Origin of the sequence: Neopusillimonas maritima, from assembly GCF_003576595.1 — a bacterium.
Taxonomy (GTDB): domain Bacteria; phylum Pseudomonadota; class Gammaproteobacteria; order Burkholderiales; family Burkholderiaceae_B; genus Neopusillimonas; species Neopusillimonas maritima.
Genome location: NZ_NQOU01000002.1, coordinates 346,030 through 573,646, shown reverse-complemented (window position 1 = coordinate 573,646; position 227,617 = coordinate 346,030). Strand labels below are relative to the sequence as shown.

Sequence of the window (227,617 nt, the reverse complement as noted above, 5' to 3'; positions counted from 1 at the left end):
TGTGCCGGCCTCTTCGGCGCTGGCCGCAAGGTTAATGGTTGAAGCCATAACGTCGTCGTCTTTGCGTGTCATGAATAAGTTGAAAGTTTAAGCCTGAAGGACCTAGTTTACAGCGTGAATCAACGTAATGAAAAAATATTTTGCCATGTTACGGCTATTCGGTATATGATTCATTTATGTAGTGAACACTAAATAAATAAACCAGCACTCACCGGAGATGCATCATGGCTGAATACGTATTGAACACCTGGTATCCCATTGCATGGTCACGCGACATTACCAATAGCCTTACCCAACGCCGTATTGTTGAAAAAGATGTGGTTATGTACCGCAATAGTCACGGCAAAGTGGTGGCGCAACTCGACATCTGCCCGCACCGTATGATGCCGCTTTCCATGGGCCGCCTGAAAGGCGATGCCATTCAATGCGGATACCATGGCATGGAGTTCGACTGCTCCGGTAAATGCGTGCGTATTCCGGGTCAGGAAAAGATTCCCGCCGGCGCCAAGGTCACCACCTACCCCGTGCACGAGCATATGGGTTTGGTGTGGATCTGGATGGGCGATGCTGAAAAGGCTGATACCTCGAAGGTATACAACCTCGAGCAATATCACGACCCGGCATGGGATGTGGTGGAAGGTGACGCCTTGCAGATCGACTGCAACTACCTGAATCTGTGCGACAACCTGTGCGACCCGTCGCACGTAAGCTTTGTGCACCTCACTACTTTGGGTAACGCCGCCAGCGAAGATGTGCCGGTGAACTCCGAACGCACTGAAGACGGCGTGCTGACCTGGCGCTGGGTGATCGACGCGCCGGCTATCCCTATTTTTCAGAAGTTCGGCGGTTTCACCACCAACGTAGACCGCTGGCACTACTACCACTACACCGCCCCCAGCATCGCGGTCATTGATTTCGGTACCGCTAAAACCGGCACCGGTGCGCCCGAAGGTAACCGCGACGACTGCGTGCAAATTTACGCCTGTCACTTCATGACCCCGGTCGACGAAAACACCACTATCGACCATTGGATGCACATTAAAAACTTCAAGGCCGACGCTAAAACCAATGCGGAAATGTCGGCATCGTTCCGCGAAGCGTTCAATGAAGATAAGGTGATTCTGGAAGCCATTCATAAGAACGAACGCGCCTACCCCGACTTCAAAACCACGATGCTGAATCTGGACGCATCGGTTGTACGCATGCGCCGCAAAGTAGACAGCATGATTGAAGAAGAAAAAGTCGGGCGTCAGACAGTGAAAGCAGCTTAAACACAGGGCAAATGAATGAAACCGATTGATGCCGATTTTCCTTTTCTGTTGGGCTGTAACGGCCGCGGCGCGCAACCCTCTTCCCTGAACAACCCTGTTTCGCTGGAAGAGGTCAGCATCGACGAACAATTCCGGTTGGTGAAAGAATCAGGCGTTTTCGATTATTTCGATCGGATTCCCTTGCGCAGCAATATCAATGAATACCGTCAGGCCATTGAAAAGCATCAGTTGCCCGTGCACACCGCCAGTTGGTTCTACATGCTGGGTCGCGACGAGGCGCTGCTTTCCGACAACCTGAAAATTTGCGCGGAAATTGGCGCCAAAGCGCACAACATCATGACCTTCACGCATCATGCCGACGGCCATGTGATTACCGACGCGGAAATTATTGATCATTACCTGCAGGTATACGACGAAGGCATGAGGCTGGGCGTTGAGCCGGTGTTTGAATTGCATGTGAACATGTGGACGGAAAGCTTCGCCCGCGTGACCCCCATTGCCAAAGCTATTCAGGCGCGCGGCGTACCGTTTCATTACAACATCGATTACAGCCACGTAGCCTTCAAAATCGGTAACCCTGAAGAGCTGGACATTTCTGAGTGCCGTGAAGCAGTGGAATCCGGCAAAATGAAGCTGGACCCCTTTGAACCCGGTTCGCTTCTGGAAGAGTGGTTAAACCTGAATATGGTGAAGTGGACGCAACTGCGCACGGTGGGGCCGAATCAGCCCAAAAACCTGTGGTGGAAAAACGAAGACGGCTCCTACGCGCGTGGCATTCAATACCCCATTACACGCCCGGCACCCGGTGAGTGGCACTCGCAATGGCATGCCTATTTGCTGGAGCCTTCCAAGGAAGCCATTCGCATGGCCATGCGCTATCACATTACCCATGAGAGCAGCCCGCTGCGCTATATCACCACCGAAATGATCAATCTGCCCGATTACGGTTTAGGTGCCAAGTACAACTTGTTTGAACAGAACGTGGAATGCGCCAAGTTTATTCGCCGCGCATGGAAAGAAGTGAAAGCCCTGCATGAGGCAGGGTTGGTGCAGTGGCCGTATTACGGTGAGTAGAGTAATAGGCTGCGGGTGTGCTTTACGTATTAAAGCACCGCATCCAGGCCCTTTCGCTCAAGCAGATTCAGCAGCTTAAGCGAAGGGCCGCTAGGGCGCTTTTCGCCAATTTCCCATTTCCGGACAGTTGAAGCGCTGGTGTTCAGAACCGAAGCAAGTACGGTTTGTGAAAGTTTCAGTTGTTCTCGTAGAGCGCGTATTTGTTCACTATTGTATTCCGGCACGGGCGTTAAACACAAAGCTTGAAACTTCTGTAGTTTGCGTTTGTCGATAAAGCCCAGGCGATGCAGGTCAGACGTAGTTTCATGAACGGCATCAAGAATGGCGCTTTTTGTTTTCCGCGTCATACATGATCTCCTGGATAGCGCCGTCTTCGACGGCGTCAATAATTTGGTGTTCGGTTAAAGACAATAGTTCAATAGCTAATGCTTGAAGCGCTTGAAGCTCTGTCGTAGTGACGTTGCTTCGTTTGTTCTTTTCAAAACCAAATACAAAAAAATAATATTGTTCAGATCGTGTTGCGATAAGAGTGCGAAAACCACCGCGTTTTCCTCTTCCAGGGGCGGGTAGTCTTTTCTTGAAAACACTCCCGCCAAGGTTCGCATCTGATAGTCCCAATATCATCTCGTCTATTGCCTGGGTAAGCGCTTTATCGTGAATACCCGCTTTCAGCGCCCAGCGGGAAAAGTGGCGGGTTTTGAATATTCGGACCATAAAATTATGTCACTTAGTGGCATATATATCAACTGATCCAATGTAGTTAAATTGAAATAGTTAGTGTTTGTTTAGGGCACTTTTTGTCCACTCGTAGAAACGCAAGATAGGAAAAATATTGCGTGAAATGGGGCTGAACGCGGTGCAAATTGTTGTCCCGCTTTAAAGTTTTCAGGCGTCATTTCTGTAGCTTGCCGCTGGTATATTCGAACGCCTCGTTTATCCTGTGCCACTTCACATAAGCTGATGAAATGACAACTCCCCCCATTCGCGCGCACCTGAACACGCAATACCGTCAGGCCGACAAAATCATGCTGCCGGTGTTATGGCTGCTGTTCATTATGGCGTTGGCACTGACGCCTTGGTACGCCACTTACATGCCGGCGTTATTGGTGGGCTTGCCGGCCGCCGCTATTCCCTCGCTGTTCATTTTTCTGCGCCCGGGCGCGCGCATTACGCGCTCGTTGCAGTCGGCCGAATTGCGGGCCATGGTGGACGGCCTGGCGGGCAATGAAGGGCAAATTAATTTGGCGCCTGCAAAACAGGCTCCGCGGTCTGCGGCCGCGCTGGCATTGCATAACGCGCTGAGCTGGGCTTGAACAAGGCGAGAAGGCTGTGATGAGCCGTTATACTTTCATCATCTAAACGGTTCTGATCACTATGTCTACAATTCTGGTTACCGGCGGCGCCGGTTTTATTGGCTCGGCTTTGGTGCGCTTCTTAATCAACCACACCGAACACCACGTGGTGAATGTCGATAAGCTAACTTACGCCGGTAACTTGGAGTCGCTGGAGTCGGTGTCGCACAGCCCGCGTTATACGTTTGAACAAGTCGATATTTGCAACCGCGCTGCCCTGGATCGTGTGTTTCAAACCCATCAGCCCGCTGCGGTCATGCACCTGGCGGCAGAATCGCATGTAGACCGCTCCATCGACGGCCCGGCAGCGTTTATTGAAACCAATATCGTGGGCACCTACACCTTGCTGGAAGCGGCCCGGGCCCATTGGTTGAGCCTGAACGATACCCAACGCACCACCTTTCGCTTTCACCACGTTTCCACCGACGAAGTGTATGGCGACCTGCCGGAAGATCCTTCGGTGTTGTTTACCGAAGCCACGCCCTATGCGCCCAGCTCGCCGTATTCGGCCGGCAAAGCCAGCTCCGACCACTTGGTGCGCGCCTGGATGCGTACTTATGGTTTGCCGGTAGTGGTGACCAACTGCTCCAACAACTACGGGCCGTATCACTTCCCGGAAAAGCTTATTCCTTTGGTGATACTGAATGCCCTGGAAGGCAAGCCTTTACCCGTGTACGGCCAAGGCCAACAGATACGCGATTGGCTTTATGTGGAAGACCACGCACGGGCCTTATACAAAGTGGTGTCTGAAGGCAAAGTAGGTGAAACCTACAACATTGGCGGCCACAATGAAAAGCGCAATTTGGATGTTGTACACACCATTTGCGACTTGCTCGATGAACTCAGCCCCAACACACGCCCGCAAACCGATAACGGTGAAACCCAATCGCACCGCAGCCTGATTACGTTTGTGGCCGACCGCCCGGGGCACGACATGCGTTATGCCATTGATGCCGGCAAGATTCAGCGCGAACTGGGCTGGGTGCCGCAGGAAACGTTTGAGACGGGCCTGCGCAAAACCGTGCAATGGTATTTGCAGAACCGGGTGTGGTGTGAACACGTGCAAGATGGCTCGTACCAAAGGCAGCGGCTGGGACAGGTTTAGAATTTACAGTCGTTGTGTCACGATTTCCGTGGTTTGACGAAGCCACGGCACAATTTCCGCTACCCGTTCTTCGGTCATGCGTGATGACGTTGCGGCAATTGTAATAGCCGCAATAGGCGCGCCCTTTTCGTTGATCACGGGCAGGCCTACAGCAGTGACACCGGGAACTGCGCGGTTGCCGATGAGCGCATAGCCCGAGGTTTGGGCGCGTGCCCAGTGCTCCATAATTTGTTCCGGCGTCAGGTTTCCGTATACGGCCAGTCGGGGTGCAACCGTTTGTGTAATTTCATACGCTTCGCGTTCCGATAATGCGCTTAACAACGCCAGCCCCCCGGCATTCACGCCCAAAGGTTGCCGCGCGCCTACCGGCACGGCGGGCGTTTGAATAGGGTACGGGCCCTGAACCCGCGATAAGCAAATGGCATCATTGCCGCTTCGAACAAACAGAAAAGTGGTGTCGCCCGTTTGCTCGGCCAGGCTATGCAACTGCGGTCGACATAAATCAATCAGGTTGAATTGATGCGTGGCATTCAGGCCCAACTCAAAAACCAACGAGCCCAGGAAGTAGCGCCGATTGCCGGGGTGTTGCGACAGCATGCCTTCCGCTGCCAGTGCCTTCAACAAACGGTGCGTTGTCGGACGCTCAAGGTCAAGGGCCTGTGCAACGTCGGCCAATCGCATGCCGTCTCCGGTTTTCGAAGCAATTAATTTCAATGCCTGGATGGCGCGTCGCACGGTTTGCGCGCCTGCGTTTGAAGGGGAAGAAGGTTGGGCACTCATGTCCGTTGAAACCCTTAGTAAGTCCAATTAATGGAATTAAATTTTAATGCATTGACGCTAATAACGTTGATATATAGGATTTATCCAGAAATAAGTGCTTCTATAAATTCTTTTATTTGAAATTTATTGCCATGAAATCTCGCACCCCAGCTCAGCGTTTGCCCTATCAGTCCATTGTCGACCGACCCAAACTCACCTTGCCCGATAACGCGCGTGTTGTTGTTTGGCCGGTGGTGAACGTGGAAGATTGGGACATCTCAAGACCCATGGCGCGACAGGTATTACCCGCGCCTACCGCGGCGCCTGTTTTACCCGATATTGCCAATTGGGCCTGGCATGAATACGGTATGAGGGTGGGGTTTTGGCGCATTAAAAATGCGCTCGACAACGTGGGGGCCAAAGCCACGCTATCCATTAACGGGCGCGTGTGCGAAACCTACCCGGGGGTGGCCGGTGCGGCGCGCGATGCGGGTTGGGAGTTCATGGGTCATGGCTATATTCAAATGCCCACGCATCAGGTCGACGACCAACCCGCCATGATCAAGCGTACGGTCGACACCATTCGCAACTTCACGGGCAAGGCGCCGGTGGGCTGGCTTGGCCCAGGGCTAACGCAAACATTCGATACGGTCGATCATCTTGCGAAAGCCGGCATTCGTTATATCGGCGACTGGGCTATTGATGACCAACCCATGCGCTTTGAAACACAAGCCGGTCCCATGGTGGCGATGCCCTATACGGTTGAACTGAATGACATTCCCATGATGGCGGTGCAGCAGCACCAGTCGGATGTATTTTTAAAGCGGGTTCAAGATACTTTTGATCGCCTGTATGAAGAAGGTGCCGATCAACCGCGGGTGATGTGTATGGCGGTGCATCCGTTTTTGTCGGGGGTGCCGCATCGCATTCGATATCTTGAAGAGGCCCTCAGCTATGTGAATCGTCCGGGGGTGTTGTTCTGGACAGGCGAGCAGCTGCTGGAATGGTACGACGGCCAAATGCGCACGGAGGCACAAGCATGATTGGCAACCTCATCCAGATTGCAAATGCGTTGTCGTTTTCTGCCTTGCTGTTCATCGTGGCCAGTGGGTTTACGCTGATTTTCGGCTTATTGCGCGTGGTGAACTTGTCACATGGTTCGCTGTATCTGGTGGGGGGGTATGTTGGCATGATGGTGGCGGTTGCCACCGGTTCATTTCTGCTTGCATTCATCGCTTCGGCGCTGGTCATTGCGGTTATGGGTTACTGCCTCGACCGCTGGTTGCTGAACAGGGTGAAAGATGCGGAACTGAAACAAGTGTTGTTAACGCTTGGTGTAGCCATGGTCTTGAATGATCTTGCGCTGGTTGCCTGGGGCGGCGATACCCGAACCATTCCGATTCCCGAGCTTCTGGTCGGGGCAATCAAAATCGGCAATTTCTTTTATCCGAAATATCGCATGTTGGTGATTATTGCGGGTATTGCGATTTTTGTGGTGCTTTGGTTTGTTTACAACCGAACCAAACTGGGCGCGCTTATACGGGCAGGCGTCGATGACCGCGAAATGGTTCAGGCCATGGGCATCAATATTCGACGTTTGTTCGTTTTCACGTTTATGTTGGGCTCTGCATTGGCAGGCATGGCCGGCACGCTGGGCGGTGCGTTTCTTACCTTGTATCCCGGTGCCGACGTTGAAATTCTGGTGTTTGCGCTGGCGATCGTCATTATTGGGGGGCGCGGCAGCCTGGTGGGTGCTGCTGTTGGAAGTTTGCTGGTGGGCTTCCTGGCCAACTTTGGTCAAGTTTGGGTGCCGGAATTGTCGTACTTCATTATTTTCGGGCCAATGGCGCTTTTGCTGGCATTCCGCCCCTTGGGTCTTTTTGGAAAGGCGTAAAACATGATTCTGACTCCTGCCATACGCTATACGCTCATTGGGGTTTTGGTGTTGTTCCTGCTAAGCGTGCCTCACATTTTTGGCGATTATCCGAAAACCTTGGCAACCGAGATCCTGATCTACGGCTTGTTCGCCATGTCAATCGACATTCTGGCGGGTTTTGCGGGCCGCACCTCTTTAGGCCACGGTGCTATTTTCGGCACCGCCGGCTACGTGGTGGCTTATTACGTGGCCACCATGAATGGTGACCCCTGGTTGGCCATCGTGTTCGGTCTGCTCGCTGCTGTCTTGGTTTCGGCCATCTTCGGTGCCTTGGCGGTGCGCACAAGCGGGGTTTATTTCTTGCTGCTTACGCTGGCGCTCGGCATGGTGGTGTGGGGTGTTGCCTACCGATGGACATCGGTAACCGGCGCGGAAAATGGCTTGTTGGGCGTGGCGCGCCCTCAGGTGCTAACTGACCTTGATACTTACTACTACTTTGTGTTGGGTGTCGTTGCCGTCATGGCGCTCATTGTTCGCCGGTTTGTTTACTCTCCTTTTGGCCAGGCTATGCAAGGTATTAAGGAAAGCGATTCGCGCATGCGCACACTGGGCTACAACGTGCCCCTCGTTCTTACCATCGGCTTCATGGTGTCGGGTTTTTTTGCGGGTGTGGCCGGTATCTTGATTGTGTACCTGAATAACTTTGTCAGCCCGAATAGTGTGGCGTTGGCGCTGTCAACGCAGGGTTTGCTCATGGCGATCCTGGGTGGGGTCGGCACTTTGTGGGGCAGTTTCATAGGCTCGGCCGTCATTATTCTTCTGCAGAACGTCGTCAGTTTCTACACCGAACGTTGGATGACTATTTTAGGTTTGTTGTTTGTCTTAACCATGCTTTTTGCACCGGAAGGTCTTCTGGGCAAGGGGCGTGCGCTGTCCCGGCGTTGGCTCAAAAGTCAATCGTCGAAATCCTGATTTGAAACGCAGCTCTTACCTACTATGACCAAACGGAGGTCCATAATGAATCGTCGTCATTTTCTTCAAACGGCCGGTGCTGCCGGCGCATTGACTCTTGTTTCCGGCAATCTGCGTATGGCGCTTGCGCAAACATCCGGCCCCATTCGTATTGGCTTTCTGGCGCCGCTCACCGGTACGGCGGCATCAGCCGGGCGGGAATTGGTTGATGGCTGGAATCTGTATTGGCAACAGGCCGGGATGGAGCTGGCCGGCCGCAAGGTTGAGGTCATTGTGGAAGACGATGCGTCCAGCCCGGATACGGCCTTGCAGAAAGCCCGGCGCTTAGTGCAGCAGCAAAAGGTACATATGCTGGTGGGCGATATTCTGGCCAACACCGGCCTGGCGGTGGCGGAATATGCCAAAGGCACCGGAACCCCTTATTTCATGCCGGTGGTGGCGGCCGACGATCTTACACAGCGTACGCGTATTCCCAACGTATTGCGTGTGGCCGGCTTTGCGGCCAGCCAAATGACGCGGCCGCTGGCCGATTGGTGCCTGAAGCAAGGTTATAAGCGGGTGGTGACGATTGGCCAGGATTACACATTCGGGCATGAGCAAGCCGGCGGCTTTATTCAAAACTTTACACAAGGTGGCGGCACCTTGGCCGGGCAGCTTTGGCATCCCTTGAATACGGCGGACTTCAGCCCTTACCTCGGTCAAATTCCGTCGTTCTCTCCCGATGTTGTATTGGCCATTGAAACCGGTGCCGACGCCGCACGTTTGCTCAAGCAATGGTACAGCTTCGGCATGAAGCAGCAGTTCCCGTTGGTGACATCACAAAACACGACCGACCAATCCATTATTCGCAATCTGTTGCCGGCCGAGGCCCTGGGTATTGTTTCTTCGGCCCACTACGCCGAAGGGGCCGATGACCCTGCAGTGAAGCAGTTCGTTGACGCGTATGAGAAAGAATTCAAGATTCTCCCGGCTATTTTTGCGGCGGAAGGCTTTACCGCCGGGCTGTGGATTGCCGATGCCATCAAGAAGGTGCAAGGTAATGTGGAAGACATTCCGGCATTCCTCGACGCAGTCAAAAGCACCACCATTCCCGACAGCCCACTTGGTCAGAATCTGCATATGGATGATTACGGCAACCCCATTTACAACATCTACATTCGGGAAGTGGTTGAGCGACCCGATGGCAAGTTGGTGAATGCGGTAATCGATTCTTATGCTGAAGTTTCGCAATTTGGTAACTTGTCGCCTGAAGAGTATTTGAAGCAGCCACCCTTTAGTCGCGACTTCCAGGGCGTAGCCAAATGACGCAAGGCGTTTCTTCCGTGCCGGCCCTGACGTTAGATGGTGTGGGGCGCAGCTTTGGTGGGTTGCGCGCCGTTAACGATGTCAATCTAAAGGTCACGGCCGGCTCGACACATGTGGTCATCGGCCCGAACGGGGCCGGTAAAACAACACTGTTTGCACTGATTTCAGGTGAACTGGCGTTGTCGTCCGGCACCATCAGTTTGTTCGGTAACGACATTTCCAAATGGTCGGCGACACGCCGGGCGCTGGCCGGTATTGGGCGAACGTATCAAATTACCAATGTGTTGGGTGGCTTAACCGTTGAGCAAAACATATTGTTGGCGTTGCGGGGAAAGCAGAAAATCAAGTATTCCATGTTTGGAAGCGCAAAACCCACTTCCACCGAAGCGGCGCGTCTTGAGGAGTTGTTGACCCGCTGCAATATCCACGAGTTTCGCTATACAAAAGCATCCGCCATGTCGTATGGTCAGCAGCGCCAGCTTGAATTGGCGATTGCGCTTGCATGTGATCCCTCGGTGTTGTTGCTCGATGAGCCGGCGGCGGGGTTGTCGCCGGCCGAACGCGGCCCCATGGCCGATATCGTGCGTCAGTTGCCCGACGAGTTAACTGTTCTGCTTATCGAACACGATATGGAGTTGGCACTAGGCTTGGCCGATCGGGTCACATGCCTTCATTTCGGGGAGGTGTTGGCCGAAGGCACTCCCGATGAAATCAGGCGCAACGAGAAGGTGCAGGCGGTTTACTTTGGGGCCTCGGAACACCATGCTTGAAATAAAAGACTTACACAGCAACTACGGTGAAGCCAGCGTATTGCGCGGCGTGAATTTATCCATTCCGGAAGGGAAGATCACAGGTTTGCTGGGCCGTAACGGCATGGGTAAAACAACGTTGATTCGTTCAGTCATGGGGTTAACCCCGCCGCGCGTGATTTCGGGCTCCATTCGTTTTCATGATCATGAGCTTGTCGGGCGCGAGCCCGATCAGGTGGCGGGCCTGGGTATTGGGCTGGTGCCGCAGGGGCGGCGCCTGTTCGCTTCGCTTACGGTCATGGAACATCTTGAAATTTGTCCGCGCCGGGATGCACCGTCGGGTCGCAGTGCGTGGTCGATCGACCGGGCATTTGAATTGTTCCCGCGTTTGGGTGAACGGCGCAAGCACCGAGGCAATCAGCTCTCTGGCGGCGAGCGACAAATGCTGGCAATTGTGCGTGCACTCATGAGCAACCCCGACTTGTTGTTAATGGATGAGCCCACAGAAGGCCTGGCGCCTGTTATGGTCCAACACGTTGAAGCTGCGGTGCGTGTTCTTCGGGATGAAGGCTTAACGGTGTTATTGGTTGAGCAAAACCTGCGCAGTGCGCTGTCGCTCATTGATAGCGCACACATCATGGAAACGGGCGTGCTCGTATACTCCGGTACCGCGTTGGAACTGAAAAACAGTCCCGACATTCTGCAACGACATTTAGGTGTTTAGAAATGACGCTTCCCACCGTTCACGTTTATGTTTTGGGCGGCACCATTACCATGGCGGGGGGTGCCGGCACCGGCATTGCCCCTAAGCTTTCGGGCGAAGACCTAATGGCGCAGGTGCCGGGTTTGCGCGATGTGGCCAACGTGGTCGTGAAAACGCCGTTTCTGAAGCCGGGGGCGTCGCTCACGTTTGCTGAATTATCTAACGTGGCAGCCATGATTCAAGATGATCCTGCCCAGGGTCATGTTGTGGTTCAGGGCACCGACACCATCGATGAAACCGCATTTTTTCTTGGGTTATTGCACAACGCACAAGCGCCGGTTGTGGTGACAGGCGCCATGCGGGGCGCGTCGGCGTTAAGTGCCGACGGCCCGGCTAACCTGCTTGCCGCTATTCACACGGCAGGCCATCCCGAGGCCGCAAATCGGGGTGCGCTGGTGGTGTTGAATGATGAAATCCATCAAGCCCTGTACGTTGAAAAAATGCACAAGGGTCTGGTTCAAGCGTTTCAATCGATAAATGGTGGCGCGGTGGGGTATTACCTTGAAGGTCGGCCCCGGTTCCTGCACCCGGCGCCGCAACATCGTGCCGCTCTATTCAGCAATCGTGTCGCGCCCGAGCGTGTGGCCGTGGTGAAAGCAGTTCTGGATGGCGATGACGCCTTGCTTCGCGCCACGCTCGATCTGGGTTATCACGGTGTAGTGGTGGAAGCGATGGGGGCCGGGCATTTGCCGGCCCAATATCTGGATGCGCTTGACGCGTTGCTTGAGCGTGTTCCCGTGGTGCTGGCTTCGCGTGTGCCCGCCGGCCCGGTTTTTCAGAATACCTATGGCTTCCCCGGATCGGAAATTGACCTGATTCGCAGGGGTGTGATTCCCGCCGGCTGGCTTTCGCCGCATAAAGCTCGGATACTGTTGGCTGCGGGGTTAGGTGCGGGGCAGAGTATGCAAGAAATACGGGATACGTTTGCACGGTTTGCTTAACCACAACTCTCGCTCAGGGACGCAAAATAGTAAGAATCCTGGGTAAAGTTTTATTAGGATCATTCTTAAAGCGCGTGTCCTGGCTAAGCTGTTCACTCACGAGATCTATTGCACGTTCAATTCGATTAGTTGCTTCCCAGGCAAACTCTTGTTGAACGCCAAATTTTTCTGCAAATTTGATCAAGTTGTCGGTCGATGGGAATGTGTGGGCTTTATTCATCTTAAGCGCCAGTTCGCGATCAAGATCGGGGTAAATTGCGGTACAAACCACATCGTATACAGGGCTTGGCAAAATCTCGCTGCCCGGGTCTTCATACACCAAGCCGAAGTTCTTTAAATGCGCGTCCCCGTCTTTTAGTAAAGCGGAAAGGGCGATTCGCTCAAACATTGCTTGGTTGGCCGCTTCATTCGCACAATAGGTGTTCACAATGCGCATGATGGATTCGTACGAGCCCAGGTATTTCTGACTTGCGTTCAAACCGGCCAGTACGGCCATATCTTCAAAGCCCAGGGGTTTGCCGGACGGGTCTCGGTCGAAGCGCTCAACAATAAAGCGTGTGGCGTCATCAGAAAGCCAAAACCGCGGCACATTCAGGTTGGCCTCGCGGGCTACTGACATACAAAAATACTCATTAAGACTTAACCCGGGGAACTCCTTTCCGGCTTCCTTGACAATGACGCTGGGGGTGAGAAGCGAGGTTTTGTTCGTTCGTTCCGTTGTAATATGGGTTGGAACGATAATTTTTGGCTGCGCGCCCGACAGGCTCGAGCGAAGGGCGTACTTTGCCATCAGGCGGCCAAAATACGATTGGTCCTGCTCATGTAATAGTTGTTCGATTGTTTCAGGAGAGGGGGGAGCCAAATCAAGTTCGGGATGTTCATACGAGACTCGGCCGACTTGAAGCCCCTGCGAGAGCGCCAAAAAAAGCAGCTTGTTCGGAATGCCTGCGCGACTCATGGCATCTTCGATATACAAGCGCAAATAACCCTCCGGCTCATTCATAGAGAAGACCCCAAACAGATCGCCATTGGCGTAGCTGCGGGTTCGAAAAGGCAGTCCAAGCGAAACTTCGCGTGCTTTGTTCGACTGCGCGTTTACATCGTAGGTGAACGCGTACACGCTTTCCTTAGCCAACACACCGGCGTAATCAACCGTTGTGTACACATTTAATTGCGGGCGTCTCTTAATAAGGCCGCTAACATGCGAATACCACTTGGTGAAGCTCGTCTCAGTCATCGTCGTCACTCAAGAAAATTTCACGGGCATTTTCCCAGGTTGGACGTATCGTTTCGGACAAGGTCAATGTAAACCCAAGGGCATGGGCGAGTTTATGCACCTCGTCGATGCCGACGTTTTCGCCTTTCTCGATCCGAATGATCAGTTTTCGATTGATGCCTGCTCGCGAAGCGGCTTGCGCCTGAGTTAAGGCGCGCTCCACACGTGCTTGTTTAAGCTTGCGCCCGAAATGAGCAGATAATTCCAACATTAATGTCCTAAATAAGTCACTTATTCATATTATTAACTTTAAAAGTGACAAATACAAGACTTTTTGGTTTGGACAGCTTAATAACCCGCTTCAAGTTTTTCCAGCCATGCGTCGGCCTCATCGGATGTTAAGTGTTGTCCATTTTCTTGATAGTTTTGCCAGGCACGCAAGGCATCTTGTTTGAAGGCTTCACGTTTTTCCTCTTGATCGACATAATGTCGAATTGCCTCGCGCATGATCCAGTGGGCAGAGCGATGCCGTGCTTTTGCAAGATTTTGAATGCGATCCTTTAGGTCGTCATCCAACTTTACTGTCGTGGCCATGATATTTATATATTAGTTAAAAGTACTACCTTTAACTAATATAGTTGTCATGCCGGTTGGGCGCAAGTGTCGTGAGGAAAAAGGGCTACGTTTTCGCGATTTGCTTAACCGGCTAATCAGCCCCGCTTAACCGCTTTTACGTCTAACCGTTTTTCCAGCAAGTTCAGGTCTTCGCGCAATTGACGCATCGTTTCGTCGATGCTGTCGTTGCGCAGTCGTCGCTCCTCGCCCCTTACCACGGCGTTCAGGGCCAGGTTGGCAATGCCGTTTACCACTTGCTCAAGGGAAATGGCCCCTTTCGGGTTGAACCACCAGGCCCCCCAGTTGCACATGCCCAAAAGCGCAAACGCGGTCACTTTGGGCTCAACGTCGCGAAACTGTCCGGCTTTAATGCCCGCTTCAATGGCCGTTACGAAACGGTCCAGTACCAGACGCCGCGAGGCTTCCGCCTTCTTGCGCAACGTGGGAGTTAGGTGTTCTTCGTTGCGTTCGACAACCCGAAACTGTAAAGGGTGGCTCAGCACCAGCCTGGCGTGGCCACGAACCAGTTCAGCCAATGCGTCGCTGGGGTCGCGTTGCTGTTCAAGTGTGTTGGCGGCAATTTTTCCCGCCATTTCCGTGATTTCCGAGGTAAGCGCGCGAAGAATATCGCCTTTGTTACGAAAGTAGTAATAAATGGCTGTGCGTGTGACCCCCATTGCTTCCGCAATATCACCCATGCTGGTGCCTTGGAAACCACGTTGAATAAACAACGTAGATGCGGCTTCCAGTATCGACTCTTGCAACAGCTCCCTGCGGGAGGATTTTGCACTGACACGAGGGGGTTTGGGCATAAGTTAATCGCAGTTTTAGATCAATAAGAAGTTTGATTATAGAAGTCGAGCCGAGTGCTTCATCTAAGTGTTTTCCACTATAAAGACAATTATTTCACACATATGTCAAATTTTTTGATTAGAATTTAATCAGAAGGAGACAAGGTATGGACTCGAACAAAGATCGCGATGCATCAAAAGCGCCTGTGCATGGGGCGGGGCAGGTGACAGCAGGGTTTCTGAATACGGACTGGACCCCGCGTGACTTGCCTGCCGATGCAAGCACGCGCAATGTAGTGTTGCGCACGCAAGACCAAGCCGCTACAGGCGGCGCGTTGTATTGCCCGCCAAACGGTGCTGATACCGTGGTGTGCATCATGCATCCGCGTGAATTCATGGCGTGTCATTATCTGGTTCCCGACATTGTTTCGGCAGGCTATGCCGCGTGGTCGCAGTGGCCGCGTTCCGTGGGTAACGACTTGCGCCTTGAGCACGAAATTGCGCTTTTCGATGTGGCGGCCTCCATGGCTTATCTGCGCGAAGCCGGTTTTCGCAATGTCGTGTTCCTGGGCAACTCGGGCGGAAGTGGTCTTTACAGTCTTTACATTCAACAAGCTGCCTTGCCGCCTTCGGAACGCATCGCCGGAACACCGGCAGGCCGACCCACGGGCCTAGCTGAATTGGAAATGCCGCAAGCCCAGGGCATGATTTTCGTTGCGCCGCATCCGGGCCAAGGTGCGTTGCTGATGCAGTGCATCGACCCATCGGTTACCGATGAGAAAGACCCTTTTTCCGTTGATTCTGCGCTTGACCCTTTTAGCGATAAAAACGGTTACCGCTCACCCAAGGAAGGCGCCACGTATGCGCCTGAATTCATAGAACGATATCGCCAGGCGCAGTATGAGCGAGTGCAGCGGCTTGATGCCATTGCACACGAACTTGTAGCGCAGCGGATGGCGGCCAGAAAGAGAGTTAAGTCAGCGGGCGCGACGCAGCATGACAAGAAAATGGCTGCTCATACGCCCGTTATGACTGTATGGCGCACCGATGCCGACCTTAACTGCTTCGATTTGTCGCTTGATCCATCCGACAGAAAGCCGGGCTCTCTATGGGGTAACAATCCTTTGGCGTCCAATTACGGTTCGGTGGGGTTCGCCCGTTTGTGCTCACCGGAAAGCTGGCTATCGACCTGGTCGGGTATCTCTTCGAACGCATTACTGGAAAAAACCTTACCGGCCTTGACTCAGCCAACGTTGTTAATTGAGTACACGGGCGACCAGGCTTGTTTCCCGTCAACTATCAGGAAAATTTTCAATGACATCGCGGCAACTGATAAACAGCATGAGCGTGTTAAAGGCGACCATCACGGCCGCGCGTTGAGCTCAGAAGATGAAGCGGGCCGCTATATTGCCGGCCGCTTAATTCAGGATTGGTTGAAAGCACGCTTTCCCCGAAAAGCGTAAAGCCCAATCGCAAACATGAGTCTTCGTTGAAGTGATTCACGATTCAAGTAAGGAATAGATCAATGAGCACAGCATTAAACCGTCTGGTTCTCAAAGGCGTTGACCACACGGCACGACCCACCTGGAAACTAAAGGAAACGGTCGAGTTCTATCGCGACAAGTTGGGTTTGCCTTTAATTCACACAATCTCGGCCCGAGGGTGGGGTCCCAGCACGCACCCCGATTTTCTGCATTTCTTTTTCGATAGCGGACAAGGCAGCACCATCGCCTTTTTCTACTACCTCGGCACGCGGGCCCCTGAAACCATGCAAGGCCGTGAGCATGCCAAGCCGTGGCCGGAGGACTTTGTGACCGATGCCACACACACTGCCTGGTTGGTTGAAACCGAAGAAGAGTTACATGCGTGGAAAGAGCAACTGCAAGAAAAGGGTGTTGAGGTGTCGGTGGAAACGCGACATGAGGTGATTGAGTCTATTTACTTTCGTGACCCCAACGGCTACTTCCTGGAAATCAGTCGCAAATTGCGTCCCCTGGACTCAGGCGATTACAACGATGCAGCACGTACCCTGGAAGCCGCTATTGAACTGGAAACCGAGCGCCAGGGTGGGGTTGCGGACATTGCCTCTATTGATGAGGTTTGGCATCGTAAGGCGAGGAATTTACTAAAGACTGCGCCGGACAACAGCGTTTGTCTGCCCGTGCTTAAAGTGCCGGAGTTCGAGCCGTTGGTTCAGGCGGCAAAAGAAAATCCCGATTGTGAGCTTACGGATTTCAGCGAGGAATATTGGTTAATCAAATCGAGTGGCCCCATCGAGTTCGGACGCAAAGCATTGGGTTTGAAGCCGGCTCTTTGGTACGGCCTTTTTACAAGTGGGATTCACGGCAACATTACCGTTTTTGATCGCGACATTGTGCGCATTGAGCCTTAAAAAATGTAAGGAAGAGACACGTGCAAGAGATACGTAATCCTATTGCCGGGGTGGTTTATCAGAGCGATGAGAAAGCGGCTTATTACCTGGACAATGGCGCCTGGATGAACAGTACAGTGGGTGACGCATTACGCGCCACTGCGGCGCGTTACCCGAATCGGCCCGCTTTCATCAGCGATGAGCAAACCATTACCTTTCAGGAGTTGGATGAAAAAACCGACCTGATTGGGGCGGCACTACTGGACATGGGGCTAACGCCGGGAGACCGGGCCATGTTCCAGTTGGGCACGAATATTGAAACGGTTTTAGTGGCCCATGCCTGCCATAAAGCGGGGATCATCCCCGTTTGTACTATTCCACAATATCGTGAAGTGGAAATAGGTGCACTGGGCCGAAAAAGCGGGGCCAAAGCGCATTTTGTGCAGGCGGATTTCAGTCAGTTCGATCTGGTTGAGTTTGCCCTAAGGATGCGCGAAGAGAATCCGGCAATCGAGCACATAGTGGTGGTTCGGGGCAAGGCGCCTCAGGGTACAACCGCATTCGATACGCTGCTCGGTCGAATGCCGTTAAGCGACGCTCGCGAGCGATTAAAGGCCGTTAATCTGGGCTCCCGAGACGTGCTGACTTTCCAGTTGTCCGGCGGGTCCACCGGTTTGCCAAAAATTATTCCCCGGTTTCACGGTGAGTATTTGGGCCATAGTGCAGCTTTTTCTCATTGCTACAAAATAAGCAGTGACTCGCGCATTATCTGGTCGCTTCCGATTATTCATAACGCAGGCCAGTTATATGCGCTCATGCCCCCTGTTGTGTTGGGCCTGACGTCGGTATTGATGCCTAAAGTCGATATCGAGCGTATGTTGCAGCTGATCGAGGAACACAAGGTAACGCATGGGCTGTCTATTGGTCCTATTGCACCGCAGCTGATTGCCTATAAAAACATCCGGCAACACAACATTTCATCGTTACAGTTGTTCGTCACGATGAGTCGTTCAGGCAAACTGGAAGAGCATTTGGGTATACCGTGCTCAAACCTTTTTGGTATTACGGAAGGTTTATTGATGGGCTGCGCGCCAGACGAGCCCGAGTTTGCGCGCCATCACACCCAAGGCGCCTCCGGCTGCCCGTTCGATGAAGTTCGTGTGCTGGATCCTGAAAGTGAAAAACCGATCGAGCCCGGCACGATGGGTGAGCTTTGCTTTCGTGGGCCGTCCAGCTTGCTTGCTTATTATGGCGACGACGAGGCAACTGCGAAATCACTGACCTCCGATGGATTCTTCCGTACCGGCGACATGGTGATTGAGCATGTTGTAGATGGTAAATCCTACTTCGCGTTCCAGGGTCGCTTGCGCGACAACATTAATCGTGGCGGTGAAAAAATTGGCTGCGAAGAAGTGGAAGGGTTCATTAGTCGCCATCCTTCGGTGTCCGACGCAAAACTGGTGGCCATGCCCGATCCTTTCTACGGAGAAAAAGCCTGTGCGTATCTGATTCTGCATGAGGGGTACGATGCGCCAAGCGTGAAATCGCTGGCCGAATTTCTTACCGGGCAAGGCCTGGCAAAGTTCAAGTGTCCCGAGCGTATTGAAATTGTTGATTCTTACCCCGTCACGCGCGTAGGCAAGGTCGACAAAGTCGCCATGCGCAAAGACATTGCCGACAAGCTGGCCGCAGAACAAACAGCAAACGACGGGGTGCAAAGTGATTAGCACTGAGTACGTTGTTTCAGAGCAGCCTTTCACGGTGCGTCGAACGGTGAAGTGGGGCCAGTGTGATCCCGCCGGGGTGGTGTATACGGTGGTCTTCGCCGAATACGTTATTTCAACAGCCGAGCTTTTTTATGGCTGTTTGTTCGGGCAAGGGCCGCAACAGGCAAAAGACAAATATCAGTTCGGTACGCCCACACGCGGCCTGACATTTGATTTTCGCAAATCGCTGCGCCCCGATCAGCAGTTCGATACCGAGGTGCGTGTAGGGCGAATCGGCACCAGTACTTATCAGCTATTAATGCATGCCCGCGATATGGAGGGCGACACCGTCTTCACCGCGTGTTTAACCCCTATTTGCATTGTAAGAGGGCAGCGCGAGTCGATACCCATACCCGAATACTTCAAAGAAAAACTGAAGGCGCATCAAACTTCCGATGCACCGTAATCCTTGCAGTTGATATTCCCTATATGAGGAGACAAACCATGAAAAGAAATTTAAAAGCCGTATTGGCTGTGTCGCTGGCCGCTCTGGCCTTTCAGGCACATGCTGAAGACAAGATCAAACTTGGATTCATCGCTGCGCTAAGCGGGCCGTTGGGCGTGTTGGGTGCGGAACAACAACGAGGCCTCGACCTGGCGCTTGAGCATTTGAATAATCGGTTGGGTGGTCGTGAGGTGGAGCTCTATACGGCCGATTCTCGCGCCGTACCCGGCGTGGCGGTGCAGGAAATCTCCAAACTGGTTGATAAAGAAAATGTCGACGTTATTACCGGCGGCACCGCGTCGAATGAAATTATGGCAATGGTCAAACCTATTGAAGCTGCCGGGCTGACGTTGTTGGGCACGAATGGGGGGCCTTCCCCTTTAGCGGGCAAAGACTGCACGCCTAACTACTACAGCATTGCGTTTCAGAACGATCAGTGGAGCGAAGCCATGGGTCGTTACATGAATGAGCAGGGAATCAAGCGCGCCTACTTTATCGGCATGGATTACCAGGCAGGCTGGGATCACGTTGGCGGTGCCGAACGCACCTTTAAAGGTGAAAACCTCGGGAAGATTTTCACACCCCAGTCGCAACTTGATTTCTCGGCCGAGTTGGCACAAATTCGTGCGGCCAAACCTGAAGCTGTATTCGCGTTCTATCCCGGTAGCGCGGCCGTTGCATTTGTAAAGCAGTACGCACAGTCGGGCCTGGATATTCCTTTGTTCTCCAGCGCGGGGGTTGATACCTTATTCTTGCCTGCGTTCGATGATGCAGCCATAGGTTCGGTGTTCTCAAGTCACTACAACGCGGGAATTGAAAATGAAGCCAACAAGCAATTTGTAGCGGATTTCACCAAAGAGTTCGGTCGTAAGCCTTCTTTGTATGCCGCTTCACAGTACGACGCAATCATGCTGCTGGATAAGGTCGTTGCCCAGCTCCCAGCCGGAGAAATCGATCGCAAAAAGCTGCAGGAACTAATCGGCTCTACGCCGTTTACCAGCGTTCGCGGCGATTTCAAATTCAACCACAATCATATGCCTATTCAGAACATCTACGCCCAGAGGATCGAAAAGGGTGAAGATGGAAAACTCGCTCTGAACTTGATTGGCGTGGCATCCGAGAATGTGGAAGATCGCTACGCCGCCGAATGCCCAATGGGCAAATAACGGCGGCTTAGGGGATCGGCAATGAGTTTCTCGATACTGCTCGAGCAGTTATTTAATGGCTTTCAGTATGGCATGTTGCTGTTCTTGATGGCTATTGGGGTCACGCTGGTGTTTGGTGTGATGCGGCTGGTGAACCTGGCCCACGGTTCCATGTTCATGGTGGGGGGGTACCTTGCCGGCGCTGCTGCGCAAGCCACCGGTTCATTTTGGCTGGCCGCCTTGTGTGCCCTGGTAGGGGCGGCCATTATGGCGGCCGTTATCGAGATATTGATTGTTCGTCCCCTATACCGGCGCGGACATCTGGATCAACTGTTGGCAACGTTCGGCGTGACGTTAACGCTGAACGAACTCATTGTCGTGATTTGGGGGCGTGCGCCGGTATTTGTGAGCATTCCCGACATACTGGACGGGCATACTGAAATGCTCGGTTTTCCTTACCCGGTTTATCGACTGGCGATTACCGGGGTGGCGATTTTGGCTGGGCTGATCCTGATGTGGCTGGTTGCCAAAACCCGTTTTGGCATGTTGGTTCGTGCAGGCGCCGACAACCGTACGATGGTGGCAGGCCTGGGTGTAAACGTAACGGTGCTGTACACGCTTGTGTTTGCGCTGGCAGCGCTTCTGGCCGCCTTGGCCGGCATGATGTCGGGCCCGCTTATCGCCATGCAGCCGGGGGTGGGCGACCCCATCCTTATCTTAACGTTAACCGTTGTGTGCATTGGTGGCTTTGGGTCGTTGAAAGGGGCTTTGGTGGCGTCGTTGCTGGTGGGCTTGCTTGACACGTTTGGCCGCATTTTCGCACCACAATGGTTTGGCGCTGCAGGCAATGCCTTGGCCAACATGCTGGTGTATGTATTGATGGCGGCCGTTTTGTATTACCGCCCTGCGGGGCTTTTCACCACGCGGGGAGGCCACTCATGAGCAAAATATTCAATACTGCATTCAGGCGAAGCTGGATTCTTTGGTTGCTATTGGCGCTGGTGGTGTTGTTGCCTTTTTCGGGTGAAACGTACTACATCAAGCTCGTGACCCGGATGTTGATTTTTGCCATTGCGGCATTAAGCCTCGACCTTCTGGTGGGTTATTTGGGCCTGGTCAGTTTCGGGCATGCGGCGTTCATGGCTATTGGTGCCTATACCGTGGGCATCATGGCTTCAATGGGCTATGCATCGGTCTGGATCGTATGGCCTTTAGCCATGCTGCTAGGCGCTTTGTTCGCCTTGTTCGTGGGCTTTATTTCTTTGCGTTGCAGCGGTTTGTACTTTATTTTCATTACGCTGGCTTTTGCGCAAATGGTGTTCTACGGCGCGCAAAGCCTGCGTGCTTACGGCGGCGACGACGGCTTTCCCCTTGAGACCGCAAGTACGCTTCTTCCCAGTGTGGCACTATCGAACCCCATTACGTTGTTTTATGCCAGCTTGGTCATTTTGCTGGCATGTCTTTACCTTAGTCGACGTTTGGTGAATTCGCCTTTTGGGCGTATCGCGGTGGCCACGCGCGATAACGAAACGCGTGTTCACGCGGTGGGGGTCGACCCTTATCCCTACAAGCTGGTGATGTTCGTTGTGTCGGGCGCGGTGGCAACTCTGGCCGGGGCGCTCATGGCGAATTTAACGTCATACATTGCTCCGGGTTATGTGAATTGGCTGGTATCCGGTGAGTTGCTGGTAATGGTGATTCTGGGTTCAGTGGGTACGTTGGTGGGGCCTATTCTGGGTGCGGCTGTCTTTGTGGGCTTTGAACATATGCTGTCCGACCTTACCGAGCATTGGATGCTGATTTTCGGACCCTTGATTGTGTTTCGGGTGTTGTTCCTGAAGAACGGAATCTATGGTTTGTTTTCCCGCACGCGAAGTGCCGAGCTGTCGGCAGATCGAGCGGCTTCGGGAGGCCACTGATGAATACGACACCATTGCTTGAAATTAAGAACCTGAAGAAATCTTATGGTGCTTTGAGTGTTACCGATGATGTTTCGTTAACCGTTGAAAAAGGTGAAATTCACGCCTTGATTGGGCCTAACGGTGCAGGGAAAACCACCCTGGTTGGACAGTTGTCAGGTCTGGTGCCGTCAGATTCCGGGCGCATCTATTTCGAAGGCAAGGATATTACAGGCCTGACGACTGCTGAACGTGCCCAATTGGGTTTGGGACGCTCGTTTCAGATTACCAGCGTATTCCCCACATTAAGCGCGCTTGAAAATGTTGCGCTAGTGGTTCGCGCACATGCCGGGCTTGGCTTTCATTTCTGGAAGGCTGCGCATCGGTACGAAGCGGCGCAGAAAAAAGCATCTGAGTGGTTGGCCAAAGTAGGCTTGGCACAAGCCGGTGACGGCCCCTGTGCTGAGCTTGCGCACGGTGAGTTAAGGCAACTTGAACTGGCCATGGCATTGGCGGCCAACCCGCAACTGCTCGTCCTTGATGAGCCAATGGCGGGCTTGGGGCCGACCGAGTCTCAGCAAATGGTTCAACTATTAGCCGAGCTAAAGCAGCATTATGGGGTGTTGCTGATTGAGCACGATATGGATGCCGTGTTTTCCCTGGCGGACCGCATTTCCGTTTTGGTATCCGGCCGCGTTGTATTTAGTGGTTCGGTTGATGAAGTACGCGAAAGCGAGGTGGTGCAGCGTGCTTACCTGGGGGATAACGATGAATAATCCGCAAACGCGAGCAAAAGCGATGTTGTCTGTCAAGGAGGTTGACAGCGGGTATGGTCGCGGACAAGTGCTGTTCGATGTGTCGTTAACGATTGGTGAAGGTGAAGTTGTTTCGCTCATGGGTAAAAACGGCATGGGGAAAACAACATTGATTCGCACCATTATGGGCATGCTCACGGTGCGCAAGGGCGAGATCCATTTTAATTCGCGCTTAACGCGTGGTATGGCCATGCATCGTATTGCCGCCATGGGTTTAGGTTGGGTGCCTGAAGGGCGGTTGATCTTTCCCAGTTTGAGTGTTGAAGAAAATCTGGTTGCCACGGCGGTTAAGCGCAAAGGCTTAAACCATAGTTGGACGCTGGATTCGGTGTATGAGTTGTTCCCGCGACTGCGTGAACGACGCTTTAACGGCGGTGGCCAATTGTCGGGCGGCGAACAGCAAATGCTGGCGATTGGGCGCGCACTCATGACGAATCCCAGGTTGTTGATTCTTGACGAGGCGACGGAAGGGTTGGCGCCCAAGATTCGACAGGAAATTTGGCAGACGCTGGCGCAGGTAAAGAACACCGGGCAATCGATTCTGGTGGTCGATAAAGATGTAAAGGCGTTATCGAAATTGGCTGACAGGCATTACATGATTGAAAAGGGCCGTATTGCCTGGCAAGGAGATACAGAAATGCTAATGGCCGATACGCAACGCGTTCAGCGTTATGTGGGTGTTTGATTGAGAGGGCTTTTATGAAGATTGCAGTTGTGGGCGGCGGACCCGCTGGTATGTATTTTTCGTTGTTGATGAAAAAGCGCGATGCAAGTCACGACATTACCGTATATGAACAGAATCCGGCAGGTGCAACGTACGGTTGGGGCGTTGTCTTTTCCGATGTTGCTTTAAGTTTTCTGAAGCAAGCCGACGCAGAGTTTTATCAAAAATTTACGGCAAGCCACGAGCGTTGTGATTATATGGAAGTAGTGCATAAAGACGTGCACGTGCAGCTGCGCAACAACCATTTTTCGCGCGCCTCCCGTATCGACTTGCTTAAGGTCTTGCAAGACGAATGCAAGTCGGTTGGGGTTAATTTCAAATTCGATACGCGGGTGGATGATATTGGCGTACTGGACGAGGCCGATTTAATTGTGGGTGCCGACGGCGCAAACAGCGGCGTTCGAACCCAGTTCGCTGAGCATTTCAAACCGCATTTTGAAAAGCGGCGCAACAAATTTGCATGGTATGGCACACGCCAGCTTTTCCATGCGGTTTCATTAATCTTTCGGGAAACGGAGCATGGGGTCTTCATTGCGCATTGTTATCAGTACAGTAAAGACTTAAGCACCTTCCTGATTGAGGTGGATCCTGACACCTGGAAGCGGGCCGGGCTCGATGCCATGTCGGATGAAGATAGCCGGCGTTTTTGCGAGCAGGTATTTGCCAGGGATTTAGGAAGTAACGGCTTACTATCCAATCGTTCGACTTGGTTCTCTGCCAATATCGTCAGCAACGAAAATTGGTCTTACAAGAATATTGTGCTGTTGGGCGATGCCTTGCGAACCGTGCATTTTTCTTTGGGGTCGGGTACTCGCATGGCCATGCAGGATGCCATTGCGTTGTATGAAGCCGTGAATTTACACGGGAAAGATTTGCCGTCCGCCTTCACCCACTTCGAAAAACTGCGTCGTACTTCGTCAGCCAATTTTCAAACGGCAGCGGCAAGAAGTCTGGATTGGTATGAGTCGGTTGATCGGAAAATGCATCTGGATCCGGTGGTGTTTGCCTACGACTATATGCGCCGAACCGGGCGTGTTAGCCATGAAGACTTGAAAGAGCGCGATCCAGGCTTTATAGCCCGCTATGAAGCATTAACGGGGGAGGCGGTAGCCTAACCGCGCCCCTCAATCATGCAACCCGCACTCCCGCTTTAATCCAAAGAACCGCGTTTCCTCTTCGGTCATGTCGCCCGTAAGGGGAACGCTGGTGTGCCAGTCGCCTACCGACACATAGCCTTGTTCCCACAACGGGTGGTAGGGCAAGTCGTGTTCAGTCAGGTAGCGATGAATATCGCGGTTGGTCCAGTCGATTAACGGGTACACCTTGTAGCGGCCGTCTTTGCGCTGTTCCACCACCGGCCGGTCGGCGCGTGATTTGGCTTGCTCACGGCGCAGGCCGGCGAACCAGGTGCCCACGTTTAGGTCGTTCAAGGCCCGTTCCATGGGTTCTACTTTCATCAGGCGGTTGTAGTGGTCCAGCCCTTCCACACCGTTTTCCCATAGCTTGCCGTGAACGCTTTCCAGGCGGGCCGGCGTCCAGGCCGGCGCCACCACTTTCAGGTTCAGTTTCAGGCGTTCGGTTAAGGTTTTGGCGAACTGGTAGGTTTCGGGGAAAAGGTAACCGGTGTCGATAAACAGTACGGGCATTTCGGGCCGAATCTGTTTAACCAAATGCAGCAGAACGGCCGATTGAATACCGAAGCTGGAGGTCAGGATGAACTGGCCGGGCAGGTTTTCCAGGGCCCAGTGAACACGCTCCGCGGCGGACCAGGATTCAAGTTGTTCTGGAGAGTCAAGGGTCATGGTGTCGTACATGAAAGGTGCTCCAATTTAATTAAGTTTAGCGCTTGTGTGTTCAGGCTGAAGCGAGGCGGTGCGGTGCAGGGGAGCGTGAAGCGGGTGCTCGGGGGTTGACGGCGAAGCATACGGTGCATTGGTATCTTGGTTCATAACCGATTTAAACCATGCCAGGTCTTTTCCAAGCGCAACGACATCACCCACCACAATCAGTGCGGGCGATTGCAGGTTGTATTCGCCGGCCTGTTCCGCCATGTTTGCAACGCGTGCATGTATGACGCGTTGTGTTTTCATCGTGGCGTTTTCAATAAAAGCGACGGCGGTGTCGGGCGACTGCCCGTGATGCAGCAATTGCGTTTGCAGTGCTGCAATTTGCTTCACCCCCATGTAGAACACCAGCGTTTGACCCGGTTGGGTCAAAGCGGGCCAGTTTTCTATATCGTGCCCAGGGCGACGGTGGGCGGTTAGCAGCCGAACCGACTGTGCGTGATCGCGGTGAGTTAAGGGAATGCCGGCGTATGCGGCACCGGCCAGCGCAGCCGTTAAACCTGGTACGACCCGGTAGGCAATACCGTGCTCGCGCAGGAATTGCAGTTCTTCCCCGCCGCGACCGAATATAAAGGGGTCGCCGCCTTTCAGGCGCACCACGTGCAGGCCTTGTTCGGCGTAGTGTTTCATTAGGGTGTGAATACGATCCTGCGTCGCATTCTGGTTCTCACCCGCCTTCTTTCCGACGGAAATGCACTGCGCGTCGCGGCGGGCCAACGCCAGAACATCGGCACCCACCAACCGGTCGTGCAGAATGACATCGGCTTCATTTAGCGCGCGTTGGGCGTTCAGGGTGAGTAATCCGGGGTCGCCGGGGCCGGCGCCCACCAGGGTTACCAGGCCTTGGGCCGACTCTTCCGCTTGTTTCAACGCCGACAGCAACATAAATTCGGCTTGCGCCAGGTTGCCCGAACGCAACTCGTGGCTTACCGGGCCGTCGAGCAACCAGTTATAAAACTGCCGCCTTTGCGGCAATGATGGGCGCGCGCGGCGAATGGCCGGGCGATAGCGTTCAGTCATGGCCATCAGTGTGCCCAGGCTTGGGTCGAGCAAGGTTTCAATACGTTCGCGTATGCGTCGGGCAATGACGGGGGCATGGCCGCCCGACGATATCGCGACCCTTAAATCACCTCGCTCAACCATGGCCGGTACCTGAAAGGCGCAGAGTTCACGGGTGTCCACGACGTTGACTGGAATACGCTGTTGCTCAGCCTCGCGGGCAATGCGTTCATTCAGCTCGCGGTCTTGCGTGGCAGCGATCACCAACCAGGCGTCATTCAGCCATTCCGTTTGATAAGGTCCGTGATGCAACGTGAATGTCGTTTGCGTTAATGCCAGCACCGTTTCGCTGAAATGAATCGCCCCAATATGAATCTCGGCATCCGTTCCAAGCAGCAGGCGTATCTTGCGTGCGGCCACTTCACCCGCACCCACGACCAATACCTTCTTGCCGGCCAGATTCATGAAGACCGGAAATAATTTCGGGTTATCGCTCATGCCGTCACCTCTTGAGTCCGCGCGATAAAGTCACCGAAACCTTCGTTAGATGCGCGTTCAGCAGCATAGCGACCCAGCAGCTCATCCAGCGTCGCCAGAATTTGAGGCTCGTCGATGTTTTCAGCATAAATGCGGTTCAGTCGGCTGCCTTGGGCATTGGCCCCCAGGCGCAAATCGTAGCGGCCGGGCGCGCGACCCACTAAAGCAATTTCAGCCAAATATGGCCGGGAGCAACCATTTGGGCACCCCGACAGGCGCAGCGTAATGGGCGTGTTGCGCAGGCCATGCTTGTCTAGCAAAGCCTCCATCTTGGGCAACAATTCTGGCAGATAGCGTTCGCTTTCCGCCATGGCCAGGCCGCATGTGGGCAAGGCTACGCAGGCAATACTGTGTTGGCGCAGGGCACTGAATGTTTCGCCGGTGTTCAGGCCGTGTTTTTTAATCAAGGCGTTAATGCGTTTGCGGTCGGCGTTTTTCACGTTGGCAATGACTACGTTCTGGTTGCACGTGAGCAGAAACTCTCCTGTATGAATTTTGGCTATTTCCCGCAAGCCGGTTTGCCACAGTCGCTGCGTATTTTGTGCTTGCGTATCGGCATCCCACAACCGTCCTGACTCCACATGCAAACCCAGATGCCACAAATCGTTGTCACCCTTGAACCAGCCGTAGTGATCGTGATTGCTTTGAAACGTGAATTCGCGCGCAGGGGCCAGAGTGAACCCCGCCAGGGCCTGCAGCTTTTCCACAAACGCCGTCAGGCCAATGCGGTCAATGGTGTACTTCAGGCGCGCGTAGCGGCGCTCATCGCGATTACCCAAGTCGCGTTGCAGAATCATTACCGACTCCACGGCGGCAATGACCTGTTCCGGCGTCACAAACCCTACGACGCTACCCACGCGCGGGTAGGTGGTGGCGTCGCCGTGTGAGGCGCCCATGCCGCCGCCGATACTTAAATTGAAGCCTTCCAGCTTGCCGTTGTTCACAATGGCAATCAGGCCGACGTCTTGCGCGAAGACGTCGACGTCGTTGAAGGGCGGCACGGCAATACCGATTTTGAATTTGCGAGGCAAGTAAGTGGGGCCGTAAAGCGGCTCCGCCTCGGGTTCGGCGGCATTAAATTCCACCTTTTCGCCGTCCAGCCATATCTCGTGGTAGGCCCGGGTTTTCGGTAGAAAATAGTCCGATAGCTTTTGCGCCCATTGCGCAATTTCAGCATGCGTGTTTGATAGCCATGGATTAACCGAGCACACCACTTGCCGGTTGACGTCGCCGCAGGCCGCTATGGTGGTGGCCAACGCATCGTTAATCGCACGCAAAGTGGGCTTCAAGTTGCGCTTTATGACGCCATGCCATTGAAAGGTTTGCCGGGTCGTAATGCGCAAGCCGCGGCCGGCATACTGGCGCGCCAGGTCGTCGAAAGCCAGCCATTGCGCGGGTGACACCACGCCGCCCGCCAGACGCGCACGAATCATGAACGAATACGCCGGCTCCAGTTTTTGTTTACGGCGCTCGTCGCGCAAATCGCGGTCGTCTTGCTGATAGCTACCGTGAAATTTCAACAATTTGTTGTCGTCTTCCGAAATGGCGCCCGTTAATGGGTCGGCCAGTCCTTCTTGAATAGTGCCACGCAGGAGCCGGCTATCGGCCTTCAGTTGTTCCAGCGGTGATAAAGGGGCGGTCATGATTCTTGAGTCCAATCTGTATTTACGTTGACGTTGCGAACGCTGCACGGTTAATTAATAAACATCGCGTGCGTAGCGGCCCTGGGCGGCCAGGTTGTTCAGCCATTCGGATGCCTGCTCTTGCGTGCGACCGCCCTGCTCGCGGGCAATGTCCAGCAATGTTTGATGTACATCTTTGGCCATCCGCGTGGCGTCGCCGCACACATAGACATGGGCGCCGTTTTCAATCCAGTCATACACATCGGCAGCGTGTTCGCGCAAGCGGTCTTGTACATAGATGCGCTGGGCCTGGTCGCGGGAAAAGGCCAGGTCAAGCCGGTGCAGTTCGCCCTTGGCCACGGCCTGCTGCCATTCCGTTTGGTACAGGAAGTCGGTTTGAAAATGCGGGTTCCCGAAGAACAGCCAGTTGCGCCCGGCGGCACCCGCCTCGGTGCGGGCCTGTACAAACGCGCGGAAGGGCGCCACACCGGTGCCCGGCCCAATCATGATGATGTCGCGTTGCGAGTCAGCCGGCAGGCGAAAGCGCTCGTTCTTTTCTATAAACAACGGCACCGATTCACCTTCCTCAAGCTGGCTCAGGAAACGGGTGGTGACGCCCCAGCGCGGCTCTCCGTTCGTGTCGTACGCGATATTGGCAACGGTTAAATGCACTTCTTCGTCCACTACTGATTGCGCCGAGGCAATGGAATACAAGCGGGGAGTAAGTGGCCGAAGGGCCTGAATGAAATCCTGTGCCGTCCATTGCGCCGGGAATTGTTGCAACACATCCAATAGTTGATTGGAGGTGAGCCAGGCGCGCAGGTCGGCACTGTTTTCCGGAGCCAGCAGAGTGCTTAAACCAAGACCCTCGGGGGTGCTTTGCTGTATGCGTGCGCGTGGTTTACGTGGGCTTGTTCCATTTTCAACAACACGCGCTGCATGCGCTTCCAGAAACGGGCGTGTTAATACGGTTAGTTCACGGTGTTGACGCAACCAGTCGTACACAGAGCGGGTGTCGCCCCCAAATGTGACGGTTTCCTCGCCTTTCAGGCCTGTAGCCTGCAACACCGCCTGAACCAATGCGGGATCCTGCTTGGGCCAGATGCCCAGTGCATCGCCGGGTTCGTAGTGCAGCCCGCTGCCTTCCAGCGACAACTCAATATGGCGAATGTCTTTCACACTGCCACGCCCGATAATCGGCTGATTCAACAACAGCTCTGCCTGGAATGGATGATTGCGGGAATAGGCGAGAGTGCGTGGAACCGGATGCAGCGGTGTCACAGTGGCGCCCGTAGGGCGTTCATTCGGCGCCAAATCGTTGCCGGCCTGTTCCCGCGCATGTGTTACCGCGCTTTCACGCCATGGGTCGCTAACGGTTTCAATGTCCAGGTCGGCCGTGCCTACGGCTTGCAAACGCTGCGCACCCAATTCCGCGAAGCGGGCATCAAGGGTTTTGGCAATGCCGCAGAACTCGGGGTAGCTGGAGTCACCCAGCCCCAGTACGGCATACTGCAGTTCGGGCAGCTTCGGTGCACGGCGACCACTTAGAAATTCAACAAATCCCATTGAGTCGTCCGGCGGATCGCCGTCGCCCTGTGTACTGATGACCACGTACAGCAAGCGTTCATTTTTCAGATCGCGCACGTTGTATTGATCGGCCCGAACCAGGTTGACCGCAAACCCGGCTGTTTGCAGGTCGGCGGCCAGCTGCTCGGCCTGACGTTGTGCATTACCCGTTTGGCTGCCGTACAGCACGGTGACGGTAAGCGACGTTTGCGGCTCGGGTTGCGCCACGGCAGATGCGATAAGCGGGGCGACGACGGCGGCACCTGCTGTTTCAACCGCATTACCATTGCCCTCCAGGCGTGCGTGCCCCTGCCGGTCGCGTTCCTGTGCTATGCCGGCAAAGTAGCCGGAAAGCCAGGTCAGCGCATTGGGGTCCAGTTCGGTTGTTAAGTCGTCCACCTGGCTGCGTTGTGCGGTGGAAAGCAAAGAGGTCGATAACATAAGTTGGGCTGATTCCATGAAAGTGCTTTCATTCTAGGAACCGTTGGCGCCCAACCAAACAACTGAATCGTTATGTTTATATTTTTGTGCTGGTTATATTCTTATTCCTGCGCAGGTTATTTGTTTATGTGTTTTTGAAACAATGCAAAATGTAGAAATTAAATGGCAATTTGCTTCGTTTATTTCATTTATTTCACTTAGTGTATTATTGAGTTTGGGGTCAGATTTCTTTCTGGCCTGTGGGTTATGGATAAGTATGCAAGGAGAAACATATGCGTGCTATTGACAGGGTTCGTGAGGTTTCGCCGCCGCTGAGCCCTAAAGACAAAGAAATGGTGCGAGTTGCTCAGCGGTGCATTATGGCCGCGCTTGATCATTCAAGAGCGGCGTCGATTACATTAACGACGGATAAGGGGGAACACCCAACGGTTGATGTACCGCCTGCTGCATTAAAATTGATTGGTCAACTGTTAGGGGTAATGAGCGAGGGTCGTCCGGTTGTTTTGATGCCAACAGATCAAGAATTCACAACGGTTGAAGCAGCGAATTTTTTGAATGTTTCGCGGCCTTTCGTTATTAAAGAAATAGAGGCCGGCAGGTTGCCGTATAGGAAGGTTGGTTCGCATCGACGAATTGCGTTGGACGATTTGGTTGAGTACGGTCGAAATATGCGTGCCCGACAAGCAAATGCTCTAAAGAGAATGGCAGAAAATGCCCGTGAGCTTGGTTTAGATTACTAATGGCGGGCCACGTTCGTTACACCGCATTGTTAGATGCTTGTGTTTTGTATCCATTAGCAATGGCTGATTCCTTAATGAGTCTGGCGACGGCTGGGTTCTTCGCAGCGAAGTGGACAACAAGAATTGAGGATGAATGGATTAGAGCTATCGAACGAAATCGACCTGATCTGGTCGGAAAACTGAATGTTCGCCGCGATGCCATGCGTGAATCAGTGGGATTTAGACCCGGTAAATGCAATCGCCGCTTTTAAACGTATGCGCCAGCGACGCAGAAAGCCGGGGTCTACGCCGGCCGAATTTGCCGATGCTCTGGAAAGGGGCGGCTTGCCAACAACTGCGGGACGATTAAGAGACGCATCGGAGTTAATTTAGTGTCTCTTTAAGAGCGATTAACTCAAGCCAGCAACTTAACCGCAGTAACCAGCAACACCACCGCCAGCGCAATTTGTATCGCCCGCCCCGGCAACTTTCCGGCCAGCAAGCTGCCCAGCACAATGGCGGGCACCGAGCCGATTAACAGGCTATGCAGCATGGGCCAGTTCACCATCCCCGCGAACAAATAGCCCAACCCGGCTGCAATTGCCAGCGGAATGGCGTGCACAATGTCGGTGGCCACCAGTTTATGCGGGGTCATGCGCAAGGGGTATAAATACAACAGCATAATGCTGCCCAAAGCACCCGCGCCCACCGACGTTAAGGCCACACACAAACCCAATATTGCACCCCCTGTTATGGTCAGGCCGGGTTGCCAGGCTTTGAATTTCAAAGGATGATCCAGGCGGCGATGGAGGGCTGCGGCTTGTAGTTTCGGTGCCGCCAGCATGCCCAGGGCGGTAATGCCCACTACAACGCCAATGGCGGCGGTCAGCCAATCGAACTTGTGTATTTTGGCGCCCAAGCTTACCCATGCGACGACGGCCAATGCTACCGGTAGGCTGCCCCACCATAAGCGCCGCACGACTTGCCAGTCGACCTTGCCGGATCGTTGGTGAATGCGGGCACCCACCAGTTTGGTAATGGCGGCAAACCATAAGTCGGTGGCAATGGCGGTAGTGGGCGCAACGCCAAAAAACAAAACCAGAATAGGGGTCATCAACGCGCCGCCGCCCACGCCGGTAATACCCACCACAAAACCGGTTAACGCCCCGGCGACGGTGTAACTTAGGTCAATCATGGTCGGGCTTCTTTGCTGCCGGCTGGGGTAAGGGTAAGTTTGCCGCGTTCAACCGTAACGCCGAACGGGCATTTTCAGCACGGGCGGCCGCGACGAACCATGGGTTCAGTACATTTGCCTTCCCGTAATGTAAAGGTTGGCCGTGTATGTCCAGTACCACGCCACCGGCGCCTTCCAGTACCGCGTGGGCGGCAGCCGTATCCCATTCGCAGGTGGGTCCCAGGCGTGGGTAAAGGTCGGCCTGGCCGCGCACAATAGTGCAAAATTTCAGTGAACTACCGGCTTGCACCAGCTCAGCGTCGCCCAACTGCTGAATGAACGTTTGAGTTTCTTCGTTCAGATGGCTTTTGCTGGCCACCACGCGCAAGCGGCCCAAGTGTGCCGCTCCCCCCTCGTTGAGGCTACGGCTTTCATTGGCGTCGGCGCTTTCGCCCGAGGGGTAGCTGCCTTCGTCTTCCTCGTCTTCACTACGTAGGCCCAGCAAAACCGTTACCACGCCTTTTTCACGCATAGCCGCCCCTAGTCTCGCTCCACCCCAATAGAACGTATCGTGTGCCGGGGCATACACCATGCCGAACGTGGTCTGACCGTTTTCAATTAATGCAATGTTGACCGTGAAGTCGCCGTTGCGGTTCAGAAATTCTTTTGTGCCGTCCAGCGGGTCCACCAGCCAATAGCAACCCGTGGGTAAGCGCCACGCCAGCGACGCTTCGTCTTCCTCGGAAACCACCGGTACGCCGGGAAATGTAGCGTTCAAACCACGCACTATGCTTTCATGAGCCAGCAAATCGGCCGCTGTTACCGGGCTCTTGTCAGCTTTGCTGTCGGCATTAATGTTTGCCTGCGCATACACACGCAGAATTTGTTTACCTGCGTCGTAGGCGATTTTTTCTAGTAATGGGGCCAATTCCAGCCCGGCGTTAATGTGTCGCATTATTTGCTTATAGCGAATTAGGGAGTTGAAATGCTAGCAGTGTGCCTTGATAATCACAATACTAAGCTAATAACTGCAAATTACGACAATGCCTGAATCAACTGTTGCCTCTAAAACCCATCCGGCCACTTCTGTGCAAGGGCTCGATCAACCCCAGGTGTGGGATATCGACCTGGCCCATGCCCATTTGGCCGGCGACAACGCCGCGCATACCCGGCGCACCACTGAACGGCGCTTGCATGAACTTAAACTGCTGCCGGCGGAACTGAACGCTGATAATTTGCGTGACGAGCAAGGCCGCGTACCTCGCACCGTGGTGCTGAACTGGGCGCTGGAAAAAATGCGCAGCCAGCGTAAACGCATTCTGTTCGCGCAACTGGCCAATTTACCCAACGGCCTGCCTTGCCTGCACGCCAACGACCCGCGCGGCGCCCGTTTCTGGGTGCCGTTAGGTGCCGCCGCGCCCGGTAGGGCATGTGAGGCCGATCAGGGTGAGGTTGATGTAGAGGCAACCCTAAGTGTAATACTCGCCGCTCTGGCGCAACTGCAACAGCATATTGGCAAAGACATTGCCGTATTTCCGCACGGTGAACTGGTGGGCCTATTGCGCAACGTATCATCCTCTCAAACAGACACCGGCATTGCCCCTGGCGCCACGCCCACCCTCATACCCAACGGCGTAACCCTGCTTCTTCAAGCCTATCAACCCGTGTTGAACCTGCGTCCGCGCCGCAAGGCCCAGGGCATTGGTGTGTCGCCTCACTTAAAGCGCCTGGAAGCGGAAAGCATTCATATTATTCGTGAAGCGGTGGCCGAAGCACAGAACCCCGCCATGTTGTATTCCGTGGGCAAAGACAGCGGGGTCATGTTACACCTGGCGCGCAAGGCCTTCTACCCTGCACCGCCGCCGTTTCCGCTGCTCCATGTGGACACCCGCTGGAAGTTTCAGGAAATGTACCTGTTTCGCGACTACATGGCGGCTGAATCGGGCATGGATTTGCTGGTACACATTAATCCGGAGGCCATTGAAAAAGACATTAACCCGTTCGATCACGGTTCCGCTCTGCATACCGACATCACCAAAACCGAAGGCCTGAAGCAAGCGCTGGATAAATACAAATTCGACGTGGTGTTCGGCGGTGCCCGGCGCGATGAAGAAAAGTCGCGCGCCAAGGAACGCGTGTTTTCGTTCCGCACCGCCACCCACCGTTGGGACCCAAAAAACCAGCGCCCTGAACTTTGGAACTTGTACAACACCAAGAAAAACCCCGGCGAGAGTATTCGCGTCTTTCCGTTGTCGAACTGGACCGAGCTGGACATTTGGCAATACATATACCAGGAAGACATTCCCGTGGTGCCCTTGTATTTTTCCGAGCCGCGTCCGGTGGTGGTGCGCGACGACATGATCATGATGGTTGACGACGACCGCTGCCGCCTGTTGCCCGGTGAAGACATTCAAATGAAACCGGTGCGTTTCCGTACCCTGGGCTGCTACCCCCTTACCGGTGCGGTCGAGTCTCAGGCCGACTCGCTCGACGACATTTTGCTGGAACTCATTAACGCGCGCACATCCGAACGTCAGGGTCGCAAAATTGACACCGACAGCGCCGGCAGCATGGAAAAGAAAAAACAGGAAGGATATTTCTAATGGCTCGCTCGAATACAAATTCCGCTCAACAGAAAGTGTCCGACGGTGCATCTGAAACGGCAAAAGCGCGAAAGCAAACAACGACACATACGCCGGTGGAATACACCAGCGCCGCCGATTGGATCGCCCAGCAATCGGGCCACGACCTGTTGCGCTTTATTACCTGCGGCAGTGTCGATGACGGTAAAAGCACCCTGATCGGTCGCCTGCTGTGGGAGTCCAAGCAACTGTTTGATGACCAGCTTGCCACGCTGGAAGCCGATTCACGCCGCCACGGCACGCAAGGCGAAGAGATCGACTTCGCGCTGTTGGTGGATGGCCTGGCGGCCGAGCGCGAACAGGGTATTACGATTGACGTGGCCTATCGTTTCTTTGCCACGCAGCATCGCAAATTCATTGTGGCCGACACCCCCGGTCACGAGCAGTACACTCGCAATATGGTCACGGGTGCCTCAACAGCCGACGTGGCCGTGTTGCTGGCCGATGCGCGCCAGGGCGTGTTAACCCAAACCCGGCGTCACGCCTTCTTAACGTCGCTGGTGGGCATTCGCCACGTGGTGCTGGCAGTGAACAAAATGGATCTGGTCAACTACAACCAGGCCACATTCAATGAAATAGAAGAAACCTTCAAAACCTTTGCTCAAGCGTTGGGGTTTGAAAGCATCACCGCGATTCCCGTGTCGGCGCTGAAGGGCGACAACATGGTGGAGCGCTCCGCCCATACGGGCTGGTATACCGGCCCCACTTTATTGGGCTATCTGGAAACCGTACCGGTTACGCGCCGAAACGACCAACAGTTTGTGCTGCCGGTGCAATGGGTGAACCGGCCCGACGCCGACTTCCGTGGTTTCAGCGGTACCGTCGTGGCCGGGCATATTGAACCCGGCGAAACCGTGCGCGTCACCGCCTCGGGCCAAACCGCCAATGTCGCGCGCATCGTCACCATGGACGGCGATCTGAACAAGGCCCAGGCCGGCGATGCCATTACGCTCACGCTGGACACCGAAATCGATGCCTCGCGGGGCGACATTCTTACGCGCGCCGACACGCCGTTAAACACAACCGACCAATTCGAAGCCACCATTGTCTGGATGCACGACGACCCCGGCCTGGTGGGGCGCAGCTATGAAATGAAGCTGGCCAATCAGTGGGCCGGCGCCACGCTAACGACTATTAAACATCGCATTAACGTGAACACCCTGGCCCATGAGGCCGCAAGGCAGTTGGGCCTGAATGACATTAGCGTGTGTAATGTGGCGCTGAGCCGTCCGGTGGCGTTCGATACGTATGCCAATCTGCCCGCGCTGGGCGGCTTTATTCTGGTCGACCGCTTCACCCATGCCACCGTTGCGGCGGGCATGATTACCCACAGCCTGCGACGCGCCCAGAACGTGCATCGCCAGGCGCTAAGCATTACGCGTGAAGACCGCGAACGCCTGAACGGCCACCCCGGTAAAGTCATTTGGTTCACCGGCCTGTCGGGCTCGGGTAAATCCACTATTGCCAATGTCCTGGAAAAGCAATTGCACGAACAGGGCCGCCGCACCTACATTCTGGACGGCGACAATATTCGCCAGGGCCTGAACAAAGACCTGGGCTTTACCGAAGCCGACCGAGTGGAAAATATCCGCCGCATTGCTGAAGTGGCCAAGCTCATGATGGACGCCGGTTTAATCGTCATGACCGCGTTTATTTCGCCCTACCGTCGCGAGCGTGACATGGCGCGCGAACTCATTGGCGAAGAGCGTTTTATGGAAGTGTTCGTGGATACGCCGCTGGAAGTGTGTGAAGCCCGCGATCCCAAAGGCTTGTACAAACGTGCCCGTAAAGGTGAAATTCCCAACATGACCGGTATCAACAGTGCGTACGAAGCGCCGGAACGACCCGATGTATTGGTGAAAACCGAAAGCGAAGAAATGGGTGCGATTGTGACTAGGTTGGCGGGGCTGTTGTAAGCGGTGCGTTGCGCAAGTTCCATTCCAATATTAATATAGGGCTATGATTTATGCGCATATTAAGTGCGCAAAAGGAATGGAAATGATAACTACGCACTCCGCCAAGCGTGCGACCAATTTAAGCCTCAGTGTCGACGTTTTAAAGCAAGCAAAGCAATTGGGGATCAATATTTCGCAAGTGTGCGATGCACATTTGCGGGAAATTGTTCGTCTTGAGCAAGCGCGTCGTTGGCGTAACGAGCATGCGGGCTTTATAAACGCCTATAACGAAACCATTGAAAATGAAGGATTACCGCTCGATGAGTGGAAAAGTTTCTAATGGCGCGTTTCGATGTTTATGCCAACCCAGGCAAGCACGCCACAACCACGCCTTATTTGCTTAATGTGCAAAGCGATCTTCTGGACGACTTAGGCAGTTGCGTTGTGATACCGTTGCGCCGTTTAAGCGACTTTCCGAATGTGAAGTTGTCAACGCATCTTACGCCCGTATTTGAAATTAACGGTGAAAGCTATTTACTGGAAACGCCTAAGATGGGTGCCATACCACGGCGTGTTTTGAAGCGTGCTGTTGCTTCATTAACGCATGAGCACGCAAGAATTACGGCTGCGCTCGATTTTTTGTTTCACGGTTATTGATGCGGTGCGTTGCGCACGTGATAGTAAAAGGGCGACGAATTCCTTCGCCGCCCTTTTTACTTGGCCTGTCATGCCGGGGTTCAGGTTTCTTAAATTGTTTTTTTTAGATCAGGCCTGCACCTTGGCTGCGGCGGCAAGCACTTCTTCCGCAGTTTTACCTACTTGCTTCAGATAATCGGTGGGCGCGGTGGCCCCTTCGGTATTAATCAACAATATTTTGGATGTTTCGTTGATGCCGGCTTCTTTACCTTGCGCGGCGTTTTCGGTGAGTTCAACAAGGGCCGCCAGGCCTGCCGCACCGGAGCCGCCGCTCACAATCGGTACATCGCCGTATTGTCCTTCCGCCAATATCTTCATGGCTTCAACGGCTTTCGTATCGGATACGGTAATGAAATAATCGCAGGCGGGTTGCAGGAAACGCCACGCCAGCGGAGACGCTTCGCCGCACGCCAGGCCGGCCATTAAAGAGTCGATATCACCGGTTGCGCTGGCCGCATGCCCGGCAAGCGCACTTTGGTAAAGGCAATCGGCCTGGTTCGGTTCCACCACAATCAGGGTGGGGCGTTTTTTACCGTAGCGCTCCCACAAGTATGCGGTAATACCGGCTGCCATGCCGCCCACGCCGCCTTGCAAAAACACGTGGGTAAACGGGGGAGTATCGGCGTTCTTTGCATCCAGCTGGTCGATGACTTCCGACGGAATCGTGGCGTAACCTTGCATCACGTCGCGGGGGATCTCTTCATAGCCTTCGTAAGAAGTGTCCGACACCACCAGCCAGCCTTCTGTTTTCGATAAAGACTCGGCATGTTCAACCGAGTCATCGTAGTCGCCCGCAACGCGCACAATTTCCGCGCCGTTCGAGGCAATGGCGTTTTCGCGGTCGGCACTCACCTGGCTGCTTAAAACAATCACACAGCGGCATCCAATATCCCGCGCGGCCGCAGCCAATGAAGAACCGTGGTTCCCGGCAGTGGCGCTGACAACCGTGAAGTCTTTAAGTGTTTGCGCGTGTTCGCCTTTGAAAAGCGATTGGGCGGTGAAGCCTGCGTCGGGGAATTTACGCAAGATGAGTCTGACCAGTGCAATTGACGCACCTAACGCTTTGAAACTGCCTAAAGGAGAGCGTTTCGATTCGTCTTTCAGGAAAACGGCACCCACCCCCAGTTTTTGGGCCAGGTGTTTCATGGAGACAAGGGGGGTGGGTTCCACGCTTAGCATGCGCCAGCTTGAAAGCCATTCGCGCGATTCATTTGCTCGCTCAAGATTCATGATGTGCTGCAACTCGGCGGGGTAGTCGGAACGGGTTGCGTTTTTGTTGTGGGTGAACATGACGTCTCCTGTAATGCGTTGTAATTAAGAAAATTATTGGGACGTGGCATGGGGTGCCTCGTCGAGATAAACGACAACATCTTGTATCGGCTTGCGAACAAAAGGCTTGCCTGTATTTGCCGGATATCCCACTGTAAGCATGCCTTGCGGAACCCAGTCTTCAGGCAGGTTCAGCGTTGTTTGAACCAGTGTCGGGCAAAACATGGGGGCGCACATCCAGCACGATGAAAGCCCGGATGCTTGCGCAGCCAGCATGATGTTCTGGCCCGCCATGGCAACACTTTGCGTTGCCATGCAGAATTCATGTCGGCTTCGGTCGGCGTCGCGGTAGCTGTCCATCTCCGCCATCGTGACGCACAGCAGAATGAGCGTGGGCGCGCCGGTAATGCGGGCGAAAGAACGCGCAACGTCGTTCTTGATGTCGACGGGGTCGTCGTTGTCGGCCATGCGGTCGCGTTCAAGCTTGTCGCCCATGGCTTTGGCCAGCCTGGCTTTTTCCTGGTAGCTGCGAATCACCACAAATCGCCAGGGTTGCCGATTATGCGCCGACGGCGCGGTAACAGCCATTTCCAGCAGCCGGTTAATTGCTGCCAAAGGGGGCTGCTCGGGCAGGTAGCGCCGCACCGATCGCCGGTTCAATACAACGTCGGTGAAGCGAGCATCGGGCGATGCTTCACCGACGTCGGCAGGGTCTTGCCACGGCCGTTCGAGGGTGTCCGTTCTATACATGAGCCACTTCCCGGGGGCGTTTGGCATGTTTGCGCATAAGCGGCACGATGGCCTGAATGGGGGGCTTGGCTTCCCGCGCCCGTTGTTGCAAATGCTCGGGAACGGAGCCGTAGGCAGTGGAACGTTGGCGCGGCGTACGCCCCATTGAAATCAACAGCGACTCTAACGTGGGCGCCGTCATTTCCTGGCCGTGCGACGCGCCGGCCGAGCGTGAAATGGTTTCGTTCATCAGCGTGCCGCCCAGGTCGTTGGCGCCGGCGTTCAGGCACAGCTCAACACCGGTTACGCCCATTTTCACCCACGAAGCCTGAATGTTCGGTATGTGCGGGTGCAGCGCCAAACGCCCCACCGCGTGCATCAGAATCGCCTCGCGGAAAGTGGGGCCTTTGCGTGCGCGCCCTTTTCTGTAAATGGGCGACTCCATATGAACGAACGGCAGCGGCACGAACTCGGTAATGCCGCCGGTTTCCATTTGCAGTTCGCGCAGCAGCAGCAAGTGGCGCGCCCAATGTTTGTAGCCTTCAATGTGGCCAAACATAATCGTTGACGTGCTTTTCAGGCCAACCTGATGGGCCGAGCGCATTACCTGCATCCATTGGTCTGTGGTGACCTTATCGACACAAATAATCTTGCGGATTTCGTCGTCGAGAATTTCAGCCGCCGTGCCCGGCAGTGTCGACAGTCCGCTTTCCTTCAGCATCAACAGGTAGTCTTTCAGCGGCATGTTCAAGGTTTCGGCGCCTTGCCAGATCTCCAGCGGCGAAAACGCATGAATATGCATTTCCGGCACCACCGCTTTCACGGTCTCGCAAATTTCCTTATAGGTTTCACCGGTGTACGAGGGGTGAATGCCGCCTTGCATGCACACTTCGGTAGCGCCACGCTCCCACGCTTCCAGCACACGCCGTTGAATTTCCTCTAACGGCAAGTCATAAGGCTTGCCGCGCAAATCTTCCGCGCCCTTGCCTTTTGCGAATGCACAAAACTGGCAGCGGTAACCGCAGATGTTGGTGTAGTTGATATTGCGATTCACCACAAACGTGACGTCGTTGCCGTTCACGTGACGGCGTACCTCATCGGCGGCCTGACAAATGGTGGAAAAGGCGCTGCCATGGGCCTGAAACAGGCGTTCAATGTGACGCTCGGTTAAGGTTCTTCCCGCTTGTGCGCGGCTCAGAATGGCGCTGACTTCGCTGTGCACGGCCGGGCCGCTGCAAGGGGCCTGTTTGGCTTGCCGAACGATTTTTTCAGGGGGCGGAGTTTGGCTGCCGGCCGTCCAGGCGTCGGTGTAAGCCAGGCCATGGCCGTCGCTTAATTGCAGAATACGGGTATGGAAACCGGGGTCGACCCAGTCGGCCAGTTCGCGTACGTATTTGGGATAAACAGTTAAACGTTCGGCCAGAACCTTGCCGGCTTTTTCCGTTGCCACCGACAGCGCCTCAAGGTGCGGCCAGGGCGCTTCCGGGTTCACGTGGTCGGGCGTAATGGGCGAGACGCCGCCCCAGTCGTTAATGCCGGCATCGATTAATTGCTTCAGGCCTTCAGGCTGAAGGTTGGGCGGGGCCTGAATGTTGGCGTCCGGCCCGAAAATCAAACGTGCTGCGGCGATTGTCCATAGGTGCTCTTCAAGCGACGGCGCTTCGGCGTTGGCCATGAGGGTGCCGGGCTTGGGGCGGAAATTCTGAACAATGATTTCCTGAATGTGCCCGAATTCCTGATCCAGCTTGCGCAAAGCCAGCAGTGAGTCGATGCGCTCGCGCCGGGTTTCGCCGATGCCAATCAGAATGCCCGACGTGAACGGAACCCGGGTTTCACCGGCCAGTCGAAGGGTTTCCAGGCGTGCCTCGGGGTGCTTGTCGGGCGAGCCGTAATGGGCTTGGCCCGGTTCGCACAAACGGGGCGAAACGTTCTCGAGCATAATGCCCTGCGACGCAGAAACCGTGCGCAATTGCAGTAAATCGTCGCGCGTGAGCAGGCCCGGGTTCACATGCGGAATAAGCCCGGTTTCCTCGTACACCGCCTTGCAGGCCGCAATCAGGTAACTGATGGTGCTGTCGTAACCCATTTCGTCGAGCGCTTCGCGCGCAGCGCGGTAGCGTAACTCGGGTTTGTCACCCAGAGTGAACAAAGCTTCCTTGCACTGCGTTTTGGCGCCCTGGCGGGCGATATCAACAACCTGTTGAATGCTTAAGTAGGGCGCGGGCATTTTGCGCGGTGTTTGCGCAAAGGTGCAGTAATGGCACACATCGCGGCACAACTGGGTAAGCGGAATAAAAACCTTACGAGAATAGGAAACAACTTCGCCGTGGCCGGCGTCGCGCAATTGGGCCGCTGTCTTGCACAGCGACGAAATCGGTTGGTTAATCAGGTCGTAGGCCGCGCTTTCAGAAAGAGGCGTGTGCATGCGGGAGTTTGAGTTTTGCATAGCAATAATCATCCTTTGTGAATGCTCGAAATGGCCGGCGTTTGTTCGGCATACGGAAAAAACGTACTCGCCAATGAAAAAACGGAGCGCGAAGTTTGGTGTAAACGGTCGGCAATGCCGCTTTGAATTAAAAAGCGGTACGTGCGGGTCGGGCTTTCCTGTTGCAGGAAGGAAAGCAAATCAAGGGGCCGGTCGATGTCGTATTGAAGTTGGGGCAGGCTTAACGTGTTCAATTGCGCGCCCGACGAGGCCGCCAACTGGCAGTGCGCCCGGAAACTGTTGTGGCCGAAACAGTTCGGAATAACATCGGGTGGCGAACACAGCATGGCGTTGGTGCCACCGTCTCGCAAGGCCGGCACCAGGGTGACTGATCGCGGTGCGCCATGCTGGTTGATAATGCGGTCAACACTTCGTGTGTCGATACCCGGTACGTCTGCCGGCACCACCAGCATGCCTTCAAAACCAACGCTTTTAAGGGTTTGCGCAGCGCTAGCCACGGCGCCTGAAAGCCCGCCGATAATCGGGTCGTGAAGTGTGTTTACTCCTCTATCGGCGGCAAGCTGCACCGCCTCGGGGTCGCTGGTCATCACATAGACGCCGCTTAGTGCCCGGCACTGCGTGAGCGTGTCCATGACATCTTCAAACATGGCTTGGGCAAGAAGCCGCCGCTCGCTGCCCGACAATACCGGCTGCAGCCGTTGTTTGGCATAGCTGAAACTTTTAACGGGTATAACTGCCGCCAGGCGGTGAGCTGTCATACATCCTCGCTCTACTTTGTTTGAGTGGCCTCAAGACGCAATTTGTCAGCAAATTCAAGTGTTGCTTGCGCAAGACTCAAGGCGTCTTCCGGGCTTTTCATCAACGTTTGTGTCACTACAGTGGGAACCGATACGTATGCTGCGTCGAGCTCATCGGCCTGATCGATGACCAAGCCCTTGATGAAGTCGAGATAAACCTGTGCGATACCGGTGGAGTCAACCGGGATTTCGAGCTCTTGCATTATTTTTGCGGCCGGCCCTTTCACTGCTTTGCCGCCAATGAGCGGGGACACCGCCACAACCGGTACTTTTGAAAGACGCAATGCCTCGCGCACACCGTTCAAGGCCAGTATGGGTTCGATACTGAGCTGCGGGTTCGACGGGCAAATAACAATGGCGTCCAGTTCGGGGTCGGCCAGACGCGCCATTAAATCGGCTTGCGGCTGCGCGATGTCGGCCCCGGTATAAGAGAGGCTTTCCACTTTGGGCTTACCCATTTTGCGGACAAAGTAATCCTGAAAAGCCAGGGCACCCTCGTTGGTGTGAAGCACCGTACGCACCGGGTTGTTGCTCATGGGGATGACTTGGGCGCGAATGCCCAGTTGCCGGCAGATATGCGCGGTAACGTCAGACAACGTTTGCCCCGAGCGCAAGCGGTGGCTGCGTTCAAGGTGCATGGCCAGGTCGCGGTCGCCCAGCGCAAACCAGCTTTCTGCGCCCAGTTCTTTGAGTGACTCAAGGCAATGCCAGGTTTCGTCGGCCCGCCCCCAGCCGCGCTCGCGGTCGTTCTTGTCGGCCAAGGCGTATACAACCGAGTCCAGATCCGGGCATATGTTGAGGCCCAGGTGCTCAAAGTCGTCGCCGGTGTTGACCGTAATAGTGAGGTTGCCGGGTTGCGTAATAAGATCGTTCAGGCCACGGGCAAGTTTGGCGCCGCCGACACCGCCACACAGGGCCAGCACACGTTTGGATGAGTGAAGGGAAGGTGGGCGGTGATCGGTCATTGCGCTGGGCCTCATTCCTAACGAAATAAATCTTGATGTCTGGGGCGTAATAAGGTTTGGGCGGAATTGCTTGGCTCTTCCCACTGAAGCCCGCGCACGTGAACCACGGGTTGCCCGGCGCTGGTTTGCCCCATAATTAAAGAGGCAGCGGCGGCAATTTCATCGGCAAAAGCAATTTCCGATACGCGCATTGCACGGCCATAGAGGTCGGGCTTTCCAATTAAGCTCAGCAAGCTGGGCAAGCCCGCCGACCCAAGCGCGACGCCCGTCACACCCATTCTCCATGGGCGCCCGAAACTGTCGTTAATAATGACCCCCACATCGGCATTGAAGTGGCGGTCGAGTGCACTTTTAAGTTGGGCGCATGTTTGATCCGGGTTTTCCGGCAGCAGCAGGGCGTATTCTTCATCGTTGGGGTGATCGATATTCGACTGATCGATACCCGCATTGGCCATGATGTAGCCCAGGCGGTGCTCAACAATTAATACACCGGGGCGCTGCGCAACGATCTCCCGACTTTCAGACAAAATCAGCTCAATCATGCGGCTGTCTTTGTTGATTTCTTCGGCAACCTCAAGCGCCCGGGCAGACGGTTGCACATCGGCCAGGCGCACAAGCCGCCCCTCTGCCTTCGAGACGATTTTCTGCGCCAGCACGACCACATCCCGCGTTTCCAATGCAATGCCGTTGTGCTGCAGGCTTTGAATCAGAACCGTGGCCAAATCATTGTTTGGCTCAATCATGGGGAAGTCGGCCAGCGCGTTCAGGTGAATCGACGTATGAGGCAGGTGGGGCATAACGCGTGCCTTAGCCGTTAATGCCGGTAATTTGAATGCCCGCGCAATCGACCTTGTAACGTTTGTTGATGCCGATCAGCAATGAGGTCATGGCTTCCGCCGCGGCGGCGTTGGCAATGGCCCCGGCATCAATGCCGCGCATACCAATGGGCTCAATTAAAGAAATAACGGTTTTGCGCGATTCAACGTCGTTGCCGGTAACCAGAATATCGCAGGCAATCGGGCCTTCGGCTTGCAGCTTGTTGGCACCCACGTTTTGAAAAGCGGAAACGACACGGGCTTTATCGCCAATTTTGTTATGCGCAATCATGCCGGCCGAGCCTTCAGGCGGCAGTTGCACAACCGCTACTTTGGGTGGTACCAGCGGCACGACCGCATCAACAACAATTTTGCCTTCAACAACGTCTTTGATTTCGTCGAGAATGGCATCGTGATTTGAAAACGGTACGGTAAGCACGACAACGTCGGCCGCTTTGGCGGCGTCGTAGTTGCTCATGCCGGTGGGAGCGGGGCCGCCTGCAGCAGGCGTTAAGGCGTTGGCTGCTTCTTGTGCCTTTTCCGCCGTTCTTGAACCGACAATAACCGGAAAGCCGGCTTGCACCCAACGTTTTGCAAGCCCGGAACCCAAGGCTCCCGTGCCGCCAAGAATCGCAATTTTAGGTTGGTTTTCCATTTGGAGCTCCTGGATAGGTTAGTTAAGCTTCATTTCAGTCAGCGGCAGAATTTTGACTCCGGCAGCTTCCAAACCTTCGCGCACCATGGCGGCCAACGCAACTGCCGTGGGCTCGTCGCCATGCACACATAAAGAATCAACCCGACGTTTTACGCGCTTGCCCGACATCGAAATAATTTCACCTTCGGTCACCATGCGCACCACCTGTTCGGTGGCCACTTTCGGATCTTTAATCACCGACCCGGCCACTGCGCGTGACACCAGGTTGCCGTTGTCGTCGTACAAGCGGTCACAGAAACCTTCGCGTGCCAGCGGCAAATTCAAACGCTCTGCGGCTTTTTCCATTTCGGAACCCGATAGCGCAACGTAAATAAGGTTAGGGTCTACCGTTTTAAGCGCACGACCAATGGCCATGGCGTAGTCTTCGTCTTCGGCGGCCATGTTATTCAGTGCGCCGTGGGGTTTCACGTGGGTGACTTTCTCACCGGCATACGCGGCCATGGCTTGCAATGCGCCAATTTGGTAGGCGATCATGTTTTCCAGGTCGCTCGCTTTCATTTGAATGCGGCGGCGGCCAAAGCCCCACAGGTCGTTAAAGCCCGTATGTGCACCGATGCTGACGCCTTCTTTTTTGGCATTTTCCACAACGCGCCGCATGGTGTTGGCGTCGCCCGCGTGGAAGCCGCAAGCAATGTTTGCAGAGCGGATGATTTTCAGAATGGCGTTGTCGTCTCCGATGTCGTATGCACCAAACCCCTCGCCCATATCTGCATTAAGATTTACCGATAAAGTCATTTTGTTTTCCTTCGGGTTGAATGGATAAAACTTTTTTTGATCTTTCTGTTGCGACCAGTATATTGTACTATAGATAGAAAGACAATATGATTCCATCAATCGAAAACCCTAATTCGAATCAAGCCGTTTTCTGAGCGTCTGTAAGGGCGGCAACCTTTGGAGAAGACTGATGACAGTGCAGTTTCTAAGTGCCGGCGACACCGCAATGGTGGTGCAGTTTGGCGAGGTGATTGATCGTGTATTAAGCGATCAGGTGCTGGCTTTAAGTCGGCGGATTCGCGCGCTGAACGTGCCCGGCGTGGTCGATTTGGTGCCCACGTTTCGTTCCCTGCTTATTAATTATGATCCCACGCAAGTACGTGGTGCGCAGTTGCAGGAAACCCTTAAGGACTTGCTGGAAAGTGAAGACACGGAACCGCAGGCGGTGCGCCAGTGGTCGGTGCCGGTATGCTACGACGGCGAGTACGCGCCCGATTTGCAGGAAGTGGCGCAAACTGCGGGCTTAACGACGGAACAGGTGGTTCAACTGCACGCCGACACGCAGTTTCACGTATACATGATTGGTTTCGTGCCGGGCTACCCCTATATGGGAGATTTGCCCAAGCAACTGGTGCTGCCTCGGCGCAGCAATCCCCGTACGCGCGTGCCGCCGGGTTCTGTCGCCATTGCGTCAAGCATGACGGCCGTCTACCCCATTGAAAGTCCGGGGGGGTGGCATCTTATCGGCGCAACACCTATTCGTTTGTTCGATATACGTCATGAGGCGCCCGCTTTGTTCAAGCCGGGCGACAAGGTGCGTTTCAAGCCGGTGGATTCAAATGAATATCAACGCATTCGCGACGCGGTTGCAGCCGACGAATACGAGGTTAAGTGTGAAGAGGTGACGGTATGAGTAACGGGTTGAAGGTGCTGGACGCCGGGCCTTATTCCACGATTCAGGATATGGGGCGCATGGGTTATCAAGACGTCGGCGTGCCGGTGTCGGGGGCGCTGGACAAGATCAGCGCAGGCGTCGCCAACATGCTGGTGGGTAATGACCGCCATTGCCCGGTGTTGGAGATGTTGCTGCAGGGCGTGGCCCTGGAGGTGCAGGCCGATTCCGTGCGTGTTGCGCTGTTCGGTTGCGAGGCCGATCTTACTGTGGAAGGCGCACGCAAGTTCACCGTGCCGGCGGGGCGCAGCGTTCGGCTGATGAAAGGCGATAAGGTGAAGGTGGGTGCGCTGGGTCAATCGCTGAGTGCCTACTTGGCGGTTGAGGGCGGCTTCAACCTGCCGGTGCAGCTGGGCAGTGTGTCCACGTATGTACGGGGCGCAATCGGGGGGCTGGAAGGACGTACCCTAAAGCGCGGCGATGGCCTTCCGTTGGTGCAATCCAGTGTCGACATTCGAGATGAAAAGGCGTTGCTGGAGCCTTTCGATTACGGCTATGAACAACCGGTTCGTGTGGTGCTTGGGCCGCAACATAATTATTTCACCGACAGCGCCATAGAAGGCTTTCTCACGCAGCCGTATGTCGTGTCGGGACAGGCCGATCGCATGGGGTTTCGTCTTGACGGCCCGGTCATTCAGCATGCAGAAGGTTATGATCTGGTTTCCGATGGCATTGTAAGCGGGGCCATTCAGGTGCCCGGTTCGGGGCTGCCTATTGTATTGTTGGCCGATGCACAAACAACCGGGGGGTATCCCAAAATCGCCACCGTGATTTCCACCGATATCCCCATTTTGGGGCGTCGTCGTCCCGGAGCGCAGGTGCATTTCAAACAGGTCACGCTTGACCAGGCCGAAAGTATCGCGTGTGAAACTCAAGCGTGGCTGGAGCAGCTGGAAAGCCACGGCATGCGCAGCTTTGCGCCCGGCGGGGTGATTGATCTTGAGGCGTTAAGGCTGGAAAATTTAAGCAGCGGTGTGAACTAATGCCCCGGCATGCGTTATAAAAATAGGGGTGGTCGCTTGCTTGCGTTGCTGAAATTGGACGAAGTTTGCCCTAATATGGGGCAGCAAAGTAAATTTGTTAGTTAATTTGACTTAAAGAGAACAGGGCATGCAAAAAGGACAAGCAGAGAGTTTGAGTGGCCATATCCCGGCTTATATTCAAGTGGCCTCGGCGCTAAGACGGCGTATTGAAACGGGCGAGTGGTTGCCGGGGGAAAAAATCTCTACGCTTGAGGAGCTTGAAGAAGAGTTCCAGCGTGCGCGCGTCACGGTTCGCCAGGCGGTGGGTCTGCTGGAAAAAGAAGGGTTGCTGAAACGCCAGCAGGGGCGCGGTACGTTTGTGGCCGAGCAAGTTAACGATCGACGTTGGCTCACACTGGAAACGTCGTGGTCGGCGATTATTCGTTCCATTAAACGAAACGTCCCGCGTTTTATTGAAGTGGCCAACCCGCCCTCGCACCCCAGGCTTGCGCCCGATGAAGGCAAGCTGGCCGAAGAGTACGGTTTCCTGCGCAGCCTTCAGTTGCGCGACGGCCTGCCCTATGCCGTTGTGAACGTGCATATTGAAAAAGGCATTTTCGACAAGTACTACGACGAATTCATGGAGCACACCGCGCTGGCGGTGTTCGATACATTGCGTGGAACGGTTGTTAAGCGAGCGCACCAAACCATGACAATCGGCACGGCCGATCCTGAAGTGGCCAATTTATTGGGGGTTTCACTAAGCGCACCTATCGCAGAGTGCCGCTGTGTCGTAACATCGAAAGACGATGTGGTGATTTACGTCGGTGAAATTACCTACCCCAGTGATTGCATCCGTTTGCATATGGATCTTCTGGAAGACGAAACCTCCGCTTCAAGCGAGGTTGAGTTGAGTTCACCCAAGCCGCGTCGTCGTAGCAAAAAAGCGGCCTGACTCAATACGGGTCGATATCTTTTGGCGTAATTAGTTTCTTTTTTTCTGGTCTACGCGTAAACCAGAATATCCTCACCATCATTCTATATTTAGAATGATGGAAAGAACGAACCTTGAGCCATCCTGAAAAGGGGTTCATGACGTTTATTAACAGGAGATTGAAATGTCGAGTCAAGGTGTCGGTAAACGTGTGCTTCGCAAAGAAGACGATCGTTATATGCGGGGCAAAGGCCAGTATGTCGCAGACATAAAACTGGCCAACATGCAAGATGTGGCTTTTGTGCGCAGCCCGGTTGCACATGCCAAGCTGCTCGATATTCATATCCCCGAACCATTGCGTGAACAGGTTTTCACGGCGGCCGACCTTAGAAACGCCGGCGTGAAACCCATTGTGGCCGACACCGCCCTGGAAGGCTTTCGCTCATCCGAACAGCCTGCGCTGGCCGAAGGCAAGGTGCGTTATGTGGGTGAACTGGTGGCGATGTGCGTTGCCCCCACCCGCGCCGGCGCCGAAGATATCGCCGCTGCCGTTCAGTTGGACTACGAAGAGCAAGACGTGGTTCATGAAATGCTGCAAGGCCGTCAGGCCGATGCGCCCAGGGTGCACGACCATTGGCCCGACAACCTGTTTTTGAAGACCAACATTACGGTGAACTTCGACGGCGTGAAAGACGCCCCGGTGAAAGTCAGCCGTAAAATCCGTACCTCCCGACAAGTGATGGCGCCCATGGAAGGGCGAGGCGTGCTGGCCTACTGGGATTCACGGGTTGAGCAACTCATTGTTTACACCGCCACGCAAATTCCGCACATTGTGCGCACGGGCCTGGCCGAGTGTCTGGGTTTGCCCGAGGGGCAGGTACGTGTGATTACCCCCGACGTGGGCGGCGGGTTTGGCTACAAAGGTATCTTTTTGCCCGAGGAACTGGCCGTTGCCTGGCTGTGCATGAAGCTGGGTCGCCCGGTACGCTGGCTTGAGGATCGTCGCGAACACATTGCCGCCACGGCCAATTGTCGCGAACACTATTACGAGATTACCGGTTACGCCTCGAAGGAAGGCCGGTTGTTGGGCATTGAGTGCGAAGCCACCATCGACTCGGGTGCCTATTCCTCATACCCTTTCTCGGCGTGCCTTGAGGCCGGCCAGGTAGGCAGTATTTTGCCCGGCCCTTACGACTTCCCGTCGTACCACTGCAAAACGTATTCGGTAGCCACCAACAAATGCCCCATTCTGCCTTACCGGGGCGTGGCGCGAACCGGTGTGTGTTTTGCGCTTGAACTGTTGCTCGACGACTTGGCGCACGCCGCCGGTGTTGAACCCTACGAATTGCGCATGCAGTCGTTGGTTCGCCCCGAGCAAATGCCGTTCGACAACATTACCAACAAACACTTCGACAGCGGCGACTATCCCGAGGCACTGCGCCAGGCGGTCGAGGCTATAGACCTGCCCGCCATTCGTGAACGCCAGAAAAAGGGTGAGCCCGACGGCCGCCTTATTGGGGTGGGCATGGCGGTGTATTGCGAGCAAGCCGCGCACGGTACCTCGGTGTACGCCGGTTGGGGTATCCCCATGGTGCCGGGTCATGAGTTGGCCACCATGCGCATCACGCCCGACGGCGGTTTGGAAATTCGCATCGGCGCACACTCGCATGGCCAAAGTATGGAAACCACGTTGGCTCAGGTGGCAAATGAAAAGCTGGGCATCGATATCGACCGCATCAAACTCATTCACGGCGACACCGAGTACACCCCTTATTCCACCGGTACCTGGGGCTCGCGCAGCATGGTGATGTCGGGCGGCGCCGTGGCGCGCGGCGGCGATGAGCTGGTGAAACGGCTGGGGCATATTGGTGCGTTCATGCTGGGCACCGAGCCCGACAAAGTCACTGTTTCCGACGGCATGGTGCATGCGGGCGACAAGAGTGTGTCCATTAGCCAGGTGGCGCACGTGTGGTATCGCCGTCCGCAAGATTTACCGCCCGAAGCCAATTCAGGCGGTCTTGAAGTTACCGTGGGCTATAAGCCCGGCCGCGATACAGGCACATTCGGTTACGGCGCCCACGTTGCCCTGGTGGCGGTCGATCCCGAATGCGGCAACGTTGAAATTCTTGATTACGTGATTGTGGAAGACGGCGGCAAACTGGTGAACCCCATGGTGGTCGACGGCCAGATCTATGGCGGCACCGCCCAGGGTATCGGTACGGCGCTATATGAGGAAATGCCGTTCGACGCCTCGGGCCAGCCTTTGGCCTCCACCTTTGCCGACTACCTGCTGCCCGGGCCAACCGAGGTGCCCGAGCCGCGCCTAATACACATGGAAACGCTATCGCCTTACACCGAGTTTGGTGTCAAGGGAATTGGTGAAAGCGGGGCCATTGCGCCGCCCGCCACCATTGTGAACGCGGTAAACGATGCGTTACGCCCATTAGGGGCAACGCTGTATGTGTCGCCCGTGACGCCGCATCGCGTTCTTGAAGCAATCATGAATGCCCGTGGTGGTGACGGCACCGGCACGGGTTCAGGTTCCAAGATGGCTATGGAGGAAGTATGAAGCCGGCACCCTTAGCGTACGAGCGTGCATCCGATGTTCAGTCGGCGGTTAAGCTGGCGCAGCAAGACGATGTGGTTGTGAAGTTTCTGGCAGGCAGTCAATCGCTGGGCCCCATGTTGAATTTGCGTTTGGTACAGCCCGATTTGCTGGTCGATATCACGCACATTCCCGAGCTGACTCAGGTTGATGAAAACGATGAAGGCATTACGTTCGGCGCCTGTGTGACTCACGCCGACATAGAAGACCTGCGTGTGCCCGACGTGACGCGCGGCGCACTGCCCGCCGTGGCCCGGGGGATTGCCTACCGCGCGGTGCGCAATCGCGGCACGGTGGGTGGAAGTTTGGTGCATGCCGACCCGGCCGCCGATTGGGTGAGCACCCTGGCCGCCGTAGGCGCAACGGTTACCATTGCCGGCCCTTCAGGCACGCGCCGGGTACCGGTGGAAGACCTCATGGTCAGTGTCTTTGAAACCTCGCTCGAGCCGGGCGAAATACTGGCTTCGGTGCACATTCCGCGTTTTTCGGCGGATGCGCGTTGGGGGCATTACAAGATCACACGTAAAACCGGCGAGTTCGCCCACGCGATGGCTGTCTTGTTAAAAGATCCGGCCAGAAATGTGTGCCGTCTTGTGATTGGCGCGATTGAAGCCAAACCCATCGTCATTGCCGACGCCTCGGCTTATTTCGATTCGGCAGGTCATTTGAATACCGACAAAATTGAAACGTTATTTGCCGAGTCGGGGCTGAAAGACCCCATCGCCAACAAAATTCATATGACTGCGCTTACGCGTGCAGTTCAGCGAGCTCAACTATGAATACGATTTCTCTTACGGTTAACGGAAAAAAGTACGACAACGTTCAAATCGAACCCAGAACGCATTTGGGTGACGTTTTGCGTGAATCGTTAAGCCTGACGGGCACCCATTTGGGTTGCGAGCATGGCGTGTGCGGTGCGTGCACGGTGTTTGTCGACGGCGTGCCCACACGTTCCTGCATTTCGCTGGCGGCCGCTTGCGACAACGCCGAAGTGGTCACCATCGAAGGCATGAACGATGATGTTATGGAAGCATTGCGTACGGCTTTTTCCCAAGAGCACGGCTTGCAATGCGGCTTTTGCACGCCGGGCATGCTGGCTTCCGCGCACGATGTCGTGATGCGTATGCCCCATGCCACCGAGCAAGACATTCGTTACGCCATGAGCGGCAACCTGTGTCGTTGTACGGGTTATGTAGGCATTACCAAAGCCATTCAAAGCGTTATTGAGAAACGTCGCGCCGAAGGCATTACCGAGCCGGTTAACGTTCGTACGAGTCTGGGGCCTGCGGGCGCCGGGCATGCGCAAACGCAATCGGCGTCTGCGGGGCCGGCTGCAGTACCCGCTGGTATGGCGGCGGAAGTAAAACGGGTGCGTGCACCTGCCGGGGCCGTTAAGGCGCCCGACAGCAGCAAACCCATGACCCGCATGCAGCAATCATTTACCGTCGATTTTCCACGCGACGAAGTGTGGGCGTTCTTTGGCCGGTTAGACCAGGTCACCACCTGCTTGCCGGGGGCGTCGCTGTTGTCTGAGCCCACCGCCACGCACGTGGAACCCCGGTTGCGCGTCAAGGTCGGCCCCATTGTGGCCGATTTTGAAGGCGCCGCCGATGTTGAGCGCGACGACGCCAACTATAAGGGCATGATTTACGGTTCTGCGCGCGACACCAAATCGCCCTCGGCCACGCGCGGCGAAGTGGAGTACGTCTTGTCGGAAATCAACCAGGGTGCGGGCACCCGGGTTGATGTGGAAATTGGCTTTGCGTTAACCGGCCCGCTGGCGCAATTCAGCCGCTCGGGCATTGTTCAGGATATTGCCAAACGCATGACCGACGCCTTCGCCCAGAATCTGCACGCCCGCCTATCGAACGGCGGCCAATCGGGGGCAACGGCCAACGAAGTAACGGAACTGAACGCCGGTGCGCTGGTTTTTTCTGTATTGCGCAACCGCGTAACTGCATTTTTCAAGCGCCTGTTTGGGGGGCGTTGATTCACCAGGAAGCATTGCGCAATAAGGCGCCCAATCGCCTTATTGCCTGTGGTTCAGTCTGCAATGGCGCGTTGCTGTCGTGATTGCAGGTTGCATGACTAGTAGTAAGACTTTCAGCGGTATATAGCGGTTTATTCAGATATTAGTAAGAACCACTATATACGGCCTAAAAAAGTTTAGGTACTGTCTTACTATTAGTAGATAGACGGGAAGATAAACCTTCCGCTATATAGCTGTTCTAGCATCACACACACATACACACATGTCTAAGGAGTCGTGCAATGAAACGAAGAAGTCAAATATTTGCTTCTGGTCTTGCAGCAGTTGCAATGTCCTTTTCTATGCTGGGAGCCGCTAACGCGGACACCGTAAAAATCGGTGTGAACCAGCCTCTAACCGGCCCCATCGCCGCATCCGGTAACTATGTTCTTGAAGGGGCAAAAATTGCCGCCGACGAAATCAATGCCGCCGGGGGCGTAAATGGCAACAAAATCGAATTGGTTGTTGAAGACAACAAAGGCAACCCCACCGAGTCAGCCAACGTAACGGAAAAGCTGATCGTGCGCGACAAGGTACCCGTCATTTTGGGTGCCTGGGGCTCCACGTTAACTTTGGCCGCCATGCCCAAGCTCATGGAATATAAAGTTCCCATGGTCGTGGAAACCTCCAGCTCGGTGAAAATTACCAAATCGGGTAACCCCTATGTTTTCCGTATTGCACCCACCAGTGCCATTGAGGCCGACAACTTCGTTGAAATGATCAAGCCGCTGGGCATTAAAAAAGCCGACATGCTGGTGGTGAACAACGACTGGGGCCGTGGTGCTGCAGCCGAGTTTCGCCGTGTTCTGGAAGCGAACGGTGTTGAAGTGGGCAAAGAGCTCATTATGGACGCCGCCGCACAAGACATGACCTCGCAGTTGTCGGAAATTAAAGGCACCGATGCCGACACGCTCTTCGTAACGACGGCAGTGGAACAGTTAACACTGTTGCTCAAGCAGGCGCAATCTTTGGGTATGGATCGCCAAATCATTACCACGGGCGGTTCGCAAAACCCCGATCAGCTGATCGACCATGCGGGTTCCGCTGCTGAAGGTTCCAAGCACTTGCTGTTCTTTACGCCTTGGGTACCCGAAGAAACGGCTAATCCTGAAATGGCAAAAGCGTTTATTGCCGAATGGGAAAAGCGTGGCTTGAACAAGGCCGGCCTAACCGAAAGCTTCCGTGGATACGATGGTATTAAAACCATTGCCGCTGCGCTTAAGAAAGTAGAAGGCGAGCCCACTGCTGAAAAAATCACCAAAGCACTTTGGGAAGTGGACCTGCCTGCATTGAACGGCGACATCACGTTCCGCAAAGACGGCGTAGAAACAGGTAAACCCAGTGCCCAATACGATGCCAATACGTATTTGGTTGAAATTAAAGACGGCAAAGTCGTCATGGTTCAGTAAGCCAATGTAGTCGCAAACAGTGTAGGCCACGGCCTGCACTGTTTGTATGTAACGGCAAATGAGGGTCATGCGCCTCCTTGTTTGCTTCCGGTCAGGCGCGCAGGTGGGGAAGATAGTGGATCAGTTTCTTCAGCACATAGCCAATGCGCTGATACTTGGGGGCACGTATGCGCTTCTGGGTATTGGGCTAACGCTGATTCTTGGCGTTATGAAGGTTGTGAACTTTACCCATGGAGAGCTCTACGCCTTTGGCGGCTTCATGGCTTATTATTTCGTGTCTCATCTTGGCTGGAACTTCTTTATAGCGTTACCGACCGCCATTATGCTGGGCATTTTGTTGGGTGCGCTTATCGAGCGACTTGTCTTGCGCAGTATGCGGGGGGCAGACATCGACTCAACCATGGTGGCCATGATTGGTTGCTGGATTGCGTTGCAGAACATCTCGTTGCTTATTTGGGGCGGGGTCGCCAAGTCGGTTAGTACACCTTTCCCAACTGAGCCGCTCATGATCGGATCGGTTGCCGTTTCGTGGTTGCGCCTGTTCGTGCTGGTAGCCGCCATCGGGCTCATTATTGCCTCGTATGTGCTGTTGCAGCGCACGTCGCTGGGCAAAGCCATGCGTGCCACCTTCCAGGACTCTTCCACTGCCTCCTTAATGGGCATCAATATTAATTTTATTTACACCGCTACCTTTGCGTTGGGCTCCGGTCTGGCTGCGGCGGCGGGTGCGTTGTTGGGTCCCGTCTTTGTGGTAACGACAACCATGGGCAACCTGGCTGCGCTGAAGGCGTTCTCGATTGTGATTCTGGGTGGCCTGGGTAGTGTGCCCGGCGCCATGATCGGCGGCTTCATTCTTGCCTTCGCGGAAGAACTGGGCTCCGGCTACATATCGTCGGGATACCGGGATGCCGTTGGTTTTATCTTGATTATTCTGGTGCTGATGTTTAGGCCCACAGGTCTGTTCAAGCCACGTGGGGAGAGGATTGGATGAAAAAGCTCGCACTTACACTTGTTGTACTACTGGTTTTAGTGACCCTGCCTTATTGGCTTGCAGACCAGTACTACTTGCACATTGTCATCACCACGGGCTTGTTCATCGTGGGTGCCATGAGCCTGAACCTGTTGCTGGGTTACACGGGGCAGCTGAACCTGGGGCATATTGCCTTCTTCGGTATCGGGGCTTACGTTAGCGCGCTCACGTCGCTGGGTTTCGAAATTGCCGCACCGTTCGGTGACGGAACCATTGTGGTTGAGCCCAGCTCACCGTTCCTGGGGTTTGTGCTGGCCACGATTATTGCCGGGTTGTTCGGCTTCATTATCGGAAAGCTGTCGTTCAAGATTCGCGGCGCCTACTTCGTGATCGTGACAATCAGCTTTGCCGAGGTTACTCGCCTTGTGTCGCTGAACTGGGTTGATCTGACGCAAGGGCCGCTGGCGTTGAACAACATCCCCCCGATGGCCTACAACCTGCCATTTTTAGGCGAGGGTGAGCTTTGGTCTAAAACGCCGAACTACTACCTGGTACTGGCCCTGGCGATTGTGTGCTACATCATTATCCGGCGCATTGTTCAGTCGCGCGTTGGGCGCGCCATGATCGCGTTGCGTGAAAATGAACCGCTTGCCGTATCGGCCGGTATTAACGTTACCCGTTACCTGAACTTCGCGGCCACCACCTCGGCGGCCATGGCGGGGGCGGCCGGCAGCCTGTATGCACACTACATCCGCATTATTGACCCCGACGTCTTCCTGTTCATCTATACCGTGACGATGGTCATTATGGTGATCACGGGTGGCAAGGGCACGTTAATCGGCCCCATTATCGGCGGCATTATCTTCGGCATCCTGCCGGTTGGCTTGCGCGAAGTGGCCGGTCCGGAAGTGCAGTGGATTGTTTACGGCGTGGCCATGGTGTTAATTGTGATGTTCTTGCCACAAGGTATTGTTCCGGCTATTCAAAAGTGGTGGACACGTAGAACCGGGAGTGAAACATGACTCAGCAGAATCAAGAACCCTTATTGAAAGTCAGCAACGTGGCCGTGCATTTCGGCGGCCTGGTCGCCATTGCCGACATGTCTTTCGATTTGTATCCCGGGGAATTGTTAAGCCTGATCGGGCCCAACGGCGCCGGGAAAACCACGGCGTTCAACGTGGTCACCGGCTTTTTCCCGCCCACCAAAGGTACGGTGCATTTCCAGGGCGTGAACCTGGGTGACCATAAAACGCATGAAATTGCGGCGATGGGTTTGGTGAGAACCTTTCAGCGCACCAGTTTGTTCTCGAATGAAACCGCCTTCGACAACGTGCTAACAGGCTTGCATTTGCAAGGCAAGGCATCGTTTCTGGGAACGATTCTGTCGTTGCCGTCGATGCGACGCGAAGAGAAGGCATTGCGCGAGCAAGCCTGGGAATTGCTGGAGTTCGTGGGGCTGGCGCACCGGGCAAACGAGCAAAGTGTTTCCCTGGCTTACGGTGAACAGCGGCTGCTGGGAGTGGCCATTGCATTAGCGGCCAAGGCCAAGCTGTTGTTGCTTGATGAACCGGCTGCAGGCATGAACTCGGCGGAAACCCATGTGTTCATGGAGATTCTCGCCAAGATCCGCAAGCGGGGCATTTCCATTTTGCTGGTCGAGCATGACATGCCGCTGGTCATGGGCGTTTCCGATCGCGTTATTGTGCTGAACTACGGCAAAATCATTGCCAACGGCACACCGCAAGAAGTTCAGAATAATCCTGACGTGATCGAGGCCTATCTAGGACAAGGGGTTAAACAACATGCTTGAGCTTAAAAATGTGGTTTGCCGATACGGCAAAGTGAATGCGTTGGTCGATGTCTCGTTGTCGGTACAGCAGAATGAACTGGTCACCATTATTGGGGCCAACGGTGCCGGCAAGTCAACCACCTTGAAGGCCATTTCGGGGTTGTTGCATCCGGTTGAAGGCACCATTCATTTCATGGGTGAAGACATTACCAATGCGTCGGCCCAGCAGATTATTTCCATGGGTATTTCGCACTGCCCCGAAGGGCGGCGTGTGTTCCCTGAAATGACGGTGCATGAGAACCTGGAAATCGGTGCCTATACCCGTAAAGATCGTAACGGTGTAAGCGATGATTACGAAAAAATGTACGACATGTTTCCGCGCCTGAAAGAGCGTCATCTGCAAGCGGCGGGGACGCTTTCCGGGGGCGAGCAACAAATGTTGGCGATTGCCCGTTCGCTTATGTCGCGCCCCAAGCTGATTATGTTCGATGAACCTTCACTGGGTTTGGCGCCCAATATTGTTGAAAAAGTCTTTGAAAATATTCTGCAGGTAAAAGAAAGCGGCACAACCGTTTTAATGGTTGAGCAGAACGCGTTCGCCGCGCTCGATATGTGTGACCGTGCCTACTTGTATGAGTCAGGTCATATGACGCTTACCGGCACGGGTAAGGAAATGATTAACGATCCGCACGTACGCCACGCGTACCTGGGTGGTTAAAGCCGCAAGCCCTGCTTCACGGCGGGGCTTGCAGTATGTTTTTTTAGGTATTATCATACTATCATTAGTACGATAATATTAACAAAGCCGGAATACGCTATTTGCCCGACCATTCACCGTGGTTGGCTCGGAGGAAAAAATGGAAACGTCACCTTATTTGCAACTGCGCGAGCGTCTCCAGAAAAGAGACCGCAGTCTGCGCGAAAAAGTTATGTCTCTTGAAGAGGCCTCGGCGCTGGTGGCCGACGGCAGTCGGGTGGGGGTTGGCGGCAGTACCTTGTCGCGTACGCCCATGGCCATGATCTGGCAACTGATTCGCGACCAGAAAAAAGATTTGTCGGTGTCGCGCTGCATTGTGTCCAGCGAAGGCGACTGGCTTTTCGGCTCGGGTATCTGCAAGGAAATTGAAACCAGTTGGTTCAGCCAGGGCATTGTATGGGGCATTTCCAAAGTCATGCGCCATTACGCTGAAACCAAAAAAGCCGGCTTTCAGGAATGGTCTCATTTGGGCATGGGCATGCGTTTTCGCGCCGGTGCCATGGGGGTGCCGTTCCTGCCCATGCGTGCCATGCTGGGTTCCGACGTACTGGCGCTTCGCCCCGAGCCCAAGCAAATTAATTGCCCCTTCACCGATGAGCCCATTTTGCTGGTGCCGGCGTTGAATCCCGACGTAGCGCTTATCCACGTTCAGCGTGCCGATGCCTACGGTAATGCGCAAATCGACGGTTTACCCTTTATGGACGTCGACCTGGCCATGGCGGCCGACAGCGTCATCCTAACCACCGAACGCATTGTGTCGAACGACCAAATCCGCCGTGCGCCTGATCAAACCAAAATTGGTTTCTTCAATGTCGATGCCGTGGTTGAAGTGCCTTTCGGCTCCGCGCCGCACGAGTGCACCAACGTGTATGAACCCTTCTTGTCGCACATGGATTACTACACCGACCTGGTGAACAAAGATCCGGTGGAAGGCATGAACGCCTACATTGAAAAATACATTCGCGAACCGAAGTCGTGGAATGAATACTTGAAGCTGCTCGGTTTGGAAGAGTTGCTCGACGCGGCCAAACGAGGAAGGAGCCTGTTAAATGACTAATACAACCGCTACCCAATCGCCCCAAGGCAGCCAGGCGGGCAAACGCGATTTCACCGACGCCGAAATCCTTACCGTCATGAGCTCGCGTGTGCTCGACGACGGCAAAGTGGTGTTTGCCGGCGTGGGCATTCCGCTGCTGGCGGCCACACTGGCCCAAATTCTGCGCTGCCCCGGCTTGACGATTTTGTTTGAAGGCGGCGTGGTGGGCCCCTTTGTTGAGCCCGGTAAGTTGCCGCCGTCTACCAACGAACAACGCTGCACCAAACGCGCCAACATGGTTATTAGCAGCACGGAAGTGCTTCTGTTGCTGCAACGCGGCCATGTGGATATCGGCTTCATGGGCGGTGCGCAAATCGATAAATACGGCAACTTGAACTCTTCGTTCCTGGGCGATGACCCACGCAACCCGAAGGTACGTTTGCCCGGCACCGGCGGCGGCAATGATATCGCCAGCCTTACCAACATGATTGTGGCCATGCGCCATGAGTCACGCCGCTTTGTTGAAGAGGTCGATTTCATCACCAGCCCCGGCTTCCTGAAAGGCGGCACCTCGCGTTACGACAGCGGCCTGCGTGCCGGCGGCATGTTCCGGGTCATTACCAACCTGGGTGTGTTCGGGTTCGATGAAAAAACCCGCGCCATGAAAGTGCTGGCGTTGCACGACGGCGTGACGCTGGAAGAGGTTCAAGACAATACCGGTTTTGATTTGCTTTACGACAAAAACGAATTGGGTGTGACCGCGGCCCCAACAGAACGCGAGTTGCAGGCCCTACGAGAGCTGGACCCCGACAGACGTTACATCGCTTAACCCCGGTCACACCAACAGATTATTCAAGGAGAATACCTATGGCTACGCTTCACGGCACTTTTGGCATTGCAGCCCGAAACTTCACCGCTTACCCCACCATTCCCGATGCGCAGGAACTGGTTGAATACGGCGTGCGGATGGAAGAACTGGGTTTTGATTCCCTCTGGGTGTGGGACCACATTCTTTTGGGTGTCGACCCGCACTTCCCGATTCTGGACTCGCTGACCCTGCTGACCGCCATTGCGGCGCGCACCAAGAAAATTAAACTTTCCACCGGCATTCTGGTTTTGCCGCTGCGTAACCCCGTTACGCTGGCCAAGCAGTTGTCTACCATGGATCAAATTTCCGGCGGCCGCATGCTGCCGGCCATGGCTGCCGGCTGGTACAAGCGCGAGTTCGACGCGGTCGGCGTACCGTTCGAAAAACGCGGCCGCATCATGGACGACAACCTCGACATTATGCGTCGTTTCTTTAACGAAGACCTGGTCTCGGGCGATTGGCCCAACCACCGTATTCCTGCCGGCGTGATGTTCCCCAAGCCCGTGCAAAAGCCCTTCCCCATTCTGATTGGCGGTTATGCCGATCGCGTACTGAAGCGCGCGGCCACCAACGGCGATGGCTGGCTCACCTACTTCTACAAGCCCGACGCGTTCATTGAGTCCTGGCAGAAAGTGCGTAACTACGCCGAAGAAGACGGCCGGGATCCCGACACCGTACTGAACGGCAACCAGTTGCCGATTATGGTGGGCGAGTCGCGTGCCGCCGTAGAAAAAACCATGATGGATTGGTTGAATGTGGACTTCGACATTGCCCAAGGCAGTATGTCAACCATGGACAGCGCCATTATGGGGAATGTCGACGAGTGTATCGAGCAGCTTAAAGAACACATCGACGCCGGCGTGCAAAAACTGATCTTCGTACCTTACAAGTACCAAATGGATCAGGTTGAAGTCATTGCCAAAGAAATCGTTCCCAAACTGCGTGCTTACGCAGCAGAAAAGCAAAAAGGCTAAGTCGGCCTTACCTGGGCCCGGCGCAACCCCTTCAAGCGCCGGGCGTTAACGATAGGTTCCAAGGAATGGATCATGATCGACAAGAATAACGAGGAAGACAACGTTGCAGTCGCCGCATCCGGGGCGAATTCCGGTAGCCGGAATGCACTACAGGCCGAGCGCAATTTAACAATGCGTGAGCGGTTGTCACTTCTTTTCGATCACGAGCCGTCCTTTATCGGCGAAAACACCGACTATTTACTGGCCGCCACCGGTATGGCGGGCGGCCGGCGTATTTGTGCCGTGTCGCAAGACACCCAACACCTGGGTAATGGCATGGATGCCGCAGCCTGGCAGCAGGTTGAGCAGGCCACGCAACATGTACAAAATGAAAACGCGCCTTTGGTTATGGTGTTCGACGGCACCCAAACCCGCCTCGACGGCGGCATTGCAGCCTGGTCGTCGTTAGGCCGATTGGCCGGCACGCTGGCGGCGCATCGCGCGCTGAAAGTGGCGCTGGTGGTAGGGCATAACAGTGGCCCCAACGCCTTTCTGGCAGGCTTGTTCGATGTGGTCGTTATGGTGCGAAGCGGGTCGTCGCTAACGTTAACCAACGCAGACATTACCAACCGGGTCACTCACACTTCCTTGAATGACGATGACTTGGGCGGCTGGAAGGTGCATGCCGATGAAAGCGGCGTGGCCGACCTGGTGTTCAACAACGAAGTACTGGCCCTGCGAGCTATTAAACGATTATTGCGTGTGGGCACAGCGGCCACAAGCAGCGCCACCCCTCAGGTAGCGTCATTGGGGTATTGCGTGGGGCTGGACACCTTGATTCCCGATGACCCGGCACAAAGTTACGATGTCACCGAGGCCTTGCGCCAGGTGAGCGATACCCGGGCCTTTTACGAAGTGGGCGCCGGGGTGGCCCACAATATGGTCACCGCCTTTGTACCTATCGGCGGCCACTGGGCAGGGGTGATTGCCAACCAGAACAAAACCCTGGCCGGCGCGCTGGATAACGCCGCTTGCCGCAAAGCCGCCCGTTTTGTGCGCTTATGCAATGCCATGAACGTGCCTATCGTGACGCTGGTTGACACGCCGGGGTTTGTACCCGGTTTCGAACAGGAGTCCGGCGGGCTGGCCCATACCGTGGCCGACCTGCTGCGACGGTATGCCAAAAGTCATGTGCCGAAAATTACCGTCGTCATCGGCAAAGCCTATGGCGCGGCGGGCATGGCTTTAAGTTCCGCCGCCACGGCCGCCGCCCGTGTGGTGGCTTGGGATAGCGCATCCATGGGGTTGGCGGGCCCGAAGGGCATTGAAGACCTTGCCCCGGCGCAGGCGCAAACCTTGCTGCCAACCCTGGCCGCACCCCATTTGCTTCAACACGGTGCCCTCGACGCCGTATTGCGTCCCGGCGATACCCGACGTTGGTTGGGGCAAGAGCTGGCGGCTCTTGGCCACGCTTCTGATCGTTGAAACTGACACACGGGGACGCTATGTTTTCAAAAATTCTTATTGCAAATCGCGGCGAGATCGCGTGCAGAATTATTAAAACCGCCCGTCGGATGGGTATTGCAACGGTTGCCGTGTATTCCGATGCCGATCGTCGGGCCTTGCATGTACAAATGGCCGACGAGGCCGTACACATTGGGCCCGCACCGGCCATTGAGTCGTATCTGGTGGTCGATAAAATTATTGATGCCTGCCTGAAAACCGGTGCTCAGGCGGTTCACCCCGGCTATGGCTTTTTATCGGAACGCGCCTCGTTTGTAAAAGCATTGTCGCAGGCGGGCATTGTCTTCATTGGCCCGAACGAAAACGCCATTGAAGTCATGGGCGACAAAATCGCCTCGAAGAAATTTGCCAATCTGGCCAAAGTCTCCACCATTCCCGGTTACCTCGGCGTGATTAACGACGGCGATCACGCGGTTCAGGTGGCGCAGGAAATCGGTCTGCCGGTCATGATTAAAGCCTCGGCGGGCGGCGGCGGCAAAGGCATGCGCATTGCGCGCGCCATCGGCGAGGTGGCGCAAGGGTTTGAGCGTGCCCGTTCGGAAGCCGCCGCGTCGTTCGGCGACGACCGCGTCTTTATTGAAAAGTTTATTGAAAACCCCCGCCATATTGAAATTCAGGTGCTGGGCGACAAGCACGACAATGTGGTGTATCTGGTGGAACGCGAATGCTCTATTCAGCGCCGCAACCAGAAAGTGCTGGAAGAAGCACCGTCCGCCCTGCTCGACGACAATACGCGCCGTGAAATGGGCGAGCAGGCAGTGGCCCTGGCGCGTGCGGTGAACTACGACTCGGCCGGTACGGTGGAGTTTGTATGCGGGCAAGACAAGTCATTCTATTTTCTGGAAATGAACACCCGCCTGCAGGTTGAGCACCCGGTTACCGAACTGATTACCGGGGTTGACCTGGTGGAACAAATGATTCGCGTGGCCGCCGGTGAAACGCTGTCGATTCAGCAAGACGACATCAAGATTAACGGCTGGGCGGTGGAAAGCCGGGTGTATGCCGAAGACCCGGCCAACAACTTCATGCCCGCGGCAGGGCGTTTGCGCACCTATCGCCCGCCGGCAGAAGGGAATACAAACGGTATTACCGTGCGTAACGATACCGGTGTGTACGAAGGCGGCGAAATCGCCCGCTTCTACGACCCCATGATCGCCAAACTGGTAACACATGCCCCCACGCGGGCGCAGGCCATTCACGCCCAATGTGAAGCGCTGGACGCTTTTGCCCTGGAAGGGATTGCCAACAACCTGTCGTTCCTGTCCGCGTTAATGCACCACCCACGCTGGCAAAGCGGCGCGTTATCCACCAACTTTATTGCTGAAGAATATCCCAACGGCTATAAGCCCGTTGCGCCCCAGGGCGATACGGCGCGCCGCGTGGCGATGGCGGCTGCGATTATGGAATGCGGCATTCACCCCGGCGAGCAGGAAGCAAACGTGGCCCAAGCAAACGAGCCCGCGCCTTTCCCCTCCACGCTATCGCGCGTGGTGCGTTTGGGAGACGAAGCATTCTCATTAACGCTCACCCCGGTGTCGCCTGACTCGTGGCAGATTCAATTCGACGGCGACCCTACCGTGCACACGGTGGCGTCGGGCTGGAAAACCGACGAACCGGTTTGGCGGGGTACCATTAACGAGCAAGCGGTGGTCATTGGTGTCGACATCGGCCAGGAGCCGTACTTGCTGTCGCATGCCGGTACGCAGGCCACCGCCTTGGTGTTAACACCCACGGAAAATGCGCTGTTGGCGGTGATGCCGGCAGTGAATGAAGAGCAGGAAAAGCGGTGCCTTGTTTGTCCGATGTCTGCATTGGTGGTTTCCATTGCGGTGAAAGTCGGCGATCAAGTTTCGGCGGGAAGCCCTCTGTGCATATTGGAGGCCATGAAAATGGAGGTCAGTATGGACGCGGAAGAAGACGTTGTTATTTCCCGGATTGAAGTTAAACCAGGTGATCAACTCGCCAGTGGCGATATCATCATGGAGTTTGCCTGAGGCTATTATGCAAATTGGAGTTCCATTAGAAACGGTAGTGGGCGAGCGGCGGGTTGCCGCCACCCCCGAAACGGTAAAGAAGTACGTTAAAGCCGGCCACAGCGTGATTGTTCAGCAGGGGGCCGGCCGCGAAGCCAGCTATACCGACGAAGCCTATACCGAGGCGGGTGCCACATTGGGTTCGGCCCAAGACGCATTTGCGGCCGAACTCATTCTGAAAGTTCGGGCGCCGCAAAGCGAAGAACTGAAAAGCATGGGTGCCGGCAAAGTGGTGTTGGGCATGCTCGACCCCTTCAACGCCGAACACCTTCAAACTATGGCGCAGGCCGGTATCACGGGCTTTGCCCTGGAAGCCGCGCCGCGTATTACACGCGCCCAAAGTCTGGATGTGTTGTCGTCCCAGGCCAACCTGGCGGGCTACAAATCGGTGTTGCTGGCCACACAATTCTACGATCGCATTTTCCCCATGATGATGACGGCGGCCGGTACCTTGAAGGCCACCCAGGTTGTGATTATGGGGGCCGGCGTGGCCGGTTTGCAGGCCATTGCCACCGCCCGCAGGCTCGGCGCCGTGGTGTGGGCCTCCGATGTGCGGCCGTCTGCCAAAGAGCAAGTGGAATCGCTGGGCGGCAAGTTTATCGACGTGCCCTTCGAAACCGATGAAGAACGCGAGATTGCCGAAGGCGTGGGCGGTTACGCCCGGCCCATGCCGCAAGCGTGGATGGAACGCCAGGCGGCCTTAACGGCACAGCGCTGCGCACAAGCCAATATCGTCATTACCACCGCTTTAATTCCCGGTCGCCCTGCGCCCACCCTCATTACCGAAGACACCGTGCGTGCCATGGCACCCGGTTCGGTGATTGTGGATCTGGCCATTGAACGCGGCGGCAACTGCCCCCTTACCGTGGCAGGCGAAGTGGTGGAAAAGCACGGCGTGAAAATTGTGGGTTTAACCAACCTGCCTTCCATGCTGGCCACCGATGCCTCGGCGTTATATGCCCGCAACCTGCTCGACTTCATGAAGCTGATTGTGGACGAAAACGGCAAGCTCGCCATTCAAAAAGACGACGACATCGTCAAAGCCTGCCTGATATGTGAAAACGGGCAAATTTTGTGGGGGAAGGAATAAATGGAAGCGATTAACCCAACCATTATCAACCTGGTCATTTTTGTGCTGGCCATTTATGTGGGTTACCACGTGGTGTGGAACGTGACACCTGCACTGCACACCCCGCTCATGGCGGTTACCAATGCCATTTCCGCCATTGTGATTGTGGGCGCCATGCTGGCCAGCGCTTTAACGGTTGACCCCCTGGCCAAAGGCATGGGCGTTTTCGCGGTGGCGCTGGCTTCCGTGAATGTCTTCGGCGGTTTCCTGGTTACCAAGCGCATGCTGGCCATGTTCAAGAAGAAAGAGAAAAAAGCCAAAGGGGGCCAATCATGATTTCAATGGATATTGTGGTACTGCTGTATCTCATTGCCTCGGTGTGCTTTATTCAATCGCTGAAAGGCTTATCGCACCCCACCACTTCAATTATCGGCAACACATTCGGCATGGCGGGTATGGCCATTGCCGTGCTTACCACCGGCGCCTTAATCTGGTCGCAAGCGCAGGAAAACGCCGTGGGCGGTTTGGCGTGGGTACTGCTTGGGCTGGTGATTGGCGGCTTCGTGGGCGCCACCATGGCGCGCCGGGTGGAAATGACCAAAATGCCGGAACTCGTCGCCTTCATGCACAGCATGATCGGTTTGGCGGCCGTGGCCATTGCCGGCGCCATTGTGGTTGAACCCATTGCCTTCGGTATTGTGGATGCCGCCGGCGCCATTCCCACCGGCAACCGTGTTGAACTGTTCCTGGGTGCGGCCATTGGTGCCATTACGTTTTCCGGTTCCGTGATTGCGTTCGGGAAACTGTCGGGGCGGTATAAGTTCCGCCTGTTCCAGGGCGCCCCGGTGGTGTTCCCCGGCCAGCACTATTTCAACCTGCTTATGGCCCTGGTCACCATTGGTTTGGGTGTCTGGTTCGTCATGACGGAAGCCTGGACCCCGTTCGTGCTACTAACGCTGCTGTCGTTCCTGCTGGGTGTGCTTATTATCATTCCCATCGGCGGGGCCGATATGCCGGTGGTGGTGTCGATGCTGAACAGCTATTCGGGTTGGGCTGCAGCAGGTATTGGTTTCTCGTTAGGGAACCCCATGCTGATTGTGGCCGGTTCATTGGTGGGCTCTTCCGGCGCCATTCTGTCGTACATCATGTGCAAGGCCATGAATCGTTCATTCTTCAACGTGATTCTGGGCGGCTTTGGTAATGATTCCTCGGCCGCGGCTGCGGGCAGTGGTGAGCAGCGCAACGTGAAGTCGGGCAGCCCCGACGACGCCGCGTTCATGCTCAGCAATGCGGAAACGGTTATTATTGTTCCCGGTTATGGTTTGGCCGTTGCCCGTGCCCAGCATGCCTTGAAAGAACTGACCGACAAGCTCACCGAACAGGGCGTCACCGTGAAATATGCCATTCACCCTGTAGCGGGCCGCATGCCGGGCCACATGAATGTGTTGCTGGCCGAAGCGGAAGTGTCGTACGAACAGGTGTTTGAAATGGACGACATTAACGGCGAGTTCAGCCAGGCCGATGTGGTACTGGTACTGGGCGCGAACGACGTCGTAAACCCGGCGGCCAAGAACGACCCGGCCTCGCCGATTGCCGGCATGCCGATTCTGGAAGCCTACAAGGCGCGTACGGTCATTGTGAACAAGCGCTCCATGGCTTCCGGTTATGCCGGGCTCGACAACGAGCTGTTCTACATGGATAAAACAATGATGGTGTTTGGCGATGCCAAGAAAGTCATTGAAGACATGTTGAAAGCCACCTGACCGATCTTTTAAAAATAAACGACTTGGGCTTTTATGTTTCCACAACGACTCACCGAAGGGTATCAACAGTTTCTCGACGGCCGCTTTCAAACCGAAAGCAACCGCTACCACCAACTGGCTGAAAAAGGGCAGCGCCCGGAAATCATGCTCATTGGGTGTTGCGATTCACGCGTATCGCCGGAAGCCATTTTCGACGCGGGGCCGGGAGAAATGTTTGTGGTGCGTAACGTGGCCAACCTGGTGCCCCCGTTCGACCCCGACACCGAGTCGTCGTATCACGGCACCAGCGCCGCCATCGAGTTCGGTGTGAACGGCCTGAACGTGAAGCACATTGTGATTCTGGGCCATGCCTCGTGTGGGGGCGTAAAAGCCTTTCACGACCAGACGGCCCCCTTAAGCCAGGGCGAATTCATTCGTAAATGGATGTCGCAAATCGAGCCGGTGGCCCAGCGCCTGGGGCCGTCAACCGGCGACTACGCCCAAGACCTGAAGCGCCTGGAATTGGCGGTGGCCGAAGAAAGCATGAACAACCTGCTGACCTTTCCGTTTATTCGCCGCCGTGTGGAAAGCGGTGAACTCATGCTGCACGCCGCATACTTCGGCGTGGCCACCGGTGTGCTGTTTGTACGCAACCCGCACACCGGCAAATTCGAACCCTGCGTGAATGAATAACCAACGCCGCCATTAAGGCTGGGGCGCTTCGTGCTGGTCGTTAATGTAGGCTTTCAGGTAGCGGTTTTCCGCTTCCTGGCTTTCATGAACGGCTTTGGCCACATCGTAGAACGACAGCACGCCAATCACCACGTCTTTTTCCACCACCGGCATAAAGCGCTGGCGCAAACTCACCATCAGGCCGCGCAACGTATGCAGGTCCATTTGTGGGTCAATTACCACAGGCTGTGTGTTCATGACGTCTTTCACCTTAAGCGATTGCAGGTCAATGGCCGCCTCGCTACCTTGCGGGGCAAGCTGAAGCGCCAGCATATTGATAATTTCGCGGAACGACAACAAGCCCACCAGGCGGTTGTCTTTCATCACAATCAGCGAACCGGCGTCGTGGTTGGCGATATTCAGCAGGGCTTTGCTAATAGGGGTGTCGGGGGAAGTTGTGTAAAGCACGCCCGGTTTGGTGCGAAGTATGTCGATGACGCGCATGATGCCTCCTGTTGTGAGTCGTATGACTCCTGTGTAAAATAAGCGCACTGTCTTACTACAAATAGTATCTTATCAGCGGCCTTGCATTCCGTAAATAGTAGCCGCCACGCGCCCAGGAATCCAATTTTCAATGAATACCTTATTAACGATGCACAACCCGCGTCAGACACGCGCATACTATGCCAGTGGTGTGTGGCAAAACGACACGTTCTACACGCTGCTGGAAGGTAACGCCAAACGGTATCCTGAAGGGTATGCCGTGCGCGACAAGCATCGGCGCCTAACCTGGCCGCAATTTCAGGAAGAAGTCACCCGTGTGGCCGGTGCCCTGCACCAGTTGGGCCTGCGGCGCGGTGACCGCGTGGCCGTGTGGTTGCCCAGTTGCGTTGAAAGCGTGGTGATCTTTCTGGCCTGTTCCAGAAACGGCTACGTATGCTGCCCATCGTTGCATAAAAACCATACGGTGCAGGATATTGTGAACCTGCTGAACCAGGTGCGCTGTAAAGTTTTGTTTACCCAGCCGGGTTACGCGGCGGACCTCACCGGCAAATCCATTCTCGATCGCATCGCCGATATTCCATCGCTGAAGCAAATTATGCTGGTGGGTGAAGACGGCGCCCAGGCCAACGTACCCGGCCCGGCCGCCGGTTCGGCCGAGCCGGCGCCCGTGTCCGGCTACCCCGCGCCCGAGGCTCCCCTTATTGAAAGCCCCGTGGATGACGACCCCGACAAGGTGCTGTACCTGGCCTTTACCTCGGGTACTACCGGCAACCCCAAGGGGGTGATGCACAGCGACAACACCTTGCTGGCCAACGGCCGCGCCATGGTGGCCGACTGGGGCCACACCGCCGACACCATTATGCTCACCCTAAGCGCCATGAGCCACCACATTGGCACCGTGGCGCTGGAGCAATCGATTGTGACCGGCGCCGAACTGGTGGTGAGCGACTCGTCGGACCCGGCCAAATGGATGGACTGGATCCTGGTGTCTAAAGCCACGTACTTGCTGGGCGTGCCCACCCACGGTATCGACCTCTTGAAAGAAGCCCGCACGCGCAATTTGAAATCACTGGGCGACGTGGAAGTGTTTTATTTGTCGGGCTCCGTTATTCCCCCCTGGGTGGCGCAGGAATTCTTCAACCTGGGCGTGAAACCACAAAACACCTTCGGCATGAGCGAAAACGGCTCGCACCACTACACCCAACCGGCCGACTCCGAACCCATTATTGTAGGCACCTGCGGGCGTTGCTGCCAGGGCTATGAAACCCGCATCTGGCGCCAGGACAACCCCGACGTTGAAGCCGAAACCGGCGAAATCGGCGAACTGGGCGGCCGCGGCGGCCTGCTAATGCTGGGTTACTTTGACAACCAAACCGCCACCGAAACCTCATTCAACAACCAGGGCTGGTTCCTAACCGGCGACCTGGGCACCATTGATGAATCGGGCTGCCTGCGCATTGTGGGCCGCAAAAAAGAAATGGTTATTCGCGGCGGGCGCAATATTTACCCCGGCCTGATTGAAGACCTGGCCCACAGCTACCCGCTGATTCGCAAAGCCGCCGTATTCCCCGTGCCCGACCCCCGCCTGGGGGAAAAAGCCTGCCTGGCCTTAATCTGGGAAGGCACAGCCGCGCCCGATTACGTTTCGATTCTGCAGTATCTGTATGAAAACGGGCTGTCGAAATACGATATGCCGGAATACATTCTGGTGGTGGATGCCTTCCCCATGACCGCCAGCGGCAAGATTCTGAAGCGCGAACTCACCCGTGCAGTGGTGGCCGGCGAGTTCAAGCCTGAACCGGTACACTGGCGGGCTAATCGGCCGCGAACCGAGGTCAGTTAAAAGGCTTAGCGCGTTCCTCGATGAGGTGTTTTTGTTTTTATTTGGCAATGCATTTGCATTGCCAAATAAATGCAAATGCATTATTATGAAGCATATTCATCTTTCATCGTGAGCACACCATGTCTGCAACTCTTGAAGTCGACTCCACGCTTACTGAACGTTATCAAACCACCGTTCCGCAAACAGTGCGCCGTGCGCTTAAGCTTGGCAAGGGAGACAAAATTCATTACACCATTCGCTCAAACGGTGAAGTGGTGCTTACACGTCATACAACATCCAGTGATAGCGACCCGGCGCTTGGCGCTTTCTTAACCTTTCTGGCCGCTGACATTGCCAACCACCCGGAAAGGCTGAAAGCGATGGATGCAAGCTTTGTTCAAAAGCTGCAAACGTTAACCGAGGGTGTTGAGCTAGACCTTAACTGCGCCCTGACGGATGACGATGAATGACCGACAAACAGGCAGTGCCTTTGGTCATTCATGGCTGGACGGTTTTTGCGCACCCTTTGTTTCTTGCACAAGTTGAGGCACTGGCGCAGCAGGTTGAAACCTTGAGGCAGAAAGATCCTGTTGCGTTTATAGAAAAAAATGCCACAAAGCGGCTTGCTGCAATCACGCGACTGGCATTCGATATTATTCCGCAGGATCCAACGCGCCCTGAATATCGCCAGGGTAATACACTTGGCGATGACCATAAGCATTGGTTTCGAGCCAAATTTTTTCAGCAGTATCGTTTGTTCTTTCGCTATCATGCAGCGGGCAAAGTGCTTGTGTTCGTTTGGGTAAACGATGAAAACACCAAGCGTGCCTACGAAAGCGGCGATGACGCATACAGGGTGTTTCGCAAGATGTTGGAAAGCGGCCGCCCGCCCGATAACTGGGATCAGTTACTTGCCGAGGCACGTGATGAAATGCGACGCCTGCAAAGGTTTGCCGGTAATGTTTAAGGTCAATTGATAAGTGGATTGGCTGACCACTCAATGCTTAACGTGTTTCGCTAAAGAAAATATCCCTAACCACGTCTTCAATGGCGTCCATTACCGCAGTATCAACAACCAAAGCGTATTGTTTGCGTCGACGTTTTGAAAGCGTGCCATTTTCGCTGATTGCCATCCGAATCAGGTTGTTTAAATCCTTGCCGGGCACATCAAACTCGTTGTTAATAATCTTGTACGCCTGGTCAAATTTTTCCAGGAAATTGAACTCATCAATTAAAGTATGGTCTAGCGCGTAATGCGCCATGCGCAGGCCAAACTCGGCAATCAAGGTGCCGTCCCAGTAACGGTACGGGTCGCCCGATGCAATCATGTGTGCATCAATCGTGTCGACCGACAAATTGTGAATATGCCAAAGTTTCCGTATGGGTTTTGACACTGATTCCAGCGCAGTTAAATAGTCGGCCTCATGCCGGTGAAATGCCACCGATATCGGCAAAATCATGCCTTGTTCCAGCAAGTGGGCTCGACACAGGCCATGATGAATCAGAAAACGTGAAATTCGGCCGTTACCGTCGTTAAACGGGTGGTTGAACACGAACTGGAAGGAAACCAGCAGGCTTTTAAGCAACGACTCGCGAGAATTTTCAGGGTAGGGCGCGTTGGCGAATTGCAGCAGGTCGGCCATTAACGTACCCAGCATGGCAGGTGCAGGCGGCAAGTAAGTTACGTCGGTCGCGCGCAACTGCCGGGATCCGCGTTGCAGCCAGTTCTGATTTCGGCGATACGACTGCTCTTGCGCGTAAGGGTTGTTAACCAGCGCACTTTGTATTCCGGCCAGGTAGTCTTCTGTAAGGTCTTGTGCATTATGGGCCTGGTGTAACAATTGCACGAACCGTTGCGCCTTATCTTCGGAAGGGGCTTCCCCTTCAATGTCGAAAGAGCTGCGTGTTTCAGACAAATAAGCCCAACCCAAGGCGCGATCAAGATTTTGGGTGCCGCCCACTTTTTCGATAAAAGCCTGTAAATCCGCAAACAGATCGCGTTTAAGGAGTGACTCAAGCGCAGCAGTGCGTCGCACAACCGGACAAAAGCTTAAATCGCCCAGCCCGTTCTGATCAATTCGATACTTTCCGTTCAGGCGAGAAGGGCCGGTAACATACGCGTTGTCATCAAACAGTTTCACGTAGCGGGCCGATATGGCTGGTATCTGGATCTCGTGACCGCTGAAATACTCGTACAGAAAGCCAATTTGGCGCAGGTATTTGCCGTTGGGCCGAGCGCCCAACGCCGCCTGGATTAACTCCGGCCCAATCTGTTTGCAGGCCGCCTGAATAATTTCCAGTTGTATGCCCTGATGCTTAAGTGCGAACTCAAGATGATCAACGGGGTTGTTGGTGCGAACAGCCATACTAAGTGGAATGCGTAATTGCGCATTGTCTTGTACAGATGCGTTGACCCGTCGGTCGACCCGGCAGGGGCGCAGTACGCCCGTAACGCGCAAATCGTACAGGTCAATCAGGTATTCATAGCCGATATGCATTCCAAGTACTCGAAAAATTGTCGCTGTTACTGTTTTTTGTTCGTAATTTACGAATTTACTCGAAAAACATTCTTGTGTCGTACATAAACTTAAACTGCTGATCGACTTGTATGCGCTCCACCGCCGGGTGGGCGGGGTTGATGACGATATTGTTTTCCAGCGGCATGACGGCGGAAGGGACGATAAGCCCAAGTTGCCGATTCGCTTTCAGCCACGCCGACCCGTAGGCCATACTGGCCTGATCCGCAGGAAGGGCGGCCCAGTTTTCAGGCAGTTCATTCGGGTTGGGCTGAAAATACAGGTTTTTGTTTGCGGGCAAAACAAACCGCGTAATGATGAGCGGTAGCGTGGGGTAGTGCGTAGTGTGCACAAAGGTTTCCAGGCAACAAATGGCCGGGCTGAGGCCCATGTATATTGCCGGTATATCAATATTGTTCCATCGCCCCCCCTCAAGGGCCGCCCCCTTGCCCGATAAATCGGTAGCCCGTTTTGCCTTTGTAATTCTGTAGGCAATCATTACACCACGCCGCCCCATTCCAGCGCATTCAGTATGCGGCGAACCTGACGCGCGCCGATTTCCGTATCGCAATGCATAATGGGTGAAACGCCCCCTAACGCTGCGTTAGGCGTGGACATCCACTGCGTGGCGGCGGTTTTGTCTTCGAATACGTTTTCCGCCAGCAGGGCCAGCCCTACAACGCGGTCGAGCCGTTCCGACGCGACGGCATCAAGCTGCTTGTTGCCGCTACGCAGGCGGGCATACGTTGAGGGAGACACATTCAGCAACGACACCATGCCGGGTGTGGTGAGGTTAAACGCCACTTTTGTGGCCTCGGCCCAATTAACCTGGAAGCCGGCTTTGATTTTATAAACGCGTTCGGTTTCGCCCAGTTTGCTTAACTGGTGTGCCATTTTCCAGAAAGCGGGTGCCGGATGCGATGAGCTGCTTTTTGCACTACGCACATAATCTATATGGGGCTCGCTCATGTCTTTTCCTTTCAAATGACATTTTTAATTTTATCATTTGACTGAATTGTGCGCTAGCTAGCGCCACCGCTCTGCACGATTACTTGTTTTCTGGAGACTGTGTGGTGGCTTTTTGCTTTAGTCGCACTTCAGAATCCTTATAAACGTAAGGATTTTTGTAAAAATAACGGCTCGCCATCAAGAAATCCGCACAATCAAAAGGATTTCTTGCCTTAAAGCCTTTTTTGGATCAAAATCCTTATAAACGTAAGGATTAATCATGAAGATCGCCATTGATAACGCTGCGGAACTAGGCAGGCTTGTTCGGGCCGTGCGCAAAGCCCAGAACATTCGCCAGGACGACGCCGCCGGCAGTATCGGCGTTAGCGAGAACTTCCTGGGCAAGGTCGAACGGGGGAGCGACACCGTTCAATGGGGCAAATTGTTCCAGGTGCTTGAGGGGCTGGGGGTGCGTTTAGAGGCCGATGTGCCGGAAGACGTGGGCGCCTGGTTACGCGAGCGCGGGTTTAGTGCGTATGGGTCAGGTGCGCGTAAAGACCATGAGTGACCGTGTCCTGCAAGCTTATATTAATGATGTGCCAGTGGGCACGCTACACGAAACCAATGGTTTATGGGGGTTTCAGTATAGTTGCGCCTGGCTTGAAAGCCCCAATCGTTATGCCTTAAGCCCGCAGTTGCCGTTAACACCTAATCTTTTGCTGGATGGTGCAACACAGCGCCCGGTTCAATGGTATTTCGACAACCTGTTGCCCGAAGAAGGGCAGCGCAGTTTATTGGCGGCAGATGCAACAATTGACACGGCCGATGCTTTTGGCCTGCTGGCCTATTCTGGGCGTGCAACGGTTTTCGGAAATTAACAAGCCGGTACCGCTTGAAGCAGGCGCATTGGCTGTACGAACATATCCAAGCTGAAAACCAAGGGTTGCTTGTGCACCGCCCTGAACTGGCCGCCACCCTGGCCGGCGAATTACGCTGCCTGCGCGCCATTTTGCATTTGATTATTCAGGAAATGGCCCGGCGTTACGGAGAATAATCGACTCGCAACCTTCGAATTCCCTCATTAAGCCTTGCACCCATCAATGATCGTAAACCTTCAGTAAACATAGATTCAACGACCTCATATCCGGCTTCTATATCGTTCAGCAGCGTTTCCAGATGTTGTTTAGCATGATCTTGAGATTCGAACCCAAAAGACTGAGCGTCACGGAGGATGTTCTGGGTACTGATGGATCGATCACCAAAACAGACCTGTAATGCAAGATGGGAAGGAGTGAAATCCGGATTGGGGACAACATCGAACGCCGGCGTAAGGCGCCAGCGACGCTGTTCATGGCTGTAGTGAATCGCGTGATTACGCGGATGATCATCATCATTTCCGATCACCGCGTTAAAAACCATCCGACTAAAGAGCTCGATTGAATCCTCAAGGGGAGCGCCGATCTGGCGTAGTACGGTAGCCAGCACGGGATAACTCCAGGACGCACTGCCGGCCGCTCCGGGGTATTCTGTTTGCAAAAGTGAAGCACCGCTTACCGCCATAATGCGTTGATCGCCGCTGCGGTCAAATCGCAACGAGCGAACAACACTAAGCCCTGATCCAGACCCCGCAGATTCGTGCTCTGTATGGGCAAAGTTCAATCCTGCAGCTTTCCCCCAGCGCTGCACCACATGTTCAAGTAACGGAATATCTACCGTGTCTGAAGGCAAAACAGGTTTGACCAGCCAATACGCGTTGCCATCTTGAACAGTTACTTTGGGCCTGGCCCCACCCATACTGGGCGTCGCCATGAGGCGCCGGCGCAATTGCGGGTTTACAGCGGGCCGTCGTTCATACATGGCGAGCAATTCCTCTGAAAGCTCGGGCAGTTGTGCAAGCTTAGGCGTGGACAGCTTTGCAATCGAGGGCTTGGGTGATTTGCCAATGGCCAGCGCTCCCCATCTATCCGCATTGCTTGCAAGCAAAAGATAGGCGCTCGAATGCGCAGTATCGCCCAAACCATGTTCACGTTGAATCAGTAAGCGCCCCCAGGAATCCGGACAGGCATCGCGTAACACGTCATGTAAACCACCATAGCGCGTAGCATTAATTGGATTTCCTGCGATTAAGGGCAGGTTAACGGGATCGATGCTCCAGCCGAAGCCTGCCTCCAGATAGCTGGGTGCGTAGAGAAAGCGGCCCAACTGGCCCGAAGCGTCTAGGCTATAGCGGCCGACCGTTACCCATTGCCCAGTGTCGGGACGCTGCAGGTATACATAAAGGGGGCTAGAAGTAATCATTATCTTCTTTGGGCGCATAAACGCGAGCGTTCACGTTGCCCTCGAACCATTGAGGCTTTGGCATAGGAGTAACCAAATCCATTAAGCCAAGCGCATTTAGCGCAGTAAGGTAGCTTCCTACGTTTACAGATGGATCACCGGCCTCGATCCGCCGTAAAGTGCTCTCGGACACCTCAATCCTTGGGCAAAAGTCGGCGGCTTTGATTTTTTGCTGCACTCGCTGGAGTCGTATGCAGCGCCCCCAGACCTTAAGTCTGGCCAGGACGTTGGGATGAAGAACAGGTGATATCTGAAGTTTCTTGGGCATCAAGAACCATAATAATAACTGTCATAGATTACGCATTGTATCGCATAAAACGTAATCTATGAAGGTAAAAAATACCGTTCCCCGGCCTACCCTTTCACCCCCGAAACACCTCCACCCAATACCGTGTCGACGCGTCGTGCCCGCCGTTCAAGGGCGCTTGCCCCTTCAGTTCCTGCGTGATGCCCTTGGCCAGCACCTTGCCGTATTCCACGCCCCATTGGTCGAACGGGTTAATGCCCCAGATTACCGCTTGGGTGAACACCTTATGCTCATATAGCGCCAGCAGCGCCCCCAAGGTATAGGGCGAGAGCCGGGGCAAGACAATTAAGTTCGACGACCGGCCGCCGGTGTGCATGCGGTGTTTGGCCAGCCATTGGGCGTGCTCCTCGGCATGGCCCTCGGCGCGGCATTCCTGCAGGGCCTGTTCATAGCTTTTGCCCGTTAGCATGGCCTGGCGCTGGGCCAGGCAATTGGCCAGCAGGTGGGTGTGGTGGGCCTCGCGCCAGCCGTGGTTGGCTTCCTGGCACACAATAAAGTCTACTGGCGCACCGTCGCTGCCCTGGTGCAGCCATTGAAAGAAGGTGTGTTGGGCGTCGGTACCGGGCATACCCCATACGGCTGGGCCGGTGGGTACATTAACCGCATTGCCGTTCAAGTCCACCGACTTGCCCAACGACTCCATTTCCAGTTGCTGCAGGTAGGGCACCAAATACCCCAACCGGAAATCATAGGGTGCAATATTCAGCGAGCCATAGCCCAGCACGCTGCGGTTCACCACGCCCGACACCGCTAACTGCACGGGGGCGTTTTCCGCTACGGGAGCGGTGGCAAAGTGTTGGTCCATGGCATGGGCGCCGGCCTGCATGCCGGCCAGCGTGTCAATACCCACCGCCAATGCAGTGGTTAGCGCCACCGACGACCATATTGAAAACCGGCCCCCCACCCATTCCCAGAACAGGAAGGTTTGTGAGGGCAGGGCACCCCATTCGCGCGCGGCTTGGGCGTTGGCGGTAATGGCCACCACATGGTTGTAAGGGTTCTGAATGCCTGCGCCCTTTAGCCACTCCAGCGCACGATGTGCATTTTGCATCGTTTCCGACGTGGTGAACGACTTGGACGATACGACAACCAGCGTTTCGTGCGGATCCAGGCCCGCCAGCCCCCCTTCAATGGCGTGGCCGTCGATATTCGACACGAACCGTACATTGCGCCAGGTACCCGCATAGCCAAACGCGGCAATACACAAGCGCACGCCCCAGTCACTACCGCCTATACCTATGTGTACGACATTGCGCCACTTGCGTTCGGCGTCGGCCAGGCGTACAAAATCCAGCATGCGTTCGCGCTCGCCTGCCACCTGTTGCGAGGGTGCGGGTACGCGTAATGCGCTGTGCCAGGCTGCCCGATTTTCTGTGAGGTTGACCACTTGGCCTGTTAAAAGGTGCTCGCGCCAGGTTTCGAACTGTCTGGCCTGAAGCAGGGCCTCGGTGGCCTGGGCTAGTTCGGGCGAGGCGCGTTGGGCGCTGGTGTCTACTAGTAGGCCCCCAGCCTTCAGAACACATAAACGCTGCGGATTAACAGGCGTATTTTGCGCCGCTTGCGCAAAACTGCGCCAGCACGCCAGCGAGTCTAGTGGGGCTACTTCAGGAAAAGAAGACATCATTCAAAGATACCGGGTTGTTTCGTAAGAAAATAAACCGCCGCAAAGCGTACAGCTTAATCGAAAACCGGTGCCATCTGAAGGCTTAAACCCTGCTGATCTTTTCCAGAAAGCCTAGGCGTACCCTGTAGGGGCCAATGAATGCCCAGAGCAGGGTCATTCCATGCCAAAGTGTGTTCGTTTTCAGGTGCATAATGCGCTGTCACCCGATATAGAACCGTGGCGGAACCAGACAGTACCAGAAAGCCATGGGCAAACCCTTCGGGTACCCACAACAATTGTTGGGGGCTTTTCAGTATTTGCCCCACCCACTGGCCAAATGTGGGTGACTTGCGGCGCAAATCCACCGCCACATCAAATACCTCGCCATTCAATATCTGAATAAGCTTCCCTTGTGATTGGGGGCGTTGGTAGTGCAGGCCCCTAAGCACATTGCGTTCGGAGTACGACACATTATCTTGCACAAAAGACACCTTCCGGCCAAGCGCCGTGCCGAGTTTTTGCTGATGAAAACTTTCCATAAAATAACCGCGAGCGTCCTGGAACACGGGCGGTTCTATTAGCATGACTTCGGGAATGGCTAACGGTGTAATTTGCATTAGGTAAGCTGGATATACCGTGGTTATCTTTTGTGTAATTTGGCATAGGCCCGTACAAACTGTGCAACCCCTTCTTGCCAATGGGGTAGCGTAAGGCCAAACGTTTCGGAAAACTTTGTGGTGTTCAGGCGCGAGTTGCTTGGCCGCGCGGCCGGCGCAGACCATTGCGCACTTGAAACCGGTATCAAATCTTCCGGTTTAACGCGCAATGTTAATCCTTCCCGTAGGGCTTGCTCTAATAGAAACTGGGCATAGGTGTACCACGAGGCCTCGCCCTGTGCGGCCACATGATACAGCCCCCCTAGCTTTGGGTTCTTCATGGCCGGCAACAAAGTTTGCGTGGTTAATGAAGCCAGAAGCTCGGCACTGGTGGGGGCACCAAACTGATCATTGACCACCTTCAAGCTGTCTTGTGTTTGCGCTTTCTCCAAAATAGTTTTAGCGAAATTATTACCATGCAGGCCGTAAACCCAACTGGTTCGCAGAATTAAATGCTTGCAACCCGAGGCAAGAATTGCTTGGTCACCTTCCAGCTTGGTGCGACCGTATGCGTTCAAGGGGTCGCCGGGGTCGGTTTCGGTCCAAGGTCGTGTACCTTGACCATTAAAAACGTAATCGGTAGAAAAGTGAACCAGCCATGCATTCATTGCCAGCGCTTCGTTTGCCAACATCTTGGGTGCCAGCGTATTAGCCCGACGCGCTAAGCCGGGGTCTTTTTCGGCTAAGTCTACTGCGGTGAATGCGGCTGCATTCACAATAAGGTTGGGTTTGATGCGTTGCACTGTATCTTGCAACGTAGACAGATCAAGCAGATTACCCGGGAGTGCTGTGTCAAACCGTTGGGGGGCGATCACCTCACCAAGATTGGTCAGAATAGATGTCAGCTCAAAACCTAATTGGCCGGAGCTACCTAATAGAAGGACTTTCATAATGCGGCACCATTTTGGATTCTAGGGACTCTAGCCATCACAAGTTAATTAAGGTTGGTCAAGCTTAGCTAATGAGTTAATTATATTTAGTTAGTTTAAAACTATCGGGTATAACTATTTAATTAATAATTTGCGTCGTCTGCTCACGGTTCGTATTCAGTCAACTGAACGCGTTGCGGCCTACTTTAAGTAGCGTAAAACGTTATACTTTGCTGTTACCCATTTTCCAGGTGTGCAAATGACGGTCTCAATTCACGCTTCTGCAATCGTTGACGAGGGCGCCTCTATAGGTGAAGGCAGCCGAGTTTGGCATTTTGCGCATATTTGCGGTGGCGCACGAATTGGAAACGGGTGTTCTTTTGGCCAGAATGTGTTCGTTGGAAATGACGTTGTTATCGGCAACAACGTGAAAGTTCAGAATAATGTATCAATATACGATGCAGTTCGGCTTGAGGACGACGTATTTTGCGGGCCCAGCATGGTGTTCACCAACGTTTATAACCCACGCGCGGCGGTCTTGCGAAAGAACGAATACCGGACAACTACTGTTAAAAAAGGGGCGACCCTTGGTGCGAACTGCACCATTGTGTGCGGCGTAACGATTGGCGAACACGCTTTCGTTGCCGCAGGTGCGGTGGTGAATCGCGATGTTAAGCCTTACGCACTTATTGCTGGTGTGCCGGGTAAACAAATTGGCTGGATGAGCGAGCATGGCGAGCGGTTACCGCTGCCTGTTGAAGGCAGTGGCAAGGCGGTTTGCCCCGTAAGTGGCAAAACCTATGTGTTGCAGGAATCATCACTAAGTGTTGAGCAATAAAAATGGGCGTAAGCGATTAAAAAGGTAACGAGGGGATATGGCAATTCAGTTCATTGATTTAAAAGCGCAGTATCAGGCGCTTAAGCAGGATATTGACGCGCGCATTCAGCGGGTTTTGGATCACGGCCAATACATTATGGGGCCCGAGGTAACCGAACTTGAAACCCGGTTAGCCGACTACACTGGGGCATCCCATTGCATAACAGTTGCCTCGGGTACAGAAGCCTTGTTGATTTCTTTAATGGCCATTGACCTCAAGCCGGGCGATGAGGTTATCACCACCCCGTTTACCTTCGTTGCTACGGCAGAGGTGATTGCTTTATTAGGCGCCGTGCCTGTTTTCGTAGACATTGAGCCCGATACCTGTAATATCGACGCCTCGAAAATCGAGGCGGCCATTACGGCGAAAACGCGAGCCATTATGCCTGTAAGCCTGTACGGGCAGCCGGCCGATATGGACGAAATTAATGAAATAGCGGCGCGCCATAATTTAGTGGTGATAGAAGATGCAGCGCAAAGCTTTGGTTCGGAATATAAGGGCCGCAAAAGCTGTAACCTTTCTACCATAGGTTGCACGAGCTTCTTTCCCAGCAAACCGCTCGGTTGTTACGGAGACGGTGGGGCTATTTTCACAAGCGACCCTAATCTAGCAAAAGCCTGCAAAGAAATAAGAGTTCACGGCCAGGAAAAGCGCTACGTTCATAGCCGAATTGGGGTGGGCGGGCGTATGGACACTATTCAATGTGCCGTAGTGCTTGGCAAGTTGGAACGCTTCAACTGGGAAATAGAGCAACGCTTGAAAATTGGTGCGCGTTATAACGCCTTATTGAAAGACAAGGTGCAAATTGTTACCCAGCGTAATGATCGCACCAGCGTGTTTGCCCAGTACACCGTTATTATTGAAAACCGTGCGGCGGTTCAAGAGGCGCTAAAAGGGCAAGGCGTGCCTACGGCGGTGCATTACCCTGTTCCTTTGAATCGTCAATCAGCCTATGCCGGGTTAAGCCGTGTGTCGGGTGCCGTGACGCATTCGGAATGGATGGCCGACCGCGTGATGAGTTTGCCGATGTCTGCTGATCTTGATGAATCACAGCAAGAAGAAATTGTGCATCGCATAATTGAAACTTTGTCTAAAGACTAGTATGCGCACAAGTGTGGCGGGTATGAAACATCCTATTGCTTTAGATAACTATTAATATGAAATTATTCGAATGAAAATACTACAACTGTTTTGGCTGCATAGGCGTTTACTCTGGGCTACAGCGTTGAATGATATCAGAGCGAAGAGTAGGGGGACCATAATTGGAATGGGTTGGAGTATTATTTATCCCCTAATATTTTTATCTTTATATGCTGTTGTCTATATTTTAATTCTAAGAATTAAGCTCCAACTTTTCACTCCTTTCGAGTATGTGCTTTTGATTTTTTCAGGATTAATTCCCTTCTTGGGATTTTCTGAGGCACTTTCAACGGGGGTTGGTTCTGTAATTTCAAATAGAGGACTAATAAAAAACACTCTATTCCCTATAGAGCTGATTCCGGTTAAAGCGGTGTTGGCATCCAGCGTCACTATGATGGTAGGGCTTGTTACATTGTTGGCTATATTGTTCTTAAGAGGTCATTTTCATTTAACTCAATTAATGATTCCGATAATAATAATCCTACAATTAATATTCACAATTGGTATTGTTTGGCTGCTTTCTGCATTAAATGTTTTCTTTCAGGATTTAGGCCAGTTAATCGGCATTATTGTTTTATTTTTGATGCTGGTTTCCCCGATTGCGTACACCTTGGATATGGTCCCAGAGTCACTGCTACCCCTGATGTATCCTAATCCTCTTTTTTATATGATTATGCTTTATAGAGGTAGCATTATTGTCAACGAAATACCCTGGGATCTCTTCTTTATGTTTTCAATTATATCGGCAACTACATTTGCGGTTGGTTATTACGTTTTTAGTCGATTAAAACCTTTGTTTGCAGATTATGTTTGAAGAAGCCATAAAAATATCTGATGTTTCTAAGATGTATCGCATGTTTAGTTCTAAACGTCATCAGATAATGGATTTATTGGGGTTGCCGGTTCCAAGGTCAGTGGCTAATGAGTTTTGGGCGCTCAGAGATATCAGTTTATCTATCAAGAAAGGTGAGAAGGTAGGCTTGATAGGCCACAACGGAGCAGGAAAAAGCACTTTACTAAAGATAATTGCGGGACAGGTCAGAGCTACTTCAGGCGTGGTAAAGGTGTCTGGAAAAGTTCAGGCATTGATGGAGCTTGGGACTGGTTTTCATCCCGAGTTCACGGGTAGAGAGAATGTGTTGTCCGCATTAAGTTATCAGGGAATAGTTGGCAAGTTTGCAAAAACAAAATTAGACGAAATCATTGAGTTTTCTGAACTCGAGGAGTTTATAGATAATCCAGTGAAAACTTATTCGGCAGGTATGTATGCGCGCTTAGCATTTTCTGTTGCGACATCTATCGAGCCTGAAATTCTAATTGTGGATGAGGTTCTCGGGGCGGGGGATGCCTATTTTGCTGGTAAATGTGTCGATAGAATGAATACGATTACCAATGATTCAGGTGCAACTGTTTTATTTGTCAGTCATGATACATCTTCGATACTTCGCTTATGCTCCAGAGTTATTTGGATGAAAAGAGGAAGGCCAATAATGGACGGTCCCGCTCACGATGTTGTTAAGGAATATGTTGACGCTATGCGATACGAAACAGAGCTTCGGCATCGCGCGAGAGAAATGCAAGTAGACAAAGGAGTTGTGCGCTCAATATTGAACGCCAGCGATGTTTATAAAAAATTAGTTTTTCGTTTTGTAGTGCCGCAACCAACACCTGAATCCTTACACTTCATAAAATCGATTGAGTTGGAGAGGGATAATCAGACACTAGCAAGCATAGCGGTCGGTGACGTAATGGATAATTCTGACAAAGAGAATAATTATCTGATTGTAAATCCAACGTCAACTTGCTGGTCTGAGCCAGAGTATGATAAAGGAGAGCATGGCAGATATATTGCTAGGGCGACGGCTAATGGTCAAAATTACGCGCCTTTTGTATTGTCTTTTCCTTTGTATTTGGAAGATGAGCTAAAGAATTCAAAACTTATTATAAAAGGCGATATTGCTTTTCAGAGTGGTGTGCATATTGAATTGTGGGATGAGCGCAGTGGGTATAAGGGAATTGGAGCGTTAGCAAAGGTTGGAGATGGTTTGTATTCAGCCTCATTGGGAATTGAGGTTCCAGAGGTTGATTTAGAACTCGAAAAGCAGGTCGAAGTATACCCATCACATAATAATAATGAAGATGAGTTTTCAACTGAACGTGTCGTAAGAATTGATAAAGTAGACTTTATCAATAATCAAGGAGCATCCAGTAGGGTGTTCCCCCAAAGGTCTAAACTAGAGGTTGTTGTAGATTTTGAGGCGACACAAAAAGTTAAAGATCCGGTTTTTGCGCTGACTTTTCATCGTTTAGATGGCGTGCAGATGGACCATCAGAACAGTAAATTGCTAGAAAAGTCGATTGGTGAAATTTTTGGACATGGTAAGGTTAAATTTGTTTTTAATCCGATCAGGTTTGGGCCCGGCGAATATCTAGTAACCATAGCTATTCTGAAGTTCCTTGATTTAGATAATTGGGTTGATCAGCCCCCAAGTTATGACCGGCATGACCGTCGATATAGTTTATCGATATACTCGACTATGCCAAGTTCAAAAAATTTGGGAGCAGTAATACAAGAGTGCGAATTTGACGCGCAACAGTCACAATGATGAAAAAAAAGTTTAGTCTTCCAGTGTTAGTTGGTGGTCCGCCAAGCAGTGGTACTACTTTATTTAGTGTTTTGTTGGATTCTATACCTGGCGTATTTTGCGGCCCAGAACTAGGTATTTTTTCGCATGCATGTTTGTACTCAAGTAATTTTCATAGAAGTGCTGAGAATTATTTGGCTAAACTATCACGTTGCGAATGGCAGAAAAATAATGCGATAGAAAATCTGAAAGAAGGTTATTGTCCGTACTCTTTAATCGATGAAGGTAATTTGTCGTATTACAACCAAAACTCGGAGAAAATTAAGAATATTTTAAAACATTCAAGCTCGATCGAGTGTTTATTTGAGCATGTATTTTCCGCGGAAATTGTTAAAGATTCTTGTTTGGTAGCGGAAAAAACTCCTTCTAACTTGTATGCTTTTAAGTCTTATTTGGATTACAACGACCAGGCTAAGGTAATTGTTTTGATTCGGGACCCACGTGCGACTATATCTAGTTTAGTGCGTCGTGGGTTTAGCCTGCGGCGTGCTACAGCTATTTGGTTGGTGGAGGCTTCTGTGTGCGCGGAGTTACTCCCCCATCCGCGAGCGTTGTGTATCCGTTACGAGGATTTGGTTGGGGATACAAGAGCCGTTTTGAGTAATTTGAAAAGATTTTTGAAAATTAAGGTCCCGCTACTTGATCGAGATAAGATTAGTTTGAATTCAAAGAGAGTTAATCTGGACCCCAGCATTAAGAGTCTCTCTACGTGGAACTTAAATCCAGCTGATGAAATTTCTACGAAGGCAGTTGAAGATTGGAAGAGCCGTCTAAATGATGTGCAGTTGGGTTTTATTCGGGATGCCAAGATGTTAAGAAGATTTTCGGAAGACTTTTCATTACCGTTAAAGTCTCTTAAAGATATTGCGCACATTTACGGTTACGATTTACCGGAGGTTTCCTGCTCTCAGGAGTCGATGCTTGAGTTGCTGATTGAGCAAGATATGATTTGTTCTGAAGACCAGGTTCATGACGATCAAATTTTTCATGAACGCTATTTGGGTTTTGATTTGACCAATTATGACCCGAAAATAGTCGGTTTATTGCGACGGATTAATTTTAAGAATAGCGAAAATAATAATAATCGCTTAAATGAGTTGCGTTCCCTTCGCGAGGCTTGTTGCTATTGGTATGCAGAGCATCAGAAATTGAATATAAAACATAATGATTTAGCTGCCAGCATAGAACGCATGTCGCGCTGAAATTTATTAACTCACGGGTGTATAAATGTTGATAATGAGAGTTCTGGGAGCGAGGCCCCAGTTTATGCAAGAAGTCGTTTTTAGACGTGCGGTTGATGCAAGAGGTCATCGTGAGCTGATGGTGCATACGGGACAGCATTACGATGACAAAATGAGCCGTATATTTTTTGAAGAGTTGGGTATTCCTCAGGCAGATATAAATTTGGAAATTGGATCGAATTCGCATGGGATACAAACTGGGCTTATGTTGTCTAAGCTTGATGGCTTGATCTCTGAGTACAGGCCTGATGTTGTGGTTGTAGATGGTGACACTAACTCAACATTAGCGGGGGCGTTGTGCGCGGCGAAATTGAATGTGCCTGTCGTGCATGTCGAGGCCGGTTTAAGAAGTTATGACCGAAGAATGCCTGAAGAAATTAATAGGGTCGTTGCTGATCATTTGTCGACGTTATTATGCGCTCCAACTAGAACAGCTATTGGAAATTTAGAAAAGGAGGGGATATCAGAGAATGTGCATCTGACCGGCGATCTAATGTTCGATTGTTTTAAGTATTTCGTTCGTAATGCCGACGAGTCTATTATGTCTGCATTATCTTTGGCTAAGTCGGAATACGCGTTGGCTACGGTGCATCGCGCTGAAAATACTAATGATATCTCTCGTTTCGAGCAAATCCTAAAGGGATTATCGCTTCTTCCCCTTCCAGTTATTTTGCCCGCACATCCGAGAATATTGTCTAACTTAAATTTAGTTATAGATAGATTATCTGCAAAAAACATACGAGTTATTGAGCCAGTAAGTTATTTGGAAATGTTGGCGTTAGAGTTGAACGCAAAATGTATTTTGACAGACTCTGGAGGCGTTCAGCGGGAGGCGTATTTTGCTTGCGTTCCCTCAGTGGTATTGCGAGACACAACGGAATGGATTGAGCAAGTAGATTTAGGTTGGTCAGTGTTGAGCGGTGCTCGTTCACAAGCAATTCTGGAGGCCTACAGTGCGTGCATGAACTCTAGCAAGCAGTATGTTGAAAATGTGTATGGTGATGGTGACGCCGCTAGTAAAGTAGTCTCATTGATGGAAGCGATGGCGCTATGAGAGTGCTCCATGGTCCACAGAACATTGGGGGCATGGCTGGTGTGCTGGCGTCCGCACAGAGACGACTGGGTGTTGATGCCAAGTCCATATGTCATATAAATAATGTATTTCAATATTCGGCCGACCAGGTAATACCTGATTCGAAAAGTGGTGTTCTGTCATCTCTTTCATTTTTCTTTAAAGAGGCACTACCTTTTGATATTTTTCAGTTTTATTTTGACTCGTCATGGGCAGGTCAAGCTCTTGTCGATATACCGCTACTGAAAAAGTTGGGTAAGAAGGTTTATTTCTATTTTTGTGGTTGTGAGATAAGAGATAGTAAAGCAACGATCCGTAAATATAAATACAGTGCTTGCAAGCAATGTTGGCCGATGTTGTGCAGTGCCAATAGAGAGCGTCTGCTTGAGATAGCAACTAAGTATGCAGACGGTGTTTTTGTTAGCACGCCGGATCTTTTGGAGTTTGTTCCGAATTCAGTTTTGCTTCCGCAGCCGATTGACGTAAAACGCCTAAATGATATTAAGCGTTACACGCTAAATGAGGATTTTGAGCGTAAGGCGAATGCGCCAATTAAGATTGGCCATGCACCCTCTAACCAAAATATAAAAGGCACCAAATATCTTGTTCGTGCGGTCGCGGCATTAGCTGCTAAGGGATACCCAGTGGAGCTGGTGCTGGTCGAGGGGAAGTCTTACGCGGAAGCCATGCAAACTTGTGCTCGCGTCGACATAATAGTTGATCAGTTATTGGTTGGGGCCTATGGACAGTTCGCTGTCGAGATGATGGCGATGGGTAAGCCTGTAGTATGCTTTTTGCGAGCAGATTTATTACAAGAATATCCCACAGCCTTACCTATAATTTCAGCAGATATAGAGAGTATAGAGGGCTGCCTAGCGAATTTAATAAAGAGCCGGGATAGCTGGCCAACTATAGGGGCTAGAGGTCGGGAGTATGTTGATGCTGTTCACGCCAGTGAGGCGGTGGCAAGAAAGATGTTAGACACTTACTTGGAGTCAAGCTGTGCGAATTCTAATGTTGACAGATGACGTGCAAATTGACCGTCGAATATTACTGGAAGCTGAGTCCTTGATATCTCAAGGTAATGAGGTTATTTTATTAGCGATGTCGGGTAGTGGAGATCGGGCGTTTGAAACGATCGGTAACGTTAAGGTGGAAAGAGTATCTGGGAGTGAGCTTCCTTATTCTGAGAGGGTTATTCTCAAAGTATTTAATTTTTATTTTAAGTTTATAGCTTTTGCGTTTTCATTTGTTAATGCTGCCTCCCAAATTATCGCAAATAGATTTTCAAGCAAAATAGGCAGAATACTTTTCTTTTTGAGCAGAAAAACAAACTCTGTATTTGTCCTTTTGGGGTATAAACTTCAGACTGCCTCAATCCTTTTGCACAAACGTCTGCGTAAATTATCTACTCATGAAAGATTCATTCTTCAGAGGGCGTTATTTTATAGGCCAGATGCTATTCATGCTCACGACTTACCTCAGTTAAAAGTGGCTGCCTACGCTAGTAATAAACTGAAGATTCCATTGGTTTATGACGCACATGAACTCTATCCTGAGATAGCCTCTTTACTCCCGGACCAGAAGAGAAAGTTAGCTTCGTTAGAGCGAAAATATATAAAACGGGCTAATGCTGTAATTACTGTTAATTCCTATATTGCCGAAGAGATGCGTCGGCGCTACAAAATAGCTAAACCTACAGTTATTTTGAACGCTACCAACAGGCCAGAATATTTCGATAATTCACATAAATATGATTTATTTCGCAATGAATTAAATATTAAATCTCATAATAAAATAATACTTTTTCAAGGTTGGATGTCAAAACAACGAGGGTTGCAAAATTTGGTTAGGGCGTTGGCCGCGATGCCAAATGAGATTGTTTTGGTATTTATGGGATACGGAGAAGCGAAGCCTGAATTGCTGGAAATAGCCATAGATCTTGGCTGCGTTGACCGCGTTTATTTCAAAGATGCAGTTCCCCAAGCGGAACTTTTATATTGGACAGCGTCGGCTGATGTCGGTGTGATTCCCTATCAAGCAATAGATTTAAATAATTATTTTTGTTCTCCAAATAAATTGTTTGAATTCATTCAAGCGAGTTTGCCAATTCTAGCTAATGACTTACCGTATTTGCGAGAGGTGGTTTTTGGCGAAGGCTTTGGAGTAGTTTCGTCTCTCGACAGTCCGGAAGAGTATTCTGAGAGTCTACTCACTTTATTGGATGAGTCTTGCTACCAAGAATGTAAAGAACAGTTACTGTTAAAACGGGAAAAGTACTCTTGGCTTGAACAAGAGCATACTTTGTTCAAGGTGTATGATTCGCTAACGCATAGGACCTAGTTATATAGGTGGCAGCATTGTGACTGAGTAGTGTGTAATTTATTTTATAAATAAGGCTAGATTTTTTATGTGTGGGTTCGCCGGTTTCATTGATTTTTCCAATAACACTGATCGACAGGCTAGTCTTAGTCGTATGTTGGACACTATTGGTCATAGAGGGCCCGACGATCGAGGCGTGGCAATTGACTCGGAGCGGGGAGTGTTTTTAGGACACCAGCGCCTGGCAATTATTGATCCCGAAAATGGACGACAGCCGATGAGTGTTGTGGATAACTCAGTTAGCGTCGTGTTTAACGGGGTAATTTACAACTATCTGGAATTACGCCGAGAGCTTCTGGCTAAGGGGCACCCTATTAAATCTTATTCAGACACTGAAGTGTTGCTATACGCGTACATTGAATGGGGGGAAAATTGCGTCGCCCGCTTTATAGGGATGTTTGCGTTTGCTATCTGGGACAAGAATAAAAATAAAGTTTTTTGTGCTCGAGATCGGATAGGTATTAAGCCGTTTTACTATGCCATCCATCAGAACACATTTGTTTTCGGCTCAGAAATTAAGTCTATTCTTGCTTCCGGCTATGTTGATAGGAGGGCTAATACGGCAGGACTTAAAGACTATATAACATTTCAGTTTTGTTTGGATGACAAAACTATGTTTGAGGGTGTGTCAAAACTGGAGCCTGGGCAGGCTGTAACTGTCGACTTAAGTAATCGACAACTCTCGGTTCACAGAACACAATACTGGGATCTTCAGTACGAAATTGACACATCGCATGACGAATCTTGGTTTGTCGATCATTTGTCCGGCTTAGTGGAGGACTCTGTCCGTATGCATTTGCGTTCCGATGTGCCCCTTGGAGCACATTTGTCGGGGGGGTTGGACTCAAGTGCTGTAGTTTGCCTAGCTAGCGAGCTTTTAGTAGGGGAAAAGGTGTCTACATTTACTGGCGCGTTTCGTGACGGGCCTCAATATGATGAAACAGCTTATGCAAAGAAGGTTTCGTCCTTTTGTGGCACTGAATATAACGAGGTCTATATTCCGGGTAGTGAGCTATCAACAACGTTGCCTAACTTGATGTATTACATGGATGAACCGGTGGCTGGCCCAGGCTCAATTCCGCAGTACTACGTATCAAAACTGGCGGCGGATAAAGTAAAAGTTGTGTTGGGTGGACAAGGTGGCGATGAGTTGTTTATCGGGTACGCACGATATCTAGTGGCCTATTTGGAACAGTGCCTGTCTGGCGCAATCTATGAAACAGCGCATACACAACCGTATGCTGTGACACTTGAGTCGATTGTACCGAACTTACCGCTGTTAAAAACTTATAAACCAATGTTGCAAAATCTTTGGGGTGATGGTCTATTTGAAAGCGCCGATAAGCGATACTTTAAGTTGATAGATCGTAGCTCAAGTGTGACACATCTCTTTAACGATGACTTGCTGTCTAGTAATTATCAACCATTTGAGTCATTTCAAAAGATATTCAACCGTGATGGGCTGCACTCTTTAATTAACAGTATGACTTATTTTGATTTGAAAGGGTCATTGCCAGCATTGTTGCATGTTGAAGATAGAACGAGTATGGCGGCCTCTATAGAGTCGCGAGTTCCCTTGTTAGACCATCGAATTGTTGAGTTCATGGCGCGGATACCTCCGAATATCAAGTTCGCGAATGGAAGAATGAAACACCTTTTTAAAGAATCCGTTCGTAATATGGTACCTAAAGAAATATTTGAACGTAAAGACAAAATGGGCTTTCCGACGCCACTAAACAATTGGGCGCGAGGAGTAGCTAATGACTTTGTCAAAGATATTTTGTTGTCTCCACAAGCTAGACAACGAGGCGTATATGATGTTCGAAGTGTTGAAAAGGCCATCAACAATGAACAAGAATTTGGCCGCGCTGTATGGGGGATGTTGTGCATGGAGTTATGGCATCGTATACATATAGATCAAGATACCTCAGTTTTAAATATTAGAAGCTAAATGGTTTCGCGTAACAAAGTAGCAGTGATGTTGACCACAGACTCTTTGGTTGATCGGAGAATTTTGCTCCAAGCTGAAGCTTTGCGGTCGATAGGATGGACGGTAAAGGTTATTGCACCAAGAAAGGGTACAACAAGAAAGTTACAAAAAATGCCGCTTAACGTTAGTTTGCCTGATGATATGAGGAGATATGGAGCTGGCGCTAATAATCTGCAGCTGGTTTTTCAAGCTATAGCTTTTCTCAGGAGTTCAGGCATTGGATTATTAAAAGGTCTTCTATGGAAGTACTGCGTAAATCAGCCGCGTTACTTTAAAAAGCTTTTTATTCCAAAGATTATAAAGGAGAAAGCGGATGTGTTTGTTGCGCATGACCTATCGACCCTCGAGTCAGCGGCCCTCGCGGCTCAGGCTCATGGAGCAAAATTAATTTATGACAGCCACGAGTTATATTGTGAGCAAGAGCTTTCGAGTCGCGTTAAAAGATTATGGGAAAAAGTAGAGGCGACTTATATTAAGCAGTGCTCTTTCGTTATAACTATTAACCAATCAATCGCTGAAGAGCTTCAGCGAAGATACGATTTAACTTCGGTGAAGGTAATACTGAACGCTGAAGTTTCTGATGCTACCTTAACTTATGAAAAATATTTTCATTCGCTATATGGCTTAGCTTTTAATAAAAAAATAGTTTTGTATCAAGGGACTATAGATGAAAGCCGTAACGTAAGGGTATTGATCGATGCATTTAGATTATTGTGTAACTCAAATCTCGTTTTGATATTCTTAGGTGCTGGGAAGCACGTGCCACGACTTCGCCGCTTGGTTAGGGAGTACAGGATTAATAGTAAAATTTATTTTCATGATGCAGTCCCGCAGGAACAATTATTGGCTCTAACGAAAAGTGCTGATGTAGGCATTATTCCTTACTTACCCACATGCTTAAATAACTATTATTGTACGCCGAACAAGCTATTCGAATACATCGCTACAGGTGTACCAATAATTGCTAGTGATTTGCCGGAATTGAGGCGTTTCGTTAGCGGCTATCAGATAGGGGATGTATGCGAGATGGCGTGTCCAAAAACTGTAGCGGCGACGTTAGAACGTTTTTTTTCAGATCCAAAGGCGTATGAGTATTTTAAAAGTAATGTTCGAGAGGTGTCTAAACTATTGTCTTGGGATATTGAGAAAATAAAACTTATTTCGATATATCGAAATATTTAAGGTCTATTTAAAATTTTATTTAAAAATACTCTAAAAATGGTTAACGGATGAAAAAAATATTAACGGTTTTAGGGGCTCGCCCACAATTCATTAAAGCAAGTGTTGTGTCGACTCAAATTGCTGATAGCTCGAGTTTGGATGAAGTAATCGTCCATACGGGCCAGCACTTTGATGCAAATATGTCTGACGTATTTTTCGAAGAATTAGGTATGAGGACGCCAAAGTACCAATTAAATATTAATGGTGGTGCGCATGGTGAAATGACAGGCCGGATGCTTATAGAGGTTGAAAAAGTGGTTCTTAGCGAACGCCCTGATATCGTTCTTGTTTACGGTGATACTAACTCTACTCTAGCAGGCGCTTTAGTGGCGAGTAAGTTACATATACCTGTCGCTCATGTAGAAGCTGGTCTTCGCTCTAGGAACCTTAAGATGCCTGAAGAAATAAATCGCATTTTGACCGACAGGATTTCAACCTGGCTATTTACTCCAACTGAAAGTGCCACAAAAAATTTGTTGCAAGAAGGTGTTAGCGAAACCGCGATATACCAAGTCGGTGATGTTATGTACGATGTGGCGCTGCAGCACGGTGCCAAAGTGTCTCCGCACGGCGGGATTCTCGAGCAGCTTCGCCTAAATCCAAAACAGTACATCTTAGTCACGATCCATCGGGCGGAGAATACTGATAATGACACGGTCTTGCGAAGGATCGTAGAGGCTTTGAGTTCAACTGCTAACAGTATTATGCCTATCGTATGGCCGGTGCATCCGCGCACGAAAGGACGTCTTGAGAGTCTTGGTTTGTTAGAAAGCATTTCCGCTGACGTTCTTTTGGTGGACCCTGTTGGGTATCTGGATATGGTACAACTTGAAAAGCACAGCTCTCTAGTTGTTACGGATTCTGGCGGCGTGCAGAAGGAGGCGTTTTTCCATGGAGTGCCTTGCGTAACACTCAGGGAAGAAACTGAATGGGTCGAATTGGTTGAAGCTGGATGGAATCAGCTAATGCCACCAACAAGCGATGTGGAAACTATTCGAACAGCAATGCGGCATGCTATCAAGAAGTCTCCGATTGTTGTTTTTCCATACGGCAATGGCTCCGCCGCTCATGAAATAATTAAGGAGTTGGAAGCTTAGCGTCGGGGAGGTGAATTGATATTGAGTTTTATTAAGTTTTCAGTTTTATTCAACCACCGAGAGAAATTTAAATATCTCCATGCTTGCCACTTATGTAACTGGTTTTCTTTCAAATCAGCATTAAATTTATTTTCAACTGCTGCTGGCTGAATAAATTCTGGGGCGCTTTTGTATTTTGTGTTTTGTTTCATTTTATTGTTAATTGTGTTAAGCCACTGCTTTTCAGGAGTAGCGAAACCTATCTTATCGTGTCTATTAAGAATTAGGTCAGGCACAATACCACTCATCGCCGCCCGAAATACCCTTTTTGTTTCTGCCTCAGGAGAAATCAAATAATCTTCAGGTAGGTTGAGGCACAAGTTAGCAATCGGCACCGTTAAAAAAGGAACTCGACTCTCTATCGAAAAATGCATGGCATTCCTGTCACCGTGTCTTAGTAAATGCGGCAACCCATAACTTTGCAATGAATGAGCCAGTTTTTCTATAAGCCGTTGGCCTTTGAAGTCGGTACTTAAGGAGGGGCGATAGTCACATAAGTTAACGCCCGCCTCTTTCAGCAAATCAATATTCAACCAGTCAGGCTCAAAAGGTCGCCCAGTTAACTGTCGGGCCAGTGCATATACTTTGGGTGGCAGGGTAATATGCGCCAGGTGCATTAACGCGTGGCGATAACTTAACCCGTTTAATTTGGCCCAGTGCTTGGCAAAGTCGTGGGCGGCGCCGTAGCGGTGCTGCTCAAGCAGGCTTAGTAGCCTGTGACCCGGGTAGCCGGAATATCCCCCCAGTAATTCGTCACCGCCTTGGCCTTCCAGCATTACCGTTATATTCTGTTCTCGAGCCAGTTTAAATACACGGAACTGTGCATAAATACTGGTACTGCCGAAGGGTTCACCTTGGGCTTGCACCAGGGTGTCCAGGTCTTCTGCCAGCTCCTGGGGTTGAATGTGTACCTTGTGTGCAATTGCGTCGGTGTGCTGGTTGATAAGGTCAATCCACTTTTCTTCGCTTGTGGCGGGGTCCGATGATACATAGCTGAAGGTGTGGATGGGTAGGTCTTTATATAGGTAGCGCATACCACACACAATGGCCGACGAGTCAATGCCTCCCGATAATGCTGCCCCCACGGGAACGTCGCTACGTAAATGCGTGCGAATATTATGTAAAAACTGTTCGCGAACTGCCTCTACTGCTTGGTCAAATGTAAGTTTCTCTTTTTTTAGCAGGGTGGGCGCCCACCACTGATGGGGTTCGGCGTTAGCGGGCTGCTGTAACGAAATGCGAAGCAGATGCCCAGGCAACAAATGCCGTATACCGGCCAGAAAAGTGTCTTCTTGGTTGTCGTATTGCCCATGAACTAAATAGTCGTAGCAGCGCTGCCAGTTCAGCTCCGGCTTTTGGGGTACTAATGCCAACATGGCTGTTTGTTCCGACCCGAATAACAGCTGATTATCGTGGTGGTAATAGAACAAAGGCTTGATACCGAATGGGTCGCGCACCAGGGTAAGGCTATGGTCTTGCTTGTCGTATAGCGCAAAAGCAAACATGCCTTCCAGTTTGGGCAGGCAGGCGGGGCCCCAACATAGCCAGGCATTAAGTAACACCTCGGTATCGGTTTGGGTGGTGAACCGGAAGCCCTGTTGCTGCAGTTCTGCTCGTATTTCTTTGTAGTTGTATATTTCGCCGTTGTACACAATGCTTAGGCGGCCATCGTAGCTTGCCATGGGTTGGTGCCCTGCGGGGCTTAAATCCAGAATGGAAAGCCGGGTGTGGCCCAGGTGCAACTCCCCAAAACCCAATGGGTAAATTTCATGCCCGCGGTCGTTAGGGCCGCGATGTCTCAGCCGATCAAGTGCTGTGCTTACGCGTAAGGCACTATCAGGGCTCCCCTGCGGCCACCACCCGCCGGTTATGCCGCACATACGGAATCCTTGTTGGTGAGCACTTGTTTGTAAAACTGAACAAGGTTGGTGGCTTCCGTCGCCCAGTTAAAGTGTTCCCGCATCGCCCTATAACCATTCTGGCCCATGCGTTGGGCCTCGTTTGGGTGGCTAAGCAGGTAGTCTATAGCTTGGGCAATTTCAGCAGGGTTCAGCGGATTTACGCATATACCGCATTTGTGGGTCTTGATAATGCTTTCCCACAAGGGGAAATTCGAGGCCAGTACAGGAATGCCGGCGGCCATATATTCGAACAGCTTAATGGGTAGAGCCTCTACATAGTTCACTGTGGGGTGTAAAAGCACTAGCCCTAAACGAGCTTTTTCCAGCGTTGTGTGAATTTCTTCACGGCTTAAATAGCCTAAATAATCTACTTTTTCCCAGCCCGGTAGCCTGTGTAGTTGCTGTTCAAAATCGCTGTTGCTGAAATCGCCGGCCAGAAGCAATCGGCAATCATGTTGTGACAGCCCTACTGCAGTTACGAGTTCCGTAATACCTCGCAGCTTAGTGAGGCCTCCTACGTATACGGCAAATGGGGGGCGGTTTTCGTAAGGTGTTGGGGTGTCGTTAAACGCCTCGGGTGTGGGGTAGTTGTGAATCGTGGTGCTGTGCGTGCAGAACTGGCTGAATTTTTGGGTAATGTTCGGGGTGGCACTTACAACGCCCGTAAGGTGGCGTGAAAAGTGTTGTTCCAGCTTGGCGCTAAGCGCTGAAGCCGCGCCTTTTATCCAAAACGGTAAATAAGGTTTGCTGCGTACTTGCTTTGGCAAGTCTTCATGCGCGTCGAAAATAACTGCTGCCCCTTGGCGGCTCAATGATTTTGCATGGGGCAGCAACTCTGGGTCGTGCAAATGGTAAATATCCGCTTTTAAGGAAAGTGCTTTGCTTGCCACATGCCGAGCGGTGGATGTCATTCTTTTCCAGCGACTGCCCGCGGGCCCCACCGAAGCAATATCGACCCCGTGTAATGTTTCGTTGGGCAAGCCGTCTGCAACAACAAGGGTTACATTGAAGCCGGCTTGCGCCAACGAACGGCATTCTTTCTCGAAGATTCTGATGTCATATCGAGGGTGTGCAGACGTAAGGTGCACGACCTTGATCATAGTTAATCTTTTTTCAAGAATGGGTGGAAATCGCCGCTTAAGGGGGCAATGGCTGCGTGGCGAATAGACGCGACGGTTTCAATGGCGGTGCGGTTGTCTTCCAGGCCATAGCCACGCCCCGCCAGAATCTCTTCGTAGCTACGCGTGTGCAGGTCGGTAAAGCCGCCGGAAAATTCAATTTCTTCACCGTCAACGGTAATCGACCTGAAGGTGCGTTGGCCTTTGTCGCGCTGCGCGGCGGGCACGTCTTCAATGTTAATCGACAAGAACCAGCGTACGCGTGCGTGTTCGTATTCCAGATAGCCGGCGGCTTTCGTGTCGGACGAGTGGTGAACAATGTTGGCTTGTAGCTTGCCAAAAATGAAGTGCAACATATCGAAAAAGTGCACCCCAATATTGGTGGCAATGCCGCCCGATTTTTTCTCATCGCCTTTCCACGACTGCAGGTACCAATGCCCGCGAGACGTGATGTAGGTAAGGTCTACCTCGTGCTTGGTGTCTTTCGATTCATTTTGTACTTTTTCGCGCAGGGCCATAATGGCCGGGTGAACACGCAATTGCAAAATGGTGTTTACCTTGCGCCCGGTATCTTTTTCTATATCTAGCAGGCCGTCGATATTCCAGGGGTTCAACACCAACGGCTTTTCACAGATGGCATCGGCCTCAGAGCGCAACGCGAAGCGCATGTGCGAATCGTGCAGATAGTTGGGTGAGCAAATGGAAACGAAATCCACCTTTTGGTTAGATTTTGTTCGGCGTAGTTTGTCGATATGGCGGTCGAAGCGTTCAAATTCAGTGAAAAACTCCGCATCAGGAAAGTGGCTGTCGATAATGCCAACGGAGTCGTTCATATCAAGGGCGGCCACCAGGTCGTTGCCGGTTGCCTTGATAGCCTGCATGTGCCGGGGGGCAATATAGCCGGCGGCACCAATAAGTGCGAAGTTTTTCATAGTTAAAGGGTTTTGTGTTTAAGAAACGAGTCGATAAAGTTATAGATTATAGAGGTTTAGCCACCAGCGAGGCTAGGTGTTATGACTTAGCGGGTGATTATAATGCGGTAGGCATACAGTTTACAGGGCTGCTTTGAGCCCGGCTTTTAATTGGATTGGAACGCAAGAATTATGTGCGGAATTTTTGGCATTGTCTCATCGTCTACTCTCTTGCGTGATGATTTGAATCGTCTTATACGGCGCGCTGAACAACGTGGGCGCGACTCCAGCGGTTTGTTGTTCTTCCAGGGTGACCATTATGAAGTGAGCCGGGCCGACTACGCCATTACCCGTTTGGTTCACGAGGTCTCGCCATATCATTCCCAAGTAGTAATGGGGCATAGTCGCTTAATTACCAACGGGCTAACGGATAATCAACCGGTTGTTCGCGACAATGTTGCCGTCATTCACAATGGCATTATTGTGAATCATGAAGAGATATGGCCTCATATTCAGCAAAGTCCGGCGCTGCAAATAGACACCGAGGTGATAAACGCGATTGCGGCACAACATTTGTCGCGCGGCGGGGAAGTAGACGGGATTGCCGAAGCGGTGTTGCAACTTTGTCGCGGTGTTGTCGCCTGTGCATTGGTGCTGCCCAAGCTGGGGAAGTTGTGCTTGTTTTCGAATAATGGCAGCCTGTACACAGGCCATAAGGCAGGGTGCATCTATTTTGCCTCGGAAAGCTTCCCGCTGGAAGAGGTAGGGTGTGACACCATCGTTCAGGTTCGGGATTCTGTCGTGCTTGATATTCCGGCCACGGAAAAGCCCATGCAGGTGTCCGATCGCGCTGGGCGCGCGGGCAATTTGATTCCACCGCTGACCTTTTCTGCTTCGGAAGAGCGTTTGCTGGAATACCATCCCCATAATTTGCAACGTTGCACGCGCTGCATTTTGCCGTCAACCATGCCGTTTATTTCATTCGATTCGCAAGGGGTCTGTAATTATTGCCGCCATTACAAGCCTCGCAATCGTCCTCGGCCGAAAGAAGAATTATTTGAAGTGGTTGAGCAGTATCGAAGAACAGAAGGAAACGACTGTATTGTGCCGTTTTCCGGGGGGCGCGACAGTTGCTATGGTTTGCATCTTGTCGTGAAAGAACTGAAGATGAAGCCGGTAACGTACACCTATGATTGGGGCATGGTAACTGACTTGGGTCGGCGTAATATTAGTCGCATGTGCGCCGAGCTAGGAGTGGAGAATATTATTGTGGCCGACGACATTGCCAAAAAGCGGCGCAATATTCGAATGAATTTACAAGCATGGTTAAAGTCGCCCCATTTAGGCATGATCAGTATTTTAACGGCGGGCGATAAGCACTTCTTTCGACATATTGAAACCATTAAACAGCAAACCGGTATTAGCTTGAACTTGTGGGGTATCAACCCTTTAGAGGTCACGCATTTCAAAGCAGGGTTTCTGGGTATTCCACCCAATTTTGAAGAGAAACGCGTATACAGCCATGGCGCGATGAAACAACTTCGATACCAATATTTACGCTTGAAAGCCATGTTGCAAAGTCCTGGCTACTTCAACAGTTCCTTATGGGATACCTTATCGGGCGAGTATTACCGAAGCTTCACGAAGAAAACCGACTACTACCATATATTCGATTACTGGCGTTGGGATGAGCGGTTAATTGAAGATACCTTAGACCAGTACGATTGGGAGCGTGCGCCTGATACCCAAACCACTTGGCGTATTGGTGACGGCACCGCCGCGTTCTACAACTATATTTACTACACCGTTGCGGGCTTTACCGAGCACGACACGTTCCGCAGTAACCAAATTCGTGAAGGCGATATCAGTCGCGACGAAGCGCTGGCGTTGGTTCAAGAGGAAAACACCCCACGTTATCCTAATATCAAATGGTATCTGGATGCCGTAGGTTTGGATTTTCAAGAGGTCATTAAGGTAGTGAACCGCATTCCGCGCTTGTACTAATTGGCAGGACTCAGGCTTTTTATGAAACCTTGTATTTGGTATGTATCGAAGTATGTGTCGCCTCCTGCCAAGGCGAGTGCAGGCGGGCGGGGCTATTTAATTATGCGTGAATTGGCGAAGTTGGGATACAACTGCGTCATTATTACGTCAGACTCGAACAAACTGGCCGAGGTTCCCAGGCTTGACTCCCCCTACAAAATAGAGAAAGTGGATGGCCTGCAGCTTTGCTGGTTGCGCACGATGAAATACGACGTTGCGAAGTCGATGCGGCGCGTACTAAGTTGGTTTGATTTTGAATGGCGTTTATTGCGTTTTCCCAAGAGTTCGTTGCCCCGGCCCGATGTGGTGGTTGTTTCCAGCCTTTCGTTACTAACCGTACTGAATGGGTTTTGGTGGCGCAAGTGGCTCGGTTGCCGTCTTGTTGTGGAGATTCGCGATATCTGGCCGCTAACGCTTGTGGAAGAGGGGGGGGTTAGTCGCTGGAACCCGTTTGTACTGGCGTTGGGGTTTATTGAAAAACTGGCCTACAAGCATGCAGACGAGGTTGTGGGCACCATGCCAAATTTGCAGGCGCATGTTACTAAAGTGCTGGGTTACCCTCGGCTCGTGCATTGTGTTCCTATGGGGGTGGACGAAACGGCACTTGCTGTGCCGCCGCCATTACCTGAAGATTACCGATTGAAATGGATACCACAAGGAAAGTTTGTCGTCGCGCATGTGGGTAGCATGGGCATCGCGAACGCCTTGGATACGTTTTTGCTGTGCGCCAGATCGTTGCAAGATCAACCGCATATTCATTTTTTGCTGGTGGGGGATGGTGACTTACGTAAGGCTTACGAGGCCGAGTATGGTTCCTTGCCTAACATTACTTTTGCGCCCAAGGTTCCGAAAGATCAGGTTTCGTCGGTGCTTGGCTATTGTGATGTTGTGTACTTCTCGGTGCATGTGTCCGAGGTTTGGGTTTATGGGCAATCGCTGAACAAGGTTATCGACTACATGCTGGCAGGAAAGCCGGTGGTTGCATCCTATACGGGGTATCCGTCCATGATTAACGAAGCCCAGTGTGGGTCGTTCGTGCCGGCTGGTAATGTAGGTGCATTGGCTGATGAGATAAAACGCTATGCAGACATGGGGGCGCCCGAACGCGAAGCGATGGGAAACAAAGGTCGCGAATGGCTTCTGGCTAATCGGCAATATCGAACGCTGGCGCAGCAATATGCGGATATTCTATTTCCCGAGGATACATGAAGCGCGGATTTGACATTGTTGCAGCGTTGATACTCTTGTTGTTGCTGGCATTGCCCGGTGCGGTGCTGGCGGTTTGGGTGCGCTTGGCTTTGGGCAAGCCGGTATTGTTCAGCCAGGTTCGGCCTGGCTTGGGCGGCAAGCCTTTTACCATGTATAAGTTCAGAACCATGACGAATGCCCGAGATGCAAAAGGTGAGCTTTTGCCCGACGCGCTTCGCTTGACGCGGTTTGGGCGTTTCTTGCGCGCGTCTAGTTTGGATGAGTTACCAGAGTTATGGAATGTGCTGAAAGGTGATATGAGCCTGGTTGGGCCGCGCCCCCTACTAATGGAGTATTTGCCTTTGTATTCTTCTTTTCAGGCGCGTCGCCACGAAGTACGCCCCGGTATTACAGGGTGGGCACAGGTAAATGGCCGTAATACTTTAAATTGGGAAGAGCGGTTTGAGTTGGATGTTTGGTACGTTGATCATCATTCGCTTTGGCTGGACTTGCGTATTTTGTGGTTAACGGTTCGTAAAGTAATACAGCGTGAAGGAATAACGGCAAAAGGTGAGGCCACGATGTCCAAATTTAAAGGGAACTCTCGATGAAGCGCTTGGCACTGCTGGGGGCCAGTGGCCATGGAAAGGTAGTGGCCGATTTGGCCGGTCAGTGTGGCTGGGAACGCATTGAATTTTTCGACGATTGTTGGCCGGCAAGAGCCGGTCACGGGGCTTGGCCGATAGTGGGCAATTCCGAGTCCCTGTTGTCACGTAGTTCTGAGTACGATGGCGTATTGGTGTCAATTGGTGATTGCCGCACCCGTTGGGAGTTTCATGAAAAGCTCTTGGCTGGTAATGCGCCTTTGGTTAGCATTGTGCATCCCTCAGCGCAAATAAGTGGTTACGCGAGTCTTGGCGTGGGATCAGTAGTAATGCCTTGCGCGGCAATCAATATCGATGCGTCGGTAGGGCACGCGTGTATTGTGAATACCGGAGCCACCGTTGACCACGATTGCGCGTTGGCCGATGCGGTGCACGTTAGCCCCGGTGCGCATCTGTCTGGTGCCGTAACCGTAGGTCAAGGTGTCTGGATAGGCGCGGGCGCGGTCGTGAAGCAAAATATTGTGATTGGCGCCTGGGCTGTGGTGGGGGCCGGTGCGGTTGTATTAAAACCTGTAGCCGAGAAGACAACGGTGGTGGGTAACCCCGCTCGTTCACTCGTTTAGACATTAAGAGAAACAATGTGTTGAGTACAAATTTTCCTCCGTGGCCAAGCTTTACTGAAGAGGAAGCGCTGGCGGTTCAACAGGTTTTGTTGTCGAATCGTGTTAACTACTGGACAGGCCAGGAGGGTCGCAATTTTGAGCGCGAGTTTGCCCACTGGGTGGGTGTTAAGCATGCGGTCGCAGTTGCGAATGGCACGGTGGCCTTGGATTTGGCTTTGAAGGGGTTGGGGGTCGGCCCTGGTGACGAGGTCGTAGTTACACCGCGAACATTTCTGGCTTCGGTATCTTCAGTTGTGAATGCGGGTGCAGTGCCGGTTTTTGCCGATATTGATCCCGACTCTCAGAACCTAACTGCTGAGACGATACAAAGGGTGCTGAGCCCGCGAACTAAAGCGATCATTTGTGTGCATTTGGCCGGTTGGCCTTGCGAGATGGACCCTATTATGGCGCTGGCACAAAAGGCTGGGTTATGGGTCATTGAAGATTGCGCTCAAGCGCATGGCGCAAAATATAAAGGTCAATCTGTTGGGTCGATTGGTCATGTGGGGGCGTGGTCTTTTTGCCAAGACAAGATCATGACAACGGGCGGAGAGGGCGGCATGGTGACCACTTCCGATACTGCTTTGTGGAAACGAATGTGGGCTTACAAAGACCATGGAAAGTCTTGGGATGCCGTTTATGAACGGGAGCATCCTCCGGGGTTTCGTTGGTTGCATGAATCGTTTGGCACCAATTGGCGTATGACTGAAATGCAAGCGACAATTGGACGGATTCAGTTAAAACGCATGGCAGGCTGGAATGAAAAGCGGCTCGCGTATGCGCAAAAAATTTGGGCTGTGGCAAAAGGTTTGCCTGGGTTGCGCGTACCGTCTGTGCCTGTGTATGTACATCATGCGGCGTACAAGTGTTATGTGTTCGTGCAGCCCGATAACCTAGCCGAAGGTTGGTCGCGTGACCGCATCTTGCAAGAGTTGATTGAGGTGGGTGTACCTGCTTACTCCGGCTCGTGCTCTGAGGTGTATTTGGAGAGAGCCTTTGATAATACGACATTTCGGCCCCAAGAACGATTACCTGTTGCCAAGGCATTGGGGGAGACAAGCTTGATGTTTTTGGTTCACCCCACGTTACGTTTGGAGCATGTTCAGCAAACATGCGATTCGTTGGCGTTGGTGATGGCGCGGGCTACAGGCCGGCAAGGGTAATGTAGTCGCTCAGTGCCAAGGACTTAATGGGTATTATGGCTCCGGCCGCCTAAACCTTTGCTGTATCGATACGACAATGCCAGGTACACCACATACAAAGTACCGTACCCTGCAACGTAAAAATCAATGCTCTGTTCGAACGAAGCCGAGAAGGTAAAACTGGCAACGGTCGTCATGAGCAAAATACATTGCCAGATCAGCTCAACCCCTTGTTTGTTCGCTATATAGAAAACATAGCTCAGTGGACTTGCAAGGAAGCGCATAGCGAATAGCGGCATTAGCCAAACTGCAATTGTGCCGGCATCTTTCCAGGCAAGGCCAAACAACCAGCCAAACGCCGGCTCGGCTAGCCATATAACCCCGATTGCCAATGCAAGCGCACATAGTCCCAAAATTAGAAATGTTTCCCGGTAGGTCTTACGGCAATGCCCTTGCTCTCTAAATTCTTTTGAAGCTGTGCGTTTAAAAACATCCAGAACGGCTTTGCCCATTAAACCGATCGGTGCGCCCAGTACCCGGGTAGCCAAGGCATAAAGGCCGCTCGCTTCAACCCCAAATTTACTTGCAATGAAAATTAAAGGTAATTGGGACGAGGCCGAATTAATAACCCCGGCAGGCAGCGCCAATTTGGGGAAACTTTTTTGGCTGCGAAGAAACGATAAGACCTGAGGGATCAGTTGTCGTATTGAAGGGTTTCCCTCAAAATGTAACGGCAATAGTTTGATACTTATTAAACAGCCAACACATGTACCCACTACGTATGTGAGGGCAAGGGCAAGAGCGGTTGGTAAAAAATACCCTACCACAATCTGTAGCGCTGTTACGCACAGTGCCAGCGATACACGCATTTTCGAAAGTATTTTGTAGGCGCCATTGGCCGCAGCCCAATTTTGCCAAATGTGTGAAATGGCAATTGAGAGTGAAGCGGGTATAAAGAGCCAGATTAGCGAGGTGGGTATGCTGGGAAACAAGTTGGGCCAGCCAGTCACTAACACTGCCACGACCATAAAAAGTAGTGTGGAGGATACGAGCGCGGTAAGAGTAGTGGCAAGTACGCCATAGCGGCGTTTTGCACCATCGGGCACGATAGCCAGCGCCATTTCAAGGCGGCCCGTTAGTAATATGGCTGCGACATAGGTCATGCCTACCCATGCAGCGAAAATGCCAAAGGCATCTGGCAGATAGAGCCGCGTAATAAGAAGAGAGCCAAGAATTGGTATGGCTTGGGAGGTAGCCATACCTACTAATACAATGCGTGTGGAACGAAGCAATTCCTGCATTCAGAGACTCTTTATTGGTTTATGGCACGCCACAAAAGCGAATACCAGCATAACGGGTAAAGTCGTTATGCTGACCAGAGAGCCGCTTTTTAGAGAGAGAATGAATAAGTACAACGCAAAGTAGAAAATGAAGCTTTCTTTGCCCTGTTCACTGCGATAAGCCTTCCAAATACCTTTCAGCGTTAAAAAAGCCAAGCCAGTTCCAATGGTGGCACCATAACTGATAATAAGTTCAATAATTGAGTTATGCGGATACAGGCCAAAAGTATTGCCATAGTGGTTTTGAAAATAATTCAACCCGCAACCACTCAGCAGACAAATGGGTTGTTCTTTTAATAAGTTTACTGATTCGTAAATAAAGCGGTCTCTTTCCCCGAAGCTTTGTGTTTCTATCAGGTAGAAAAAACGCTCCAGAATTGAAATTTCTTGCCATAAACCTGTTTGAATAAGGTAAATACCGATAGCGCATAAAAACAATACGATAAGGCTGTAATGTGTTAACAAGGGTTTTCTTATCGCAACAAGCAGTAAAACCAAAACGGTAGCACCAAACTCACCTCGGGCTCCGGCCGCCATAGATAAATAAAGACAAAAAAACGCGGCAAGTAACCAAAAAAGCTGAAGCCAAAAAGCACGTTGATAAGATTGCAGAAAAAACAAAATGCTAGCTAAGCCAAATAGCGCGGTAGTAGGTTGACTATAGGTGCGGGGGTCACCTTCGCCAAAAGTATCGAAATGAAATTCGGGAAGGGGAGCAAACGAAATTGCTTGCGTTAGCACCAAGAATACAAATGCCAGAAAAATATATGAAGTAATTGTTATGTTCAGGTATGACCTGTTTTTAGCGCTGTCTTGGGCTGTCATTGCATGAAGCAGCGCCACCCCGAAAGCCATTGATATCAGCAGATAGGAAAGTAATACGGGGTGTGCCAGAAAATATTGCCAGCCACCAAAGTAGTAGGAAAGGCTTAGCCCGTATAGAAGAAGAGCTGTATGTGTTGAAACGAAAATGACGCTTGTTGTTATGGTGGGTCTGTCGGTTGCCAGCAAGCGCGTGCTGAAGAATAACGTTAATAAGCACAAACAGAGAATGACGTATCGTATTGAGGATAAGACTAGGTAATGGGCCTTGTGTATGTACAGTGCGTCGAATGTAATTAATATAAAAAACGCTGCAACGACTGTAGCGGGGTTCAAAAGCTTTTCTATTTCGATTCGCTGCAGTCGATTATTCATTTCAGTGTGGTTATGTGGTGGCGAAGGCCCGCTGGCTCATCACATTTCCTTCTGGTTCATACTTGTGAGCAGTTCAGTGCAAGGAGGCTCGACATTGTGGCCTGTGCTCTGCCACGTGGGTTGGTATTCTGGGACCCAAGCTTTGAGTTGTGTGCGTACTTCTTGATCATTTTTGTAAGCAGAGTCTGAAATCCATTCTTGAATGTTTTGAAATGTGACATGACCTGGTTGGCGGCTTTGCATTATTCGAAGTTTTTCATGCGGTGTTTCCAATGTGGCTTCAGTATCAGCCAGTAATTCTTCATAAAGCTTTTCCCCAGGTCTCAGCCCTGTGAACGTAATAGGAATTTCTTCTTCCGTAAAGCCAGACAGCCGAATCATATTGCGGGCAAGGTCGACTATCTTTACAGGCTCACCCATATCGAGCACAAAGACTTCCCCGCCTTTACCCATGGCTGATGCTTGCAGTACTAACTGGGCAGCTTCGGGAATAGACATGAAATAGCGAGTGATGTCGGGGTGGGTTACGGTGACCGGCCCGCCACGTTCAATTTGTTTTTGAAATTTCGGAATAACGCTGCCAGTGCTCCCCAGAACATTGCCAAACCGAACGACCTGGAAAAGTGTTTTTGGGTTTTGTTTATATAGTGACTCACACACTATTTCGGCGACGCGTTTAGTGGCACCCATGACATTTGTCGGGTTTACTGCTTTGTCTGTTGAGATAAGAATAAAGCGTTCGGCATTCGATGCTTGGGCGCACTGGGCCACGACTAATGTGCCAAGAGCATTGTTGCGCACAGCCTCCCATGCGTTGTCGACCTCCATAAGCGGCACGTGTTTATATGCAGCGGCGTGATAAATGATATGTGGATTCCAGTTATGGAAAATATTTTCCATGCGTGTGCGATCTTTTACGTCGCCAGCCAACGGTACCGTGTGTGTATTCGGATAGTAGGTTTTGAACCACTGCTCGATGCGGTAAAGCGCATATTCGTTTGACTCTACCAGCACGACTACTGCCGGGTTGAACCTGGCTAATTGTCGACAGAGCTCACTGCCGATAGAGCCGCCAGCGCCTGTGACGAGCAAACGTTTTCCCGCCAGTAGTGTGGCGACGTGGTCGTCTTCAATTTTTACGGTTTCCCTGCCCAATAAGTCTTGAATTCGGACTGGCCTGATGCTGTTGATGGAAACGCGCCCGCTCATTAATTCAGATAACCCTGGCACCGTGAATACATTAGCGCCCGCCTGAGTAGCGTTGGTGGTGGCTCGTTGAAGAACGGGGGGAGGGGCTGACGGCATTGCCAAAATAACGTGTTGTGCTTGCCATCGAGCAAGCACGTCTGCCAAAGAGTCGATACCACCCTCTACACGTCTCCCGGAAAGCTCAAGACCCCATTTGCTTCGATCATCGTCCACTAGGGCAACAACATTCCATTCTGGGCTGCGTTCAAGTTCTCGAACCAGCATTGCACCGGCGGTGCCCGCGCCAATAACAATAATGGGCTTGCCTTGCCCCTTTTCGTTGCGATAGAGGTAGTGCTCTTTGAGCATGCGCCAACTAATACGGCCACCGCCCATAATGAGTAAGAGCAGAATCGGGTACAGAATAACGATGGAGCGCGGTATGGGTAAATAACTACGAGCAAGTGCGGCTAGCATTAGCAGCACAAGCGCCGATGCCAACACAGCTTTTAATACACGTCGTAAATCGGGAATGCTTGCGAACGTCCACATGCCACGATAAAGCCCTGCCCATCGCGATGCAATAATTTGAGTGATAACAAGCGGTATAAGGCCCAGTGCAATGGTGCTTTCGTAATAAAAAGGCCAGTCGAAGTTAAACCGGAACAAGAAGGCGCCGACCCAGGCAACAACAACACTGCCTAAATCGAATAAGAAAACCAGAAGAAGACGCATATGCATCATTGAGTAATTCCGACGAATAAAGGAGAACGGCTCATGGCGACTGTTGTCAATTATAGGTTAGCTGTGTCGTTGTCAAGGCTGTTAAGTGCGCCATTTCAATTTCTATTGTTGTCAGCTTCTGAATAGCCCTATCTTCATTTCGGCGCGTGGAGGCTTTGGGTGTTATCACTAGTGTTATGCCTGTCTGACAAGACGATAAATAAGGCCACAAACATTGCATAGAATCCCATTGTGTTCATTCGCCTGAACATGGTTTCTGAAAGCCCGAAGAAAGCAAACCCCAGGCACAGCGCCAAGCCCATTGCTGCCGCAGCACGAATTTGTGAAGCGTGCTGCGGTGTTAATCGCATCGCGAAATAGATGGCTGGCACAATGTAGATCAGTAGTAGTCCTAAGGCGCCTGGAACGCCGAAAGCGGCAAACATCATTAATACGTCGTTATGAGGTTCGCCGAAATGGATATCAACGACAAACGGTGCCGCCAACCCTTTTGGTACCGCTACATTTTCAACGTAGTCGTCAAAATGGCTGCCGTTCCCAAGTCCTACCCAGGGGTTGTTTTTTCCCGCGTCGATTGCGGCGCGCCAAAGCTGCAGGCGAACGCAGGTTGAGGTGCGCACGTTCTCTGTTTGGCAGGTGATGGCTTCATCATAGACCTTAATCACTCTTGAGCGAATGCCGTCGTTCGATAGTAGTAAACCGCCAACAACGGCAAAGAGGATCAGAATTACCCCTACGAGTTTTAAAGGTTTCTTCAGGCTAACAAACAATAAAACACCAACAACAAGAAGAATGGGTAAGCCTAGAAGGCCGGTGCGCGTTTGGGCTACCACAAAGCCGGCAAAAGCCACACAAGCTACGCCTATTTTTAGTGTGCGCTCAATGCCAGGCTTGTTGGTAAGAGGGTACTTCAAGGCGTAAATAGTAATGGCTGCGCACAGCAAGGTAATAGAGCTATATGTGGTTAGAATCAGGGCAGGCGTATCGGGGCGCATGCGAATTGTCCAGGACAGCCAAAGAATAATGCCCCCTGATATGAGTCCGGCCAAAAAGATACCCCATAAGGTGTGCCGTAATAGGTTCTTGTCGATATGTGGCAGCGCCAATATAAACACCCATAAGCCTAGGAAAAAACGTAGGGCACCTTCGCTATTTGCGCCCGCCCAATGCCTGTGGACTAAGGAAGAAATAGCCACCGCGGCAAAGAGAACACCGTAGCCCGCAATTAACGGCCAATACCGTATTGTTTGTTCCAGCCCGCCAACAAATCGTTGTTTCACCAGCAAAGCAAGTGCAAGCACGGCGGTAAGATAGAACAGCGCGCTGGGCAAACTATGACTGGTTAGCAAGGTAACCGGCGTGAGGACATATAAAGCAACAATCAGGTAACTGAGCATGGGACAGGCTAAACCATCTGGTTGGAGTGGAATGAGTAAAGCTTAGATTGGCGTCGTTTATGAGCTTAGGTATGGGTAAGCTCAAATAAACTTGTATTTGGACGGTTGTGATTATATGTCTGAACCCACCACGACTTACCTCTTGCCCTTCTCCGTTTCACGTTCGCCGCTTCAGTTTTTGTGTAAAAAACGGTTTCTTCACCAATTCATAAAAGAGTCGGTTTAACCGTGTTTTCAGGGTTTTCTTGGGCTTCACGCGCGGTTTTCGGGTGGGGCTGAGGTTTGAGTTCTGCGCTTCTTGAGCTTCCCACACAACATTGCGTTGCAGCGCCCATAACGACACCAGCCCTTTTTCTTCAAAGCGGTTCCAATGGTCGGCTACCGTCCATACCGGGTAGAGGTGTTCGGCCAGTTTTTCGGCAGCGGCCAGGGTAATGAAGTAGCCACTGGCCAGCCACACGCCGCCGCTGGCTTGCACTGCTTTATTCTTGGTTTGGCCTAGAGTTCTGGCGCCGAAACGTTTGCCGCGCGTTATATGGGTAAGCTGCACCATTGCGGCCTGAGTGGGGGCGAAATGGGCGGCCAAGCTGTCGGGGCCATGAGTGTTCAGGTAGGTGGCGAAGTTTGCATCCAGACACACGTCGTCTTCCAGAACCACAGCGTACGGCATCTGGTTCCTTACCATCTCCTGGTAAATGCCAATGTGGCTTAACGAGGTACCGATTTCGGCGGCGCTAAGGCTGCCGTATTCCTGTTGGGCGCGGATGCGGTTAACATGGCTTTCCAATGCTTCCGGGCTCATCAACCGCCCGTCAACGGCCTTGAAAAAATTGGGGGTAATACCCAGCTTGGCCAGGCGCGTTTGCATTGCGCTGCGCCGCTGTGTATCTTTTTCAAGGTTAATCACAAAGCACGGAATAAGGTTGGGCATAGCGGTGTGCGGTTACGGTTTTTATGGTGATTATTTCATATGGGTGGTGCAAGTGCTTGTTAAGCGAATTGGAATGGTAGTGGTGGCAGTGCTCATGGCGACTTTGGGTGGCTGTATTTTGCCGATTGAGTCATACACTCAGCCGATTGCTGAAGGTGACATTCTGCCCAATGGCACGGCGGGTGAAGTGCGGGCCAACCCCAAACGTAATGCAACGCCTGTTGAGTTGGAGGCCATTCAAAGTGCAGTGCGCACGAACCCGTTGCTGTCGAACGATCAGGTAGTGTCGAACGTGCGGGTTGAGGCCGTTAGTAAGCCTGTTGTGGGTTTTTGCGGGCGCTTGGAAGAAGGTACAGCGGAGCTGGCCGATGCCACGCCCGTGGTTACGGGGGCGCTAAGAACGGTAGAAGGCCAACTGTTGGCGTATGACCTGCGCTACGGCGAACAGGCACAGTTGCGTTGCAACTACATGCAGTTCTGGCCGGATTCGGAAGAATAACTATAATATCGCCTGGCGCGAACTTTACTTTTCTTCTTTATGGCCACCAACGTTGTTTTCCTTCGCAGCATGCAGTTTTTGGGTGGCCATCTTGTTACCTACCCTTTGCTGTATCAGTTAAGGCAACTCTTTCCAAACGACAGGCTCCATGTGGTCGGGACAGACCCCATCGCGGCGCATTACGAAAGTACGCCGTGGGTCGATTCCTATATTCAGGCTGAATGTGCGCGCAAGAAGCTGGCGGCGCTGAAAGGGGTCAGCCGTTCGTTCGTGTTGCATTACTCCAGCGAGCAATATGCGTTGCTTACGTTTTTGCGCCGTATTGGCGTGCGCTCGGGGTTTCGTAATGGCCGGGTAAGCGACTTTTTATGGACGCACCGCTGGAAGAAAGACCCCAATGAGTACCTGGGCCTGGCGAATTTGCAGTTGGCGCGGCAACTTAGTGACTTTTGCCCGGAAACAGTGGCAAGGGGTGCCATGGCGGCGTTGGCTGAAACTGCCGACCCAACCTTGCCGCTTGCCCAGGTGGTGTTCATACCTGGTGGCGGGGCGGGTGCGTACAAGCGCTGGCATATTGGGTCGTATGTGGCCCTGGCCGATGCTCTGAAAGCACAGTTCGGCCTGCAGTCTTTCTGCTTTATTACCGGGCCGGGCGAAGCGCAAGAGGCGGACTACATTGCGGGTTTGGGCCGGGCCGATTTTCACGTGGCGCGCAACCGCAGCATGGCCGACATTGCCCGCCTGTGCCTGCACGCCCGTTTAATGGTGGCGAACGATTGCGGGCCGTCGCACATTGCGCAGAATGTGGCGGGCAAGTATGTGGGACTTTTTCATGACCATGAACCGCAATGGTTCTGGCACCGCAGCGGGGCGGTGGAGCTGACGCCCGATAACGGTACTTGTGATATTCAAAGCATTACGGTGGAACGCGTGGCCCAGGCGTGTGGCCGGTTGCTGGATTTCGTACTTATACGTAAATAGCGATACTTAACGATTTTTAACTGCTATTTTGAAGGGAATGGTTCAGGCCGAGGTCAGTGAGGCTTGCGTTTTATACCCGAACGGATATAATTAATGGCAGATAAACGGAAGGTGTTGTATTGGGAGGGGTCTTCTAGAAAAAGCTTCAAGGAGTTTCCTGTCAATGTACAGAAAGACATGGGCGTGGCGTTGTTTGTGGTTCAGTTGGGTGGCAAACCTCACTCGGCTAAGGCTTGGAAGGGGCTCGGTACTGGAGTGCATGAATTGGTGGACGATTATCGGGGAGACACCTTTCGCGCGGTTTATACGGTTCGGCTAGGCAACGCGGTGCATGTGCTTCATGCATTCCAGAAGAAGTCCAAATCCGGTATCGCTACCCCACGACCTGATGTGGAGTTGATTGAGAAACGACTGAAAGCAGTGCTCTCCCGTTACGGGCTGAGCGGGAGAAAATGATGACGCGCAAAGATTATCCGCAAGGTACTGATAATGTGTTGCTGGATCTGGGGTTCGACAATGCCGAAGAGCTGTCAGTCAAGGCGGCACTTGCGTTCAAACTCAATGAACTGGTCAGTCAACGCAGCTTGACGCAGGCTGAAGTGGCATCGATTACGGGTATGACCCAACCGAAGGTGTCTCAAGTGCGGCGCTATAAGCTTCAGAACATCTCTTTGGAGCGACTGATGCAAGCACTTGTTTCGCTTGGCCAGCACGTGGAGATCAATGTAGAGCCTGCGAGCAATGCGAATGCGACAGGCATTACCGTTGCTGCGTAAGTAAGCCAAGAGGAATACTCTTTTGGCACTGGTAAAGGTAAGCCCTGTTTGCATTGACCTCACACACCCACGTTCCTGCAAGCCGCGTTTCACTGTTCACAAGCGCGTTCGGGTGCAACACGCCCATGTCGGGGGCGTCCATCGGGTCGGCTGCGGGGTAGGTAAATACGGCTACGTTGTAGGCGCGCAGGATTTGGGCGGTGGTGTGGGTTTGTTCCACCGGCAGTTCAATGGCTCGCAGGCTTAAGCCGTTGGGGGTGTTGAATGTCATGGAATACAGGCTGTGGGCGCTGTGTAAGTAGGGCAGGCCGGGGTGTGGGGGCATGCTGTTCCAGAATTGTTGCTGGCGTTGTGCGCAGGCGTTTATTGCCCCGTGCAGGTGGGCCGAACCCGCGATAAGCCCGGCGTCGTTGGTGCCGCGCATGGGGTGGCCCCACGGCCCGGTGGGGCATAGCAGGGCCTGTTGCACCAGTGGCGCCACCGATACCAGCTTGGGCGGGGTGGCGCTTTCCAACAGCTTGTTCAGTACGGCGGCGGCACGCAGGTTGCCGGTAAGGCTAAGCGTGGCCTGGTGCGAGGCAGGCGTGGCGAACCGGTACAGGGTGCCGTGCAGGGGGCGAATGTTCAGGGGCGGGGTAGCTGTGTGGCTAATCGGTTTAGACATTAGACTTTTAAAAGTCTGAGTGGGCTAGCTTCACAGATTTGGGGCGCCCCCGTTTTGGGTGTAACGCGTTGTATAGCTTCGCCAATTCGATTTTGTTTTCGGTCAGGAAAGGGTAGTCTTCCTGTAGCGCTTTTAGGCTTTCTCCGGCTTTTAAGTACTCCAAAACCAAGTGAACAGGTACGCGTGTACCCTTGAATACGGCTTCCCCTTGCATAATGCTTGGGTTTCTTTCAATAACTTTGTCCATTTCTTCGAGCTGCTTAAATCGTGACTTTGTGTCGGTGATGAAAGAATTGAAATCAATCTCAATAAATTCATTAGGGTGGATCTGCCAGGTTTTTTTGCGGCCTGTTGCGCGTAACATAAGAATTCCATTCCGGTCTTCTTCGTGTAGTTTTTGAATGCGGTCCAATAAGGTGTTCAGAATGGTTTTTCGTGTATTCGCCACTATAATGTCTTCAGTATCAAAATAGAATTTTGCAAACGCCGCCGCCATGGGCGTAAAGCGTCGGTTCCTGGCATGTTTTTCATAAAGGTTGTCGGGCAAGATGCGATCATCAACGGCTTGGTTGATTTTGCGTTCGGATAATCCTGCGAGGAACGCGGCTTCGGCGGTAGAAACGGTGGAGCGGTGCATGTTCATAACCCTTTTTAATCATTCCGATATTTCGGAATGATTATACTATTAAGCCGCCGGATACTGAAGTGACTCAACGCAAAACATCACCCGCATCAAGCCGCTAATTTCCTGTATTTGCCGCGCGGGAACGTCGCCGGTAAGGCTGTTGGGCTCGCGCATGAAGTGCTGGATCCACTTTGGGTTGCCATCGGTAAGGGCGTGTAGCGCCCGGTAGATGCGAATCAGCATGAGGGCCAGTTCACCTTGTTTGGAGTCGGGGTTAATGTTGGGGCGGTGTTTCAGGCGGCTGATGGCGCTGCGGTGCAGGCCCAGCACCGCGGCCAGTTCACCGTGGCTTAAGCCCAGCTGCTTGCCGGCGGTAATTAACGAATTGGCCAGAACGGCAGTGGGCGAGAATTCCTTTTCCATAAAACCTCTTTACTGTGTGTTTTGTTATTTTTCCCTGCTTAATGTGCGTGGCGCACGCCCCAAAACGCGGAAAAACAGGGTTCAGAATAATGATTACGGAATTTTGACCGATATCTTTAGTTTGTCCGGCACAATCGTTGCAAATTTGTCATACCCGTGGCGAATTACATAACGATAAGGACAAAAGATGAAATTGAATCTAAGAAGGGTTTTACGTGGCTTTTGTGTAGTGTTGTTTTGTTTTTTGGTAAGTGGGTCAACGGGGGCATGGAAAGGGGGCGTGGGCGTGGCGGTGGCCTGGGCGGGCGAGGTGGCCAATGAGGGTTCTGGTTCTTTACCCGGTTTGCCCGAGGCGCCGTATGTGTTCATGGGAGACATTGCCCATTTGAATCAGGCGGAGTTTGAAACGGTGCAGGCTTATGCCATTGGCGATGCGGCGGTGCTGAATGTGTATAACGGCGCAAGCGCGCGGTTGGCCGGGTCTTTGAGTAATGCAATGGGTTCTATGGAGGGCGTGACCAAGTTGGGGGCCGGCACGCTTGCTTTGGCGGCGGCCAATACATACCGGGGCACCACGCGTTTGCTGCAGGGGCGTTTGGTGCTGGAACACAATTCGGCGGCCGGGTGGGGCATGGTGCATGCCAATACGGGCACCGAGCTGGAGTACGCGCCGGGGGTGCGCGTGGCCTCGGCGGTGCAGGCGCTGGAGGTGGACTTGGCGGCGACCTTGCCGGCTTCCTGGTATACGCCGGGTATTCATGTGGTGCCTAATACCGAGGTGCATTGGCGCGTGGCAAGCGGGCAGGCCGAGCATGCCGGTTTGTTGCTGGGGAATGCGCGGGTGGTGAAGCAGGGTGCGGGGCGTTTGAACTTAACGGGTGATGCGGCGCCGTTTGCCGGGCAGTGGGTGGTGAACGAAGGGGCGTTGGCGGTGAATACCGCGTTGCCCGGTGCGGTGCAGGTGAATGCGTCGGCCCGGTTGGAAGGGGTGGGTAGTGTGGGTTCGTTCCAGTTGGCGTCCGGGGGGGTGTTGGCACCCGGCAATAGTATTGGCACGTTCACCGTACAAGGCGATGCGGTATTCAGTAGTGGTTCGGTGTTCGAGGTAGAGGCGCAGGCCAACGGGCAGGCCGATTCGTTAAACGTAGGGGGCACGGCTTACCTGGCCGGCACGGTGCGTACCCTGGCGGCCAACGGCGCCTGGCAGCCTGAAACGCAGTTCACCATTTTGTCGGCCGGCGGTGGCCTGGCGGGTACCCGTTTCGATACCGTGACCAGCAACCTGGCGTTTCTTGATTCTTCTTTAAGCTATGACGCGAATAACGTGACGCTAACGTTAACGCGTAACGACACGCCGTTAACCGACCCGGCTGAAACACCGAATGAAGAGGCGGTGGCCGAAGAAATTGACGATGGCGGGCCGGGTGGTGAGTCGGCAAACCCCGATTTGTTCGATAACGTAGTGGGGCTGGATGCCCCCACGGCGCGCCGTGCCTACCAGCAACTGGGCGGTGGGTGGCTGGCGTCGGTGCAGTCTGGGTTGCTGGAAGACAGCCGCTTTGTGCGTGAGGCGGTGTTGAATGAGTTAGCGCAAGGTAGGTGCGCCGGGGCATTCGGCCGTGCGACGCCGGTTGCGCAAGGTGAGCGCGCCTGTGCTTGGGCGCGGGCGTTTCATGCCGACCGCTCACGGCCGGGTCGAAATGGTGTATGGGGTGATAGCCGCTCGGTGCAAGGGGTGTTTGCCGGGGCGCAAAACCGTGTGGCGCCCAATGTGTGGTTGGGTGGCATGGTGGGCGGTCAATTCGCCCGTATGAATCAGGCCGGTGGCGGCACGGATACCAGTGCGCGCGCCGATACCCTGCATTTTGGGTTGAATGTGGCGTGGCATCGGAATCGGGTGTCAACCGTGGCGGGTTTGGCGTACAGCCGGCATCGTGTGCATACAAACCGTGTGGTTTCGGCAGGGGCGCTGCAAGATCAACTGTCGGGTTTGGCTTCGGCCCACACCGTGCAGCTGTTTGGTGAAGCCGCCTGGCGCGCGTGGGAAAGTGCCTGGTTGCCTGCGAAATGGGGGCGGGCAAAGTACGCGGTGTCGCCTTTTGTGCGGATGGCCGGTGTGCAGTTGCGCGGTGGTGGCTTTACCGAAGAGGGCGGCGCGGCGGCCCTGGCGGTCAGCCCTTCGCGCCAAACAGCGTGGTATAGCCAATTGGGTGTGCGCGGGCAGGCGCGTATCGAAACCCCCACCGGTGCGGCGCTGGCGCGGCTTACCCTGGCCTGGCGCCACGCGGGTGGAGATACGCAAGTGGCCTCCAGCCAGCGTTTTAAATATAGCCGCAGCCAGGCGGTGTTTACCTCGAACGGTTTACCGGTGTTGGAAAACGCCTTGCATGTGGCGTTGAGTGTGGCAGGGCAAGTGTCACGCACTGCCACGCTGGCGCTGGGGTATAGCGGGGTTTATGGTGCGGGGGTGCAAGACCACGGCGTGCAGTTGAACTGGCGGGGCGTGTTTTAGGGCTTAAAACTGCTGTTTAAGCCATTCACGTAATGCGTCGTTCATGCGTGCGATCTTTTCTGTACGGAAAGCTGCACATCTCGCCCCGTTCTGGCAACCATGTCTACCAGCGCATCAATGGTGAACTTGGGTAATTTTTTATTCACAACATCAGACACGCGCGGACGGGTAATACCCAGGATTGCAGCGGCTTCGATTTGCTTCAGGTTGTTGTCGGCAATCCATTGGCTAATTTCGCTCATTAAATATTCTTTGAGCCGCAACTTTTCAGAAATAATATGCTGCGATTCGGCGTGAAGTTTTTTTGCTTCGTTTGGGGCAAAACCTAACTCTTTGAATAGGTTGCTGTTTGCGGCGCTGATGTGAGTTGATTTGGTTTCAATGTGCATTTTCATTGACGTTCTTTTAAAACAGTGAAGGATATAGATGCAGTCCGAAAACTTTGCTAGGTAAACGATGCGATAAGCGTTTCCGTTGGTGCGTATCCGGATCTCTTTTATTCCTGTGCCAAGATTGTCAAGTGGCTTCCAGTTGTCCGGCTCTAATCCGGCTTGCAGCAAACTTAACTGATGGCCTGCTTGTTTACGCGCCTCATAACTAAAAATTTTGTCGTTGCGAATGTCTTTCAGCGTTGAACCTCGCCAATCAATCGATTTTCGGCTGTCTGGATTAACTATATAATGTATCAAATTTTATACAAGGAAGAAAGAGTTGTTGGAAGACTTTCTTAACTGTAGAAAATTCGATGACTGTTTGATTGGATGTAGGGATTGTTTTGTGACGCGTGTTTTTACAGCGTTGACTAAGCCTGCTGTTTAAGCCATTCACGTAATGCGTCGTTCATGCGGGTTTGCCAGCCAGGCCCCTGTGCTTTGAAGGCTTCAACAATGTCGGCGTCGTATCGCACGGTCAGTTGTATTTTGGGTGACGCAATTCGCGGACGGCCCACTCGTTTCAGGAAAGGCGATTTTGTTAAATCGCTGGTGTCGGGGTCTTTGGTAATAGCGCGGTTAATTTGCGCGTCTTCCTGACTGGTTGGGATGATAGTGTGAGGTTTAAGTTTCGGCATATAAATTTACCTCTCTGCTGTTTGCTTTACGCAAACTAATAATTCGCCGGGAATTAAGCCTGGGTGTGTACACGAGTACATAATTTTCAATTTATTGTAACTACAAAAATTAATAAATGGAAGGTCTTGACTTTAAGACGTGATCGTTGATTCAGGGATCAGTGCGCCGCATGTTTATCCTGGCGTAAAAACCCTTGATCAGGGGTCGCCTGAATTGATGATCAGGCCTGTTGTTTAAGCCATTCACGTAATGCGTCGTTCATGCGGGTTTGCCAGCCAGGCCCTTGTGCTTTAAAGGCTTCAACGATGTCGGCGTCGAAGCGAATGGCGGTTTGAAGCTTTCGTGGTGCTTTCTGAGGTCCTCTTTGACCACGTAATTTTTTTTGTAACGAGTTGGGTAGCTCAGTTAGGCGCATTGCGCTATTCACTTCTAACGCCGTCCATTCTGGGTTTTCCGGCTCAGTGGTGTTTTTGCTGTGCTGTTTTTTGTTCATAAAAGCGTACCTCTCGCATATTTGCTTTACGCAATGCAATATTTAATTGTATTAACAAAAAAATATAATGTCGAGAGAATAAAAATAGTTTGTTTGGCGTATGCGCATAAGGACTCAGCTACCTATTCTGAAAGTAAAAGGATGGGGCGTAAGCCGAACAGTGAGTGATTTGTCGTCAGCAAAAACACCCCCACACCTAGGGTTTTTGCTATGATGCCTTTTGACTTTGTTATTGAATTTAGGTGGACGTCATGCATACTGACACCCCGGCGGTGTCCCTAACCTGGACAGACAAGTTTCTGGTGGGGTACGAGCCCTTCGACGATACGCATCGCGAGTTTGTTGATATTGTGGATGCCTTGCTGAAGGTGCCTGAAAGCGAATTGCTGCCGCATTTGTACAAGCTTATTCAGCACAGCGAAGCGCATTTCGCGCAGGAAGAGCATTACATGGAAACCACGGCGTTTCCGGCGCGTGAGTGCCATGCGAATGAGCACGCGGGGGTGTTGAATTCCATGCGTGAAGTGGCGCAATACGTTGAGGGCGGTGGCGAAGCCGGCGAAATTCGCCGCTTGTCGGTGGCGTTGGCCGACTGGTTTCCGGGCCATACCGATTACCTGGATGCTTCGTTGGCGCAGTGGGTGGCCAAGAAGCAGTTGGGGGCGGTGCCTATTGTGGTGCGGCGGGGCGTAGCGAATCATTCCGACGAAGCGTAATGGTCCCAGACAGAAAGCAAATTGACTCTCAGGCGTTCAGCCTGATGGTGTTGTTGTGTTTGATTTGGGCGTTTCAGCAAATTGCCATTAAGGCCGTGGCGGCCGACATGGCGCCCACGTTTCAAATTGCCTTGCGTTCAATTATTGGTGCCGCCCTGGTGGCGTTTGTGATGTGGCGCCGGGGCATTCCGCTGAGCTTGGGCGACGGCACCTGGAAAGCCGGCCTGGTGGTGGGCTTTTTGTTTGCGGTGGAGTTCCTGCTGCTGGGGGAAGGCTTGCGCTACACGACGGCCTCGCACATGGCCGTATTTCTTTATACTGCACCGTTTTTTGCGGCCCTGGGTTTGCATTTCACGATACCCGAAGAGCGGCTGGCGCCGTTGCAGTGGTTCGGTATTTTTGCCGCGTTCGTGGGGGTCGCCATTTCCTTTCTTGCACCGGGTGACAACCAGGCCGAGAATGCCAGCAATATATTGTTAGGCGACTTCCTGGGCCTGATGGCGGGCGCAGCATGGGGCTTAACTACGGTGGTGATACGCAACACCGGGTTGTCGAACACGCCGGCCACCAAAACTTTGCTGTATCAGCTAATTGGTGCGTTTGCGCTGTTGCTGGTGGCCGCCGTTGTAAGTGGCCAAACCGAAGTGAACCACACACCCATGGTGTGGGGCAGCGTGCTGATTCAAGGCGTGGTTATTTCGTTCTTCAGTTATTTGTGCTGGTTCTGGTTGCTACGCAAATACTTGGCATCGCGCCTGGGGGTGTTTTCTTTTATGACCCCCATGTTCGGCATTGTGCTGGGCGTGTTGTTGTTGAATGAACCGTTGGACACCAGCTTTGTGGTGGGCGCTATTTTGGTTACCGCCGGTATTGTGCTGGTGAGTGGCTATGGGTGGATTAGGGCGAGTTTGGGGCGGTGAGGCGCGGTTAAAGCTTTTGGGTGATTCCCGCAGCTTTTAATATTTTATTTGCCGTGGGCTTTGCGTAACAATAAGCATCGACGCTACATCGATTACTTCTGCTCTTAACTCATCTAAAGAAGAGGCTTCCACAACCAGACCGGGTAATTTTGGGGACGTGGCGATATAAACTTGCGCCTGCGTGTCGCGTTCCACATTAACAGGTATGCGTATGGTGATACCGCAACGCGCAGCCAGTTTCCAAAACGGATAACCAATCGGGTACATGATCTTTCCCCTTAACAGTCCAATTAAGTAAAGTTTAGCATTTGGTGCGAGTTGGAACGGGTTGAAAGCGTCATAAAAGTCACACATCCTTAAGGGATATCCCTGCCTATTGTTCTCTAATCGCAAACAATAGCGTCGGCTGGCGTGGGGTTCTCGTTCCGGGGTTGCAAACCTATACTTTTCTCCATGATTACAAAAAGGAGGCAAGTATGTCAGTTACTTACAACACGCGCTTCGGCTCGTTGAAGGGCTACGAAAAGGGTCGTGTCGAGCCAATTTCCGACGACGTCAAGCATTATGCGTTCTCAAATTGCTACGAAATAGCCAGCCATTCCCAGCCCTGGGAAAAGGTGGTTTTCGGTAAAAACCAAATTTATGTACTAGAGGCGCTGCGTGCCGAGGGCACGTCGCCCTGGTTTACGTGCGCGCACGATGAGTTTGTATTGAACATGGATACGGATGTTGAGGTGCATTTGATTAAGTTGGATGCGTCTCAAACTGTTCAAGACCCCGAGAAAAATGGGGCGGTGTTGGTTCAAGGCGAGCCCAAAGGGCAAAAGATGGGCTGGATGAAGCTTAAGCGCGGGCATCAGGGTATGTTGCCCAAGCAAACGGCGTATCAGTTCCGCTCAACCGAGCCGGGGGTGGTGGTGTTGCAAACATGCCTGGGCGACCTTTCGGTTGAAAAGTGGGCGCAAATCTGCCAAAGCGCCTGATTCTAAATTCTTAATAGAGAGAGACAACATGAATGCCGTTACCGAACAAGTCATTATGTCGGAAGCCGACCCAGTTACCGGCTATCACGCGTTTACCTTGGGTTCATTTCATTTCCGACGCGACGAATACTTTGCACATATTTCCTGGACAACCCGTGATGGGCGTCCGTTGTCCCACAGTATGGATGTGGGGGCCTTCCTGAAAGCGTTGATGCGAGACGTGGCGTGGGGGTTTTTCTATGGTGGTGTTAATTTCGACGAAGTGATTGGCACCGTGAACCACTACAATTCCGTTGATTTGCACGCAGGCGCATTTAACGCAACGTTGAAGGAAGCCGGTGTGGACTTGCTGGAAAACTTTCCCACCGATCAGATTCGGGTGACGTTTGAGCACATGCTCGACGATTGGACAAACGAAGGCTTTGACCCGTTTGCGGCCCCTCAGGAAACGGGCAATCCGTATGGTCGCAAGAACGGCCATAACCGCCCGGCCATTACACGCGCCCGTGAGTTGGCGACCCGCTGTGTTGGTTTGAAAGGGGATTTGCCACTGCGTTCAGACGAGCGAGGCGCCCCGATTAATCGCGCCTTTGCAGACGTTCCACAAGATGAGCCGGAACTGCACCCCGAGCCGGGCTTTGAGGATGAGGTTCATGCTTTCAACCTTTTCGCTTTTTTAAGCCGCTCGCAAGTGACATGGAATCCATCATTTACCAGTGTGGTGAAGCACAGCTATATGTGCCCCACTACGGAAGAGCACATGCTGCCTATTCTGCATTCAAATGATCGGGTTGAGTGGTTTTTCCAGATGAGTGACGAAATTCACTGGGATTGCGCCGACAAGTCTACGGGCAAGCCGCTTGCGCGCGTAATTATGAAAGCGGGCGACATGGCGGCCATGCCGGCTTATTGCCGCCACCAGGGGTTTAGTCCCAAACGGTCGATGCTTTTGGTGTGGGAAAACGGTTCGCCTAAGCTGGTGTATGAAATTCAAAATGGTGACGCCCCTGAAGTGCCCGTCTCTTTTTAATCTGTTCTGAAGCCTGACCCCCGCATGGGCGGGGATGGAGCAATTATGAATCCGAGTGATATTGCCGCTGCGGCAGGGTTGCGCACGCCCATACGCCACCAGCTTTTTATTAATGGAAAATTTGTTGACGCGGTGTCGGGCGAGACGCTTGCCACGTTGAACCCGCACGACAATTCCGAGATTGCCCAGGTGGCGATGGCCGGCAAGGAGGATATTGATCTTGCCGTGGCTGCCGCCGAGAAGGCATTTCCGGTTTGGAGCCGACTGTCGGCGATGGAGCGTGGCCGAATTTTGCTTAGGTTGGCTGATTTAATCGAGGCCAATGCGGAAGATCTGGCGCGTTTGGAAACCATGGATACGGGGCACCCCATTCGCGATACCCGCTTTCTCGACGTGCCGCGTACCGCGGGAACGTTTCGTTATTTCGGCGGGATGGCCGATAAATTTCAGGGTGAACAAATTCCGGTTGAAGCGGGCTTCCTGAATTACACCTTGCGCGAACCCGTGGGCGTGGTGGGTCAGGTGGTGCCGTGGAATTTTCCGTTAATGTTTACCAGTTGGAAAATGGGGCCGGCACTGGCCGCAGGTAACAGCATTGTGCTTAAACCCGCCGAGATTACCCCACTGACCACGTTGAGAATTGCAGAGCTCATGTCGGAGGCGGGCATGCCCGATGGGGTGGTGAATATCGTGCCGGGTCTTGGCTCGGTTGCCGGGCAATATATTGCCGAACACGAGCGTATTGCAAAGATTGCTTTTACCGGCAGTACCGCAACGGGCCGCCGAGTGGTCCAGGCCAGTTCGGGCAACCTGAAAAAAGTACAGCTTGAGCTCGGTGGCAAAGGTGCCAATATTGTTTTTTCCGATGCCGACCTCGACCAGGCGGTGCACGGCTCATTGCAAGCTATTTTCCATAACCAGGGCCAAGCGTGTATTGCCGGGTCGCGAATTGTTTTGCATGAAAGTATTGCCCGCGCTTTTCTGGATAAGTTTTTGCCCATTGCACAAAGTATTCGCATGGGCAATCCCATTGCCCCTGAAACGGAGATGGGGCCGTTAACCAGTATTCAGCATAAAGAGCGGGTGTTGAGTTTCGTTGAGGTGGCGAAAGAGCAGGGCGGTGAAGTGTTATTAGGAGGCAAGGCGGGCGAGGGTGAGTTGGCCCATGGGTGCTACGTGATGCCTACTGTTGTGAAGGCGGCGTCGCCTTCTGATCGGGTCGCTCAGGAAGAAGTGTTTGGGCCTTTTGCCACGGTGATGACGTTTAAAACCGATGAGGAAGCGCTGGCAATTGCCAATGGCACCCAATACGGTTTGGGTGGCGGGTTATGGACAAAAGACCTGCAACGCGCGCACAAGTTCGCGCGCGAAATGAAAAGCGGCATGGTTTGGATTAATTGCTACAAACGCGTTAACCCCGGTTCGCCGTTTGGCGGCGTGGGTGTATCGGGATATGGCCGGGAAATGGGCTTCGACGCCATGCGTGAATATACGCAGGTTAAGAGCGTATGGGTCAACGTTGATGCAAAAGTGCCGCCCTTTTATCCGCGTTAAAGCGGCAGGCTAAATGGCGCCTGACATAAATTAAAAATTCTGGAGACAAAAATGAAATACATCACAGGGCTGCTGTCGGCCGCTGTACTGGCTTTGACCAGTACCGTTAGTTGGGCCGAGACGACCAATTTATTGATTAATAGTTTTTTACCGCCGAAACACACCATTAATGAGAAGGTGCTTAAGCCTTGGGCCAAGGAGGTTTACAAGGCCACCGACGGGCGGGTGCGGGTATCGATTGCACCACAAAGTCTGGCGGCGCCGGCGGCCCAACTTGATGCTGTCACCCAGGGGATTGCAGACGGCGCTTATATGTTTCATGGCTTGATGGCCCGGAACGTCAAGCTTTCGCAAATAGCCCATTTACCTTTCATTAACTCAACGTCTGAACGCAGTTCGATTGCCTTGTGGAAAACGTACGAAAAGTTTTTTGCCAAGGTAGATGAATATGAAGGCGTTCACGTGTTATCGATGTTTACTTTTCCGGTTGGGCCTATCTACAGCATGGAAGAGCCGATAACCTCAATTAAGGATGTTCAAGGCAAGCGGGTGTATGCGTTGCCTGGTGTGGCTGCTCAAATGATGGAGGCAGCCGGCGCAGGTGTGGTGGCGGTGGCCGCTGCGCGTAGTCACGAGGTTATTTCCGGCGGCACGGTTGATGCGTTTGCGGGTTACCCGGTTATGGATGCAAGGGCGTTTAATACCGCTTCATATGCCAAATCAATTGTTGACGTTCCCGGTGGTATCACTGCCGCCAGCTTTGCGTTCTTCATTAACCAGAAAAAGTGGGATGAAATTTCAGAGCAGGATCAAGCAGCCATTATGCGCTTGAGTGGGGAATCCTTTGCGGCCCGGTCCAGCGTTTACGATCAATTGGAGCGGGATGTAAGGGCAGGTTTGGCTAAAGACGGCGTGCAATTTATAGAGGCCGATGCGGCCTTCAACGACGAATTGCACAAACTGGGCAAGCCGATTGTTGCAGCATGGGTGGCTAACGCACAAAGCTTGGGTGTGGATGGTGATGCCGCGCTGAAATATTACATCGAGCAGGCGCAAGGTAGTCAGCCCGCAAAATAAAGGCCTACATCATGACGACCCCATTAGCGTCGAAATTGGAGCAAGTGCTGAAATGGACATGCGTGCTCCCCCTCATGGTTATCTTAGTGCTGACTTTTGTCGATGTCTTCATGCGCTATGTGTTTGCAAGTCCAATCACGGGAGCGACGGAAATTATCCGCTTTTGTATGGCATTGGCAGTCTTTGCCGGGCTGCCTGTTCTTACCCGTGATCGAGGTCACATCACTGTCAGCCTCATAGATAACCTTCTGGGAGCGCATGCTTTACGCATTAAACAGGCGGTGTGTGATGCCGTGAGCTTGTTCGCGGTTATGTTGCTGGCCTGGCGGTTATGGGATCAGGCGGGTTTGTATGTCAATACCCAGGCGGCCACCATCGTGCTCGATTTACCCATGGCACCGCTGGTGTACGTGTTGTTCGCTTTCACTGTGCTAACGGCGATATTGCTCGCGGCCGTGATGGTGAATACTTTAGCGGCGGCTTCGGCGCGTGGAGAGATCTCATGACGCTTGCCCTGATTGGTTTCGTTGCGGTGTTGGTGCTGGCCTTTATCGGTGTGCCCCTTGCTTTCTCCATGATTCTTATTGGAACCGCCGGTTTTGCTGTCTTGCGTGGGCTTGATCCTGCCATGACGATGTTGGCTCAGCAGGTTGTCGACGTGTCGTCAAATTACGGGTTGTCGGTGTTACCTATGTTCATTCTCATGGGTTTGTTTATTTTTAAAGCCGATATTTCCGAAGAGCTCTATGACGCGGCGAATGCCTGGCTGGGGCACTTGAAAGGCGGGTTGGCACACGCAACGGTACTGGCTTGTGGTTTGTTCGGCGCAATTTCGGGAAGTTCGATTGCCGCGTCGGCCACGATGAGTAAAGTGGCTATTCCGCCGATGCGAAGGTCGGGTTATCACGACGCGATTTCAACAGGTTCGATTGCGTCAGGTGGGGTGCTGGCCGCAGTCATTCCGCCCTCGGTGCCGCTTATTGTGTATGGTCTGCTCACCGAAACGGATATCAAGAAACTCTTTTTGGGAACCCTCTTCCCCGGGCTCATACTGGTGTTGCTGTTTATGCTGGCTATTGTGATTACCATTGGTTTGAGACCCAAACTTGGGCCGCAAGGTCAATTGAGATCAATGCGTGAGCGGTTACGTAAAACATCCAAATTATGGTCTGTTGTTGTATTGCTGATATTGGTGATGGGCGGCATGTATGGTGGCCTTTTTACCGTGACCGAATCAGCCGGCATTGGCGCAATGGGGGCGTTGGCCATAGGTGTGGCACGACGTAGGCTGGCCGTTAAAGACATTATTAATTGCATGATGGAAGCGACAAAAATCACTACGATGATTTTTGTCATTTTGTTCGGTGCGCTCACTTTCGCCAATTTCATTAACCTCAGCGGCATGACCTTTGAGTTGGTCATGCTTATTGAAGACCTTGGCTTATCACGTGTTGGTGTGCTGATTGCCATTGCCCTGATCTATCTGGTTATGGGTTGCGTCATGGAGTCGATGGGGTTGCTGATTCTTACCGCGCCGATCTTCCTGGCTGTTGTACAGAATTTAGGGGTAGACCCGATTTGGTTCGGTATTTTCGTCGTCATGATGATTGAGATTGGCATGCTGACCCCGCCCGTTGGTATGAACGTGTTTACTGTAAAAGCAATTAACCCTGATATTCCCCTCACGACGATTTTTGCCGGCACGGTTCCGTTTCTTGCCGCCTGTATTGTCATTATTGGACTCATCATCGCATGGCCTGATCTGGTCATGGCCCCGACTACCTGGGTTAGGTAGGGATGTTTTTCCGTAGCACCTTAAAAACCACAAGGAGAAGACAACATGAACATGACACGCAGACAATTGATTCAGGCGATGGCGGCGGTTGCGGCAACAAGTGCATCCCCGCTGGTGTTTTCCGCTCAAACCTTGAAAATTGGTTATGTATCGCCCCAAACCGGGCCGTTGGCGGCATTTGGTGAGGCTGATAGGTGGGTTATTGATCGAATGAACGCCGTTTTTAAAAACGGTATTGAAGTAGACGGGACGAAATACGCGGTTGAAATTATTCTGAAGGACAGTCAATCAAGCCCAAATAGGGCGGGTGAGGTTGCTAACGACCTTATTCTTGAAGACGAAGTGGCATTGGTATTAACAGCGGGTACACCGGAAACGGCCAACCCGGTAAGCGATGCATGTGAACTGAATGAAGTGCCTTGCGTGTCGAGCGTGGTGCCTTGGCAACCGTGGTTCTTTGGGCGCCAGGGCAATCCTGAAACCGGCTTCAACTGGACATATCACATGTTTTGGGGGCTTGAGGATGTGATTGGCGCGTATATCGATGGTTGGGAAACGCTGCCCACAAACAAAAGTGTTGGGGGATTGTTTCCCAATGATGCCGATGGCAATGCCTGGGGCGATAAGGAGTTGGGTTTTCCCAAACCGTTGGCAGAGAAAGGCTACACGATTACGGATCCGGGTCGTTTTCAAAGTGGTGCGCAAGATTTCAGCTCTCAAATTGCCGCTTTCAAACGCGACAATGTCGAGATCGTTACCGGTGTTGTGATTCCACCGGACGCAAAAACTTTTCTTACACAAGCCAAACAACAAGGTTTCAACCCCAAAGCAATTACGCTTGGAAAAGCGCTGTTGTTCCCGAGCGCAATTGAGGCGCTGGGCGATCTGGGCGATGGTTTAAGCACCGAGGTGTGGTGGAGTCCTTATCACCCATTTAAGTCGAGCCTGACCGGGCAAAGTGCCGGCGCCCTGGCTAAAGCGTATGAGGAAAGTACCAGTAAGCAATGGACGCAACCGATTGGCTTTGCGCATGCTTTATTTGAAGTTGCGGCTAACACGCTTAAGCGTAGCAAGTCGTTGAAGCCGGCGGATATTCGTGATGCGGTTGCGGCAACGCGTATGGAATCCATTATCGGGCCGGTCCAATGGGGAGGCGCGGGGCCGTTCAAAAACGTGAGCAAAACACCCCTTGTTCTGGGTCAATGGAAGAAAGGCAAGCAATATCCCTACGAACTCTTTATTGTTAATAATGACCAGGCAAAAGAAATACCGGTTAACGGGAAATTTGAGGTGATGGAATAACGGGAAAGGCGATGCCCATACTCACGCTACAGTCAGTTTGCAAGTCTTATGGTGCGCTGCGTGTGACCGATCAGATTTCTTTATCGGTGGAGGCGGGTGAAACCTTGGGCGTTCTGGGCCCCAACGGCGCGGGTAAGACAACGTTGTTCAATTTAATTTCGGGTGACGTTAAGGCCGATGCCGGACACATTGCTTATAAGGGCAAGGATATTACAACCTTGCCTGCACATATGCGGTGTCGTCTCGGTATCGGTCGCAGCTATCAGGTGCCTCAGCCGTTTAGCAATATGACCGTGTTTGAAAACTTGGTGACGGCGGCTTGTTTTGGTGCAGGACAGAGCGAGCATCAAGCCTGGGAGACCGCCGTTGAAGTGTTGGAACAAGCCGGTTTGCTGACGGTAGCAAATCGGCAGGCCGGCTCGCTCACACTCTTAAACCGTAAACGGCTTGAGCTGGCCCGCGCCCTGGCGACACGGCCTGAGGTTCTGCTGCTGGATGAAATTGCCGGTGGCTTAACGGAGCACGAAGCACGAGAGCTGGTGGATGAGTTGCTCAAGATAAAAGCCAGGGGGGTCACCATGATCTGGATTGAGCATGTGGTACACGCGCTTTTATCGGTTGCCGATCGACTTTTTGTCATTAATTTTGGACAAGAGCTGGCTGAAGGTGATCCCGATTCGGTGATGAGTAATCCCGATGTGAAACGCGTTTATATGGGTATGGAGGTTTGAATGGCGGCTCTGCTTCAAACCCGTAATCTACAAGCTTGGTATGGCGATGCACAAGCCCTCTTTGGTATTGACTTCTTGCTTGATGAAGGGGAGTTGGTTGCCATTATCGGGGCCAATGGCGCCGGCAAGTCTACTTTTCTCAAGAGCGTCACTGGTTTAGTAAAGGTGGCGTCTCAAAGTGTCGAGTGGAAGGGAAAGGCGATTGGTGGTTTTCCGCCTGGGGAGATTGTGCGCCAAGGCCTTGCAATGGTGCCTGAAGGGCGTCGATTGTTTGCTTCGCTGTCAGTTGAAGAGAACCTATTAATGGGGGCAAGCGCCAGGCGCAAGGGGCCTTGGGACCTGCAGCGGCTGTACAAACTTTTTCCTGTTTTAAAGGAAAGGCGCCGCCTGCCGGCCACTTCTTTATCGGGCGGGCAACAGCAAATGGTTGCCATCGGACGAGCCCTTATGAGTAACCCCGAAGTGCTGTTGTGCGATGAGTTGTCGCTGGGCTTGGCTCCAATCATTATTCGTGAAATTTACGACACGATGCCCGTGATTACGGCAGAAGGAATGTCTGTCGTGATTGTTGAGCAAGACGTTTCCATGGCACAGCGAGTGTCGTCGCGACTTTATTGTCTGCAGGAAGGGCGTGTTTCTTTGCACGGGAAGTCGGACGATGTCACTCGCGAGCAAATCAGTCAGGCCTATTTTGGAGTGTGATTCATGGACATCCTGATTCAGGGTATTTTGCTGGGCGGCTTGTATGCGCTGTTTGCATTGGGGCTATCGCTGATGTTCGGTGTCATGCGTTTAACGAATATCGCGCATGGCGATTTCATCATACTTTCTGCCTTCTTGACGTTTGCGTTAACCAGCGTTGGCTTGTCGCCCTTAGTGGCTTTGGCACTGACGTTACCGGTGGCCTGGGTCTCTGGCTACGTCGTTCAGCGCGGAGTGCTTAACGGCACCTTGGGTAAAGACCCCATGCCTTCTTTAGTGGTGACCTTTGGGCTTTCAATTGTGGTACAGAACTTCTTGCTTGAGGTGTTTTCAGCCGATCCGCGCTCGATTAATACCGGTGGCTTTAATACGATGAGCTGGTCGGTGGAAGGCGGTTTGTCGGTGGGGCAGTTACCCGTACTTATTTTGTTGTTGGCGTTGGTGTGCACGGTTGGCTTGCAATGGCTGTTTAATTACACCGCGCTGGGTCGAGCGTTCCGGGCGGTATCGGATGACCCTGAAATTGCAGAGTTAATGGGCTTGAACGGGCATAAGGTTTATGCCTTGGCTACGGCGCTGGCGTTTCTGTTTATTGCGTTGGCCGGCGCAATGCAGGGTATGCGTACGACGGTGTCGCCGTCCGATGGCCCCATGTTGCTGTTGTTTGCTTTCGAGGCCGTCATTATTGGCGGTATGGGAAGTTTCTGGGGCACGTTTATTGGCGCCATTTTACTGGGCGTTACGCAACAAATAGGTTCGCGTATTGATCCTGGTTGGGGCATATGGACCGGCCATATGGTGTTTTTAATTGTGTTGGTTGTGCGTCCGCAGGGTCTTTTCCCTAAAACACGCGGTTAACAAAGCTAAGGTAAAGAATATGAGTATTTCTTACACCGTGGTACGGGGAACCGCCATTCACAAACTATGGCTCGCCATGGCGTTGGTTCTGGTTGCCGGCGCGATTAGTGTTCCTTTTTGGGGCGCGTCAAGCTGGATGCGCGAGTTTGTTGAGATTTCGTGTTATTTCATTTTTGCCATGACCTGGAATTTATTGGCGGGCTATGGCGGTATGGTGTCGATTGGTCAGCAGGCTTTTTTCGGTCTGGGCGGGTACGCCATGCTGATTCTTGGAAATTTTTACGGTGTTAATCCGTTTGTGGCGATTGTGATTGGGGCGTTTGTAGCGGGGCTGGTGGCGATTCCCGTGTCGGTGGTCGCGTTCAGGTTGCAGGGTGGCTACTTTGCGGTGGGCACTTGGGTGATTGCCGAAGTATTTCGATTAACGTTCTCCAATATTTCCGCGGTTGGCGGCGGTTCGGGCACGACGTTAACCGCCTTGCGTGGCATTGATCGGTTTACACGCGAGTCGGTTACGTTCTGGATGGCATTGCTGTGTGTGGTGGCGTGCGTTGGGTTGGTGTATTTATTTTTGCGCAGCAAGCGTGGCTTAGCACTTCTGGCGATTCGTGATAACGAAGTGGCGGCCAAATCACATGGTATTGCCGTGGGCCGGATCAAATTGGCGGTGTATGTGGTGGCGGCATTTGGTGCGGGGTTGGCCGGTGCGCTTTACTTTGTGGGTAATTTACGGATTAGTCCAGACGCCGCCTTTAGCGTTAACTGGACGGCCTTCGCGATTTTCATGGTGATTATCGGCGGTATTGGCCGCATTGAAGGGCCGTTGGTGGGGGCGCTTATTTTCTGGGCCCTGAACAAGTTTTTTAGTGATTTTGGGACATGGTACCTGCTGGGGTTGGGGGGGCTGGCCATTGTCATTACCACGTACTTCAAACAAGGCCTTTGGGGCTATGCCCAACAGCGCTGGGGGTGGTCTTTGTTCCCTACGGCGCATCAATTAATTGTTCATCGAAAGAATTGAATTATGACTTCTCGCTCTGTAAAGAATGTGCTTTTTATTATGGCCGACCAGTTGCGTTGGGATTATCTGGCCTGCTATGGGCATCCTTCTATTAAAACGCCCAATATCGACCGTTTGGCGAAACGAGGTGTGCGATTCAGCAATGCCTTTGTGCAGGGGCCGGTTTGCGGTGCTTCCCGCATGTCGACGTATACCGGCCGCTATGTCACAAGCCATGGGTCGGCATGGAATTTTATTCCCCTTTCTGTCTCTCTTAAAACCTTAGGCGCTCATTTGACGCCGCATAATGTGCGCTGCGCCGTTGTGGGTAAAACGCATGTTGAGCCTGACATTAACGGCGCAGCGCGCCTGGGAATTGATACTCATACCGATCATGGGCGATTATTGATGGAGGGCGGGTTTGAGCCTTATGAGCGTGATGATGGACTATGGCCACCCGGATTCAAAGTAGAAAACAATAAATACTGTGACTACCTTCGTTCACACGGATATCAAAGTGATAATCCATGGCACGATTTTGCCAATTCATCGTTAAGTGAAGAAGGCGCGATTCAAAGCGGATGGAAGTTGCGTTGGGCGGACCAGCCGGCGCAGGTTAAAGAGGAGCATAGTGAAACGCCCTATATGACCCGCCGCGCAATGCAGTTCATTGAAGAGCAAGGTGAGCGTCCCTGGGTTTTGCATTTGTCATTTATCAAGCCGCATTGGCCGTATGTAGCGCCGGCGCCTTATCACGACATGTACACGGCTAACGATATATTGCCCGTAAAGCGAAGTTCCGGCGAAAAAGACGATCCGCATCCCGTCTTCAGGGGCTTCATGGATTACACCCCCAGTAAAACTTTTAGTGAAAATGGTGTCCGTGAAAAAGTGATTCCAACTTATATGGGGTTGATTACCCAAATTGATGATCAAATTGGTCGCTTGATGCAGTTCCTTGAAGAAACCGGCAGGGATAAAGATACCCTGATCGTGTTTACCAGCGATCACGGTGATTATTTGGGGGATCATTGGCTGGGCGATAAGGAGCTTTTCCACGATACCGTGGTGAAGGTCCCGCTTATTGTGGTGGATCCCAGTGCCGAGGCCGATCAAACCAGAGGAACAAGTTCCAATGAAATTGTTGAAGCCGTCGATTTGTTGCCGACGTTTCTGAATGCTTTGGATCTACCCATTCCAATGGAGTGGCTGGAAGGGCAATCTTTGTTGCCGTTGCTGCGTGGCGAAGGTCAAAGTTGGTCAAAAGATATGGCGGTAAGTGAAAACACGTTTGCTTTTCGGGATTGCGTTCGGTTACCCATTGGCGCGCCGGTGGATCGATGCAATATGACGATGGTGCGCACTCATGAATGGAAGTATGTGCATGTTGATGGGTTGCCGCCCATGTTGTTTGACTTGGTCAACGATCCCGATGAGCTGTGTGATTTGGGTAAATCACCGTCGCATGCGTCTGTTCGCGAACAAATGCAGCGTCGTTTGCTTGATTGGTTGTTTTGTCGCCGTCGCATGACGGGGATTGCGCCCGACGCAATCGCTTCGTGGAATCAGAAGGAACTGAAGGCCGGCATCGAGATTGGTGTGTGGTAGCGCATTATTCAGGCACAATATCTATTATTGCGCGCTTGGGTAGGTGAGCCGACACAACCCTAGGTATTTTGCCATGGTCTTGCTGAAAAATATTGAAACCTTTACGTTGGTTGCCCAGACACAGAGTTTTGCTGAAGCGGCCCGCCAAATGCGGGTGGCACGTTCGGTGGTTACCACCCGTATAAAACAGCTTGAGGAGTATGTGGGCGTGCCGCTGTTTCACCGCAGTACGCGTATTGTGCGTCTAACGGAAACCGGCAAGATATTTCTTCGGGATTGCGAAGACTTGGTGGTACGCGCGAATAACCTTGTCGATCAGATGCGCACGACAAAAGGTTCGCCCACCGGCATTTTGCGCGTGCATGCGCTTACCGGGCTGGTATTAGGGCACTTTGCTTCGGTGTTGAATGGTTTCCAGGAGGCTTACCCCGACATCCGTCTTGAGCTCAGCGTAAGCGATTCCGCAATTGATCCGGTCAAGATGGGGGTGGATTGCGCATTACAGATTTTCCCCCCGTTGTCGGTCGACCTGGTATCGAAGCCTTTGTTTCCTGTGCGTCGTGTTTTTTGTGCCAGCCCAAAGTATCTTAAGGCGAAGGGCGCGCCTCAAAAACCACGCGATCTGCACAACCACAAATTGGGTTTGTATTCACGTTACCCCAGCCGCGACCGTTGGACATTCCATCGTGATGGACACCAGGATTCGTTGTATTTGAATGCCAAGTTGTTAACGAACAGCGTGCATCTTTTGCAGGAGTACGCGCTCGAACATGCCGGTATTGTGTGCATTCCTACTTTGGTTGCGTCTCGCCCGCTTATGTCGGGTCGGCTGGAGTTGGTGTTGCCACAATATACGTTGTCTTCATTCAATTTAAGTGCTGTTTATGCGGCAACCTCGCGCAACGCTTTTAAGTTGCGGTTGTTTATTGAACATATATCCTCGCATTTTGGGCATGTACCCCCGTGGGACGCCGACCTTATTGCGCGGGGGCTGATTCCCGAGAAAATTTTTACCACTGATCGACCCGCTATACCTTAGTGTTAACTTTCCATCAGCGCAGCCAGGTCAAAGTTCGGGTCGCTCGCCTGTTCGGGCGTGGGCCAAACCTCCTGGCTTAACATTTTCCTGGCCAGAATGTGTTCCTTGGGCGCATTCAAAGTGTCAACCGAAACCAAACGCTCGTCGGCATAGTTGTAGATGGAAAAGGCGGCGTCGCAGGTGTTGCCGCGCACCACCGAGGTGGTCACCGCGTGTGCTACGCCCGCAATTTGCAGTTTCATATCGAACTGATCCGACCAGAAGTACGGGGTGTCATGGAAGGGGCGACTTTGGCCCAGTATTGAACGGGCGGCCGCTTTGCCTTGTTCAATGGCATTCTGTATGGATTCCAGGCGTAGGAAATGGCCGTTGCCGTTGCTACGCGCTGCGCAGTCGCCGGCGGCGAAAACATGGGGTGCCGAGGTGCGCCCGTATGCGTCAACCACAATGCCGTTGTTGCACACAATGCCGGCTTCTTGCGCAAGCGTGTCGTTGGGGGTTACGCCAATGGCCACTACAACCAGGCCGGCGGTTAAACGTTGCCCGTCGGCCAGTTCAATGGTGGCGTGGTCGTCGGCTTCGCTTAAATGGGTTACGCGCGCATTCAGCGCGATGTGAACGCCTCGGCTTTCATGGCGCTGCTGGAAGGTTTTGGCAAGCACGGGGGTGGCCACCCGGCCCATTAATTGGTTGCCCGCCTCAAGTACGGTTACCTCAAGCCCCATTTCCCGGGCCACGGCGGCCACTTCCAGGCCAATAAACCCCCCACCGATAACGACAACGGGTTCTTGCCGGCTTTGGCAAAGGCTTAAACGTTCGGCCACTGCTTCCGAGTGCCCGCGCGAGCGCAAGACATGGATGGTTTTTGCATTGGGTTCTTGCCCCGGAAACAGGCGTGGTGACGCGCCGGTGGCAAGCAGTAAACCGGAGTAGGACAGGCTTTCGCCTGTATCCAGCTCAACGGTTTGGCGCTCGGGGTGAATAGCCGAGACGCGACACCCCGTTCGCATGGTGATTTTCCGGCGCTCGAACACGTTTTGTCCGCGCATGGTCAGGGCGTCAAAGTGTTTTTCTTTCAGGGCGTCTTTGGATAAGGGCGGGCGATGGTAGGGCGTATGGGGTTCGTCGCCCAGCAAGGTAATCAGACCGTTGTATTTTTCAGCGCGCAGTGTTTCGGCCGCCTGCAACCCGGCTTGCCCTGCCCCAACAATTACAATGTGGTTTCCCATGGGGATGAAATAGTTAATATTGGGTTTCAGGGAGGGTGATGCTTAGGTTGTCGAGTGCTGCAGACGCCTTTATCTGGCACGACAGCCGGCTGTTGTCTTTTCTTTGTGCGGCTACTTCTTCAAGCAGTTCCAGCTCTTCTTCCGTGGGAGGGTTCAGTTCAGACAGTCGGGCGGGGTCAACATAGCAATGACAGGTGGCGCATACCAGCGAGCCGCCGCATTCCCCCACAATGCCGTCAATACCGTTTTGCACCGCCGCCTGCATGAGGTTCTGGCCGTCGGGGACGTTAAGCGTGGTTGTGTTGCCGTCGGGGTCGACATAATGAATACGGATCATGAATGAGGGTTCCTTGGAAGGCCCCACGCGAATGCGCTTGGGGCGCATGCGTGGGGTGGCTAAAAGTAAGGTTGGGTAAGGGGGTTAGTCGGTATTAAGGATCTTGCCGTCTTCGATCTTGACCAGATAGGTCATGGGAACGCTCTGGCCGCTTTCCTTGCCTGCCGGGCCGTCTTTGTTGAACTTAACGTGTCCCGTCAGCCCGTCGATTTCGGTTTTCCAAAGTGCCGCCTGGATTTTTGCAGGGTCTGCTTCACCGGCCTTTTCAATGGCGGCGGCAAGCGTGTAAATGCCGTCGTAGCCGCGTGCGCCCTCAGGTGAGCCGGCTGGGTCGAGGCCCATTTTTGCCCATTGCTCGACAAAGCCGCGTGCCGCTTCAGGGTTCAGAGTGGCGTCGGGGAACCAGGGCACAAAGAACATGACGTGGTAGGTGTTGTTGGCCGCTTTCCCTGCCTGGTCGATCAGTTGCTGGGGCATGATGCCGCCTGTTGTAATGAACGGCACGTCGATACCCAAGGCCTCGGCTTGCTTGGCCACCAGGGTAATTTGCTCGGTTCCGCTGGTTAGAAATACATGACTGGGCTGCTTTTTGGCGTGCTTGATGGCGGCAAGCTGCGATGTCATGTCTTGTGCGGCGGCGTCCATAATGTGCGTTTCGCCCACTTCAACACCCTGGGCTTTGAGCATTTCGCCGTAGGCTTGGGCTGCGCCCAGGCCCCAGTCGTTATTCACCACCAGGAAATCAACTTTGGTGATGCCCATGGGTTTGACGCGATCGGCAAAACTGGCCGCTTCCATGGCGCTGGTAGGGCTAATGCGGAAAACGTAGGGGTTGCCCTGTTTGGTTATTTTCGACGAGCTGGCGGTTTCAACCAGCATGGGAATGCGGTATTCCATGAGTTTGGGCATGGAGGCCAGGGTGTAAGTGGAGCTCCAGGCACCCATGATCGCAGGCACTTTATCGCGCACGATCAGTTTTTCGGTCACGTTCGAGGCTTCGGTAGGGTTGCTTTTGTTATCTTCAATAACAAGTTCCAGTTTCTTGCCCAGAACGCCGCCGTTTTCGTTGATTTCGGCTGCGGCAATTTTGGCGCCTTCTGTAACAAAGGTGCCGGCGGCCGCCACCACGCCTGTTAGCGGTTGATTGACGCCAATCTTGATGACGTCGGCGGCGTGGGCCACTTGCGCGGCACCCATGATTGAAATGACACTGATTAAAGCTTTGATTCCCATGGTTTTCATGGTTGTCTCCTGATGGTTTTTGGAAAGCTTCAGTTGAAATGACGCAGCCTAATGTGGTTAGGTGGCCGCGCCAGCATTTGCGGGTGTGTTTAGGTGTTGGCGTTCCTCCTGTATCAATTTTTGAACCATTTTGTGCATGCGTCGCGGGGCGGCATCAATGCCTAATGTGATTTGCTTGGCATTGGGGTCGCGTTCCTGCTCTTGCTGAATCCGTTCCAGAATGATCTTGTCTTCCTTGAAGGCGAACTCAAGGGCGGCGTTCAACTCCTGGTCTATTTCCGGTTCGTCGACGCGGAAATTGCGGACGTGAAACCAATATTGCAAAACGGTGCGGTCATCAACCGGGGTAAGCACGTGACACGAATGCATTTGCACGCCGGTATGACGCATTTCCGGGTCTTTGATGGAACCGGTTGCGCAGGTGCCCATGTCGATATCGAAGAAGCAGGGCGGGGTGTAGTCGTAGTAGTGCCACCGGTCGACCTGGCCGGTCATTTTGGCGAAGTTGGCGAATAAAGGGATGGGGGGCGCGTCGGGGATCCAGCGCCATACGGAAATGCTGTTGTCGCCGTAATCGTTGTTAACCGGAATCGATGCGCCCGCGGGTGTGCCCAGGGTGGACTTGTGCACGAAGGTGACGTGCGCGGGGTCGAGCAGGTTTTCAACCAGGCTTAAATAGTTGCACTCAATGCGCAGAACGCCGCCTTGTACCGCGTGCCAGCCTTCCTGGCCGTACTGGGGCACGTTGAACATTTTGCTGATGTCGGCTTGTTTGGGGTCGCCCAGCCAAATCCACACCAGGCCGTAGCGCTCTTCAATGGGGTAGGCGCGCACTGTGGCGTTTTTGGGAATGACTTCCTGGCCGGGGATACGGATACATTGGCCGGAGCAGTCGAACGTCATGCCGTGGTAGCCGCATTCGATGGCGTCGTCGATCAGTGTGCCCAAAGACAGCGGCGCAAGCCGGTGTGGGCAGGCATCGTGAAGCGCGGCAACCGAGCCGTCTTGGCGACGGAAAACCACAACAGGCTCGTTGGCGATCATATGACGGGTGAGTGTGCGGTCAACCTCGTTTGACCAGGTGACGGGATACCAAGTATTTTTGACGAATTCCATTGTTTAACTCCTTTAAAAGCATTAGTGGTAGTACGACCCACCGTCGACCACAAGCGTTTGCCCGGTAATGAAAGCGGAGCCCGGCCCGGCGAAAAATGCCACGGCACCCACTAAATCATTGGGGTGCATGTCGCGCGCAAGGGCGCGGCCCCGGACGGAAAATTGCGATGAGCGTTTGGCCAGCTCGGCGTTTTTCATCACGCCTTCGCTCAGTGTGAAGCCGGGGGCCACGCTGTTCACCAGAATGTTGTGTTCCCCCAGTTCGGTTGCCAGGGCCCGTGTCATGGAGACAATGGCGCCTTTGGAGGCAACGTAGTGCAGCATGTGCGGGTTACCCTTGAAGGCCACGCCCGAGGAAATATTGATAATGCGCCCGCCGCCCTGCCCCTTGAACGCAGGTAGCACGGCTTTGCAGCAAAGGAACTGGCCGATAACGTTGACGTCGACCAGCGAACGCCATTCCTGCGCGGTTAATTGTTCAAACGGTTTTTGTTGAATCGATGAAAAAATGGCTGCGTTGTTGACCAAAATATCGATTTGGCCGAAGGCGTCGACGGCGGCCTTTGCCATATGTTCCGTATCGCCTTCTTCGGCCACATTGGCTTGCACGCCGATGGCCTGATGGCCTTTCTGCTTGAGTTTCTCGGCTGCGGCCTGCGCGTTGTTCAGGTCGGCAATCACAATGCGAGCGCCTTGTTCGGCCAGGTGTTCACTGACGGCAAAGCCAATGCCCATTGCCCCCCCGGTGATCAGTGCAACTTTGTTCTGTAGCGTCATTTTTGTTCCTGCTTAAGAAGGTTGTTGAAAGACGGAAAGCGGCGGGCAGTAATGGCCGCGGCCAATCGGGGTATCGGCGCCCTGACGATCAAGAATGGCCAGGTTGATGATGGGAGCAAGGCGAGCTGCCTGGATGCGCGCCGGGTCGATGCAACCGCTTTCAGGGCAAAGAATGTGGTCTGGCCGTGTCGTGGCATCGTCTGGCAGGTAGTCTTTCCATTCGGTCAGCAGCGTAGGGGCGTTTTTCAATGCCTGCCCGCCATAGCCGCAGGCGTCGACCACGGCGCTATCGCCGATGGCACCCAGGGCTTGTGCCGGATGATCGGGCTTGAAGCGGGGGCCGCTGGGCGGCGGTGCGCTGACCGTGATCCATTCGTTTGTGTTTTTGAATTTCACGCCGAACTCAATGCCGTTGGCGCCAATGGCGTTAATGGCGCTGGAAGAGGTGTGCAGCTTCCAACTGCAATAGGCCATCCAGGTGGTGAGTGCGAAGCCGGCATTGGTCAGGATTTTTTCACGGGTGGCGTCGGGTAGCTTTTCAAGTGCGTTGACCCATAGTTTTGTTCCGGCGCTCACAATTGCGTGGCCGTCGTCACCCAATTGCAGGGCCTGCTGCATCAGCGCTTCCGGATGAATGGGCGCGTTTTCCAACAAAGGGTTGATGTGGTCGGCGAATTGCTTGCAGTCATTCTGTGCGCGTTCGCGGCATAGGGGGTCGATGGAGCCGAACCGCAATGCGGGTGCAGGCCCTTCGCTAACCGGTGAGTACACCTTCAATGCTTCGTTGCCCACTTCAACACACCAGGTGGAGGGCCCGGCTACTTGGGCTAATGGAACGACCAGGCCGTGATCTTGCGCCGGCAGCAATTTAATGGCCGGCGGCGATTGCAAAAGCAAGCCGCGCGCGGCGTCGGTGTCGGTGGCCCATCCTTCCATGACGGCGGCTTGCGCCGCTGCGTTCAATACCGCGTCTGGCGGGCTTTCTTTGTAAGGTGGCCCGGCGTGGAACAGTGCCTGTTCGGGTAGGTTTGGCAAGGCCTCGCCTAGGCGAACCATACGTGTTAGTTGTGCTGTATTGCTCATTTAACCCCCTGAAAGCGGCCATCGCAGAAGCGATGGCCGGTACTGCCTGAATGCTGCTCGTTTCATTACACACAGTCGTTTCAACACATGCGCCACACAATTCGCCGTAAAAAACATTTGCGATTGTGCTAACGTCGTGTTATACTATCTTACTATCGATAGTACCTATATATGATAAGTAAAATAGCCCCTTCCTGTCAATGGAAAGAGGCCATTTCGGGCTGTTTATTAGGGTAAAACCTTATGGATAACTCAGCTTAAGTTCACTGAATGTTTGCTTGAAAAGCAAAAGAAAACGGCCCCAAAACTGGCGTTATTGGGGCCGAATAAAAGAGATACGAATTCGTTTATTTGCGCAAACAATGCGCTATGGTTATGCGGCCACTAGCGGCTTTGCTTGTTCTATTTTGTGTGCCAAAACTTCATTATGTTTCGCTAGCCACATATCATTAATGACTTGCAAGTTTAGCCAAAAATCGGGTGTAGTCCCCAAAACCTTTGCGAGTAAGAACGCGGTGTCGGCCGTGATCCCACGCCGACCTCCACATAGTTCATTAACGGTTTTACGGCCAACTCCCATTGCTTTTGCCAGTTCGCCTTGTGTAATTCCCAAAGGCTCCAGAAATTCTTTTTTAAGCATAGTGCCCACACTGGTAGGTTGATGAGCCGGAATTTTCAATGCTTCAACCATAAGTGTTACCTCTTATCTGTACGTATGAGGATCAAGATAAACCCCACTAGCCTCGCCTGAGCTCCATTGAAATATCAAGCGGTATTGCTTGTTCACACGAATTGAACACCAACCTTTCAACTTACCTTCAAGATGTTCGAAGCGATTTCCCGGGGGTGTCCTTAAATCTTTTTCGCCTACTGCAATATGAAGAATATCAAGTTTGCGTTTTAGTGCGTTTTCAATAAGGCTCGGTATATTGGGTGATCTTATTCCCTGAAAGTAATAATCATCCAGCCATTGATCGCGGAACGTTCTAATCATGTTATATAGTACCCTGTATCGATACAGGGTACAAGCCTTTTAATTTTTTAATTGTAAAGCGTACAGTTCAGCGCATTTTTGAGCTATTCGTCGTCGGCTTCTTTTTCGCGTTCCGAAGGCTTCATTCTTGAAGCGACCAGCAGCCCCACTTCATACAGCACACATAGGGGCACGGCCAACATGAATTGGCTGATAACGTCGGGTGGGGTAACAATGGCGGCAATAACGAAGGCCCCCACAACCACATACCCACGTGCACTGCGCAGCTTTTGCACGCTGACAATACCGCTTTTTACCAACAGCACCACTGCAACCGGCACTTCGAAGGTAATGCCGAAGGCCATGAACATGGTAATGACGAAACTGACGTAGGCTTCGATATCGGGCGCAGGGGTAATCGACTGCGGTGCAAAGCCCGCGATGAATTCAAAGACGGTTTTGAAGACGACGAAGTAGCAAAAAGCCATGCCCAGCAAAAACAGCACCGTACCCGAAAAAATGAGCGGTAGCGCCAGTTTTTGTTCGTGTTTGTACAGCCCTGGGGCGACAAACGCCCAGGCCTGATACAGCACAATGGGTAAGGCCAGCACAAAGGCGGTAAGCAGCGCAACTTTAACCGGCACCATGAAGGGCGTGATGACGCCGGTGGCGATCATGCGGGTGCCGGTAGGCAGCGTGGCCAGCATGGGCTGTGCCAGAACGTCGTACAGAAACGAAGGCCCTGGATACAGGAACAGAATAATAAAGATGCCCAGAATGGCACCAACCGCGCGAATCAGGCGCGTGCGAAGCTCGATAAGGTGCGAGACGAAGGATTCGGAATTGCTTTCTTCTTCGGCTGTCACGTTTCAGTTCCGTTTTTCTTGGTGCCTGCGGTGTCGTCGGGCGGCGCGCTTGTGGCTTTATCGCTCGAGGGTTCGCTTTGCTTGCTGCGAATCGAAGAGTCGATCGACTGTTCGGTTTCTTTCAGTGTTTGTTCGGTGTCTTGCAGCGCCTTTTTGGCTTCTTCAAGCGGGTTGCGAATGGTGTTGCCGGCGTCGTCGACCGAGCTGCGCACCGATTTGGCGGCGTCTTCAATCTGGCCTTTCAGGCTGCCGATTTCAGCGGAATCCATTTCACGCTTGATGTCGGTTTTCACGTCGTTTACGTAACGTTGTGCGCGACCCAGCAGGTGGCCCACGGTGCGGGCCACATTGGGCAGGCGCTCGGGGCCGATGACCAGCAGCGCAACCACGCCGATGATCATGAGTTCGGTGAAGCTCAGACCAAACATGGCGGTTTACGCGTCTTTCTTTTCTTTGGCCTGAACGTCGATGGTGTCGCTGTCTTCGGTCTTTTGAGTAACGGCTTCAGGCTTTTTGTTTTGCTCGCCTTCGCTGTTGGCGTCGTTCATGCCTTTCTTGAAGCCTTTAACGGCGCCGCCCAAGTCTTCACCCATGTTGCGCAGTTTTTTGGTACCGAACACCAGGGCCACAATAACCAGAACAATAAGCCAGTGCCAAATGCTGAAACTACCCATTTCAATCTCCGTAAGGCAGCAGGTTGCTGCACATTTGTTTATCTACTCATTCTAACCATTCTACCGAAGTGCGTGGCAGGTAAAAGGGTAGGGAATGCGATAGTATGCTGTATATTTTTTGGGCGGGTTAAGCGCCTCGCTTTGCCTTTTCTTCCAGGCCCGATACGCCTTCGCGTCGCGCCAGTTCATTCAGAATATCTTCGGGCCGCACATTGTAATGCGCCAATGCCACGAGGGTATGAAACCATAAGTCGGCGGTTTCATACACAATTTTGTCGCGGTCGTTGTCTTTGGCGGCCATGACCAGTTCGGTGGCTTCTTCGCCGATTTTCTTCAGGAACGCATCGGGCCCTTTAGCCAATAACTTGGCAGTATACGATGCGTTTGGGTCGCCGCCGTTTTGCGGCAGGCGGCTTTCCAGGGTGTCGGCCAGGCGCGCCAGAATCTGTTCCGTGTTTGGCGTTGAACTCATTTGTAGATTTGCTCCGGATCTTTCAGCACGGGGTCGGTGGTGGTCCAACTGGTGGTGTCCAGGCGGCGAAAGAAACAGCTTTCGCGGCCGGTATGGCAGGCAATGCCGCCTTCCTGTTTTACTTTCAGCAAAATGACATCGCCGTCGCAATCCAGGCGGATTTCCTTTACCTGTTGAACGTGGCCGGACTCCTCGCCTTTGCGCCAAAGCCGCTGGCGCGAGCGCGACCAATAAACCGCGCGCTGGGTTTGGGCGGTTTCCATCAGGGCGTCGCGGTTCATCCAGGCCACCATTAACAAGGTGCCGGTATCGGCGTCTTGTGCAATGGCGGGAATCAGGCCGCTGTTGTCGAAATGCACGTCTTTCAGCCAGGCGGGCCCGGCGGTTTCAGTGGTGTGAGTTTCCGGTTGGCTCATATTCGGCCTCCTTGCTTTACAGCCTAACGGGGATACCTTGCTGTGCCATGAGTTCTTTGGCTTCGTGCACGGTGTGGTCGCCGAAGTGAAAGATACTGGCCGCCAGTACGGCGCTGGCCCGGCCCGTGGTGACGCCTTCCACCAGGTGCTGCAGGTTGCCTACGCCCCCCGATGCAATCACGGGGATAGGAACGGCGTCGGATACGGTGCGGGTGAGGTTCAGGTCGAAACCCGATTTCGTGCCGTCGCGGTCCATACTGGTAAGCAGAATTTCGCCTGCCCCGTATTCAGCCATTTTAACGGCCCATTCTACGGCGTCGATTCCGGTGGCGTTGCGGCCCCCGTGCGTAAAAATTTCCCATTTCAATGCTTCACCGGGTTGGGATACCTGGCGTGCATCGATGGCCACCACGATACACTGCGAGCCGTGATATTGCGAGGCCTCGCGCACCAGTTCAGGGTTACTGACGGCTGCACTGTTAATAGACACTTTATCGGCCCCGGCGTTCAACAGGCGTTGAATATCGGCCACTTTGCGCACACCGCCCCCAACAGTGAGGGGGATGAACACTTGTGACGCCACGGATTCGATAATGGGCAGAATCAGGTCGCGGTTGTCGCTGGTGGCGGTAATATCTAAAAACGTGAGTTCGTCGGCGCCTTGTTCGTTGTAGCGACGCGCAATTTCCACGGGGTCGCCGGCGTCGACCAGGCCCACGAAGTTCACGCCTTTCACAACGCGCCCGGCGGTCACATCCAGGCAGGGGATAATACGGCGTGTCAGTTCATTCGACATTGCTTACTCGGTTTCGCCGTTCAGTTCGTCGGCCAGGGTTTGTGCGGCGCCGAAATCCAGCGTGCCTTCATACAGGCTACGGCCCAGAATGGCGCCTTCAACACCTTCTTCTTCTACCGCGCACAGGGCTTCAATGTCTTTCAGGTCGGTCACGCCGCCCGAAGCAATAACGGGAATAGTCACCGCCTGGGCCAGTTTCACGGTGGCGTCGATGTTCACGCCTTGCAGCATGCCGTCGCGACCGATATCGGTGTAGATAATGGCTTCGCAACCATAGTCTTCAAACTTTTTCGCCATGTCGATGACGTCGTGGCGGGTTAGTTTGCTCCAGCCGTCGGTGGCTACTTTACCTTCGCGTGCGTCGAGCCCCACAATAATATTGCCGGGGAAGGCACTGCAGGCGTCGCGCAGGAAACCGGGGTTCTTAATGGCGGCCGTGCCGATAATGACGTAAGCCAAACCCAGATCGAGATACGCTTCAATGGTGTTCAGGTCGCGAATGCCGCCGCCGATTTGCACGGGGATTTCTTCGTCGATGGCGTCCAGGATGTTTTTGATGGCCGCCAGGTTCTTCGGGCTGCCGGCGACGGCGCCGTTCAGGTCAACCAGGTGCAGCCGGCGTGCGCCTTGGTCGAGCCAGTCGGAGGCCATGGCCGCCGGGTCTTCCGAGAAAATAGTGGCGTCGTCCAGGTCGCCCTGGCGCAGGCGTACACAGTGTCCGTCTTTGAGGTCGATAGCGGGAATCAGAAGCATGATGGTTCAGGGCCAGTTTAAAGTGCCGAAAAGGTTGGCGTGTTGTTTAAAAATATAACAAACCGTTCAAGGGTTCCAGTCTACAAAGTTCCGATAAAGGCGTAGGCCGGGATCTGCGCTTTTTTCCGGATGAAACTGGACGGCGAAAATGTTTTCCGCCGCCACGGCGCAGGTAAAGGGAATGCCGTAATGGCTTTCGCCCACGGTTAATTGGGCCTGGTCGGGCGCTGCGTAATAACTGTGCACGAAATAAAAGTGGGTACCGTCTTCAATGCCGCTCCACAAGGGGTGAGCCTGGGTTTGCCACACGCGGTTCCAACCCATGTGCGGTACTTTCAGCAGTTCGTGTTCGTTGTCGCCGTGTTGTTTCGATGAAGCGAATTCCGGGCCGGCAAACAACTTTACTTTGCCGGGGAAAATGTTCAGGCAAGGGGTGTTGCCTTCTTCGCTGGTGGTGAACAACATTTGTTCGCCCACGCACACGCCCAGTAGGGGCTTGCTGCGTGCGGCCTCTTCCACGGCTTCGCGCAGGCCTGATTCGTTCAGGGTGCGCATGCAGTCGGGCATGGCGCCCTGGCCCGGGAACACCACGCGCGAGGCGTCGCGAATGGATTGGGCGTCGCGGCAGAGACGGATGTCGGCGTTGGGCGCGGCAGCGTGAAGGGCGCGGGCAACCGAGTGAAAGTTGCCCATACCGTAATCAACAATGGCAATGGTGTTCACAATAAAGCCTTACAGCGAGCCTTTGGTGGAAGGAATGGTGTCGCCGGCGCGCGGGTCGATTTCAGCGGCCATGCGCAGTGCGCGGCCAAAGGCCTTGAACACGGTTTCACACTGGTGATGCGAGTTGGTGCCGCGCAGGTTGTCGATGTGCAGCGTCATTAAAGCGTGGTTCACAAAACCCTGGAAAAATTCCTGGGTAAGGTCGACGTCGAACGTGCCGATGTGCGAGCGGGTGAACGGCACATGAAACTCCAGCCCGGGGCGGCCTGAAAAATCAATCACCACGCGTGACAGCGCTTCGTCGAGTGGCACGTAGGCGTGGCCGTAGCGGCGCAGGCCTTTTTTGTCGCCTACGGCGGCGGCCACGGCCTGGCCCAGCGTAATGCCCACGTCTTCCACGGTGTGGTGGTCGTCGATATGGGTGTCGCCGTCGCAGTGGATGTCCAGATCAATTAAACCGTGGCGCGCGATTTGGTCGAGCATGTGGTCTAAGAAAGGGACGCCCGTGTTAATGGTTTGGCGGCCGGTGCCGTCTAAATTAATGGCCACACGAATACGGGTTTCGTTGGTATTACGTGAAATTTCAGCGGTACGCATGGTTTAAGGTCTTTCTGTGCAAAAGGGCCGGGTTAAGGCGGCCATGTGTTCGGGTAAGGGCTTGCTTAGCGCTTTGGCGGCGTATCCAGGCGGTATTCCGCGCTGGCCGCGTGAGCTTGCAGGCCTTCACCATAAGCCAGGTGCGCGGCAATGGTGCCTAACGTTTGGGCGCCGTTGTGCGAAACCTGGATAATGCTGCTGCGTTTCTGGAAATCATACACCCCCAGCGGTGAAGAGAAACGCGCGGTGCGGGAAGTGGGTAAAACGTGGTTCGGCCCGGCGCAGTAATCGCCCAGCGATTCCGAGCTGTAGCGACCCAGGAAAATGGCCCCCGCATGGCGGATTTTGTCGGCCACGGCGTTAGGGTTGTCGGTGGAGATTTCCAGGTGCTCGGGCGCAATGTCGTTGGCTATGGCACAGGCCTCGTCAAGGTCTTGCACCAGAATCAATGCGCCGCGGTTGGCCAGGCTGGTGCGAATAATGTCGGCACGCGGCATGGTGGGCAGCAGGCGATCAATGGCTTCCTGAACTTGGTCTAAGTATGCTTCGTTGGGGCATAGCAAGATGCTTTGCGCCAGTTCGTCGTGCTCGGCCTGTGAGAACAGGTCCATGGCGATCCAGTCGGCCGGTGTGGTGCCGTCGGCAATGATCAGAATTTCACTGGGGCCGGCAATCATGTCGATGCCTACCGTGCCGAAAACGCGACGTTTGGCCGCAGCGACATAAGCGTTGCCGGGGCCCACAATTTTATCGACCGCATTAATGGTGGCCGTGCCGTAAGCCAGTGCACCCACCGCTTGCGCGCCGCCAATGGCCCAGGCGCGGTCAACGCCGGCAATCGCAGCGGCGGCCAGCACAATGGGGTTGCGCACGCCGTTTGGTGTGGGTGTAACCATGATCACTTCTTCCACCCCGGCCACTTTGGCGGGAATGGCGTTCATGAGTACCGACGACGGATAGGCCGCTTTGCCCCCGGGTACGTATAAACCCACGCGATCGAGCGGGGTAATTTTTTGGCCCAGCACGGTGCCGTCGGCTTCGGTGTAGGACCAGCTTTGGGCTTTTTGGTGTTCGTGGTAGCTGCGTACCCTTTCGGCCGCCTGTTCCAGGGCGGTACGCTGTTCAGCCGGCAGGCTTTCCAGCGCGGCCAGCCATTCCGATTTGGGAATTTCCAGTTCCGCTACGCTGCCGGCCTGCACGCGGTCGAAGCGCTGTGTGTATTCCAGCAGGGCGGTGTCGCCTGTATGCTCAACCGCCTTCAGAATATCGGCCGTGGCGCGTTCAATGGATTCGTCTTGCGAAGCATCGAAGGCCAACAATTTGCGCAGGGTGGCTGCAAAGTTGGGGTCGGTAGAACGAAGGCGCTGAATGGATGACATGATGGTGCCGAAAAATAGCTGTACTAATTAAATGAGGGCAACAGGGGCGTTTTCAAATAAAGGTGTGTGAAGCTTAATGCTATTTGTCTGCGGTGGCTTTTGCAAATGCATCAATAAGGGGTTGCAATGCCTGGGCGCGGGTTTTTAGCGACGCCTGGTTCACAATAAGCCGCGACGAGATATGCGCAATCTCTTCCACTTCCATTAAATGGTTGGCGCGCAGGGTGCCGCCGGTTGACACCAGGTCGACAATGGCATCGGCCAGCCCCACCAGGGGCGCCAGCTCCATGGAGCCATACAATTTGATGAGGTCGACATACACGCCTTTGCGGGCGAAGTGTTCACGCGCGGCTTGTACGTATTTGGTGGCCACGCGCAAGCGCGAGCCCTGGCCCACGGCGGCTTCGTAGTCGAAGCCTTCGCGCACGGCCACGCACAGGCGGCATTTGGCAATGTTCAGGTCAATAGGCTGGTACAGGCCGCCGGGGTGTTGTGCGGCATGTTCGAACAAAACGTCTTTGCCGGCAATGCCGAAGTCGGCCGCGCCGTATTGCACATAAGTAGGCACGTCGGACGCGCGCACAATAATTAAACGTAGCCCCGGGTCGCTGGTGGGCAGAATCAGTTTGCGTGAACTTTCCGGGTTCTCGCTTACCTGAATGCCGGCTGCTTCCAGCAGGGGCAGGGTCTCTTCAAAAATCCGGCCTTTCGAGAGCGCCAGAGTGAGCGGCGCTTGTACGTTGGCGGTGGCGGGACTCATAGGGCTTCCTGTTTAATCCGTTCAATGTGGGCGCCGACCTGGCGCAGTTTGTGCTCCATGTGCTCGTAGCCACGATCTAAATGATAAATGCGTTCCACCGTGGTGTCGCCTTCTGCGGCCAAACCGGCAATGACCAGGCTGGCCGAGGCGCGCAGGTCGGTTGCCATGACAGTGGCGCCGGAAAGCGCTTTCACGCCGGTCACAATGGCGGTGTGGCCGTCGATGTCGATTTGTGCCCCCATGCGGCTGAGTTCCTGCACGTGCATGAAGCGGTTTTCGAAAATGTTCTCCACAATCACTGCGGTGCCGTCGGCCAGCGTATTCAGGGCCATGACCTGGGCTTGCATGTCGGTGGGAAAGGCCGGGTACTCGTAGGTACGAAAGCTCACGGCCTTGGGGCGCCGGTTCATGGAGCCGCGAATCCAGTCGGGCCCGGTTTCAATGCTTACGCCGGCTTCGCGCAGTTTGTCGAGCACGGCGCCCAGGGTGTCGGGTGCGGCGTGGCGCAGGGTAATGTCGCCGCCGGTGGCGCCGACGGCGCACAGGAATGTGCCGGCTTCAATGCGGTCGGCCACAATGTTGTGCTCGGCACCGTGCAGGGTTGGCACGCCGTCGATAATAATGCGGTCGGTTCCGTGGCCTTGAATACGGGCGCCCATTTTTATCAGCAGCTCGGCCAGGTCGGTTACTTCGGGTTCGCGCGCGGCGTTTTCCAGAATCGTGCGGCCTTCGGCCAGGGTGGCGGCCATCATCAGGTTTTCGGTACCGGTAACGGTGACCATGTCGGTGCGGATGGTGGCGCCTTTCAAACGCGGTGCTTTGGCAATGATGTAGCCGTGCTCAATGCGAATTTCCGCGCCCAGGGCGGTAAGGCCTTTAATGTGCTGGTCGACCGGGCGCTGGCCAATGGCGCAGCCGCCGGGCAGGCTAACGCGTGCCTCGCCGAAGCGGGCCAACAGCGGGCCTAGCACCAGAATGGAGGCGCGCATGGTTTTCACCATATCGTACGGCGCTTCCAACTTGGTTAACTGCCCGGCATTAAGTGCCAGCGTGGCGTCGCCGTTCAGGTCGCCTTTCACGCCCATTTGCCGAAGCAATTTCAGCATGGTGTGAATGTCTTGCAACGCCGGCACGTTGGTGAGTGCCAGCGTGTCGGCTGTTAGCAGGCCGGCACACAGAATGGGCAGCGCGGCGTTTTTTGCGCCGGAAACCGTGATTTCACCCTGCAGGGGTTGGCCCCCCGTGATGCGTAGCTTATCCATTCGCGTTGGCGTTGTATTCGTCGGGCGTCAGGGTGCGCATGGACAAAGCGTGGATTTCGCTTTTCATGCGCTCGCCCAGGGCTTTGTATACCAATTGGTGGCGGGCAATAAGCCGCTTTCCGGCAAATTCGGGCGACACAATAACCGCTTCGAAGTGCGAGCCGTCGCCCACGACTTCAATGTGTTCACAGTTCAAGTTGTCGCTAATGTATTGGCGAACTTCTTCAGGTGTAGGCAGCATAGTTCTATGATCGCAGTTTGTAGCCGGCGGCCAACAGGCGCATCGTGTAGGCGCACAACACAACGAATACCCCGGTGACGACGGCCAGGCTTGTCCAGGGGGAGACGTCGGACACGCCGAAGAACCCATAACGGAAGCCGTCGATGGTGTAGAAAATGGGGTTGTAGTGCGACACGGCTTGCCAGAAGGGCGGCAGGCTGTGAATGGAATAAAACACGCCCGACAAAAACGTGGCGGGCATAATCAGGAAGTTTTGAAAGGCGGCAAGTTGGTCGAATTTTTCCGACCACAGCCCGGCAATAATGCCCAGCGCGCCCATAATGCCGCAGGAAAGCATGGCGAACGCCAGAATCCACAGCAGGTTCTGCGGCGGCAGGTCGACAAACGGCAGGGAGACGGCCCAAATGCACAGCCCCACGGCCAGGCCGCGCAGAATGGCGGCAATTAAGTAGGCGGCGAAGAACTCGCGGTGCGAAATGGGCGGCAGCAGCACAAATACCAGGTTCCCGGTAATGCGGCTTTGAATAAGCGATGAAGAGGGGTTGGCAAAGGCGTTTTGCAACATGCTCATCATCATGAGGCCGGGAATCAGGAACGCGGTATACGGAATGGTGCCGTAAATTTGGACGCGGTCTTCCAGCACATGCGCGAAAATAAGCAAATACAGCAGCGCCGTGAGCACGGGGGCGGCCACGGTTTGAAAACCTACTTTCCAGAAGCGCATGATTTCCTTGCGCAGCAGGGTGGGAAAGCCGGAACCCAGATCGGTGCGGGGTTGAATTAACGACTTGCTCATGCGGAGGCCTTTAGTGCATCTTCATTGTGCATAATGCGCACGAACGCGTCTTCCAGGTCGGCCCCGCCCACGCGGGCCAGCAACGCTTCCGTGGTGTCCAGCGCCACGATACGGCCGCTTTTCAGCATGGCGATGCGGCCACACAAGGCTTCGGCTTCTTCCAGGTAATGCGTGGTCAGCAAAATGGTGTGGCCTTCTTTATTCAGGCGCGAGATGAATTCCCACAAGGTACGGCGCAGGTCGACATCGACCCCGGCGGTGGGTTCGTCCAGAATAATGACCGGTGGACGGTGCACCAACGCCTGGGCCACCAGTACGCGGCGTTTCATGCCGCCTGAAAGGGCGCGCATATTGGCGTTGGCTTTGTCGTCGAGCCCCAGGTTGTAAAGGATTTCGTCGATCCAGTCGTCGTTGTTGTGCAGGCCGAAGTAACCCGATTGCAGGCGCAGGGTTTCGCGCACAGTAAAGAACGGGTCGTACACCAGTTCCTGAGGTACGACGCCCAGCGAACGGCGGGCTTCTTTGTAGTCGGTAACCACGTCGTGACCGCATACGCTGGCGCTGCCCGAGGTGGCGTGTGCCAAACCGGCCAGAATGGAGATCATGGTGGTTTTGCCGGCACCGTTGGGCCCAAGCAAGCCGAAAAACTCGCCGTGTTCAACGGTAAGGCTAACGTCGTTCAGGGCTTGAAAACCCGGGCGCTGCTTCATGCCGGGGCGCAAGAGCCCGCGCCACCCTGCCGAGCGCGGCGGATAGACTTTTGATACGTGATTCAGACTGAGTGCGGACATAGATAAAAAGATCAACGCGAGGCATTAAGGGGCCTCGCAAAACCTCTATTGTAGTTTTTATTAGTATTTATTGCTGTTCAGGGTAGCGTGTACGTGCTGGGCGCCGTTTAACGCGCATTGTGCTGGTTCAGCGCCGTAATTAAGCCGTCGATACCGTTCTGGTTGATTTGCTGGGCGAACTGGTTGCGGTAGTTCTGAATCAGCCAGATCCCTTCTACATTCAGGTCATAAATTTTCCAGCCGTTCGGACTGTTTTCCATACGGTAATCCACATTAACGGGGGGGCCGTTGCGCTGGGTAAGCTGGGTGCGCACCACCACGTCTTCCGCTTCCGGGTCGCCACGAAATGGCAGCGGCTTGATTTCCGACACGTCGTCGGCTTGTTCCAGCGCACCGCTATAGGTGCGAATGAGTGTGCCCTTGAAAGCATCGACCAGTTCCTGTTGCTGTTGTGGCGTGGCCTGGCGCCAATAGCGTCCGGCCGACAGGCGTGTGGTTTTTTCCAGGTCAACATACGGCAGAATGTATTCATCAACCAGCGCGTTGATACGCTCTAAATCGCCTGCCTTGGCCTTGTCGTCGGCACGCAGGGCGGCCAGGGCGTTGTCGGCCACGGTTTTAATGAAGTCGTTGGGCGGTGCTTTGGCGTTGACTTGTTGCGCTTGCGCTGTGGCAGTGGCCGGCAGGGCCGCCAGTGCAGCAATACCAACTGCCCCTGCCAAACCTGCTACGCCGGCCAGGCCGGATACACCCATGACGCCTGCTAAAGCCAGGCTGGAAAACTTGCTCTTGAATGCGCGTGTCGGTTTAGGCATGTAAATAAAACTCCTTGAGGCCGGCGCTTATTGGCCGGCTGCTTGTGGGGAAGAGCCCGAGGGACCTGCATTGCTTTCCCCTGCTGCGTCTTCACCGTTCATATCGTCGTCTGAGTAATCGGGTAGCGTGTCGTTATCTTCGTATTTGGGCAAGCCTTCGGGCGTGGTGTTCGGGTCAACATGCTGGCCCTGTACCAGTGCCGCGCGGCGTTGGATGTAAGCGTCGCGAATAAAGGCGTAGCGGTCAAGTGCGATACGGTCGACCATTTCGTCGGCGCTCAGCAGGCTGGCGCGTAAGTCGACAACGGCCAGGGCAATAATACTGTTGCGTACCGGAATGTTATCGATGGCGAAGATGGGCGCGTAAGGTGGTGAGTAATCGTAGGCGAACCAGGCAACGGTGCTGGTACCATCGCGCAGGTTGCTGGCCCCCAGGAACGGCAGTACCACGTAAGGCCCGGGCCCGAAGCCCCATACGCCCAGGGTGATGCCGAAATCATTTACAACGCGGGGTACGCCTTTCATGGAGGCTACGTCGATACAGCCGCCGATCCCCAGCGTGGAATTCATGAGTACCCGGCCGAACGAGTTAATGCCGTCGAATGGGCGGCCTTGCAGGAAACTGTTGAAGGATGACCAAACGTCTTTGAAATTGTTGAAGACGTTGCTGACACAACTGCGGGCCGGCTGCGGCACCACTGCCTCATAGCCTTGTGCAATGGGCTTCAGGAAGGCCTTGTCGACCGTATCATTGAATGCAAACATGCTGCGGTTATAGCTTTCCCAGGGGTCGTTCGGGCTGGGGTTGGGTACGTGTACGCAACCGGCAACAGCAACGGTTAGGGCCAGCACGGGCAGTACCCTGGCAAGGCGTGAGCGGAGCGGCGTGGGCATTGATATTTTCATTTTGCGCTTCTCTGTTTTGCGTATTTTATTGTGGATCTTGCAACGGTTGGGGTGTGCCTTGGTCGCTTGCTGAACTGTACAGGAACTTGCTGATGAGTTCTTCAAGCACCACTGCACTTTGCGTAAACTGAATGGTACCGCCGTTTTCCAGCATTTTGTCATCTCCGCCGGGTGTCAGGCCAATATATTGTTCGCCCAGCAGGCCCGAAGTAAGAATTGAAGCGGAGGAGTCGGACGGAAATTCGTATTGCGATTCGACGTCCATGGTAACCAGTGCCTGATAGCGCTGGTTGTCGAATGAAATGGATGCCACCCGGCCGACCACGACGCCGCTGCTCTTCACGGGCGCCCGTACTTTAAGGCCGCCCAGGTTGTCGAAATAACCCTGCACCTGGTAGTTGGACGCAAATGAAAACGAGCTGAGGTTGCCGGCCCGCAATGCCAGGAACACCAGGGCAAGAATGCCCAGCAGCACGAAAAGGCCTACCCAGAAATCGGTTTTAACACGTGTCATGATGGTTTGTTCCGTTAATGTGTTCGTTCCGTCATTAAAACAATGGTTTGGCGTGGGGTTGGGGTGAATTTAATTGCTGAACATCAAGGCGGTGAGCAGGAAGTCGAGCCCCAGTACCACCAGCGCGCCGCTGACCACCGTACGGGTGGTGGCATGAGCCACGCCTTCGGGTGTGGCTTTGGCGTTCCAACCTTCGTAGAGCGCAATCAAGGTTACCGCGGCGCCGAAAATAACGCTTTTCACTACGCCGTTGGCCACGTCTTTGAAAATATCCACGCCGTTTTGCATTTGCGACCAGAAAACGCCTGCGTCGATGCCGATCATAAGTACGCCCACTACCCAGCCGCCGATGATGCCGACCATGGAAAAGACGGCTGCCAGAATGGGCATGGCAATAAAGCCGCCCCAGAAACGCGGGACCAGCACACGACGAATCGGGTCAACCGCCATGACTTCCATGGCAGCCAGTTGTTCACCGGCTTTCATCAGGCCGATTTCAGCGGTTAACGAGGTACCGGCCCGCCCGGCGAACAGTAGCGCGGTCACCACGGGGCCCAGCTCGCGCACTAAAGACAGCGCCACCAGCAGGCCCAGGGCTTCTTCCGAGCCATAACGGTTGAGTGTGTAATAGCCTTGCAGGCCCAGCACAAAGCCAACAAACAAGCCCGATACGGCAATAATAATGAGCGAGTAGTTACCGATGAAATGGATTTGCTGAGCCACCAGCCCAGGGCGTTTCAGCGCGGAGCCGCTGCGCGCCAGAATGGCGATGAATAAACGGGTGAAGGCGCCCAGCGACACAATTGATTCGCGGATGTGGCGGCCAATGGCGCTGATGAAATTCACGATGCTCATGAACGCCCCTTCTTATTCAGCCAGTTTTTGAACGCAGGCGTTTCCGGATAATTGAAGGCAATGGGGCCGTCGGGTTCGCCGGTAAGGAATTGTTCAATGTACGGGTCGGTGGATTCGCGCATTTCCTGCGGCGTGCCGTGCGCCAGCAGTTTGCCCTGGCCCACAATATAGATGTGGTCTGCAATGGCGAACGAGTCGGCTACGTCGTGGGTGATCAGAATCGACGCACAATTCAGGCGGTTGGTGAGATCGCGAATAAGCCGCGCGGTGATTCCCAGGGAAATGGGGTCGAGCCCGGCAAAGGGTTCGTCGTACAGAATCAGTTCGGGTTCCAGCACAATGGCACGCGCCAGCGCCACGCGCCGCGCCATACCGCCGGAAATTTCGCTAATGCCCAAGTGTGCGGCCGCCCGCAGCCCTACGTCGTTCAGTTTTTCCAACACCTTGGCGGTGATTTCTTCTTCCGACAACGCGGTATGTTCACGCAGAGGGAAGGCCACATTTTCAAACACGTTCAGGTCGGTGAACAAGGCGCCTTGCTGGAACAGCACACCCATGCGCTGGCGCAGGGACTGCAATTGGCTGTGCGAGGTGTCGGCGATGTTCTGCCCGAATGCGTGGATGGTGCCTTTCTGGGCAAAGATTTGCCCCGTGGCCGCGCGCAACAGCGTGGTTTTGCCCGAGCCCGATCCGCCCATCATGGCCACGACCTGACCTCGACAAATATGCATGTCGATGTCTTTGAGCACGGTGAAGTCACCATAGCCCAGCGCGGCATTCGAAAACCGCAGTAGCTCGTTCTGTTGCGTGGCTTCTGGCGTCATAGGCTTAGGGTTGGAAATTTAGCGTTGCATTGTAGCCCACAACCATACAACATCGGCCACCCCTGTTTCCAGAGGCGGCCGGTGATTGGCCTGATAAGCAGACCACAAGGCAGGGACATCAAAATTAACGCGGCAGCGTGGAAGCCCCCATCAGGAACTCATCGACCGCACGTGCGGCCTGACGGCCTTCGCGAATGGCCCACACCACCAAAGACTGGCCACGGCGCATGTCGCCGGCGGCGAACACCTTGCTGTCGCTGGTGCGGTAGTCTTCAGTGTTGGCTTTGGCGTTACCACGGTTGTCCAGCTCGATACCGAAAGAGTCCAGCACGTTTTTCATGGGAGAAACAAACCCCATGGCCAACAGAACCAGATCGGCTTTTAGTTCGAACTCCGAACCTTCCACTTCGCGCATTTTCATTTGGCCGGTGGCTTTGTCTTTAAACCATTCCACGCGCACGGCAGTGAGTTTTTCCACTTTGCCGCCTTTGCCTTCAAAGGCTTTGGTGGAAACGGCCCAGTCGCGTTCGCCGCCTTCTTCCTGGGAAGAAGAGGTACGCAGTTTTAGCGGCCAGTAGGGCCAGGTAAGGTCTTTGTCTTCCGACTCGGGCGGGCGGGGCATGAGTTCGAACTGGGTTACCGAGGCTGCGCCGTGGCGGTGGCTGGTACCTACGCAGTCGGAGCCGGTGTCGCCGCCGCCGATCACAATAACGTGCTTGCCTTTGGCCGAAATTTGCTTGGCCACGCGGTCGCCCGCGTTGACTTTATTTTGTTGGGTCAGGAACTCCATGGCGAAGTGGATACCGTTCAGGTCGCGCCCGGTAATGGGCAGGTCGCGCGGGCTTTCCGCACCACCGGTAAGGACCACGGCGTCGAACTCTTCTTTAAGCGATTCCGGGGTGCGGACGGTTAAGCCTTCGCCTGCGTCGGCTTCATTGCCTACATAGGTGGATGACTGAAACTCCACGCCTTCCGCTTCCATTTGTGCCAGACGGCGGTCGATGTGCGACTTTTCCAGTTTGAAGTCGGGGATGCCGTAACGCAGCAGGCCGCCGATGCGGTTGTTCTTTTCGAACACCGTCACGGAATGGCCGGCGCGCGCCAGCTGCTGGGCACAGGCCAGTCCGGCGGGGCCGGAACCTACTACAGCCACTTTCTTGCCGGTTTTGCGGTTGGGGGGCTCAGGCGCCACCCAGCCTTCTTGCCAGCCTTTGTCGATAATGGCGTGCTCAATCGACTTGATGCCCACGGCGTCGTCATTAATGTTCAGGGTGCAGGCGGCCTCGCAGGGAGCGGGGCAGATGCGGCCGGTGAACTCGGGAAAGTTGTTGGTGGAATGCAGCACTTCCAGCGCGCGGGCCCAGTCTTGCTGGTACACCAGGTCGTTGAAGTCGGGAATAATGTTATTCACCGGGCAGCCGCTGCTACAGAAGGGAATACCGCAGTCCATGCAGCGCGCCCCTTGTACTTTGGCGTCTTCGTCGGAAAGCGTAATTACAAACTCTTTCCAGTGCTTTACGCGTTCTTTCGGTGCTTGCTGCGCCTCGGAAAGGCGCTCGAATTCAAGAAATCCAGTAATTTTGCCCATTGTTCTATTCCTTAGGCAGCAATTTGATCGGCGTTCGCGGCTTCCCACAATTCTTTCAGGGCGCGGCGATACTCTTTCGGCATAACCTTCACGAAGGCCTTGCGGGCGCGCGACCAATCGCTGATGATATCGCGCGACAGCAGGCTGCCGGTGTAGCGGTAGTGGTTTTCAATTAAACGACGCAAAATGGTTTCGTCGGTTTCACGCTCGCCCTCGCGGGTGGCGCTGTGCCAGCTTTCCATGTTTACCGTTTCTGATTGCTCGGCATGCGGCAATACAGTTTCCAGATCGACCATGGCCGGGTTGCAGCGTTTTTCGAAGACGCCGTCGGGGTCGTAAACGTACGCTACGCCGCCCGACATGCCGGCACCGAAGTTGCGGCCGGTTTCACCCAGCACCACAACCGTGCCGCCGGTCATGTATTCACAACCGTGGTCGCCGGTGCCTTCCACAACGGTCGCGGCGCCGGAATTACGCACGGCGAAACGCTCGCCGGCCACGCCGTTGAAATAGGCTTCACCACCCAGCGCACCATACAACACGGTGTTACCCGCAATAATGTGCTCGGGGCCGGGGCCGCGGAAATCGTTCGGCGAGCGCACGATAATGCGACCGCCCGACAAACCTTTGCCGACGTAATCGTTGCCTTCACCCACCAGGTCGAGCGTGATGCCGTGTGCCAGGAAGGCGCCGAAGCTTTGCCCGGCCGTGCCATTGCACTGAATGTGAATGGTGTCGTCGGGCAGGCCGTCGTGACCGTACTTGGCAGCCACCACGCCCGAGAGCATGGTGCCCACGGTGCGGTTGCGGTTGCGCACGGGAGTGATGAACGACACTTTTTCGCCTTTTTCGATGGCCGGCTTGCTGCGCTCGATGAGCAAGTGATCCAGCGCCTTATCCAAACCGTGGTCTTGATCTTCAGTTTGATACAGCGGCTCGTTGCTGGGGATGGTTTCGAATACGCGTGAGAAGTCCAGCCCCTTGGCTTTCCAGTGATCAATAGCGGGGGCGGTGTTGAGCAGGTCGGCGCGGCCGATGAGTTCATCGAACGTGCGAATGCCCAGTTGCGCCATGATTTCGCGCACTTCCTCGGCGACGAAGAAGAAATAGTTCACCACGTATTCGGGTTTGCCGGAAAACTTCTTGCGCAGGACAGGATCTTGCGTGGCCACGCCAACGGGGCAGGTGTTCAGATGGCATTTGCGCATCATGATGCAGCCTTCCACCACCAGCGGCGCGGTGGCGAAACCGAATTCATCGGCACCCAGCAGGGCGCCGATGACGACGTCGCGACCGGTTTTCATCTGGCCGTCGGCCTGTACACGGATACGGCTGCGCAGGGCGTTCAGTACCAGCGTTTGCTGGGTTTCGGCCAGGCCGAGCTCCCACGGGGAACCGGCGTGCTTGATGGAAGACAAGGGTGACGCGCCCGTGCCGCCGTCGTGGCCGGCAATCACCACGTGATCGGCCTTGGCTTTGGCGACGCCGGTGGCAATGGTGCCCACGCCCACTTCAGCCACCAGTTTTACGGAAATGGCGGCTTTCGGGTTCACGTTTTTCAGGTCGTGAATGAGCTGGGCCAAGTCTTCAATAGAATAGATGTCGTGGTGCGGCGGAGGCGAAATAAGGCCGACGCCGGGTACCGAGAAGCGCAGCTTGGCAATGTATTCCGACACCTTGTGGCCGGGCAACTGGCCGCCCTCGCCGGGCTTGGCACCTTGCGCCATTTTGATTTGAATTTGATCGGCGCTGGTGAGGTATTCGGCCGATACACCAAAACGACCCGAGGCCACCTGCTTGATGCGCGAACGTAAAGAGTCGCCTGCCTGCAGGGGGATGTCGGCTTCGATGAGGTCTTTGCCCAGGAAGGAACCGAGCGTGTCGCCTTTCTTGATAGGGCTTTTGCCGGAGTCCATTTCGGTGCGATAACGGCGTTGGTCTTCACCGCCTTCACCGGTGTTCGATTTACCGCCAATCCGGTTCATGGCAATGGCCAGTACCGAGTGTGCTTCAGTGGAAATGGAACCCAGCGACATGGCGCCGGTGGCAAAGCGCTTAACGATTTCCTTGGCCGGTTCCACTTCCGAGAGCGGAATGGCCTTGGCGGGGTCGACCTTGAATTCAAACAGGCCGCGCAGGGTCATGTGACGACGCGACTGGTCGTTGATGAGCTGAGCGTACTCTTTGTAGGTGTTGTAGTTGTTGGCGCGGGTGGAGTGTTGCAGCTTGGCAATGGACTCGGGGTTCCACATATGCTCTTCGCCGCGAATGCGGAAGGCATACTCGCCGCCGGCTTCCAGGTCGTGCGCCAGGACAGGGTCGTCGCTGAAGGCGGCCTTGTGAATGCGCAGCGCTTCTTCGGCCACTTCAAAAATGCCGATGCCTTCAACGTTGCTGGGCGTACCCAGGAAGTATTTGTTGACCAATGCCGTGCTAAGACCGATGGCTTCAAAGATTTGCGCGCCACAGTACGACATGTAGGTGGAGATACCCATTTTGGACATGACCTTGTTCAGGCCTTTGCCCACGGCTTTGATGTAGTTCTTGATGGCGGTGTCGCCGTCGTCCAGGGTGGCCAGGGTTTCCAGCGCCAGGTAGGGGTGAACGGCTTCGGCGCCGTAACCTGCCAAACAGGCGACATGGTGCACTTCGCGTACCGAGCCGCTTTCCACGACCAGGCCGGTATTGGTGCGCAAGCCTTCGCGAATGAGGTGCTGATGCACGGCCGAGGTAGCCAGCAGGGCGGGGATGGCGACGCGTTCGGCGTCGACCTTGCGGTCGGTGACAACCAGAATGTTGTAACCGCTGCGTACGGCGTCGGCCGCGTTGGCGCACAGCGAGGCGAGGTAGGCTTCGATGCCTTCGGAGCCCCACTCGATCGGGTAGGTGATATCAAGCTCGTAGCTGCGGAATTTGCCCGAGGTGATGGTTTCAATATTGCGGATTTGCGCCATAGCGGCGAAATCAAGCACGGGCTGATGAATTTCCAGGCGCAGCGGCGGGTTCACGTTGTTGATGTCGAGCAGATTGGGTTTGGGCCCAATAAATGACACCAACGACATGACCAACTGTTCACGAATGGGGTCGATAGGCGGGTTGGTAACCTGCGCAAAACGCTGACGGAAGTAGTTGTAAAGCGGCTTGGGCCGGTTCGACAACACGGCCAGCGGGGTGTCGTTACCCATGGAGCCGGTGCTTTCCTCGCCTTTGGCGGCCATGGGTTCGAGCACGAACTTGACGTCCTCCTGCGACCAGCCGAACGCTTGTTGGCGGTCGAGCAGCGACACGTTGGATTGCGGCTGTTCGTCGTATTTGGGTGTGGGTAAGGTATCGAGTTTGATACGCAGACGTTCGATCCACTGGCGATAGGGGCGCGAGTTCGACAGGCGCGATTTGATTTCGTCGTCGTCGATAATGCGGCCTTGTTCCAGATCGATCAGGAACATTTTGCCGGGCTGTAAACGCCATTTCTTAACAATGCGGTGTTCGGGAATAGACAGCGTCCCGGCTTCCGACGCCATGACGACCAGGTCGTCGTCGGTAATAAGGTAGCGGGCGGGGCGCAGGCCGTTACGATCGAGCAGCGCGCCGATTTGGCGCCCGTCGGTAAAGGCCACGGCAGCGGGGCCGTCCCAGGGTTCCATCATGGCGGCATGGTATTCGTAGAAGGCGCGGCGGCTTTCGTCCATGTCGGTATGCTGTTCCCAGGCCTCGGGAATCATCATCATCATGGCGTGGGCCAGCGAATAGCCCGACATGACCAGCAATTCCAGACAGTTGTCGAAGGTGGCCGTGTCGGACTGGCCTTCGTACACAATGGGGTAGAGCTTTTTCAGGTCGTCGCCCAGTACGGCCGATTGCATGACCCCTTCGCGGGCACGCAGCCAGTTGAAGTTGCCTTTCACCGTATTGATTTCACCGTTGTGGGCGATCATGCGGTAAGGGTGAGCCAGCGGCCAGGCGGGGAAGGTATTGGTGGAAAAGCGCTGGTGTACCAGCGACAGGGCGGAAACGGCACGCGTGTCGGCCAGGTCGCGGTAATACAGGCCAACCTGGTTGGCCAGCAACAAACCTTTGTACACCACCGTACGCACCGAGATGGACGGGACGAAGTATTCCTGGCCGTGCGCCAGCTTCATGCGATTGATGGCGTGGCTGGCGGCTTTACGAATAACGTACAGTTTGCGTTCCAGTGCGTCGGGCACCATGATGTCGGTGCCACGGCCAATGAAAAGCTGGCGAATGACGGGCTCGACGGCTTTTACCGTAGGCGACATGGGCATTTCGGAATCGATGGGGACGTCGCGCCAGCCCAAAACGACCTGGCCTTCGTCGCGCACCGCGCGTTCTAGTTCACGTTCACAGGCCAGGCGCGAAGCGGTTTCCTTGGGCAGGAACACCATGGCCACACCGTATTCGCCGGGTGGGGGCAGATCAATGCCTTGGGTGGCCAGTTCTTCGCGGTACAGGGCGTCGGGGATTTGAATAAGAATACCCGCACCGTCGCCCATGAGCTCGTCGGCCCCAACGGCGCCGCGGTGGTCGAGGTTTTCCAGAATTTTCAGGCCCTGCTGAATAATGGCATGCGTGGCCTTGCCTTTAATGTGGGCAACAAAACCCACACCACAGGCGTCGTGTTCGTTAATGGGGTTATACAGGCCTTGCGCACGGGGCAGGCCGATGCGGGAAGCATCGATTGCCACTTCCTGAGCGACAGGCTTTGCAGGCTGGTTAGACATAGAAAAACTCCTGTTTTTCCGCATTGGGTTCGCGGTGAAGGCCTAGAAATTAACGCGATATCATGAACTTGGCAAGTGTTTTTAATTAGGGTGCGTCCCTAATTAATAAGAATCACCAGTAAATGTTAAAAAAATGGGGACGTACTTTAACCTAATGAAAGTATTAATGTATTTCCAGAAAACGTCTTGAAAATACGGTTATTTCCGGTAACAAGTACCGTGTGCAAGACAAAGGGAGGCAATGTAGAGGCAACCGGCGGCTGCGCTGTTATGGCCGCGCTGTTATTTACGATGCGAGGTTGGCTTTCTTGCGCGGGCGCCCGCGCTTTGCGGGTGTGATGCGGCGACTGACAATGGGCGCCAGGTTGTGCAGGAATGCTTCATCGCCAAGCGCCCACTGGCCAAACAGGGCCTTTTCAATCTGCTGGCGCCTGTTGGCGCTTAAGCTCTCGTTCAACAGGTCTCTGAAGGTGGCCTGGCGCTCGAAAGGGGTGTTGCCCAATTCCCAGTAGTCGGCATGGTCGGTTGCCCAGGTGTTGGGCTTCAGATTCAAACCGGTGTGATACGCCGCCGATGACCATGGCCAGTTTTCGGCATGGTCGACATGACCGTGCTGGACTGGTTGGGTGTCGAGCCATACCAGCACCGGCAAAACCCACTTCCCCGGTTCGACCAGGGCACTGCGATAACGACCTTCGAATACGCGACCTGTTTTCAACCGGGTAGCGTAGCGCCGCCCGATGGCCTGCATCAGCCGGGCAATGCCGGGGCGCTGTGCGGGCGTTGCCAGGAAAACAAGGCGATCGGTCAGCAATGCCCAGCCATGTATCGCAACATGATGTTCCTGCGCGCAATGTTGCAACCAGCCCGACAACATATCCAGGGGCTCGACCGGCGTGGCTTCGTTAGGGCCGGCCAGGGCCTCGACAAAATAGGCCTGTACCAGTTGCGGTGTGTTGGGAGCGTAAAGTCGTGCCAGGCGTGCCATAAGAATGATGCCGGGTTGCTAAAAGGCCTACAGGCCGAATTCGGATCGTGTGTGTTCCAGGCTGAGGTCGTTGTCGTGAAACATGCGATAAACCAGTTCGCGCAGCCAGCGATGGCCGGGATCATTGTGCACCCGGGCATGCCAATACTGTGAAACAGTGTATTCCGGAAATTCAATAGGCGGCTCGATAACTTTGATGTTGTTCACGACCGAGTAGGATTCGGCCAGCATGGTGGGAATGGTCACGATTAAATCCGTGCTGGCCACGATAAGCGGAATAGCCAGGAAATGCGACAGGCGTAGCGCAACCCTTCTGTGGTAGCCCTTCTTGACCAGGATGCTTTCAATAATATCGTGCCCCGAGCCGGGTGCCGACACCACGGCGTGCGGCATGTTCAGGTAGTTCTCGAGCGTGATGGTGTCTTTGATTTTCGGGTGGTCGCGCCGAACAATACAAACGTAAGACCGGCGGAAAAGCTGTTGTTGGTAGCTATCGGCGAAAAGACCTTGAATAAAGCCCAGCGCCAGATCCGTTTCTCCGGTTTCAAGTGCCTCGCGAATATCCCTTACCGGCATCTGCGAGGTGTTCAGGTTGACGTGAGGGGCCACCCGACTCAACTCCATGAGCATGGCAGGCAAAAAAACCCGCGCACCAATATCGGTCATGATGATGTTGAAAGTGCGGGTTGATGTGCTGGGGTCGAAAGGGTGGTCGTGAGTGAGCGATTGGCGCAGCAAACCCAGTGCTTCAAGAATGGGTTCCTTGAGGCCTTGCGCAAACGCGGTGGGCTCCATTCCATGGGACGTACGCACGAACAAAGGGTCGTTGAACATCTTGCGCAATTTCTTCAGACACACGCTGAGTGCGGGTTGCGTCAACCCGATGGATTCTGCAGCGGCTGTCACGTTGCGGTGCACAATCATTGCTTCAAAAGTGAGCAAAAGTTTGATGTTCAGGTCCGTAATATTCATTTTTTCATATACACGACATAACCAATACGACATGGACACCCAGATAGGTGGCTAATACATTGGGCACATAAGCGCGCTACACCTGCTTTGCTATCTGCGCTGCAACATCTACCACTCAATAATACGAGGTAGTGGAAATGGTATCAACGTTAAGTAGGGGTCATGGCGCTGCGCAGGCGATTTTTGAAGCAGGGTTGGCAACATCGCTAAAACAACCCACAGGAGAGCAGACATGAACGATCCACGTCCATTGCCGCCGGTGTCCGAGCCGAAGGTCTGGAAAACAGAAGGCACTTCTCGCGTGCCGTTTTGGTTATATACCGATGAGGAAATTTATCAGCGTGAGCTGGAGCGGTTGTTTTACGGACCCCATTGGAGTTACTTGGGGTTGTCGTGTGAGATCCCGAATGCGGGCGATTTCAAGCGTACCTGGATTGGCGAGCGCAACGTGCTGATGGTGCGTGATGAAAACGGCACTGTGAACGTGATTGAAAACCGGTGTGCGCATCGCGGCGTTCAGTTTTGCCGCGAGGCCACGGGTAATCGCAAAGAGTTCGTCTGTCCTTATCACCAGTGGAATTACGACTTGAAGGGCAATTTGTTGGGCGTGCCCTATATGCGGGGTATCAAAGGCAAAGGCGGGATGCCCGCTGACTTCAAGCGCGACGAACATGGCCTGCGCAAGCTGGGGGTTACCGAGCGAAATGGTGTTGTGTTCGCCAGCTTCGATCCGGAAGTGGAAGATTTCGAAACCTTTCTTGGCCCGACGATGCTGAAGTACTTCGACCGGGTATTCAACGGACGCAAACTGACCGTGCTTGGCTACAACCGTCAGCGCGTACCGGGTAACTGGAAGTTGATTCATGAAAACCTGAAAGATTGTTATCACCCTGGGTTGCTGCACACCTGGTTTGTGAACTTTGGCTTGTGGCGCGCCGATAACGAATGTGAAAACGTCATGGACGAACAGCGCCGTCATTCAGCCATGGTGACGGTACGCAACCAGGGCGGCAAAGGCGAGGCAACGGCGGGCGTGGCCAGTTTCCGTGAAGACTTGAAATTGAATGACGGTCGCTTTCTTGATGTGGAAGACGAGACATGGTGGAACGGCCCGAGCGCCGTGATTCAAAGCCTTTTCCCCAGCTTGATTATTCAGCAGCAGATTAACTCGGTTGCGATGCGCCAGGTGATCCCGCGCGGGCCACGTGACTTCGACTACATCTGGACGCATATCGGTTTCGAAGAGGATACGGCCGACATGACGCAGCGCCGTTTGTATCAGGCCAATTTGTTTGGCCCGGCCGGATTTGTCTCGGGTGACGACAGTGAAGTGATGGGCATGGTGCAAGACAACATGCATACCGATAAAGACGGGTTGCACCTGGTGCAGTTGGGCGGGCGCGATGTTGAGGACACGGATACGCATGTTTCCGAAACCCTGATACGGGGCATGTATCACTACTACCGAAAAGTGATGGAGATCTGAGGATGGATGACGTAAAGCTGCAACTGGAAGTACAGAATTTATATAGCGACTATGTCTTTTGTGTTGACAACACCAAGTTCGAAAAGTGGCGTGACTTCTTTACGGATGATTGCCTGTATCGCATTGTCTCGCGCGAAAACTTTGACGCAAAGAAACCAATGTCGACGCTTCAGCTTGAGGGCCAGGCGATGTTGAAAGATCGTGTGCATGGCATGAACGACACCATTATGCATGTGCCCTATTACCAGCGGCATATTGTCAGCCCGCCCCGTATTCATCGTGTTCAAGACAACACGATTCATGCCGAAGCCAACTATCTGGTGGTGAGGTCGCGTGACGATACGTTTTCCGAAGTGTTCAACACGGGGCGCTATCTGGATGTACTGGTCAGGCAGGGAGACGGCCAGGCGCTCAAGATCAAAGAACGCGTCTGTGTCTTCGACGGCGACCTCGTACCCAATTCCATTGTTTATCCCTTGTAAGGAGTTGTATGAGTACCGATATCGAGAAGCTGGAGTCCGAGTGGGTATGCGTGGCGCAGACCGGCGACCTGGAAGATGAGGAGGCCCTTGGTGTTCAGGTTGGTGAAACGGCGGTTGCCCTTTACAGGGTAGATGGGTCGTTCTTCGCAACTCACGGTATTTGCAGTCATGAGTTTGCGCACCTTGCCGAAGGTTATCTGGAAGGGTGCGAAATTGAATGTCCATTGCACCAGGCGCGTTTCGATATTCGAACGGGTCAGGCAATGTGCAGACCGGCATCCGAGCCGATTCAGGTGTATCCGGTGAAGGTTGTTGGCAGTGATGTGTATGTGAAAGTGTGACAGCAGCAGTGTGTGTGTAGCAACAGTGTAAGTAGCAACAGTGTGTAGGAATGACAGCAGCATCTTAAGTATTAGGGCTTATAACGCGGAACCGGGCCGGCTTATGCCGCGCCCTGCGCCGCTCAGACAGGAGAAATAGATGTATAAGAAGTTCATTCGGAATACGCTTTTGGCTAGCTGTTTAGGCCTGGGTGTGGCGTCTTTTGCGTATGCGCAAGAGACAATCAAAATTGGCATTATTCAACCGCTGACCGGTTCTGTGGCGGCATCCGGCAATTTCGTACTTAATGGTGCGCAGATTGCGGTTGACTACATTAACAATAATGGCGGCGTGCTGGATAAGAAGCTGGAGCTGGTCGTTGCCGACAACAAGAGTAATCCAACGGAATCGGCCAACGCGGCCGAGAAATTGATTGTGCGTGACAAGGTGCCCGTGATGATCGGGTCGTGGGGGTCGACTTTCACGCTGGCGACCTTGCCCAAGCTCATGGAGTACAAGATCCCGATGGTGGTGGAAACGGCCGGTGCCGATAAAATCACAACGTCTGGCAACCCCTATGTATTTCGTATCAGTCCCACCAATGATATGGAGGCCACCAGCTTTTCGCGACATATTGAACCGTTGGGGATAAAGAAGGCTGACATCCTGGTGGTTAATAACGACTGGGGCCTGGGATCGGCTGATTCTGTCAAGCGCATTTTGAAAGAGAAGGGCCTGGAGGTTGGCAAGGTGCTGACCATGGACCACAACGCCCAGGATATGTCGTCGCAGCTGTCCGAGATTCGCGGTTCCGACGCCGATTCCCTGTTTATTGTGACGGCGGTGGAGCAACTGACTCTGGTGCTTAAGCAGGCTGAAGGCTTGGGCCTGAAGAAAGAGAACATCATCACCTTGGGCGGTTCGCAAAGCCCGGATCAGCTCATTGCGCACGCTGGCGGTGCAGCCGAAGGCACTATGCACAATGTGATGTTTGCGCCGTGGTTCCCCGAAGCGTCGGCCGATCCGGAAAAAGCGAAGTTTTTCGTTGAGGAGTGGAACAAGCGCGGTCTGGAGAAAGCCGGTTTGACAGAAAGTTTCCGTGGCTTTGACGCAGTACGTACGGTTGCGGCTGCCATTGAAAAAGCGGGCGAGGTCGATTCGGACAAAATTCGCGACGCGCTTTGGGAAGTTGAGTTAACGGGCTTGAACGGGCCGATAGCGTTTCGCAAGTCGGGTCCGGAAGGGCGCGAAAGCGGCCAAAGCTATCCCAACACATTCCTGGTTCGGATTCAGGACGGGGAAATCTCGCTGGTTGAGTAACCCCTTGTAGGGTACCCCCCTACTTTGTGTATCATGACCTTTTGCAAGCGTGGCAGCAAACCCCAAGGCGTTTTTCGCTTACGGGTTTGTGTGCCACGTTGTTATTATTGAGGCTCTAAAAACCAATTATTCGTTTTTATTATTAGGAGTGAGCATGAAAACAAGAGCAGCCGTGGCCTGGAAAGCCGGCGAGCCGTTAACAATTGAAACGGTTGACCTGGACGGCCCCAAAGAGGGTGAAGTACTGGTTGAAATCAAGGCAACCGGTATTTGCCATACCGACTATTACACGTTGTCGGGCGCCGACCCTGAAGGCATCTTCCCTTCAATTCTGGGCCATGAAGGTGCCGGTGTGGTCGTGGATGTGGGCCCGGGCGTTAAATCGCTGAAAAAAGGCGACCACGTGGTGCCCTTGTACACACCTGAGTGCCGTCAGTGCAAATCGTGCCTGTCGCGCAAAACCAATTTATGTACCGCGATTCGCGCCACGCAGGGCAAGGGCCTGATGCCCGACGGCACCTCGCGTTTCAGCATCGACGGCAAGCCTATTCATCACTACATGGGTACATCGACATTCGCCAATCATATTGTTGCGCCTGAAATTGCGCTGGCGAAAATCCGCGATGACGCGCCTTTCGACAAGGTTTGCTACATCGGTTGCGGCGTGACCACCGGTGTGGGTGCCGTACTGTTTACGGCCAAAGTGGAAGCGGGCGCCAATGTGGTGGTGTTCGGTTTGGGCGGTATCGGCCTGAACGTGATTCAGGGCGCCAAAATGGTGGGTGCCGACAAAATCATCGGTGTCGACATCAACCCGGCCCGTGAAGAAATGGCACGCCAGTTCGGCATGACTCACTTCGTGAACCCGAACGACGTCGAGAATGTGGTCGATCATCTTATTCAACTGACCGACGGCGGCGCCGATTATTCCTTTGAATGTATCGGTAACACCAAAGTGATGCGCCAGGCGTTGGAATGCTGCCATCGCGGTTGGGGTCAGTCGATCATTATTGGTGTGGCCGAAGCCGGTGCCGAAATTTCCACCCGTCCGTTCCAACTGGTCACCGGCCGTGAATGGAAAGGTTCGGCGTTCGGTGGCGCACGCGGCCGTACCGACGTGCCGAAAATTGTCGACTGGTATATGGACGGCAAGATCAACATCGACGACCTCATCACCCATAAACTGAGTCTCGACCAGATCAACGACGGCTTCGACCTGATGAAAAAAGGCGAATCGATTCGTTCGGTGGTTGTGTACTAAGGACGAGGTTGATTGTTCACGCCGGGCCTGCGGGCCCGGCAAGCAAAAAAAGGTAAAGAATGTCTGTTGAACTTGAAAAGGTCAGCGAGCATCGCTGCTTCGGCGGCGTGCAGCGGTTTTATAAGCATGAGTCCAGTGCCATTGGCTTGCCGATGCGCTTCTCGGTTTACATTCCGCCGCAGGCCGAATCGGGCAAGGTGCCGGTGTTGTTTTATTTGGCCGGCCTGACCTGCACTGAAGAGACCTTCATGATTAAAGGTGGTGCGCAGCGCCTGGCTGCTCAGCACGGAATAATGCTGGTGGCCTGCGATACCAGCCCGCGTGGTGCCGGCGTGGCCGGCGAAGACGATGGTTGGGATTTCGGCACGGGGGCCGGCTTCTACCTGAACGCCACCCAGGAACCCTGGAGCAAGCATTACCGCATGGAAAGCTATGTGGTCGATGAGTTGTTCAGTATTGCCACCACTCAGTTGCCCGGAGATGCCGATCGCGCTGGTATTTTCGGTCATTCCATGGGCGGCCACGGGGCATTGGTATTGGCGCAGCGGTATCACCCGAAGTTCAAGTCGGTATCGGCGTTTGCGCCCATTGCGTCGCCCACGAAATGCCCTTGGGGGCACAAAGCTTTCGGCGGTTATCTGGGTGACGATCAATCGGCCTGGGCGCAGTACGATGCTTCTTTGCTCATGGAAAAATCGTCCAATCCTTTTCCCAAAGGGATTTTGGTCGACCAGGGGCTGGCCGATAATTTCCTGGCGGAACAGTTGTACCCGGAAGCCTTCGAGGCTGCGTGTGAAAAAGCGGGTCAGCCGCTTACCCTGCGCCGCCACGAGGGTTACGACCATGGCTATTATTTCATTTCCACTTTTATGGAAGATCACATGGCGTTCCATGCCGAGCGACTTTGAGTTTTTTGAAAAACTGCGTGTTGCGTTCGTCGTGGTGAATATGCCGCGATGCTGCGAAAATAAAAAGGGTCGTGATGTGTCACGACCCTTTTTGGTTATATTTGCTTATAACCTTATGTATTAAAGGAAATGGTTTATTGGCGTTATGATGTATATCAGATTAATTAACTGAGGGCTTCATTATGCGTTTCACCCGATCTCTGGCGCTGGCAGCGCTGATTCCGGCCTTGCTCACAGGCACCGCCCGTGCGGCCGATCCGGAACCCATTAACGTAGGCTTCTTTTCCCACCTTTCAGGTCCTTTTGCTGAGTATGGCGCGAGTTTCAAAAACGCCATTGAGCTGTATCTTGATCAGGTGAAAGCGCAGGGCGGCATTGAAGGCCATCCGGTGAACCTGATTGTCGAAGATGACCGTAACTCCCCGCAGGAAGCGGCCACCGTGGCGCGCAAAATTGTGAATGAGCCGAATGTTGTGCTGGCAATCGGTTCGTGGTCGACCACGTCTTCTCTGGCTGCTGCGCCTATTTTCACTGAAGCGAAAATTCCGCAAATCAGCCCCACCTCTTCACATCCCGACTTCAGCAAACAAAGTCCGTACCAGTTCCGTCAGAACAATACCGACGACGTCCTGGCTTTGTATAACGCCGACACCATTCAGGAGAAGCTCGGTGCGAACAAGGTGGTGATTCCTTATTCGCAAGACGATTGGGGTGTGTTTACCGGCAAAGCCACTGCCAAAGCCATTGAAGATGCGGGTGGCGAGGTGTTGTTGCTGGAAGCCGTGCAACCGGGCTCGCGTGACTTTCGTCCGTTTATCAGTAAAGTGAAGGCGTTGAATCCGGAAGGCGTGTTTCTGGCCTTGCCGTATCAGGAAGCCTCTATCTTCATTCAGCAGTTGCGTCAGGCGGGTATCGATATCCCGGTCGGCGGCGGCATTCCTTTAACTTCGCCCAAGTTTATTGAGCTGGCGGGTGAAGCGGCTGAAGGTACGGTTTTGCACACGATCTTTTTTGCCGGCGATCCGGACCAGAAAGAATTTGTGGAGGCTTATAAAGCCAAATACGGCCGTAACCCCGATCAGTTCGCCGCGCTGGCGTATGACGCCATCGGTGTGGGCCTGGAGGCGGTACGCCGTGTGATTAAATCCGGCAAGGAACTGACGGGTGAAAACGTACGCGACGAACTGGAAAACGGCCCGGCATATGAAGGCGTTACCGGCGTGACCAAGTATGATGAGTTCGGCAACGTTAAGAAAGATCCCATTTTCATTCAGATTCAGGACGGCAAGTTCGTTTTATTCTGATTAACCGGGCACCGTGTATGAAAGCAGGCCCCTGGGTAGGGGCCTGCTTTTGTCATCTCATATTCCATGATCGAATTATTTTTTAGTCAGATACTGAACGGCCTGGCAATCGGCCAGGTTTATGCGCTTATTGCCCTGGGTTTCAGCCTGGTGTTCGGCGTATCGAATTTAATTAACTTCGCCCAGGGCGCGCTGTTCATGCTGGGCGCGTTTTTTGCTTTTACCGGGGTCGTCTGGCTGGGCTGGCCATTGCCCGTTGCGGCCGTGGTGTCGGTGCTTCTGGTGTCGGGGCTGGGGGTGTTGCTGGAACGGTTAGCCTTGCGACCGTTGGCCAATGGGCCGTTTATTGCGCCGGTGTTGTCAACGCTGGCCATCAGCATTGTGATCGACCAACTGGCGGAAATTATCTGGTCGCCGGAAGGGCAGTCGTTTCCCGTTCCTTTTCCTGAATATACGTTTTACTTCGGGCGTGCTTACATCACCACGACCGATATCTTGATTTTTGTATTCGGCCTGCTGGCGGCGGCTGCGCTGACCTGGTTTTTAAAGGCATCCTGGATGGGGCGCACGCTGCGCGCCACGGCGCAAGACCGTGATGCGGCCGCGCAATTAGGTGTACGAACCAGTAACGTGCGCCAGTTGGCTTTCGGGCTGGCCGGTGCACTGGGCGCGCTTAGCGGTATTCTGGTGGCGTTGTATTTCAAAAGCGTGTTCCCGGCCATGGGCCTGCCCTTTGGCTTGAAAGGTTTTGCCGCCGCCCTGCTGGGCGGGCTAACCAGCATTCCCGGTGCGGTATTGGGCGGACTCACATTAGGCGTAGTGGAAACACTTTCCAGCGCCTATTTGGGTGAGGGTTTCCGCGACCTCGCCGCATTTTCGCTGTTGTTGGTGTTTCTGCTTTTTCGTCCGCAAGGCATGTTGGGCGATCGCCGCCTTGATGCCCTGGGCGGTGCCGGGGGGGCGTCGGGTGCGATGCCCAGTACCAGCTTGCTGGCGTCGGCGTCCAGTCAACGTAGTGCCCATCGGGTGTTCGATTTACCACCCTGGGGGTTCCTGGTTGTCGGTGCCGTGCTGGCGTTACTGCCTTTTGTTGTTAGCAGCAGCTATATTCTGCAGGCAGTCGTGTATGCCATGGTATTTGCCTTGCTGGCCGGCAGTGTCACCCTGGTTTCAGGCTCCTTGGGTATTCTGGCCATCGGTCATGCCGCGTTTTACGGGGTGGGGGCCTATACAGTGGCGGTCATGAGCTATACCTATGGTTTGCCGACTGAGCTGGCACTGCCGGCGGCAATTGCGTTGGGGGCTGTTGTGGGGGCGGTGGCATCGTTACCCTTGTATAAGTTAAGCGGCCACACGGCGGCGTTGGGTACATTGGCAATCGGCCAAATTGGCTTTCTGGTGTTCATGACCTGGATGCCCGTTACACGCGGCCCCATGGGCTTTTTGAATATTCCCGCACCCACGTTCGAACTGCTGGGTGGTTTGCGGTTGTCGGATATCGGCCATAAGTTCTGGCTGGTGGCGTTGGTGGTGGCGCTGTGTCTGTTCCTGGCGCAACGTTTGCTGAACTCTGAAATGGGTCGCACCTGGCGCAGCATTCGTGAAGACCGTTTGGCCGCCCATGCGGCTGGTGTGCCGGTGCGTCGTTATTTGATGATGGGTTTCGCCGTATCAGGTGCAATGGCCGGTGCCGCCGGGGGGTTGTTCGCTTATGTGCAGAATGTCATTACACCCGACAGTTTCAACGTGCAGGCCTCGCTGCTGATGCTTACGATGGCGGTTTTGGGCGGCTTGGGTAATTTAACCGGCGCGGCCTTGGCCGGTTTTGTATTAACGATTATTCCGGAAGTGCTGCGTGAGTTCTCGGAGTGGCGCATGATTGTATATGGCGTGATTTTGTTGATGGCTCTGCGTTGGCGGCCACATGGCTTGTTGGGGGCACGGTAATGGCGGGTTTTTTGAGCAGGCAGTCGAAAACGCTGCACGGTGCCCCGGCAGCCGGCTTTCATGTGGATCACGTTTCGCGTCATTTTAGTGGCGTGAAGGCGGTGAACGACGTGACCTTTACCCTGGCGGCGGGTGAAACATTGGCGTTGGTGGGGCCGAACGGCGCGGGTAAGTCAACCTTGCTGCAGATGATGAGTGGCGTGGAGCGCCTGACGTCGGGTTTTATTACGCTGAACGGACGGCGTATCGACCATTTGCCGCCTGAACGAGTGGCGCGCCTGGGCGTGGGCCGCAGCTTCCAAACGTCGCGCGTGTTTCCCGCGCTATCGGTGTGGGATAGTGTCATGGTGGGGACACAGGCGCCGTTGTTGCGCACCGGCTCGGGGTTGTTGGTGAACCCCTTGCATGAACTGTTCGCCACGTTGTTTGGTACGGCGGGCTGGCGTGCGCGGGTGCAGGCGCAAGAAGCCCTGGCCGAGGAAACCCTTAAGTTGTTTGGCGAGCGGCTGTGGCCGCGACGGCACCAGCCGGCGTTTAGCTTGTCGTATGCAAACCGGCGGCGCCTGGAAATTGCGCGGGTGCTGGTGGCGCAACCCGATTTTTTATTGCTCGACGAGCCGGCGGCCGGTATGAACCCCACGGAAACGGGGGAACTGACCGACCTGCTGATTGCACTTCGGCAAATGCGGCCCAATTTGGGGATTTTGGTGGTCGAGCACAAACTGTCGCTGGTGCGTAAAGTGGCCGACCGCGTGATTGTTTTGAACCAGGGTGAAATTCTGGCGCAGGGCGACCCCGACCACGCGCTCGATCATCCCGAGGTCGTCGAGGCCTACCTGGGCCGACAGCGCCGGGACAACGCCTCTACCGCGCATCTTGGCTGATCAGATTGTTGCTTCTTTAAATCGTGACTCTTTCAATGACTTCTTCACAAACGCCTTTTCTGCAACTTGAAAACATCGACGTTCATTACGGCGCTGTGCAGGCTTTGTTCGACGTGAACTTAACCATGCAAAAAGGCGAGGTGGTGTCGGTATTGGGTGGCAATGCCTCGGGAAAATCGACTACGCTTAAGTCTGTGCTTGGCCTGGTTTCGCCTTCCAAAGGTCGTATTATTTTGGAGGGACGGGAAATACAGGGTTTGTTGTCGCCCGACGTAATCGACCTGGGGGTGGCCAGCGTGCCTGAGGGGCGTCGGGTGTTCCCGGAAATGTCGGTGTATGAAAACCTGCTGATGGGCGCGTATCCACGTCGTCATGAAAAAGAAGCGATTGAGCGCGACTTGCACGAGGTGTTCACGTCATTTCCCCGTCTGGCGGAACGGCGGCGCCAGGCAGCGGGTACACTTTCGGGCGGCGAACAGCAGATGCTGGCACTGGGTCGGGCCTGGTTGCGACGCGGCAAGCTGGTGTGTATCGACGAACCCTCAATGGGTTTGTCGCCCCGGTTTGTCGATATGGTTTACCAGGTTTTGTTCCGCTGGAAAGCGGCGGGGCAAACTATTTTGCTGGTTGAGCAAAATGCACGCATTGCGCTTGAACTTGCCGACCGTGCTTATGTATTACAGCATGGTCATGTGATTATTTCGGGAACGGCGGCACAGTTGTCGGCCGACCCAGCGGTACAAAAAGCTTATTTGGGGGCTGCATGAGTTCTGGACATATTCAACACCTTGAAACCGATGTGCTGACTATCGGTGCGGGCGGGGCCGGCATGAGCGCGGCCATTGCCGCGTCGAATGAAGGGCGCAAGACCATGTTGGTTGACCGCAGCCTGATTGGCCGCGGCGGCGCCACGATTATGGCGCAAATGACGGTTGCCGCAGCGCTGGGTGAACAGACCCCCGATGATTGGCGCTTTCATTACGCGGATACGCTGAAAGCGGGGCGGGGTTTATGCAGCGAATCGTTGGCCCGCTTTTTGTGCGAGAACGGGGTGGAATCGATTCGCTTAATGGATAGCTGGGGAACCGGGTGGGCCCGTAAAGACGGCCATATGGCGCAAACGCAGGCGCCCGGCCACGACCGCCCCCGTTGCGTGTATGTCGATTACCTGAATACCGGCCCGGCGGTGGCGAAAACCCTGCGTACGCAAGTGGCCAAACATGATGACATCGCACGCTTGGGCGATATTCTGGTGGTTGACCTTTTGGTCAAAGACGGCCGGGTGGTGGGTGCGGTGGCCCTGCATTTAACCACCGGCGATATTCTGGTCATTAACGCGCACGCGGTGATTGTGGCAACGGGCGGGTTAACGCGCCTGTACAAGCGCAATAGCGCTTCGCTGAATATGGGTGGCGACGGCTACGCACTGGCTGCGCGTGCCGGGGCCGAATTGCTCGACATGGAATTCGTGCAGTTTTTCCCCATTGGGCATTTGGCCCCGCGTTTGGTGGGCTTCGATCCCATTATGTGGGACCCCTTCCGCTATAAGCTGGGTGGGCGCCTGTTGAACGGCTTGGGCGAAGAGTTCGTGGAAAAGTACGGGCATCAGGGCGAAAATAAAGGCTACACCGTTACGCGCGACGCCGCCACTTACGCCATTATGAAAGAGGTTGAAGCGGGCCGGGGTTCGCCGGCGGGCGGTGCGTATTTAAGTTTCGAGCATGTGCCGGAAGAAAAGTTGCGCGAAGCGTTCGGGCCGATTATCAAGAAGCTGGCCGACAACGGTATCGACCTTACCAAAGGCCCGATCGAGGTGGCTCCGATCGCGCACTATCACATGGGGGGTGTGCGTGTGAATGTGGATATGAGTACCGATGTGCCGGGCCTGTTCGCCGCCGGTGAGGCCGTGGGCGGTGCCAATGGCGCCAACCGTTTGTCGGGTAATGCCATTACCGAAGCCATTACTTTTGGTTTACAGGCCGGTCGTGCGGCCTCGGCGTATGCGCAGTCGAATGCTGCATTGGCGCGTGCGGATATTGACGCTCTGGCCGAGCCCGTATTGAGTGCGTTGCAGGCTGCGCCCAATGCGGGGGCGAAGCGGCCGAATGTGGCGGCTTTAATTGCCCGCTTGCAAGCCACGATGCAAAACTATGTGGGTCCGTTCCGCACGCAGGAAGGGTTGGAGCAGGCGCAAAAGGAACTGGCCGCGTTGCGTGTCGAGGTGGATGCCTTGCCGCTGGCCGGGAACGGCCCGCAAGATCCGGTTCAAATTGATTCCCTGGATTTGCGCAATATGCTGCTGGTGGCCGAAGCCGTCACGCAATGTGCGTTGAATCGCAAGGAAAGTCGTGGTGCGCATCAGCGTGAAGACTTCCCGGCTATGGATGATGCCTGGGTGCTGAATCAGGTTCTGGCTTATCGGGACGGTCGGTGGACGGTTACCCAGCGCCCGGTGGAGCGCTTGCCGCAAGATCAGGCTGAGGAAGTGGCTGTTCCGGCGGAATAATGTTGGGCGACAGCCCGCGAATGAGCGAGATAACGATGACTGAATCAAGCAACAAAACAATTGTGCTGAATGTGAAACGCGGTGTGGGTAAAGGTGAAACCGTTACACAACGCTATGAATTGCCGGACGGCGCGGCGGATTCCTTGCTGGACGGCTTGCGGTGGGTGCGTGAACACCTGGACGATTCATTGGCGGTTCGTTATTCCTGTATTAATGCCAACGCGTGTAAAGAATGCATGATGGAGTTTGACGGCAAGGTGGTGTATGCCTGTATTGCACGCATGAAACCCGGCGTGGAGCACGAGGTGGCGCCTTTGCACAACAAGAGTCGGATTCGCGATCTGGTCTCTGAAATTGCGCCCGTGAAGGAGCGCCTGGATATCGACGAATAAAACTTAATAAAAAGATCAGCACAGTGAATAACGTTTCTGCAACAAATGAACCCGTAGGCAAAGAGCGCTGGCAGTTCTGGATTGATCGGGGCGGCACCTTTACCGACATTGTGGCGCGCCGACCTGACGGCGAAATAGTGACCGCCAAACTGCTTTCTGAAAACCCGGAACAGTACGATGACGCGGCGGTGGAAGGGATTCGTCGTTTGTTGGGTGTACAACCCGGTGAAACCGTACCGGCCGAAAAGATTGACGTGGTCAAGATGGGGACGACGGTGGCCACGAATGCCTTGCTGGAGCGCAAAGGTGAGCGGCTGGCGCTGTTTGTCACCAAAGGGTTCCGTGATGCATTGCGCATTGCCTACCAAAACCGGCCTCGCCTGTTCGCCCGGGAAATTATCTTGCCCGAACTGTTGTATGAAACCGTGGTGGAAGTCGACGAGCGGCTGGATGCGCAGGGCGAAGTCGTGGTGGCGTTGGATGAAGCCGCTGCACGCGCTCAATTTCAAGCCGTCTTCAATACTGGTGTGCGTTCCGTGGCGATTGCCTTAATGCATGGCTATCGCAACCCTGGTCATGAGCGCCGCCTGGGCGTGCTGGCCCGTGAAATCGGTTTCACCCAGGTGTCGGTATCGCATGAAGTGTCACCCCTGATTCGCTATGTGGCGCGAGGCGATACAACCGTGGTTGACGCTTATCTGTCGCCGGTCTTGCGTCGCTATGTCGATCGCGTCGCGTCGGCGCTGCCGGGCGTGCGCCTGCAGTTCATGCAGTCCAGCGGCGGGCTCACCGACGCGCATACTTTCCAGGGCAAGGATTCGGTGTTGTCCGGCCCGGCCGGCGGGATTGTGGGTATGGCCGGCGTGTCGGAAGCGGCCGGATTCGACCGCGTGATTGGTTTCGATATGGGTGGCACCTCTACTGATGTGTCGCACTACGCGGGCGATTATGAACGGGCTTTCGATACTTTGGTTGCCGGTGTGCGCATTCGTGCACCCATGATGAGCATTCATACGGTAGCCGCCGGTGGGGGGTCTATTCTGCAATTCGACGGGTCGCGCTTGCGTGTGGGGCCTGAGTCGGCCGGGGCCAACCCGGGGCCGGCGTGTTATCGGCGTGGCGGTCCGTTAACGGTGACCGACGCCAACGTTATGCTGGGGCGCATTCAACCGCAGCATTTTCCATCGGTGTTCGGCCCGAATGCCAATGAGCCGCTGGATGTTGATATTGTTAAGCAGCGCTTTGCCCAGTTGGCTGAAACAGTGTCGAAAGAGACGGGTAAGCCCACCACGCCGGAGCAATTGGCTGAAGGCTTTTTGAATATTGCCGTCTCGAATATGGCCAACGCCATTAAACAGATTTCCGTGCAGCGCGGCTACGATATCACGCGTTATACGCTAACCACTTTCGGAGGGGCGGGCGGCCAGCATGCCTGCCGTGTGGCTGACGCACTGGGGATGCCGCGTGTGCTGGTGCACCCGCTGGCTGGTGTGTTGTCGGCTTATGGCATGGGTTTGGCGGCGTCAACCGCCATCCGCGAGCGCTCCATTGAAGCAGTGTGGGATGAAGACGGTGAAGCACAGGCGCGCCTGGTGTTGAATGAATTGTCGGCCAAGGCACGCGACGAATTGCTTGAGCAGCATATTTCGCCCGACCATATTCGGGTTGAGCGACGCTTGTACTTGCGCTATGAAGGGACCGATACGTCGTTACCGGTGGCGCTGGATAACACTGCCTCGATGCGTTCGGTGTTTGAAAAAGCCTATTCCATGCGCTTTTCATTCTTAATGCCGGATCGCCGCCTGGTGATTGAAAAAGTGGTGGCTGAAGCGATTGGCGATGAGTCCGGTCAGGCCGCCGGTGTGTTTGTTAAGGCATCGCGTGCGCAAGGGGAAAAGCCTGAAGCGTTCGACACCGTGCGCATTCACACGGAAGGCGCGTTGCGCGATTGCCCGCTGTATCGCAGCGCCGATTTGCGAGTAAACGACGTGTTGCTGGGGCCGGCCATTATTACCGATGCCAATGCCACCACGTTAATCGACCCCGGTTGGCGCGCCACCATTACCCAGCGCGGTGATATTGTGCTTGACCGCGCCGTGCCAAGGCCGCAGCGTTACGCCATTGGCACGCAGGCCGATCCGGTGATGCTGGAGATCTTCAATAATCTGTTCATGTCGATTGCGGAACAGATGGGTTACCGGCTACAGAACACATCGTATTCGGTGAACATTAAAGAGCGTCTGGATTTTTCCTGCGCCATCTTCGATGCCAGGGGCGACCTGGTGGCCAATGCGCCACACATTCCGGTGCATCTGGGTTCAATGAGTGCCAGTATTCAGGCCATTATGGCGTCGAACGAAGGGCAGCTGCGCCCCGGTGACGTGTATGTATTGAATAACCCTTACGCCGGAGGCACGCACTTGCCTGACGTCACTGTGGTGACCCCGGTATTCGATGCACAAGGCAAAGATATTCTGTTTTACGTGGGTTCGCGCGGGCACCATGCCGATATCGGCGGCCTAACGCCCGGCTCCATGCCGGCGAACTCCACGAACATCGACGAAGAAGGGGTGCTCATTACCAACTTCCGGCTGGTGGAAGGCGGGCGCTTGCGCGAGCAGGAGTTCCGCGATTTGCTGGCCGGTGCGCCTTACCCTGCGCGTAATATCGACCAGAATATGGCCGACTTGCGCGCGCAAATTGCCGCTAACGAAAAGGGCCGCGAAGAATTACTGAAGATGGTTGACGCGTTCGGTCTGGACGTTGTTCACGCCTACATGCAGCATGTGCAAGATAACGCGGAAGAGTCGGTGCGTCGCGCGATTGCGCGCCTGAAAGATGGGGTTTTCACCCAGCAACTGGACAACGGTGCCAAGGTTGAGGTGAAGCTAACGGTGGATCATGCCAATCGCAGCGCCACGGTGGATTTCACGGGCACGTCGGGACAGTTGCCGAATAACTTCAATGCCCCGCGTGCGGTTACCACCGCCGCTGTGTTGTATGTGTTCCGCACCATGATCGATGACGATATCCCCATTAACGCCGGTGGCCTGAAACCCATTACGCTGATTGTGCCCGACGACTCCATGTTGAATCCCAGTTATCCGGCGGCGGTGGTGGCGGGTAATGTGGAAACCTCAACCTGCGTAACCAATGCTTTGTACGGTGCCATGGGTGTGAATGCGGGCAGCCAGCCCACCATGAACAACGTTACCTTCGGCAATGACGAGTACCAATATTATGAAACCGTTTCCGGCGGCGCCGGTGCGGGCGCACGGTTTGATGAGAACGGCCAACTAACCGAAGGGTTTAACGGTACATCGGTGGTGCAAACCCAGATGACCAATTCACGCATGACGGACCCTGAAGTACTGGAACTTCGTTTTCCTGTGCGCCTGGAGCGTTATGAAATTCGCCGGGGCTCCGGCGGAGCGGGGCGCTGGAAAGGCGGCGACGGCGGGATTCGTACGCTGCGTTTCCTGGAGCCGATGACGGTGTCCCTATTGGCCAACGGCTGGATTCACCCGGCGTTTGGGGCGGCGGGGGCGCAACCTGGGGCCAAAGGCGAAAGCCGTGTGATTCGCGCCGACGGCCGTGTGGAAGAAATGAAGCATGCCGACAGCGCGGAATTGGGGGTGGGTGATTGCTTTGAAATTCTGACACCGGGCGGCGGCGGGTTCGGCGCGCCATAATGTGTTGTATTGGCTTTATGTGCTAAGGCTACGATGGTGCCCGCGCAGTATTATTAAACGCCCGCCTGTTGCGGGCGTTTTCGTGTATTTACGTTATTGCACAACAGGCGGCTGCGCGGTACGCTTTGCCTAATTTACAAGATCGGGGAAAGGCATGCGCGCGTCAACAATACTTTTGGCATTGGTTATTCTGGTTGCTGTTGCGGCGGGTACAGCTGCCGGTGGTTGGTCAGTTGGCAAAGGGCTGGAGCGCTTTCGCATGGCCGACCGAACCGTGGTGGTAAAAGGCCTGGCCGAGGCTCAGGTAAAAAGCGATTACGCCTCATGGCTGTTAACTTTTCGCCGCGCCGACAACGATTTCGGCGCCGTGCAGCGCGCCTTGTCGGCCGACCGTGAAAAGGTTGTGGCGTTTCTGAAAGGCCAAGGCTTTACCAATGAAGAAGTGGAAGTGCGCCCATTGCAAGTGCAAGACGTCTATTCGCGTGAATACGCCGCGGCCGATCAACCCTTTCGTTATACCGGCACCGGGCAGGTTCTGGTGAAAACACCGCGTGTGGATCTGGTGGCTGCAGCCGCCCTGGGGGTCGACCCATTAATTCAGGAAGGCCTGGTGATTGAAGGCGGCATGGGGCCGCAATACCAGCTACGCGGTTTCAACGACCACAAATCGCCTTTGCTGGAAGAAGCCACGAATAATGCTCGCGAACAAGCAGAAAAATTCGCCTCCGACGCCGGGGCCTCGCTAGGCCCCTTGAAATACGCCAACCAGGGTGTCATTCAAATCTTCGGTGAAGGCGTTGATTACGACGACCCTTCCTCGCAAGTAAAGCGCCTGCGCGTGGTTAGCACGTTTGAGTATCAGCTGCGTTAATAGCACGCAGTTTCGGGGGCTTGGCGCATACTGATCGAAGGCCGTCGATGTGCTCGTTTAAGTCAGATGGAATCGTTTGGCGCATGGGATCCAGAACAAAGTCGATGCCTTCACGACGAGCTAGTTTTGCTGCAGGTACGAAGTCGGCATCTCCAGCCATAAGAATAATTTTGCTGACTTGTTTTTTGAACGTTAATGATGCGATGTCGAGGCCGATACGCATATCCACGCCTTTTTGACGTGCGTCCAGCGCGACGTCCGTATCAGTAATGTTTTCGAAGCTTTTCTTACCTTTTAATAGTTGCGACTCGACTGCAGGTTTGAAAGCCCAATCGGCGTGGGCTAGCGTTCCAAGTCTTAATGCAAGTTTTCGTTTCCGTTTTAATTGTTCATGTAATTCTCGTCGGAACAAGGCCTCTTTCGAGGCGCCGAAATTAACTGCCTTACCCGATATGGGGTTGTGCATTTTCTTTTCTACCGGAGGGCAGTCATAGAAGAAAATTCGGTATAACGATAGTTTGGCTGATCGATCAGTAAGGTGCATTAATGCATATCGAAAAGCCATGTCTGCAATGCGTCTACTGTTGTAGGCATTGTGCGGCTCAATTTTTCTAAATCGCTTAATGAAATAAGCACCGTCGATCAGGATGGCTGCGGACATGCAAGGCTTTCCAAAAAAGAAAGCCCAGAGGTTCGGCAACCACGCGATAAAGTGTGGCGCTTACTGCTAAGGGCTGGATGTGAAAACTATACTCAATCTTGAGTGCTATGTCTATTTGAGTAGGCCTCTTTTATCACTACGAGAAATTTAAATACGACGCCACTGCATACGCAATAGCAAAACTGCCACAAGCGCCAAAGGTATCAGCGATGCCAAGTGTATGCCGTTCCAGCCCAGCCGTTGTAGCAGTGCCGCGGCGCTGATCGACCCTAAAGTAACCAAGCTGAAAAGCGTAAGGTCGTTCATTCCTTGTACTTTGCCTCGTTCGGCGGGTTTGTGAGTATGCGACAGCAACACTGCACTGCCTACAAACAGAAAATTCCAGCCAATGCCCAATGTAATGCGTGATGCCATGTACACGGGCACAGTGTGGCTAAGTGCGCCAATGACCATGGCGATGCTTAACAGCCCTAGGCCAATCCATAAAATGCGTTGAAGTCCATAACGGGCGATGAGCGTACCGGTGAAAAAGGCGGGGATAAACATGGCCAGCACCTGGCTTTGCACCACCATGGTAATGGCGGCCATGTTGAAGCCCTGTTCTTGCATGCCCAACGGCGTGATCGTCATGTACAGCGTCATCAGTGAAAAGCAGATGCTGCTGCCCGCAATGGCGGGGAAAAAGCGGGGGTCGCGGGCAATGATGGAAAGCGGGCGGGTGGTGGTGCTGTCGGTTGTCGGTTCGCCGGGAGGGTTGGCCGGAATGCGCAGGGTGAGCAACAGTGCGGTGGCGGCCACGGCCAGAACGGTAGTGACCAGAAAAGGACCCCCCATGGGGATGTTTGGCAGCCAATCCAGCGCAAATCGAGCGTTCAACGGCCCGATAACGGCCGAGATCACACCGCCCGCCATTACATAAGATACCGCGCGGCTGCGAAATTCGGCGCGTGCCACATCGGCTGCGGCAAAGCGGTAGTACATGGCGAAGCTTTGGTACAGGCCAATCATGAGCATGCCGGCGCAAAAGTAGAAAAACGACGTTTGCGCCGTTCCCAGCAACATGAGCGCGCTGCCGATAATGCCGCAGAGCGTACCCAGCATGAACCCGTTGCGCCGCCCGATGCGCTTCATCAGCAAGGAAGCGGGTAGCGTGGTAACCACCGTGGCCAGCATCATGACGGCAATGGGCAGTGTCGCTAAATCCGGGTCGGGGCTAAGCTTCAGGCCAATGACACTGGCCAGCGTCATGACCGTGATGGTGGTAATGGTGAACAGGCTTTGGCTGCTGGCCAGTACCAGTACGTTGCGCCGCTCAGTGGAACTGGGTTTCATGCCGACTTCGTTCAGATTGTGACCGAACTTACGCTGGCCCCGCCGCATACATACAGCGTTTGCCCGGTAATAAAACTGTTGTCCGGGTCGGAAAAGAACATGACGGCGCGGGCCACATCGTCGGCACGACCCAGGCGTTGAACGGGAATGCCTTTGGCAATGTTTTGTTCACGCTCGCTGCCGGCGGGGACCACATCGTAGAACATATCGGTTTGAATGGGGCCGGGCGCCACCACGTTCACGGTAATCCCTTTGGGCGCCAATTCCAGCGACCAGGTGCGGGCCATGCCCACCATGCCGGCCTTGGTGGCGGAGTAGGCGGTACGGGTGGGCAGGCCCAATGCCCCACGCGATGACATCAGCACAATACGCCCAAAATTCTGCGATTCCATGTGCGGCAGGCACGCCTGCACCAACGTAATGGCGGCGCCCAAATGAATTTGCGTCAGGCCTTGCAGCTCTTCCTGTTTTACATCGGGCAGCAGGTTGGGCCAGATGACGCCGGCGTTGTGAACCACATGCGTTATGCCATGTTGGCGGGCGATTTCCCGGCTGGCCTGCTCGGTGGCTTTGGCGTCGAGCAAATCCACTTTTACACTGGTGAGTTTCGGGTGGCTGAACTCGGGGTCGCGGCGTGCCATGGAAATGACTTCATAACCCGCATCCAGCATTTGATGCGCAATTTCGGCGCCAATGCCGGCACTGCCTCCGGTGACAATGGCAACAAGGTTCTGGGTCATGTTTTTGCTCCTGCAAAAAGCGCTTTATAGGTATGCGATAAATCGGTATGGGTATGTAATGAGTCGTGGTGCCGCTTACACGTTCGGAGTGAGTGCCAGCACGCGCAACGGGCTGCCTGAGCCACTGCGAATCTTTAACGGGGCGGAGAAAATGACCGCCCCCGTGGCGGGTAGTTGATCCAGGTTGGTCATGCATTGCAAACCGTACCGGTTGTTGCCGTGCATGTAGTAGTGGCAGGGGAAGGGTGGGTCAAGATGCTGGGCCTGGCCGGCGTCGGTGCCCACCGACTCTGTACCGAAACCGTGCACATTACGCTCCTTAATTAGCCACGGCACCACTTCGGCGTCGGGGCCGGGGGAATGGGCGCCGTCTTCGGTCATGTTCAGGTAATCGCCCGGTTTGTCGCGTTTGGACCAGTCGGTACGCATGAACACCCACGACCGTTCCTTGATGCGGCCGTGCTTTTCTTCCCATTGCTTTACAAAATCAATGGTGAGCAGGAAGTCGGGGTTGGCGGCGGACTCGGCCGAGCAATCGATGACGCAGGCTTCGGCAATGAAGGCGTCAATAGGAATGGTATCGACGCTGTTGTTGGGCTGGTCTTTGCCGCTGACCCAATGCACAGGGGCGTCGAAGTGGGTGCCGGTGTGCTCCGACATGGAAAAATTGTTCCAGTACCAGCCGGGGCCGCGCTCGTCGTAGCGCGAGATCTCTTCCACCCGAAACGGCCAGGCCTGCCCAAATTCCGGCGGCAGCACAATGGTGGGAAAGTCGGGCGTAAGCGTTTCGGTTAAATCCACCAGCTTGATTTTGCCGCTGAGCAGCTCGGCCATGAATTGCGCTAAAACGGTCGTGCTCATGGTTCATCCTTCATTTTGTGTTATTGCCCTAGCTCGCGCTCCAGCCCTTTCGGGTTGTCTTTCAGCAGCGCCTGTACTTCCTTGGCCACATCGCCTACATAAACGTCTTCCGTACCGTCTTGTAATGCCTTTACCAGTGCTTTGGCAATGGCTGCAGGTTGTACGCGCGGGGGTGGCGTGCGTTGCTCCCATTCGTGGTCGACCGGGCCGCTAAACACATTCACCACACGCACGCCGGCGGGCCGAAACTCGTTGCGCAGGCATTGGCTGACAGACAGCGCCGCCGCTTGCGACGTAGACCACATGCCGCGCGAGGGCAGGTTCATGTGCGCATAAACCGACAAGATATTCACCCAGGCCACGGCGCTGTTCACGCCGTCGGAGGCGCGCCCGGCCATGGCGGGGCCGAAATGCTGGGCCAGGCGCATCAGGCCCAGGCAATTGGTGTTCATTGTGTCGTGTGCTTTCATGAAGTCGCGGTTGAACAGAATGCCGCCTTCGCGCTCATGGTTGGCCGTGTTTACCAGAATCTCGACTTTGCCGCCTATTTCACGCGATATACGCTCAATAGAATCCATGTCGGTTACGTGTAAGGCGTGCACCTGAACACGTTCGTCGTCGCATAGCCGATCAAATGCGGCGTCTTTCTTCCAGACTTCGGGGTCGCCCACGAAAACGGTAGTGGCGCCGGCGTCCAGCAGGGCCTTCACCACGGCCTGACCAATGGCGGTTTTGCCGTCGGTGACCAGGGCACGGCGGAATTTGGGATCACAGGTGTTTTCACGCAGCACGGGATCATCTTCCATGTGGGGGGTGGGCGAAGCAGGCAGGGCCACCATTACAGCCTGGCCGCTGCGATCGAGTTTAAGGCTTAAGCGAACGGGGTCGCCGTCGGTGCAGTCGCCATGGATATGGGCCACCACCGACGGACCGGCGTTCATGATGACGGTGCCCACACGCCAAGGCAGGCGTTCGCGGAAGTACAGGTCGTTGCTGTGATCCAGCGTGGTGCCGGCCAGCAAGGTGCCGCGCGGGTCTACGGGCGACCATTGCAGTTGTTCCGACAAGCATTCGTGACACACTTCACGCGGCGGGTATTGCACGGCGCTGCACGACTGGCATACCTGCAGTTTGAAATCACCCTGCGCGGCGGCGGCCGTTAATCCCAGTGCGCGTCGGCTGCGTGCGCCGGGCGGGTGTGTGGGTTGCCGCGTGCGGGCAACCGGGTTTTTGCGTGGCGGCTTGCGTAAAGGTTCCGTCATGTGTCGCTCCGGGCCAAAATGGCGGCTGCGGTACACAGGCCGCGGTCGTAATTGATCATGCCAAAACCGCTTACCAAGCCGACACGGGCATCGCTTACCTGCGTTTCACGTGCCTGGCCGGTTAACTGGCGAATGGCTTCCACCGTACCCAGGTATCCGCCGGCGGCACCGGCCTGGCCGGCCGACAATTGCCCGCCGTTGGTGTTGAAGGGGAAGCTGCCGTTAATGGTAAACGTGTTGTCGCGCACGAACTGCGCGGCCTCGCCCTTCTTACAGAAGCCCAGATCCTCAATTTGCATGAAGTTAATGACGGGGTAGTCGTCGTAAGCCTGCATGAAATCAATGTCGTTGGGCGTAACCCCTGCCTGGCCGTATAAGTCGTCGATATCCATCACCCAACCACCCCGGTACTGGATGGGGTCGTTGGGAAAGGCATTGTGCCGTTCAATGGTGGACAGAATGCGCGCATAGGGCAGGCCCAGTTCCTGCGCTTTCGATTCGTGCATTACCAAAAAGGCATCGGCCCCGGCGCACGGCATGACGCAGTCGAACAGATGAATGGGGTCGGCAATGACCCGCGCGTTCAGGTATTGCTCAAGCGATAGCGGCTTTTTCATGAGCGCATCGGGGTTGTGCAGAGCGTTGTCGCGTTGGGCTACACACAGTTTGCCGAAATCTTCGCGCGTGGCGCCGTAGGTGTTCATGTAGTAACGCGTGAGCAAGGCAAAGCTGGCATTGGGCCCGCCTGCGCCATAGGGGTAGACGGCGTCTTGTGCAAAACGCGAGAACTGGCTAACCGTATTGCGAAACGAGTCAACATGGTTGGCGTCGCCGGCAATGCAGGCCACCATGGTGGCATCGCCCGATTGCACGGCACGGGCTGCGCGGCGCATGCCCACTACGCCGCTGGCGCCGCCCATGGGAATGTGGTCGAGCCAGCGTGGGCTCATGCCGATATGCTGGCACAGCCCCACGGCCGTGTCGGGGGCTAAGGTGAAACTGGACACGCACAGGCCGTCGATATCGGTTTTGCCAACGCCGGCCGACTGCACCAGTTCGCCCAATGCGCGCCCTAACCACCAGTGCGCAGCATGAATGGAATAACGCACGTAGGGGATGGTGACGGGGGCGGTAACCACAATGCCGTCGTAGCCCAGGCGTTGCGTGCTCATGCGGGCTCCTGACGTTTTTTCATGTGGCAGGTGTTCACGCATTCGGGGGTATCGGGCAGCGTGGGCGCGAGTTTTTTCAGTTCACCGCGTTGGATTTTGTTGGTAGCGGTGAGCGGCAAGGCGTCTACAAACGCCACGTAGCCCGGCGCTTTGTAATAAGCCAGTTGCGACAGCGCCCATTTCACAATGTCGTGTGCCGTTTTTTCGCGGGCGTCGGCGGTGTCGACTTGAATGCCTTCAGCAGTCACAATGCAGGCCAATACTTCGTCGCCCCGCACCGCGTCGGGTACGGCAGCCACGGCAGCCGCCTTCACGGCCGGATGCTGCAACAGCACGGCTTCCACTTCCACGGCGGCAATGTTCTCACCGCTGCGGCGAATGACGTTTTTCTTGCGGTCGATAAAGTGCAGGTAGCCGTCGGCATCGCGTCGCACCACGTCGCCGGTATGAAACCAGCCGTCGGCCCAGGCTTCCTGCGTGGCGGCTTCGTCTTTCAGGTAGCCGGCAAAAAAACCATAGCGCGGGTTGGCACCGGCATGGCGCACCAGCAGTTCTGCGTGTTCATCCGCTTTTGCATCCTGGCCTGCGTCATTGATCAGTTTTACTTCCACTTCAGGTTGTTCTTTGCCGAAACAGCTTGTGCCGATGTGGCGCGGCTCGTGGTTGGCAATAATCACCGCACCGGAGCCGGTTTCGGTCATGGCCCAGGCTTCCAGTAATGGAAAGCCAAAGCGCTTTTCGAAGGGCTCATGCAAGCTGCGGTCGATGCCCGCACCGAAACCAAAGCGTACGCTGTGTTGTGTGTCTTGCGCCGAGGGTTCCGCTTTCATGAGGATGGCCGGCATCACGCCCAGGTAATGGATGACGGTGGCTTTCGATTCGCGCACTGTGTCCCACCAGGAGCGGGGGTGGAAGCGGTCGAGTACGATGAGGCAGCCACCGGTGGTTACCATGGCCAAGGTGGAGCAGGCCATGGCATTCATGTGCACCAGCGGCAAGGGTGTCAGCATGCGTTCTTTGCCTGGCTGCAACGAGGCCATGCCGCCTACCGTGGCATACCATTGGCCGCAATGCAGATAGTATTCGTTGGGCAGGATGCAGCCCTTGGGGCGCCCGGTGGTGCCCGAGGTATACAGGAGACCGCATTCCGTTTGTGAATTGATTTCCCGGCCTTGCAGGGGGGCCGCGCAGTTGGCCGCAGGAATGGCATCATCGGGACCGATCAGTGCCAATGGCCGGCTGGCTTGTTGGGCCGCTTCAGCCAGGCCGGCGTGTCGCTGTGGCAGCGCCACGGCCAGGCAAATTTCCGAATGGCCGATTAAATAGGTAAGCTCGGCGGCCCGCATGTCGGCGTTAATGGGTACGACCGACACGCCTAATGCGTTCAAAGCAAACCAATGCAGAAAAAATGCGGGCCGGTTTTCCAATAGCAAACCCACGCGGTGGCCGTGCCCGTAACCGGCGTTTTGGTATGCCTGCTTCAGTGCTTCAATGCTCTTGCGGGCCGCTTGGTAAGTTATTTCGCCGGCCGGGATGTCGTAATGCCGGGCGGTTTCCGGCATTACGCATAGAAACGCATTGTTGGGCCATTGCGCGGCCGTTTGGCAAAACGCGTCGTAAACCGTTTTTGTCGACACGAGGGCTCCTACATGAAAAGTTGAATACTGCTCAGCGCCGACTCGCAGTTAAGCAGGTCGACACGCTTGCGCCGGATGCGCAATGCATTGTCTTCAACGCGCAGTTCGTGGGTGGCCCAACCGGCGTAAATGGTTTGGGTGTCCTGGCGCACTTCAACGTAGTGAAATGCGGTGCGCACTACGTATTGGCCCTGATCGGGTTGGTGCGAAGTGTGCTGCGTTTCAATTTCCGGGCGCGCCAGTAAATGGTGGCAGCGGCTGCGGGGTTGTTGCGAATACGTGCGCTGGCCCTTCAGGCGCTCCACCCGAACGCGCAGCAACAGCTTGTCTTCATCCATGAGCGACGTATGCAGGCGCGGGTCGGTTTGATCGTGTGCCAGCGGCATCCAGTAATGGCCGTCGTCGGTGAACAGATTCAGCCAGTCTTCAAAGCGTTGCTCGTCGAGCATGCGCGCTTCGGCGTACACAAAGTCAATGATGTCTTGATCGGTAAACTGGCTCATGACGCCTCCTTCATGCCGGTGGTCATGTAATGGGCCCAGGCACGGTACTGGTTGCGCATCTGCCATTCGTTGGTGCCGTTGGTGACTTCATTCTTGCGGTCTTCCTCGCCGGGTTCGTACAGGCGTGCCACGTTCACCCAGTCGAGTCCACGCGACATCAGCCCGTGTTGCGCGCGCTCATACACCTCCTGGTCATCGTGGCCCACTACCGAAGTGGGGGCGTTAATAAGCCGGTTGTACATGACCGTTCGCTCAAGCAGTTTGTCGGGCGCGCCCACCAGACGGAAGGTCCAGGATTCAACCAGGGTTTTGTTTGCTGCAATCGGCTTGAAAATACGCAGGGTCTGAATGGGCCCTTTCACCATAATGTTGGGGAAATAGGTGGTGTTGTGGCGCACGTCGCTTAAGATGGCTTTGGCGCGTTCCTCGCCATAGGCTTCGCACATGGCTTCGAAGTAGCCGGGTATTTCCGAGTAGGCCGCATGAATGGAGTTGCTGACCCCGGTATGCCCGTGGCCGTTTTCCCACACGCGAATGCCCATGCCTTCAAAGAATTCGTAAGGTGAAACAAAGGGGGCGAATTGCTCCACAGCCATGGGCTTAGGGGTGCCTTCGGGCGCTTCTTCCCAGACCTTCACGGCCGTGCCGGCCGAGGACTCATGCGCAATCATGGGGTGGCATGTGTCGGTTTGGTTGTCGACCAGCATCTTCCAGTTGCAGTGGTGCATGTAGCGCAACACCCCGCCTGCTACTTCCAGCCGGCCTTCCGGTGCGCGGTCGATCATGTTGTCGATTGTGGAAAGTGATTCGCCGAAGAAGTCTTCGAAGCTCTGGCCTTGCGGATTCAGACGGCAGAAAATAAAGCCGCGATAGTTGTGCACGTTTTCAACCGCCGCCATCCCATTCTGGGCTTCGGTTTGGCCGAAAATTTCGGGGTCGTAGCCGCGTTTCAGCGGCAAGGCCAGCAGATCGCCATTCAATCGGAAAGACCAGGCATGGTAAGGGCAGCGTAGAAAGCGTCCTGCGTTGCCATAGGTCTCGTTCACCAGCATGACCCCCTTGTGCGGGCAGCGGTTATACAGCACGCGAATACTGTCGTCGGTATCGCGAATCATCACAACCGATTCGTTACCTACTGTAGTGGTGAAGAAGTCGCCGGCTTTGGGGACTTGGCTGTCGTGCCCTACATAAACCCAGGTGTTGGCGAACAACTGGGTCATTTCCAGCTCGAAGATTTCGTCGCTGATAAACAGGTCTTTATGCACCTCTGCCGGGCGCACAAGCGCGTTGATGGCATCGGGGTTATTGCGATAGATCATGGCATTACTCCTGTGTCAGGCAGGGCCACATAACAGAAATAAGCGCCCGCATACGTTCAATTGCTGGCGCTGCATGTTTTATTAAGCGAAAGCTTGATCCCCTTTTTCCAGCAGGGCATCCAGTTGGCTTCCTTTTTCGTCGGCCAATGCGGCATTGCGTAACGTGCGCAGACGCTCGGCGGCATTGTTCTGGCCGCTCAGGTTGCGCGCTGCGCGAATGAGTTTCTGGTATTTGCTTTGCCCGCGGGCGTGAGTGTCGCTATAGCCTTTCACCAGGCGACGGCAGTTCACAATCTCTACCGCCAGATCGTAATCGTTCGGGGCGGTTTGCAAGATTAAGTTCAGCCATTCCTGAAAGCCTTGCATTTCAATTTTGTGGCGCAAGGTGGTGCGGCGGAAGCGGCGCATGCCTGCCAGACCGTACAACATCAGGAAGCCGGTTAGCGAGGTGCTGTTCAGGAAGCGACCTTTGCGGAACAGGGGTTGCAGCCAGCGTTTGAGCGATTCGGAGTTTTCAATGCGTTCTCCCAGGAAGGTCGGCATGGTGCCGCAAATTTCTTCGAGCCGGGGGTGCATGTACTCGGTGGTGTAAACCAGTTGGTCGGGCTTGGCACGCACTTCGTCGCGTACACGATTGAAGCGCGAGGCGCGGGTTTTCAAATCGGCCACGCGAATGACGTCGTCGTACGCCATGGCGACGGCGACGTAACGGGCGGCCGCTGTGGTTAGTGCCCAGTTTTTACCTTCGCCGCCGTATTGTTTGTCCAGCGCATGAATGCCGCGCATGTGCTCCAGGTATTCCTTGCCGTAGGCTAAATCCTGAAACTCCATGGTGCGTTGCAGGCCCGCTACCAGCATGGGCTGGGCTGCGGGCGCAAAGTTCTGGCGAATGTCATCGAGCAATGCTTTGACGCGCGGGTGTTTGGCGGTATCAGGTACGGCACGTTGCGGGGGTGCGGTGTCGATGGCATCGGGTGTTTCAGGTGCATTTTGGGCAACGTCGTAGGCCAGTGCAAAGGCCTTCAGGCTGGCCTTAACCCCTTTGCCGCCGCTTTCAATGGTGGCCTCGAAGTCTTCGCGAGAGAACGGCAGGGCGCCGCTACCGGCGACCGCACCGAACAGGCTGGCGCTGATGACGCTGCCGCCTTGTTCGGCCAGGCTTTGCAGGTCGAAACACAGAAACCGTTTGGCGGCACGCTTGCCGATGTCAATGACTTTGTTGCCATCGACAATGCCGTTGCCCGGGGCCGATTTTTCCAGCACGGCATAAGCGCGGTGCGATGACGAAATGAGGGTGGTGCGGTCGGGCGTAACCAAACCGCGTTGAATCGCGCGCCCGCCTTCCATGAGTTCGGCGGCAATCACCAGATCGACGTCGCCGGGTGTGGGCATCAGGGCCAGTGCGGGTTGGCGCCCCATTTCTTTAACGGCCTGTTCCGGTAGCAACTCAAGGTAGTAAATCGTGGCGCCGGTCCGCTGGGCAACGCCTGGAACGGAAGTGGTTTGTGCCCACCATCCGGCGTTTTCCGCCATGGTGACGATCCAGTCGGCCAGCACGCCGCCGCCCTGACCGCCCATGGCCAGAACGGCGATTTTGATGGGGTTCACGTTATTTTGTGTTGTTTGGCTGGTCATGTGTCGGCTTACAGTGAAATCTGTTCAAGTTGACGGGAACGGCGCGATTGCAGGAAACCGATTACGCGTTGGCGAACGCGGGACTTGAACATGTCCCACTTGTTCGGGTTGTGCACGATGTCGGCGCGGTAGAACGAGGGGCACAGAACCGCCGCGTGCGATACTTCGCCGCAGTTTCCGCAACCGACACAGGTGTTGTCGATGTAGGCCACCGGGTCTTCTTTCAATGGGTCGTCGCTGTCTTTAATGGTAAGAGACGGGCAACCGGAAAGACGGATACAGGCGTGGTCGCCGGTGCACACGTCGCCGTCGACACCGAAACGTTCCTTAACCATCCGTTTGCCTTCTTTTACCGCCTGGTTGAACTGTGGCTTCACGCGGCGCTGTTTGTTCAACATGCATTCCGATTGAAGAATAATGACTTTGGGGCCGCCTTCTTCGGTTGTTAACGCGTCTTCGAACGTGGCTTGTACTTTCGATACCGCATAAGTGCGGTCAATTACACGAACCCATTTCACCCCAACGCCTTTTACCGCGTCAATAATGGGGTTGTTGGTAGAGCGATTCGGGTTGTTGGCGCGCGACGAAAGAACGTCTTGCCCGCCGGTGGCCGCCGAATAGTAGTTGTCGATAATGACAATGACGCCGTCGTATTTGTTGAACACGGCGTTGCCAATACCCGATGCCAGGCCGTTATGCCAGAAACCGCCGTCGCCCATAATGGAAATGGGGCGCTTGGACGATTTCACGTTGAAGGCGGCTGAGCTGGCAGCGCCCAAACCGTAACCCATGGTGGTGGCACCCAGGTTAAAGGGTGGCAATACCGAGAACAGGTGGCAACCGATATCGCCGGAAATATGATGTTCACCCAGTTTTTCTTGCGTGAGTTTCAAGGCCGAGAAAATGGGGCGTTCCGGACAGCCGGTACAGAAGCCGGCCGGGCGGGGTGGCACCACTTGTGAGATTTCCTTGGAAAAGCTTTGGAAATGGATAGGCTGTTCTTTCACCGCCGGTTTCGGGCGGGTGACTTCGGCCACTTCCATATCGGCCTGGTCGTGACCGTTGCCATTGGCTTGGCCGTTGCCGCCATTGGCCGATGCTGCGGGGGCTTTTTCTTCCAGTGTGGGCAACAATTCCGGGCGCTGGTTGGTCAGGAATTTTTGCAGGCCGTCACGCATGACGGCGGTGGTGTATTCACCCGCAATTGGCAGAACGTCTTTGCCGGAGATAATGGTGTTGCTGCCTGAGTGGCGCAAAATGGTGTTCAGGTTCTGCTCGATGTAGTTGGGCTGCCCCTCTTCGTACAGCAGCACGGCTTTCTTGTCTTTGCAGAACTCGTTGATTTCGTCGTCGATAACCGGGTAGGTGACGTTCATGACATAAATTGGAATGCGGCTGTTGCCGAAGTGGTCGGCCAGGCCCAGTAATTGCAACGAGCGAATGGCACCGTTATACAGGCCACCCTGAACAATAATGCCCAGGTCTTTGATGTCGCCCTCATCGAAAATTTCATTCAGTTTTTTCTCTTTAATGAACTTCACGGCAGCCGGCCAGCGCTCACGAATTTTTTCGTGTTCATGTTCGTAGGCTGCGGGGGGTAGAACGATTCTGCCAGTGTCGCGCTTGGGGCTTTCCAGCGCTTCTGACAACGTATACGCTGGGCGTTTGTTTTCTTTGGTGATGAAGCGGCCGTGCACATGACAGGTGCGAATGCGCAATTGCAAAATAACCGGCGTGTTGCTGGCTTCCGATAACTGGAAACCGTCTTCCACCGCCTGAACCATGCTTTCCAGGTTGGGGCGCGGGTCGAGCAACCAGATTTGCGACTTCATGGCGAACGCGTGAGTGCGTTCCTGCATAATGGACGAGCCTTCGCCGTAGTCTTCACCCACAATAACCAGGGCGCCACCGGTTACACCGCCGGAGGCGAGGTTGGCCAGGGCGTCGGAGGCCACGTTGGTGCCCACGGTGGATTTCCAGGTGACGGCCCCGCGAATGGGGTACATGACGGAAGCAGACAGCGTGGCGGCGGCCGTGGCTTCGGAGGCGCTGGCCTCGAAGTGGACGTCGAGTTCTTCGAGGATGTCTTGTGCGTCGGCCAGTACGTCCATTAAGTGCGAAATGGGCGCGCCCTGGTAGCCGGCGACATAGCCTACACCCGATTGCAGCAGGGCTTTGGTGACAGCCAGAATACCTTCGCCGCGAAACTCTTCACCGGCGCCGATGCGTAATTGCTGGACTTCTTTCTTGAACGAACGTTCTGCCATGGTAAGACTCCGTTGGCGGTAAAATATGAAAATTCATGTAATAGGGATATTTAATTATATAAAACAATTGCTTGAATATCCGGACAAACCATTATATTGACGCAGCATACCCCATAACATACGATCTTTTCATTTTAGAGGCTTAAGACTTTAATGGGCGAGCGTTTCGTACACCGCTATCTGGCTTCCGTTTTGGCGCTGGCCAGCCATCGCATTTCGGCGGAGTTCCATGTTGAAGTTCGCAAGGCCGGACTCACCGTGACCGAATGGCGGATATTGGCCAGCCTGATTGAGGCCGACGGTGAAACGGTGGGCGAATTGGCAAAACTGGCTGTGACCAAGCAGCCAACCTTAAGCAAGGTGCTGCCAGGGCTGGAGTCGCAGGGGTTGGTTACGCTGGAAACCTCGCGGGCTGATCGGCGCCACACCCTGGTGCGCATTACTCCTAAAGGCGCAAGGCTAATTAGTGGGTTGTGTGACCGCGCCATGGCGCATCAGCAGCGCGTGCTTAGCAAGCTTGACCCCGACCATGCCGATCGCCTGGTTGATATGCTGCGAGACATTATTTGGGATCCATCTGAACGGATACGATGAAAAACGTGACGGATGTTCGCATTAAACGTGTTTACGATGAGCCCGCGCACACGGACGGCTTTCGGGTGTTGGTTGACCGTTTATGGCCGCGCGGTGTGCGTAAGGAGGACCTGCCCTGCGATGTCTGGTGCAAGGTTTTGGCGCCGTCTGCAGACTTACGGCGTTGGTTCGGCCACAAGGCAGACCGCTGGAACGAATTTCGCGATGCCTATCAACATGAGTTGCACGCATCTGACCAACAAGCTGCGATCAAAAATTTGGGCACGCAAGCAGGTGAAGCCGGGTATCGACGTATTACGTTGCTCTATGCCGCTCGTGATCCCGAGCTGAATCACGCTGTTATTCTGGCAAACGTGTTACGGCAGGTGTTAATCAATTAAGCAGCGTGTTTTGGGATTGGCGTGCGATGGCTTCAATGCGTGCTTGGTGGGTACATTCGGCGCCGGCCTGGTCTTTGAATTGCGGTGTGAATTTCACTTCGTAATCGTCTTGACGGCGGATGAAGAACAGCACGGCCAATGCGTGTTCCAGTGCGAATTTCCACCCGTTTTCCGGCCCCAGGCATTGTATGGCGGTAGCCAACGCATCGGCCTGCATGGCGCTTTCATGGATGACACTGACAGCAGCGAGTTTGTTTGCAATGGGTTGGCCGGTGCGGCCATCCAGCGTGTGGCTGTATTGGATACGGTTGTGCGTGAAGTTGCGCAGGTAATCGCCCGACGTGGCCAATGAGGCATTTTTCAGCAAAATGGGAAGCGCCGGGTTGGGGTTTTTCGATTCCAGGTTGTCGGCATGCGGATGCATAATGTCCACGCGCCAGGCGTGCAGGGTGTGCGCATTGCCGCGTGCTTTTATTTCTCCACCCAGCTCGACCAGGTAATGATCAATGCCGGCGTCGTCCATGATGCGTGCCATTTCGTCAACGGCGTAGCCTTTGGCAATCGAGGAAAAATCAAAATGCACGCCGCCGGGCTGCCAAAGGGCTTGGTGCTGTCGATTTAAAACGGTTTTGCGCCAGCCACTGCGTAATAAGGCAGTGCGCAGGGCCTGGCCATGGGGAGGCGTTGCAACGGGCCCCATTGAACCAAAGCCCCATAAGTTAATCAACTCACCGAGTGTGGGGTCAAACGCCCCTTGTGTTTGTTCGGCCAGTGTCAATGCGGCGTCGAGCACGGTGCAGAACTCGTCGGGCACCGCATACCAGCCTTTTTCGGCTGCGTTGATTTTGCTGATCAGGCTGCGTGTATCCCAGGTGCTCATTTGCGCGTTGATCTCTAACAGGCGGGAATCAAGGCGCACTTGCAAGGCCGTAAATTCGGGTGAGGTGGGCGCGGAAAATTGCACCGACCAGGTGGTGCCCATGCTTAGGCCACTTAGGCAGTAACGATTATTCAGGCAACACCTCCAGCGTGGCGGTGTAGGAAAGGTTGCGTGATTGCGCCTGGGGTACCGATGTTTTATTGTCGCGATGTTCAAAATGAAGCCAGTATTGTCCTGCGTTGGGCCAGGTAACTTCGAACTCCCCATTTTCGTTGGTCGTTGTGATTATTTCATTGACCTGATTACGATAGCGCTGTCCGCCGGGCACCAGTTCCACTTCAACGCCGGATAAGGGTTGCCCGTCGAGTGTCACGATGAAAATGGCTTTTTCCCCCATGAACAAATCATTTGGATGCGTTAGCGGACGAATGCCCAGGCCGTTTTCAGGCGCTTCAATGGGGGTTGGCATTCCTTGGGTCACAAACGCTTCAACGCGGCTGCCCCGTTGCAGGATGCGCAGATCATCCGCTTCTGAAGGCACCTTTCCGGTTAACTCGGCCGCTGTGCCGAACCAGCGCTTGTTTTCACCATCCTCTTTCCATAGAGCCATAACACCGTCGTTTACCGCCGCGATGCGATAGGTGCCCGCTTCGGGCAGTTTAAGGTCGAAGCTGCTACGCAACTCGCCGATGTGTGGGTTTTGCGGCTTCAGCGTGGCCCCGTTCGGCCCCGTAATAATCAGGTTGGCTAAGCGTAGCGGGCGATGGTTGAAATGAAATTTGTCGTTACTGACGGCGCCGTCGAAAGTGACCCAGCTGTCGTTCCCCGACAGAACGGTGGATGAAGGGAGTAGCCAGAAGTCGTGTGCTGCACTTATTGCGGGTAGGGATAGGGCCGTGGTGAGTAATGAAAGGGCGAGCGCTTTTTTCATGAGTGGTTCCGAAAATAAAAATTGAAATGGTTGATTGAGGGCATGGATTTCAGCGTCGCTTAGGGCGAGGCCTTAAGCGATATCTCGCCCAGTTCATGTTCGCCGTTTTGTTGCTCGGCCACCGTTTTTTCCAACGGCCAGGGCAAGGGCAGGCGAATCAGTTCGCGCCCGCCTTTTTCGCGCGCGGCCTCAACCACCACCTCGTAATGGCCGGCGGGGAGGTTTTGCAACGCGGGAGCATCGGCGGCAATAGTGATGTTGTGTTTACCCACAGGACGTGTGGCACTGCTCACACCGTTTGCGGGCGTGTCTTGGTAGCGCCCACTTAAACGCCACCATTGACGCAAGTCTTTCAGCCACGTGCGGCCTTCATTGTCGGCCATTTGGGTGTCGTACCAAAGGGCAAGATCGCGCACTATTTTGCGGTCGTCGCTTTCTAGCCAAACAGCGACATAAGGCCGGTGGTATTCAGCCGTATCAATGCGTGGCAAGGTCAGATCGAGTGTGAGTTCGCCGGCCAAAGCCGTGCTGCCGGGAAAGGCGCAGGCCAAAGCAAGCAGCGTGGCGGTGTTTAGATTACGTTTCATGAGTTCAATGCACCAGTAACAACATAAGAAGAATTGGGATGAGCAGGCCGACGCCGGTAATCGGCCAAGTCAGGGGGCGATGTTTGCCGTGCAGCTTAAGCAGGAATAAACCGGTTATTGCAAAAATCAGGCTGGCAACGGCGAACAGATCAATAAACCATTTCCACGCTGTGCCGGTATGCCGCCCTTTATGCAGATCATTTAAGTAAGCCACCCAGCCGCGTTGGGTGCGTTCGTACTCCAGGTCGCCCGACGTCAGGTCTAGTGCCAGCCAGGCGTCGCCGCCCGGTTCCGGCAGCGATAAATAAATTTCGGTTTCTGAAAATTCCGCCGGGCGGGAGCCGATACGAATGTCAAGGGTCTGGTCGAGCCATTCTTCGACTTGCCGGGGTAACGGGGCGACGTACGGTAACGCTCCGGTTGATTGCTTCACCTGGTTATTCAGGCTCCGCTTGATGTCGACGGGGACGGTGAGCCGTTCCTGCCGCGTTTCAATGTGCCCGCCGAACCATGACGCGTGATTTAGTGTGATCCCCGTTATAGAGAATAAAAGTAAACCGGCCAGACATAAGGCAGAACTGATCCAGTGCCATTGGTGCAATTGCTTAAGCCAAAAGGCGCGGGGGCGGGAAAAAAGTAATAAGGCCATGCAAATGATGCGTGATTGTTGTTTTATGTAGTATGGAATGTCGGCATTTTATATTAAACAAGAATAGTTATCATCATTATTTGCAATAAAATTGTTTCCGCCGGTTTCCTGCGCCAAACCGGTGCGAAATAGGGTGCTTTGTTGCACAAAATTTGTGCGGGAAACGCGGTTTGAGTGAGGGGAGAGCGCACAGTTGAAACGGTCAAGCGCCGTATAAGTGCATGAAATACCTGGATGTCCAGCGTTGGCCTGTGCGTTACGGCTACATTGGCACAAAAATTGCTTCCTATCCCGACAGGCAAGGTGTTTTTCGTCGGACTGGGTCGGAATGCATCGCGCCTCTGGCCTGATGGCCACACGAGAGAGTGATCGCGCTTGCCTGGTGGTTTTCCCACCGGGTAAGCGCTTTTTTTCGCGTGGGAACTTTTTGTTTTTTGGGTCGGTCAGAGTATTGGCACTCTAGCTCAATGAGTGCTAATATATGTGGTAGAAAGTAGCTTAACTTAAGGCTGTATAACGGTTTTATTACTTTCCCAACCAGGATTGCAAGACACATGACGACACAATCGCAAGCTTTGGCGCCTACGCAAAACACGTTAATGGCGGCCATTTCAAATCCCGGCGCGCTAGGTACCATAGAAGCCTATATCGCCGCAGTGAACCGCCTGCCGGTACTTACGCAGGCGCAAGAAACCGAGCTTGGCAAACGCCTGCGCGATCACGAAGATCTCGACGCGGCGCGCCAGCTTATTTTGTCGCATCTGCGTTTGGTGGTTTCCATCTCACGCCAGTATTTGGGTTATGGCCTGGCTCATGCCGACCTCATTCAGGAAGGTAATATCGGGCTCATGAAAGCGGTTAAACGGTTCGACCCAGAACGTGGCGTTCGCCTTGTTTCTTTTGCCGTTCATTGGATTAAAGCTGAAATTCATGAATACATTGTGCGCAACTGGCGCATGGTGAAAGTGGCAACGACAAAAGCGCAACGCAAGCTGTTTTTCAATTTGCGTAGAATGCGGCCCGACGGCCAAACGCTCGACCCTTCCCAGGTGGCTGACATTGCACAGGAACTGAATGTGCGTCCGGAAGATGTCAGTGAAATGGAGGTTCGGCTTTCAGGGCGTGAAATGGCGCTGGAAGCACCGGCCGACGATGAAGATGCCTATGCGCCGGTTTCGTACCTGTCGGACGAGGGCCGGCAAGAGCCTTCTCAGGTGCTTGAACGTCGGGCGCACGACACCTTGCAGGGCCCTGCCCTGGCCGAGGCGCTGGAAGGTCTTGATGCCCGTTCACGCCATATTGTTGAGTCGCGTTGGTTACGCGATGAAGGCGGTGCAACCTTGCACGAACTGGCTGATGAGTACGGTATTTCCGCAGAGCGCGTACGCCAGATCGAGGCGGCGGCATTCAAAAAGTTGAAGGTGGCGCTGGCACATTAAGCGTTTCGCACCATTTACAATTTCATACAACTTTAAAGGGCAACGGGTCGAACTTATCCGTTGCCCTTTGTACTAAACAGGCATGGGGTGTTCTCCGACATTTACCTCGTTTTGTCAGGTAACCCCTTTTCCGCTTCTGCTTCTCTCAATCCCCTCCCTAAATGAAGCGGGTTTTAAAGACGCCAACCATGGCGTCTTTTTTTTGTGCGCGCAGCATGCAGCAGGTGGTGGATCGGCTGCGAGTCTATATGCTGGGATGGAAGGGCTACTTCCGATTGGCGCAACAGTGGCGGGTCACTCAATGCGGCCTTGCCAATTGCCCATTTCGACCGACTAGGTGTTCCCAGACTTTCTTAACCTCAACTTCTCGAACCGCCCGGTGCGGACCCGCATACTGGGTGGTGTGGCAGGGGAGCAGTTCACTAGAACTGCTTCCTATGCCGATTAGAGCAGTGTGTAGGCGTATCCTTCGTTTTTAAGCGTTAATGGTATATCCTGATTCCAGCTAGGATCAAAACTCTTATATTAGAGTGCCGTATAACTTTAATACATTCATGTCTGTTGCTATTCGTGCATTTCAAGGCAAGTTTGGGCGGATCGCTCTACTCGATATGGACCGACCGCTGGTTACGCATGCTCATTCGCAATGTCACGTCTTAATCAAAGCGGGCGGTGAGGATACCTATTTTTCGGTGCAAGACAAAACCGTCCCACTTACTGACGATAATATTGTCCTAATCAATTCATGGGAACCTCACGCCTACATGCATCGCCCGAATGCGCCACGTACCATTATTTTGGGTTTGTATATTGAGTCGGCTTGGCTTATCGACATAGAAAAAGCGTTTATCACTAGCGGAACTCCGGGCTTTTTCCCTATGTCGGGGGTTGCTATGTCGCCCGCATTGCGAAGTCTGTCGAGTACGCTGGCAGCTGAAATGTTTTACGGTGCTGAATTGGCTGGTCCCGAGCTGGAAGAGCGACTTTTCAATCTTATGATTGCGGTTATCGAGTCGTTCTCGCAATGGCGTGCCTTCAATTTACGTGGGTGTGCTACTTTGCGAGCCATTCCGGATCACCGGATAAGAAGAGCTATTTCTTACATCAAAGCCAACATTGGTGCTGAATTGGATACTGATATATTGGCTGCGCAGGCATGTCTATCACGTGCTCATTTTTTCAAATTGTTCCAGGAGTCCACTAACTTGACTCCTATTGTGTACGCCAATGTATTGCGTATGGAGGCCGCCATTCAGCGTGTTGCGCAAATGGAAGATTCATTAACGCATGTTTCTGAAACATTGGGTTTTAGCGCTCCCAGCCACTTCACCCGTTTCTTTCATCAACACATCGGTGCGACGCCCAGTCAGTATCGTAAGGTGGTCGATGTTCTTGCGCAGTCCTCTGCAACAATAAAAAATCAGACTCAGCGGTAAATCGTCAGACTCCCCGATAACACTTCTTTGGTGTCTCACACTTAAACTTTTTCCAACAACTACCCGTGAAGGGAGTCTAGTTTGGAAGGAGCGAGACAAGTGGTTGAGGCTACAAACCAGGAAGAAATACTGACAAATGCACCGACGTATCTTGGGCGCCCGGTACTCCGTGTAGAAGACTCGTCGTTACTGACCGGACGTGGAGAGTTTGTAGATGATCTAGGAGTAAAGCCTGGAACGTTGCATGCTGCAATTTTGCGCTCCGCACACGCACATGCTCAGATCGAGTCAATTGATACTAGTGCTGCGTTAGCCGTGCCTGGTGTGCGCACAGTTTTGACTGGAGACGATGTCAAGGCCTGGGCGGCACCGTTTGCCGTAGGCGTACGCCAGCCTATGGAGCACTGGTGTATGGCTGTTGATCGCGTTAGGTATGTAGGTGAGCCGGTGGCGGTTGTCGTGGCCGAATCACGTTATGTCGCGGAAGATGCTCTTGATCTTATCCGGGTTCAGTACAGGGTGCACAAGGCTGTAGTGGATCCAGAGACCGCATTGTTGGATGACGCTCCCGTGTTGCACGAAGCAGTAGGGTCTAATTTGGTGAATGATCGCCATTTTTGTTATGGCGATCCGGATGCTGCTTTTGCTGCCGCCGATCAAGTTGTTAGTTTGAAAATCCAATATCCACGGAACTCCTGTACGCCCATAGAATGTTTTGCTGTCGTGGCCGAGCACTTACCAGACCAGAAAGGATACGACGTTTTATCGAACTTTCAGGGGCCATTCGCATTGCATCCTGTTATGGCCAGGGCTCTGAAGGTTTCTGGTGCGCGTTTACGGTTACGCTCTCCACGCGACTCAGGTGGTAGCTTCGGTACTAAGCAGGCAGTATCGACTTATGTTGTGTTGTTGTGTTTAGCCGCTCGCAAAGCTTGCGCGCCGGTTAAATGGGTTGAGGATCGGCTGGAGCATCTGCAGGCGTCCGTGTCCGCCACCAACCGCGTTACCACGCTGGAAGCTGCTGTAAGAGCTAATGGCGAAATTTTGGCCTTGAAGTACGATCAGATTGATGATTGCGGCGCATACTTGAGGGCCCCCGAGCCCGCAACTTTTTATCGTATGCATGGCATGCTAACCGGCGCATACAAAATTAAACACGTTGCTGCGCGCAATCGTGTGGTTCTTACGAACAAGACGCCCTCGGGTTTGGTGCGAGGGTTTGGCGGTCCACAAATGTATTTTGCGCTCGAGCGCCTTGTCCAACGAGTGGCCGCTGAGTTGGGCCTTGATCCACTCGAGGTCATTCGTAGCAATCTGCTCGATGCAGATGCATTTCCATACCGGGCACCAGCTGGCGCGCTGTATGACTCGGGAAACTATCAGGCAGCTTTGCGTCAGATAGAGACCGAAGGAGGACTAGCCGAGTTAATCGAGCATCGAGATCAGGCGCGCCGTGAAGGTCGCTTGTACGGGATTGGCTACGCTGCCATCGTAGAGCCGTCTATTTCCAACATGGGCTACATCACGACCGCAATGACGCCGAAAGAGCGGGCCAAAGCTGGGCTGAAGAATGGCGCCATCACAAGTGCCACTATCAACATTGACGGGTTAGGAAGTGTCAGTGTTCTGATTGATTCAATTCCTCAGGGACAGGGCCATAGAACTGTGATAGCCCAAGTTGTTGCCGATGAGCTTGGGCTTGATCCGGCGGATATTACGGTCAATACGGAGCATGACACACAGAAAGACAGCTGGTCGATTGCCGCTGGAAACTATTCAAGCCGTTTTGCGGGAGCAGTCGCGGGTACGGCCCATCTCGCCGCCCAAAAAGTGCGAACAAAGTTAGCCGGCATTGCTGCGAACTTGTTGAACGTGAGTGCGGACGAGTTGGTTTTTGCCGACCGCAAAATTTACGCTACTACGCACCCAGCAGAAAAGCTGTCTTTTCATCGTGTGGCCGGTGCGGCGCATTGGGCTCCTGGTACCTTGCCTCCAGGGATGACGCCAGGGTTACGTGAGACGGTGTTCTGGACGCCGCCACAACTGACGGCGCCCGATGACAATGACATGATTAATAGCTCTGCGGTGTACGGCCTTGTTTTCGATATGTGTGGGGTTGAAGTTGACCGTGTGACTGGAAAAATTCGTATCGATCGTTATGTCAGCTTGCATGACGCCGGCACAATTCTGAATCCCGCCCTGGCAGACGGTCAGACGCGCGGTGGTTTCGCCCAAGGGGTTGGGGCCGCACTGATGGAAGAGTTTACTTATGGCGATGACGGTAGCTTTCTGGCCGGCACGTTTGCCGATTATTTAGTCCCTACCTGTTGCGAGGTACCTGATCTACGTATCTTGCATATGCAAACGCCGTCACCATTCACTCCGCTTGGAAGTAAAGGTATCGGAGAGGGTAACAATATGAGTACCCCGGTTTGCATTGCCAATGCAGTGGCGGACGCGTTGGGAGTAGCTGATATTCGTTTGCCATTAACACCATCGCGCGTGCTTAACTTGTTGTCGATCGACGACCCCCCCCCCCGGGCGGGGCTGGACACGTTGGCCGAATCACCGGTTGTTGACTCTAATCGTAGCGGGCTTGCGATGAATATGTCGGGTTCGGTAGATCTTGAGGCTCCTCCACAGCAAGTCTACGATGTTTTGCTCGATCCTCAGGCCCTCGCCCGCGTTGTTCCCGGTTGCCATAGCTTGACTCAGGTTGCGGACAATCATTATCAGGCTGAAGTCACGTTGGGGGTTGGGCTGGTTAAGGCCCGTTACGTCGCTGAAATCCGCTTAAGTGAATTGGACCCTCCTCATTCCTTGTCGTTGGGCGGAAGCGGGGTGAGTTCTCTGGGCTCGGCCGAGGGTGAGGGCCGGGTACGTCTTGAACCACACGAAGGCGGAACTCGGTTGCATTACGACTATGGTGTATCCGTTAACGGCAAAGTCGCCGCAGTTGGGTCGCGCATGCTTGAGGGCGCCGCACGCATTGTTTTGCGTCAGCTTTTCGAGCAATTGGGTCGTCAAGCCCAAGGTGAATTGATTCCTGGGGCGCCGAGTTTTTCATGGAAAAGGTTGCTTAACTGGTTAGGAGTACGAAAATGAAGCCAGCCGGTTTTGATTACGTATGTGCCGAAACGCTTGATGAGGCACTCAAAGTGTTGGGTCAATATGGGGAAGAGGTCCGCATATTGGCCGGTGGGCAGTCATTAATGCCAATGCTCAATATTCGTCTTGCGCAACCCGCTGTGCTACTTGATATTTCACGGTGTCAAGAATTGGATTATGTGCGTACCGAAGGCAATGAGCTGGTTGTTGGTGCCGCTGCGACTCAGGCGAAGCTTGAGCAATGGCCCGAACTATCTCAGTACGCGCCGCTGTTGTATCAAGTCCTACCGTTTATTTCCCATTTTCAAATTCGTAATCATGGCACTGTTTGTGGCTCTATAGCCCATGCTGACCCCAGTGCGGAGTTGCCTTTGTGTTTGGTCGCTCTTAAAGGGTCGGTTGTTCTACGTTCGGCTTCGAGCCAACGTGTTGTCGAGGCTGACGCTTTTTTCCAGGGTATGTTGACAACCGCGTTGCAGCCCGGCGAGATCATTCAGGAGGTCAGGTTCCCATTGGCACGCCCGGGCATACAGTACGCCTTCGACGAAGTGTCTATGCGTCATGGCGATTTCGCTTTGGTTGCGATTGCAGCCATTGTTGATAGCGCGCATGTTGAACTAACGGTGGGTGGCGTGGCCGACCGGCCGCGCACCGCACGTTGGTCTCGGTTAGCCAGCGAGGAGCTTGAGTTGGCCATTAATGATTTTGCCTGGAGTCTGAATGCACAGAGTGACACACACGCTAGCGCTCATTATCGACGGCATTTAGTGCGTCAGCTGGGCCGGACTTTGATTGAAGGGGCGATGGCATGAAGCATTACAAAGAAAGTCAATTGGTGAGTGTGGAGTTAACGCTGAACGGTGTTGATCGTCAAGCATATTCCGAAACGCGTACTTTGTTGTCGGACTTTTTGCGTCATGAGCTGGGTGTAACTGGAACGCATGTGGGTTGTGAGCATGGGGTATGCGGAGCTTGCACGGTTCAGGTCGATGGCGTTGCCGTTCGGTCTTGTTTGCTTCTAGCGGTTCAGGCTCAGGGGTGCAAGGTCGATACGGTAGAGGGCATGGGAGATTCTGCAGAGGGTTGTTTGTCCGATTTGCAAGCGGCGTTTCAGCGTCATCACGCTTTGCAATGTGGCTACTGCACCGCCGGTATTCTGATGTCTTGTGATCACTATTTGCGTCAAGTACCGCACCCAAATGAGCGTCAGGTCAAAGAGATGCTTTCGGGGCATTTATGTCGCTGTACCGGTTATCGCAATATTGTTGATGCCGTACTCGAGGTGGTTGCTACCCGTCAAAACGGTAAAAGGATGGAAGACAAAAATGTTTGATCTAGGTCGCAGTTTTTTGGCTTCAGTAGAGCGTAGTCCTAACGAAACTGCCATCGTCGATGGGCCTGTTAGGCTTAGTTATGCTGCTTGGTTTGAACGTATCCGAAGTGTGGCCGGGGCGATGTATGCTGCTGGGCTGCGAAGGGGCGACCATGTCGTGACAGTGTTACAGAATCGATGGGAAATGGCGACTTTGCATTGGGCCTGCCAGTTTCTAGGGGTTATTGTGACGCCTTTGAACTGGCGAGCCAAGCCTGATGAAATCGATTATTGCCTACAAGACTGTGGCGCTAAGCTTTTGATATTCCAGAATGTTTCATCTGATGCCGTTGCCGGCTCAGAACTGGCTGCTCGAGTTAACCGTTTATCGGTGGGTGAAATTGCGCCCGGTGTTGCGAACTTCGAAGAGTGGCTTGTAGCTGCGCCGGCTCCGTCATTATTGAACGCCGACGCCAACGACTGGTCGTTGATGCTTTACACGTCAGGGACGACAGGCAAGCCCAAGGGGGTACCTCGTCGGCACCGTCACGAGCGAGCCGCTGCCCTGGCGCATGTTGCGCAAAACTTGTATGCCCGTAATGAGCGTACGTTGGGCATTATGCCGTTGTATCACACTATGGGGGTACGGTCGTTACTGGCTATGGCCCTAATTGATGGTTGCTTTGTTTGTGTGCCCAAGTTCGATCCGGCTGTCGTGCTGGCCGCTATCGAAGCCGAACGCATTAGCAATTTGTACTTGGTTCCCACTCTGTATCACGACATGTTGGCACACCCAGATTGTGTGCATACCGATTTGTCGTCGGTGCGTAAGTTAGGTTTTGCCGGTGCTCCAATGAATGAAGGCCTAGTACAGAAACTGGTTGCGACTTTTTTGCCAGAACTGTTTGTGAATCACTATGGTTCATCCGAGGTGTATACCTTTACGATTGATCAAAATGCGGCTCGCAAACCTGGCAGCGCGGGTAAGGCGGGTATTAATCAACGCGTTCGGGTCGTACGTTTGAATTCGAAAGATCCAAGTGCCGTCGCTAAACCCCACGAAGAGGGCGAAATTATTGTTGACCTGGCAGGAGATGAGTCATTCGAAGGTTACTGGAACCGGCCTGATGCTGACGCTAAAGCTTTAATTGATGGTTGGTATTTCAGCGGCGACACCGGGTATATCGATGGTGAGGGTGACTTATTCGTAACGGGTCGCACCGATGACATGATTATCAGCGGTGGTGAAAACATTTCACCAGTCGAAATTGAAAGCTTACTTTCTCTGCATCCAGCTGTTGACGAAGTGGCAGTAGTTGGTTTACCGGATCCGCGTTGGGGTCAGCAGGTTACTGCTTTCATCAAACGCGTCAGCCCTGTGACTGAAGAGGCGCTTGACGCACATTGTCGAGCCTCTGGTTTGGCTAATTTTAAACGCCCCCGAACCTATATTTTTGTTAAAGAAGTTCCCCGTTCACCGGTTGGCAAGCTCTTACGTCGCAAGCTTGTCGCTAGTGAGTATGAGCTTGAGTAGTAAATGTCATGGGCGGATTCGATTGAAATAGGATCCCTATCCACGACAGTCCAATAATTAGGAGACATTATGCGTAAGACTCAATTTATTCAAGGCACGCTAGCAAGTGTTGTTATCGCAGGTTTTGCCGCCATTACTCCCGCTTTAGCGGCGGATCCGATTAAAGTCGGTGTTGTGACGCCTTTGTCAGGAACGTATGCTAGTTTGGGTCAGCAGGTGCGTTGGGGTATCGAGCTGGCAACTAAAGAAATCAATGCTTCAGGCGGCATCATGGGGCGTCAGATTCAATTGCTTTTTGAAGATGAAGAGGCTAATCCAGCGGTAGCTGCGCCCAAAGCCGAGAAGCTTTTTCAGGTTGAAAAGGTTGACTTTCTTACTGGTACGGTCAACTCTGCGTCGACGCTGGCCGTTGGTCAGGTAGCCGAACGCAACGATCGTCTCATTGCCACCACAGTTTCATTCTCCGACGCGATTACTGGCGATAAATGTTCGCCTAATGTTTTTCGTGTTAATGCGAAGGCGGGACAGCAGTCGGCCGCTTTGGCTGCATGGTTGAGTGAGGCTGTCCCCGATGCTCAAGTATTCTATCTGGGGCCCGATTATGAAATGGGTCGCAGTACGGTGGCTGCGTTCAAAAGCGCTGCCGAAGCCAGGGGTGCCAAAACAGTAGGTGAAGTGTTTGCACCGCTAGGTAACAAGGATTATTCGCCTTTTTTCGGGCAAATTCGTGCTTCTCGACCTAACGTTCTCTATACGTCGGTGGCGGGTAACGATACTGTGCGCTTGTTCAACCAACTAGCGGAATATGGCTTGAGCCGCAACTTAACCATCGTAGGGGCGTCGGGTACGGTAACCTCACAAAACATGGAAGCCATCGGGGAGAATGCCGAAGGATTCACCACTGGCGTAGGTTATTCCGTCGATTTGGATATTCCAGCCAATAAAACCTTTGTAAAGGCGTTTGAAGCTGAGTATAAGGCGTTGCCAGATCTTTATGGTGCTGATTCCTATGGTGTGATGTATTTCTATAAAGCTGCTGTAGAAAAGGCTCAAAGCACCGAAACAGACAAAGTTCGTGCTGCTATGGAAGGCTTGGAGTGGTCGACGCCTCAGGGTATGAAAACCATGCGTGCCGGTGACCACCAAGCCATGCAAGACATGTACGTAACGCGTGTTCAGGACGGCAAGTTCAACGTATTGAGTAAAGTGGCCGCCAAAGATGCCTTGGGGCCTGACACCTGCACACGTTTCTAATCTCCTTTTTCCTCTGCATAACCAGTCCGGCGGCTTTGTCGTCGTCGGACCGGGTTCCCACAAGGAATCACCATTATGGGTAGCTTCGTCGATACCTTGCAGTTTGTTTATGCTCCGCAAATAATCAATGGTCTTTCTATTGGTGTTGCGGTAGTTCTAATGGCGTTGGGATTGACCATTATTTTTGGCCTACTTGATGTCATCAATATGGCTCATGGTGAATTCTATGCTTTGGGCGCTTATGTTGGCGCAACTTTGCTGGCCTTGGGCGTCAATTTTTGGATTGCTCTTGTACTGGTCCCGCTCATTATGGCGCCATTAGGCTACATGACTGAACGGTTATTCATTCAGCGAGTCTTTCATCAACGTGATCGGCATATGCTTACTTTGTTATTGACGTTTGGCTTAGCCATTGTGCTTGAGGATGTCTACAAACTGGTATTTGGCCCCCAACCTTATTCTATTGATACACCTGTTAGTGGTGTCAGCGAAATTCTAGGTGTCTTTTTCCCGAACTACAGGTTGTTCATGATGGCGATTGGCGCACTGATCATTGCTGCAGTGTGGTTGGTTGTTTACAAAACCCGCTTGGGCGCGATGGTACGCGCTGCCGCGTTCGATAAAAATATGGCGTCTTCTTTGGGAGTGCCTGTGTCGGTTGTCTATGCCGGTACTTTTGCGTTTGGTGTTGCGCTTGCAGGGTTTGCGGGTGTGTTGCTTGCGCCTATTTATTCTGTATTTCCAACTATGGGCAAAGACTTCATTCTCATGGCCTTTACTGTGGTTATTGTCGGCGGTCTTGGTAGCATCAAAGGAGCGCTAATCGCCGGGCTATTACTGACTCAGATTCAGTCATTGTCCAGCCTTTATATTTCACCATCATGGTCCGAACCGCTGGTTTTTTCCGTCATGGTTGTTGTTTTGATGCTGCGGCCACAAGGTCTGTTCGGGAGGCTTGGTCATGCCTGATTCAATTGCTATTGCTTCTGCAGTCCGGCGCTCTGCATTAAAACAACCTGAAGAAATTGCGCGTAATATTCTCAGGCGTTTTGCTTATCTATTCATCGTACTGGCGCTGGTATTTGCCGCAATTGCTTATGCAGTTGATGACGTATTTTTCTTTCGATTGGCGACTGAGGCTCTGCTGTTTGGTGGTCTAGCAATGGGTGTTGACTTATTGCTGGGTTATGCCGGACTCTTATCGCTAGGGCATGCGTTGTTCTTCGGGTTGGGGGCTTACGTATCGGCACTGGTTCTGAAAACGGTGATGCCTTCGTTTTGGCTGGCTTTGTTGGTTACGTTAGTGGTTTCCAGTGGGGTTGGTTTGGTTGCCGGAATTATTGCCATTAGAGCCAGAGGTGTCTATTTTGCGCTTATTACTTTTGGTTTAGCAGAGGTGATTGCCAAAGCGGTTTATAACACCCAAGAACTAGGTGGATCAGACGGCATCATGGGTGTACCTATCGTCACAATCAACTTTGGACTGTTTGTCGTCAACAGTAACGATCCAGTAGCGTTCTTCTTATTGGTACTCGTGCTCATTATGCTGTTTTATTTTGGCTTGGAGGCTTTGTTGCGCATGCCGTTCGGGCGCATGACTGTAGCCATCAAAGCTAATGAAGACCGGGTTCCATTTCTTGGCTTTAGTGCCCAACGCTACAAGCTTATGGTTTTTGTCGTTGCTGCCAATGTGGCGGCGCTGTCGGGTGCTGTGTATCCGATGCTGCGAGGCTTCGTCTCGCCTGAGCTGCTCTTTTTCCATACTTCGGGTAACGCGGTCATTACCGTTATTCTGGGCGGTATAGGCACTTTGGTGGGGCCGCTGTACGGTAGCGTGATTCTTACTACACTGAAATCTGTCATCGGCTCGTTTACGGAGCATCACCTTATTGTCATCGGTGTGTTGTTCATGATTTCCGTTATTTTCTTTCCCGCAGGACTTATTGGGTACTTGAAAGCGCGTATTCAGAGTCGCCATGAGCGCAATCGGAGGGCAGCATGAGCGCAATCGTTTCTATGGCGTCGTCTGATAACGATATTATTCTTGATGTAAGCGAATTGTCGGTTTCGTTTGGCGCTCTCAAGGCTGTTGACCAAGTAAGCTTTACGGCGCGTCGCGGAGACATCGTATCGCTGATAGGTCCAAACGGCGCAGGCAAGAGTACGCTTTTCAATTTGGTCAGCGGTGCAATTTCTCCTACTCATGGTACGGTTTTTTTCAATGGTGAGCATGTAACTGGTATGTCGCCCAACCAATTGTTGCATAGAGGGTTGTCACGCTCCTTCCAGATTACCAAACTTTTTTTTGAGCTATCAGTTATTGAAAATCTACGGTTGGCGGCGCAGGCGCTTGAGCCGGCTCGACATGCTTTTCTGCCCCTGTCTCGTAGTTTAAAGGCTGGTCGTCGTATTGAAGAGCTTATTGACCAGTTTGGCTTGGAAGACAAGGTCTACGAATTGGCAGGTTATTTGTCGCATGGTGAGCAGCGGCGCCTCGAGATTGCGTTAGCCATGGCGTCGTATCCAAAACTGCTTCTTTTGGATGAGCCAACCCAAGGTATGTCACATGCGGATACTGAGGAGACCGCTAAATTGATTAAATCTTTGGCGGGCGACGTTTCGGTGTTGCTGGTTGAGCACGATGTGAGTTTGGTTATGAGCCTTTCCGATCACGTGGTCGTAATGGCTCAAGGCAAAAAACTGACCGAGGGAACACCACAAGCAGTGAGAGCCAATTCTGCAGTACAGACGGCTTATTTTGGAGAGCGGCGAGATGCTTGAGTTGCATGATGTACATACTTACTATGGCTTGAGCCATGTCTTGCAAGGGGTCTCGCTGTCAGTCGAGCCTGGTGAGGTTGTATTGCTATGTGGTCGGAATGGTGTTGGCAAAACAACCACGATTAAAACCGTCGCTGGTTGGGTAAAGCCTTCGAGTGGCACTATTCGATTCGACGGAAGTGATTTAAATGGAATGGCTTCTGACCGTATTTGTCGGTTGGGCATCGGGCTGGTACCAGAAGACAGACGCATTTTTCCAGGTTTGACCGTTGATGAAAATTTGCGATTAGGTTTGTTGCAGTCGCCGCGACGGTCAGCTAGTGAAAGTCGCAAAATCATGGCTCGGGTATATGACCAGTTCCCTCAGTTGCAGGTGCGCAGTCAGCAAATGGGCACATCGTTATCGGGGGGGGAGCAGCAAATGCTGGCCATTGCTAGGGTCTTGGTTGGAGCGCCGCGACTTTTATTGATCGATGAGCCCACAGAAGGTTTGGCTCCCATTATTGTGGATGAAATCTTTGCCATTATTGAGCGCCTCAAAGCTGATGGTATGCCTATTTTGCTCGTTGAGCAGAATGTCCATCGGGCCTTGACGGTGACAACCAGATTTTATGCGCTTGAACGCGGTCAGGTTGTTATGCATGGTAATGCTGGTTCAGTCCAGGACCGGGAGGCGCTGGATAAAATTATCGTTGTTTAACTGCTGCCTACTTTTAATTATTTAACTTTTTGATTGCCTGTGTTGGCGATCTGCTGGTTTATTACGTTGTCAAAGGAATGCAAAATGGAAAACTTGATCCACCCAGCCCATATGCTCTTGTCCGAGTTAGATGGGTTTTCTGTCGAAATTGATGTCTCGAGAGAGCGAGCTGACATTGTACTTAATCGCCCACCCTTTAATGTTATCTCGATGGAACAGCGCGATCAATTGCGTTTGGTTTTTGAGTCATTAGACCATAATTCAGATGTGCGAGTGATTGTGCTTCGCGCTGAGGGCGAGCATTTTTCAAGTGGTGGTGACATTAAGGGTTTTCTTGAAGCCTCTCCCGAGCATGTATCGCAATTGGCCTGGAATGTTGCTGCGCCGGCTCGTTGCTCTAAGCCAGTTATTGTTGCTAACCGAGGTTATTGCTTTGGAGTAGGATTTGAAATTTCCCTGGCTTGTGATTTTCGTATTGCTTCCGACACTGTACAGTATGCTTTGCCAGAACAGAAATTAGGTCAGATTCCAGGCTCTGGCGGGTCGGCGCGATTGCAAAAAATGGTGGGGATTACACGCACGAAAGACGTGGTGATGCGATCGCGTCGTATATCCGGAGCACAGGCTTATGATTGGGGTGTAGTGACTGAGTGCGTCAGCGACGACGAGCTTGAAAAGGCCACAGATGCCTTAGTCGATGAGTTGCGTAAGTTTTCACCCCTGGCTCAGCGGACGGCAAAAAAGTTGCTGAATGAAACCGAGGATGCCTCGTTAACGACCGCGATAGACCTCGAAGGGCATTGCTATAGTCGCTTACGTTCTTCCAACGATTTTCGTGAGGGGGTCGAGGCGTTTCATAGTAAGCGGTCTGCAAAGTTTAACGGTACATGAACGAACGCCAGGATTTTGCTTGAGTGGCGCTTGGCAGTTGTTAATTTTTATAGTAGTACCATAACATCGTCTGCTATTTGCTGCGGGCCGGCATCGGGGCGAATGAGCACACGCGCGTTGCCTTCTTTGTCGAATAAGTAGAACGACGCGCTGTGATCCATGCTGTAGTCACCGTCGCCTTGTTCCACCTTGCCGTAGAAGGCACGGAAAGAGCCGGCCGTTTGCTTAAGCTGTTCAGGTGTGCCGGTTAAGCCGATAAAGTCGGGATGGAACGCTTTAACGTATTGCGCAAGGCGTTCGGGCGTGTCGCGCTCGGGGTCGACGCTGATCATGGCCACCTGAACATTTTGTGCTTCTTCGCCCAGCACCTGCATGGTTTGCGCCAGCTGCGCCATGGCGGTCGGGCAAACGTCGGGGCAATGGGTGAACCCGAAAAATACCAGCAGGGCTTTGCCGTTGAAGTCGGCCAGTGTGCGGGTTTGGCCGGTGTGGTCGGTCATGTTCAGATCGGCGCCCAGGCCACTGCCGCTGATGTCGGAACCGTGAAAGGAGGGGGTCGTGTTCTGTTCGCCGCACCCCGCAAGGGCCAATGCAACACTTCCTGCGGCACAGGCTTTCAGAAAGCGGCGTTTTGAGGGTTGAAGGAACATAAGTTGAGTGGAACTTTGGGCTACGGGATGCTTTACGTTAAATAAGCAGAACCCAGTGATCGATCAGCAGGGCCAGGAACAAGAGCGATAGATACAAAATGGAAAAGCGGAACAGTTTGCGTGCCAGTGCGTCGGAATAGTTTTTATACAGTTTCCAGGCATACCAAACGAAAAGACCGCTCAGTACAAAGGCACACACCAGATACAGCAGGCCGCTCATGCGTACCATGAACGGCAGTAGCGTTGAGGCGAACAGCACCAGGCTATATAGAAAAATATGCAAACGGGTAAATTGCTGGCCGTGGGTAACGGGCAGCATGGGCAGGCCCGATTGGGCGTAATCGGTATTACGGTACAAGGCCAGTGCCCAGAAATGCGGTGGTGTCCAGATAAAGATAATCAGCACCAGAATCCAGGCTTCGGCGGGAACTGAATTGGCCACCGCCGCCCAGCCCAGCGCCGGAGGCATGGCACCTGAAAGCCCCCCAATCACAATATTCTGCGGTGTCAGCGGCTTAAGAATAATGGTGTAGATAATGGCGTACCCTACAAATGTGGCGAAGGTGAGCCACATGGTTAGGGGGTTAACCCAGTGGTATAGCACCAGCATCCCGGCACCGCCCAGTAAGCCCGATAGCACTAAAACCTGGGTATTGGTGATGGTGCCTTGTGCGGTGGCGCGCCGCGCGGTGCGCAGCATTTTGGCGTCGACCTCCTGCTCGATGAGGCAGTTAATCGCGAAGGCGGCCGCCGCCAAAAGCCAAATGCCGACAATACCGGCAATAACAGGTTGCCATGGCGGCAGACCTGGGCTGGCCAGAAACATGCCGATCACGGCACAGAACACCGCCAGTTGGGTGACACGCGGTTTGGTTAGCACCCAATACTGGCGCCACAGGTTCGAAGAATGAATTGATGCGGTACTCATACCGGTATTGTAGTCGGTCGCGCACCGGCGATGCGGACCAACAAGGTTGTGCTCATTAAAACAAGCCCGGCGGCCCCGCCGTTGTGCAGTACGGCGATTAGCAGCGGCCATTCGAAGAAGATGGTGGTCAGGCCGGTGAACAACTGGGCGCATAGTAAAGCCAGTACCCATGTGGCGGGCGTGCGCAAGCCGGGTTCGGCCCGCATTTGCCAGGCCAGTGTTCCCAGATAGGCGAATACGACCCAGGCGAAGTTACGGTGAATCCAGTGGATGCCCACCAAGGCTTCCTGGGAAATCATCTCACCGCCAGGCAGCTCACCCAGGCCCCGGATCAATGAAAAGCCGTTTTGCAGATCCATGGCGGGCACCCATTGACCGTTGCAGGTGGGGAAGTCCATGCAGGCCAGTGCGGCGTAATTGGTACTGACCCAGCCGCCCAGGGCAATTTGAACGAACAGCAGCACAAAGCCGACCAGCATCCAGGGTTGCCACCGCAACGCGGCAACGGAAATGCGTTCATGCTGTTTTTCACGGGCGGCCAGCCAGGTCATCATTGCCAGCAGCAGCATACCGCCCAGCAAATGTGCTGTGACGATGATGGGCATTAATTTGTGTGTGACGGTCCAGGCGCCGAATGCCCCTTGCAGGCAGACCGCAACCAGCGTGGCGATTGCCAGTTTTGGGGTATGCCCCAGTGTTTTTCGATGCCGCCAGGCCATGATGACGATGAAAATAATCAACAGCCCCAGGAAAGCGCCGACATAGCGGTGGATCATCTCGATCCACGCTTTGGGAAAACTGACCGGGCCATACGGCATGGCCTCGTAGGCCTGGCGAATATGATCGGCCGCGCCGATGGGGGTGATTTTGCCGTAGCACCCCGGCCAGTCGGGGCAACCCAGGCCCGAATCGGTTAAGCGCACGAAGGCGCCGAACATAATGAGGTCGAGCGTTAAGAACCAGGTAAAAAACACCAGCTTCCGATAGCGTGTTCTGATACGTTCCAACATCGGCCTAACCAATTCTGGAGTTGTAGAGCAGCTTGCTGAGGTCTTGGCGCACTTCGGGGCCACGCACTTCCGCCGGGGCGTCATCGGGCGGGAATTCAAGCATCAAGTTGCCCAGTGGGTCGATGATCCACATGGGCTGGGTTAAAGCTTGTGTCTGATTGAGCGTGTCGGCATTGTCGACTGTATTGGTGGTCAGGAACTGGGCGAGTTGTTCCGGCTGGGCGCGCAGCATGATGGTTGAGCCATACGCTTCCATGACTTTGCTCGGCACGGGTGTGTCGTCGGTAATCAGCCAAACACGCACGACACGATCAACATTTTTACCCTGGCTGGCATGCGAGTTTCGCAAAATAAACAGTTTTTCCACGCAGGATTCCGGGCAGGCACCCTGATCGGCCGTGAGCAAGACCCATTGCCCTTGCAGGCTTTGCAAGTCGAACGGCTCGCCGTCTAGCGTGGTGAGGTTCAACTCATTGGCCGGCGGCGTGGGCCGCTGGGGCTGAACCAGCTTTCCGTAGTTGGTAACCTCATCGGGGCGCAGCCCCAGAGCCGGCACGTAATAGGCCAGTAGCGCGGCGACAACCGGTGCGATGCATAGTACGAAGATCCAGATCAGAGGTTGAATCGAACGCTTTTTCTGCGGATTCGGAGACGGAGAAGAGGTGTTGCTGACCACAGTTATTCCTTGAAGTGGGAAGGTGACGCTACTTTGCGCCTGCGTTGCCATGCGCGCCATGCAACGACCAGCCATGCACCCACTGCAATAAGCGCAAAAATAAACCATTGCAGTGCGTAACCGCGATTTTTATCGGCGTCGGTTTGTGGGGCGGCCCAGTCTTGAATGAGCGGTGTTCCATTTGGAAGCCGGTCGGCGGATGTTTGTTGCACAACAGCAGGAAGCAATTTTAGCCCGGTTGCCCGTTCCGCGTCTTGCAGCGATAAATTTTGCAACTCCGGCGGCGAATGGTGTTCTTTCCAGTTGGGTTGTTCTAGAGGCGACTCGGTGTTGGCCGAGCCAAAAGACCAGAGTTCAAGGAGCCGTGGAATATGGCTTAGCAACTCACCTTCGATGGTTTGTGTGCCTGCTGCGCCGCTCAGTTCCGGCAGGCTTTGGCCGGCCCCGATGGGGCGCGGAATCCAGCCTCTTAAAACGAGAACGGCTTGGTTCGATTCCAGCTCCAAAGGCGTCGCCACCCAGTACCCTGGTCGCCCTTCGTGGTTGCGGTTCGCCAATAATACGGTGAACTGATCAAGCCATTGGCCCGTTGCCTGAACACGACGCCACGGCGTAAGCTGTGCCGCGGGGGTTTGTACGCGCAGCGCCAGTGGCGCCATGGCGCGACCCGCATTTATTCGCTCCAGAATCGCCTCGCGTTCGGCGGCGCGGTCGAGTTGCCATTGCCCGAGAGAAAAGCACACTGCCGCCACAATGGCCAGTGTAATAAGTGCCGATAGGGTGCGAAGAGGAAGGTTTGCTTGCGTCATGTCTGCGATAATTATAGTTTCTCGGGGGAGCTGATCATGCGCATTATTGTGATTCTGGCGTTTCTGGGTATTTTGGCCAGCCTGGCGTCGGCGTTTATTTACCTAATGCGTGACAAAGGTGGCTCGAATCGAACCGTTAACGCTTTAACCGTCAGAATTGGGCTTTCAATTCTGTTGTTTTTATTTGTATTGCTGGCCCATCACCAGGGCTGGATTGAAAGTACCGGCATTACGTTCCGGCCTGTTCAGCCATAAAAAAAGCCGGTCATGTCGACCGGCTTTAACGTGCCCGGCGCATAGCCGGGCGCTTGGGCAACTTTTAGAACCAGTACACAAACAGGTATAGGCCCAGCCACACGACGTCGACGAAGTGCCAATACCACGCAGCCCCTTCGAAGCCGAAGTGGTTGTTTGCCGTGAAATGCCCCTTAAGTAAACGGAACAAAATCACGGTAAGCATCGTGGCACCCAGAATGACGTGGAAGCCGTGGAAGCCGGTAAGCATGTAGAACAATGAGCCATATGCGCCGGAATCAAAGCGCAGGTTCAGGTCGGCATACGCATGCATGTATTCGTAAGCCTGAACGCCTACGAAGACGAAACCCAGAACAATGGTGGCGGCCAACCAGAACGCTGTTTTGCCCCGGTGGTTTTCACGCAGTGCGTGGTGCGAAATGGTAAGCGTCAAACCCGAAGTAAGCAGCAAGGCCGTATTAATAGTGGGCAGCCAGAACGGACCCACTGTTTGGAACGCTTCCACGACGCCTGCCGGCCCGAGGTTTGGCCAGGTGCCCGAGAAGTTCGGCCACAACAAGTTGCGGTGGTCGATGTCGGACAGCCATGGGGTGGTGATTTCACGCACGTACCACAGCGACCCGAAGAACGCGGCGAAGAACATCACTTCCGAGAAAATGAACCAGGCCATGCTCCAGCGATAGGAGACGTCGACCCGGGCACTGTTCATGCCGGTTTCAGATTCCCGGATGGCATCGCCAAACCAGCCCCACAATACGAAAAACAGGAACAGCAAGCCAACCAGCACCAGCCAGGGGCCGGCGGCAATACTGTTAACCCAAAGGGCTGCGCCCAGCAAAACGAATAACAAAGCAATACTGGCGCGCACCGGATGCACGGAGTCGGCGGGCACGTAGTAGTAAGGTGCCTGATTGCCGTTGGCCGAGTGACCTGCACTCATGGTGTTCTCCTACGAATTATTTAAATTTTACAAATACATTAAACCGCTTGGGCAACGAACCATTGCGCTATTAGCACCAGCCCTACCACGAAGATAACGGTGGCGATAACGGCCGCAATGATTAAATGAACCGGATTAAGGCGTTCAATGTCCTCGTTGTAGCCTTTGCCCTTGCGTACCCCAAAAAATCCCCACAAAACGGCTTTCACTGTTTGGAAGAAATTGAGCTTGCGCTTGGACAGTTCCTTCAGATCGTTGCTCATAAACCTACTTTAGCCGATGCCGCCGCGGTAGAACACCCACCCCATAATGGCAAATACGATAACTGCCAGGATAAGGCCGGTGATACGATTGCGGCGGCGTTGTTCGGGTGTCATAAACGTTACTTCACTTCTGGTGGCGTTTCGAATGTGTGGAAGGGTGCAGGTGAGGGCACCGTCCACTCGAGGCCTTCAGCGCCTTCCCATGGCTTGGCGGGAGCGGGTTCGCCGCGACCTGAGTAAGCCTTCAGCACAACATAGATGAAGATCAGCTGCGACAGACCGAACCAGAATGCGCCAATTGTGGCCACCTGGTGGAAATCGGTGAACTGTGCTGCGTAGTCGGCATAGCGACGCGGCATGCCGGCCAGACCCAGGAAGTGCATGGGGAAGAAAGTGACGTTAAAGGAAATCATGGTTGACCAGAAGTGCCATTTGGCCAGGCGTTCGTCGTACATACGGCCTGTCCATTTGGGCAGCCAGTAGTACGCACCGCCGAACAGGGCGAACAACGAGCCGGCCACCAACACGTAATGGAAGTGCGCCACCACATAGTAGGTATCGTGCACGGCGATATCGATGGGCGCCACAGCCAGGATCAGGCCGGTAAAGCCGCCGATGGTGAACACGAAGATAAAGCCGATCGAGAACAACATTGGGGTTTCAAAGCTCATGGAGCCGCGCCACATGGTGGCCACCCAGTTGAAGATCTTCACGCCGGTGGGCACCGAAATAAGCATGGTGGCGTACATGAAGTACAACTGTCCGGTTACCGGCATGCCGGTGGTGAACATGTGGTGCGCCCATACCAAGAAGGAAAGAATGGCAATGGCGGCCGTTGCATACACCATGGAGGCATAGCCGAACAAACGCTTGCGCGAGAATGCAGGCACGATGGCGGACACGATGCCAAAGGCCGGCAGAATCATAATGTAGACCTCGGGGTGACCGAAGAACCAGAACACGTGCTGATACAGAACAGGGTCACCACCCGCCGCGGCGTTGAAGAACGCGGTGCCGAAGTGGCGGTCGGTGAGCAGCATGGTTACGGCGGCGGCCAACACGGGCATCACGGCAATAAGCAGGTATGCCGTAATGAGCCAAGTCCAGCAGAATAGCGGCATTTTCATGAGCGTCATGCCGGGTGCGCGCATGTTCAGAATGGTGACGATAATGTTGATGGCGCCCATAATGGATGAAGCACCCAGAATGTGCACACCAAAAATGGCCAGGTCCATGCCGGCGCCCATTTGCAGCGTAAGCGGCGCGTACATTGTCCAGCCCGCCGCCATGGCACCGCCCGGAACGAAGAAGGATGCCGTAAACAGAATGGCACCGACCGGCAACAGCCAGAAGCTGAAGTTGTTCATGCGGGCAAAGGCCATGTCGGAGGCGCCGATTTGCAGCGGAATCATCCAGTTGGCGAAGCCTACGAAGGCCGGCATGATGGCGCCGAACACCATAATAATGCCGTGCATGGTGGTGAACTGGTTGAACAGTTCCGGCTGGAAAAACTGCAGGCCGGGTTCGAATAGCTCGGTACGCAGCAACAAAGCCAGGGTACCGCCTTCCAGCAGCATAAGGAACGAGAAGATGAGGTACATCGTCCCGATGTCTTTGTGGTTCGTGGCGAACAGCCAACGGCGCCACCCCTTGGGGGCGCCATGGGCGTGATCGTCGTGCCCGTGGGTGTGATCGGCAGTGATACTGCTCATGGTGGACTCCTTCCTACTTTGCCGGGGCCGTGTGTTCCAGCGCGACCCCGGTAGAAAAAACTAGCGAATAAACTACGTTAACAACGTTGCGCCTAGCGCAAGGCGGTGACTTCGGCAGGTTGAACAACCGGGTCTTCACCTTTGCCTTCATTGCTCCAGGCGTTGCGGATGTAGGTGCTGACAGCAGCAATTTCCACATCGTTAAGCTGGTCGCGGAAGGCCGCCATGGCTGTGCCCTGAACCCCATTCAACACGGTTTCAAGCTGTGTTTTCATTGGGCCCAGAACCACTTGTGAGCCGTCGAGCGCAGGGAACGCGCCCGGTGTGCCCTTGCCGTTGGCCTGGTGGCATGCAACGCAGTTGGCAGCGTAAACCTGCTCGCCACGTGTCATGAGTTCTTCTTTGGTCCACTCTTTGGTTGGGTCGTCGGCTGCGTTGGCCAAGGCTTTCTGCTGCTCTTGCGCCCAGGCGTTGAAGTCGTCTTGCGAGACGACGTTGACCACAATGGGCATGTAGGCGTGGTCTTTACCACAGAGCTCTGCACACTGGCCGCGATAGGTACCAATTTTTTCGGCACGGAACCAGGTGTCGCGCAGGAAGCCGGGAATGGCGTCTTGCTTAACACCTAATTCGGGCACCATCCAGGAGTGGATGACGTCGCCGGCGGTCAGCACAATACGTACTTTCTTGTCGACCGGCACAACCAGTGGCTGGTCGACCTCCATGAGATAGAACTCTCCGGGGGGTTCTTTACCCAGGCGCTGTGCCATGGGGGTGCTCAGGTTCGAGAGGAAGCTGACGCCTTCAGCCGCGCCGTCGACGTATTCGTAGCCCCATTTCCATTGATAGCCGGTAACCTTAACAGTGAGGTCGGCACTGGAGGTGTCTTTCATGGCCACCACGGTTTTGGTGGCGGGCAGCGCCATGGCTACCACAATAAGGAAAGGGATAACCGTCCAGGCCACTTCCACACCCACGTGCTCGTGGAACTTGGAAGGCTTGAAGCCGGCGGCCTTGCGGTGGCGGACGATGGAGTAAAACATGACCCCGAATACGCCAATGAAGATGACCGTACAGATGATAAGCATCATCCAGTGCAACCAAACAATATCGCTGGCAATCTGGGTAACCCCTTCCGGCAGATTCAGCTGGTTGACCCTTGGACCCCCCGGCATATCTTTCACCTGCGCACCGGCCACACTTGCAAATAGCAATGCGCTGGTGCCCAGTACCCCTCTCAACTTCTTCATGCTGACCTCGAAATACAGTGTGCCCTGCCGTTCCCGGCGTTGACCGGCAGGCATGGGTAAGCCGGCCTGCGGCGTGAGCACAATTATCAGATGGCAAGGACGAGTACAAACGGCCTGTGCACGACAGACCCACCCGGACTATGCCCCATTGAATTACGTCTAAACCGCAGAATTATAACGAACCTGCGGCGGTCGTGGGGCAATGGGGCCGTCTTACACTACAATTTGCGCATGAATGCACACATTGAATCCCTTACGCTAAGCCAGGTTCAGGCACGTCTTGAAGCGCTTCATCCGCGTCTGCAACAATTGCCTCCGCCGGGTTCCCGGCCCCTTACGATTGCGGGTCGGGTGTGTGGCTGGATCACTGCACGGGCAACCGAGGCGGTGCAGGCGCTTGAAGGGGTCCGGGTCGAGCACGAGGCGGTGCATGTGGGCGCGCGCTTTGTGAACCCTTCTGCGGCGTTGAACGCGCTTTTGGCCAATGTGGCCGTGGCGCTTAAAGAAGCCGGTTGCGCGCGCGGCTGGCGCGATGAGCTATTGGATGTCGTGGGTGAAGGTTGTCGCCTGGGTGCGATTGAACGCGCCGCGGTCCGCCCAATGGGTTTGCTGACGCGCGCAGTGCACTTGAATGCCTGGACTCCGGACGGGCGTTTATATGTGGCGCGGCGTTCCGCTACAAAAAGCACCGACCCTGACATGCTGGACACCCTGGTAGGTGGATTGGCCGGCGCGGGTGAAGATATGGACACGGCATTGGTGCGCGAAAGTTACGAAGAGGCGGGTTTGGCTGAAACTGATATCGCACAGCGCGATCCAATGCGCACCATTGTGCGTATGCATCGTCGCTTGCCGGAAGGCTACCAAGTGGAAGATGTCTTGATCAGCGAGTGCGTGCTGGCCGACTCCGTGACGCCGCGTAATATCGACGGCGAAGTGAGTGAAATTATGGCGGTGACGCCTGAACAGCTATGGCAGTTGCTCACGGAAGAACAGTTCACCCTGGAGGCATCGCTGGTTATTTTGGACAGTTTACGGTCACGCCTGATGCAAACTGCGTAAAATGGTTTTGTTCCTTGCTAACGTTGGTGCGGAGGCGCTATGACTCAATCGAATAACAGTAATCCGTTTATGTTCCCGGGGCTTGGTCAACAAGGTGATTTTGGGCACAACCCCATGCTGGCCAGTATTGAAATGATGCGTCAGGCCTGGGATAACCTGGCTCAGGCGGGTGCCTCGCACGGGCTTGGGCTGGCCGCGCCGCCCATGAATATTGAAGATCTCGACCGCCGTATTGCCGAGTTACGTACCGTTGAAAACTGGTTGCGCATGAACTTGTCGATGCTCACCAGCACTATTCAGGGCCTGGAGGTTCAGCGCGCCACTATTTCTACATTAAAGTCTTTTGTTTCGCCTGAAGGCATGACCGGCAATGGTGACAACCCTTCGGCACTAGAGGTGGCGCTGGGTTTGAAACCGTCGGGGCAGGCCAAAATTAAACCGGCACCTGCAACAGAGCACGACCCAGCCGGTGCAGCGGGCAAGAAGGCCGGCGGGGCATCACCGCAAGGTGAGGCAGATGCCAGTGCCGACGCAATGAGGCAAGGCGCAGAAGCCATGCAACAGGGGTCCGAAGCGGCCCAGGCCTGGTGGTCGATGTTGCAAAACCAATTCAATACGTTGGCGTCGGCTACCTCGGCCGGTACGGCAACTGAAGACTCCCCCGGCAAGACAGGTTCCGGTGCTAAAAAGGCAGCGGGTGCTTCCGCCTCGTCGGCCGACGCCAAAAGCACGATGTCAACGGCTTCAGCGCCGAAACGGACGGCGGCTGCGCGTGCACGCAAGCCAACCGGGGCCGCGGCGCGCAAAAAAACCGGCGCGGCGCGCAAAAAAACCGGCGCGGCGCGCAAAAAAACCGGCGCGGCGCGTAAAACAGCCGCCCGCAAACGTTCTGCGGCGAAAAAAGCAGCAGGTTGATCAGCAAACTTTCCTGAAAGTGTTTTATTCATGTTGAATATTGTGATTCTGGCAGCAGGGTTGGGTAAGCGTATGCAGTCCAGCCTGCCTAAAGTGCTTCACCCTGTTGCCGGCAAACCCATGCTGGCACACGTTATTGATCAGGCCCGGTTATTGAATCCGGGCCGTATTGTTGTGGTAGTGGGGCACGGCGCCGAAACGGTGAAAGAAGCCTTCGCGCATGCCGCCGATTTGGATTTTGTATTGCAAAGCCCGCAGCAGGGCACCGGCCATGCCGTTATGCAGGCTATTCCGTTATTGCAGCAGGCCGATCCGAGCGGGGCGACCTTGGTGTTGTATGGCGACGTGCCTTTGGTGCAATCGGCCACCCTGGAAAGTCTGTTGGAAGCGCGCCATGGCGGCTTGGCGATTCTTACCGAAAAGCTGGCGGATCCTACCGGCTACGGCCGCATTGTGCGGGGTTCAAGCGGCCACGTAGAGCGCATTGTGGAACACAAAGATGCCAACGATGCAGAACGCGCCATTAACGAGGTGAATACGGGCATTCTTGCAGCGCCCACAGGCAAGCTCATTGAATGGCTGGGGCAAGTTTCCAACAACAATGCTCAAGGTGAGTATTACCTGACGGACGTGGTGGGCCTGGCGGTTCGCGACGGCGTGACGGTGGGGTCCGCTCATCCTTCAGCTGCTTATGAAACTCTGGGTGTTAACAGCCGGGTTCAGCAGGCTCAGCTTGAGCGCTTGTGGCAGGCGGAGCAGGCGCGGCGCCTGCTTGAGCAGGGCGTCACGCTAGCCGACCCGGCCCGTTTTGATTTGCGTGGCACCCTGCAATGTGGGCGCGACGTGTTCATCGATGTGGGTTGTGTGTTTGAAGGCGATGTCGTGCTGGAAGACGGTGTGCGTGTGGGGCCGCACTGCGTGGTGAAAGCCGCGACAATTGGCGCTGGGTCGTTGGTTGAAGCGTTCAGCCATATCGAAGACGCAGTGGTGGGTGCACAGGCCCGTATCGGCCCTTATGCGCGCCTGCGCCCAGGTGCACAAGTGGGCGAACAGGCGCATGTGGGCAATTTTGTGGAAATCAAGAAAAGCCGTTTGGGTAAAGGGTCGAAAGCGAACCATTTGGCGTACATTGGCGATGCCCACGTGGGCGAGCGCGTGAATATTGGTGCCGGCACCATCACTTGCAATTACGACGGCGTGAACAAATTCCAAACCATTATTGAAGACGACGCCTTTATTGGTTCAGACACGCAGTTGGTTGCACCGGTTCGTGTGGGGAAAGGGGCCACGCTGGGGGCCGGCACCACGCTAACCAAAGATGCGCCCGCCGGCAAGTTAACGTTGTCGCGCTCACGGCAAACCACGATAGATCACTGGAAGCGGCCGGAAAAAAAGCAGTAGGCATTTAACATGACCGAATTCAAAGATGGCTTGCCCATGCCGCGTCGCCTTTGGGCGATGGTGGTGCTGATGGCGGGGTTGGCGTTGGTGTCGTGGGATATGGCGGCCGCCAACGTGGCGCTGCCTGATATTGCAACCGATCTGAATGTGTCGCCGGGTTTGGTGGTATGGGTCATGATCGCCTATACCGTTACGGTGTTAGTGGGTATTTTGCCTTCTTCGGCGGTGGCTGAGCGCATTGGTTTTCGGCAAATGTACGGACTGGGTTCCACTATTTTCATGGTGGGTGCGCTCGCGTGTGCGTTCTCTACGTCGTTCTCCATGTTGTTGATTGCGCGGGTCGTGCAAGGAATTGGTTCGGCTATGTTAATGAGCCTTTTCGGCGGTTTGGTGCGCAATATTTACCCCATGCGGCAACTGGGGCTGGGTGTGAGTTTGAGTTCTTTGGTGGTGGGTATTCTGGCTGTGTTGGGGCCGGCCATTGGTGCCTTCATTATTGAGCTTTCGTCGTGGCGCTGGACGTTTGTTGTTTATACGCCGGTGTGTGTGGCGTTGTTGTTCGGTTTGCGGGCTTTGCCCGATGTGCCGCGCACCAGCAAACGTTTCGATTGGCTGTCGTGCGGCTTGAGTATGATCACCTTCGGTTTGTTTGTGGTCGGGCTCGACATGCTGGTGTCGAATTTGGTGTGGGCGCTGGGGTTCCTGGGAGTGTCGTGCATTGCCGGTTGGTGGTTGTTCAGGCGCGCGGGCAGGCAGGAGGCGCCGTTGGTGCCGCTTGATTTATTGCGTATTCAGCCCATTGCCTTTGCCGTTAGTGCGTCGTTGGCTTCGTTTGCCTCGCAGATGTCGGCCATGGTGGCGCTGCCGTTTTATTTAATTCATATGCTGGATTACAGTTATGGGCAGGTTGGGGTGCTGCTGGCCGCCTGGTCGGTGGGCGTGGCCAGTATGGCACCCATTGCAGGCTGGATGTCAGATCGGTATCGTGTGGCCATCTTGTGCATTATTGGGGCCGGTTTAACCGGGGCGGGGCTGATTTGGACAGTATTGATGCCGCTTGATTCGCCCCATTACGCCATGTTGGCGCCGATGGTACTAAGTGGGATTGGCGTGGGCTTTTTCCAAACCCCGAACAACCGCGCCATGTTGGCCGGGGCGCCTCGGCGCAGAAGTGGTGCGGCCGGCGGCTTGCAGGCCACCACGAGGGTGTTGGGGCAAAGTGTGGGTACTGCATTGGCGGCCATAGCGTTCCAACTGGGCGGCGATAACGGCCCGGTTGTGTCCATTTCCGTTAGCATTGTTTGCGCTTTGCTGGCCGTGATCATTAATGTCGTGCGCCATTTCAACCCCACGCCCGACTTGCAGTTGTAGCGCAACAAAGCAACCTGGTGCAGACTTTTTATGCGTGTATTGCAGCTTAATTTTGAACGTGGCTGGCGCGGTGGTGAACGGCAAACTTTGTTGTGTTTGCAGCAGCTGCGCAAGCGCGGCATAGACGCCCAATTGTTGGCGCGGGCGGGTGAGCCTTTGGCGCAGGCGGCGCGTGCCCAAGGGTTTACCGTGCACGAGGCGAAAGGGGTGTTGGGGGCGTGTTTCAAGTTGTTGTGTATCGGACGCGGGTTTGATGTTCTGCACGCGCAAACCGCCAATACGCTGAGTTGGCTGGCGGTGCTGAAACCCTTGTTGGGTCGGCTGGTGGTGTTTACCCGCCGCACGTCTTTTCGGGTTACGCCGTCGAAACAGCCGCGCACCGCAATGAAATGGCGGCGGGTCGATGCGTTTGTTGCCATTAGTGAAGCAGCGGCAGTCGAACCGCGGCGACTGGGGTTGAATGTTTCCATTATTCGCAGCGCCATTGAGCCTGCTGCGCTGAATGATGACCGAATTGCTGAGCTGAAGCAGCGTTATGCGCTGAATGACAAGTTGGTGGTGGGCACCAGCGCGGCCTTGACGCGTGAGAAAGACCCCTTAACATTGGTGCGCGCTATTCACCAGTTGCGTAAAACCATCCCGAATATAGTGTGCTTGCATTTTGGCGGTGATGGCGATGTGTCCGATGCGGCCCGGCAGTTGGTGAAAGAGCTGGGCTTGTCGCAGCACTATGTGTTTGCGGGGTTCGAGCCGGGCGTGGAAGCAGTCTATGGGCTGTTCGATGTGTTCGCCTTGTCTTCCGTAGAGGAGGCGTTGGGCAGCAGCGTACTGGATGCGTTTAGCCAGAATGTGCCTGTGGTGGCGACCCGGGCCGGGGGCTTGAAAGAAAGCCTGGCCGAAGGGCGTGGCTTGCTGTGCGACGTGGGTGATTTCCGCACTATGGCCGAGAACCTGGAGCAGGTACTTCAGAATCCCGATTTGCGTGCGGAAATGACCCGTAAAGCCCATGACTATGTTTTGCGCGAGCACAATGTGAAGGTGATGGGCGATCGTTATGTGGCGCTATACCAGGCTGCGCTAAAGCAATGAGTGGGTATTGAATTTCGAGCGGTGTACGGAAAAAAAGGTGCGCACATTGCGGATGTTGCCTTGCTCGGTAAACAAACGATGTGCCAATGCATGGTAGGCGGGCATGTCTTCCACTTGCACCACCAGAATGAAATCCGGCCCCGGTGAAACGCGATAACACTGCAAAACCCGCGTTTCTTTGTGCATCTGTTGTTCAAACGCGGCGAACACCTGCTCGGTTTGGGTGTTCAGGGTGATTTCGCAAATGGCCGTGAGGCTGTTGCCCAGTTTTTCAGGGTTCAAAATAGCTACTTGTTTTTCGATGATGCCGGCCTCGGTTAGGCGACGTACCCGCCGCAGGCAGGTGGGGGGCGAAGCATGTACCTGTTGTGCCAGCTCCAGGTTCGACACCGCGCTATTGTGCTGGAGCGCATTCAGAATGCGGATGTCCAGGTCGTCGAGTTTGACTGCGGATTTCGTAAGCGCCATCGTCTATTTGTGAAATAATATTTCATGGTTACACATTATTGAAATATTATTTCATATTAAAGATAAATAAGAAATCTTATTTCGTTCAGCTTTGCGCACAATAAGCCATTGCCTTATTTGGCTTGTGTGCAAGGAGAACGAACGATGTGCGGAATTGTTGGCGCTGTGGCGCAGCGTAATGTAGTACCCGTATTGCTGGAAGGCTTGAAACGCCTGGAGTATCGTGGATACGATTCCTGCGGCGTGGCCGTTCATGCAGAC

228 protein-coding genes (2 of these 228 running past the window's edge) are annotated in these 227,617 nt (G+C 53.9%); 125 read left to right on the top strand and 103 right to left on the bottom strand.

Annotation, left to right across the window (positions count from 1 at the left end):
- Positions 1-72, bottom strand: the start of a protein-coding gene (locus CJO09_RS07790) for a TetR/AcrR family transcriptional regulator (RefSeq protein WP_119441846.1). It extends 645 nt beyond the left edge of the window; only the first 72 of its 717 coding nucleotides appear in the window; it begins with the start codon at positions 70-72; its stop codon lies off the left edge, out of view.
- Positions 73-224: 152 nt separating this feature from the next.
- Between CJO09_RS07790 and CJO09_RS07785 the strand changes: the two genes are divergently transcribed.
- Both CJO09_RS07785 and CJO09_RS07780 read left to right on the top strand, forming a co-directional pair.
- Positions 225-1,271 carry an aromatic ring-hydroxylating dioxygenase subunit alpha gene (locus CJO09_RS07785; protein ID WP_119441845.1) on the top strand — a complete coding sequence of 349 codons (1,047 nt, stop codon included), beginning with the start codon at positions 225-227 and terminating at the stop codon, positions 1,269-1,271.
- Between the two features lie 15 nt (positions 1,272-1,286).
- Positions 1,287-2,345, top strand: a complete 1,059-nt coding sequence (locus tag CJO09_RS07780; RefSeq protein WP_119441844.1) for an apurinic/apyrimidinic endonuclease family protein — start codon at positions 1,287-1,289, stop codon at positions 2,343-2,345.
- A 29-nt stretch (positions 2,346-2,374) separates the two neighbouring features.
- Here CJO09_RS07780 and CJO09_RS07775 read toward each other — a convergent pair whose 3' ends face one another.
- Complete coding sequence (locus CJO09_RS07775; RefSeq protein ID WP_119441843.1) at positions 2,375-2,692, bottom strand: helix-turn-helix domain-containing protein; 318 nt, start codon at positions 2,690-2,692, stop codon at positions 2,375-2,377.
- Positions 2,661-3,059, bottom strand: a complete 399-nt coding sequence (locus CJO09_RS07770) for a type II toxin-antitoxin system RelE/ParE family toxin (protein WP_119441842.1) — start codon at positions 3,057-3,059, stop codon at positions 2,661-2,663. The genes CJO09_RS07775 and CJO09_RS07770 overlap by 32 nt, the downstream gene beginning before the upstream one ends.
- A gap of 251 nt (positions 3,060-3,310) precedes the next feature.
- Between CJO09_RS07770 and CJO09_RS07765 the strand changes: the two genes are divergently transcribed.
- Both CJO09_RS07765 and rfbB read left to right on the top strand, forming a co-directional pair.
- On the top strand, positions 3,311-3,658 hold the full coding sequence (locus CJO09_RS07765; protein ID WP_119441841.1) for a hypothetical protein: 348 nt from the start codon (positions 3,311-3,313) through the stop codon (positions 3,656-3,658).
- Between the two features lie 61 nt (positions 3,659-3,719).
- Positions 3,720-4,802: a dTDP-glucose 4,6-dehydratase gene (gene rfbB, locus CJO09_RS07760; protein ID WP_119441840.1), complete on the top strand. Its 1,083-nt coding sequence runs from the start codon at positions 3,720-3,722 to the stop codon at positions 4,800-4,802.
- 3 nt (positions 4,803-4,805) lie between these two features.
- On the opposite strand, the gene CJO09_RS07755 is transcribed toward rfbB, so the two are convergent.
- Entirely contained in the window at positions 4,806-5,582 is a 777-nt protein-coding gene (locus tag CJO09_RS07755; RefSeq protein ID WP_119441839.1) for an IclR family transcriptional regulator, read from the bottom strand.
- 131 nt (positions 5,583-5,713) lie between these two features.
- Here CJO09_RS07755 and CJO09_RS07750 point away from each other — a divergent pair, with 131 nt between their 5' ends.
- The 7 genes from CJO09_RS07750 to CJO09_RS07720 are packed head-to-tail and all read left to right on the top strand — an operon-like array spanning position 5,714 to position 12,167.
- On the top strand, positions 5,714-6,604 hold the full coding sequence (locus tag CJO09_RS07750; protein WP_179950523.1) for a polysaccharide deacetylase family protein: 891 nt from the start codon (positions 5,714-5,716) through the stop codon (positions 6,602-6,604).
- Complete coding sequence (locus tag CJO09_RS07745) at positions 6,601-7,455, top strand: branched-chain amino acid ABC transporter permease (protein WP_158582736.1); 855 nt, start codon at positions 6,601-6,603, stop codon at positions 7,453-7,455. The genes CJO09_RS07750 and CJO09_RS07745 overlap by 4 nt, the downstream gene beginning before the upstream one ends.
- Before the next feature lie 3 nt (positions 7,456-7,458).
- On the top strand, positions 7,459-8,409 hold the full coding sequence (locus CJO09_RS07740; RefSeq protein WP_119441837.1) for a branched-chain amino acid ABC transporter permease: 951 nt from the start codon (positions 7,459-7,461) through the stop codon (positions 8,407-8,409).
- A 45-nt stretch (positions 8,410-8,454) separates the two neighbouring features.
- Positions 8,455-9,714, top strand: a complete 1,260-nt coding sequence (locus CJO09_RS07735; protein WP_158536647.1) for an ABC transporter substrate-binding protein — start codon at positions 8,455-8,457, stop codon at positions 9,712-9,714.
- Complete coding sequence (locus tag CJO09_RS07730) at positions 9,711-10,484, top strand: ABC transporter ATP-binding protein (RefSeq protein ID WP_119441990.1); 774 nt, start codon at positions 9,711-9,713, stop codon at positions 10,482-10,484. The genes CJO09_RS07735 and CJO09_RS07730 overlap by 4 nt, the downstream gene beginning before the upstream one ends.
- Entirely contained in the window at positions 10,477-11,187 is a 711-nt protein-coding gene (locus CJO09_RS07725; protein WP_119441836.1) for an ABC transporter ATP-binding protein, read from the top strand. Before CJO09_RS07730 ends, CJO09_RS07725 begins: the two co-directional genes overlap by 8 nt.
- A 2-nt stretch (positions 11,188-11,189) precedes the next feature.
- Complete coding sequence (locus CJO09_RS07720; RefSeq protein ID WP_119441835.1) at positions 11,190-12,167, top strand: asparaginase; 978 nt, start codon at positions 11,190-11,192, stop codon at positions 12,165-12,167.
- Positions 12,168-12,180: 13 nt separating this feature from the next.
- On the opposite strand, the gene CJO09_RS07715 is transcribed toward CJO09_RS07720, so the two are convergent.
- The 4 genes from CJO09_RS07715 to CJO09_RS07700 form a co-directional block, all read right to left on the bottom strand.
- The gene (locus tag CJO09_RS07715) at positions 12,181-13,404 is read right to left on the bottom strand and encodes a type II toxin-antitoxin system HipA family toxin (RefSeq protein WP_119441834.1); all 1,224 of its coding nucleotides are present in this window, start codon (positions 13,402-13,404) and stop codon (positions 12,181-12,183) included.
- Positions 13,397-13,654 (bottom strand): helix-turn-helix transcriptional regulator, encoded by a 258-nt coding sequence (locus tag CJO09_RS07710; RefSeq protein ID WP_114419170.1) that lies wholly within the window; start codon positions 13,652-13,654, stop codon positions 13,397-13,399. The genes CJO09_RS07715 and CJO09_RS07710 overlap by 8 nt, the downstream gene beginning before the upstream one ends.
- Positions 13,655-13,731: 77 nt before the next feature.
- Positions 13,732-13,977, bottom strand: coding sequence for a CopG family ribbon-helix-helix protein (locus tag CJO09_RS07705; protein WP_114419171.1), 246 nt, complete (start codon positions 13,975-13,977; stop codon positions 13,732-13,734).
- Between the two features lie 116 nt (positions 13,978-14,093).
- Entirely contained in the window at positions 14,094-14,810 is a 717-nt protein-coding gene (locus CJO09_RS07700) for a TetR/AcrR family transcriptional regulator (RefSeq protein WP_114419172.1), read from the bottom strand.
- A 146-nt stretch (positions 14,811-14,956) separates the two neighbouring features.
- Between CJO09_RS07700 and CJO09_RS07695 the strand changes: the two genes are divergently transcribed.
- From CJO09_RS07695 to CJO09_RS07650, 10 genes are all read left to right on the top strand, one after another.
- Positions 14,957-16,252: an alpha/beta hydrolase gene (locus CJO09_RS07695; RefSeq protein WP_119441833.1), complete on the top strand. Its 1,296-nt coding sequence runs from the start codon at positions 14,957-14,959 to the stop codon at positions 16,250-16,252.
- Between the two features lie 62 nt (positions 16,253-16,314).
- Positions 16,315-17,181 (top strand): VOC family protein, encoded by an 867-nt coding sequence (locus tag CJO09_RS07690; RefSeq protein ID WP_119441832.1) that lies wholly within the window; start codon positions 16,315-16,317, stop codon positions 17,179-17,181.
- Between the two features lie 20 nt (positions 17,182-17,201).
- Positions 17,202-18,887 (top strand): AMP-binding protein, encoded by a 1,686-nt coding sequence (locus CJO09_RS07685; protein WP_245961263.1) that lies wholly within the window; start codon positions 17,202-17,204, stop codon positions 18,885-18,887.
- Positions 18,880-19,332, top strand: coding sequence for an acyl-CoA thioesterase (locus CJO09_RS07680; RefSeq protein WP_114419175.1), 453 nt, complete (start codon positions 18,880-18,882; stop codon positions 19,330-19,332). The genes CJO09_RS07685 and CJO09_RS07680 overlap by 8 nt, the downstream gene beginning before the upstream one ends.
- Before the next feature lie 38 nt (positions 19,333-19,370).
- Positions 19,371-20,537 (top strand): ABC transporter substrate-binding protein, encoded by a 1,167-nt coding sequence (locus CJO09_RS07675; RefSeq protein ID WP_158582735.1) that lies wholly within the window; start codon positions 19,371-19,373, stop codon positions 20,535-20,537.
- A gap of 21 nt (positions 20,538-20,558) precedes the next feature.
- Positions 20,559-21,458 carry a branched-chain amino acid ABC transporter permease gene (locus CJO09_RS07670; protein ID WP_119441830.1) on the top strand — a complete coding sequence of 300 codons (900 nt, stop codon included), beginning with the start codon at positions 20,559-20,561 and terminating at the stop codon, positions 21,456-21,458.
- Positions 21,455-22,435 (top strand): branched-chain amino acid ABC transporter permease, encoded by a 981-nt coding sequence (locus CJO09_RS07665; RefSeq protein WP_119441829.1) that lies wholly within the window; start codon positions 21,455-21,457, stop codon positions 22,433-22,435. Before CJO09_RS07670 ends, CJO09_RS07665 begins: the two co-directional genes overlap by 4 nt.
- Complete coding sequence (locus tag CJO09_RS07660) at positions 22,435-23,190, top strand: ABC transporter ATP-binding protein (RefSeq protein ID WP_119441828.1); 756 nt, start codon at positions 22,435-22,437, stop codon at positions 23,188-23,190. Before CJO09_RS07665 ends, CJO09_RS07660 begins: the two co-directional genes overlap by 1 nt.
- The gene (locus CJO09_RS07655; RefSeq protein ID WP_245961262.1) at positions 23,183-23,914 is read left to right on the top strand and encodes an ABC transporter ATP-binding protein; all 732 of its coding nucleotides are present in this window, start codon (positions 23,183-23,185) and stop codon (positions 23,912-23,914) included. Before CJO09_RS07660 ends, CJO09_RS07655 begins: the two co-directional genes overlap by 8 nt.
- Positions 23,915-23,928: 14 nt before the next feature.
- On the top strand, positions 23,929-25,068 hold the full coding sequence (locus CJO09_RS07650; protein ID WP_119441827.1) for an FAD-dependent monooxygenase: 1,140 nt from the start codon (positions 23,929-23,931) through the stop codon (positions 25,066-25,068).
- A gap of 9 nt (positions 25,069-25,077) precedes the next feature.
- Here the strand turns inward: CJO09_RS07650 and CJO09_RS07645 are convergent, their stop codons facing one another.
- Genes CJO09_RS07645 through CJO09_RS07630 form a run of 4 tightly spaced genes read right to left on the bottom strand, consistent with a single transcriptional unit; the run spans position 25,078 to position 30,980 of the window.
- The gene (locus tag CJO09_RS07645) at positions 25,078-25,767 is read right to left on the bottom strand and encodes a phosphoadenylyl-sulfate reductase (RefSeq protein ID WP_119441826.1); all 690 of its coding nucleotides are present in this window, start codon (positions 25,765-25,767) and stop codon (positions 25,078-25,080) included.
- Positions 25,768-25,782: 15 nt separating this feature from the next.
- Entirely contained in the window at positions 25,783-27,294 is a 1,512-nt protein-coding gene (gene cysG / locus CJO09_RS07640; RefSeq protein ID WP_119441825.1) for a siroheme synthase CysG, read from the bottom strand.
- Positions 27,291-28,976: an assimilatory sulfite reductase (NADPH) hemoprotein subunit gene (cysI, locus tag CJO09_RS07635; RefSeq protein ID WP_119441824.1), complete on the bottom strand. Its 1,686-nt coding sequence runs from the start codon at positions 28,974-28,976 to the stop codon at positions 27,291-27,293. Before cysI ends, cysG begins: the two co-directional genes overlap by 4 nt.
- 54 nt (positions 28,977-29,030) lie before the next feature.
- Positions 29,031-30,980 carry an assimilatory sulfite reductase (NADPH) flavoprotein subunit gene (locus tag CJO09_RS07630; RefSeq protein WP_245961261.1) on the bottom strand — a complete coding sequence of 650 codons (1,950 nt, stop codon included), beginning with the start codon at positions 30,978-30,980 and terminating at the stop codon, positions 29,031-29,033.
- A 254-nt stretch (positions 30,981-31,234) separates the two neighbouring features.
- Between CJO09_RS07630 and CJO09_RS07620 the strand changes: the two genes are divergently transcribed.
- The 3 genes from CJO09_RS07620 to CJO09_RS15965 are packed head-to-tail and all read left to right on the top strand — an operon-like array spanning position 31,235 to position 32,074.
- A complete protein-coding gene (locus CJO09_RS07620; protein ID WP_119441822.1) occupies positions 31,235-31,702 on the top strand; it encodes a helix-turn-helix domain-containing protein in 468 nt (155 codons plus the stop codon).
- Positions 31,702-31,953 (top strand): hypothetical protein, encoded by a 252-nt coding sequence (locus CJO09_RS15705; protein ID WP_245961260.1) that lies wholly within the window; start codon positions 31,702-31,704, stop codon positions 31,951-31,953. The genes CJO09_RS07620 and CJO09_RS15705 overlap by 1 nt, the downstream gene beginning before the upstream one ends.
- On the top strand, positions 31,886-32,074 hold the full coding sequence (locus CJO09_RS15965) for a VapC50 family PIN domain-containing toxin (protein ID WP_484195855.1): 189 nt from the start codon (positions 31,886-31,888) through the stop codon (positions 32,072-32,074). The genes CJO09_RS15705 and CJO09_RS15965 overlap by 68 nt, the downstream gene beginning before the upstream one ends.
- 22 nt (positions 32,075-32,096) lie before the next feature.
- Here CJO09_RS15965 and CJO09_RS07610 read toward each other — a convergent pair whose 3' ends face one another.
- Entirely contained in the window at positions 32,097-32,876 is a 780-nt protein-coding gene (locus CJO09_RS07610; RefSeq protein ID WP_119441821.1) for a sulfite exporter TauE/SafE family protein, read from the bottom strand.
- Positions 32,869-33,810 carry a 3'(2'),5'-bisphosphate nucleotidase CysQ family protein gene (locus tag CJO09_RS07605; RefSeq protein ID WP_119441820.1) on the bottom strand — a complete coding sequence of 314 codons (942 nt, stop codon included), beginning with the start codon at positions 33,808-33,810 and terminating at the stop codon, positions 32,869-32,871. Before CJO09_RS07605 ends, CJO09_RS07610 begins: the two co-directional genes overlap by 8 nt.
- Before the next feature lie 751 nt (positions 33,811-34,561).
- Between CJO09_RS07605 and cysD the strand changes: the two genes are divergently transcribed.
- From cysD to CJO09_RS07585, 4 genes are all read left to right on the top strand, one after another.
- Positions 34,562-35,458: a sulfate adenylyltransferase subunit CysD gene (gene cysD, locus CJO09_RS15700; RefSeq protein WP_218961052.1), complete on the top strand. Its 897-nt coding sequence runs from the start codon at positions 34,562-34,564 to the stop codon at positions 35,456-35,458.
- Positions 35,458-37,413 carry a sulfate adenylyltransferase subunit CysN gene (gene cysN / locus CJO09_RS07595; RefSeq protein ID WP_119441819.1) on the top strand — a complete coding sequence of 652 codons (1,956 nt, stop codon included), beginning with the start codon at positions 35,458-35,460 and terminating at the stop codon, positions 37,411-37,413. The genes cysD and cysN overlap by 1 nt, the downstream gene beginning before the upstream one ends.
- Positions 37,414-37,495: 82 nt before the next feature.
- Positions 37,496-37,732 carry a type II toxin-antitoxin system CcdA family antitoxin gene (locus tag CJO09_RS07590; protein WP_119441818.1) on the top strand — a complete coding sequence of 79 codons (237 nt, stop codon included), beginning with the start codon at positions 37,496-37,498 and terminating at the stop codon, positions 37,730-37,732.
- Positions 37,732-38,049 carry a CcdB family protein gene (locus CJO09_RS07585; RefSeq protein ID WP_114419188.1) on the top strand — a complete coding sequence of 106 codons (318 nt, stop codon included), beginning with the start codon at positions 37,732-37,734 and terminating at the stop codon, positions 38,047-38,049. Before CJO09_RS07590 ends, CJO09_RS07585 begins: the two co-directional genes overlap by 1 nt.
- 108 nt (positions 38,050-38,157) lie before the next feature.
- On the opposite strand, the gene CJO09_RS07580 is transcribed toward CJO09_RS07585, so the two are convergent.
- The 8 genes from CJO09_RS07580 to CJO09_RS07545 are packed head-to-tail and all read right to left on the bottom strand — an operon-like array spanning position 38,158 to position 46,559.
- The gene (locus tag CJO09_RS07580) at positions 38,158-39,378 is read right to left on the bottom strand and encodes a diaminopropionate ammonia-lyase (protein ID WP_119441817.1); all 1,221 of its coding nucleotides are present in this window, start codon (positions 39,376-39,378) and stop codon (positions 38,158-38,160) included.
- 33 nt (positions 39,379-39,411) lie between these two features.
- Complete coding sequence (locus CJO09_RS07575; protein ID WP_119441816.1) at positions 39,412-40,107, bottom strand: nitroreductase family protein; 696 nt, start codon at positions 40,105-40,107, stop codon at positions 39,412-39,414.
- The gene (gene cofH, locus CJO09_RS07570; RefSeq protein ID WP_179950522.1) at positions 40,100-42,532 is read right to left on the bottom strand and encodes a 5-amino-6-(D-ribitylamino)uracil--L-tyrosine 4-hydroxyphenyl transferase CofH; all 2,433 of its coding nucleotides are present in this window, start codon (positions 42,530-42,532) and stop codon (positions 40,100-40,102) included. Before cofH ends, CJO09_RS07575 begins: the two co-directional genes overlap by 8 nt.
- Positions 42,533-42,540: 8 nt before the next feature.
- Positions 42,541-43,290, bottom strand: coding sequence for a 2-phospho-L-lactate guanylyltransferase (gene cofC / locus CJO09_RS07565; RefSeq protein ID WP_119441814.1), 750 nt, complete (start codon positions 43,288-43,290; stop codon positions 42,541-42,543).
- An 11-nt stretch (positions 43,291-43,301) separates the two neighbouring features.
- Positions 43,302-44,294 (bottom strand): 2-phospho-L-lactate transferase, encoded by a 993-nt coding sequence (gene cofD, locus CJO09_RS07560; protein ID WP_119441813.1) that lies wholly within the window; start codon positions 44,292-44,294, stop codon positions 43,302-43,304.
- Between the two features lie 17 nt (positions 44,295-44,311).
- Positions 44,312-45,091: a coenzyme F420-0:L-glutamate ligase gene (gene cofE, locus CJO09_RS07555; RefSeq protein ID WP_119441812.1), complete on the bottom strand. Its 780-nt coding sequence runs from the start codon at positions 45,089-45,091 to the stop codon at positions 44,312-44,314.
- Between the two features lie 10 nt (positions 45,092-45,101).
- Positions 45,102-45,764: an NADPH-dependent F420 reductase gene (gene npdG / locus CJO09_RS07550; protein WP_119441811.1), complete on the bottom strand. Its 663-nt coding sequence runs from the start codon at positions 45,762-45,764 to the stop codon at positions 45,102-45,104.
- 18 nt (positions 45,765-45,782) lie between these two features.
- On the bottom strand, positions 45,783-46,559 hold the full coding sequence (locus CJO09_RS07545; protein WP_119441810.1) for a LamB/YcsF family protein: 777 nt from the start codon (positions 46,557-46,559) through the stop codon (positions 45,783-45,785).
- Positions 46,560-46,728: 169 nt separating this feature from the next.
- On the opposite strand from CJO09_RS07545, the gene pxpB reads away from it, so the two are divergent.
- The 20 genes from pxpB to CJO09_RS07445 all read left to right on the top strand — a co-directional run bounded on the left by pxpB (position 46,729) and on the right by CJO09_RS07445 (position 68,863).
- On the top strand, positions 46,729-47,451 hold the full coding sequence (gene pxpB / locus CJO09_RS07540) for a 5-oxoprolinase subunit PxpB (RefSeq protein ID WP_119441809.1): 723 nt from the start codon (positions 46,729-46,731) through the stop codon (positions 47,449-47,451).
- Positions 47,448-48,473 (top strand): 5-oxoprolinase subunit C family protein, encoded by a 1,026-nt coding sequence (locus CJO09_RS07535; protein ID WP_119441808.1) that lies wholly within the window; start codon positions 47,448-47,450, stop codon positions 48,471-48,473. Before pxpB ends, CJO09_RS07535 begins: the two co-directional genes overlap by 4 nt.
- A gap of 127 nt (positions 48,474-48,600) precedes the next feature.
- A complete protein-coding gene (locus CJO09_RS07530) occupies positions 48,601-49,407 on the top strand; it encodes a GntR family transcriptional regulator (RefSeq protein WP_119441807.1) in 807 nt (268 codons plus the stop codon).
- Between the two features lie 163 nt (positions 49,408-49,570).
- Positions 49,571-51,955 carry a xanthine dehydrogenase family protein molybdopterin-binding subunit gene (locus tag CJO09_RS07525; protein ID WP_119441806.1) on the top strand — a complete coding sequence of 795 codons (2,385 nt, stop codon included), beginning with the start codon at positions 49,571-49,573 and terminating at the stop codon, positions 51,953-51,955.
- Positions 51,952-52,770, top strand: coding sequence for an FAD binding domain-containing protein (locus CJO09_RS07520; RefSeq protein WP_119441805.1), 819 nt, complete (start codon positions 51,952-51,954; stop codon positions 52,768-52,770). Before CJO09_RS07525 ends, CJO09_RS07520 begins: the two co-directional genes overlap by 4 nt.
- Positions 52,767-53,981 carry a xanthine dehydrogenase family Fe-S subunit gene (locus CJO09_RS07515; RefSeq protein ID WP_119441804.1) on the top strand — a complete coding sequence of 405 codons (1,215 nt, stop codon included), beginning with the start codon at positions 52,767-52,769 and terminating at the stop codon, positions 53,979-53,981. The genes CJO09_RS07520 and CJO09_RS07515 overlap by 4 nt, the downstream gene beginning before the upstream one ends.
- Positions 53,982-54,310: 329 nt before the next feature.
- Positions 54,311-55,429: an ABC transporter substrate-binding protein gene (locus CJO09_RS07510; protein WP_218961039.1), complete on the top strand. Its 1,119-nt coding sequence runs from the start codon at positions 54,311-54,313 to the stop codon at positions 55,427-55,429.
- Positions 55,430-55,544: 115 nt separating this feature from the next.
- The gene (locus CJO09_RS07505; protein ID WP_114419547.1) at positions 55,545-56,420 is read left to right on the top strand and encodes a branched-chain amino acid ABC transporter permease; all 876 of its coding nucleotides are present in this window, start codon (positions 55,545-55,547) and stop codon (positions 56,418-56,420) included.
- Complete coding sequence (locus CJO09_RS07500) at positions 56,417-57,421, top strand: branched-chain amino acid ABC transporter permease (protein ID WP_119441802.1); 1,005 nt, start codon at positions 56,417-56,419, stop codon at positions 57,419-57,421. Before CJO09_RS07505 ends, CJO09_RS07500 begins: the two co-directional genes overlap by 4 nt.
- Entirely contained in the window at positions 57,418-58,209 is a 792-nt protein-coding gene (locus tag CJO09_RS07495; protein WP_119441801.1) for an ABC transporter ATP-binding protein, read from the top strand. The genes CJO09_RS07500 and CJO09_RS07495 overlap by 4 nt, the downstream gene beginning before the upstream one ends.
- Positions 58,202-58,906 carry an ABC transporter ATP-binding protein gene (locus CJO09_RS07490; RefSeq protein WP_119441800.1) on the top strand — a complete coding sequence of 235 codons (705 nt, stop codon included), beginning with the start codon at positions 58,202-58,204 and terminating at the stop codon, positions 58,904-58,906. The genes CJO09_RS07495 and CJO09_RS07490 overlap by 8 nt, the downstream gene beginning before the upstream one ends.
- A gap of 139 nt (positions 58,907-59,045) precedes the next feature.
- Positions 59,046-60,002 (top strand): CoA transferase subunit A, encoded by a 957-nt coding sequence (locus CJO09_RS07485; protein ID WP_119441799.1) that lies wholly within the window; start codon positions 59,046-59,048, stop codon positions 60,000-60,002.
- A complete protein-coding gene (locus CJO09_RS07480; RefSeq protein WP_119441798.1) occupies positions 59,995-60,810 on the top strand; it encodes a CoA-transferase subunit beta in 816 nt (271 codons plus the stop codon). The genes CJO09_RS07485 and CJO09_RS07480 overlap by 8 nt, the downstream gene beginning before the upstream one ends.
- Positions 60,811-60,848: 38 nt before the next feature.
- On the top strand, positions 60,849-61,823 hold the full coding sequence (locus CJO09_RS07475; RefSeq protein ID WP_119441797.1) for an LLM class flavin-dependent oxidoreductase: 975 nt from the start codon (positions 60,849-60,851) through the stop codon (positions 61,821-61,823).
- Between the two features lie 72 nt (positions 61,824-61,895).
- Complete coding sequence (locus CJO09_RS07470) at positions 61,896-63,287, top strand: carboxyl transferase domain-containing protein (protein ID WP_119441796.1); 1,392 nt, start codon at positions 61,896-61,898, stop codon at positions 63,285-63,287.
- Between the two features lie 20 nt (positions 63,288-63,307).
- Complete coding sequence (locus CJO09_RS07465; RefSeq protein ID WP_119441795.1) at positions 63,308-65,320, top strand: acetyl-CoA carboxylase biotin carboxylase subunit; 2,013 nt, start codon at positions 63,308-63,310, stop codon at positions 65,318-65,320.
- A gap of 7 nt (positions 65,321-65,327) precedes the next feature.
- Complete coding sequence (locus CJO09_RS07460; protein ID WP_119441794.1) at positions 65,328-66,449, top strand: Re/Si-specific NAD(P)(+) transhydrogenase subunit alpha; 1,122 nt, start codon at positions 65,328-65,330, stop codon at positions 66,447-66,449.
- The gene (locus CJO09_RS07455) at positions 66,450-66,764 is read left to right on the top strand and encodes an NAD(P) transhydrogenase subunit alpha part 2 (RefSeq protein ID WP_114419213.1); all 315 of its coding nucleotides are present in this window, start codon (positions 66,450-66,452) and stop codon (positions 66,762-66,764) included.
- On the top strand, positions 66,761-68,191 hold the full coding sequence (locus CJO09_RS07450) for an NAD(P)(+) transhydrogenase (Re/Si-specific) subunit beta (protein ID WP_119441793.1): 1,431 nt from the start codon (positions 66,761-66,763) through the stop codon (positions 68,189-68,191). Before CJO09_RS07455 ends, CJO09_RS07450 begins: the two co-directional genes overlap by 4 nt.
- 33 nt (positions 68,192-68,224) lie before the next feature.
- Positions 68,225-68,863, top strand: coding sequence for a carbonic anhydrase (locus CJO09_RS07445; RefSeq protein WP_119441792.1), 639 nt, complete (start codon positions 68,225-68,227; stop codon positions 68,861-68,863).
- Positions 68,864-68,875: 12 nt separating this feature from the next.
- Here the strand turns inward: CJO09_RS07445 and CJO09_RS07440 are convergent, their stop codons facing one another.
- Complete coding sequence (locus CJO09_RS07440; RefSeq protein WP_119441791.1) at positions 68,876-69,346, bottom strand: CBS domain-containing protein; 471 nt, start codon at positions 69,344-69,346, stop codon at positions 68,876-68,878.
- A gap of 130 nt (positions 69,347-69,476) precedes the next feature.
- Here CJO09_RS07440 and CJO09_RS07435 point away from each other — a divergent pair, with 130 nt between their 5' ends.
- From CJO09_RS07435 to CJO09_RS07425, 3 genes are all read left to right on the top strand, one after another.
- Positions 69,477-71,189, top strand: coding sequence for a class I adenylate-forming enzyme family protein (locus CJO09_RS07435; protein ID WP_119441790.1), 1,713 nt, complete (start codon positions 69,477-69,479; stop codon positions 71,187-71,189).
- Positions 71,190-71,308: 119 nt separating this feature from the next.
- Positions 71,309-71,638: a type II toxin-antitoxin system PrlF family antitoxin gene (locus CJO09_RS07430; protein WP_119441789.1), complete on the top strand. Its 330-nt coding sequence runs from the start codon at positions 71,309-71,311 to the stop codon at positions 71,636-71,638.
- Positions 71,635-72,135, top strand: a complete 501-nt coding sequence (locus CJO09_RS07425) for a type II toxin-antitoxin system YhaV family toxin (protein ID WP_119441788.1) — start codon at positions 71,635-71,637, stop codon at positions 72,133-72,135. Before CJO09_RS07430 ends, CJO09_RS07425 begins: the two co-directional genes overlap by 4 nt.
- Before the next feature lie 37 nt (positions 72,136-72,172).
- On the opposite strand, the gene CJO09_RS07420 is transcribed toward CJO09_RS07425, so the two are convergent.
- Genes CJO09_RS07420 through CJO09_RS07410 form a run of 3 tightly spaced genes read right to left on the bottom strand, consistent with a single transcriptional unit; the run spans position 72,173 to position 74,653 of the window.
- Complete coding sequence (locus tag CJO09_RS07420; protein WP_119441787.1) at positions 72,173-73,666, bottom strand: Fic family protein; 1,494 nt, start codon at positions 73,664-73,666, stop codon at positions 72,173-72,175.
- 55 nt (positions 73,667-73,721) lie between these two features.
- On the bottom strand, positions 73,722-74,183 hold the full coding sequence (locus CJO09_RS07415) for an RES family NAD+ phosphorylase (protein ID WP_119441786.1): 462 nt from the start codon (positions 74,181-74,183) through the stop codon (positions 73,722-73,724).
- Positions 74,183-74,653 (bottom strand): antitoxin Xre/MbcA/ParS toxin-binding domain-containing protein, encoded by a 471-nt coding sequence (locus CJO09_RS07410; protein WP_245961259.1) that lies wholly within the window; start codon positions 74,651-74,653, stop codon positions 74,183-74,185. Before CJO09_RS07410 ends, CJO09_RS07415 begins: the two co-directional genes overlap by 1 nt.
- A 259-nt stretch (positions 74,654-74,912) precedes the next feature.
- Here CJO09_RS07410 and CJO09_RS07405 point away from each other — a divergent pair, with 259 nt between their 5' ends.
- The 3 genes from CJO09_RS07405 to CJO09_RS15600 are packed head-to-tail and all read left to right on the top strand — an operon-like array spanning position 74,913 to position 75,686.
- Positions 74,913-75,200, top strand: a complete 288-nt coding sequence (locus CJO09_RS07405; RefSeq protein WP_119441785.1) for a helix-turn-helix domain-containing protein — start codon at positions 74,913-74,915, stop codon at positions 75,198-75,200.
- Positions 75,193-75,510 (top strand): HipA N-terminal domain-containing protein, encoded by a 318-nt coding sequence (locus CJO09_RS07400; RefSeq protein WP_119441784.1) that lies wholly within the window; start codon positions 75,193-75,195, stop codon positions 75,508-75,510. The genes CJO09_RS07405 and CJO09_RS07400 overlap by 8 nt, the downstream gene beginning before the upstream one ends.
- Positions 75,511-75,524: 14 nt before the next feature.
- A complete protein-coding gene (locus CJO09_RS15600) occupies positions 75,525-75,686 on the top strand; it encodes a hypothetical protein (RefSeq protein ID WP_158582734.1) in 162 nt (53 codons plus the stop codon).
- Here CJO09_RS15600 and CJO09_RS07395 read toward each other — a convergent pair.
- The 4 genes from CJO09_RS07395 to rfbD form a co-directional block, all read right to left on the bottom strand.
- On the bottom strand, positions 75,674-76,930 hold the full coding sequence (locus CJO09_RS07395) for a type II toxin-antitoxin system HipA family toxin (protein WP_119441783.1): 1,257 nt from the start codon (positions 76,928-76,930) through the stop codon (positions 75,674-75,676). The two genes, CJO09_RS15600 and CJO09_RS07395, sit on opposite strands and share 13 nt — an antisense overlap.
- Before the next feature lie 401 nt (positions 76,931-77,331).
- A complete protein-coding gene (gene pgi / locus CJO09_RS07385) occupies positions 77,332-78,900 on the bottom strand; it encodes a glucose-6-phosphate isomerase (RefSeq protein ID WP_245961258.1) in 1,569 nt (522 codons plus the stop codon).
- Between the two features lie 53 nt (positions 78,901-78,953).
- Positions 78,954-79,496, bottom strand: coding sequence for a dTDP-4-dehydrorhamnose 3,5-epimerase (gene rfbC, locus CJO09_RS07380; protein WP_119441781.1), 543 nt, complete (start codon positions 79,494-79,496; stop codon positions 78,954-78,956).
- A 23-nt stretch (positions 79,497-79,519) separates the two neighbouring features.
- Positions 79,520-80,425, bottom strand: coding sequence for a dTDP-4-dehydrorhamnose reductase (gene rfbD, locus CJO09_RS07375; protein ID WP_119441780.1), 906 nt, complete (start codon positions 80,423-80,425; stop codon positions 79,520-79,522).
- Positions 80,426-80,663: 238 nt separating this feature from the next.
- On the opposite strand from rfbD, the gene CJO09_RS07370 reads away from it, so the two are divergent.
- From CJO09_RS07370 to wecB (CJO09_RS07320), 11 genes are all read left to right on the top strand, one after another.
- Positions 80,664-81,242 carry an acyltransferase gene (locus tag CJO09_RS07370; protein ID WP_119441779.1) on the top strand — a complete coding sequence of 193 codons (579 nt, stop codon included), beginning with the start codon at positions 80,664-80,666 and terminating at the stop codon, positions 81,240-81,242.
- A 43-nt stretch (positions 81,243-81,285) separates the two neighbouring features.
- A complete protein-coding gene (locus tag CJO09_RS07365; RefSeq protein WP_179950525.1) occupies positions 81,286-82,383 on the top strand; it encodes a DegT/DnrJ/EryC1/StrS family aminotransferase in 1,098 nt (365 codons plus the stop codon).
- Positions 82,384-82,453: 70 nt separating this feature from the next.
- Positions 82,454-83,236, top strand: coding sequence for an ABC transporter permease (locus CJO09_RS07360; protein ID WP_119441777.1), 783 nt, complete (start codon positions 82,454-82,456; stop codon positions 83,234-83,236).
- Positions 83,229-85,028 (top strand): ABC transporter ATP-binding protein, encoded by a 1,800-nt coding sequence (locus CJO09_RS07355; RefSeq protein ID WP_119441776.1) that lies wholly within the window; start codon positions 83,229-83,231, stop codon positions 85,026-85,028. Before CJO09_RS07360 ends, CJO09_RS07355 begins: the two co-directional genes overlap by 8 nt.
- Positions 85,025-86,269 (top strand): sulfotransferase family protein, encoded by a 1,245-nt coding sequence (locus CJO09_RS07350; RefSeq protein ID WP_119441775.1) that lies wholly within the window; start codon positions 85,025-85,027, stop codon positions 86,267-86,269. Before CJO09_RS07355 ends, CJO09_RS07350 begins: the two co-directional genes overlap by 4 nt.
- 25 nt (positions 86,270-86,294) lie before the next feature.
- On the top strand, positions 86,295-87,362 hold the full coding sequence (gene wecB, locus CJO09_RS07345; RefSeq protein WP_119441774.1) for a non-hydrolyzing UDP-N-acetylglucosamine 2-epimerase: 1,068 nt from the start codon (positions 86,295-86,297) through the stop codon (positions 87,360-87,362).
- 32 nt (positions 87,363-87,394) lie between these two features.
- Positions 87,395-88,408 carry a glycosyltransferase gene (locus CJO09_RS07340; RefSeq protein ID WP_147404911.1) on the top strand — a complete coding sequence of 338 codons (1,014 nt, stop codon included), beginning with the start codon at positions 87,395-87,397 and terminating at the stop codon, positions 88,406-88,408.
- Positions 88,395-89,723, top strand: a complete 1,329-nt coding sequence (locus CJO09_RS07335) for a glycosyltransferase (protein ID WP_119441772.1) — start codon at positions 88,395-88,397, stop codon at positions 89,721-89,723. Before CJO09_RS07340 ends, CJO09_RS07335 begins: the two co-directional genes overlap by 14 nt.
- 67 nt (positions 89,724-89,790) lie before the next feature.
- The gene (gene asnB, locus CJO09_RS07330) at positions 89,791-91,713 is read left to right on the top strand and encodes an asparagine synthase (glutamine-hydrolyzing) (RefSeq protein ID WP_119441771.1); all 1,923 of its coding nucleotides are present in this window, start codon (positions 89,791-89,793) and stop codon (positions 91,711-91,713) included.
- Between the two features lie 27 nt (positions 91,714-91,740).
- Positions 91,741-92,934, top strand: a complete 1,194-nt coding sequence (locus tag CJO09_RS07325) for a glycosyltransferase (RefSeq protein ID WP_158582732.1) — start codon at positions 91,741-91,743, stop codon at positions 92,932-92,934.
- A 47-nt stretch (positions 92,935-92,981) separates the two neighbouring features.
- Positions 92,982-94,070, top strand: a complete 1,089-nt coding sequence (gene wecB / locus CJO09_RS07320; protein ID WP_119441769.1) for a non-hydrolyzing UDP-N-acetylglucosamine 2-epimerase — start codon at positions 92,982-92,984, stop codon at positions 94,068-94,070.
- On the opposite strand, the gene asnB (CJO09_RS07315) is transcribed toward wecB (CJO09_RS07320), so the two are convergent.
- The 3 genes from asnB (CJO09_RS07315) to CJO09_RS07305 are packed head-to-tail and all read right to left on the bottom strand — an operon-like array spanning position 94,067 to position 98,060.
- Positions 94,067-95,989, bottom strand: a complete 1,923-nt coding sequence (asnB, locus tag CJO09_RS07315) for an asparagine synthase (glutamine-hydrolyzing) (protein WP_119441768.1) — start codon at positions 95,987-95,989, stop codon at positions 94,067-94,069. The genes wecB (CJO09_RS07320) and asnB (CJO09_RS07315) overlap by 4 nt on opposite strands.
- A complete protein-coding gene (locus tag CJO09_RS07310; protein WP_119441767.1) occupies positions 95,977-97,110 on the bottom strand; it encodes a glycosyltransferase family 4 protein in 1,134 nt (377 codons plus the stop codon). Before CJO09_RS07310 ends, asnB (CJO09_RS07315) begins: the two co-directional genes overlap by 13 nt.
- Before the next feature lie 2 nt (positions 97,111-97,112).
- Positions 97,113-98,060, bottom strand: a complete 948-nt coding sequence (locus tag CJO09_RS07305) for a Gfo/Idh/MocA family oxidoreductase (RefSeq protein WP_114419239.1) — start codon at positions 98,058-98,060, stop codon at positions 97,113-97,115.
- A 171-nt stretch (positions 98,061-98,231) separates the two neighbouring features.
- Here CJO09_RS07305 and CJO09_RS07300 point away from each other — a divergent pair, with 171 nt between their 5' ends.
- Genes CJO09_RS07300 through CJO09_RS07280 form a run of 5 tightly spaced genes read left to right on the top strand, consistent with a single transcriptional unit; the run spans position 98,232 to position 103,700 of the window.
- Positions 98,232-100,043, top strand: coding sequence for a glucosamine 6-phosphate synthetase (locus CJO09_RS07300; protein WP_119441766.1), 1,812 nt, complete (start codon positions 98,232-98,234; stop codon positions 100,041-100,043).
- 21 nt (positions 100,044-100,064) lie between these two features.
- Positions 100,065-101,291 carry a glycosyltransferase family 4 protein gene (locus CJO09_RS07295; RefSeq protein ID WP_119441765.1) on the top strand — a complete coding sequence of 409 codons (1,227 nt, stop codon included), beginning with the start codon at positions 100,065-100,067 and terminating at the stop codon, positions 101,289-101,291.
- Positions 101,288-101,881 (top strand): sugar transferase, encoded by a 594-nt coding sequence (locus CJO09_RS07290; RefSeq protein ID WP_119441764.1) that lies wholly within the window; start codon positions 101,288-101,290, stop codon positions 101,879-101,881. Before CJO09_RS07295 ends, CJO09_RS07290 begins: the two co-directional genes overlap by 4 nt.
- On the top strand, positions 101,878-102,498 hold the full coding sequence (locus CJO09_RS07285; RefSeq protein ID WP_119441763.1) for an acetyltransferase: 621 nt from the start codon (positions 101,878-101,880) through the stop codon (positions 102,496-102,498). Before CJO09_RS07290 ends, CJO09_RS07285 begins: the two co-directional genes overlap by 4 nt.
- A 17-nt stretch (positions 102,499-102,515) precedes the next feature.
- Positions 102,516-103,700 (top strand): DegT/DnrJ/EryC1/StrS family aminotransferase, encoded by a 1,185-nt coding sequence (locus CJO09_RS07280; RefSeq protein ID WP_119441762.1) that lies wholly within the window; start codon positions 102,516-102,518, stop codon positions 103,698-103,700.
- Between the two features lie 23 nt (positions 103,701-103,723).
- Here CJO09_RS07280 and CJO09_RS07275 read toward each other — a convergent pair whose 3' ends face one another.
- The 5 genes from CJO09_RS07275 to CJO09_RS07255 all read right to left on the bottom strand — a co-directional run bounded on the left by CJO09_RS07275 (position 103,724) and on the right by CJO09_RS07255 (position 110,476).
- On the bottom strand, positions 103,724-104,980 hold the full coding sequence (locus tag CJO09_RS07275; RefSeq protein WP_119441761.1) for a lipopolysaccharide biosynthesis protein: 1,257 nt from the start codon (positions 104,978-104,980) through the stop codon (positions 103,724-103,726).
- Entirely contained in the window at positions 104,981-106,216 is a 1,236-nt protein-coding gene (locus tag CJO09_RS07270) for a hypothetical protein (RefSeq protein ID WP_147404909.1), read from the bottom strand.
- 39 nt (positions 106,217-106,255) lie between these two features.
- Positions 106,256-108,148 carry a polysaccharide biosynthesis protein gene (locus tag CJO09_RS07265; RefSeq protein WP_119441759.1) on the bottom strand — a complete coding sequence of 631 codons (1,893 nt, stop codon included), beginning with the start codon at positions 108,146-108,148 and terminating at the stop codon, positions 106,256-106,258.
- 134 nt (positions 108,149-108,282) lie between these two features.
- On the bottom strand, positions 108,283-109,479 hold the full coding sequence (locus CJO09_RS07260) for an O-antigen ligase family protein (protein WP_158582730.1): 1,197 nt from the start codon (positions 109,477-109,479) through the stop codon (positions 108,283-108,285).
- Between the two features lie 223 nt (positions 109,480-109,702).
- The gene (locus tag CJO09_RS07255; RefSeq protein WP_119441757.1) at positions 109,703-110,476 is read right to left on the bottom strand and encodes a glycosyltransferase family 25 protein; all 774 of its coding nucleotides are present in this window, start codon (positions 110,474-110,476) and stop codon (positions 109,703-109,705) included.
- Positions 110,477-110,549: 73 nt separating this feature from the next.
- Here CJO09_RS07255 and CJO09_RS07250 point away from each other — a divergent pair, with 73 nt between their 5' ends.
- From CJO09_RS07250 to CJO09_RS07235, 4 genes are all read left to right on the top strand, one after another.
- Positions 110,550-110,975 (top strand): hypothetical protein, encoded by a 426-nt coding sequence (locus CJO09_RS07250; RefSeq protein ID WP_147404908.1) that lies wholly within the window; start codon positions 110,550-110,552, stop codon positions 110,973-110,975.
- A 39-nt stretch (positions 110,976-111,014) separates the two neighbouring features.
- Entirely contained in the window at positions 111,015-111,956 is a 942-nt protein-coding gene (locus tag CJO09_RS07245) for a glycosyltransferase family 9 protein (RefSeq protein WP_119441755.1), read from the top strand.
- Between the two features lie 93 nt (positions 111,957-112,049).
- Positions 112,050-112,412, top strand: a complete 363-nt coding sequence (locus CJO09_RS07240) for a type II toxin-antitoxin system RelE/ParE family toxin (protein ID WP_119441754.1) — start codon at positions 112,050-112,052, stop codon at positions 112,410-112,412.
- Positions 112,412-112,732, top strand: coding sequence for a helix-turn-helix domain-containing protein (locus CJO09_RS07235; protein ID WP_119441753.1), 321 nt, complete (start codon positions 112,412-112,414; stop codon positions 112,730-112,732). Before CJO09_RS07240 ends, CJO09_RS07235 begins: the two co-directional genes overlap by 1 nt.
- Here CJO09_RS07235 and CJO09_RS07230 read toward each other — a convergent pair.
- From CJO09_RS07230 to CJO09_RS07220, 3 genes are read right to left on the bottom strand one after another with little or no spacing between them, the layout of a single operon-like run.
- Positions 112,716-113,396 (bottom strand): hypothetical protein, encoded by a 681-nt coding sequence (locus CJO09_RS07230; protein WP_119441752.1) that lies wholly within the window; start codon positions 113,394-113,396, stop codon positions 112,716-112,718. The genes CJO09_RS07235 and CJO09_RS07230 overlap by 17 nt on opposite strands.
- Before the next feature lie 7 nt (positions 113,397-113,403).
- A complete protein-coding gene (locus CJO09_RS07225) occupies positions 113,404-114,033 on the bottom strand; it encodes a DUF433 domain-containing protein (protein ID WP_158582728.1) in 630 nt (209 codons plus the stop codon).
- 48 nt (positions 114,034-114,081) lie between these two features.
- On the bottom strand, positions 114,082-114,444 hold the full coding sequence (locus CJO09_RS07220; protein ID WP_119441750.1) for an antitoxin Xre-like helix-turn-helix domain-containing protein: 363 nt from the start codon (positions 114,442-114,444) through the stop codon (positions 114,082-114,084).
- A gap of 187 nt (positions 114,445-114,631) precedes the next feature.
- Here CJO09_RS07220 and CJO09_RS07215 point away from each other — a divergent pair, with 187 nt between their 5' ends.
- Positions 114,632-116,956, top strand: a complete 2,325-nt coding sequence (locus CJO09_RS07215; protein WP_119441749.1) for an autotransporter outer membrane beta-barrel domain-containing protein — start codon at positions 114,632-114,634, stop codon at positions 116,954-116,956.
- 41 nt (positions 116,957-116,997) lie between these two features.
- Here CJO09_RS07215 and CJO09_RS15845 read toward each other — a convergent pair whose 3' ends face one another.
- The 3 genes from CJO09_RS15845 to CJO09_RS07195 form a co-directional block, all read right to left on the bottom strand.
- Positions 116,998-117,645: an XRE family transcriptional regulator gene (locus CJO09_RS15845; protein ID WP_119441748.1), complete on the bottom strand. Its 648-nt coding sequence runs from the start codon at positions 117,643-117,645 to the stop codon at positions 116,998-117,000.
- A gap of 113 nt (positions 117,646-117,758) precedes the next feature.
- Positions 117,759-118,025 (bottom strand): BrnA antitoxin family protein, encoded by a 267-nt coding sequence (locus CJO09_RS07205; RefSeq protein ID WP_119441747.1) that lies wholly within the window; start codon positions 118,023-118,025, stop codon positions 117,759-117,761.
- Positions 118,026-118,246: 221 nt separating this feature from the next.
- Positions 118,247-118,519, bottom strand: a complete 273-nt coding sequence (locus CJO09_RS07195; protein WP_119441745.1) for a BrnA antitoxin family protein — start codon at positions 118,517-118,519, stop codon at positions 118,247-118,249.
- A 251-nt stretch (positions 118,520-118,770) separates the two neighbouring features.
- Here CJO09_RS07195 and CJO09_RS07190 point away from each other — a divergent pair, with 251 nt between their 5' ends.
- Complete coding sequence (locus CJO09_RS07190; RefSeq protein ID WP_119441744.1) at positions 118,771-119,235, top strand: bacteriohemerythrin; 465 nt, start codon at positions 118,771-118,773, stop codon at positions 119,233-119,235.
- On the top strand, positions 119,235-120,155 hold the full coding sequence (locus CJO09_RS07185; RefSeq protein WP_119441743.1) for a DMT family transporter: 921 nt from the start codon (positions 119,235-119,237) through the stop codon (positions 120,153-120,155). Before CJO09_RS07190 ends, CJO09_RS07185 begins: the two co-directional genes overlap by 1 nt.
- A 36-nt stretch (positions 120,156-120,191) precedes the next feature.
- On the opposite strand, the gene CJO09_RS07180 is transcribed toward CJO09_RS07185, so the two are convergent.
- Positions 120,192-120,422, bottom strand: coding sequence for a DUF1902 domain-containing protein (locus CJO09_RS07180; protein WP_158582727.1), 231 nt, complete (start codon positions 120,420-120,422; stop codon positions 120,192-120,194).
- 209 nt (positions 120,423-120,631) lie between these two features.
- Between CJO09_RS07180 and CJO09_RS07175 the strand changes: the two genes are divergently transcribed.
- The 13 genes from CJO09_RS07175 (at position 120,632) to CJO09_RS07120 (ending at position 133,834) form a co-directional block, all read left to right on the top strand.
- Positions 120,632-121,138: a cupin domain-containing protein gene (locus CJO09_RS07175; RefSeq protein ID WP_119441741.1), complete on the top strand. Its 507-nt coding sequence runs from the start codon at positions 120,632-120,634 to the stop codon at positions 121,136-121,138.
- Between the two features lie 28 nt (positions 121,139-121,166).
- Positions 121,167-122,168, top strand: coding sequence for a hydroxyquinol 1,2-dioxygenase (locus CJO09_RS07170; RefSeq protein WP_119441740.1), 1,002 nt, complete (start codon positions 121,167-121,169; stop codon positions 122,166-122,168).
- A gap of 90 nt (positions 122,169-122,258) precedes the next feature.
- Positions 122,259-123,722: an aldehyde dehydrogenase family protein gene (locus CJO09_RS07165; protein ID WP_119441983.1), complete on the top strand. Its 1,464-nt coding sequence runs from the start codon at positions 122,259-122,261 to the stop codon at positions 123,720-123,722.
- Positions 123,723-123,773: 51 nt separating this feature from the next.
- A complete protein-coding gene (dctP, locus tag CJO09_RS07160) occupies positions 123,774-124,799 on the top strand; it encodes a TRAP transporter substrate-binding protein DctP (protein WP_119441739.1) in 1,026 nt (341 codons plus the stop codon).
- A gap of 11 nt (positions 124,800-124,810) precedes the next feature.
- Positions 124,811-125,305 carry a TRAP transporter small permease gene (locus tag CJO09_RS07155; protein ID WP_119441738.1) on the top strand — a complete coding sequence of 165 codons (495 nt, stop codon included), beginning with the start codon at positions 124,811-124,813 and terminating at the stop codon, positions 125,303-125,305.
- On the top strand, positions 125,302-126,594 hold the full coding sequence (locus CJO09_RS07150) for a TRAP transporter large permease (RefSeq protein ID WP_119441737.1): 1,293 nt from the start codon (positions 125,302-125,304) through the stop codon (positions 126,592-126,594). The genes CJO09_RS07155 and CJO09_RS07150 overlap by 4 nt, the downstream gene beginning before the upstream one ends.
- 51 nt (positions 126,595-126,645) lie before the next feature.
- A complete protein-coding gene (locus CJO09_RS07145; RefSeq protein WP_245961257.1) occupies positions 126,646-127,896 on the top strand; it encodes an ABC transporter substrate-binding protein in 1,251 nt (416 codons plus the stop codon).
- A 62-nt stretch (positions 127,897-127,958) separates the two neighbouring features.
- The gene (locus tag CJO09_RS07140) at positions 127,959-128,627 is read left to right on the top strand and encodes an ABC transporter ATP-binding protein (protein ID WP_391523612.1); all 669 of its coding nucleotides are present in this window, start codon (positions 127,959-127,961) and stop codon (positions 128,625-128,627) included.
- A complete protein-coding gene (locus CJO09_RS15645; protein WP_174233159.1) occupies positions 128,628-129,329 on the top strand; it encodes an ABC transporter ATP-binding protein in 702 nt (233 codons plus the stop codon). It abuts the gene before it with no gap.
- A 3-nt stretch (positions 129,330-129,332) separates the two neighbouring features.
- Entirely contained in the window at positions 129,333-130,187 is an 855-nt protein-coding gene (locus CJO09_RS15640; RefSeq protein WP_179950521.1) for a branched-chain amino acid ABC transporter permease, read from the top strand.
- 19 nt (positions 130,188-130,206) lie between these two features.
- Positions 130,207-131,208 carry a branched-chain amino acid ABC transporter permease gene (locus tag CJO09_RS07130; protein WP_245961256.1) on the top strand — a complete coding sequence of 334 codons (1,002 nt, stop codon included), beginning with the start codon at positions 130,207-130,209 and terminating at the stop codon, positions 131,206-131,208.
- A 3-nt stretch (positions 131,209-131,211) separates the two neighbouring features.
- A complete protein-coding gene (locus tag CJO09_RS07125; RefSeq protein ID WP_119441734.1) occupies positions 131,212-132,795 on the top strand; it encodes an alkaline phosphatase family protein in 1,584 nt (527 codons plus the stop codon).
- 73 nt (positions 132,796-132,868) lie between these two features.
- A complete protein-coding gene (locus tag CJO09_RS07120) occupies positions 132,869-133,834 on the top strand; it encodes a LysR family transcriptional regulator (protein WP_119441733.1) in 966 nt (321 codons plus the stop codon).
- 2 nt (positions 133,835-133,836) lie between these two features.
- On the opposite strand, the gene CJO09_RS07115 is transcribed toward CJO09_RS07120, so the two are convergent.
- The 32 genes from CJO09_RS07115 to CJO09_RS06960 all read right to left on the bottom strand — a co-directional run bounded on the left by CJO09_RS07115 (position 133,837) and on the right by CJO09_RS06960 (position 163,318).
- Positions 133,837-135,063 (bottom strand): NAD(P)/FAD-dependent oxidoreductase, encoded by a 1,227-nt coding sequence (locus CJO09_RS07115; RefSeq protein WP_119441732.1) that lies wholly within the window; start codon positions 135,061-135,063, stop codon positions 133,837-133,839.
- A 13-nt stretch (positions 135,064-135,076) separates the two neighbouring features.
- Positions 135,077-135,400: a 2Fe-2S iron-sulfur cluster-binding protein gene (locus CJO09_RS07110; protein ID WP_119441731.1), complete on the bottom strand. Its 324-nt coding sequence runs from the start codon at positions 135,398-135,400 to the stop codon at positions 135,077-135,079.
- A gap of 84 nt (positions 135,401-135,484) precedes the next feature.
- Positions 135,485-136,642 (bottom strand): ABC transporter substrate-binding protein, encoded by a 1,158-nt coding sequence (locus CJO09_RS07105; protein WP_119441730.1) that lies wholly within the window; start codon positions 136,640-136,642, stop codon positions 135,485-135,487.
- 57 nt (positions 136,643-136,699) lie between these two features.
- Complete coding sequence (locus tag CJO09_RS07100; RefSeq protein ID WP_119441729.1) at positions 136,700-137,758, bottom strand: aromatic ring-hydroxylating dioxygenase subunit alpha; 1,059 nt, start codon at positions 137,756-137,758, stop codon at positions 136,700-136,702.
- Positions 137,759-137,779: 21 nt separating this feature from the next.
- On the bottom strand, positions 137,780-138,535 hold the full coding sequence (locus CJO09_RS07095) for an SDR family NAD(P)-dependent oxidoreductase (protein ID WP_119441728.1): 756 nt from the start codon (positions 138,533-138,535) through the stop codon (positions 137,780-137,782).
- Positions 138,536-138,547: 12 nt separating this feature from the next.
- The gene (locus tag CJO09_RS07090) at positions 138,548-139,618 is read right to left on the bottom strand and encodes an oxamate carbamoyltransferase subunit AllG family protein (RefSeq protein WP_119441727.1); all 1,071 of its coding nucleotides are present in this window, start codon (positions 139,616-139,618) and stop codon (positions 138,548-138,550) included.
- A 373-nt stretch (positions 139,619-139,991) separates the two neighbouring features.
- Positions 139,992-140,309, bottom strand: coding sequence for a HigA family addiction module antitoxin (locus tag CJO09_RS07085; protein WP_119441726.1), 318 nt, complete (start codon positions 140,307-140,309; stop codon positions 139,992-139,994).
- A gap of 12 nt (positions 140,310-140,321) precedes the next feature.
- On the bottom strand, positions 140,322-140,612 hold the full coding sequence (locus tag CJO09_RS07080; protein ID WP_119441725.1) for a type II toxin-antitoxin system RelE/ParE family toxin: 291 nt from the start codon (positions 140,610-140,612) through the stop codon (positions 140,322-140,324).
- A gap of 83 nt (positions 140,613-140,695) precedes the next feature.
- Entirely contained in the window at positions 140,696-141,457 is a 762-nt protein-coding gene (gene tatC / locus CJO09_RS07075; protein ID WP_114419263.1) for a twin-arginine translocase subunit TatC, read from the bottom strand.
- Positions 141,454-141,885 (bottom strand): Sec-independent protein translocase protein TatB, encoded by a 432-nt coding sequence (gene tatB / locus CJO09_RS07070; RefSeq protein WP_114419264.1) that lies wholly within the window; start codon positions 141,883-141,885, stop codon positions 141,454-141,456. The genes tatC and tatB overlap by 4 nt, the downstream gene beginning before the upstream one ends.
- Positions 141,886-141,891: 6 nt before the next feature.
- Positions 141,892-142,131, bottom strand: coding sequence for a Sec-independent protein translocase subunit TatA (tatA, locus tag CJO09_RS07065; RefSeq protein WP_114419265.1), 240 nt, complete (start codon positions 142,129-142,131; stop codon positions 141,892-141,894).
- A 127-nt stretch (positions 142,132-142,258) separates the two neighbouring features.
- The gene (locus CJO09_RS07060) at positions 142,259-142,603 is read right to left on the bottom strand and encodes a phosphoribosyl-ATP diphosphatase (protein ID WP_119441724.1); all 345 of its coding nucleotides are present in this window, start codon (positions 142,601-142,603) and stop codon (positions 142,259-142,261) included.
- Positions 142,600-143,019, bottom strand: coding sequence for a phosphoribosyl-AMP cyclohydrolase (gene hisI, locus CJO09_RS07055; RefSeq protein ID WP_119441723.1), 420 nt, complete (start codon positions 143,017-143,019; stop codon positions 142,600-142,602). Before hisI ends, CJO09_RS07060 begins: the two co-directional genes overlap by 4 nt.
- Positions 143,020-143,035: 16 nt before the next feature.
- Complete coding sequence (gene hisF / locus CJO09_RS07050) at positions 143,036-143,815, bottom strand: imidazole glycerol phosphate synthase subunit HisF (RefSeq protein WP_119441722.1); 780 nt, start codon at positions 143,813-143,815, stop codon at positions 143,036-143,038.
- 3 nt (positions 143,816-143,818) lie between these two features.
- A complete protein-coding gene (gene hisA / locus CJO09_RS07045) occupies positions 143,819-144,568 on the bottom strand; it encodes a 1-(5-phosphoribosyl)-5-[(5-phosphoribosylamino)methylideneamino]imidazole-4-carboxamide isomerase (RefSeq protein ID WP_114419268.1) in 750 nt (249 codons plus the stop codon).
- A gap of 66 nt (positions 144,569-144,634) precedes the next feature.
- A complete protein-coding gene (gene hisH / locus CJO09_RS07040; RefSeq protein ID WP_119441721.1) occupies positions 144,635-145,291 on the bottom strand; it encodes an imidazole glycerol phosphate synthase subunit HisH in 657 nt (218 codons plus the stop codon).
- Between the two features lie 9 nt (positions 145,292-145,300).
- The gene (hisB, locus tag CJO09_RS07035; protein WP_114419270.1) at positions 145,301-145,888 is read right to left on the bottom strand and encodes an imidazoleglycerol-phosphate dehydratase HisB; all 588 of its coding nucleotides are present in this window, start codon (positions 145,886-145,888) and stop codon (positions 145,301-145,303) included.
- Positions 145,889-145,953: 65 nt separating this feature from the next.
- Positions 145,954-147,267: a histidinol dehydrogenase gene (hisD, locus tag CJO09_RS07030; protein WP_119441720.1), complete on the bottom strand. Its 1,314-nt coding sequence runs from the start codon at positions 147,265-147,267 to the stop codon at positions 145,954-145,956.
- A gap of 79 nt (positions 147,268-147,346) precedes the next feature.
- On the bottom strand, positions 147,347-148,027 hold the full coding sequence (hisG, locus tag CJO09_RS07025) for an ATP phosphoribosyltransferase (RefSeq protein WP_119441719.1): 681 nt from the start codon (positions 148,025-148,027) through the stop codon (positions 147,347-147,349).
- A complete protein-coding gene (murA, locus tag CJO09_RS07020; protein WP_119441718.1) occupies positions 148,024-149,289 on the bottom strand; it encodes a UDP-N-acetylglucosamine 1-carboxyvinyltransferase in 1,266 nt (421 codons plus the stop codon). Before murA ends, hisG begins: the two co-directional genes overlap by 4 nt.
- On the bottom strand, positions 149,282-149,530 hold the full coding sequence (locus tag CJO09_RS07015) for a BolA family protein (RefSeq protein ID WP_114419274.1): 249 nt from the start codon (positions 149,528-149,530) through the stop codon (positions 149,282-149,284). The genes murA and CJO09_RS07015 overlap by 8 nt, the downstream gene beginning before the upstream one ends.
- A 4-nt stretch (positions 149,531-149,534) precedes the next feature.
- A complete protein-coding gene (locus tag CJO09_RS07010; protein WP_114419275.1) occupies positions 149,535-150,326 on the bottom strand; it encodes an ABC transporter permease in 792 nt (263 codons plus the stop codon).
- Complete coding sequence (locus tag CJO09_RS07005) at positions 150,323-151,117, bottom strand: ABC transporter ATP-binding protein (protein WP_119441717.1); 795 nt, start codon at positions 151,115-151,117, stop codon at positions 150,323-150,325. Before CJO09_RS07005 ends, CJO09_RS07010 begins: the two co-directional genes overlap by 4 nt.
- A gap of 107 nt (positions 151,118-151,224) precedes the next feature.
- Positions 151,225-151,872 carry an MlaC/ttg2D family ABC transporter substrate-binding protein gene (locus CJO09_RS07000; RefSeq protein ID WP_119441981.1) on the bottom strand — a complete coding sequence of 216 codons (648 nt, stop codon included), beginning with the start codon at positions 151,870-151,872 and terminating at the stop codon, positions 151,225-151,227.
- An 87-nt stretch (positions 151,873-151,959) separates the two neighbouring features.
- The gene (locus tag CJO09_RS06995; RefSeq protein WP_119441716.1) at positions 151,960-152,826 is read right to left on the bottom strand and encodes an MlaA family lipoprotein; all 867 of its coding nucleotides are present in this window, start codon (positions 152,824-152,826) and stop codon (positions 151,960-151,962) included.
- Between the two features lie 37 nt (positions 152,827-152,863).
- On the bottom strand, positions 152,864-153,352 hold the full coding sequence (mlaD, locus tag CJO09_RS06990) for an outer membrane lipid asymmetry maintenance protein MlaD (RefSeq protein ID WP_114419279.1): 489 nt from the start codon (positions 153,350-153,352) through the stop codon (positions 152,864-152,866).
- Between the two features lie 69 nt (positions 153,353-153,421).
- A complete protein-coding gene (gene mlaE / locus CJO09_RS06985) occupies positions 153,422-154,207 on the bottom strand; it encodes a lipid asymmetry maintenance ABC transporter permease subunit MlaE (protein WP_119441715.1) in 786 nt (261 codons plus the stop codon).
- On the bottom strand, positions 154,204-155,031 hold the full coding sequence (locus CJO09_RS06980) for an ABC transporter ATP-binding protein (protein WP_114419281.1): 828 nt from the start codon (positions 155,029-155,031) through the stop codon (positions 154,204-154,206). Before CJO09_RS06980 ends, mlaE begins: the two co-directional genes overlap by 4 nt.
- 124 nt (positions 155,032-155,155) lie before the next feature.
- Positions 155,156-156,619 carry a glutamate synthase subunit beta gene (locus tag CJO09_RS06975; RefSeq protein WP_119441714.1) on the bottom strand — a complete coding sequence of 488 codons (1,464 nt, stop codon included), beginning with the start codon at positions 156,617-156,619 and terminating at the stop codon, positions 155,156-155,158.
- Positions 156,620-156,630: 11 nt separating this feature from the next.
- The gene (locus CJO09_RS06970; RefSeq protein WP_119441713.1) at positions 156,631-161,358 is read right to left on the bottom strand and encodes a glutamate synthase-related protein; all 4,728 of its coding nucleotides are present in this window, start codon (positions 161,356-161,358) and stop codon (positions 156,631-156,633) included.
- Positions 161,359-161,644: 286 nt separating this feature from the next.
- On the bottom strand, positions 161,645-162,346 hold the full coding sequence (locus CJO09_RS06965; RefSeq protein WP_119441712.1) for a hypothetical protein: 702 nt from the start codon (positions 162,344-162,346) through the stop codon (positions 161,645-161,647).
- A 27-nt stretch (positions 162,347-162,373) separates the two neighbouring features.
- Entirely contained in the window at positions 162,374-163,318 is a 945-nt protein-coding gene (locus CJO09_RS06960) for a LysR family transcriptional regulator (RefSeq protein ID WP_158582726.1), read from the bottom strand.
- Positions 163,319-163,550: 232 nt separating this feature from the next.
- Between CJO09_RS06960 and CJO09_RS06955 the strand changes: the two genes are divergently transcribed.
- The 14 genes from CJO09_RS06955 (at position 163,551) to CJO09_RS06890 (ending at position 180,692) form a co-directional block, all read left to right on the top strand.
- Positions 163,551-164,804, top strand: a complete 1,254-nt coding sequence (locus CJO09_RS06955) for an aromatic ring-hydroxylating oxygenase subunit alpha (RefSeq protein ID WP_119441710.1) — start codon at positions 163,551-163,553, stop codon at positions 164,802-164,804.
- A gap of 2 nt (positions 164,805-164,806) precedes the next feature.
- A complete protein-coding gene (locus CJO09_RS06950) occupies positions 164,807-165,286 on the top strand; it encodes an aromatic-ring-hydroxylating dioxygenase subunit beta (RefSeq protein WP_119441709.1) in 480 nt (159 codons plus the stop codon).
- Between the two features lie 8 nt (positions 165,287-165,294).
- Positions 165,295-165,627: a non-heme iron oxygenase ferredoxin subunit gene (locus tag CJO09_RS06945; RefSeq protein WP_119441708.1), complete on the top strand. Its 333-nt coding sequence runs from the start codon at positions 165,295-165,297 to the stop codon at positions 165,625-165,627.
- A 139-nt stretch (positions 165,628-165,766) separates the two neighbouring features.
- Positions 165,767-166,927, top strand: coding sequence for an ABC transporter substrate-binding protein (locus CJO09_RS06940; RefSeq protein WP_119441707.1), 1,161 nt, complete (start codon positions 165,767-165,769; stop codon positions 166,925-166,927).
- 154 nt (positions 166,928-167,081) lie between these two features.
- Positions 167,082-168,188, top strand: a complete 1,107-nt coding sequence (locus tag CJO09_RS06935) for an S-(hydroxymethyl)glutathione dehydrogenase/class III alcohol dehydrogenase (RefSeq protein ID WP_119441706.1) — start codon at positions 167,082-167,084, stop codon at positions 168,186-168,188.
- A gap of 59 nt (positions 168,189-168,247) precedes the next feature.
- Positions 168,248-169,096, top strand: a complete 849-nt coding sequence (gene fghA / locus CJO09_RS06930; protein WP_119441705.1) for an S-formylglutathione hydrolase — start codon at positions 168,248-168,250, stop codon at positions 169,094-169,096.
- Between the two features lie 182 nt (positions 169,097-169,278).
- Complete coding sequence (locus CJO09_RS06925; protein WP_119441704.1) at positions 169,279-170,400, top strand: ABC transporter substrate-binding protein; 1,122 nt, start codon at positions 169,279-169,281, stop codon at positions 170,398-170,400.
- A gap of 66 nt (positions 170,401-170,466) precedes the next feature.
- Positions 170,467-172,347 (top strand): ABC transporter permease, encoded by a 1,881-nt coding sequence (locus CJO09_RS06920; protein ID WP_119441703.1) that lies wholly within the window; start codon positions 170,467-170,469, stop codon positions 172,345-172,347.
- Positions 172,347-173,231 carry an ABC transporter ATP-binding protein gene (locus CJO09_RS06915; RefSeq protein ID WP_114419302.1) on the top strand — a complete coding sequence of 295 codons (885 nt, stop codon included), beginning with the start codon at positions 172,347-172,349 and terminating at the stop codon, positions 173,229-173,231. Before CJO09_RS06920 ends, CJO09_RS06915 begins: the two co-directional genes overlap by 1 nt.
- A 35-nt stretch (positions 173,232-173,266) precedes the next feature.
- Positions 173,267-173,998, top strand: coding sequence for an ABC transporter ATP-binding protein (locus tag CJO09_RS06910; RefSeq protein WP_119441702.1), 732 nt, complete (start codon positions 173,267-173,269; stop codon positions 173,996-173,998).
- Positions 173,995-175,737, top strand: coding sequence for an FAD-binding protein (locus tag CJO09_RS06905; protein WP_119441701.1), 1,743 nt, complete (start codon positions 173,995-173,997; stop codon positions 175,735-175,737). The genes CJO09_RS06910 and CJO09_RS06905 overlap by 4 nt, the downstream gene beginning before the upstream one ends.
- A 35-nt stretch (positions 175,738-175,772) precedes the next feature.
- Entirely contained in the window at positions 175,773-176,129 is a 357-nt protein-coding gene (locus CJO09_RS06900) for a 2Fe-2S iron-sulfur cluster-binding protein (RefSeq protein WP_114419554.1), read from the top strand.
- Between the two features lie 23 nt (positions 176,130-176,152).
- Positions 176,153-179,821: a hydantoinase B/oxoprolinase family protein gene (locus CJO09_RS06895; protein WP_119441700.1), complete on the top strand. Its 3,669-nt coding sequence runs from the start codon at positions 176,153-176,155 to the stop codon at positions 179,819-179,821.
- 154 nt (positions 179,822-179,975) lie between these two features.
- Positions 179,976-180,692: an SIMPL domain-containing protein gene (locus tag CJO09_RS06890; RefSeq protein WP_119441699.1), complete on the top strand. Its 717-nt coding sequence runs from the start codon at positions 179,976-179,978 to the stop codon at positions 180,690-180,692.
- Here CJO09_RS06890 and CJO09_RS06885 read toward each other — a convergent pair.
- The 11 genes from CJO09_RS06885 to CJO09_RS06835 form a co-directional block, all read right to left on the bottom strand.
- Positions 180,664-181,353, bottom strand: a complete 690-nt coding sequence (locus CJO09_RS06885) for an NYN domain-containing protein (RefSeq protein WP_119441698.1) — start codon at positions 181,351-181,353, stop codon at positions 180,664-180,666. The two genes, CJO09_RS06890 and CJO09_RS06885, sit on opposite strands and share 29 nt — an antisense overlap.
- Positions 181,354-181,500: 147 nt before the next feature.
- Positions 181,501-182,685 (bottom strand): MFS transporter, encoded by a 1,185-nt coding sequence (locus CJO09_RS06880; RefSeq protein ID WP_119441697.1) that lies wholly within the window; start codon positions 182,683-182,685, stop codon positions 181,501-181,503.
- 11 nt (positions 182,686-182,696) lie between these two features.
- Entirely contained in the window at positions 182,697-183,425 is a 729-nt protein-coding gene (locus CJO09_RS06875) for an SDR family NAD(P)-dependent oxidoreductase (protein ID WP_119441696.1), read from the bottom strand.
- Between the two features lie 75 nt (positions 183,426-183,500).
- On the bottom strand, positions 183,501-184,286 hold the full coding sequence (locus tag CJO09_RS06870; protein WP_114419309.1) for a cyclase family protein: 786 nt from the start codon (positions 184,284-184,286) through the stop codon (positions 183,501-183,503).
- A 20-nt stretch (positions 184,287-184,306) separates the two neighbouring features.
- Positions 184,307-185,548: an SDR family NAD(P)-dependent oxidoreductase gene (locus tag CJO09_RS06865; RefSeq protein WP_119441695.1), complete on the bottom strand. Its 1,242-nt coding sequence runs from the start codon at positions 185,546-185,548 to the stop codon at positions 184,307-184,309.
- The gene (locus CJO09_RS06860; RefSeq protein ID WP_119441694.1) at positions 185,545-186,720 is read right to left on the bottom strand and encodes a thiolase family protein; all 1,176 of its coding nucleotides are present in this window, start codon (positions 186,718-186,720) and stop codon (positions 185,545-185,547) included. The genes CJO09_RS06865 and CJO09_RS06860 overlap by 4 nt, the downstream gene beginning before the upstream one ends.
- Positions 186,717-188,357, bottom strand: coding sequence for an AMP-binding protein (locus CJO09_RS06855; protein WP_245961254.1), 1,641 nt, complete (start codon positions 188,355-188,357; stop codon positions 186,717-186,719). Before CJO09_RS06855 ends, CJO09_RS06860 begins: the two co-directional genes overlap by 4 nt.
- Before the next feature lie 8 nt (positions 188,358-188,365).
- Positions 188,366-188,860: an aromatic-ring-hydroxylating dioxygenase subunit beta gene (locus CJO09_RS06850; RefSeq protein ID WP_119441693.1), complete on the bottom strand. Its 495-nt coding sequence runs from the start codon at positions 188,858-188,860 to the stop codon at positions 188,366-188,368.
- Complete coding sequence (locus tag CJO09_RS06845; RefSeq protein ID WP_119441692.1) at positions 188,857-190,179, bottom strand: aromatic ring-hydroxylating dioxygenase subunit alpha; 1,323 nt, start codon at positions 190,177-190,179, stop codon at positions 188,857-188,859. The genes CJO09_RS06850 and CJO09_RS06845 overlap by 4 nt, the downstream gene beginning before the upstream one ends.
- Positions 190,180-190,260: 81 nt before the next feature.
- Complete coding sequence (locus tag CJO09_RS06840; protein WP_119441691.1) at positions 190,261-191,814, bottom strand: indolepyruvate oxidoreductase subunit beta family protein; 1,554 nt, start codon at positions 191,812-191,814, stop codon at positions 190,261-190,263.
- An 8-nt stretch (positions 191,815-191,822) separates the two neighbouring features.
- Positions 191,823-194,081, bottom strand: coding sequence for a ferredoxin family protein (locus tag CJO09_RS06835; RefSeq protein WP_119441690.1), 2,259 nt, complete (start codon positions 194,079-194,081; stop codon positions 191,823-191,825).
- Between the two features lie 153 nt (positions 194,082-194,234).
- Here CJO09_RS06835 and CJO09_RS06830 point away from each other — a divergent pair, with 153 nt between their 5' ends.
- Together CJO09_RS06830 and CJO09_RS06825 are read left to right on the top strand one after the other, a co-directional pair.
- Entirely contained in the window at positions 194,235-194,675 is a 441-nt protein-coding gene (locus CJO09_RS06830) for a MarR family winged helix-turn-helix transcriptional regulator (RefSeq protein WP_119441689.1), read from the top strand.
- The gene (locus tag CJO09_RS06825) at positions 194,672-195,055 is read left to right on the top strand and encodes a DUF488 domain-containing protein (protein WP_179950520.1); all 384 of its coding nucleotides are present in this window, start codon (positions 194,672-194,674) and stop codon (positions 195,053-195,055) included. The genes CJO09_RS06830 and CJO09_RS06825 overlap by 4 nt, the downstream gene beginning before the upstream one ends.
- On the opposite strand, the gene CJO09_RS06820 is transcribed toward CJO09_RS06825, so the two are convergent.
- From CJO09_RS06820 to CJO09_RS06805, 4 genes are read right to left on the bottom strand one after another with little or no spacing between them, the layout of a single operon-like run.
- Positions 195,048-196,037, bottom strand: a complete 990-nt coding sequence (locus CJO09_RS06820) for an FAD:protein FMN transferase (protein WP_119441688.1) — start codon at positions 196,035-196,037, stop codon at positions 195,048-195,050. The genes CJO09_RS06825 and CJO09_RS06820 overlap by 8 nt on opposite strands.
- A gap of 25 nt (positions 196,038-196,062) precedes the next feature.
- Positions 196,063-196,866, bottom strand: a complete 804-nt coding sequence (locus tag CJO09_RS06815) for a DUF4198 domain-containing protein (RefSeq protein WP_119441687.1) — start codon at positions 196,864-196,866, stop codon at positions 196,063-196,065.
- Positions 196,867-196,925: 59 nt separating this feature from the next.
- Positions 196,926-197,453, bottom strand: coding sequence for a DUF2271 domain-containing protein (locus CJO09_RS06810; RefSeq protein WP_119441686.1), 528 nt, complete (start codon positions 197,451-197,453; stop codon positions 196,926-196,928).
- A gap of 4 nt (positions 197,454-197,457) precedes the next feature.
- Positions 197,458-198,102, bottom strand: a complete 645-nt coding sequence (locus tag CJO09_RS06805) for a PepSY-associated TM helix domain-containing protein (RefSeq protein ID WP_119441685.1) — start codon at positions 198,100-198,102, stop codon at positions 197,458-197,460.
- Between the two features lie 554 nt (positions 198,103-198,656).
- Here CJO09_RS06805 and rpoH point away from each other — a divergent pair.
- The 12 genes from rpoH (at position 198,657) to CJO09_RS06740 (ending at position 212,557) form a co-directional block, all read left to right on the top strand.
- Positions 198,657-199,541, top strand: coding sequence for an RNA polymerase sigma factor RpoH (rpoH, locus tag CJO09_RS06800; RefSeq protein WP_119441684.1), 885 nt, complete (start codon positions 198,657-198,659; stop codon positions 199,539-199,541).
- Between the two features lie 554 nt (positions 199,542-200,095).
- Complete coding sequence (locus CJO09_RS06790) at positions 200,096-200,977, top strand: AraC family transcriptional regulator (RefSeq protein ID WP_119441683.1); 882 nt, start codon at positions 200,096-200,098, stop codon at positions 200,975-200,977.
- Positions 200,978-201,076: 99 nt separating this feature from the next.
- Positions 201,077-204,082: a xanthine dehydrogenase family protein molybdopterin-binding subunit gene (locus CJO09_RS06785; RefSeq protein WP_245961253.1), complete on the top strand. Its 3,006-nt coding sequence runs from the start codon at positions 201,077-201,079 to the stop codon at positions 204,080-204,082.
- Entirely contained in the window at positions 204,079-204,897 is an 819-nt protein-coding gene (locus tag CJO09_RS06780; RefSeq protein ID WP_119441681.1) for an FAD binding domain-containing protein, read from the top strand. The genes CJO09_RS06785 and CJO09_RS06780 overlap by 4 nt, the downstream gene beginning before the upstream one ends.
- Positions 204,894-205,418 carry a (2Fe-2S)-binding protein gene (locus CJO09_RS06775; RefSeq protein ID WP_119441680.1) on the top strand — a complete coding sequence of 175 codons (525 nt, stop codon included), beginning with the start codon at positions 204,894-204,896 and terminating at the stop codon, positions 205,416-205,418. Before CJO09_RS06780 ends, CJO09_RS06775 begins: the two co-directional genes overlap by 4 nt.
- Positions 205,411-206,931, top strand: a complete 1,521-nt coding sequence (locus tag CJO09_RS06770; RefSeq protein ID WP_119441679.1) for an AMP-binding protein — start codon at positions 205,411-205,413, stop codon at positions 206,929-206,931. The genes CJO09_RS06775 and CJO09_RS06770 overlap by 8 nt, the downstream gene beginning before the upstream one ends.
- Before the next feature lie 69 nt (positions 206,932-207,000).
- Positions 207,001-208,185: an ABC transporter substrate-binding protein gene (locus tag CJO09_RS06765; RefSeq protein WP_119441678.1), complete on the top strand. Its 1,185-nt coding sequence runs from the start codon at positions 207,001-207,003 to the stop codon at positions 208,183-208,185.
- Between the two features lie 75 nt (positions 208,186-208,260).
- On the top strand, positions 208,261-209,154 hold the full coding sequence (locus CJO09_RS06760) for a branched-chain amino acid ABC transporter permease (protein WP_119441677.1): 894 nt from the start codon (positions 208,261-208,263) through the stop codon (positions 209,152-209,154).
- Positions 209,147-210,187: a branched-chain amino acid ABC transporter permease gene (locus CJO09_RS06755; protein WP_119441676.1), complete on the top strand. Its 1,041-nt coding sequence runs from the start codon at positions 209,147-209,149 to the stop codon at positions 210,185-210,187. The genes CJO09_RS06760 and CJO09_RS06755 overlap by 8 nt, the downstream gene beginning before the upstream one ends.
- Positions 210,184-210,966 (top strand): ABC transporter ATP-binding protein, encoded by a 783-nt coding sequence (locus tag CJO09_RS06750; RefSeq protein WP_245961252.1) that lies wholly within the window; start codon positions 210,184-210,186, stop codon positions 210,964-210,966. The genes CJO09_RS06755 and CJO09_RS06750 overlap by 4 nt, the downstream gene beginning before the upstream one ends.
- The gene (locus CJO09_RS06745) at positions 210,959-211,666 is read left to right on the top strand and encodes an ABC transporter ATP-binding protein (RefSeq protein ID WP_119441675.1); all 708 of its coding nucleotides are present in this window, start codon (positions 210,959-210,961) and stop codon (positions 211,664-211,666) included. Before CJO09_RS06750 ends, CJO09_RS06745 begins: the two co-directional genes overlap by 8 nt.
- Before the next feature lie 84 nt (positions 211,667-211,750).
- Entirely contained in the window at positions 211,751-212,557 is an 807-nt protein-coding gene (locus tag CJO09_RS06740) for an enoyl-CoA hydratase/isomerase family protein (RefSeq protein WP_119441674.1), read from the top strand.
- Positions 212,558-212,604: 47 nt separating this feature from the next.
- Here CJO09_RS06740 and CJO09_RS06735 read toward each other — a convergent pair whose 3' ends face one another.
- Genes CJO09_RS06735 through CJO09_RS06715 form a run of 5 tightly spaced genes read right to left on the bottom strand, consistent with a single transcriptional unit; the run spans position 212,605 to position 216,630 of the window.
- On the bottom strand, positions 212,605-213,207 hold the full coding sequence (locus tag CJO09_RS06735; protein ID WP_119441673.1) for an SCO family protein: 603 nt from the start codon (positions 213,205-213,207) through the stop codon (positions 212,605-212,607).
- A 37-nt stretch (positions 213,208-213,244) separates the two neighbouring features.
- Positions 213,245-214,135 carry a heme o synthase gene (gene cyoE, locus CJO09_RS06730; protein WP_119441672.1) on the bottom strand — a complete coding sequence of 297 codons (891 nt, stop codon included), beginning with the start codon at positions 214,133-214,135 and terminating at the stop codon, positions 213,245-213,247.
- Positions 214,132-215,142 carry a COX15/CtaA family protein gene (locus CJO09_RS06725; RefSeq protein WP_119441977.1) on the bottom strand — a complete coding sequence of 337 codons (1,011 nt, stop codon included), beginning with the start codon at positions 215,140-215,142 and terminating at the stop codon, positions 214,132-214,134. Before CJO09_RS06725 ends, cyoE begins: the two co-directional genes overlap by 4 nt.
- A gap of 7 nt (positions 215,143-215,149) precedes the next feature.
- Positions 215,150-215,821: an SCO family protein gene (locus CJO09_RS06720; RefSeq protein ID WP_119441671.1), complete on the bottom strand. Its 672-nt coding sequence runs from the start codon at positions 215,819-215,821 to the stop codon at positions 215,150-215,152.
- Positions 215,822-215,823: 2 nt separating this feature from the next.
- Positions 215,824-216,630, bottom strand: a complete 807-nt coding sequence (locus tag CJO09_RS06715; protein WP_119441670.1) for an SURF1 family protein — start codon at positions 216,628-216,630, stop codon at positions 215,824-215,826.
- A gap of 36 nt (positions 216,631-216,666) precedes the next feature.
- Between CJO09_RS06715 and CJO09_RS06710 the strand changes: the two genes are divergently transcribed.
- Positions 216,667-216,885, top strand: a complete 219-nt coding sequence (locus CJO09_RS06710; protein WP_114419323.1) for a twin transmembrane helix small protein — start codon at positions 216,667-216,669, stop codon at positions 216,883-216,885.
- 64 nt (positions 216,886-216,949) lie between these two features.
- Here CJO09_RS06710 and CJO09_RS06705 read toward each other — a convergent pair whose 3' ends face one another.
- The 5 genes from CJO09_RS06705 to coxB form a co-directional block, all read right to left on the bottom strand.
- A complete protein-coding gene (locus CJO09_RS06705) occupies positions 216,950-217,825 on the bottom strand; it encodes a cytochrome c oxidase subunit 3 (RefSeq protein ID WP_114419324.1) in 876 nt (291 codons plus the stop codon).
- A 38-nt stretch (positions 217,826-217,863) separates the two neighbouring features.
- Positions 217,864-218,088 (bottom strand): DUF2970 domain-containing protein, encoded by a 225-nt coding sequence (locus CJO09_RS06700; protein ID WP_114419325.1) that lies wholly within the window; start codon positions 218,086-218,088, stop codon positions 217,864-217,866.
- A gap of 9 nt (positions 218,089-218,097) precedes the next feature.
- Entirely contained in the window at positions 218,098-218,202 is a 105-nt protein-coding gene (locus tag CJO09_RS15930) for a hypothetical protein (protein WP_119441669.1), read from the bottom strand.
- Between the two features lie 5 nt (positions 218,203-218,207).
- Positions 218,208-219,800: a cytochrome c oxidase subunit I gene (ctaD, locus tag CJO09_RS06690; RefSeq protein WP_114419327.1), complete on the bottom strand. Its 1,593-nt coding sequence runs from the start codon at positions 219,798-219,800 to the stop codon at positions 218,208-218,210.
- A gap of 92 nt (positions 219,801-219,892) precedes the next feature.
- The gene (coxB, locus tag CJO09_RS06685) at positions 219,893-221,050 is read right to left on the bottom strand and encodes a cytochrome c oxidase subunit II (RefSeq protein WP_119441976.1); all 1,158 of its coding nucleotides are present in this window, start codon (positions 221,048-221,050) and stop codon (positions 219,893-219,895) included.
- 231 nt (positions 221,051-221,281) lie between these two features.
- Here coxB and CJO09_RS06680 point away from each other — a divergent pair, with 231 nt between their 5' ends.
- The 5 genes from CJO09_RS06680 to CJO09_RS06660 are packed head-to-tail and all read left to right on the top strand — an operon-like array spanning position 221,282 to position 226,888.
- Positions 221,282-222,112, top strand: coding sequence for an NUDIX hydrolase (locus CJO09_RS06680; protein WP_119441668.1), 831 nt, complete (start codon positions 221,282-221,284; stop codon positions 222,110-222,112).
- Between the two features lie 39 nt (positions 222,113-222,151).
- On the top strand, positions 222,152-223,027 hold the full coding sequence (locus CJO09_RS06675) for a PhaM family polyhydroxyalkanoate granule multifunctional regulatory protein (protein WP_179950519.1): 876 nt from the start codon (positions 222,152-222,154) through the stop codon (positions 223,025-223,027).
- Positions 223,028-223,057: 30 nt separating this feature from the next.
- Positions 223,058-224,428, top strand: a complete 1,371-nt coding sequence (gene glmU / locus CJO09_RS06670) for a bifunctional UDP-N-acetylglucosamine diphosphorylase/glucosamine-1-phosphate N-acetyltransferase GlmU (RefSeq protein ID WP_119441667.1) — start codon at positions 223,058-223,060, stop codon at positions 224,426-224,428.
- Between the two features lie 9 nt (positions 224,429-224,437).
- On the top strand, positions 224,438-225,799 hold the full coding sequence (locus tag CJO09_RS06665; RefSeq protein WP_119441666.1) for an MFS transporter: 1,362 nt from the start codon (positions 224,438-224,440) through the stop codon (positions 225,797-225,799).
- A 30-nt stretch (positions 225,800-225,829) separates the two neighbouring features.
- Complete coding sequence (locus tag CJO09_RS06660; protein WP_119441665.1) at positions 225,830-226,888, top strand: glycosyltransferase family 4 protein; 1,059 nt, start codon at positions 225,830-225,832, stop codon at positions 226,886-226,888.
- Here CJO09_RS06660 and CJO09_RS06655 read toward each other — a convergent pair.
- Positions 226,877-227,356 (bottom strand): Lrp/AsnC family transcriptional regulator, encoded by a 480-nt coding sequence (locus tag CJO09_RS06655; RefSeq protein WP_119441664.1) that lies wholly within the window; start codon positions 227,354-227,356, stop codon positions 226,877-226,879. The two genes, CJO09_RS06660 and CJO09_RS06655, sit on opposite strands and share 12 nt — an antisense overlap.
- A 144-nt stretch (positions 227,357-227,500) precedes the next feature.
- On the opposite strand from CJO09_RS06655, the gene glmS reads away from it, so the two are divergent.
- Positions 227,501-227,617: the 5' portion of a glutamine--fructose-6-phosphate transaminase (isomerizing) gene (glmS, locus tag CJO09_RS06650; protein ID WP_119441663.1), read on the top strand. The gene runs 1,716 nt beyond the window's last position; the window shows 117 of its 1,833 coding nt (coding positions 1-117); its start codon is at positions 227,501-227,503; the stop codon falls past the right edge of the window.

Coding starts and splice junctions, on each gene's coding strand:
- CJO09_RS07785 (WP_119441845.1), top strand. CDS start 225: ATGGCTGAATACGTATTGAACACCTGGTATCCCATTGCATGGTCACGC.
- CJO09_RS07780 (WP_119441844.1), top strand. CDS start 1,287: ATGAAACCGATTGATGCCGATTTTCCTTTTCTGTTGGGCTGTAACGGC.
- CJO09_RS07775 (WP_119441843.1), bottom strand. CDS start 2,692: ATGACGCGGAAAACAAAAAGCGCCATTCTTGATGCCGTTCATGAAACT.
- CJO09_RS07770 (WP_119441842.1), bottom strand. CDS start 3,059: ATGGTCCGAATATTCAAAACCCGCCACTTTTCCCGCTGGGCGCTGAAA.
- CJO09_RS07765 (WP_119441841.1), top strand. CDS start 3,311: ATGACAACTCCCCCCATTCGCGCGCACCTGAACACGCAATACCGTCAG.
- rfbB (WP_119441840.1), top strand. CDS start 3,720: ATGTCTACAATTCTGGTTACCGGCGGCGCCGGTTTTATTGGCTCGGCT.
- CJO09_RS07755 (WP_119441839.1), bottom strand. CDS start 5,582: ATGAGTGCCCAACCTTCTTCCCCTTCAAACGCAGGCGCGCAAACCGTG.
- CJO09_RS07750 (WP_179950523.1), top strand. CDS start 5,714: ATGAAATCTCGCACCCCAGCTCAGCGTTTGCCCTATCAGTCCATTGTC.
- CJO09_RS07745 (WP_158582736.1), top strand. CDS start 6,601: ATGATTGGCAACCTCATCCAGATTGCAAATGCGTTGTCGTTTTCTGCC.
- CJO09_RS07740 (WP_119441837.1), top strand. CDS start 7,459: ATGATTCTGACTCCTGCCATACGCTATACGCTCATTGGGGTTTTGGTG.
- CJO09_RS07735 (WP_158536647.1), top strand. CDS start 8,455: ATGAATCGTCGTCATTTTCTTCAAACGGCCGGTGCTGCCGGCGCATTG.
- CJO09_RS07730 (WP_119441990.1), top strand. CDS start 9,711: ATGACGCAAGGCGTTTCTTCCGTGCCGGCCCTGACGTTAGATGGTGTG.
- CJO09_RS07725 (WP_119441836.1), top strand. CDS start 10,477: ATGCTTGAAATAAAAGACTTACACAGCAACTACGGTGAAGCCAGCGTA.
- CJO09_RS07720 (WP_119441835.1), top strand. CDS start 11,190: ATGACGCTTCCCACCGTTCACGTTTATGTTTTGGGCGGCACCATTACC.
- CJO09_RS07715 (WP_119441834.1), bottom strand. CDS start 13,404: ATGACTGAGACGAGCTTCACCAAGTGGTATTCGCATGTTAGCGGCCTT.
- CJO09_RS07710 (WP_114419170.1), bottom strand. CDS start 13,654: ATGTTGGAATTATCTGCTCATTTCGGGCGCAAGCTTAAACAAGCACGT.
- CJO09_RS07705 (WP_114419171.1), bottom strand. CDS start 13,977: ATGGCCACGACAGTAAAGTTGGATGACGACCTAAAGGATCGCATTCAA.
- CJO09_RS07700 (WP_114419172.1), bottom strand. CDS start 14,810: ATGCCCAAACCCCCTCGTGTCAGTGCAAAATCCTCCCGCAGGGAGCTG.
- CJO09_RS07695 (WP_119441833.1), top strand. CDS start 14,957: ATGGACTCGAACAAAGATCGCGATGCATCAAAAGCGCCTGTGCATGGG.
- CJO09_RS07690 (WP_119441832.1), top strand. CDS start 16,315: ATGAGCACAGCATTAAACCGTCTGGTTCTCAAAGGCGTTGACCACACG.
- CJO09_RS07675 (WP_158582735.1), top strand. CDS start 19,371: ATGAAAAGAAATTTAAAAGCCGTATTGGCTGTGTCGCTGGCCGCTCTG.
- CJO09_RS07670 (WP_119441830.1), top strand. CDS start 20,559: ATGAGTTTCTCGATACTGCTCGAGCAGTTATTTAATGGCTTTCAGTAT.
- CJO09_RS07665 (WP_119441829.1), top strand. CDS start 21,455: ATGAGCAAAATATTCAATACTGCATTCAGGCGAAGCTGGATTCTTTGG.
- CJO09_RS07660 (WP_119441828.1), top strand. CDS start 22,435: ATGAATACGACACCATTGCTTGAAATTAAGAACCTGAAGAAATCTTAT.
- CJO09_RS07655 (WP_245961262.1), top strand. CDS start 23,183: ATGAATAATCCGCAAACGCGAGCAAAAGCGATGTTGTCTGTCAAGGAG.
- CJO09_RS07650 (WP_119441827.1), top strand. CDS start 23,929: ATGAAGATTGCAGTTGTGGGCGGCGGACCCGCTGGTATGTATTTTTCG.
- CJO09_RS07645 (WP_119441826.1), bottom strand. CDS start 25,767: ATGTACGACACCATGACCCTTGACTCTCCAGAACAACTTGAATCCTGG.
- cysG (WP_119441825.1), bottom strand. CDS start 27,294: ATGAGCGATAACCCGAAATTATTTCCGGTCTTCATGAATCTGGCCGGC.
- cysI (WP_119441824.1), bottom strand. CDS start 28,976: ATGACCGCCCCTTTATCACCGCTGGAACAACTGAAGGCCGATAGCCGG.
- CJO09_RS07630 (WP_245961261.1), bottom strand. CDS start 30,980: ATGGAATCAGCCCAACTTATGTTATCGACCTCTTTGCTTTCCACCGCA.
- CJO09_RS07620 (WP_119441822.1), top strand. CDS start 31,235: ATGCGTGCTATTGACAGGGTTCGTGAGGTTTCGCCGCCGCTGAGCCCT.
- CJO09_RS15705 (WP_245961260.1), top strand. CDS start 31,702: ATGGCGGGCCACGTTCGTTACACCGCATTGTTAGATGCTTGTGTTTTG.
- CJO09_RS15965 (WP_484195855.1), top strand. CDS start 31,886: ATGTTCGCCGCGATGCCATGCGTGAATCAGTGGGATTTAGACCCGGTA.
- CJO09_RS07610 (WP_119441821.1), bottom strand. CDS start 32,876: ATGATTGACCTAAGTTACACCGTCGCCGGGGCGTTAACCGGTTTTGTG.
- CJO09_RS07605 (WP_119441820.1), bottom strand. CDS start 33,810: ATGCGACACATTAACGCCGGGCTGGAATTGGCCCCATTACTAGAAAAA.
- cysN (WP_119441819.1), top strand. CDS start 35,458: ATGGCTCGCTCGAATACAAATTCCGCTCAACAGAAAGTGTCCGACGGT.
- CJO09_RS07590 (WP_119441818.1), top strand. CDS start 37,496: ATGATAACTACGCACTCCGCCAAGCGTGCGACCAATTTAAGCCTCAGT.
- CJO09_RS07585 (WP_114419188.1), top strand. CDS start 37,732: ATGGCGCGTTTCGATGTTTATGCCAACCCAGGCAAGCACGCCACAACC.
- CJO09_RS07580 (WP_119441817.1), bottom strand. CDS start 39,378: ATGTTCACCCACAACAAAAACGCAACCCGTTCCGACTACCCCGCCGAG.
- CJO09_RS07575 (WP_119441816.1), bottom strand. CDS start 40,107: ATGTATAGAACGGACACCCTCGAACGGCCGTGGCAAGACCCTGCCGAC.
- cofH (WP_179950522.1), bottom strand. CDS start 42,532: ATGCAAAACTCAAACTCCCGCATGCACACGCCTCTTTCTGAAAGCGCG.
- cofC (WP_119441814.1), bottom strand. CDS start 43,290: ATGACAGCTCACCGCCTGGCGGCAGTTATACCCGTTAAAAGTTTCAGC.
- cofD (WP_119441813.1), bottom strand. CDS start 44,294: ATGACCGATCACCGCCCACCTTCCCTTCACTCATCCAAACGTGTGCTG.
- cofE (WP_119441812.1), bottom strand. CDS start 45,091: ATGCCCCACCTGCCTCATACGTCGATTCACCTGAACGCGCTGGCCGAC.
- npdG (WP_119441811.1), bottom strand. CDS start 45,764: ATGGAAAACCAACCTAAAATTGCGATTCTTGGCGGCACGGGAGCCTTG.
- CJO09_RS07545 (WP_119441810.1), bottom strand. CDS start 46,559: ATGACTTTATCGGTAAATCTTAATGCAGATATGGGCGAGGGGTTTGGT.
- pxpB (WP_119441809.1), top strand. CDS start 46,729: ATGACAGTGCAGTTTCTAAGTGCCGGCGACACCGCAATGGTGGTGCAG.
- CJO09_RS07535 (WP_119441808.1), top strand. CDS start 47,448: ATGAGTAACGGGTTGAAGGTGCTGGACGCCGGGCCTTATTCCACGATT.
- CJO09_RS07530 (WP_119441807.1), top strand. CDS start 48,601: ATGCAAAAAGGACAAGCAGAGAGTTTGAGTGGCCATATCCCGGCTTAT.
- CJO09_RS07525 (WP_119441806.1), top strand. CDS start 49,571: ATGTCGAGTCAAGGTGTCGGTAAACGTGTGCTTCGCAAAGAAGACGAT.
- CJO09_RS07520 (WP_119441805.1), top strand. CDS start 51,952: ATGAAGCCGGCACCCTTAGCGTACGAGCGTGCATCCGATGTTCAGTCG.
- CJO09_RS07515 (WP_119441804.1), top strand. CDS start 52,767: ATGAATACGATTTCTCTTACGGTTAACGGAAAAAAGTACGACAACGTT.
- CJO09_RS07510 (WP_218961039.1), top strand. CDS start 54,311: ATGTCCTTTTCTATGCTGGGAGCCGCTAACGCGGACACCGTAAAAATC.
- CJO09_RS07500 (WP_119441802.1), top strand. CDS start 56,417: ATGAAAAAGCTCGCACTTACACTTGTTGTACTACTGGTTTTAGTGACC.
- CJO09_RS07495 (WP_119441801.1), top strand. CDS start 57,418: ATGACTCAGCAGAATCAAGAACCCTTATTGAAAGTCAGCAACGTGGCC.
- CJO09_RS07490 (WP_119441800.1), top strand. CDS start 58,202: ATGCTTGAGCTTAAAAATGTGGTTTGCCGATACGGCAAAGTGAATGCG.
- CJO09_RS07485 (WP_119441799.1), top strand. CDS start 59,046: ATGGAAACGTCACCTTATTTGCAACTGCGCGAGCGTCTCCAGAAAAGA.
- CJO09_RS07480 (WP_119441798.1), top strand. CDS start 59,995: ATGACTAATACAACCGCTACCCAATCGCCCCAAGGCAGCCAGGCGGGC.
- CJO09_RS07475 (WP_119441797.1), top strand. CDS start 60,849: ATGGCTACGCTTCACGGCACTTTTGGCATTGCAGCCCGAAACTTCACC.
- CJO09_RS07470 (WP_119441796.1), top strand. CDS start 61,896: ATGATCGACAAGAATAACGAGGAAGACAACGTTGCAGTCGCCGCATCC.
- CJO09_RS07465 (WP_119441795.1), top strand. CDS start 63,308: ATGTTTTCAAAAATTCTTATTGCAAATCGCGGCGAGATCGCGTGCAGA.
- CJO09_RS07460 (WP_119441794.1), top strand. CDS start 65,328: ATGCAAATTGGAGTTCCATTAGAAACGGTAGTGGGCGAGCGGCGGGTT.
- CJO09_RS07455 (WP_114419213.1), top strand. CDS start 66,450: ATGGAAGCGATTAACCCAACCATTATCAACCTGGTCATTTTTGTGCTG.
- CJO09_RS07450 (WP_119441793.1), top strand. CDS start 66,761: ATGATTTCAATGGATATTGTGGTACTGCTGTATCTCATTGCCTCGGTG.
- CJO09_RS07445 (WP_119441792.1), top strand. CDS start 68,225: ATGTTTCCACAACGACTCACCGAAGGGTATCAACAGTTTCTCGACGGC.
- CJO09_RS07440 (WP_119441791.1), bottom strand. CDS start 69,346: ATGCGCGTCATCGACATACTTCGCACCAAACCGGGCGTGCTTTACACA.
- CJO09_RS07435 (WP_119441790.1), top strand. CDS start 69,477: ATGAATACCTTATTAACGATGCACAACCCGCGTCAGACACGCGCATAC.
- CJO09_RS07430 (WP_119441789.1), top strand. CDS start 71,309: ATGTCTGCAACTCTTGAAGTCGACTCCACGCTTACTGAACGTTATCAA.
- CJO09_RS07425 (WP_119441788.1), top strand. CDS start 71,635: ATGACCGACAAACAGGCAGTGCCTTTGGTCATTCATGGCTGGACGGTT.
- CJO09_RS07420 (WP_119441787.1), bottom strand. CDS start 73,666: ATGCATATCGGCTATGAATACCTGATTGACCTGTACGATTTGCGCGTT.
- CJO09_RS07415 (WP_119441786.1), bottom strand. CDS start 74,183: ATGATTGCCTACAGAATTACAAAGGCAAAACGGGCTACCGATTTATCG.
- CJO09_RS07410 (WP_245961259.1), bottom strand. CDS start 74,653: ATGAGCGAGCCCCATATAGATTATGTGCGTAGTGCAAAAAGCAGCTCA.
- CJO09_RS07405 (WP_119441785.1), top strand. CDS start 74,913: ATGAAGATCGCCATTGATAACGCTGCGGAACTAGGCAGGCTTGTTCGG.
- CJO09_RS07400 (WP_119441784.1), top strand. CDS start 75,193: ATGAGTGACCGTGTCCTGCAAGCTTATATTAATGATGTGCCAGTGGGC.
- CJO09_RS07395 (WP_119441783.1), bottom strand. CDS start 76,930: ATGATTACTTCTAGCCCCCTTTATGTATACCTGCAGCGTCCCGACACT.
- pgi (WP_245961258.1), bottom strand. CDS start 78,900: ATGATGTCTTCTTTTCCTGAAGTAGCCCCACTAGACTCGCTGGCGTGC.
- rfbC (WP_119441781.1), bottom strand. CDS start 79,496: ATGCAAATTACACCGTTAGCCATTCCCGAAGTCATGCTAATAGAACCG.
- rfbD (WP_119441780.1), bottom strand. CDS start 80,425: ATGAAAGTCCTTCTATTAGGTAGCTCCGGCCAATTAGGTTTTGAGCTG.
- CJO09_RS07370 (WP_119441779.1), top strand. CDS start 80,664: ATGACGGTCTCAATTCACGCTTCTGCAATCGTTGACGAGGGCGCCTCT.
- CJO09_RS07360 (WP_119441777.1), top strand. CDS start 82,454: ATGAAAATACTACAACTGTTTTGGCTGCATAGGCGTTTACTCTGGGCT.
- CJO09_RS07355 (WP_119441776.1), top strand. CDS start 83,229: ATGTTTGAAGAAGCCATAAAAATATCTGATGTTTCTAAGATGTATCGC.
- CJO09_RS07350 (WP_119441775.1), top strand. CDS start 85,025: ATGATGAAAAAAAAGTTTAGTCTTCCAGTGTTAGTTGGTGGTCCGCCA.
- wecB (WP_119441774.1), top strand. CDS start 86,295: ATGTTGATAATGAGAGTTCTGGGAGCGAGGCCCCAGTTTATGCAAGAA.
- CJO09_RS07340 (WP_147404911.1), top strand. CDS start 87,395: ATGGCTGGTGTGCTGGCGTCCGCACAGAGACGACTGGGTGTTGATGCC.
- CJO09_RS07335 (WP_119441772.1), top strand. CDS start 88,395: ATGTTGACAGATGACGTGCAAATTGACCGTCGAATATTACTGGAAGCT.
- asnB (WP_119441771.1), top strand. CDS start 89,791: ATGTGTGGGTTCGCCGGTTTCATTGATTTTTCCAATAACACTGATCGA.
- CJO09_RS07325 (WP_158582732.1), top strand. CDS start 91,741: ATGTTGACCACAGACTCTTTGGTTGATCGGAGAATTTTGCTCCAAGCT.
- wecB (WP_119441769.1), top strand. CDS start 92,982: ATGAAAAAAATATTAACGGTTTTAGGGGCTCGCCCACAATTCATTAAA.
- asnB (WP_119441768.1), bottom strand. CDS start 95,989: ATGTGCGGCATAACCGGCGGGTGGTGGCCGCAGGGGAGCCCTGATAGT.
- CJO09_RS07310 (WP_119441767.1), bottom strand. CDS start 97,110: ATGATCAAGGTCGTGCACCTTACGTCTGCACACCCTCGATATGACATC.
- CJO09_RS07305 (WP_114419239.1), bottom strand. CDS start 98,060: ATGAAAAACTTCGCACTTATTGGTGCCGCCGGCTATATTGCCCCCCGG.
- CJO09_RS07300 (WP_119441766.1), top strand. CDS start 98,232: ATGTGCGGAATTTTTGGCATTGTCTCATCGTCTACTCTCTTGCGTGAT.
- CJO09_RS07295 (WP_119441765.1), top strand. CDS start 100,065: ATGAAACCTTGTATTTGGTATGTATCGAAGTATGTGTCGCCTCCTGCC.
- CJO09_RS07290 (WP_119441764.1), top strand. CDS start 101,288: ATGAAGCGCGGATTTGACATTGTTGCAGCGTTGATACTCTTGTTGTTG.
- CJO09_RS07285 (WP_119441763.1), top strand. CDS start 101,878: ATGAAGCGCTTGGCACTGCTGGGGGCCAGTGGCCATGGAAAGGTAGTG.
- CJO09_RS07275 (WP_119441761.1), bottom strand. CDS start 104,980: ATGCAGGAATTGCTTCGTTCCACACGCATTGTATTAGTAGGTATGGCT.
- CJO09_RS07270 (WP_147404909.1), bottom strand. CDS start 106,216: ATGAATAATCGACTGCAGCGAATCGAAATAGAAAAGCTTTTGAACCCC.
- CJO09_RS07265 (WP_119441759.1), bottom strand. CDS start 108,148: ATGATGCATATGCGTCTTCTTCTGGTTTTCTTATTCGATTTAGGCAGT.
- CJO09_RS07255 (WP_119441757.1), bottom strand. CDS start 110,476: ATGCCCAACCTTATTCCGTGCTTTGTGATTAACCTTGAAAAAGATACA.
- CJO09_RS07250 (WP_147404908.1), top strand. CDS start 110,550: ATGGTAGTGGTGGCAGTGCTCATGGCGACTTTGGGTGGCTGTATTTTG.
- CJO09_RS07245 (WP_119441755.1), top strand. CDS start 111,015: ATGGCCACCAACGTTGTTTTCCTTCGCAGCATGCAGTTTTTGGGTGGC.
- CJO09_RS07240 (WP_119441754.1), top strand. CDS start 112,050: ATGGCAGATAAACGGAAGGTGTTGTATTGGGAGGGGTCTTCTAGAAAA.
- CJO09_RS07235 (WP_119441753.1), top strand. CDS start 112,412: ATGACGCGCAAAGATTATCCGCAAGGTACTGATAATGTGTTGCTGGAT.
- CJO09_RS07230 (WP_119441752.1), bottom strand. CDS start 113,396: ATGTCTAAACCGATTAGCCACACAGCTACCCCGCCCCTGAACATTCGC.
- CJO09_RS07225 (WP_158582728.1), bottom strand. CDS start 114,033: ATGCACCGCTCCACCGTTTCTACCGCCGAAGCCGCGTTCCTCGCAGGA.
- CJO09_RS07220 (WP_119441750.1), bottom strand. CDS start 114,444: ATGGAAAAGGAATTCTCGCCCACTGCCGTTCTGGCCAATTCGTTAATT.
- CJO09_RS07215 (WP_119441749.1), top strand. CDS start 114,632: ATGAAATTGAATCTAAGAAGGGTTTTACGTGGCTTTTGTGTAGTGTTG.
- CJO09_RS07205 (WP_119441747.1), bottom strand. CDS start 118,025: ATGCCGAAACTTAAACCTCACACTATCATCCCAACCAGTCAGGAAGAC.
- CJO09_RS07195 (WP_119441745.1), bottom strand. CDS start 118,519: ATGAACAAAAAACAGCACAGCAAAAACACCACTGAGCCGGAAAACCCA.
- CJO09_RS07190 (WP_119441744.1), top strand. CDS start 118,771: ATGCATACTGACACCCCGGCGGTGTCCCTAACCTGGACAGACAAGTTT.
- CJO09_RS07185 (WP_119441743.1), top strand. CDS start 119,235: ATGGTCCCAGACAGAAAGCAAATTGACTCTCAGGCGTTCAGCCTGATG.
- CJO09_RS07180 (WP_158582727.1), bottom strand. CDS start 120,422: ATGTACCCGATTGGTTATCCGTTTTGGAAACTGGCTGCGCGTTGCGGT.
- CJO09_RS07175 (WP_119441741.1), top strand. CDS start 120,632: ATGTCAGTTACTTACAACACGCGCTTCGGCTCGTTGAAGGGCTACGAA.
- CJO09_RS07170 (WP_119441740.1), top strand. CDS start 121,167: ATGAATGCCGTTACCGAACAAGTCATTATGTCGGAAGCCGACCCAGTT.
- dctP (WP_119441739.1), top strand. CDS start 123,774: ATGAAATACATCACAGGGCTGCTGTCGGCCGCTGTACTGGCTTTGACC.
- CJO09_RS07155 (WP_119441738.1), top strand. CDS start 124,811: ATGACGACCCCATTAGCGTCGAAATTGGAGCAAGTGCTGAAATGGACA.
- CJO09_RS07150 (WP_119441737.1), top strand. CDS start 125,302: ATGACGCTTGCCCTGATTGGTTTCGTTGCGGTGTTGGTGCTGGCCTTT.
- CJO09_RS07145 (WP_245961257.1), top strand. CDS start 126,646: ATGACACGCAGACAATTGATTCAGGCGATGGCGGCGGTTGCGGCAACA.
- CJO09_RS15645 (WP_174233159.1), top strand. CDS start 128,628: ATGGCGGCTCTGCTTCAAACCCGTAATCTACAAGCTTGGTATGGCGAT.
- CJO09_RS15640 (WP_179950521.1), top strand. CDS start 129,333: ATGGACATCCTGATTCAGGGTATTTTGCTGGGCGGCTTGTATGCGCTG.
- CJO09_RS07130 (WP_245961256.1), top strand. CDS start 130,207: ATGAGTATTTCTTACACCGTGGTACGGGGAACCGCCATTCACAAACTA.
- CJO09_RS07125 (WP_119441734.1), top strand. CDS start 131,212: ATGACTTCTCGCTCTGTAAAGAATGTGCTTTTTATTATGGCCGACCAG.
- CJO09_RS07120 (WP_119441733.1), top strand. CDS start 132,869: ATGGTCTTGCTGAAAAATATTGAAACCTTTACGTTGGTTGCCCAGACA.
- CJO09_RS07115 (WP_119441732.1), bottom strand. CDS start 135,063: ATGGGAAACCACATTGTAATTGTTGGGGCAGGGCAAGCCGGGTTGCAG.
- CJO09_RS07110 (WP_119441731.1), bottom strand. CDS start 135,400: ATGATCCGTATTCATTATGTCGACCCCGACGGCAACACAACCACGCTT.
- CJO09_RS07105 (WP_119441730.1), bottom strand. CDS start 136,642: ATGAAAACCATGGGAATCAAAGCTTTAATCAGTGTCATTTCAATCATG.
- CJO09_RS07100 (WP_119441729.1), bottom strand. CDS start 137,758: ATGGAATTCGTCAAAAATACTTGGTATCCCGTCACCTGGTCAAACGAG.
- CJO09_RS07095 (WP_119441728.1), bottom strand. CDS start 138,535: ATGACGCTACAGAACAAAGTTGCACTGATCACCGGGGGGGCAATGGGC.
- CJO09_RS07090 (WP_119441727.1), bottom strand. CDS start 139,618: ATGAGCAATACAGCACAACTAACACGTATGGTTCGCCTAGGCGAGGCC.
- CJO09_RS07085 (WP_119441726.1), bottom strand. CDS start 140,309: ATGGTTGAAGCATTGAAAATTCCGGCTCATCAACCTACCAGTGTGGGC.
- CJO09_RS07080 (WP_119441725.1), bottom strand. CDS start 140,612: ATGATTAGAACGTTCCGCGATCAATGGCTGGATGATTATTACTTTCAG.
- tatB (WP_114419264.1), bottom strand. CDS start 141,885: ATGTTTGGTCTGAGCTTCACCGAACTCATGATCATCGGCGTGGTTGCG.
- tatA (WP_114419265.1), bottom strand. CDS start 142,131: ATGGGTAGTTTCAGCATTTGGCACTGGCTTATTGTTCTGGTTATTGTG.
- CJO09_RS07060 (WP_119441724.1), bottom strand. CDS start 142,603: ATGAGTTCAACGCCAAACACGGAACAGATTCTGGCGCGCCTGGCCGAC.
- hisI (WP_119441723.1), bottom strand. CDS start 143,019: ATGAGCCAACCGGAAACTCACACCACTGAAACCGCCGGGCCCGCCTGG.
- hisF (WP_119441722.1), bottom strand. CDS start 143,815: ATGTCGAATGAACTGACACGCCGTATTATCCCCTGCCTGGATGTGACC.
- hisA (WP_114419268.1), bottom strand. CDS start 144,568: ATGCTTCTGATTCCCGCTATCGACCTCAAAGACGGACACTGTGTACGC.
- hisB (WP_114419270.1), bottom strand. CDS start 145,888: ATGCGTACCGCTGAAATTTCACGTAATACCAACGAAACCCGTATTCGT.
- hisD (WP_119441720.1), bottom strand. CDS start 147,267: ATGTCATCCATTCAGCGCCTTCGTTCTACCGACCCCAACTTTGCAGCC.
- hisG (WP_119441719.1), bottom strand. CDS start 148,027: ATGAGTCCCGCCACCGCCAACGTACAAGCGCCGCTCACTCTGGCGCTC.
- murA (WP_119441718.1), bottom strand. CDS start 149,289: ATGGATAAGCTACGCATCACGGGGGGCCAACCCCTGCAGGGTGAAATC.
- CJO09_RS07015 (WP_114419274.1), bottom strand. CDS start 149,530: ATGCTGCCTACACCTGAAGAAGTTCGCCAATACATTAGCGACAACTTG.
- CJO09_RS07010 (WP_114419275.1), bottom strand. CDS start 150,326: ATGAGCAAGTCGTTAATTCAACCCCGCACCGATCTGGGTTCCGGCTTT.
- CJO09_RS07005 (WP_119441717.1), bottom strand. CDS start 151,117: ATGTCCGCACTCAGTCTGAATCACGTATCAAAAGTCTATCCGCCGCGC.
- CJO09_RS07000 (WP_119441981.1), bottom strand. CDS start 151,872: ATGGGTGTATCCGGCCTGGCCGGCGTAGCAGGTTTGGCAGGGGCAGTT.
- CJO09_RS06995 (WP_119441716.1), bottom strand. CDS start 152,826: ATGCCCACGCCGCTCCGCTCACGCCTTGCCAGGGTACTGCCCGTGCTG.
- mlaD (WP_114419279.1), bottom strand. CDS start 153,352: ATGACACGTGTTAAAACCGATTTCTGGGTAGGCCTTTTCGTGCTGCTG.
- mlaE (WP_119441715.1), bottom strand. CDS start 154,207: ATGAGCATCGTGAATTTCATCAGCGCCATTGGCCGCCACATCCGCGAA.
- CJO09_RS06980 (WP_114419281.1), bottom strand. CDS start 155,031: ATGACGCCAGAAGCCACGCAACAGAACGAGCTACTGCGGTTTTCGAAT.
- CJO09_RS06975 (WP_119441714.1), bottom strand. CDS start 156,619: ATGGGCAAAATTACTGGATTTCTTGAATTCGAGCGCCTTTCCGAGGCG.
- CJO09_RS06970 (WP_119441713.1), bottom strand. CDS start 161,358: ATGTCTAACCAGCCTGCAAAGCCTGTCGCTCAGGAAGTGGCAATCGAT.
- CJO09_RS06965 (WP_119441712.1), bottom strand. CDS start 162,346: ATGGCACGCCTGGCACGACTTTACGCTCCCAACACACCGCAACTGGTA.
- CJO09_RS06960 (WP_158582726.1), bottom strand. CDS start 163,318: ATGAATATTACGGACCTGAACATCAAACTTTTGCTCACTTTTGAAGCA.
- CJO09_RS06955 (WP_119441710.1), top strand. CDS start 163,551: ATGAACGATCCACGTCCATTGCCGCCGGTGTCCGAGCCGAAGGTCTGG.
- CJO09_RS06950 (WP_119441709.1), top strand. CDS start 164,807: ATGGATGACGTAAAGCTGCAACTGGAAGTACAGAATTTATATAGCGAC.
- CJO09_RS06945 (WP_119441708.1), top strand. CDS start 165,295: ATGAGTACCGATATCGAGAAGCTGGAGTCCGAGTGGGTATGCGTGGCG.
- CJO09_RS06940 (WP_119441707.1), top strand. CDS start 165,767: ATGTATAAGAAGTTCATTCGGAATACGCTTTTGGCTAGCTGTTTAGGC.
- CJO09_RS06935 (WP_119441706.1), top strand. CDS start 167,082: ATGAAAACAAGAGCAGCCGTGGCCTGGAAAGCCGGCGAGCCGTTAACA.
- fghA (WP_119441705.1), top strand. CDS start 168,248: ATGTCTGTTGAACTTGAAAAGGTCAGCGAGCATCGCTGCTTCGGCGGC.
- CJO09_RS06925 (WP_119441704.1), top strand. CDS start 169,279: ATGCGTTTCACCCGATCTCTGGCGCTGGCAGCGCTGATTCCGGCCTTG.
- CJO09_RS06920 (WP_119441703.1), top strand. CDS start 170,467: ATGATCGAATTATTTTTTAGTCAGATACTGAACGGCCTGGCAATCGGC.
- CJO09_RS06915 (WP_114419302.1), top strand. CDS start 172,347: ATGGCGGGTTTTTTGAGCAGGCAGTCGAAAACGCTGCACGGTGCCCCG.
- CJO09_RS06910 (WP_119441702.1), top strand. CDS start 173,267: ATGACTTCTTCACAAACGCCTTTTCTGCAACTTGAAAACATCGACGTT.
- CJO09_RS06905 (WP_119441701.1), top strand. CDS start 173,995: ATGAGTTCTGGACATATTCAACACCTTGAAACCGATGTGCTGACTATC.
- CJO09_RS06900 (WP_114419554.1), top strand. CDS start 175,773: ATGACTGAATCAAGCAACAAAACAATTGTGCTGAATGTGAAACGCGGT.
- CJO09_RS06890 (WP_119441699.1), top strand. CDS start 179,976: ATGCGCGCGTCAACAATACTTTTGGCATTGGTTATTCTGGTTGCTGTT.
- CJO09_RS06885 (WP_119441698.1), bottom strand. CDS start 181,353: ATGTCCGCAGCCATCCTGATCGACGGTGCTTATTTCATTAAGCGATTT.
- CJO09_RS06880 (WP_119441697.1), bottom strand. CDS start 182,685: ATGAAACCCAGTTCCACTGAGCGGCGCAACGTACTGGTACTGGCCAGC.
- CJO09_RS06875 (WP_119441696.1), bottom strand. CDS start 183,425: ATGACCCAGAACCTTGTTGCCATTGTCACCGGAGGCAGTGCCGGCATT.
- CJO09_RS06870 (WP_114419309.1), bottom strand. CDS start 184,286: ATGAGCACGACCGTTTTAGCGCAATTCATGGCCGAGCTGCTCAGCGGC.
- CJO09_RS06865 (WP_119441695.1), bottom strand. CDS start 185,548: ATGACGGAACCTTTACGCAAGCCGCCACGCAAAAACCCGGTTGCCCGC.
- CJO09_RS06860 (WP_119441694.1), bottom strand. CDS start 186,720: ATGAGCACGCAACGCCTGGGCTACGACGGCATTGTGGTTACCGCCCCC.
- CJO09_RS06850 (WP_119441693.1), bottom strand. CDS start 188,860: ATGAGCCAGTTTACCGATCAAGACATCATTGACTTTGTGTACGCCGAA.
- CJO09_RS06845 (WP_119441692.1), bottom strand. CDS start 190,179: ATGATCTATCGCAATAACCCCGATGCCATCAACGCGCTTGTGCGCCCG.
- CJO09_RS06840 (WP_119441691.1), bottom strand. CDS start 191,814: ATGACCAGCCAAACAACACAAAATAACGTGAACCCCATCAAAATCGCC.
- CJO09_RS06835 (WP_119441690.1), bottom strand. CDS start 194,081: ATGGCAGAACGTTCGTTCAAGAAAGAAGTCCAGCAATTACGCATCGGC.
- CJO09_RS06830 (WP_119441689.1), top strand. CDS start 194,235: ATGGGCGAGCGTTTCGTACACCGCTATCTGGCTTCCGTTTTGGCGCTG.
- CJO09_RS06825 (WP_179950520.1), top strand. CDS start 194,672: ATGAAAAACGTGACGGATGTTCGCATTAAACGTGTTTACGATGAGCCC.
- CJO09_RS06820 (WP_119441688.1), bottom strand. CDS start 196,037: ATGGGCACCACCTGGTCGGTGCAATTTTCCGCGCCCACCTCACCCGAA.
- CJO09_RS06815 (WP_119441687.1), bottom strand. CDS start 196,866: ATGAAAAAAGCGCTCGCCCTTTCATTACTCACCACGGCCCTATCCCTA.
- CJO09_RS06810 (WP_119441686.1), bottom strand. CDS start 197,453: ATGAAACGTAATCTAAACACCGCCACGCTGCTTGCTTTGGCCTGCGCC.
- CJO09_RS06805 (WP_119441685.1), bottom strand. CDS start 198,102: ATGGCCTTATTACTTTTTTCCCGCCCCCGCGCCTTTTGGCTTAAGCAA.
- rpoH (WP_119441684.1), top strand. CDS start 198,657: ATGACGACACAATCGCAAGCTTTGGCGCCTACGCAAAACACGTTAATG.
- CJO09_RS06790 (WP_119441683.1), top strand. CDS start 200,096: ATGTCTGTTGCTATTCGTGCATTTCAAGGCAAGTTTGGGCGGATCGCT.
- CJO09_RS06780 (WP_119441681.1), top strand. CDS start 204,079: ATGAAGCCAGCCGGTTTTGATTACGTATGTGCCGAAACGCTTGATGAG.
- CJO09_RS06775 (WP_119441680.1), top strand. CDS start 204,894: ATGAAGCATTACAAAGAAAGTCAATTGGTGAGTGTGGAGTTAACGCTG.
- CJO09_RS06770 (WP_119441679.1), top strand. CDS start 205,411: ATGTTTGATCTAGGTCGCAGTTTTTTGGCTTCAGTAGAGCGTAGTCCT.
- CJO09_RS06765 (WP_119441678.1), top strand. CDS start 207,001: ATGCGTAAGACTCAATTTATTCAAGGCACGCTAGCAAGTGTTGTTATC.
- CJO09_RS06760 (WP_119441677.1), top strand. CDS start 208,261: ATGGGTAGCTTCGTCGATACCTTGCAGTTTGTTTATGCTCCGCAAATA.
- CJO09_RS06755 (WP_119441676.1), top strand. CDS start 209,147: ATGCCTGATTCAATTGCTATTGCTTCTGCAGTCCGGCGCTCTGCATTA.
- CJO09_RS06750 (WP_245961252.1), top strand. CDS start 210,184: ATGAGCGCAATCGTTTCTATGGCGTCGTCTGATAACGATATTATTCTT.
- CJO09_RS06745 (WP_119441675.1), top strand. CDS start 210,959: ATGCTTGAGTTGCATGATGTACATACTTACTATGGCTTGAGCCATGTC.
- CJO09_RS06740 (WP_119441674.1), top strand. CDS start 211,751: ATGGAAAACTTGATCCACCCAGCCCATATGCTCTTGTCCGAGTTAGAT.
- CJO09_RS06735 (WP_119441673.1), bottom strand. CDS start 213,207: ATGTTCCTTCAACCCTCAAAACGCCGCTTTCTGAAAGCCTGTGCCGCA.
- cyoE (WP_119441672.1), bottom strand. CDS start 214,135: ATGAGTACCGCATCAATTCATTCTTCGAACCTGTGGCGCCAGTATTGG.
- CJO09_RS06715 (WP_119441670.1), bottom strand. CDS start 216,630: ATGACGCAAGCAAACCTTCCTCTTCGCACCCTATCGGCACTTATTACA.
- CJO09_RS06710 (WP_114419323.1), top strand. CDS start 216,667: ATGCGCATTATTGTGATTCTGGCGTTTCTGGGTATTTTGGCCAGCCTG.
- CJO09_RS06705 (WP_114419324.1), bottom strand. CDS start 217,825: ATGAGTGCAGGTCACTCGGCCAACGGCAATCAGGCACCTTACTACTAC.
- CJO09_RS06700 (WP_114419325.1), bottom strand. CDS start 218,088: ATGAGCAACGATCTGAAGGAACTGTCCAAGCGCAAGCTCAATTTCTTC.
- CJO09_RS15930 (WP_119441669.1), bottom strand. CDS start 218,202: ATGACACCCGAACAACGCCGCCGCAATCGTATCACCGGCCTTATCCTG.
- ctaD (WP_114419327.1), bottom strand. CDS start 219,800: ATGAGCAGTATCACTGCCGATCACACCCACGGGCACGACGATCACGCC.
- coxB (WP_119441976.1), bottom strand. CDS start 221,050: ATGAAGAAGTTGAGAGGGGTACTGGGCACCAGCGCATTGCTATTTGCA.
- CJO09_RS06680 (WP_119441668.1), top strand. CDS start 221,282: ATGAATGCACACATTGAATCCCTTACGCTAAGCCAGGTTCAGGCACGT.
- CJO09_RS06675 (WP_179950519.1), top strand. CDS start 222,152: ATGACTCAATCGAATAACAGTAATCCGTTTATGTTCCCGGGGCTTGGT.
- glmU (WP_119441667.1), top strand. CDS start 223,058: ATGTTGAATATTGTGATTCTGGCAGCAGGGTTGGGTAAGCGTATGCAG.
- CJO09_RS06665 (WP_119441666.1), top strand. CDS start 224,438: ATGACCGAATTCAAAGATGGCTTGCCCATGCCGCGTCGCCTTTGGGCG.
- CJO09_RS06660 (WP_119441665.1), top strand. CDS start 225,830: ATGCGTGTATTGCAGCTTAATTTTGAACGTGGCTGGCGCGGTGGTGAA.
- CJO09_RS06655 (WP_119441664.1), bottom strand. CDS start 227,356: ATGGCGCTTACGAAATCCGCAGTCAAACTCGACGACCTGGACATCCGC.